Source organism: Curtobacterium sp. MCPF17_047 (assembly GCF_003234045.1).
GTDB lineage: Bacteria > Actinomycetota > Actinomycetes > Actinomycetales > Microbacteriaceae > Curtobacterium.
On sequence record NZ_QKSF01000006.1, the window covers coordinates 1 to 226,968 of the forward strand.

The following is a 226,968-nucleotide window of genomic DNA, read 5'->3' on the forward strand; positions in this document are numbered from 1 at the left end:
CCCCAGTATCCCCCGCGCCGCCGACACCCCCGCCCGCTCGCCCGTTCGCCCGCTCGCCCGCTCGCCGAGGTCGCACAGGTCGCCGAGGTCGCACGACCCGCCGCGTGGTGATCGCCGAGGTCGCGGGAACTGCCGCCGCGGCGGCGTCCGGACGGCAGGACGTGCGACCTCGACGCTGGCGGCGACCACGGAACGGACGGGAGGCGCGGTGCGGGCCCGCACCGCGCCTCCCGTCCCGGCTCGGGTCAGGTCGGGTCGGGTCAGGCGGAGACGAGCTCCGGCGCGCCCGAGGCGGCGCCCGCGCGCACCGCACGGTTGACCGCGGAGACGATCGCCTTGAGCGAGGCCGTCGCGATGTCGGCGTCGATCCCGACGCCCCACAGCCGGACGCCGTCGACGTCGAGCTCGACGTAGGACGCCGCCTGCGCGTCACCCGAGGCGCTCATCGTGTGCTCCGAGTAGTCGTACAGCGTGACCGCGACGCCCTGCTCCTTCATCACCGTGAGGAACGCGTCGATCGGACCGGTGCCGACGGCCTCGGACGTGATCGATCCCTCGTCGACGCGCATCGCGACCGACAGCTTGGTCGTGCCGTCGAAGTCGCTCGACGTGGCGGTCTTCGTGATCTCGTACCGGCCCCACTTGTCGTCGTCGACGTGGGCGGGCAGGTACTCGTCGTGGAACAGGTCCCAGATCCGGTCGGAGGTGAACTCGCCACCCTCGGCGTCGGTGCGCTGCTGCACGACACCGCTGAACTCGATCTGCAGCTTGCGGGGCAGGTCGAGCGCGTGGTCCGTCTTCAGCAGGTACGCGACGCCGCCCTTGCCGGACTGCGAGTTGACGCGGATGACGGCCTCGTACGAGCGGCCGATGTCCTTCGGGTCGACCGGCAGGTACGGCACCGCCCAGACGACGTCGTCGACGCCGACACCCTCGGCGGCTGCACGGGCCTCGAGGGCCTCGAGCCCCTTCTTGATGGCGTCCTGGTGCGAGCCGCTGAACGCCGTGTAGACGAGGTCGCCCGCCCACGGCTGGCGCTCCGGCACCGGCAGCTGATTGCAGTACTCGACGGTGCGCTTGACCTGGTCGATGTCCGAGAAGTCGATCTCCGGGTCGATGCCCTGCGTGAACAGGTTCATGCCCAGGGCGACGAGGTCGACGTTGCCGGTCCGCTCACCGTTGCCGAACAGGCACCCCTCGATGCGGTCGGCACCGGCCATGTACCCCAGCTCGGCAGCGGCGACGGCGGTCCCGCGGTCGTTGTGCGGGTGCAGCGACAGGATGACGTCCTCGCGGTGCGCGAGGTTCCGCGACATCCACTCGATCGAGTCGGCGTAGACGTTCGGCGTCGCCATCTCGACGGTCGCGGGCAGGTTGATGATGACCTTGCGCTCGGGCGTCGGCGTGAAGACCTCGAGCACGGCGTTGCAGATCTGCACCGCGACCTCGAGCTCGGTGCCCGTGTAGGACTCCGGCGAGTACTCGTAGTAGACCGTCGTGTCGTGCTGCAGCCGGCCCTCCGCCGCCTTGCACATGTGCGCTCCGGCGACGGCGATGTCGACGACACCCTGCACGTCGGTGCGGAAGACGACCTCGCGCTGCACGATGCTCGTCGAGTTGTAGAGGTGCACGATGGCCTGCTTCGCCCCGTCGATCGCCTCGTACGTGCGGTCGATGAGGTGCTCGCGGGCCTGGGTCAGGACCTGGATCGTGACGTCGTCGGGGATCGCGTCCTCGTCGATCAGGCTGCGGACGAAGTCGAAGTCGGTCTGCGATGCGCTGGGGAACCCGACCTCGATCTCCTTGTAGCCCATGCGCACGAGCAGGTCGAACATCGCTCGCTTGCGATCGGCGTCCATCGGGTCGATGAGCGCCTGGTTGCCGTCACGCAGGTCGACGGCGCACCAGCGCGGCGCACGGTCGATCTGCTTGGTCGGCCAGGTGCGGTCGGGCAGGTCGACGGTGATCTGCTCGGAGAAGGGGACGTACTTGTGGATCGGCATCCCGGAGGGGCGCTGCGCGTTCTGCATCGGTTCGCTTTCGTCGGTGTGGTTGCGGTGCGGCCACGACGGACTCCGCGACGAGGTGGGCCGGTTGTCAGGCCTCGTCGCGGCGACGAAGGAGGAGGAGTGCCGAGTACATCGGGTTCACGGTAGCACCGTGGGGCCCGGGTGGCGCACAGTGTGACGGGAGCACGAACGGACGGGAGGCGCGGTGCCGGCTGGCACCGCGCCTCCCGTCCGTCCGTCCCTCCCGTCCTTCCCGTCCTTCCCGTCTCTCCCGTCTCTCCCGTCGTCACCGACCGCGACCGCGTCAGTCCACCGCGAGCGCTTCCGTCGGCGGGACGCGCATCGCGCGGCGCACGGGCGCGACCGTCGCGACGACCGCGAGGACCAGGGCTCCGACGACCACGATCGCGATCGTCAGCGGCGGCAGGACCGGCGTGACCACCGAGCCCAGGATCCCGAGCAGCGTCTGCCCGCCCAGCCAGCCGTAGAACGTGCCGAGCACGAGTCCGGTGACCACGGCGGCGACGACCATCTGGACGGCCTCGGTGACGATCATCCGGCGGACCTGCGCCCCGGTCAGACCGAGGACGCGCAGCAGTCCGAGTTCCCGGCGGCGCTGCAGGACGCCGAGGGCGAGCGCGTTGACGACCCCGACGCCGGCGATCACGGCGGAGAAGCCGACCACGACGCTGACCACGGCGTTGAGCTGTGCGAAGAAGGTGCGCTGCTGCTCGAGCATGGCGGGCGTGATCCCGCTCTGGCCCGAGAGGGTGGACTCGGTGACGTGCTGCATGATCCCGAGCGCGACCGCGAAGGTGACGAGCAGGGTCACGCCGATGACGAGGCCGATCGTGGCACGCGCGGACCGCGCCGGCGCGCGCATCGCGTTCCGCCCCGCGAGCAGGACGACCGGGTCGGCGGACCCGACGCGCCCGATGGCCTGCAGGACCGGCGGCATCACGATCGTGGCGCCGACGGAGACCCCGGCGAAGGACACGAACCCGCCGAGCGCTGCCGGGAAGACGGCGACCGGCGTGGTGCCGCTGAGCGCCAGCCCGAGCAGCGCGAGCAGCGCTCCCCCGGACATCAGGATGACCGCCCAGACCTTGCGCGCGGTGCCGGAACGGACGTCTTCGTGGCTGACCTCGACGCTCGAGGAGAGCGCCTGCAGCGGGGTCACCGTGAGCACGCGTCGCGAACCCGCTGCGAACGCACCCCAGGTGGCGAGGACGACAGCGACGACCGGCAGCACGAGCTCCCAGGGCAGCACGGTGTACGAGCGATCGGGCAGGAACCCGTTCCCGCGGAGCACGGCGACGAACACCGCCGAGAGCCCGGTGCCGACCACCGCGCCGATGACGCCGCCGAGCAGGCCGACGACGAGCCCGGTCCGCGTGATCCGTGCCCGGAGCGAGGCACCGGTCGCGCCGACGAGCCGTTGCAGGGCGATCACGCGGGTCTGGCCGGCGATGAGCGTCGCACAGGTGTTGGCGGTGACGATCGCACCGACGTACAGGGCGATGCCGAGGAACAGCCAGCCGATCACCGAGAGGACCGACTTGACCGATCGGAGGTCGTCGAGCCCCGTGGCGGCCATCGCCTCGGCGACGATGCCCGGGGCGATGACGAGCGCGGACCCGAAGGTCGTGCCGAGCGCTGCGACGAGGATCGTCGGCGCGAACTGCCGGACGCCGTCCACGGTGCCGTTCACGCTGCCGCCTCCATGCCGAGCATCGTGGCGGAGATCTCGGCGGCACCCATGCGTGGCCGGTCGTCGACGACGCGGCCGTCGGCGAGGAACAGGATCCGGTCGGCGTTGGCGGCGGCGACGGGGTCGTGCGTCACCATCACGACGCTCTGGCCCCACTCCTCGACGGCGCCGCGGAGGATGGCGAGCACGTCGCGTCCGGTGCGGGAGTCGAGTGCACCGGTCGGTTCGTCGGCGACGACGACGGCCGGGCGCGAGGCGAGCGCCCGAGCGATCGCGACCCGCTGCTGCTGTCCGCCGGACAGCTCGTGCGGGCGGTGCGTGAGCCGGTTGCCGAGCCCGAGCATCTCGACCAGACGGTCGATCCACGCCGACTCCTCGCGGTCCAGCTTGTGCCCGCCGAGCAGGAACGGCAGCCGGATGTTCTCGCTGACGTCGAGCGTCGGGACGAGGTTGAACGACTGGAACACGAAGCCGAGCCGACGGCGACGGAGTTCGGTGAGCTCGCGGTCGCGGAGGCCGGTGATGTCGGTCCCGTCGATCGTGATGTGACCGGCGGACACCTGGTCGAGACCGGCGGCGACGTGCATGAGCGTCGACTTGCCGGAACCGGAGGGGCCCATCACGGCGGTGAACTCGCCGGCGCCGATGTCGACGCTGACGTCGTCGAGGGCGGTCACCCGGCGCGCGGCGTCGCCGTAGTGCTTGGACACGTGGTCGAGACGGATGATCGGGTCGTGGCTGGTCATGACCCCACGATCGCGTCCGGGAGGCCCGTACCGCGTCCGTCGACCGGCGCGCGTCCGTCATCCCATCGGTGCGGATCCGCGGCCGATCTCCCTCTGGCGGATGATGTCTCAGTCGCCCCTGGTGACGAGGCCGTGCTCGTGCGCGAACACGACGAGCCGCACCCGGTCGCGCAGCTCGAGCTTCGTGAGGACCCGCGAGATGTGGGTCTTCACGGTCGCTTCGCTGACGTACTCGTGGGCCGCGATCTCGGCGTTGCTGAGCCCCCGCGCTGCGAGGTCGAAGATCTCGCGCTCTCGCGGGGTCAGGCCGGCGAAGGCCGGGGGCACCGTCGACCGCAGGTCGGCCGGGTCCTCGTACCGGCGGAGCAGCTCGCGGGTCGCGGAGGCGGCGAACACCGTCGTGCCGGCATGCACGGTCCGGATCGCCGCGAGCAGGAACTCCGGGTCGGCGTCCTTGAGCACGAAGCCGCTCGCCCCGGCACGGATGGCCTTCGCGGCCGCCTCGTCGAAGTCGAACGTGGTGAGGACGAGCACCTTTGCGTCGGAGCCGCTCGAGACGATGTCTGCGGTGGCGCTGATGCCGTCCTTCACGGGCATCCGGATGTCCATGAGCACGACGTCCGGGCGGTTCCGGCGGACGAGCTCGATGCCCTCGGCGCCGTCGCCGGCCTCTCCCACGAACTGCAGGTCCGGCTGGGAGCTGATCAGCATCCGGATGCCGGTGCGGAACAGCGCCTGGTCGTCGACCAGGGCGACGCGGATGCGCGCCGCGTCGGGAGTGCTCGTGTTCGTGCTCATGTCGGTCATCGCCTGCTCGTCGTCATCGGGTCGGGATCGTGTTCCGGGGCATCTGCCCGGTCGACGGCTGGGCGGGCATCCGGACCGCCACTGCGAAGTCGTCGCCCCGGGGTCCGGCCGTCATGCTCCCGCCGGACATCGTGGCACGCTCGCGCATCCCCACGAGTCCGTGACCGGTGCCCGGGCCGGGTCGGTCGTCCTCCGAGCGGCGGTTCACCACGTCGATCTCGACGGTGTCCGGGCGGTAGGTCAACCGGGCACGGACGGTCGAGCCGGGAGCCCCGTGCTTGTACGCGTTCGTCAGGCTCTCCTGCACGATCCGGTACACGGCGAGCTGCGTCGTGGTCGGCAGGGTGGACGGGTCGCCCTCACGCTCCACCTGCACCTCGAGCCCCACGTCGCGCATCTGCCCGACGAGCCGCTCGATGTCGTCGACGTCCGGCGTCGGAGCGGTGCCCTGCTCGTGCCGCAGTGCGCCGAGCAGCTCGCGGACGTCCCCGAGCGCGCGTCGGGCGGTCGAGCCGATCGTGTCGAGGGCCTCGTCGGCGACGGCCGGGTCGGCGCGGAGAGCGTACCGGGCGCCGTCGGCCTGGGCGATCACGACCGCGAGCGAGTGCGCCACGATGTCGTGCATGTCGCGGGCGATCCGGACGCGCTCCTGCTCGATCGCGACGTTCCGGTCTGCCCGCGCGGCGTCCCGTTCGGCGAGGAGCTGCGCCTCCCGGCTCATCCGCGCAGAGCGGCGGGCCCGGACGGCCAGGCCGGCGAGCCAGGGCAGCAGCAGGACCGCCAGGACGACGACGAACAGCATCGCGCCGTACTGCACGGCCTCGTTCAGGGTCTCCGGGCCACCGACGCCCGGTACGCCGTAGATACGGAAGCCCATGTAGGTGCCGGCGACGACCGAGCCCACGATCGCGGAGACCAGGCCGGCGATCCGGATGCGCCGGGTGCCGTAGACGCTCGTGGTGTAGAGCACTCCGGAGATGAACAGGTCGGCCATCCCGGCGGTCTGCATCGTCGCCATCTGGACGACGGCACCGACCCAGGCGATCCCGAGGGCGAGCCCCGGCGCGACCCGGCGCAGGGCGAGCGCCAGGGACAGGACCGCGGTCGTGACGAGTGCCGCGACGTCGTCGACCCCCTGCGCCGACAGGATCGCGACGAGCGCGCCGAGCAGGACCGCCGTACCGATGTCGACGACGAGCTGGGTGCGGAGGACGGGACGGAACACCACCCCACGGTACGGCGCGCGCCTGCTCGGCGCGTCCGACCGTGGGATGACCCGGGTCAGAACCCCAGTCGGCCGAGCTGCTTCGGGTCGCGCTGCCACTCCTTGGCGACCTTCACGCGGATGTTCAGGTAGACGTGACGACCGAGCAGGCCCTCGATCTCCACACGGGCGCGGGTGCCGACGTCCTTGAGTCGGCTGCCCTTGTGACCGATGACGATCGACTTCTGGCTGTCCCGCTCGACGAACAGGTTGGCGAAGATGCGCAGGGGGCCGTTCGGGTCGTCGTCGGCGTCGGGCTCGACCATGTCCTCGATGACGACGGCCAACGAGTGCGGCAGCTCGTCACGGACGCCCTCGAGCGCGGCCTCGCGGATGAGCTCGCCGACCCGCTCTTCGTCGGTCTCCTCGGTGACGGCGAGGTCGTCGTACAGCTGCGGTGACTCCGGCAGCAGCGACACGACCTCGTCGAGGAGGTCCTCGAGCTGCAGCCCCTCGGTGCCGGAGGTCGGGATGATCGCGTCCCAATCGCGGAGCCGGGACACCGCGAGCAGCTGCTCGGCGATCTTCTCCTTGCCGGAGCGGTCGATCTTCGTGACGATCGCGACCTTCTTCGCCCGGGGGTACTGGTCGAGGGTGTCGTTGATGAAGCGGTCGCCCGGCCCGATCGGTTCGTTCGCGGGCACGCAGAACCCGATCACGTCGACGTCGCCGAGCGTGGACTGGACGAGGTCGTTGAGTCGCTCGCCGAGGAGGGTCCGCGGGCGGTGCACACCGGGGGTGTCGACGACGATGACCTGCCCGTGCGGACGGTGGACGATGCCGCGGATGGCCCGCCGGGTGGTCTGCGGCTTTGACGAGGTGATCGCGACCTTCTGGCCGACCAGGGCGTTGGTCAGCGTCGACTTGCCGACGTTCGGGCGACCGACGAAGGAGACGAAGCCCGCGCGGTAGGGGGTCGTCGCGTCGGGCGCGGTGTCGGGTCCGGAGTCGGTCATGTGGTTCGTGTTCCCGTCGTGGAGTGGTCGGAGTCGCCGAAGGCGTGCTCGGCGGACGCGAGGTCGGCGGTCCGTTCGGCGACCACGGTGATGAGGTGTCGGCGCTTGCCCTCGACACGGTCCGCGGTGAGCAGGACCCCGGACACCGTGACGGCGTCCCCGGCGGAGGGCAGGTGCCCGAGCTCCTTCGTGAGCAGGCCACCGGCGGTGTCGACGTCGTCGTCGTCGAGTTCGATGCCGAACAGGTCACCGAGCTCGTCGATGGGCAGTCGAGCCGAGATGCGCCAACGCCCCGGTTCGATCTCCGCGCGGTCGACCACGGCGCGGTCGTACTCGTCCGAGATGTCACCGACGAGTTCCTCGATGAGGTCCTCCATCGTGACGAGGCCCGCGACGCCGCCGTACTCGTCGACCACGAGCACCAGGTGGTTCTTCGCGAGCTGCATGTGCCGCAGGGTCTCGTCGGCGGGCTTCGACTCCGGCAGGAACTCGGCCGGCCGGAGCATCGTGCGCACCGGGCGGACACCGACCTCGGGGCGCTCGTAGAGGCCCCGGGCCACGTCGCGCAGGTACGCCACCCCGAGCACGTCGTCGCTGTCCCGGCCGATGACCGGCATGCGGGACACGCCGGTGGCCAGGAACTGCTCCATGACCGCCGCGATCGTGTCGGCGGCGTCCGCGGTGACCATGTCGGTCCGGGGCACCATGACCTCGCGCACCAGGGTGTCGCTGAACGCGAAGACCGAGTGGATGAGTTCGCGGTCGTCCGCCTCGAGCACGTTGCTCTCGGTGGCTTCGTCGACCAGCGAGAGCAGCTGCTCCTCGCTCGAGACGCTGGACGCACTGCGGACGCGGCCCGGGGTGACCCGGTCACCGATCGCGACGAGGAGGCCGGCGAGCGGCCCGAGCACGATGCGGACCCCGCGGACCAACCCGCCGGTGGCGGCGATGATGCCCTCGGCATGGGCGCGTCCGACGCTGCGCGGGCTGGACCCGACGAGCACGAACGACACCGCGGTCATCACGGCCGCGGACACGATCAGGGCGACCCACCACGTGTCGAACACCGTCACGAGGGCGATCGTCACGAGCACCGCGGCGGCCGTCTCGGCGAGCACCCGGAAGAAGTTCAGCGCGTTGACGTGCGCACCCGGGTCGTCCGCCAGGGCCTCGATCGCACGGCGGCGCTTGCTGCCGCGGGCGATCTCCTCGAGGTCGGCGCGCGAGAGGACCGACAGCGCGGAGTCGGCGGCCGCGAGCAGTCCGCCGAGGACCACCAGCAGGAACGCCACCGCGAGCAGTCCGGCGACGAGCAGCACTGCGGTCACCGCCCCCGACGCGCTGCGGCGAAGGCGGTCAGGATCTCGCCCTGCAGACCGAACATCTCGGCCTTCTCCTCCGGCTCGGCGTGGTCGAAGCCGAGCAGGTGCAGGATGCCGTGGCACGTCAGCAGCAGGATCTCGTCGAGCGTCGAGTGGCCGGCGGTCTTCGCCTGCTCCTCGGCGACCTGCGGGCAGACCACGATGTCGCCGAGGAGCCCGGCGGGCGTCGGCTCGTCCTCGGTTCCCGGACGGAGTTCGTCCATCGGGAAGCTCAGGACGTCGGTCGGGCCGGGCTCGTCCATCCACCGGATGTGCAGCTGCTCCATCGCGCCCTCGTCGACGAAGACGATCGCGAGTTCGGCGTCCGCGTGCACGTGCATGGCGTCGAGTGCGAAGGCGGCGAGGCGCTGCACGACGTCCTCGTCCACCGCCACACCGGACTCGTTGTTGAGCTCGATGCTCACCGGGTGCCTCCTCGGCGGTCGTCCTGCTGGTGGGGGCGTTTCGCGGCCTGCTCGACGAGTCGTTCCTCGTCGTAGACGGTGTAGGCGTCGACGATCCGGCCGACCAGGGTGTGGCGTACCACGTCCTCGCTGCCGAGGCGGGCGAAGTGGATGTCGTCGACGTCCTGCAGGATCCGGGTCACCAGGCGCAGGCCGGAGACGTTGCCCGGCAGGTCGACCTGGGTGATGTCCCCCGTGATCACCATCTTCGAACCGAAGCCCAGTCGCGTCAGGAACATCTTCATCTGCTCGGGCGTGGTGTTCTGCGCCTCGTCGAGGACGACGAACGAGTCGTTGAGCGTCCGGCCGCGCATGTAGGCGAGCGGGGCGACCTCGACCGTGCCGGCGGCCAGGAGCTTCGGGACCAGCTCGGGGTCCATCATCTCGTTGAGCGCGTCGTACAGCGGGCGGAGGTACGGGTCGATCTTGTCGGTGAGCGTGCCGGGGAGGAACCCGAGCCGCTCGCCGGCCTCGACCGCGGGACGGGTGAGGATGATGCGCGAGACCTCGCGTCGCTGCAGGGCCTGGACGGCCTTCGCCATCGCCAGGTAGGTCTTGCCGGTACCGGCCGGACCGATGCCGAACGTGATCGTGTTCTCGTCGATGGCGTCGACGTACGCACGCTGCCCGTCGGTCTTCGGGCGCACCGACTTGCCGCGGCTCGAGACGATCGGGGTGCCGAACACGTTGGACGGGCTGCGCTCTTCGTCGATGATGCGCGCCGAGGTCGGGATGTCCGACTGCCCGATGTCCTGCCCACGCCGGACCATGCCGACGAGCTCGTCGACCAGGGCCCGGGCACGCGTGACGTCGCGCTCCGGTCCGGACAGCGTGACCTGGTTGCCGCGCACCAGGACGCGGACGGACGGGTACTGGCGCTCGACGGTCTTCAGCAGGCGGTCCTGCGGGCCGAGCAACTGCACCATGGCGATGCCGTCGACGGTGAGTTCGGAGGTCGAGACGGAGTCCGGCTCGGTGGTGGCTGGTTCGTCAGCTGGCAAGGGTGCCTTCCTGCAGGTCTCCTGCGAGTACGTGCGCGTGCACGTGGAACACGGTCTGGCCGGCGGCTTCGCCGGTGTTGAACACGAGTCGGAACTGGCCGCCGGCGCGTTCGTCGGCGATGCGCTGCGCCGTCGTGACGACGTGCGCGAGCAGGTCGGGGTCGGCGGCCGCGAGCTCGCCCACGTTCGCGTACGCCTGGGTCTTCGGGACGACGAGCACGTGCACGGGGGCCTTGGGCGCATTGTCCTCGAAGGCGATGACACGGTCGTCCTCGGCGACGATGGTCGCCGGGATCTCGCGCGTGACGATCTTCGTGAAGACGCTGGGCTCGGTGCTGGTCATGGGCACCATCGTAGAACGCGCGACCGACGCCGCGCCTTCCCGATGTCTCCGGTGCTCCGATCCACGCCGGACGGAGTCACCAGCGTCCGAGCCGCGACTGCAGGACGGCCAGGGCCGCCGGTCCGGCGGTGGAGGTCCGCAGCACGGTGTCGCCGAGTCGCACCCGCACCGCGCCGGCCGATTCGAGACGCTCGAGCTCCGACGGCTCGATCCCACCCTCCGGCCCGACCACCAGGGCGATCTCGTCGACGTCGGTCGGCGGCTCCCAGGTGGCGAGCCGCACCGAGGCGGTCGGTTCGAGCAGGACCAGCTGCCGGCGGGCCTCCTGGCCGTCCGCCGGTGCTGCCGCTCCCGCGCCGCCCGCGAGCTGCGCCGTCGTCACCGGCGCCACCACGTCGGGGACACGCGAGCGCACCGCCTGTTTCGCTGCCTCGTGCGCGATGGCCGCCCACCGGGCACGGCCCTTCTCGACCTTCGGGCCGTCCCAGCGCGAGACGCTGCGCGCGGCTGCCCACGGCACGACCCGGTCGACACCGATCTCGGTCGCGGCCTGCACAGCCATCTCGTCGCGGCCGCCCTTGGCGAGCGCCTGCACGAGGGTCAGGGACGGACGCGGAGCCGGTTCGACGCCGACGGTCGCGACGGTGAGCAGGAGCGAGTCCTTGCCGACCGAGGCGACCGTGCCGGCGACCACGGTGCCGCGTCCGTCCGAGATCCGGAGCTCCTCCCCGACCCGGACACGCGAGACCGTCACGGCGTGGCGCCCCTCGGCGCCCTCGAGCGACACCTGGCCGCCCACCGCGACGCCGTCGAGCGTGTCGACGAGGTAGAGCGAGGCCATCAGAAGTTGAAGAACCGGTCGCGGAGCTTCCCGAACATGCCCTGCTGGAAGCGGGACAGCTGCGGGGCACCGGCCTTGTGGGACTTCGCGAGCTGTTCGACCAGCTGCCGCTCCTTGTGCGAGAGCTTGCTCGGGGTGACGACCTGGATGCCGACCTTGAGGTCACCGCGGCCCGAGCCGCGGAGCTTCGTGACGCCGCGGTCCTTGATGACCAGGACGTCGGCGCTCTGCACGCCCGGACGGAGCTCGAGCTCGACCGGACCGTCCAGGCCGTCGATCGTGGTCGTCGCACCGAGGATGGCGTCGGTCATCGGGACCTCGAGCGTCGCGAGGAGGTCGTCTCCGTCACGGCTGAAGACGTCGTGGTGGCGGACGCGGACCTCGAGGTACAGGTCACCGGCGGGTCCACCGGCCGGGCCGACCTCGCCCTGGCCGGGCATCTGCAGGCGGAGGCCCGAGTCGACGCCGGCGGGCACATCCACCGGAACGGTGCGACGGGCGCGGACGCGGCCCTGACCCTGACAGGTGGGGCACGGGTTCGGGATGACCGTGCCGTAGCCGCGGCAGGTGCCACACGGAGCGCTGGTCACGACGTTGCCGAGGAGCGAGCGGACCTGGCGCTGGATGTGGCCGGTCCCGCCGCAGATGTCGCACGTCTGCGGGCTCGTGCCGGGCGCGCAGCAGGAGCCGCCGCACGTGTCGCAGAGCACGGCGGTGTCGACCTCGAGGTCCTTGTGCGTGCCGAAGACGACCTCGTCCAGGTCCACCTCGAGCCGGAGCAGGGCGTCGCCGCCACGCTCGGCACGGCTGCGGGGACCGGTCCCCCGGCCACCACCGCCACCGCCGCCGCCGAAGAAGGCGTCGAAGATGTCGCTGAAACCGCCGGCGCCGGCACCGAACCCGCCGTCCTGCGGGCCGGCGTCGAAGCGACGGCGCTGTTCCGGGTCGCTGAGGACGTCGTACGCGTGGGTGACGTCCTTGAAGCGCTCAGCGGCGTCGGGGCTCGGGTTCACGTCCGGGTGCAGTTCGCGAGCGAGCCGCCGGTACGCCTTCTTGATGTCGGCGTCGGAGGCGTCGCGCGGGACGCCGAGGACGTCGTAGTGGTCTGCCAAGTGTTCCTCAGGGGGTGCGTGGGTGGACGGGGTGGGGGGTGTCCGGCGGTCAGTTCTCGCCGAGCAGCCGGGACAGGTAGCGGGCGACCGCGCGGACCGCGGCCATGTTCGTGCCGTAGTCCATCCTGGTCGGACCGAGGACGCCCAGTCGGGCGATCTCACCGCGGGCGGCCAGGTAGCCGCCGGCGACGATGCTCGTGGCGTCGAGACCGTACTCGGCGTTCTCACGCCCGATGCTCGCTGCCACGGCGATGTCGTCGACCTGCATCTCGCCGAACAACCGGAGCAGGGTGACCTGTTCCTCGATCGCCTCGAGCACGGGGAAGAGCCCGCCGGAGAAGTCCTGCTCGCTCTTCGCCAGGTTGGCGGCACCCGCCATCAGCAGGCGGTCCTGACGGTTGGCGGCGACCTGCTCGACCAGGCTCGCGACCACGACGCCGGCGAGCGGCTGGACCGCGGGTCGGAGTTGGCCGGGGATCGCACGGAGCGCCTGCGGAGCGTCCTGCAGCAGCAGGCCCACGGTCGCGCCGTTGACGAGGGTGCGGAGTTCGGAGAGCGCGGACTCGTCGAACGGGACGTCCGTCTCGATCACGCGCTGCTCGACCCGGGCGGTGTCGGTGATGAGGACCACCATCAACCGGTTGTCCGCGAGCCGGACGAGTTCGACGTGCTGGACACGCGCGTGGCCCATCGTCGGGTACTGCACGAGCGCGACCTGGTTCGTCAACTGGCTGAGCAGCCGGACGGTGCGGGTGAGGACGTCGTCGAGGTCGTTCGAGGCGCCGAGGAAGGTCTCGATCGCCTGCCGCTGCGCGCCGGAGAGCGGACGGGCGGCCGCCAGGTGGTCGACGAAGACCCGGTACCCCTTGTCCGTCGGCACCCGGCCGGAGGAGGTGTGCGGGGCGGTGATGAGCTGCTCGTCCTCGAGCTGGGCCATGTCGTTGCGGATCGTGGCGGCGCTGACCCCGAAGGCGTGGCGCTCGACGATGGTCTTCGAGCCGACGGGTTCGCGCGAGGCGACGTAGTCGCGCACGATCGCCTTGAGGACCTCGAGGCTCCGTTCGCTGACCATCGGTTCCCTCCGCTCGTGTCGATCCGTCCGGCTGGCACTCTCAGGTGCCGAGTGCTGATCCTACGCCCGACCGCCGACGGGACGGGACTTCCCCACCGGTCGATCGGTACGCTGCGGGCATGAGCGACGGACACGGACCCGGCGGCCCGGGCGACCAGTACCCGGGCGGGAAGCAGCCCGGCGGGCAGTACCCCGGCGGGCAGTACCCGGGTGGGCAGTACGGCGGCGGGCAGCAGCCCGGGCAGCAGTACCCGACCGGTCACCAGCCCCCGCAGCCGATGACCCCCGAGGACCAGCGCCTCTGGGCGACCCTGACGCACGTCGGCGGGATCTTCTCGAACGTCCTGGTGCCGGTCATCGCCTACCTCGTCCTGCGGGACCGCGGCAACTTCGTCCGGGAGCACACCCGGGCGGCACTGAACTTCCACATCACGATGGCCATCGCCTACTTCGCCGGCATCCTGACGTCGGTGCTCGGCATCGGGTTCCTCGTGATCACCGCCACCGGGATCGTGTCGATCGTGTTCGGCATCCTGGCCGCCCTCGCTGCGAACCAGGGGCAGTTCTACCGGTACCCGCTCACGATCGAGTTCATCAAGCAGTAGCGAGCACGGGCAGGCAGGACCGACCGGTCAATCGAGCAGGTCGCGGACCACGGCGTCGGCGAGCAGCCGTCCCGGCAGGGTCAGTTCCAGCGTCCCGCCGAGCGCTGCCCGGCCGTCCACGAGACCACGGGCGATGAGCCCGGCGACGCGGCTCCGGGCCTCCTGGCGGAGCTCGTCGATGCGCAGCTCACCGCGCACCCGCGCGGCGAGCAGCACGCGCTCGACGTACCTCGTCTCGTCGTCCAGTCTCTCGCGCCCGGCCGCCGGGGACACGTCCTGCAGCACCTTGTTCGCGTAGGCGGCCGGGTGCTTGACGTTCCACCAGCGGGTGCCGGCGACGGCGGAGTGCGCGCCCGGGCCGATGCCCCACCAGTCGTGGCCCTTCCAGTAGGACAGGTTGTGCCGACTGGCGTGTCCGGGGCCGCGCGACCAGTTCGAGACCTCATACCAGTCGTAGCCCGCGTCACGGAGCACCTGGTCGGCGAGCTCGTACATGTCCGCCGCAAGGTCGTCGTCCGGGGCGGGCAACTCGCCGCGGGACACGGCACGGCCCATCGCGGTCCCGTCCTCGACGATGAGCGAGTAGGCGGACACGTGGTCCGGCGCGCAGGCGATCGCCGCGTCGAGCGAGGTGCGCCAGTCGTCGAGCGACTCCCCCGGCGTCGAGTAGATGAGGTCCAGGCTGACGTCGAGGCCCTGCTGCTTCGCGAGGTCGACGACCACCGGCACCCGCTCGGGGTCGTGCGTGCGGTCGAGGGTCGCCAGCACGTGCGGCACCGCCGACTGCATGCCGTAGCTCATCCGGGTGAACCCGGCGCGCTGCAGCGTCGCGATCGACTCGGCGTCGACGGAGTCCGGGTTGGCCTCGGTCGTGACCTCGGCACCGGGCAGGATCCCCCACGTGTCGTCGATCGCCCGCAGGATCATCGCCAGGTCGGACGCCGGCAGCATCGTCGGGGTGCCGCCGCCGAAGAACACCGTCGAGACCGGCCGCCGCGGGACGCCGGAGCGCTCGAGCACCTGGTCCGCGAACGCGATCTCACGGAGGGCGTGGCCGGCGTAGTCGTCACGCCGGACTCCGCGGAGCTCGGAGGCCGTGTACGTGTTGAAGTCGCAGTACCCACACCGCACCCGGCAGAAGGGCACGTGGACGTAGACGCCGAACGGCACCTGACCCGCTCCGGGTGCCGGTTCGACCAGTCCGTCCGACGGAGCGGGATCGGCGATCGGGAGAGCACTCGGCATGGAGTCCATTGTCCGTCATCATGGACGGCATGGAGCACCATCCGGTCACCACCACGGTCCTCTGGGACATCGACGGCACCCTCGTGCGCAACGCCGCGTCACCGGGGAACCTGTACCACCTGGCGCTCGAACGAGCGCTCGGCCGCGACCTCCCGCAGCTCGTCGGCCACCAGCACGGTCGGACCGACGCCGGCATCATCGTCGAGCACGTCCGCGCGCACCACCTGGACGACGACCTGGTCCCCACCGTCAGCGGACACCTCCGCGACCTGTCCGAGGAACGGCACCGCTCCGGCGATCGACGCACCCCGGCACCCGGCGCGATCGACCTGGTCCGACGCTTCGCCGACCTCGGCTGGCGGAACGGCCTGCTCACCGGCAACTCCGCGTACCGCGCTCGCGTCAAACTGTTCGGCGCGGGCTTCGACGTCGACGTCTTCGACTGGGAGCACTCGTACTTCGGCGACACCGAGGTCGAGCGCGCGGGCATCACCGCCGTCGCCGCCGCAGCCCTGTCCGGCACCCGGGCGGTCATCGTCGGGGACACCCCGCGCGACGGCGAGGCAGCGGATGCGGTCGGGATCCCGTTCGTGGCGGTCGCGACCGGCGCGTACGACGTGGCGGCGCTCCAGGGGACGAGCGCGGTGGCCGTGGCGCGGGACTGCGTCCAGGACGCGGGGCTCATCGAGGACGCGATCGCGGGCCTGGCGCCGCTCGCCTGAGCAGACCGGTGGTCTGCCTGCGGGTCCCGGTCGGGCGCGCGGCTGCCGGGCGGCCCGGTTGCTGCTTGTCGGGCGCGTCGGCGCGGGGCCGCCTGTCGGGCGCGTCGCTGCCTGTCGGGCGCGTCGGCGCGGGGCTGCCTGTTGGGCGCGTCGCTGCCTGTCGGGCGCGGGGCGGGCCTCCCGGCCGGGAGGCAGGTGACCGGTCGCCGGGACCGGTCACGCCGTCGGGTCAGTCGCCGCGCAGGGCGGCCAGGTACTTCTCCGCCATCACCCGCTGCTGGCGGCGCAGCAGCGGCGCGACGAAGCGCCACTTGCGGCTGGCCGGCTGCGAGAACTGGCGGACCTGCAGCCAGACCGAGCCGTCCGGGGTCCGCTCGACGACGAAGGACTCCTCACCCGAGAGCGGGTGGCCGTCGAGCGTGCCGTACGCGAAGCCCTTGCGGTCGCGCTCGTCGATGATCGCGACGACCCGCACCGGCGCCTGGACGGTCTGCCCGAAGGCGTGCATCGTCAGCGTCGCCGTGGTGCCCGCCGTGATCAGCGGGGTGCCGTCAGGCGTGGTCTTCTCCACCCGCGGCGTGCCGATCGAGGCGGGGGCGATCGGGACGCCCTGCTCGTCGAACGTGACCGGGTTGTAGCGGACCTCGTCGTCCTCGGGCGTGTCCTCGACTCGGACGCCCATCCCGCTGCGCTCCTGGATCTGCCAGGTGAGTGTCTGCATGACGGCGGTCTCGAAGCGCTGGTCGCCGTGCCCGATGCGGGCGCGCGACTCGGCGGGTACGAAGCCCTCCGGCGGGTACGTCATGAGGTCCGACGCCTGGGTCGCCCCGACGGCGCCGTACGTCAACGCCGTGCGGTGCTGGTGTCCGCGGCTCACTTCTTCTTCTCTTCCACGTCGCCGGAGAGTGCGGCGATGAAGGCCTCCTGCGGGACCTCGACCCGACCGATCGTCTTCATGCGCTTCTTGCCCTCCTTCTGCTTCTCGAGGAGCTTGCGCTTGCGGGTGATGTCACCGCCGTAGCACTTCGCCAGGACGTCCTTGCGCATGGCACGGATGCTCTCACGGGCGATGATGCGGGCGCCGATCGCGGCCTGGATCGGGACCTCGAACTGCTGGCGCGGGATGAGCTTGCGCAGTCGCTCGGTCATCAGCGTGCCGTAGGCGTACGCCTTCTCGCGGTGCACGATGGCGCTGAACGCGTCGACCTGGTCACCCTGCAGCAGGATGTCGACCTTCACGAGGTCGGCGGCCTGGTCACCGACGGGCTCGTAGTCCAGGCTGGCGTAGCCCTGTGTCTTGCTCTTCAGCTGGTCGAAGAAGTCGAACACGATCTCGCCGAGGGGCATCTCGTAGCGGATCTCGACCCGGTCCTCGCCGAGGTACTCCATACCGAGCAGTGAGCCGCGACGCTGCTGGCAGAGCTCCATGATCGCGCCGACGTAGTCCTTGGGCGCCAGGATCGCGGCGCGGACCATCGGCTCGCGGACCTCGAGGATGCGGCCGGTCGGGAACTCGGACGGGTTCGTGACCTCGGTGACCTCGTTGTCCTCGGTCGTGACCTCGTAGACCACGCTCGGGGCGGTGGTGATGAGGTCGAGGTCGAACTCGCGCCGCAGCCGCTCGGTGATGATCTCGAGGTGCAGCAGGCCGAGGAACCCGCAGCGGAAGCCGAAGCCCAGCGCGACAGACGTCTCCGGCTCGTAGACCAGGGCCGCGTCGGAGAGCTTGAGCTTGTCGAGCGCTTCGCGGAGCACCGGGTAGTCGCTGCCGTCGATCGGGTACAGGCCCGAGAAGACCATCGGCTTCGGGTCCGTGTAGCCGGCCAGGGCCTCGGTCGCCGGACGCTGCGCGCTCGTGACCGTGTCGCCGACCTTGGACTGGCGGACGTCCTTCACGCCGGTGATGAGGTACCCGACCTCGCCGACGGAGAGCCCCTTGGTCGGGGTCGGCTCCGGGCTCGACACCCCGATCTCCAGGATCTCGTGCGTCGACTTGGTCGACATCATCTGGACCTTCTCGCGCGGCTTGATCGAGCCGTCGATCATGCGCACGTAGGTCACGACACCGCGGTAGCTGTCGTACACCGAGTCGAAGATCATCGCGCGGGGTGCGGCGTCGACCGTGCCGACGGGAGCGGGCACGGTGCGGACGACCCGGTCGAGCAGTTCGGCCACACCCTCGCCGGTCTTGCCGGAGACCCGCAGGACGTCCTCCGGCTTGCCGCCGATGAGCTGCGCGAGCTCGGCCGCGTACTTCTCCGGCTCGGCGGCCGGCAGGTCGATCTTGTTGAGGACCGGGATGATCTCGAGGTCGTTCTCGAGCGCCAGGTACAGGTTCGCGAGCGTCTGGGCCTCGATGCCCTGCGCGGCGTCGACGAGCAGGATCGCTCCCTCGCACGCGGCCAGGGAGCGAGAGACCTCGTACGAGAAGTCGACGTGCCCGGGGGTGTCGATCATGTTCAGCGCGAAGGTCTCGCCGTCGAGCTCCCAGGGCATGCGGACGGCCTGCGACTTGATGGTGATGCCGCGCTCACGCTCGATGTCCATCCGGTCGAGGTACTGCGCGCGCATCGCCCGGTCCTCGACGATGCCGGTGATCGACAGCATGCGGTCGGCCAGCGTGGACTTGCCGTGGTCGATGTGCGCGATGATGCAGAAGTTGCGGATCGCGGCGGCCGGTGTCGAGGCGGGCTCGAGCGGCGCAGATGCTTGTGGGCTCACGGTTCCTCGGGGTGGGTCGGACGGTCCGTCGATTGTCCCATGCTCACGCCTCGACAGCGCGCACCGGGCGGGTACGGCTCTGGTCAGGCGTCCGTCGCGTGCGTGCCCGCGGTCGGGACCGGCAGCGCACCGAGTCCCCGGCGCAGGTCCTCCGCGGACGCCGCGAGGCACACCCGGATCCACCCCTCACCCGTCCGGCCGAACGCGCTGCCCGGGGCGACCGCCACCCGCTCGCGCTGGAGGAACGCCAGGGCCCACTCCGCGACGTCGCCCCTGGCCGCGTGCGAGACGTCGATCCACAGGTAGAACGCTCCTCGCGGGTCGAGGTAGCGGATGCCGGCGGCGTCCAGGACCCCTGTCGCGACCTCGAGGTTCTCGCGGTAGTGCTCGCGGGCATCCTGCACCGACGAGTGGTCGCCGACGATCGCCGCGAGGGCCGCCCACTGGTCGGGCTCCGCGACACAGCTGATGATCGACTCCTGGACGGTCCGCATCGTCGGGCCGAGGCCCTTCGGCGTGACGAGGTAGCCGACCCGCACGCCGGTCATCGCGTACGTCTTGCTCAGCGAGAACGCCGAGAAGACGCGGTCGTCCTCGTCGAGGGACGCCAGGCTGACGTGGCGGGTGCCGTAGGTGAAGTACTCGTAGACCTCGTCGCTGATCACCCAGAGGTCGTGGCGCTTCGCCAGCGCCAACAGGTCGCGCAGCGTCTGCTCGCCGAAGACGGTGCCGAGGGGGTTGGACGGGGAGTTCACGATGATGGCGCGCGTGCGGTCGGTGATCCGCGCCTCCAGGGCGGCGAGGTCGGGCTCGAACCCGTGCGCCGGCGACAGCTGGTACGGCACCGGGTCCGCGCCGATGATGTGGGCGTTCATCGTGAAGGTCGTGTAGCCGGGGTCCGGCACCAGGACCTCGTCACCGGGCGAGAGCACGAGCGTCATCGCCGTGAACAGCGCCTGCGTCGCACCGACGGTGACCCAGACCTGCTCGAGGTCCACGTCCATCCGGTTCTCGCGGCGGAGCTTGTCCTGGATCGCCTGACGCAGCTGCGGGATGCCGCCGTTCGGCCCGTAGTCGGTGCGGTCCTCGGCCCACGCACGACGAGCGGCGTCGCCGATGTGCTTGGCGACGGGGACGTCCGGCTCGCCGATCACGAGCATCGTCACGTCGTCGAGGAGGGCCGCCTGCTCGAACACCCGGCGGATGCCCGACGGTGGGACGGTGTCGATGCGGGGTGCGAGGGACGGCATGCCGACACCGTATCCGCTCGGGATCACGTGCCCGTCTCGGCGCCGCGCGGCCCGTGTCGGGCTTTGGTCCGGACGGGTCGACCTGGTAACGTCAGTCGCTGGCTTACGCGTTCCGTCGCCCACGGGTGGAACGCGATGCGACGAAGGGCCCCTCTACCCGGGATCGCAACCACCCGTCCGAGACGAAACCAGGAGCAACACGCATGGCGAACATCAAGTCGCAGCTCAAGCGCATCAAGACCAACCAGAAGGCCACCGACCGCAACAAGGCGTACAAGTCGGAGCTCAAGACGTACATCCGCCACACCAACGAGGCGATTGCCACGGGCGACAAGGACAAGGCCGTTGCCGCCCTGTCGCTCGCGTCGAAGAAGCTCGACAAGGCCGTGAGCAAGGGTGTCATCCACAAGAACCAGGCCGCGAACCGCAAGTCGGCCATCGCGAAGAAGGTCTCCGCGCTCTGATCTGAGCGTCTGACCGTCTCGGAGGCCCTGCACCGTTCGGTGCGGGGCCTTCGTCGTTCCCGGGTGCGGGGCCGGGGCAGGCCGCGTGCGGGGCCGCGGGCCGGTGCCGCGGGTTGCCGCGGTGGCCGGTGCCGTTCGGCTGCGCCCAACAGCAACCACTCCGAACCGCGGGATGCCGCGGTTCGATCCGGACCCGGTTGGGCGGAGCCGATCGGAACCGCAGGGTGCGGCCGGGCACCGACAGCACAGCAGGCGTTCGCGCCGCCTCGCCGACCCGGGCGCTGGCCGCGGCGAATCGGGTGCCCACCGGCTGCGCCCAACAGCAACCACTCCGAACCGCGAGATGCCGCGGTTCGATCCGGATCCGGTTGGGCGAAGCCGATCGGAACCACGGGCGCGGCCGGACACCGGCCGGACACCCGACGGGCGCGGCCGGGCACCGGACGGGCGTCATCGCACACGCCGGCAGCGGAGCGCCCCCAGGAGCGGCTCCGCCGACGGCCGGGAGGCCCGTGCCGGTCAGCGCTCCTCGCCGCGTCGTGCGATGGTGCGGACCATCACCTCGAGCGCGAAGTGGGCGTCGCGGGACCCGCCCTTCACCGCGGCGTCGGCGGCCGCGATGCTCGTGATCGCGTTCGCGAGGCCTGCTTCACTCCACCCGGCGACGTCCCGCTGGGCACGCTGGACCTGCCACGGCGCCATGCCGAGCGCCGAGGCCGCCTGCCCGCTCGACCCGCGGAAGGAACTGACCTTCGCCATCGTGCGGATCTTGCTCGCGAACGCGGCGACGATCGGTACGGGCGCCTCTCCGGTCGCCAGCGCGTGCCGGAGTTCGACGATCGCCGGTGCGGACCGTCCGGCCAGGGCGATGTCGGCGACCTTGAACGCGTTCGTCTCGACCCGGCCGCCGTAGTACTTGTCGACGGTCCGGTCGGTGATCTCCGCGGCCTCGTCGGCCAGGAGCTGTCGGCAGGCGGCGGCGAGTTCGGCGAGGTCGTCGGCGAACGCCGCCACCAGGGTCCGGACGGCGGAGGGTGCGATCTTCCGACGGGCAGCGCGGAACTCGGCGTTGACGAAGTCGATCCGGTCGGTGTCGCGCTTGATCTCGTCGCACTGCACCTCGATGCCGCCACCGACCCCGCTGCGGATCGTGTCGAGGAGCTTCTTGCCCCGGACTCCCCCACCGTGCCGGAGCACCAGGGTGACGTCGTCGGCCGGGTTCTGCAGGTACGAGATCGTCTCGGTGATGAAGGCGTCGGTGCACTTCTCGACGTTCGTGACGCGGACGAGTCGGGGTTCGCCGAAGAGGGACGGGCTCGCCAGCGTCGACAGCAGCCCTGGGGCGTACTGGTCCGCTTCGAGGTCGTGCACCTCGAGCGCCGGGTCCTCGCCGACGAGCAGGTCGCGGAGCATGCCGATCGCCCGCTCCGCCAGGAACGTCTCGGCCCCGGTGACCAGGACGACCGGGGCCGGGCGGATCGCCGACCACGGGATCTGGTCGATCTTCGCTGCGGCGCGCGCGGGCTTCTTGGCGGGCATGCGGGTCCTTCCGGTGGTGCTGGGCGACGACGACGGCCGGGCCGGTGCATCGGCGGCGCCGTGCCGGTCGGCGTCGCACCGATCCTACGGGCGGCAGCCGACGCCCCGGCGTCGCGCTCGGTCCACACCGCGACCGGTGCCCGGCTCTGCGCACCGGAGTCCGCCCCGGCCTCCGCGCCCGGATCGTCGCTCTCGCCGCGCACCACGACCGTCCCCGACCGGTCCGTGCGGTACGCCACCGTCCCGGCGGCGGCGAGCATCTGCAGGGCGCTCGGCGTCGGGTGCCCGTAGTCGTTGTCCGCACCGACCCCGATCAGGCCGACCCGGGCCGCGAGCTGTCGGTAGAGCTCCGGGTCCTGGTCCGCGGACCCGTGGTGCGCGACCTTCACCACGTCCACGGGCGTCAGCGTCTCCGGCGGCGCGGTCCGCAGCAGCCGACGCTGTGCGTCCTCGCCCAGGTCGCCGAGGAGCACCGCGCTGACGCACCCGGGGCAGGGTCGCTCCCACGCAGGATCGACCCGGAGGACGATGCTCGCCGCGTTGCCCGCACGCTCGTCGCCGTCCGGCGGCCACAGCACCCGCCAGCGGAGGTCCCCGAGCACGCCGCTGGTCCGATCGGCTGCCTGCCGGACCACCACCCCCGCGCTCCGGAGCTCCCGGACCACCCGGTCGTCCGCGGGCCGGCCGACCGGGCCGACCAGGGCGGTCTCCACCCGTGTCGCGACCGAGGCCACGGCGCCGACATGGTCGCGGTCGAAGTGGGTCAGGACGAGCAGGTCGATCCGGTCGACGCCGAGGAGGGCCAGACAGGAGACCAGACGCTCGGCATCGTCCCCGGTGTCGACGAGCGCCGTGCGTCCACCGCTCCGGAGCAGGGTGGCGTCGCCCTGCCCGACGTCGCACATCGCGACGGTCCATCCGGTCGGGACGCTGTCGCGGACGAGGACCGCGGGCACCGCGACCGACCCGACTCCCCCGGCGAGCACGAGCACGGCCACTCCGAGCGCCACCCGACGCGGACGTCGGCGGACGAGCACCCCGACCGCGAGGGCGGCGCTCACGACCACGGCGGCGATGACCCCGCCCGCCCCGGACGGCCACGGTGCCGACGCGGCCGGCAGGCTGGCGGCCCCGTGTGCGACGAGTCCGATCCCGGCAGCGGGCACCCAACCGACGGTCGCGAGCAGCCCGGCACCGACCGGCCACACCGGCGCGAGCAGGCACGCGGCGAGACCGACGACGGTGGCGACCGGTGCCAGGACCTCGGCGAGCAGGTTCGCCGGCACCGCGTACGTCGGCAGGGCGGCGGAGAGCGGGATCGTGACCGGCCAGCAGGCGACCTGCGCGGCGACCGGCACCGCGACCGCGGTCGCGACGGGCCTTCCGACCCGCCGCGCGAGCAGGTCGGTCACGGGCGCAGCGAGGACCACGATCCCGGTGGTCGCGAGCACCGACAACGCGAAGGCGAACGAGCGGGCCACCCACGGATCGACGACGAGCATGCCGACGGCGGCGAGGGCGATCAGCGGTACGCCGCGCACCGGCCGTCCGGTCAGGTGCACGACGAGGACCACGATCGCCATCACGGTCGCCCGGGTGATCGACGGGTCCGGACGGACGAGCACGACGAACCCGAGCAGCACGACCACGGCCACGGCGGCACGCAGCGCCCGTGGGGCCCCGATCGCACGTCCGAGCAGCACCACGAGGCCGACGAGGACCGCACAGTTCGACCCGGAGACCGCGGTGAGGTGGGTCAGCGCCGAGGTCTCCATCGCCTGCTCCGTCTCGGCGTCGAGCCCGGATCGGTCCCCGATCGCCAGCCCGCGGAGGAGCGCCGCACCCGGCTCCGGCAGGTCGGCGGTGACGTCGACGAACGCCGCCCGTGCGACCGCACTGGCGCCGAGCAGCCCGGTCGGACCCGCCTGCGGCGTGACGGCTCCGCGGGCGAAGAGCACGACGCTGGTCGGCGAGCCGGGGTCCTCGACCAGCAGCTGTCCGCGGACGACGACGACCGATCCGGCCGACAGCACGGTCCGGCGCGGTTCGTCGCGGGCCGGTACGAGCCGGACCGGCACGCGCAGGTCGTCCTGGCGGGAGGCGCGCACCACGACCGCCTCGACCGTCCCGATCACGGACCGGTCGGCGGGGGCGAGGTCACGGTCGAGCCGGACACGGGCCTCCAGGCTGTGGCCGGCCGTCTGCCGCACGATCGACGGGGCGCGGTGCACCTGCCCGGCTGTGACCGCTGCGGCCGTCAGGGCGACCAGCAGGGCCGTCGTCAGCACCAGTGCCGCGATCGCCCGGACGAGGACGGACACCCCGCGCCAGAGGAGCACGCCGAGCGACGCCAGACCGAGGACGACCGCGCCGACGGCCACCCCGCCGGCGAGTCGGGGGACGCCGACGAGCACCGCGACGACGATCCACGTCACCGCGACCGGTCCAGCGAGCCGGAGGTCGACCAGCGACGCCCGCAGCGCGCTGCCGTGCGCCGCGCCGGACGCGCTCCGAGCGGGAGCCGACAGCACCGGGCCGCTCACACCCGCACCCGGTCCTGCAGCTCGGCGAACCGGCCCTCGCCGATGCCGCTGACCTCGAGCAGGTCCTCGACCGAGCGGAACCCGCCGTGCTCGTCGCGCCAGGAGAGGATCCGTTCCGCCAGCGCCGGCCCGATGCCGGGGAGCGTCTCGAGCGCGGCGGCGTCTGCGGTGTTGAGGTCCACGACGTCCGGCACGGCCCCCGCACCGCTGCCCGCACCCGACGAGCCCGTGGTCCCGGAGGCCGAGCCACCGGGACCAGCACCCGCGCCCGCGGGCAGCTCGGCCGGGACGTCCGTCTCGCCGACGCGGGGCACGTACAGCCGCTCGCCGTCGACGACCGGCCGCGCCAGGTTGAGCCGCGACAGGTCGGCGTCCGCCACCGCTCCCCCGGCTGCGGCCAGCGCGTCCGCGACACGGGCGTCGGCGCCCACCGTGACGACCCCCGCGTGCTCGACCGCCCCGACGACGTAGAGCACTGCGGTCGCCGGCGACGCGGACGCAGTGGGAGCAGCGGTCGACGACGGGACGGGCACGGCCGCCGACGGCTCCGGGACACCGACCGTCGGCGCCCCCGACACGACCGCGACGCCGGACTCCGACTCCTCGTCCCCGCGACCGCCGCCCCACCACCCGGCGACGACGACCCCGAGCGCGAGCACCGCCACGACGCCCACCAGCAGGAGGGCGGCACGGGGCGACAGCGTGAACCGGGACATGTCCCGAGACGCTACGGAGCACGGTCTGTCGACCGGGCCCCGCGCAGACCACCTGTGGACGGAGCCCGCGCGCCGCCCCCTGTGGAGGGACCGGCCCCGGACGGACCGGCCCCGGACGGACCAGGCCCGGAGGACCCGGCCCCGGAGGGACTAGCCCTTGATGGCGATGTTGACGAGCTTCGGTGCCCGGACGATGACCTTCACGATCTCGCGGTCACCGATGTACCGCTGCACCGCGTGCGACGAACGCGCGAGTTGCTCGAGCTCGTCCGCCTCGATCGACTTCGACACCTCGAACGAGTCGCGCACCTTGCCGTTGACCTGCACGACCGCGGTGAGGGTCTCCTGCACGAGCAGCGTCGGGTCGGCCTTCCGCCAGCCGAACGTCGCCACCGGGGAGTCGTAGCCCAGCGTCTGCCACATCTCCTCGCCGGTGTACGGCGCGAAGACGCTGAGCCCGAGGGCGATCGTCTCCGCGGCCTCACGCACGGCGGGGTCCGCGGCACCGGGTCCGCTGTCGATCGCCTTGCGGGTCACGTTCACCAGGTCCATGAGTCGTGCGATCACGACGTTGAACTTGAACGACTCCATCAGCCCCGGAGCGTCCGCCAGGAAGCGGTGCGTGGCCTGTCGGACGCCGCGGTCACCGGTGGACCAGACGGCGTCGGGCGTCGAGGTGACGTCGACGGCGATCCGGTACGCGCGTGCCAGGAAGCGTGCGGAGGCCGCGGGCGAGACGTCCTCCCAGTTGATGTCGTCCTCGGGCGGGCCGGCGAAGCCCATCACCAGGCGGATCGCGTCGACGCCGTGCGCGTCGAGCTCGTCACCGAGCGAGACGCCGCCCTTCGACTTCGACATCTTCGAGCCGCCGGAGAGCACCATGCCCTGGTTGAGCAGCGCCGAGAACGGTTCGGTGAAGTCGAGGTAGCCGAGGTCGAACAGCACCTTCGTGACGAAGCGCGCGTAGAGCAGGTGCAGGATCGCGTGCTCGACACCGCCGATGTACTGGTCGACCGGCGCCCACTTGTTGACGAGTGCCGGGTCGAACGCCTGCGTCTCGTCCTGTGGGGACAGGAAGCGTAGGAAGTACCAGGACGAGTCGACGAACGTGTCCATGGTGTCCGGGTCACGGCGGGCCGGGCTGCCGTCGACCGGGTTCGGCACGTTCACCCAGTCCGTCGCACCACCGAGGGGCGAGGTGCCCTTCGGCTTCAGGTCGAGGCCCTCGGTGTCGGGCAGGACCACGGGGAGCTGGTCCTCGGGCACCGGGTACTGGGTGCCGTCCTCGCCGTGGATGATCGGGATCGGGGTGCCCCAGAAGCGCTGTCGCGAGATGAGCCAGTCGCGCAGGCGGTAGGTCTTGGCGGCACGACCGGTGCCGCGCTCGTCGAGCAGGCTGATCGCCGCGGTGATGGCGTGCTGCTTGCTCATCCCGTCGAGCGGACCGGAGTTGATCATCCGACCCTGTCCGGTGAGGGCTTCGCCGGTGGTCGTCGGGTCGATCGAGGGCAGTTCGGTCTCGTCGGTGATCACGGGGATCGCACCGGTGACCGGCTGGTTCGTGTCGACGACGACCTTCACCGGCAGGTCGAAGGCCCGGGCGAAGTCCAGGTCGCGCTGGTCGTGCGCGGGCACGGCCATCACGGCGCCGTGCCCGTAGTCGGCGAGGACGTAGTCGGCAGCCCACAGCGGCAGGCGCTCCCCGGTCAGCGGGTGGATCGCCGAACGGCCGAGCGGGACGCCGGTCTTCGGGCGGTCGGCGTTCTGCCGGTCGATGTCCGAGGCCTTCTGCGTGGCGACCAGGTAGTCCTGGAACGCGGCGCGGGTGGCATCGTCGACGGACGGGTCGGCGACGAGCTCGGCGGCCAGGTCGGAGTCCGGTGCGACGACCAGGAAGGTCACCCCGTGGATGGTGTCCGGGCGCGTGGTGAACACGGTGACGGGCTCGTCACGGCCCTCGATGACGAAGTCGACGTCAGCACCGACCGAGCGGCCGATCCAGTTGCGCTGCATCGCGATGACCTTCGACGGCCATCGGCCCTCGAGCTGGTTGAGGTCGTCGAGCAGCCGGTCCGCGTAGTCCGTGATCTTGAAGTACCACTGCGTCAGCTTCTTCTTGACGACGACGGCGCCGGAGCGGTCCGAGGTGCCGTCGGGCAGGACCTGCTCGTTGGCCAGGACGGTCTGGTCCACCGGGTCCCAGTTGACCCAGCTGTCCTTCCGGTACGCCAGGCCCTTCTCGTACATCTTCAGGAACAGCCACTGGTTCCACTTGTAGTACTCGGGGTCGGAGGTGTGGATCTCGGTCGACCAGTCGAACGACGGCGCGTAGCGCTTGAAGGACGCCTTCTGCTGCGCGATGTTCGCGTAGGTCCAGTCCTTCGGGTCGACGCCGCGCTTGATGGCGGCGTTCTCGGCGGGCAGGCCGAACGAGTCCCAGCCGATCGGGTGCAGCACGTTGAAGCCCTGCTGGCGCCAGTAGCGCGCGACGAAGTCCCCGAGCGCCCAGTTCTCGGCGTGCCCCATGTGCAGGTCGCCGGAGGGGTACGGGAACATCTCGAGGATGTACTTGCGCGGGCGCTTGTCGTCGGGGTCGGCGGTGAAGAGGCCGAGCTCTTCCCACCGCGCCTGCCACTTCTGCTGGATGCGCCGGAAGTCGTAGGCGTGCGGGTCCTCGACGTGCTGCTCGATGGTCACGGTCGTCAACGATACAAGCCGTCAGGACCGTCTCGCGTCCGTGCGCCGGGTCACCGCGTGAGCAGGCGTCCGTCCCGCATCCGCAGGGTCCGGTCGACGAGGTCGGCCGGCACCGGTACGTGCGACACGACGAGCAGGGAGCGTCCGGCCGCGCGGGCGGTCGTCACGAGGTCGCGCAGCACGTCGTCACCGAGGTCGGGGTCGATGTCGGCGGTCGGCTCGTCGAGCACCAGGACGGGGAACTCGTGCAGGAGGGCCCGCGCCAGGGCCAACCGGTGGGCCTGGCCCCCGGACACGAGCGAACCGCGCTCCCCCACCGCGGCGCCGAGTCCCCCACGACGCCGGATCCAGTCCCCCAGTCCGACCCGGTCGAGCACGGCGAGCAGTTCGTCGTCGGTCGCGGTCTCCCGTGCGAAGAGCAGGTTCTGCCGGACCGACTGGTCGAAGACGAACGGGTCCTGCTCGATCAGACCGATGCGGGCGCGGACCGCGTCGGGGTGCATCGTCCGCACGTCCGTCCCGTCCAGGGTGACGCTGCCGGTGTGGTCGACGAACCGGACGAGGGCGTCCACCAGCGTCGACTTGCCGGCGCCGCTCGGTCCGCTGAGCACGACGACCTCGCCCGGGTGCAGGTCGAACGAGACCCCGTCGACCGCGGGGGTCGGCGCGCCCGGCCAGCGGACGGACAGGTCACGGACCCGGACGGTGACGGCGGCCGGCGCCACGAGGGCCTCCGGGCTGGCGGCGTCCTCGGGTTCGGGCACCAGTCCGACCGGCAGCTCCGCGGGGACGACCCGTTCGACGCGGTCCGCGGCGGCCCGGACCCGACGGAGTGTGAGGACGGCGAGCGGGACACCACCGACGACCTCGAACAGCGCGAGCGGGACGAACACCGCCAGTGCCCAGAGCGGGCCGTCCAGGGCACCACGGACGACTGCCGGCGCGCCCACGGCCAGCGTCACGATGACCGCAGCCCCGCCGACCAGGCCGACGAGCGCGCCGACGAGTGACTCGACGGCGCCGCGGCGGCGGACGGCCCGCGTGACGCGGTCGTCGAGCCGCGCGATGTGGGTGAGTCGTTCCTCCAGCGTGCCGTAGGCCACGAACACGTCGAGCGTGCGGACGGTGTCGAGCACCAGGTCCGCGACGCGCCCGCGGTCGGCGGCGGTCACCGCGTCGGAGCGGCGGGCGACCGCGGCGGTCACGACGGTCCCGACCAGGGCTGCCGTGCCGAGGGCCGACAGCAGCACGAGGGCGGCCGGCAGGGACACGAACGCGACGGCGACGACCGAGAGGAACGCGGTGACGCCCGCCGAGACGAGCGGCCCGACGACCCGGATCGGCAGGTCCTGCAGCCGGTCGGTGTCGGTGACGAGCCGCGTCGTGAGGTCGCCGCGCCCGGTCGATCCGAGCCCGGCGGGGGCGACCGAGGCGAGCCGACGGTACATCTCGGTCCGGACGACGGCGAGCTGGCGGAACGACGCGTCGTGCCCGGCGAGCCGGTCCACGTAGCGGAACACCGCGCGCCCGAGGGCGAAGGCGCGGACGCCGACCATGACGAGCGTCAGGTAGAGGATCGGCGGGTGCTCGGCGGCGCGCGTGATCAGGTACCCGCTGGCGGCGAGCAGGGCCACTCCGCAGAGCGCGCTGAGGACGCCGGCGGCGACGGCCTTCGCCCAACCCCGCCCACGGGGCAGGGCGAGTCGGAGGACGGACCGGGTGCGGGCCTCCCGGCCGTCGGGGCGGCTCACGCGGGTGCTGCTCGCGCGGGTGCTGCTCATGCGGACACCTCCTGTGGCGACCGCTGCGACGAGACCGTGACGGATCCGGAGGCGCGGATCGCGACGACGACGTCGGCGGCGGCAACGACGGCGGGTCGGTGGCTCGCGACGACCACGACCGCCCCCGCGTCCGCCAGTCGGCGGAGGGCGGCGACGACCTGCGCCTCGGACTCCGCGTCGAGGGCGGACGTCGGCTCGTCGAGGAGCACCAGCGGCGTCCCGAGCCGAGCCGCACGGTACAGCCCGCGCGCGACGGCGACACGCTGCGCCTGCCCGCCGGACAGCCCGGATCCGCCACTGCCGACCGGGAGGCCCGGGTCGACTCCCAGCCCCACCGCAGCGAGCTCGGTCCGCACGTCCGCCGTGTCCGGCTGGGCGCTGAGGGCGACGTTCTCGGCGACCGTGCCGCGCACCAGTCGCGGACGCTGGTCGACCCAGGTGGTGCGGTCGAGGACCGGCAGGTCGGCACGCCCGGGCACCGTGACCGTGCCGTCGGCGGGGAGGACCCCGCGGATCGCAGCGATCAGGCTGGACTTGCCGGAGCCGCTCGGGCCGGAGAGGGCGACGACGGTCCCGGTCGGGGCGGTGAGGTCGACCGGGCCGACGACCGTGCCGGAGCGGTGCACGCCGAGTCCGGCGAGCACCAGGGCCGGCGCCGGGACGTCCACCCCGGCAGCGGCGACGGTGTCCGGCGCAGCTGGTACCGGGACGTCGGGGTCGTCGAGCACGTCGAGGACGGCCTGCGACGCCTGCACCCCGTCCTGGGCCGCGTGGAAGTCGGCACCGACCTGCCGGAGCGGGGCGAACGCCTCCGGGGCGAGGACCAGGACGAACATCGCCGCGCCGAGGCCGAGCGAGCCGTCGACCAGCCGGATGCCGATCGACACCGCGACGAGTGCGACGGACAGGCTCGCAGCCAGCTCGAGGGCGAAGCCGCTGACGAAGGACAGCCGCAGCACACCGATGGTGCCCTGGCGGTACTCGTCCGTGACCTGCCCGATGCGGCCGACCTGGCGGCGGGCACGGCCGAACACCTTGAGGGTCGCGAGCCCCTCGACGGCCTCGGTGAACGCCCCACCGAGCCGTGCGAGTGCGTCCGCCTGCCGCTGCTGCAGCGACCGGGTGGCCAGGCCGATGAGGACCATGAACACCGGGATGACGGGCATCGCGCAGACGATGACGACCGCACTCGTCAGGTCGCCGAGGCCGATCGCGACGAGCAGCAGCGGGGTGGCGACGGCGGTGAGCGCGAGCTGCGGCAGGTACCGGCCGAAGTAGGCGTCCAGCGCGTCGAGCCCCGGGCCGAGCGTGGTGGCGAAGCCGGCGCTCGACCGACCGGCGAGCCACCCGGGGCCCCGGTCGGCCGCGCGCCGGAGCACGGAGGCGCGGAGTTCGCTCTTCACACGGGCACCCGCGCGGGCGGCGAGGTCGTCGGTCGCCCAGGCCGCGACCGCGCGGAGCAGGAACGCGCCGCCGAGCAGGGCGAGCGTGCCGGCGAACGTCGCAGGGACGGCACCGGCGCGGACCGCATCGACGACCTGGGTCACCGCGGCCGCGATCGCCCAGGCGATCGCGATGGTCGCGATCGTCCGCACGGCGCCGGTGCCGGCGGCGGCCACGACGAAGCCGCGCGCCGTCCGGGACAGACGGAGCAGGCGGGGGTCGAGCGGCTTCACACGTGCCTCCCGGTCAGTGCGCGGCCTGCGCGACGGTGGCGCGTGAGACCCGCTTGCGGAAGACCCAGTACGTCCACGCCTGGTAGGCCAGCACGAGCGGGATGCAGACCAGGGCGACCCAGCTCATGACCGTCAGCGTGTACGTGCCGGACGAGGCGTTGGCGACGGTCAGGCTGTTCGCCGGGTCGTTGGTGGCGGGCATCACGTCCGGGAACACCGCGGTGAACATCGCCAGGACGACCGCCGCGATCGTGACGGCCATCAGGGTGAAGGCGCGACCCTCCCGACCGCGTGCGGCACAGAGGACCGCGACGACCAGGGCCACGGCACCGACGGCCGACAGTACGAGCGACGTCGGGGTGGACCGGACGAGCGCCATCGTGACCAGGAACACGGCGGCGACCACGATCGTGACGACTCCGGCCCGCTTCGCCAGGCGCATCGCCCGCTCGCGCATCTCGCCCTCGGTCTTCAGCGCCACGAACACGACGCCGTGGGTGAAGAAGACCAGCAGGGTGGTGGCGCCGGCGAGCAGTGCGAACGGGTTGAGCAGGTCGAACAGCGTGCCGGTGTAGTTGTGCCCGGCGTCCATCGGGATCCCCCGGACGACGTTGCCGAACGCGACGCCCCAGAGGAACGACGGCACCGCGCTGCCGACCACGATCATCAGGTCGAACCGGCGCTTCCATGCCAGGTGCTTGTCCTGGTGCCGGTACTCGAACGACACCCCGCGCAGGATCAGTGCGGCGAGGATGAGCAGCAGTGCCAGGTAGAAGCCGGAGAACATCGTCGCGTACCACTCGGGGAAGGCGGCGAACAGGCAGGCTCCCGCGACGATCACCCAGGTCTCGTTGAGGTCCCAGACCGGGCCGATGGTGTTGATGAGCACACGGCGGTCGGTGTCGTCCCTGCCGAGGAACGGCAGGGACATGCCGACACCGAAGTCGAACCCGTCGAGCACGAAGTACCCGACGAAGAAGAGTCCGACGATCGCGAACCACAGAACAGGCAGGTCCATCTCAGGCAGCTTCCATCTCTAGTAGACCGTCACTTCGTGCTTGACCTCGCCGGTCTCCGCGTCGACCTCGGCCGGAGCGGCCGGGCCCTCCTGGGCGACCTTCTTGACCAGTCGGAACTCGACCACCGCGAGGGATCCGTAGATGAGGGTGAACACGACGAGCGAGATGAGGACCTCGAGGCCCGTCACGTTCGGGGAGACGCCGTCGGCCGTCTTGAGCAGGCCGAACACGAGCCAGGGCTGGCGGCCCATCTCGGTGAAGACCCAGCCGACGATCATCGCGGCCATCGGCAGCGGCACGGCCCAGATCGCGATGCGCCAGACCCACCGCTGCTGCGGGAAGCGGCCCTTGCGCGTCAGCCAGAGTCCGGCGAGCGAGACCATCACGGCGCCGACCCCGAGGGCGATCATCCAGCGGAAGGACCAGTAGGTCACCCAGATGATCGGCTTGTAGTCGCCCGGCCCGTAGACCTGCGTGTACTGCGCCTGCAGGTCGTTGATGCCCTCGACCGTGCCGGAGAAGGTGTGCGTCGACAGGAAGGACAGCAGGTACGGCACCCGGATCGAGAAGAGTTCGGTGACGCCGTCGGGCGTGCCGAGCGTGAAGATCGAGAACGAGGCGTCCTTGCCGGTCGCGGTGTTGTACAGCGCCTCGGCCGCGGCCATCTTCATCGGCTGCGTGTCGACCATGGTGAGACCGAGCTGGTCACCGGTGAGGACCGTGAGGGCGCCGGCCGCGACCATCGTCCAGAGGCCGAACTTCAGCGCCGGCATCATCGTCTCGAGGTTCTGGTTGCGCGCCAGGTGGTACGCGGCGACCGAGATGATCACGCCGGCGGCGACCGTGAAGCACGCGAAGACCGTGTGCGGGAATGCGGCGAGGGCGACCTTGTTCCCGAGGACGGCCCAGATGTCGGTGAGTTCGGCGCGACCCTTCGCCTCGTTGATCGCGTAGCCCACCGGGTGCTGCATGAACGCGTTCGCGGCGATGATGAAGTACGCCGACATGATCGTGCCCGCGCTGACGCACCAGATGCTCGCCAGGTGCAGCTTCTTCGGCAGGCGGTCCCAGCCGAAGATCCAGACGCCGATGAACGCCGCCTCGAAGAAGAACGCCAGGATGCCCTCGAGCGCGAGCGGGGCGCCGAAGACGTCGCCGACGAAGCGCGAGTAGTCCGACCAGTTCATGCCGAACTGGAACTCCTGCACGATGCCGGTGACGACCCCCATCGCGAAGTTGATGAGGAAGATCCGTCCGAAGAACCGCGTCAGCTGCAGGTAGTGCGCACGACCGGTCCGGACCCAGGCGGTCTGGAACACCGCGACGACGACGGCCATGCCGATCGTCAGCGGGACGAAGAGGAAGTGGTAGATCGTCGTCAGACCGAACTGCCACCGCGACAGCAGGAGCGGGTCCAGGAGGTCGTTCATGCTTCGACGGTACTGTCGAGCGGCACGGTTCGACAAGTTGTAGAGGGCACTGCTGCACGAACGTGCAGGCGTAGTGCACGGCACAACCGTGCGGAACAAGTGTCACGGACGAGCGTCCCGGGAACGACGACAGGCGCCGGGCTCGATGCCCGACGCCTGTCGTCGTGGACCCCGCAGAACGACGCGGGATCCGGGGTGTCCGTGCGACCTAGAGCAGGCCCTCGTCGGTCAGGAAGTCCTTCGCGATGGTCGAGGCCTTCTCCTTGTCGACGGTGCTCTTGGTGTTGAGCTCGATGAGCGCCTCGGTCGTCAGGACCTTGCTCACCTTGTCGATGTCGTCCGCCGCCTTGTCGTCGACCTTGCTCGAGACGACCGGGGTGACGTTCTGCGGAACGATGAGGTTCTTCGGGTCCTCGAGCGTCACGAAGTCGTTCGCCTTGATGCTCGGGTCGGCGGTGTAGATGTCCGCGAGCTGCACGGTGCCGTCCTTCAGCGCCTTGACCGTCAGGGCCCCGCCGGAGTCCTCGATCGCCTTGGACTGGACCGTCACGCCGTAGACCGACTTCAGGCCCTTCGGACCGTACGGACGCGTCTGGTTCTCCGAGTTCGCGCCGACGGTCAGCGTGCCCTTGACCTTCGAGAGGTCGGCAAGGCTCGTCACGTCGTTCTCCTCGGAGAACTTCTTCGTGACGGTGTAGCTGTCCTGGTCGGTGGCCTCGGCGGCGTCCAGGGCACGGAGCCCCTTCGGCAGGGCGCTCTTCAGGCCGTCCGTGATCTCGGACTCGGACTTCGCGGTCGAGTTCTTGTCGAAGTACTGCAGCAGGTTGCCGCCGTACTCGGGCATGACGTCGATCGCGCCCTTCTCGAGCTGCGGGAGGTAGACCTCGCGCTGCCCGATGTTGAAGTTCCGCTTCACCTGGAAGCCGTCCTTCTCGAGGACCTGGGCGTAGAGCTCGGCGATGATCTCGTTCGAGTAGTACTGCTGCGACCCGACGACGATCGTCTTCGAGTCCGAGGACGAGCTGGAGCCGCTGTCGAGCGGGCTGCTGGAGGAGCAGCCGGCGAGGGCGGCGGCCACGCCGACGGCGACCGCGGCGGCGATGCCGGCGCGGAGCTTGGGTGCTGTGATCACGAGGGGGTTCCTTCCGGGATGGGGGTGTGGGGCCGCTCACGCGATCCCGAGCGTCGCCGCGTCGGGCGGTCGGCGATGCCCGCGGGCACCACCGCCCGCTGGAGCACGGAGAAGACGATCTCGAACGCGATCGCGAGTGCGATCACGAGGATGGAGGCGCCGAGCATCATGGCGTAGTCCTGGGTCTTGAGCCCGAGGAACACGTACCCGCCGAGCCCACCCGATCCGACGTAGGCGGCGAGGGTGGCGGTGGCGACGACCTGGAGCACGGCGGCGCGGACGCCGCCGACGAGCAGCGGCAGTCCGAGCGGGATCTCGACCTTGGTCAGGATCTGCCACCCGGTCATGCCCTGCGCGCGGGCAGCGTCGACGGTGACCGGTTCGACGGACTCGATGCCGGCGTACGCCCCGGCGAGCACCGACGGGATCGCGAGCACGACGAGTGCGAACAGCGGAGCCTGCAGGTTCGCGCCGAGCAGCAGGCCCACCAGGGTGAGCACACCGAGCGTCGGCAGGGCGCGGATGCCGCCGGAGAGGGCGATCGCGAAGCCGCGTGCCTTGCCGGTGTGGCCGATCGCGTAGCCGATCGGGATCGCGATCACCGACGCGATGACGACGGCGAGCAGCGAGATCCAGACGTGTTCCCACAGCCGCTCGGAGACACCGTCGGGACCGGCGTAGTTGGCCGGGTCGAGGACCCAGCCGAAGGCCTGTCCGATGATCATGCGGTGACCTCCGCAGACTGGAGCACGCGGCGGGCCGCACGCTTCGAGGGCGCCGATCGACGCGTCCACGGCATCACGATCCGACCGAGCAGCACGAGCAACCCGTCGATCGCGAACGCCAGGACGAGGACCATCACGACACCCGCGACGATCTCCTCCGGGATGTTCCGGCCGATGCCGTCGGTGAAGAGCGATCCGAGGCTCTGGACACCGAGCACCGCGCCGACCGTGGTCAGCGAGATCGTGGACACCGAGACGACCCGGAGGCCCGCGAGCAGCACCGGACCGGCGAGCGGCAGGTCGACGCGGAAGAACCGCTGCGCTCCGGAGTACCCCATCGCGGTCGCCGCCGACGTGGTGGCGGGGTCGACCGATCCGAGGCCGTCCACGGTGGACCGGACCATGAGGGCGAGGCCGTAGAGCGTGAGGCCGATGACGATGTTCACGGGGTCCTGCAGCCCGGTGCCGATGAGGCCCGGCAGCGCGATGAACAGTGGCAGCGACGGGACGGCGTAGAGCAGCCCGGCGAACGTGACGATGCCTCCGCCCACACCGCTGCTGAGCGGGCGTGCGCCGGGTCGCCGGAGTCGGACGACGAGCCACCCGATCGGGATCGACAGCAGGAAGGCGATGATGATCGGCGGGATCGCGATCGCCAGGTGCGCGACCGTGTCGTCCCCGATCGTGTCGAGGTTCGACAGCACCCACTTCACCGGGTGCTCCCACCCTGCGCCGCAGCACCCGGGACGCTGGGCGTCCCGGCCTCGGAGCGGACAGCGGCAGCGGCGTCGACGACGCCCACGGGTCCGGTGAGGACGCCGGCGGCGCGGCCGTCACCGTCCACGACGACCGGACCGGTCGGGGTCTGCTCGACCCGGAGGGACCGACGGCCCCGTCCGACGCCGATGAAGTTCGCGACGAAGTCGTCCGCCGGCGCGGAGAGGATCTCCGCCGGCGTCCCCTGCTGGGCGATCTCGCCGCCCTTCTTGAGGATGACGACCTGGTCGCCGAGTTTGAAGGCCTCGTCGATGTCGTGCGTCACGAACACGACCGTCTTGCCCAACTCGCGCTGCAGCCGGATCAACTCGTCCTGCAGGTCGTTGCGCACGAGCGGGTCGACGGCGCCGAACGGCTCGTCCATGAGCAGGATGTTCGGGTCGACCGCGAGACCGCGAGCGACGCCGACCCGCTGCTGCTGTCCGCCGGACAGCTGCGACGGGTAGCGATCGGCGAGTGACCGGTCGAGGCCGACCGTGTCCATCAGCTCGAGCGCACGCTTCCGCGCGTCGGCCTTCGAGACCCCGGTGAGCAGTGGCACCGTCGCGATGTTGTCCGCGACCCTGCGGTGCGGCAGCAGACCGGCGTTCTGCATGACGTAGCCGATGCGACGGCGGAGCTGCACCGGGTCGACGCCGGCGATGTCCTCACCGTCGATCTGGACGGACCCCGAGGTCGGATCGATCATCCTGTTGATCATCCGGAGGAGTGTGGTCTTGCCACAACCGCTCGAACCGACGAACACCGTCGTGGTCCGCGAGGGGATCACGAGGTCGAACGACTCGACGGCGTTCGTGCCGTCCGGGTAGGTCTTGCGCACCGAGCGGAACTCGATCATGGGTGCCCTTCTTGGTGGAGGTAGCCCGACACCGGACGACAGTACAGGGCTGAGCCCATAGCGGTTCGGTCGTGACGGCGCATGACGCCTGGCGGACATCGACCCCGGGTCCGCGCAGTTCGGACACGAACGCCCGCCCCTCCGCGACGGAGGGACGGGCGTCCGAGGTGGGTCAGCGGTCAGGAGGCCCCGATCACCGACTCCAGGTACGGCCGGCTCATCGCGCGGTAGGCCGCGATCAGTTCGGTGTCCGGGTGCTCGCGGTCCACGTGCGCACGAGCGAGGACCGCGTGCGCGGACTCGGCCAGCACGACCCAGGCCCGGTTGATCGCCTCGGACTGGGGCAGGTCGAAGCGCTCGCGCATCACGGTGCCGACGGCTCCGCCGAGTGCGGCGAGGCGGTCGGCGTCCTCGTCACCGGACGTGGTGTCGAGGTCGGCGAAGCGGATCGCGCGGAAGCCGGGCTCGGTGCGGTACATCTCCGCGGTCATGTCGATGAGCGCGTCGCAGCCTTCCTGCCACGTCGTGGCGCCGGAGGCGTCGAGTGTCTCGACGAACCGGGCGGCGAGGCGCTGCGTGCACCGGATGGCGAGGGCCTCGACCACGGCGATCCGGTCCGGGAAGTACCGGTAGACCGTGCCGATCGACGCACCGGCACGCTCGGCGACCATGGCCGTCGTGAGCCGCTCGAAGCCGATCTCGTCGATGACCGCGGCCGCCGCGTCGAGCAGACCTGCGAGGCGCGCCGAGCTGCGGGCCTGGACCGGCTCGTTCCTGAGCAGTGATGATCCCCCCGGCAGTGCGTTCGAAACCTCGGTGACGAGCACGTGAACTCCTTCTCGCGGTGACCGCGGGCTGACTGACTGAGACGGCAACTCTCGCAGACGCCGCCTTGGTCTTCGCTGCGATTCCCGGGGTGTCGGGTCCACGACCCCGCTGCGGGACCACCCCGCATGGGATGATGGTGCGATGCCCGAGTCGACGCCTCCGGACCCTGCCGCGCCCCGGGCAACCACCCCGCAGCGGGACGCACGGTCCGTGGAACGCGAGCACGACCGCCGCGAACAGTCGCCCTGGGGCATCCAGCAGTGGGAGACCGCGATCCCGGAGCCGATCCTGCACCGGGCCGCCCGCATCGAGGACGCCGTGCAGGAGTACCGCGAACAGCACGCCCGGAAGCGCGGTCAGGTCCCGACCGTCATCCCGTACACGGGCTACGGCGCCCCGGGATGGGTCCGCGTGCTCTGCCGGGTGCTGCTGACCCGCCGCGGCCTGGCGTCGGACGTCTCGTACACGGGCGTCCGCGGGTGGCGCAGCTTCACGAGCGTGGCCGTCGACCACGCCGAGGTCACCATCTCGGCCGGCGGCAGCACGCACACCGTCCAGAGCGACCGCGGTGGTGTGGTCGACGCGATCGTCCCGATCGACCTCGAACCGGGATGGCAGACGATCCGACTGTCCGCCGGCGGCATGCGCGACGTGGACGCCGACGTCTTCGTGGTGCACCCGGACACCCGCTTCGGCCTGTTGTCGGACATCGACGACACCGTGATGGTGACGAGCCTCCCCCGCCCGATGCTCGCCGCCTGGAACTCGTTCGTGCTGACCGAACACGCCCGCCGTCCCGTGCCGGGGATGTCGGTCCTCTACGAGCGGGTCCTCGCGCAGCACCCGGGCGCGGCGACCGTGTACCTCTCCACCGGTGCGTGGAACGTGGCACCGACCCTGCAACGCTTCCTGACCCGGAACATGTACCCGTCCGGCACCCTGCTGCTCACGGACTGGGGCCCGACCCACGACCGGTTCTTCCGGAGCGGACAGCAGCACAAGCAGGACAACCTGCGGCGCCTCGCGCGGGACTTCCCGGACATCCAGTGGCTGCTCGTCGGCGACGACGGACAGCACGACGAGCACCTCTACGGCGAGTTCGCCCGGGAGCACCCCGAGAACGTCGCCGCGGTCGCGATCCGACAGTTGTCGACGAGCGAGGCCGTCCTCGCCGGTGGTCGATCGCGCGCCCAGGAGCGCACCCGCGACTCCACCGTGCCGTGGGTCTACGCCCCGGACGGTGCCGGCCTCTGGACCGAGCTCGGACGCGTCGGGATCGCCGACCTCGACTGACCCTGGCTCTCGACTGAACGGGCTCTCGACCGACGCTGGCTGCTGCTGGTGACGGTCGGCCGTGCCGCCGAAGTCATGCCGGGAGCGATCTGAACGCACCTTCAGCGCAGCCGCGTCCGGGGTGTGGGTGGTTCGATCAGGGCATGGCTCAGCGCATCGAGGACCACGCCCTCATCGGGGACTGTCACACGGCCGCACTCGTCACCCGGGACGGTGACGTCGACTGGGCGTGCCTGCCCCGCTTCGACAGTGCGTCGACGTTCGCGGCACTGCTCGGCGACGAGCACGACGGTCAGTGGTCGCTCCGCCCCGCCGACCCCGACGCGACCCCGGTCCGCCGACACGAAGGCGACTCCCTCGTGCTCTCGACGGTGTGGACCACCACGACCGGCGTCGTCGAGGTCACCGACTTCATGCCGGTCGACGCGCACCGGGCCACCATCGTCCGACGGGTCCGCGGGCTCACCGGGACGGTCGACATGCGCCAGGTCCTGCGCATCCGCTTCGGCTACGGGGACGTCCTGCCCTGGATCCGTCAGGTGGGCAACGACGACGAACCGGTCCTCGTCGCGACCGCCGGTCCGGACGCCGTCGTCGTCCGGGGCCCGCGCTTCCGCGCCGACGACCACCGGCACACCGCCACCACGACGATCGCGGACGGCGACGTCCTCGACACCGTCCTCACCTGGTACCCCTCCCACCGTGAGCCCCCGGAGCCGTTCGACGTCGACGCCGCCCTGCACCACACCCGCGACTGGTGGCACGACTGGACCTCCCGCACCCGCGCCGAGGGCAGGTACGCGTCCGCCGTCCGCAGCTCGCTGATGTACCTGCGCGCCATGACCCACGCCGAGACCGGCGGCGTCGTGGCGGCCGCGACCACGAGCCTCCCGGAGGACCCCGGCGGCGAACGCAACTGGGACTACCGCTTCGTGTGGCTGCGTGACGCGTCGATGGCGCTCGCGTCCCTGATCGCCCACGGGTACCGCGACGAGGCGTCACACTGGCGGGCGTGGCTGCTCCGCGCGATCGCGGGTGACCCCGACGACGTGCAGATCATGTACGGCATCGCCGGTGAACGGGAACTGCCGGAACGGACGCTCGACCACCTGGCCGGGTACGCGGACTCGAAGCCGGTGCGAGTCGGCAACGGCGCGTACACGCAGTACCAGGGCGACGTGTTCGGAGAGGTCCTGGCAGCGCTGCACGACGCCCGCGAGCTCGGTGTCGAGGAGAGCGGCGCATCGTGGTCCCTGCAGCGCGCGCTCCTCAGCCACGTCGAGGAGCACTGGCAGGAGCCCGACAACGGCATCTGGGAGATGCGCGGACCCCGGCGGCACTTCACCCACTCGCGCGCGATGATCTGGGCGGCGTTCGACCGCGGGGTCGCCGCATGTGAGGAGTTCGGCCTCGAGGGGCCCGTCGAGCGCTGGCGCACCCTGCGCGACCAGGTGCGCGCGGAGATCGAGGAACACGGATGGAACGCCGAGCGCGGCGCCTACCGGCAGCATTACGACACCGACGAGGTCGACGCGAGCCTGCTCGTCCTGCCCCAGATCGGCTACTGCAAGCCGGACGACCCGCGGATGCTCGGCACGGTCGCGGCCATCGAGCAGGACCTCCGCGTCGGCGACGACGGGCTCCTGCTCCGGTACCGGACGTCCTCCGGCTTCGACGGTCTCAGCGGCGCGGAACACCCGTTCCTGGCCTGCTCGTTCTGGCTCGTCGAGCAGTACGCCGGGTCCGGTCGGATCGCGGACGCCGAACGACTCATGGACGTCCTGGTCGGCTTCGCGAACGACGTCGGCATGCTGTCGGAGGAGATCGACGTCGCGACCGGACACCACATCGGCAACACCCCGCAGGCGCTCTCGCACCTGACGCTCGTGACCGCGGCAGACGCGATCGCGCGTGCACGGGGAGCGGCCGCCGGCCACCGGACGAGGTCGGCGCAGCGCGACGGCGGGACGTGGAGCGTCACCGGCGCGGGCGAGCGAGCCGGACGGCCAGCCTGACACGACCGGGCACGCCGTCGGACCCTGCCGACGGTGCGCCCGGACGGACGGGAGGCCCGGTGCCAGCTGGCACCGGGCCTCCCGTCATGCGGTCCTCGCGTCGGTCAGGAGGAGCTGACCCACTCGGCCGGGCCGCGCGAACCGGCGCGGTACTCCTCGAGCGGGACTGCTCCGGACTTCCACGCGGAGACGACCGGCTCGACGATCTCCCAGCAGCGCTCCGCGACATCGCCGCGGATGGAGAGCAGCGGGTCGTCGTGGAAGATGCCGTTCAGCACCTCGCCGTAGGGGGTGAGCTCGCCGTCGTCGAACGAGGACGACAGGGTGACCTGACCCATCTCGAACGGGTTGCCGCCGCCGTTGGCCGAGACCGACAGCTCGATCTCGTCCGGGTTGAGGACGATGCGCAGCGTGTCGGCCTTCGGGCGACCGGTCAGACCGGAGGGCAGGCGCGTCACGGGCTTGAAGGTGATGAGCACCTCCTTCCGACTGGCGCCGAGCGCCTTGCCGGAGCGGAGGGTGAAGGGGACGCCGGCCCAACGGGCGGTGTCGACCTCGACCTCGATCTCGGCCAGGGTCTCGGTCTCGCGCGACGGGTCGACCCCGTCCTCCTGCTGGTACGACGGCAGTTCCTTGCCGTCGATCGTGCCGGCCGTGTAGACCGCGCGGCGGGAGGCGATGGTCGCGTCGTCGCCCTTGAGGCGGGTCGAGCGGAGCACCCGGGCGAGCGAGGAGCGGAACTCGACGGAGTCGATCGCCGCCGGGGCGTCCATCGTGACGAGCGCCAGGATCTGGAGCAGGTGCGACTGGATCATGTCGACCAGGGCGCCGGCCTCGTCGTAGTACTGCGCGCGGTTCTCGAGGCCCAGGGTCTCGTCGTAGAAGACGTCGACCTTCTCGATGTTGTCGGCGTTCCAGATCGGCTCGAACAGGCGGTTCGCGAAGCGCAGACCGATGATGTTGAGGACCGTCGTACGACCGAGGAAGTGGTCGGTGCGGTGCACGCGCTCCTCGGGGACGAGCTCGAGGACCGTCTTGTTGAGCGCCTCGGCACTCGCGACGTCGGTGCCGAAGGGCTTCTCGAACGCCAGCGTCGTGCCCTCGGGGAGCTCGACGTGCTGCAGCGCCTCGCAGATGTCGGACGCGATCTGCGGCGGCAGCGCGAAGTAGAGGATCGGCTCGGCCTCGGCGGCGTCGAGCAGGGCCTTCAGGTGCTCCGGGTCGGTGGGGTCGCCCTGGATGAACTTCGTCGAACCGATGGTCGCATCGACCTCCGGGCCGGCCACGTCCTGCGACGCGAACGACTTCGTGACGACGTCCTTCCACTGCTCCTCGCTGCGGGCGCTGCGGCCCGTGCCGATGAGCTGGACCGGGACGGAACGGCCGCTCTGCAGGAAGGTACCGAGACCCGGCAGGAGGAGGCGGGAGGCGAGGTCGCCGGTCGCGCCGAAGATGATGAGCGTGCGCTTGTCAGTCACCGGAGGTGACTCCTTTCGCTTGTGGACGGTCCGCAGGACCTGCGGCCGCGGTCATGCGGTCCTCAGGAGCCAAGGTCCATCGTGCCCGGGAGATTCCCGGGCCGTTCCAGATGGTGTTCGGACGTGTTCTTGTTCGGTGCGTGCATCCGGTGGCGGCGGTCCGCCTGCCCCGGACGCAGTTCGGGCGGCACCGAGATGGTGCCGCCCGAAGCGTTTGTGGCGTGGGTCAGTGCCCGAAGTTGCCGCGGTAGTACTCGTAGACCCAGCCGACGAGCGTGATCACGACGAGCACGAGTCCGATCGGCACGATCCAGAGGCCGGCGGCGACCCCGAGGAACACGAGCGCGATCGCTGCCGCGAGGAACAGCGGCCACCACGACCACGGGCTGAAGTGCCCGAGCTCGGCGTCGCCGTCCTCGATGTTCGCGTCCTGGCGGTCCTCCGGCAGCACCCCGCCCTGGGCCGACATGACGCGACCGAGGTAGAAGGCGATGAAGGCGGACATGATGCCGGTCAGACCGATCGACAGGGTGCCGACCCACTCGACCGAGCCGTAGTAGATCATCGACCAGATCGTGTACGCGGCGTCCGCGAGCACGAAGAAGACGAACAGGATCCAGAACAGATTGGTGTTGGCGCGCATGGCGGCTACTTCACCTCGCCCTTCGCGGCGTCGTAGGTCGGAGCGTCAGGAGCGTCCTTCGCCGGGCCCACGCCGACCGGCACGCCGGCCTCGGGGTGGTTCAGGTCGAACGCCGGGGACTCGGAACGGATCCGCGGGATCGAGGTGAAGTTGTGCCGCGGCGGCGGGCAGGAGGTCGCCCACTCGAGCGAGCGGCCGTAGCCCCACGGGTCGTTGACGGCCACCTTCGGAGCGTTCCGCGCGGTGACGTACACGTTGAAGATGAACGGCAGGAACGAGATGCCGAGGATCATCGAGCCGATCGTCGACACCTGGTTCATCCAGGTGAAGCCGTCGTTCGGCAGGTAGGTCGCGTACCGACGGGGCATGCCCACGACGCCCAACCAGTGCTGGATGAGGAACGTGGTGTGGAACCCGACGAACAGCAACCAGAAGTGGATCTTGCCGAGGCGCTCGTTCAGCATCTTGCCGGTGAACTTCGGCCACCAGAAGTAGAAGCCGGAGAACATCGCGAACACGACGGTGCCGAAGACCACGTAGTGGAAGTGCGCCACGACGAAGTACGTGTCGGACACGTGGAAGTCGAGCGGCGGGGACGCCAGGATCACGCCGGTGAGACCACCGAAGGTGAAGGTCACGAGGAAGCCGATGGCCCACAGGATCGGCGTCTCGAACGTCACCGACCCGCGCCACATCGTGCCGACCCAGTTGAAGATCTTCACGCCGGTCGGGACCGCGATGAGCATCGTCATCAGCGAGAACCACGGCAGGAGGACGCCACCGGTGACGTACATGTGGTGCGCCCACACCGTGACCGAGAGGGCCGCGATGGTGATGGTCGCGTAGACGAGGGTCTTGTAGCCGAAGATCGGCTTGCGGCTGAACACCGGGAAGACCTCGGACACGATGCCGAAGAACGGCAGCGCGATGATGTAGACCTCGGGGTGCCCGAAGAACCAGAACAGGTGCTGCCAGAGCAGGGCACCGCCGTTGGCCGGGTTGAAGATCTGGGCGTCGAAGACACGGTCGAGCCCGAGGCCGAAGAGCGCGGCGGCGAGGACCGGGAAGGCCATCAGGACGAGGAGGCTCGTGACGAGCACGTTCCACGTGAAGATCGACATGCGGAACATCGTCATGCCCGGCGCACGCATCGTGATGATCGTGGTGATGAAGTTGACCGCACCGAGGATCGTCGAGAAGCCGGTCATGCCGAGCCCGAAGACCCACAGTGTCCCGCCGAGCCCTGGTGTGAACGTCGTGTCACTCAATGGCGCGTAGGCGAACCACCCGAACGAGGCTGCACCCTGCGGGGTGAGGAAGCCACCGACGGCGATCGCGCTGCCGAAGAAGTACATCCAGAAGGCCAGGCCGTTCAGACGCGGGAACGCGACGTCCGGTGCGCCGATCTGGAGCGGCATGATCGCGTTCGCGAAGCCGGAGAACAGCGGCGTCGCGAACATCAGCAGCATGATCGTGCCGTGCATCGTGAAGAGCTGGTTGTACTGCTCCTTGGTCGCGACGACCTGGAGCCCCGGCTCGAACAGCTGCGCGCGGATGACGAGCGCCATGATGCCGGCGAGCAGGAAGTAGAGGAACGAGGTGATCAGGTACATGTACCCGATCGTCTTGTGGTCGGTGGACGTCGCCCACCGAACGATGATGTTGCCCTTGCGGCCGACCCTCGACGCCTGGAAGTCCGGCGTCGAAGGCCTGGTGGTCGCCTGGCCGACGAATGACGTTGTCATTGAGACGCGCCCTTACTTCTTCTCGCTGGACGCCTCGGCAGGCGCCTCGTTGTTCGGCTGGTTCGTGTTGGTGTCGTACTCGTTGCCGAGCAGACCGACCTTGCCCTGGTCCTTGAGGGACGAGAGGTAGTCGTCGTACTTCGCCTGCGACACGACCTTCACCTGGAAGAGCATGAGGGAGTGGTACTCACCGCAGAGCTCGGCGCACTTGCCCTGGTAGGTGCCTTCCTTCTCCGGGATGAAGTACTCGTAGTTCGTACGACCCGGCAGCATGTCCTTCTTGTAGAGGAAGTCGATGACCCAGAAGGAGTGGTTGACGTCGCGAGAGCTGAGCTCGATCTCGACCTTCTTGCCCACCGGCAGGTACAGCGTCGGGAGGAGCGACTCGTCGATGGCGCCGCCGCCGTTCTCCTCTTCCTGGGCCTGGATGCCCTGGTAGTAGACGCTTTCCTTCGGGTTGTCCTTGTTGATGTAGTTGAAGTCCCAGCCCCAGCGCTTGCCGTACACGTGCACGGTGGCGTCGGGCTGCGCGAACGGCTTCTCGATCGCTTCCTGGTCCTTCGCGGTGAAGGCGAAGAAGCCGAGGACGAGGATCAGCGGCACGATCGTGTAGAAGATCTCGAGCGGCATGTTGTACCGCATCTGCACCGGCAGGCCGGTCTGGCCCTTCCGGCGGCGGTAGACGATCGCGGCCCAGATGATCAGGCCCCAGACGATCAGACCCACGGCCAACAGGACGATCCAGCTCGTCGTCCACAGGCCGACGATGCGGCTCGTGTGGTTGGTGACGTCCTTCGTCTGCTCCGTGCCCGGGAGCCATCCGTTCATCTGCTGCTGCGTGCAGCCAGCCAGTGCGATGACCAGACCGACGGCCACCGGCACGGCCGCCCAACGTATACGGCGATTCGAACGCACTGTTACCTCTCGGAAAGACGTGGCCCGGGAACCGGTCGTCGCGCGACCGGCGCCGACGGTGACCCCGTCGACGAGCACCGAGGTCAGCCGCAGGGCTGACGCGTGGGTGACTCCCAGCTTGGTTGGAACACTCCTAGCCTACTCGCAGCCATCGACACCGAGCGCACAACCGACACGCGTTGTGGACGGAAACGGCGCTGCGAGGGGCGCTTTTCCCTGGTCATCTGCGTCGGCGGTGATGTCCGTCACGATCGAGATGCGGGAACGCGAACGGGGAGCGGCCGTCTCGGCCGCTCCCCGTTCGCGTGTCGTCGCTCCCCCGCGTGTTCCGCGGGCCGGCGACCAGCCCGTCCGGTGGTCAGTGGAAGCTGTCACCACACGCGCAGGAGCCCTGCGCGTTCGGGTTGTCGATCGTGAAGCCCTGCTTCTGGATCGTGTCTTCGAAGTCGATCGTGGCGCCGTCGAGGTACGGGACGCTCATCTTGTCGACGACCACTTCGACCCCGTCGAACTCGGCCGTGGCGTCACCGTCGAGGAGTCGCTCGTCGAAGTAGAGCTGGTAGATGAGCCCCGAGCAGCCGCCGGGCTGGACGGCGAGGCGGAGGCGCAGGTCGTCGCGGCCTTCCTGCTCGAGCAGGCTGGCGACCTTCGCCGAGGCCGCGTCGCTCAGCAGCACACCGTGCGACTTGGCGTCGGTCGCTGCTTCGGTCGTGATGGTGTCGCTCATCGACGTCTCCCTTGCTGGCGGTGTCGTTCACCGGCCGTCGCGTCGATTCTAAGCACGTGCACCGACGAGCGGGGTCCCGATCCAGGACCTGTGGAGGACAGGGGTCACCCGCGACCCTGCAGCCGCGCCAGGAGGATCGCCTCCGAGACGATCGCGCGGTGCAGCACACCGAGGTGCTGGGACTCGTTCGGGCTGTGCGCCCGCGTGTCGGGGTCCTCGACACCGGTGACCAGGATCTGGGCCTCGGGGAACTCCGCCGCCAGGTCCGAGACGAACGGGATCGACCCGCCGATGCCCTGCTCCACCGGGTCCGCGCCCCAGCCCTCGGACATGGCTGTGCGGGCCTCCTGGACGGCCCAGCCGGTCGCGTCGACCAGGAACCCGTCGCCGGCGTCGACCTCGGTGATCTCCATCCGGGCACCGAAGGGGACGTGCTCACGCAGGTGGGCCTCCACCGCGGCGAAGGCCTCCGTCGCGGCCTGGCCCGGGGCGACGCGGACCGACACACGCGCCGCGACCGTCGGGATCAGCGTGTTCGAGGCGTTCGCGACGCTCGGGACGTCGAGGCCCGTCACCGTGATCGACGGCTGGAACCACATCCGCGACAGCACCGGACCGCTGCCCACGGGGCGGGCACCCTCGACCAGGGCGGCCTCGGTCGCGAAGTCCGACTCGGACCGCTCGGGCACCGGGGCGTCGTGCGCCGTCAGACCGGACACCGCGACCGCGCCGTCGTCGTCGTGCAGCGAGGCCAGCAGGCGCACCATCGGCATCATCGCGTCCGGGGCGGCGCCGCCGTACATGCCGCTGTGGCTGGCGTGCTCGAGCGTCGTCACGGTGAGCTTGAACGTCGTGTTGCCACGGAGCGACACCGTGATGGCCGGCACCTCGGTCGACCAGTTGTCGCTGTCGGCCACGACGATGACGTCCGCGGCCAGGTGTTCGCGCTGCTCGCGCAGGAAGGTGCGGAACGAGCGGGAGCCGAACTCCTCCTCCCCCTCGATGAAGAGCACGATGCCGACGTCCAGGTCCTCGCCGAACTGGGCGTGCACGGCCCGGAGTGCGGCGACGTGGGTCATCACGCCGGCCTTGTCGTCCGAGGCACCGCGCCCGTAGAGCCGGTCGCCGCGCAGGGTCGGCTCGAACGGCGGCGTCTCCCACAGCGCGTCGTCGCCCTGGGGCTGCACGTCGTGGTGGGCGTAGAGCATCACCGTCGGCTTGCCGTTCCGGGCCGGCCGCACCGCCAGGACCGCCGGCTGCCCGAGCTCGACGGACTCGTCGCCCGCTGACACCGTGTCCGCGTCGGCGGGCGTGTCGCCCTCGACCGCGGAGCGCACGATCCGGACCTCGTCGAACACCTGGGTCGAGCGCACCAGCTCGGCCACGGCCTCCGCGTTCCGGCGCACGTGCGCCGGGTCGAACGCCGACCACGACACCGACGGGATGCGCACGAGTGCGGACAGGTCGGCGATCGTGGCGGGCAGCGCGCCGTGCACGTGCTCGCGCAGCGCCGCCAGCAGGGCGGGGTCGGTCGCGGGCGCCTGGGGCCCCGCTGCGGAGGTGTGCTTCTCGGTGTCGGTCATGGCCGGTAATCTAGAGGACGTCCAGCACGCAGAGCGCCGTTAGGAACGACCGTGGCGAAGGCAACCCCCAAGACCAACGTGACCGTGAACCCGGCCGACGACGAGCTCGTCGCGCACGGCAAGGGTCGCCCCACGCCCTCGCGCCGCGAACGTGAAGCCGCCAACAAGCGCCCGATCGTCGGCAACAGCCCGGCGGACAAGAAGGCCGCTCGCTCGCGTCTGAACGGTGATCGCGAACGAGCCCGCGTCGGCATGGCGAACGGCGAAGAGCGCTACCTGCCGGCGAAGGACCGCGGCGAGCAGCGCCGGTTCATCCGCAACTACATCGACGCCCGCTGGAACGTGGGCGAGGTCATGATGCCGGTGCTCATCCTGTTCCTGCTCGTCGGGTTCCTCGCGGCGCAGACCGCTGCCGCCTCGTACTCGCTGCTGTTCGTCTGGGCGTTCGTGCTGCTGTTCGTCCTCGACTGCGCCGTGCTGTGGTTCGCGCTGCGCCGGAAGTTCGCCGCGACCGGGCAGGAGTTCCAGCGTGGGAACTTCCTCTACATCCTGACCCGCGCGTGGCAGCTCCGGTTCCTCCGCCTGCCGAAGCCGCAGGTCAAGCGCGGGCAGTACCCGACGCTCTGACCTCGTTCCGCTCGAGCGCCGCAGCGCCGTCGACCTCCGGGTCGGCGGCGCTGCGTCGTGTGACGGCCGGGACGCCGCCGTGCGCGCGAGACGCCGCCGTGCGCGTGAGACGCCGCCGAAATCCGCGGCGTCTCAGGCGGAAGCCGGCGTCTCACCGACACGCCGGCGCCAGCGCCAGCGCCCAGCGGACGCGCGGCAGGCGGCGTCTCACCGACACGCCGGCGCCAGCGCCCGCCCAGCGGACGGGAGGCTCGAGGCGGCCGCCACGAGCCTCCCGGCCAGACGCCGCCGAGTGCGCGAGACGCCGCCCAAGTCCGGGGCGTCTCCCGCGGAAGGCGGCGTCTCACCGAGACGCCGGCGCCACGACGCGCCGCACGCGGCCACTTGCCAGCCGCGGCCTCAGCGTCGCCGCAGGCGCTTCCGCCGCAGCCGGTTGATGCGCATCGCCCAGGTCGGACCCTCGTAGAGGAACGCCGTGTAGCCCTGCACCAGCGTGGCACCGGCGGCGATCCGGGCCTGGACGTCGGCCTCGGAGGTGACGCCACCGACCGCGATGACGCAGAACCCGGCGGGCACCGCAGCGCGCACGCGACGCAGGACCTCGAGGGAGCGGGCACCGAGCGGCGCGCCGGAGAGCCCCCCGGCACCCATCGCCTGCACGTCCGCGTCGGGCGTGGTGAGGCCCGTGCGCTCGATCGTCGTGTTCGTCGCGATGACCCCGGACAACCCGAGCTCGACCGCGAGTCCGGCGATGGCGTCGATCTGCTCGTCGGTCAGGTCCGGGGCGATCTTCACCAGGACCGGCGTCCGGCCGGCGGCGTCGTGCACCGCGGAGAGCAGCGGTCGGAGTTGGTCGAGTTCCTGCAGGCCGCGGAGGCCCGGGGTGTTCGGCGAGCTGACGTTGACGGCCAGGTAGTCGGCGAAGGGGGCGAGCAGCCGGGTGGACTCGAGGTAGTCCTCGACCGCGTCCTCGACGGAGACGACGCGGCTCTTGCCGATGTTGACGCCGATCACCGGTCGGCCCGGGTTGCGGCGGGCACGCTCCAGTCGGCCGGCGGCCTTGACGGCACCGTGGTTGTTGAAGCCCATCCGGTTGATCAGCGCCCGGTCCGGGATGAGTCGGAACAGCCGGGGTCGTTCGTTCCCCGGCTGGGGGCGTGCCGTGATGGTGCCCACCTCGACGTGCCCGAATCCCAGGACGCCGAGTCCGGCGATGCCGCGGGCGTCCTTGTCGAACCCGGCGGCCAGACCGAAGCGGGACGGGAAGTGGATCCCCATCGTGGTGATGCCGTCCTCGGCGGAGGGCCTGGCGTACCGCTCCACGGCCCCACCGATGACGGGCACGTGCGGGAGGAGCCGGATGACGCTGAACGCCAGGTGGTGCGCGCGCTCGGGGTCCATCTTGGCGAAGACGTTCCGGAAGACCACCCCGTACCCGGCGCGGACGAGGGACTCCAGGCCGCTCACGCGCTGGCGCCGTCCGCGGGACGATCCGCACCGGACGCGCTGTGGTGGTCGATGCGCAGCTGGCCGATGGCGTCCTCGAAGTCCTCGAGGGAGTCGAACGCCTGGTAGACGCTGGCGTACCGCAGGTAGGCGACCTCGTCGAGTTCGCGCAGCGGGCTGAGGATCGCCAGGCCGATGTCGTTCGCCTCGATCTGGCTCGCGCCGGAGGACCGGACGATCTCCTCCACCCGCTGCGCGAGCACGGCGAGGTCCGAGTCGGTGACGGGTCGACCCTGGCAGGCCTTCCGCACGCCGGAGATGATCTTCTCGCGGCTGAAGGGCTCGAGGACACCGTTGCGCTTCACCACGTTCAGTGAGGCGGTCTCGGTGGTCGAGAAGCGTCGTCCGCAGTTCGGGCACTGGCGGCGTCGGCGGATGGAGGTTCCGTCGTCGCTCGTCCGGGAGTCGACGACACGGGAGTCCGGGTGGCGGCAGAAGGGGCAGAACATGGCGCCCTCAGGCTAGCGGTTCGTGCGCTCGGACACGGCGGCACCGTGCGCCGGCAGCTGCTCTTCGGTGGAGAGCGCGACGATGTGCGGCGCGACCTCGGCCAGGGCGGCCGCCGTGTACCGGATCACCTGCTGCGGGCGCAGGAAGGTCGACGCGGACAGCCCGGCCCCGAAGCGTGCCTGGCCGCCGGTGGGCAGGACGTGGTTCGACCCGGCGAGGTAGTCGCCCAGGCTGACGGGGGTGTCCGGTCCGACGAACACCGCACCGGCGGCGTCGATGTCGGCGAGCACCGCGTCGTCGTCCGCCGTCTGGATCTCGAGGTGCTCCGGCCCGTAGGCGTTGCTCACGATCGCGGCGTCGGCGAGCGAGTCGACCAGGACGATCGCCGACTGCGGTCCGTCCAGGGCGGTCTGGAGGCGCGCAGCCGTCCCGAGCACCGCCGTCCGTTCCGGGATCGCCGCCTCCACCGCGTCGGCGAACGCGGCCGACGTCGTCACGAGGACACTGCCCGCCTGCTCGTCGTGCTCCGCCTGGCTGATGAGGTCTGCTGCGACGTTCCCGGCGTCGGCGGTGTCGTCGGCGATGACGAGGATCTCCGAGGCGCCGGCTTCGGAGTCGATGCCGACGATGCCGCGGACGAGGCGCTTGGCGGCCGCGACGTAGTTGTTGCCCGGACCGGTCACCAGGTCGACGGGCTCGAGGCCGATCTCCGACACGCCGTGGGCCAGCGCCCCGATCGCGCCGGCCCCGCCCATCGCGTAGACCTCCTGCACGCCGAGGAGCCCCGCCGCAGCGAGGATCGTCGGGTGCACCGCGCCGCCGTGGTCGCGCTGCGGCGGGGAAACGAGCGCGATCGAACCGACACCGGCGACCTGGGCGGGCACGACGTTCATGACGACGCTCGAGGGGTAGACCGCCTTGCCACCGGGCACGTAGAGCCCGACACGACGCATCGGCTGCCAGCGCTGGTGGACCTCGGCACCGTCCGCGAGGGTGGTCACCGACGGCGACGGCACCTGCGCGGCACTCGCGGCGCGGACGCGGCGGATCGCCTCGTCGAGCGCGGCGCGGAGCTCGGGGGTGAGTCCGGCGACGGCGGCGTCGATCTCGGCGGCCGGCACCCGGACGTGCTCGGGTGCTCCCCCGTCGAACCGTTCGGCCTGCTCCCGGAGCGCGTCGGCACCGCGGTCACGGACGTCGTCGACGAGCACCCGTGCGGCGTCCACCGCATGCCCGACGTCGCCTGCGGCACGCGGCATGAGTCGGAGGAGTTCGGCACGGCCGGGGAGCCCGCCACGGAGGTCGATTCGCTGCATCATGAGGGCTCCGAGTCTAGTGATCCGGCCATGACCGGGCCGGATCCCCGGGCGGCGGGACCGTCCCGGTAACGTGAGCGTCGATGAACTTCGAGAAGGCCCGTCGGCTCGTCGCCGACCTGGTCCGCGTGAACGAGCGCTACGCCCGCGACGGGCACTACCGCAACGACGTCCGGGAACGGCTCGGGCGGACCGCCTCGCGGATCGACGTCGGCGTCGCCCGCCGCGAGCGCGACCGTGCTCCCCGCGCGGCTCGCCCGTACGAGGGGTTGGTCGAGACGAGCCTGGCCCTGGCCGGCATCCGCACCGCCGCCCGCGAGCCCGAGGTCGTGCTCGTCGTCGACGAGTTGCGCGACGGGGCTGCCTTCGCCGGTGTGCAGACCGCCCTCGCCGTCGCGATCGCGCTCGGGGACCGTCTGGGCCGGCGCGTCCGGGTCGTCATGGTCCGCTGGACGACGCCGGGCAACAGCGTCGCAGCGGCCGAGGCCCTCGTCGCCGACCGCTTCCCCGACACCCGGGTCGACGGACGCCCGGGCGTGCGCGTCGTCCGTCGCGAGGACGTGCTCGACACGGTGTTCGGGACGCAGGACATCTGGCTGGCGACGCACTGGAAGACGGCGCATCCGCTCGACGTCGCCGCGACGGCCGGTGTCGTCGCCCGCGAGCGGGTCGTGTACCTCGTGCAGGACTACGAGCCGGGCTTCAGCGCGTGGTCCACCGACTACGCCGTCGCCGCGTCGACCTACCGTGCCGGCTTCCGGATGCTCGTGAACTCGGAGCCCCTGCGTCGGTACCTGGCGGACGTCGAGGGCATCGACATCGCCCCGGCCGCGACGTTCGCGCCGCACCTGGACGTCGAGTTGCTGGAACGGGTCGCCGCCGCGCGACGCCTGGTCGCCGAGGACGGCGGGGTCGTCCGCGTCCTCTTCTACGGGCGACCGAGCAAGCACCGCAACCTCTTCCGCCTCGGCGTGGCCGCGCTCCGGATCGCCGTGCAGGAGCTGGCCCCGGACGGCATCCGGGTCGAGTTCCACTCCGCCGGTGAACAGCACGCGGACGTCGAGCTCGACGGGGGCGCCGGCGACGTCAAGCTGGTCTCGCACGGCACGATGCCGTGGGACGACTACTTCCGGTTCATCGCCTCCACCGGGGTGGTGCTCTCGCTGCAGCACAGCCCGCACCCGAGCCACCCGCCGTTCGACGGCGCGATCTCCGGGGCACGGGTCGTGACCAACGAGTTCCGGGGCACGCGCGCCGGGCTGCACCCGAACCTCCAGGCCGTCCCCACCGACGCCCGCTCGCTCGGCCTCGCGGTGGCCGACGCCGTCCGGCGTGTCGCCGCGGACGGACCGACCGGGTTCGTCCCGCTCGCCGACGGCGCCCTCGGCGGGCCGCTGGACGCCGCCGTCGACGTCCTCGGCGCCGCACTGGAAACGGACGCCCTCGGCGCCGCACTCGAGACCGAGGAAGAGAACCGATGACCCGCACCACCCTCGTCGTCGTCCCCGTGTACGGCGACCTCGAGTCGCTGCTGCGCTGCGTGGACGGGCTGCTCGAGCACCTCGACACCGCGGTGCACCGGGTGCTCCTCGTGAACGACTGCGGCCCGGACGCGGACGCCATCGAGCGCGCCCTGCTGGACCGCATCGGCGAGCGCCCCGGGTTCCGGTACGAGCGCAACGACCGGAACCTGGGCTTCGTCGGGACGTGCAACCGTGCCGTCACCGAGCTCGACACGGGCGGGGACGCCGTCCTGTTGCTCAACAGCGACGCGGTGCCGACCGCCGGGTTCCTCGACGCCATGCTCGCGGTCCTCGACGAGGACCGCACCGGTGTCGTGACGGCCCGCAGTGACAACGCCACGATCGCGAGCATCCCGTACCGCCTGGCGAACCGTGGCGCGGCCCGGACCGAAGCCCGGACGCGTGCCGTCTGGGGTGCCCTCGCCCCGCTGCTGCCGGTGTCCCAGGTGATGCCCGTCGCGATGGGCTTCTGCTTCCTGACCCGTCGCGAGCTCGTCGCGGAGCACGGGCTCTTCGACGAGGCCTTCGCCCCCGGCTACGGGGAGGAGAACGACTACTGCCTGCGCATCGCGGAGCACGGCTGGCTCGCCAAGATCGCGAACCGGGCGCTCGTCCTGCACGCGGGCGGCAAGAGCTTCTCCGGCAACCGCAACGCCCTCCGTGCGGCACACCAGCGCGAGCTGGAACGGCGGTACCCCTTCCTGCCGGACGCGGTCGCCGCGTACCAGCGACACGGCATGACCGCGACGGAGCGGTTCGCCGACGCGCTCGTGCCGAGCGGTTCGACGCCACGCCTCGCGGTCGACCTGCGGCACGTCGCGGACGCCGGTGCACTGGTCCGCGACGTCGACGCGGCCTTCGGGGACGGTTTCGCCCTGGAGGCACGGCTCCCCGCCGGCACGACGGCTCCCGCCACGTGGACCGTCACCACGGACCCTCCGTCGGCCGACGACCTCGTCGCCGTCGCCGTGCTCGTGGACCCGACGCCGGCCGAGGTCGTCGCCGCGAACCGTCGCGCGCTGCACCTCGTCGTCGTCCGGTCCGCTCCCCCAGCGCTCCCGTGGTCCTCGCGGCGACACCGGACCGGTGCCGACACCGTCGCGGCCGTCGTCGACCGGTTCGCCGAGGTCGTCGCTCCCGGCGGGCTCGCCGGGGCGCGGGCGGGCCTCGACGCCCGGATCGCCGCTCCGCTCGCGGACCGTTCGGCGGCGCTCGAGGAACGGTGGTCGGCCCTGCTGCCCCTCGACGTCACCGCCGCCGACGTCGTCGCGGACAGCGCCTCCGACGAGGTCGGACGACTGCGCCGCGAGCTCGACGACCTGCGCGGCAGCCGGTCGTTCCGCACCGGCCAGGCGATCGCCAAGGTCGCCTCGCGTCTGCCGGGTCGCCGCTGATGGCCGACCGTGGGGGCATCGGCCGGGTCGCACGGCGGTTCGCCCGGCAGCTGCGGGGCCCCGAGAAGCCCCTGACCGTCGCCGACCGACTCGACCGCTGGGCCCGACGCATCGCCGAGTTCGGCGTGCTCGACCGGGAGTACCTCGAGGCGCAGACGGGACGGACCTTCGCGACCGACGAGGAGGCGACCGCCTTCTACGTCCACAACGACGGGCAGCGGGGTCTGTCGCTCAGCCCGCTCATCGAGCACGAGTGGATGCGCGAGCACCAGCCGGCACCCGCGATGTCCTGGTACGACGCGCTGCACCAGGAGGGACCGGAGCTCTTCCAGACCGGACCGCTCTTCGACGCCGGCGTGTACGCCGCCTCGGTGCCGGCGCCCTCCCGCCCGGCGTCCACCCTCGATGCGCTGCGGCACTTCCTGCGGAACGCGACGGACGTGACCGCGCTCCCCGTGCCTCCCGGCCGTCGTGGCCCGGCACCGACCTGGGGAGCCGCACGCGCCGCCGCGTTGCAGGGCGCTCGCGACTTCGCCGCCGCCCAGCACCGGACGCGCCGTCGCTACCGGTCGTCCTGGGACGGCCCCGAGACGCTCGACCTGTCGGCGCGCTACCCGCGGGGGGACGCCCGCCGCGACGCCGAGCAGCCGCTCGTCTCCGTCGTGCTGCCGGTGTACCGACGGGCAGACGTCGTCGGCGCAGCGATCGACTCGGTCCTCGCCCAGGAACACACCACCTGGGAGCTCCTGGTCGTCGACGACGGGTCGGGCGACGACACCGTCGACGTCGTCCGCGCCCGTGCCGCCGGCGATGCGCGCATCCGGCTGCTGGAACGGGAGAACGGCGGAGCCGCCGCGGCACGGAACACCGGACTGGCCGCCGCGACCGGCTCGTTCATCGCCTTCCTCGACGCCGACAACACCTGGCGTCCGCAGCACCTCAGCGCCGCCCTCGCGGCCCTGCTCGAGGGCGACGCACCCGGTGTGCACACGGGGCTCCGGATGACCGGGGCGAACAACGCCGATGACGCCACCGCGCCGGTCGAGACGTTCCGCGGCGAGGACGGCACCCACGAGGACCTGCTCGCCGGCAACTTCATCGACCTCAACGCCCTGGTGGTGCGTCGTGACGTCGCCGACGCCGTCGGCCCCTTCGACGAGGACCTGCGCCGGTGGATCGACTGGGAGTGGCTGCTCCGCATCGCAGCACACGCCGCCGTCCCCGAGTACGTCCCGGTCATCGGGGTGGACTACGACAACGTCCGTGACCCCCGCCGTGTCTCGTCGGGCCAGCCGGCGTCCTGGCAGGAGGTCGCGCTCGCGCGGCACCGCATCGACTGGGACGCTCTCGCCGCGGCCGCCCCCGACCGGGTGCGTGACCGGGTGTCGGTCGTGATGCCGGTCTTCCGCGACTGGACGATGACCCGGCGGGCCGTCGACACCGTGCTCGGCGCCGCCGACCACGACGGCGACGACGTCGAGGTGGTGGTCGTCGACAACGGCTCCCCGCGCTCGGTCTCCGCCGTCCTCGACGCCTGGTTCCGCGGCGACCCGCGGGTGGTGCTCCAGCGGGAGGACCGGAACCGCAACTTCGCGCTCGGCAGCGACCTCGGACTCGCACGCACCACCGGCGCGACCGTCGTGATGCTCAACAACGACACCGAGGTGACACCCGGCTGGCTCCGACCCCTCGTCGCGGCGCTCGAGGACCCGACGGTCCTCGGCGTCCAACCGCTCCTCGTCTACCCGGACGGAGTCGTCCAGGCCGCCGGCACCGTCTTCGGTGGCGACAAGGTCCTGCCGTGGCACTTCCTCGCCGACCACCCGCGGTACGACGCGGACCGTGCGTTCCGGACCCCGGCCTCCCGGCGGTTCACGGCGATCACCGCGGCGGCCGCGGCCTTCCGGGCCGACGACCTGATCCGCTGGCACGGCTTCGACCCCGTCTACGCGAACGGGCTGGAGGACGTGGACCTGTGTCTGCGCGCCCTCGCCACCGCCGAGCCGGGGGCCGCGTTCGTCGTCGAACCGGCCTCGGTCGTCGTCCACCACGAGAGCCGGACACCGGGGCGGGACGACGCGCGGATCGAGAACCGCCGCGTGTTCGACGAGCGGTGGCGCGGGCGCTACCCGGACGCCGATGCGGCCGACCGGTACGAGGGCGCTGGACTCCGGTACCTCGGAGTCGAGCCGGGCCTGCCGAAGGGACACGGCGTGACGGTGCGGTCGTCGCGGCCGGTCGTCGTCCGCGAACCGGGCGCCACGGGCCTCCGGGTCGCGGTGAAGCACGACGGGACCCGACCCGCGGACGTCACCGCGCTCGTCGGTGCGCTCGAGAGCGCGGGACACGCCGTGCAGGTCGACATGCCGACGTCCTGGTACCGGGGGGCCAGCGGGCTCGACGACGTGACCGTGCTCGTCGCCGGGAGCGTTTCCTCCTGGGTGCCGCAGCCGGGGGCCCGGAACGCCGTGTGGCTCGCCGCGGGGCAGCATGTGGCGGACGGGGACTTCGCGGTCGTCGTGGCGGAGCCCAGCGCGGAGGCGGTCGTCACGGCATTGACATCCGTCCCCTGAACGCGGGCTTGTCAGACGTTCACCGCGTTCCGAGGACTCTGATGTCTCCCGTTCACCTCGGGCGCGCATCATCGAGGCATGTCGCTCCTCTCCGATGTGATCCGGTCGAACTCCACGACCCAGTGCGTCGTCTGCGGTGCGGTCATCAGCAAGCGCGATGCACTCGGCCTCGACGGACTGGCGTTCTGCTCGGTCCTGCACGAAGCCGAACACATCGTCGCCACGCTCGACTGACCGTCGCCCGTAGGATCGGGCGGTGTCCGATCGCCAGCTCGCGGTGTTCCCCGCCTACCGCGACAACCCCTACCTGAATCTCATGCTGCTCGCGCCCCGCGCGCGGAGGTGGCACGTCCTCGAGAGCCTCCGGCTGGAGGTGCTCGAGCAGCACCTCGGCCGACTCGGCGCCGGCGACGTCTTCCACATGCACTGGACCGCGCCGATCGTGCAGCGTGCTGACGACGACCTCGACGCGGCACGGGTCCGGCTCGACCGCTTCCGCTCCGCCGTCGACGCCGCGCGCGACCGTGGCACCAGGCTGGTCTGGACCGTGCACAACATCCTGCCCCACGACGCCCGGCACCTCGAACTCGAACTCGAACTGGATCGGTACCTGGCCGAGATCGCCGACGCCGTGCACGTGATGAACGCCGCGACCGCTGCCGCGGTGGCACCGCACTACTCGCTCGACCCGGCTCGAGTCGTGCACATCCCGCACCCGAGCTACCAGGGGGTCTACCCGAGTTCCATGACGCGAGACGACGCTCGCGCGTCGTTCGGCCTCGACCCCGACGACCACGCCGTCCTGGCGTTCGGGCAGATGCGCCCCTACAAGGGCGTCGACGTGCTCGTCGAGGCCGTCCGACGCCTGCCCGCCGACCAGCGCCCCGTGCTGCTGCTCGCCGGCCGGACGTCGGACGAGGATCGGGTCGCGATCGACCGGCTCCTCGGCGCTGACCTGCGCGCCGTCCGCCAGCACGACCACGTCGACGACGTCGACGTCCAGCGATGGTTCCGCGCAGCGGACGTCGCCGTGTTCCCCTACCGGCGCGTGCTCAACTCCGGCAGCCTGCACCTGGCGGCGTCGTTCGGCGTCCCCGCGGTGCTGCCGGACGAGGCGCACCTGCGGGCGGAGTTCGGGGACGAGGGGTGGATCCGGTGGTTCGACACCGGGGACGCTGCGGGGTCGCTGGCGCAGATGCTCGCGAGGGAGGACGTCGAGTGGCATGCAGGAGCAGTCCGGTCAGCGACGGCCGCCAGCCGTCGTCTGATGCCGTTCCCGGTCTCCCGTCGGTACGCCGACCTCCTGGACCGGGTCTCCGCAGTCGGTTGAACCGTCGCTGGCCGTACCCGGCAGGTCACGGCAGGCGGCCGGAGGTCCTGCGAGGCTTCAGCGCATGCGGCGGGCAACGCGCCGCAACGCCGATGCGAGTCCCCGTTGCGGTGCTGCTCGCCGATCGACGAGGAAGCGCCATCCGTCGCGCCGGTCTGCGAGCGGCTGCAGCGGGTCCGCCGCGGGCAACGGCGGCAGGGCCATCCGAGCGGTGACGACCGGCAGCCGGACCTCGGACATGTCGGAAACGACCTCCACCGTGTGCCTGCCGACGGTCAGGCCGTCCGCCGAGAGGTCGACCAGCCACCGTCGGCCGCCGTCCTCGACCGTCACCGGCAGGCGCACCTCGCCGTCGGAGATGACGAGCGTCAATGCCGGAGGCGCGGCACCGGCTGGCATCGGACCGCCGAGCCGGAGTCCCGAACCGGTCGGTTCCGCCTGGTCGACGACCAACGGGACCACGTGGCGGAGGCGGGATGCAGCGATGACGTCCTCTGGGCTTCCTGCCCGGACCGCTTCCGCCATGACACCGACCAGCCCATCGCGGGCGGCCGGGAGCGGGAGCGCACGGAGCTGTGGCATCCACGCGCCGACGTCTGCTGGATCGACGGCGTCAGCGGCGTTCACGAACGCCGGGAGCAATCCGTCCGCCACCAGAGCGGCGACGTCGCTCGTGCTCGTCCTGCCGGCTCGTCCGAGGGCAGACAGCGCACCGATCCACGCGACTGCCCGCTCGGTGGCGGCCCCGCTCGCGGCGTGTTTGGCGAAGCGCTCCGCTGCTGCCCACTCGTCGGCCAGGACGAGGTGCCACAGCGTCCGACGCGGCGGAGCGACGTCCACGAGCCCGTCGAGACCGATCGCCGCCATGAGCGGGGCCAGCGCGTCGGCGACGGCTGCCGTTGCTGCTGCGTCCGGACCGCTGAGCAGGAACCGGTGCAGGTGCGCCCATCCGTCAGCATCCAACACGATCTCGGCATGCTGACTCCGCAGGGCGGGGTACTCCGCCACCAGCCTCGCGCAGTGCAGCTCCTGCCGGAGGTACCGGTCCGTCACCGCGACGTCCGCACGGAGTGAGAGCGACGTTCCGTCGCCCCGATCGCGGTAGAGGTAGACACAGTCTTCAACGACGTCGACCCTCGACGCTGCGGCAACGGCACGGGTCATCGGTTCGATGTCCTCGACGCTCGGCACCTCCGGGAAGCGGAGTCCCGCACGTTCCCAGAACGAGCGGCGGAACACACGGTTCCAGCAAGCTCGGCCCGACAACAGCGCCGGAACCTCCGTCGGCGCGACCGCCCGACGTGGGGCCTCGAAGAGGTGCCATCGAGCCGTCGGGCTCCAGGTCTCGGTCGCCGAGAACTTCAGGTGGTCGCCGACGACCATGTCCGAACCGCTCGCCGTGACAGCGTCGAGCATTGCCCGGTACGCCCCGTCCGGCACGAGGTCGTCAGCGTCGGCGAAGACGAGGTACTCCCCCGTCGCCGCGTCGACCCCCTCGTTCCGGGCCGCTGCGGCGCTGCCGACGTTCGACCGCAGCAGGCGGACGCGTGAGTCCCGGGCCGACACCGCTGCGACGAGCGCAGCCGTGTCGTCGGTTGAGCCGTTCTCGACGACCAGGACCTCCATCTGGTCGACCCCCTGGGCCAGGACCGTCTCGAGGAGTTCGGTGATCCAGGGGGCACTGTCATGGGCGGGGACGATGACGGACAGGGCCGGCGACGTGCTCATCCGGCCGGAGCCGTGAAGTCGGAATCACCGAGCGTGTCGGCTCGGTCGAGGGCACGAGCCAACCACGGCCCGAGCGAAGTGCTGTAGGTGTGTGACAGGTGCGATCCGTCGAAGTACACCGACACGCCGCCGATCCCGGAGAAGCAGCGGTCGTCGTCGCAGAACTCCTGGTGTACGGGAACGTAGCGGACGCGGTTTCCGTAGCCGTCCTTCACCAGCCCGCGGAACACTGCGGACGTCGACGGTGGGTACGCCGTCGCCACGGGGTTCGAGCATGCCGGGGCGGGCTCCTCGGCGAGGCAGTTGGGTCCCCAGACCTTCGCCTCGAGCGTCCGACCCGTCAACGGGACGTGCTGCATCAGGGACACGTCACGCCCGGCGTCCTGGACCGCGTCGATGACCTGCTCGTAGCCGAGATCCTGCTTCCCAGCATCGCCGGGGAACACGTAGTTCGCCCAGAGATCAGCAAGGACGACACGATCGGCACGAGGGACGACCGTCTCGCTCACCCACCGGTTGCGATCCGCACACCACCGCTGCTGGTCCGCCGGGAGCGCCTCACCGAAGGACGTGGCCTCCGGTGCGACCAGGGAAGATGGACACTTGTTGCGCGCCGCGACGATGACACGCCAGTGCTCGATCTTTCCGGCGATGTCGAAGGCCGAGGACCAAGCGCCGGCGTGCGAATCTCCCCAGAGCAGCACCGTCGTCGTCCCGTCCGGGTCGCCGAGCTCACAGAGCTTCTGGGTGTTCTGGGTGACGTCGTCGATGCAGTCGTCCTGCCATGCGAGGGGTTTGTCGGCGAGCGGAGCCGGCAGCTCTGCGCGGTCCACCGTCCCGAAGGCATCGCGACACTCACGGCCGCTCACTGCGGCGGCGGCGTAGCAGGAATCTCCCTTCGTGACCTTCGCGATGAGCGCCGCGTCAGCGGCGTCGCTCGCGGCGGTCGCGACACCGACCGATCCGAGCGCGGCGCTCGCGAGGACAGCAGCGGCGAGAGCCCCGGCGATGTAACTGCGTCGACGCGGGAACGAGAGACGCCGGCTCTTCCGGAAGGGGTTCTCGACCAGCGTGTAGGTGAGCCCGGCGAGCACCAGCGTTCCGACCAGGATTCCGAGCTTGAGGCGGAGATCGAGATCCCGGCCGATCACTTGTGGCAGGAGGACGATGAGGGGCCAGTGCCAGAGGTAGGCGGAGTACGAGACGTCGCCGAGCCAGCGCACCGGACCAAAGCGGGACAGAAACCCCCACGACCAGGTCGAGTCCTCGTCGCTGCGTCCACCGATCACCATCGCTGCACCGAGCGTCGGGACCACCGCGGCGATGCCGGGGAACGGGGTGGCATCAGTGAACAGCAGCGCCGAACAGCCCACCGCCATGACGCCGATCCACGGCAGGACAGCGCGCAGCGACCGATGGGGTACCGGGAGGAAGGCGAGCAGACCGCCGACGGCGAACTGCCACGCACGCGCCGAAGTGTCGAAGAACGCCACGTCGGGATCGAGCGCCGTGTGCGTGACACCCCACGCCACGCTGAGCAGCGCGACGATGCCGATGGTGAGGGCGATGGCACGATGCGGCTTCGTCTTGCCGATGACCGCTGCGAGGAGCAGCAGGACGGGCCAGACGATGTAGAACTGCTCTTCGACGGACAGCGACCAGAAGTGCTGCAGCGGACTCGGCTGGGATGCGGACTCGAGATAGCTCACGGACTGTGCCGCAAGGTGCCAGTTCTCCACGAAGAATGTCGACGCGAGCACGTGCCAGGCCGTCGGCGCCCAACTCGTCGCCGGCAGGACGAGGAGGGTGGTGATCAGCACGCTCGCGGTGACCACGATCGCCGCAGGTGCGAGGCGGCGGATCCGGCGAGCGTAGAAGCCCACCAGCAGCTGAGGACTTCGTTGCTGCTCGATGAGTCCGACGAGATGACTCGTGATGAGGAATCCGGAGATCACGAAGAAGACATCGACACCGACGTAGCCACCCGTGAGGCGGTTCGGCCAGAGGTGGTAGAGCACGACCAGGCCGATCGCCAGGGCACGGAGTCCCTGGATGTCGGAGCGGAGGTGTGTCAGGCGCGTTCTCGGCACCCCGAAACACTAGACCATTTGAGGCATTCTCTACCGGCAGTAGGACGGGCGGTCTATCCTGCTGGAACGCCAGGGACAGGAATCAGGGGTTCTTCATGAGACGCATCGCGATCGCGCTCGGACTGACAACAGTGCTGATCGGAGGCGGAGCGCTCCTCCCCGGAGCCGTCGGGGGGCCGGCATCGGCAGCCACGAAGCCGGCGCAGGTGACCGCGGTCTCGCAGGCGACTCAGGACTGGGCCGGCAAGAGCGTCAAGATGACCTGGAAAGCCGTGCCCGGCGCAACGAGCTACGTCACGAAGTGGTCGAGCCGCGCTGACCTCGGGAGTCCGACGTACAAGGACTCGACCGGAGTCGGCGCGTGGATGACGCGACTCGTTCCGGGTACGACGTACTACGTCACCGTCGCAGCGAAGAACGGGACAACGGCCGGCGCCTGGGCCAGGACGGTGACCGCGGTGCTCCGCCCGCACGCCGTCGGGACGTTCGGTCCCATCACGGCGGCACCGGCCAAGGGAGCAGTCAGCGTCTCGATCCCGGAGGTCGCCGACGCGAGCGACTACCAGGTCCGCTGGTCCGCCGGACCCAACGAGAACCGGGTTCCCGACCGATGGGCAGCGAAGACCACGCCGTGGTCGTCTGCTTTCGATCCGGCGACGCGAACCTGGACGCTACCGACATCGGACGCGGACCTCACCTCGGTCGCGTACGGAAACCCGATCTACGTCCGAGCCATGGCCAGGAACACTTACTTCGATCCCGCGTCCGTGCGCAAGTCCGTCCAGGTCCGCGCATGGCCGAAGCCGACGGTTCCGGTCACGACTGACCACCCACTGCACATCGCGAGCTACAACGTCCTCTGCTCGGGCTGTGAGCAGAACGGCGCGCCGGCGTGGTCGACCCGCGCTCCCGCGATCGCCGACGTCATCAAGGACAAGGGCCCTGACGTCCTCACGCTGTTGGAAGCAAGCGGTTCGGCGGCAGGCCGCGGATCCGAGCAGGCCTACCTCGACCTCGCGCGCCGCCTGCCGGAGCTCCGTCTGGTCGACACAGCACCGATGACCGTGAGTGCCTCCCACCAGGGCAACCGAATCATGTACAACCCGACGAAGTACAGCGTCGTCGACCACGGAGTCCTCGCAGGAGTGAAGGACTACGAGGTCTACCCCGAGGCGAGTGCGCCGGACACGAACACCCCCTGGGCTGAGTTCCGAGCCGCCGACGGAACCGGCGCGACCTTCATCGTCGTCGCCGCGCATTACGGCATCCCGTCGAGCTCGTACGCGGAACCGCGGAAGACACTGTTGGGCAAGAACTCGGCACAGCTGATCACGGCGCTCAACCGAATCAACCCGGCGGACAGCAGCGGTCGTCGGTTACCCGTCATCCTCGGGGGCGACCTCAACGACAACCGGTACCCGGAGGACGCGGTGGACGGTGCACAGCCGACGCTCGTCAGGGCCGGTTTCTACGACGCCTCAGCGTCACAGCACCGTTACGGGACGAGCAAGCCCACCTACAACGCCTACCTCCCCGCCTCCGGACAGGTGGACGACCCGAACGGTGATGGCCAGCGCATCGACTACATCCTCACGCAGGGCATCCAAGGGAGCGACGAGTTCGTCAACAACTGGAACCCAGGCACGACGACGATCCCGTCCGACCACAACATGATCGAGGCCAGGGTTCGTGTCCCCACACGCCGGTGACAGCCGCAGTACAAGCTGCGACGAACGCCCCCGAAGTCACTTCAGCGCGCCGGTTGGTCGACCTCGGTGACGATCGTCCGGGCGGACCGCGGTCCGCCATCCAATGCCAGCATCGCCTCGAACACGCGCTGACTGTTCTGTTCGTCTCGGGTGACGAACGCGTTTCGAGTGCGTTCCAGGTACACGGCGTCGGAGTGGAAGCCGTCGGCGCCGATCGTCTCCACGGCCGCCTCCACCGCAGAGACGTTCGTGGCGACGGGGCCGAACCCGTCCCGCTGGTAGTCGAAGTACCCACGGCGTCCGACGTGTGATCCGTCGAAGAACGACGACGCGTCGAACTGGAAGTACACGAGCGGCACGTCGAGGAAGGCTGCCTCGAACCCGAGGGACGAGTAGTCCGTGATCATCAGGGCGGCACGCGCGATGACGTCCTGCACGTTGCGAGTCCCGTAGTCCCAGACCTCGACCCAGTCCGGCACCTCGAAGTCATCCAGGTACGGGCGCATGTTCGGGTGGGGCATGAAGACGACGCGCTTGCCGGTGCGGACTGCGACGTCACGGAGGCGCTCGGATCCGATGAGAGCGTTGTACTCGAGCGCGAACTGGCTCGCCGGGAAGTCCGGGTTCTTCAGCCGCTCGTTGCTCCCTGGTACCTGAGCACCAGCGAGCTTCTTCCGCCAGGTGGGCATGACCAGGATGAGGTCGCGCTCGGCGCCCGACGTGGCACGGCGCTTCCGCAGGAGTTCGTCGTGACGCGGGAAGCCAGTGAGCACCACCTCACGGTCCGTGAACGTGTACGGGCCGTCGCCGGCGATGGACTGCTTCTCCTGCGGAGTGACGACGACGAAGAGCTCCGCGGGCTTGGCGTTCACCCAGCGCGAGATGTCGTAGTTGGTGACGCCGTGCTGCAACCAGGTGAAAGAGAAGCGCGGATTCCCGTACCTCCACCGAGGGAGTGGGTTGACGACGTAGACGTCGATGTGGGACGACGCGAGATGAACCGCGTGGAGCATCAGCTTCCGCCACTCAGGAGTCCCGTGGGCAACGAGCCGGAAGCCCTCGGCAGCGAGACGTGCCCAGTCCTTCGACTTCTGGTCCAGGACGAACCAGGCATTGACTTCGGGTCGGTTCGCCCGCACCCATCGGTACAGGTGCTCCGCGTTGTCGTTCGCGTCGGTGTTCCGGTCCATGAAGACCCAGGCGTTCTCGTACTTCGCGCGGACCCGTCGCGAACGGACGGTCACCCCCAGCACGGCGTCCTCGGTCCGCCGTCGGTACTTGCCCGAGCGCAAGTCGTCGTAAACGCCACGAGCTTGCCGCTTCACGAACTGCAGTGCGGGCGTTGAGACGTCCGACCAGCGGTTCTGCAGCGCCTTCCGTTGTCCGATGATCTGCGGGTGCAGTTGACGGCGGGTCAGTGTCTCGTCGGCCTCGTGCCGCTCACCACGGCTGAACGGAACGACCTCGCCGTCGATCCAGATCCGGCTGAGACGGCCGCGCTCGATCCACATGTGACGTTGCCGCAGGACCGGCCGGCCGTAGAAGACCAGGTCCTGGACCTTCTCGTGCACCGGTAGGACCTCGACGCCATCGGTGGTGATGCGCTCCGCCGGACGGTCGCCCGTGAACCAGTAGCTGAGCTTCACGTGCTGTCGCACCTCATCGACCCGTTCGAGCTTCACGTACCGCGGGCGCTCTTGGGCGCCGGAGTACCCGATGAGCAGCGCCTTCCGGACCGCGTACTCGACGCTCATCAAGTCGAAGGAGTTGATGGCGTCGTCCGAGATGCGCGATCGGATCGCCGACACGAGGTCATGGAACTCGTCGAACGTGTGCACGGGCGCGAGCGCGGACGATGAATTGAGGGCTCGCTCGTTCTTGAAGTACCAGAAGAGGTCGTAGAGCAGGGTGTTCTCGAGCCACCTCGGGACGTCGCCCCGTCCGGCGGCCTCCTGCAGCAGATCCAGGTGTCCGTGACGGAGGACGTCGGTGTACTTGCCCGGGTGGTCGAAGTGCGACTCCATCAGAGAGGTTCCATCGCCGCGGATCCGATAGTGGTACTTGGCGGAGGCGAGGACACCGATGTCGTGCATCCGGGAGGCCAGGAGGTAACGGCCGATGAAGTGCGCGTCTTCGAACACCGGCCGGATCCGGCCGTCGAACCGCACATCGTGCTCACGGATCACGTCGGAGCGGAAGAACGCCGAGTTCACGGCCATCTGGATGACCGGTTCCTGGTCGATGTCGATGATGCGCGATCCCTTGGCGAACTTGACCCGCAGCGGGTGGCTGTCGACGAGTTCGCCGCGTTCGTTGAGACGGAGCTGATGGGTCGCGAGCATCCCCACGCGCGGCGCGCCATGCAGATTGACGAACTTGACGACCTCCTCGAAGTAGCGGTCGTCGAACACGTCGTCCGGGTCCGCGAAGGTCACCCACTCGGCGTCGACGTGTTCCATGCCCGCGTTACGCGCAGCAGCCACCCACGCATTCGTCTGGCTCACGACGACCACGTGCGCCCGACGCGCCTCCGACCAGCGCTGAAGGATCTCGAGACTGCCGTCAGTGGACCCGTCGTCGACGAAGACCAGCTGGACCGACTCGACCGCCAGTGTCTGGCGTTCGAGTGACGCGAGGAGGTCCGGCAGGTACCGGGCCACGTTGTACACGGCGAACACCGCGCTCACCAAGAACCGGTGACGCGACGACGTCGTCGCGATTTGCTGCAGATCCACTCTGTCCCCTCGTGCCGTCGTGCGAACGCTCAGACGGTCTTGTTGTAAGCGGCCACGACGTCCTCCGTCTTGCCGATCTGCTGGAGCTCGCCCTCGTTCAGCCAGGCGACCTCGTCGCACATGTCCTTCACGGTCGCCATCGAGTGGGAGACGAGGATGACCGTGCGGCCCTCCGCCTTCATCTCCTTGAACTTCGTGCGGCACCGCTTCTGGAACGTCGCGTCCCCGACCGCCAGGACCTCGTCGACGACCAGGACGTCCGGCGTGACGGCGACAGCGACGGAGAACCCGAGTCGGACGTACATGCCCGAGGAGTAGTTCTTCACCGGCTGGTCGATGAAGTGGCCGACGCCCGAGAACGACACGATCTCGTCGAACTTCCGCGTCACTTCCTTCCGGCTCATCCCGAGGATCGAACCGTTGAGGAAGACGTTCTCACGGCCGGAGAGCTCCGGGTGGAAACCGGAGCCGACCTCGAGCAGTGACGCCTGCTTGCCTCGGGCGGTGATCGAGCCCTCCTCCGGCCACAGGATCTTCGCCAGGCACTTCAGCAGGGTCGACTTGCCGGACCCGTTCTTGCCGATGAGGCCGAAGGTCGTGCCCTGCGGCACTTCGAACGAGACGTCCTTGAGTGCCCAGAAGTCCTCGTGCACGGACTTCTTGCCACGCATGACCATGCTCTTCAGCGAGTCGTTCCGCTCGTGGTACATCCGGAAGCGCTTGGAGACGTTCTCGACGGTGACAGCAGCATCGTTCACAGGAGTTCGGCCAACTTCTTCTCGTTGCGGGAGAAGACGACGTAGCCGATCGCGAGCGAGACGCACCCGGCGAGTGCGCACGCGACCAGGTCGCCCCATTCCGGCAGTCGGTTGTCGTACATGAGGTTGCGGAAGACCTCGGAGAACCGCTCGATCGGGTTGAGCTTGTAGACCGTGATGATCCACGGGTGCCCGGCCTTGTCCGCGGCGTTCTGGACGAGCGACAGGGGGTAGATGATCGGCGACAGGTACATCCACATCTGCAGGCCGATGCCCACCAGGTGCTGCATGTCGCGGAAGTGGACGTTGACGATCGAGAGGATGAGTCCGATCCCGGCGGAGAACATGGCGAGGAAGACCATCGTCAGCGCGATCACGGGCAGGAACACGAACCACTTCGATCCGAAGACCGCCAGTGCGATGAGCAGGACGCCCATCTCGACGAGCCACGTGAACCCGAACGAACCGACGGCGGCCAGCGGCAGCGTCATCCGTGGGAAGTAGACCTTCTTGATGAGCGAGCCGTTCGCGACGATCGACGTCATCCCGGCGTTGATCACGTTGCGGGCGAAGATCCACGGGAGCAGTCCGCACATGAGCCAGAGCGGGTAGATCTGCAGACCGCTCGGGTCCCCCACCTCGAGCCGGGCCCGGAAGATGAACGAGTACACGATCGTGTAGATCAGCATCGTCGCGAGCGGGTTGATCAATGACCACAGCTGCCCGAAGACGGTGCGCCGGTACTTGCCCTTGACCTCGCGTGCGGTGAGGTTGGCCAGCAGTTCGCGCGACGCCATCAGGTCGTTGAAGTACGTCATGCTTCGGTTGCTGACTCCTCCGGGGCGCAGCGGAGCGCTCCTGGTGCAGGGTTCGGGGACGAGACATTCTCGCACAGTGGCGTGGCGCAGCCCGCGCCGACGCTTCGCCACAAGGCGCAGGACACGGCGATCTGATGGATTACTGAAGAACTGTCGGTGAATCCAGTAGTGTCGACAGGTGCTCGTCAGCTTCGCCAACCACTCCACCGCGCCGGTGAACCTCGGCGGCGCAGAGCGGTCCCTCCTCCGTTTCGTCGAGGACTGGGCGGCGACCGACCCCGACTTCACCCCGCACTTCGTCACGAAGGCACCCCGCGGCAAGTTCATCGAGGCGCTCGACGAACGCGGCTGGCAGTACGACGCCTTCCGGTACCGCGGGTGGGCCGTGCCGAGCCCACAACCGGCCCCCGCGGCCGAACGTGCGGCGTTCGCGACCGTCGACTACGCGGCGGTGAGCGCGATCATCCGCCACTACGAGCGTCAGCGACCGGACCTGGTCGTCACCAACACCCTGGTCGCGCCGTGGGCCTCCTTCGCCGCCGCCGTGCTCGGGATCCCCCAGGCCTGGTTCGTCCGCGAGTACGGCGACCTCGACCACGGTCTGCACTTCCAGACCGGACGGGCCGCGACCCTCGGCGACATCGGCCTGCTCGCCGGCGCGGTCGTGACGAACTCCGGCGCCATGCGTGACCACCTCGCCCGCTACATGCCCGCAGAGGAAATTTCTATCGCGTACCCGTCGGTCGACGTCGCCCGGCTCGAGGCCACGCGCGCTGCCGAGCCGTCCGTGCAGCCGTTCCCCCAGGCCGACCCGGGCCTCCGCATCGTCGTCGTCGGCCGCGTGGAGCCATCGAAGGGCCAGCACCGGGTGATCGAGGCGCTCGGCCTGCTCCGTGACCGCGACATCACCGCGAGCGTCTGCTTCGTCGGCAGCTGGAAGCAGCCCGGCGAGGACCAGCGGCTGACGGCACGCGCGCGCGAACTCGGCGTCGCCGACCACGTCGTCTTCGCCGGCGAGCAGAACGCGCCGGCCCCCTACATCGACGGAGCTGACGTGTGCGTGACGGCGTCGACGATCGAGGCCTTCGGTCGGACCACGGCCGAGTACATGGCCCTCGGCAAGCCCGTGATCGCGACACGGGAGGGCGGGAGCGCCGAGCTCGTCGACCCCGGCGTCACCGGCGCCCTGTTCGATGCTGACGACACCGCCGGGCTGGCCGCGGCACTGGCCGGCTACGCGTCGGACCCCGCCACGGCCAGGAGGCACGGTGCGGCTGCCCCGGACCGGCTCGCCGCCGTCACGGGCTCCGGACACGACAACGCCGCCGCGATCGCCCGGCTCACCGCCCTGGTGGGCACGGAGGGCTACCGGCTCCCCCAGGTGGCCCGCTACTGGTTCGAGTTGCCCGCTGCGTACTCGTCCCTCGGCGCGACGAGCGCCCGTGCTGCCGCTGGCCTGCTGGCCTCCCGCCTCCGGAGCCGCTCCGGCGCCGTCGGTCGGCTGCTGTCCCGACCGGGCGCCGTGGTGCGCAGGGTGACCGGCCGATGAGCGAGCACCGCCGACCGGTGACGATCGTCGTCCCGGTCTACGACGACCTGCCCGGCCTCGAACGCTGCATCGAGGCCCTGCTCGACACGGTCGACTTCGAGCGCGACCGTGTGCTGCTCGCGAACGACGTCGGACCGAACGTCGACGCCGTCGAGCGACGCCTGCTGGAGCTCGTCGGCGAGCACCCCGGCTTCGAGTACGTCCGGAACGAAGCGAACCTGGGCTTCGTCGGGAACTGCAACCGTGCCGTCCTGGAACTCGACCAGACCGGCAACGACGTGTTGCTCCTCAACAGTGACACGGTGCCGATGCCCGGCTTCCTCGACGAGATGACCGCCGTCCTCGGCTCGGACGACACGATCGGCGTCGTCTGCGCTCGGAGCGACAACGCGACGATCGCGTCCTACCCGTTCGCGCGCCGCAACCCCCGGTCGACGATCGCTCCACGGCGGACCCGCGAACTCCACGGCCGGACGAAGTACCTCCTGCCCCGCTTCACCGTCGCCCCCGTGGCGATGGGGTTCTGCTTCCTCATCCGTCGGGAGATGGTCGACCGGTTCGGGCTCTTCGACGAGGTGTTCTCCCCCGGCTACGGCGAGGAGAACGACTTCTGTCTCCGCATCAACGAGCACGGCTTCACCGCGGTGCTCGCCAACCGGGCACTCGTCCTGCACGCCGGGTCGACGAGCTTCAGCGGCGACCGAGGACCGTCGCTCCGACTCGAACACGAGCGGATCCTGCTCGAGCGGTACCCGTTCTACGCCGGCGCCCTCGCACTGTTCCTGGCCCGGTACCGTGACGCCGTGGACGTCTTCGCCGACACGTTCCTGCCCGACGACGACGTCGTCCGCGTGGCCCTGCACGTCCCCCTGGACCTCTCCGACGAGGTGCTCGCTCGCGTCCGCGCGGTGCTCGCCGCCGCCCCCGACCACGTGGTCGTCACGGTGGTCGTGTCGTCGAAGCAGATCCGTCGAGCGCGTCAGGAACTCCCCGGTGTGGCGATCGCGGTCGGCGGCCGACCCCGCCAGGTGTTCGACATCGCCGTGGCCCTCGGCGCGCTGACCACGTTCGCGCAGCTCTCCGCGCTGAACGCGAATGCACCACGGTGGCTCCTCGTCGACCCGGTGGCCCAGGACGCGCGGTGGGCGCACGCGGTCGAGAACCACCGCGCCTCGGCCCTCGACCGGCTGCTGCGACGCTACGAGAACCGCAGCACCGCCTGGACCGGTGCCGCGGACCTGGTGCGACTCGTCGAGGTGGTCGCCGAGACCGAGATCGACCCTTCCGCCCTGCGCGCGCGCTGGCAGGCGGTGACCGACATCGCGGAGGCCACGGGCTTGCTGGTGCACCGGTCCACCGTGTCGTTCCGCCGCCTCACCGCGCTCTCCCTCGGCGCACGCAACCCCCGGATCGTGGCGCGTCTCCGCGCGATCACGGGTCGCGGTGCGTGACATCGACAGCCGGAGGGCGCTGGTCACGCTGACCGCGTCTCGACCCGTCCGCCTGGGCGCCCTCGTCGTCCTCGCGGTGTGGGCCCTCTACCAGTCTTTCTGGAACCTCCTGGGCCACAACGTCCACGGCGACGAGTCGGTCTACGTCCGTGCCGGCTGGGCGTACCTCCACGGCGACTTCTCCGCCAACCGCGAGCACCCGCCGACCACGAAGTACCTCTTCGGGGCCGCGCAGGTCCTGTTCGGCCAGGGGGTGCTCGGTCCACGCATCGTCGTCGGGGTCCTCGTCGTCGCAGTCGGCGTGACGCTGTTCTGGTGGCTCCGCCGCGAGGTCGGGTTCTGGACGGGCGTGCTCGTCGCGGCGATGTGGCTCCTGACCCCGCGCGGCTTCCTGGGCACCCGGGTGGACCGGTACGCCCTGCTCGACCCGGTGATGATCGCGTTCGCGGTCATCGCCCTCGCGGCGGCGTGGGCGTGGATCAGGACGGACCGGTCCTGGCTCGCGCCGGTGTCGGGTGCGCTCTTCGCGATGTCGGTGACCTCGAAGGTGTCCACCGTCGTGCTGCTGCCGGCGTTCCTCCTGCTGCCGCTGCTCTTCCGTCGCACACGCTCGCTCCTGGTCGCCGGCGGCCTGTGGGTGATCGCGTTCGTCCTGGTCACGGTCGCCCTGTACGCGCCGATGGGCATCCGCTCCGCGATCACGACCATGGTCACGTTCCAGGCCGGCCAGAACGAGCACGGACACCCGATCAGCATCGCGGGCCGGATCCACGCCTTCGCGCCGTGGTGGGCCGATGCCTGGTTCCTGTGGTCGGGGGTCGGCGCGGTCACCACCGTCGTGTTCGTCGTCGGGCTGTTCGCAGCCCTCGTGCTCCGGCCGGGCCGACTCGTGGCGTACCTCGGGACGGCGCTCGGCCTGCTCGTCGTCTTCTACGCGTTCGTCGCCCACATCGCACTCGCGAACTACTACGCCGCCTGGATGCCGTTGCTCATCGCACTCGCGGCGATCGGCATCACCCGCCTGGCCACCGTCCTGCCGTCGCCCATCGGCGGCGTCGTGGCGGCAGTCCTGGTGGTCGCCCTCGTGGTCCCGGCGGTCGGAGAGAGCGTCACGATCGCCCGCACACACCCGAGCGGCATCGCCCGCGTCGACCAGTGGCTCGACGACCACGGGCACGCTGCCGGCAGCGTGCTGTTCATCGCGGCCACCCCGACCCTCACGGAACCGTACTTCGCAGGCCGCGGGTCGATGGAACCCGACGACGGACCGTTCGCCGCCGTGGTGGTCGGCGACGATCGACGGTTCCCACCGAGCGCCGAGGTCCGCGCCTTCCTCCGGTCCGACGCCGACCAGCTCGAGCGCACCGAGGTCGACGGCTTCACCGTGTGGATCCCCCGCACGGGCACCGTCGTGGAGCGCGCCGGCCGACTCAACGTCGTCCCCTGAGGTCGCCCGACCCACGACCGTGACGCCGCGGCCGCACCGGACGGGGGCCTGTCAGGATGGGAGGCCCGTGGCGGACCCGCCACGGGCCTCCCGTCCGTCCCGACCGGACGCCCTGACCCAGCGCCCGGACCCGGCGCCTCGGGCCTGCGCCGGCGCTACACCAGGCAGCGCGGCCCGAGCAGGCTCTTCAGTTCCCCGAACAGGTCGGGCGTCAGGTTCACCGGGAAGGGCAGCTCGAACGTCCGGGCGACGTCGTCCTTGAGGAGCTTCAACCGCACCTCGGTGTCGCCCTGGTGTCGTCCGAGGACTGCGGCCAGTTCGGTCACCGTCCGGGTGGTCGCCTGCCGCTCGGGCAGGGACAGGGTCAGCGGCCCCGATCCCATCGCGTCGCCGACGTTCGGCTGGAACATGCTCACCGCGTGCAGCGCCTTGCCGTCGTCGCGGACGTTGACCCGGCCGCGCAGGACGACGATCGAGTCCGGCACCAGTGACGGCCCGAACTCCTGGTAGGTCTTGCCCAGGAACATGACGCCGATCTGCCCGCCGAAGTCCTCGATGTCGACGATGCCGTACGGGTTGCCGCTGGTCTTCGCCACCCGGTGCTGCACGCTGGTCAGCAGTCCGGCGACGGTGACCGTCTCACCTTCGATGGAGTCGTCGGCGACGAGCAGGTCCGCGATGGTGACCGACTGGTGCTTCGCGAGCTCGATCTCGAGCCCGGCCAGCGGGTGGTCGGAGACGTAGAGCCCGAGCATGTCCCGCTCGAACGCCAGCTTGTCGCGCTTGGACCACTCCGGCCGCTCCGGGACCTGCGACACCGTGAGGGATGCCGGGTGCTCCTCGGCGACCTCGGCGAACAGCGACTCGAAGTCGAAGCCGACGTTGCCGTGGGCCTCGTCCCGCTTGACCTTCACGGCGGCCTCGACCGCGCCCTCGTGGATCTCCACGAGCGCCCGTCGGCTGTCGCCGAACTCGTCGAAGGCTCCGGCCTTGATGAGGGACTCGACGGTCCGCTTGTTCGCCGACGAGATCGGGATCTTCCGGAGGAAGTCGTGGAAGGACTCGAACGCGCCCTTCTCCTGGCGGGCGGCGACGATGTCGTCGACGACGTTGAAGCCGACGTTCCGGATCGCGCCCATGCCGAAGCGGATGTCGTCGCCGACGGCGGCGAAGAACCCGATGGACTCGTTGACGTCCGGCGGCATGACCTTGATGCCCATCCGGCGGCACTCGTTGAGGTACAGCGCGAGCTTGTCCCGGGCGTCGCCGACGCTGGTGAGCAGGGCGGCCATGTACTCGGCCGGGTAGTGGGCCTTCAGGTACGCGGTCCAGAACGAGACCACGCCGTACGCGGCGGAGTGCGCCTTGTTGAACGCGTAGTCCGAGAACGGCAGCAGGATGTCCCACAGCGTCTTGATCGCCGCTTCGCCGTAGCCGTTGTCGATCATGCCCTGGTGGAAGCCCGCGTACTGCTTGTCCAGCTCGGACTTCTTCTTCTTGCCCATGGCGCGGCGCAGGATGTCCGCCTGGCCGAGCGAGAAGCCGGCGACCTTCTGCGCGATCGCCATCACCTGCTCCTGGTAGATGATCAGGCCGTAGGTGCCGCCGAGGATCTCCGCGAGCGGTTCTTCGAGCTCGGGGTGGATCGGGGTGATCGCCTGCTCGCCGTTCTTGCGGAGCGCGTAGTTGGTGTGCGAGTTCGCACCCATGGGCCCCGGGCGGTACAGCGCGATGAGTGCGGAGATGTCCTCGAAGTTGTCCGGCTTCATCAGGCGGAGGAGGCCGCGCATGGGCCCGCCATCGAGCTGGAAGACGCCGAGGGTGTCGCCGCGCTGCAGCAACGCGTACGCCTCGGGGTCCTCGAGCCCCATGTGCTCGAGGTCCAGGTCGATGCCGCGGTTGGTCTTGATGTTGTCGAGGGCGTCGCTGATGATCGTGAGGTTGCGGAGCCCCAGGAAGTCCATCTTGATCAGGCCGAGCGACTCCGCTGCCGGGTAGTCGAACTGCGTGACGATCTGGCCGTCCTGCTCCCGCTTCATGATCGGGATGATGTCGATCAGCGGGTCGCTCGACATGATGACGCCGGCTGCGTGGACACCCCACTGGCGCTTCAGCCCCTCGAGGCCGAGCGCCGTGTCGAAGACCGTCTTGGCCTCCGGGTCGGTCTCGACGACGGTGCGGACGTCGACGGCTTCCTTGTAGCGCGGGTGGTCCCTGTCGAAGATCCCGGTGAGCGGGATGTCCTTGCCCATCACGGGTGGCGGCATCGCCTTGGTGAGCTTCTCGCCCATGCCGAACGGGAAGCCGAGGACGCGCGAGGAGTCCTTCAACGCCTGCTTCGCCTTGATCGTGCCGTACGTGACGATCTGCGCCACGCGTTCCGACCCGTACTTCTCGGTGACGTACTTGATCGCCTCACCACGGCGCCGGTCGTCGAAGTCGACGTCGAAGTCGGGCATCGAGACGCGGTCCGGGTTGAGGAAGCGCTCGAAGATCAGCCCGTGACGGATCGGGTCGAGGTCGGTGATGCGCATGGCGTACGCGACCATCGAGCCGGCGCCGGAACCACGGCCGGGTCCGACGCGGATGCCGTTGTTCTTCGACCAGTTGATGAAGTCCGCGACGACCAGGAAGTAGCCCGGGAACCCCATCTGGTTGATGATGCCGACCTCGTAGTCGGCGCGCTCCTGGACCTCTTGCGAGATGCCGCCCGGGTACCGGTACTCCAGCCCCTTCGCCACTTCCTTCTCGAACCAGGAGTGCTCGGTCTCGCCCTCGGGCACCGGGAACTTCGGCATGTAGTTCGCCGAGGTGTCGAACTCCACGTTGCACCGCTCGGCGATGAGCAGCGTGTTGTCGCAGGCCTCGAGGTTGTCGCGGAAGACGTGCCGCATCTGCGCCGGGGTCTTCAGGTAGAACTCGTCGGCGTCGAACTTGAAGCGGTTCGGGTCGTTCAGCGTCGACCCGGACTGCACGCAGAGCAGGGCGGCGTGCGACGTGGCGTCGTGGGCGTGCGTGTAGTGCAGGTCGTTCGTGCCCACGAGTGGGATGTCCAGGTCCTTGGCCAGTCGGATCAGGTCGCTCATGATGCGACGTTCGATCTCGAGCCCGTGGTCCATGATCTCGGCGAAGTAGTTCTCCTTGCCGAAGATGTCCCGGTAGTCGGCGGCGGCCTGGACGGCTTCGTCGTACTGCCCGAGGCGCAGCCGGGTCTGGATCTCCCCCGAGGGGCAGCCCGTCGTCGCGATGATGCCCTGGTGGTACTCCTGCAGCAGCTCGATGTCCATGCGCGGCTTGAAGTAGTAGCCCTCGAGCGACGCCTTCGACGACAGCCGGAACAGGTTGTGCATGCCGGTCGTGTTCTCGGCGAACATCGTCATGTGCGTGTACGAACCGGCACCCGACACGTCGTCGCCACCGCCGTCACCCCAGCGCACACGGGTCTTGTCGCTCCGGTGGGTCCGCGGCGTGATGTACGCCTCTGTCCCGATGATCGGTTTGACCCCGCCGGCCTTCGCGGTCTTCCAGAACTCGAAGGCGCCGAACATGTTGCCGTGGTCCGTCACCGCCACGGCCGGCATGCCCTGCGCGGCGGTCTCCGCCACGAGGTCCGAGAGCCTGGCGGCACCGTCGAGCATCGAGTACTCGCTGTGCACGTGCAGGTGGACGAAGGAGTCGGAATCCGACACGGAACCTCCGGTTCGTACGGTCTGCGGTGGGGTGTGGACAGCCTAACCGCGACCGACGACGATCCCGAGCGTGTCGCAGCACGCCCCGGCGTGGCCGCTCGTCGTCCCCGTTCCTCAGGCAGCGCGGATGCGGTCGAGCGCCTGCTGCAGGTCGTCCGGGTACGACGCCTGGAACTCGACCCAGTCCCCGGTCCGCGGGTGCGCGAAGCCGAGGCGGACCGCGTCGAGCCACTGCCGCGTGAGCCCGAGCTCCTCCGCGAGCACCGGGTCGGCACCGTACATCGTGTCGCCGACCAGTGGATGCCGGGTCGCCGCCATGTGTACACGGATCTGGTGCGTGCGCCCGGTCTCGAGGTGGACCTCGAGCAGCGTCGCGGACCGGAACGCCTCGAGGGTCGCGTAGTGCGTGACGCTCGGCTTGCCGTCCGCGGTGACCGCGAACTTCCAGTCGCTCGAGGGGTGCCGCCCGATGGGGGCGTCGATCGTGCCGGAGGTCGGGTCCGGGTGTCCCTGCGCGAGCGCGTGGTACACCTTCTCGACCGTGCGCTCCTTGAACGCCCGCTTCAGGTGCGTGTACGCCAGCTCGGTCTTCGCCACGACCATCAACCCGGAGGTGCCGACGTCGAGTCGGTGCACGATGCCGGCGCGTTCGGCGGCGCCGGACGTCGCGATCGTGAAGCCGGCGGCGGCGAGGCCTCCGGGCACGGTCGGACCGTCCCAGCCGGGCGAGGGGTGCGCGGCGACGCCGACGGGCTTGTCGACGACGACGATGTCCTCGTCGTCGTGCACGACCGACATGCCGGGCACCTCCACCGGGATGATCCGCGGGGCTTCCTTCGGGGTCCACTCGACCTCGAGCCACGCATCGGGGTGCAGGCGGTCGGACTTCTCGGCGACGACGCCGTCGACCCGCACCCCGCCCGCCGCGACGACGTCGGCCGCGAACGACCGACTGAAACCGAGGAGCTTGGCGATCGCGGCGTCGACACGCTCACCCGCGAGCCCGTCCGGGACCGGCAGCTGACGCTGCTCGCTCACGTCGCGTCGCTCACTTCGGGTCAGGGCCGAGCGGCCCGTCAGCGGACGGTCGGGAGGCGCGGCTGGTGCCCGGAGCGTCGGAGGCGGTCCCCGACTCGGGAACCGCAGCGCCGGACGCCGTGGCGTCGGGCCCCGTCGGAGCGGACCCCGCGACGTCGGTCGCGGAAGCCTCGGTCATCGCGCGCTGCTGCTTCTCGGAGACGGCCCGCGTCCCGTCGAGGTTCACCCCGAGGATCACGAGCAGCACGAAGACGACCATGCTCACGCAGATGAACGAGTCGGCCACGTTGTAGATCGCCGGCATCATCCACGGTGTCGAGATGAAGTCGACGACGTGACCGCGCCCGAAGCCGGGTTCACGGAACAGCCGGTCGGACAGGTTGCCGAGCGCCCCGCCGAGGAGCATGCCGAGCACGATGGCCCACCACATCGACCGGATGCGTCGCGCGTAGGCGGCGATCGCGACGACGACGGCGGCGGAGATCAGCGAGAAGACCCACGTCATGTTCACCGCGAAGGAGAACGCCGCACCCGGGTTCCGCACCGACAGGAACTGCAGCGCGTTGCCGAGCACGGGGACGACGACGCCCTCGGGCAGGTTCGCCACGACGAGTGCCTTGGTGACCTGGTCGAGCGTCACCACCACGACAGCGGCGAAGGCCAGTGCCGCGATCGCGCGTGCACTGACCTTCGCTCGTGGGACGGGTCGGTCCAACGTCAGTTGCCGAAGCCCTGCGCCGAGGCCGGGGCCGGCGCGAAGCCGGACTGCTCGGTGCCGGCAGACGAGTCGAGCTCGGAGAGCTGGCTCTGGATGTAGCTCTTGAGCTGCGCACGGTAGTCGCGCTCGAACGTGCGGAGCTCGTCGATCTTGCCCTCGAGCTGCGTGCGCTCCTGGTCGAGCACCGCGACGCGCTGGCGGTTCTGGTTCTCGGTGTCGGCGAGGACCTGGCGCTGCTTGGCCTCGGCCTCGGAGACCAGGCGGGCGGCCTGGGCCTGACCCTCGGCGATGAGCGCATCGCGCTTCTCGACGCCTTCGCGGACGTGCTCCTCGTGGAGACGACGAGCGAGGGTCAGGAGGTTCGTGGTGCCCTCGGTGTCCTCGTCCGGGTTCACGGTGGTGACCGGGGCGGCAGCGGCGACCGGTGCGGGCTCCGGAGCGGCGGCGACCGGGGCCGGCTCGGGCGTCGGGGTCGGCGCGGGCTCGTCGTCCTTGGCGAGCGACGGCGCGGATCCGGCCGACTCGAGGCGCTGACGCAGCTCCTCGTTCTCCTGGTTCAGGCGACGCAGCTCGGCCACGATCTCGTCGAGGAAGTCGTCGACCTCGTCCTGGTCGTAGCCCTCGCGGAACTTGGTCGGCTGGAACCGCTTGTTGACTACGTCTTCCGGCGTCAAAGCCATTGCCGTCACCTCAATAGAACTGCTGAACGTGTGGAACCGGGGGCCCTGCTGGACCGTCCGTGCTGAACGTACCAGCCGGGGTCCCGGTGCGGATGTCCCGCCAGGGCAGGACATCGATCCCGACCACCGTACACCGAGGGCGGCTCCGAACCGCGTCGGCTGCCCGCGTGGCGCGTGTCGCGACCCTGCCGGCCGGACTCCTCGACGGGGTCGGGATCAGATGAAGCGGAGTGCCAGGGACTGCACGACGACCCGCAGGATGATCACGACGAGCATCACGATCGTCCATCCGAAGTCGAGTGCGACGGGTCCGAGCCGGAGCGGCGGGAGGACACGACGTACCGCCTTGATGGGCGGGTCGGTGACCGTGTAGACGAACTCCGCCACGACCAGCAGCGCACGCTGCGGCCGCCACGAACGGTTGAACGACTGCACGATGTCGAGGATGAAACGCCCCCACATCACGAAGAAGTACAGCGTGAGGACTAAGGAGAGGATCGTGAAGATGAACACGGTTCGGCTCGCTCGTCTCGTGTGACCGGGGCCGGGCGGCACCGGTCACGGGGCGGGTGGGCCTGGGTGCCGAACGGTCGTGCGGGGGCCGGTCGGGCACCCGTACCGCGCGGGCGGCTCAGGACTGGGCGAAGAAGTTCGCCTCGATGTCGGACTCTACCTCAGCAGGCTCACCGCTCACTGCGATGTGCGCAGGCGAGAGCAGGAAGACCTTGTTCGTGACGCGCTCGATCTTGCCGTAGAGGCCGAGCGACAGGCCGCTGGCGAAGTCGATCATCCGGCGGGCGTCACCCTCGGTCATCTGCGAGAGGTTGATGATGACGGGGATGCCGTCACGGAAGCTCTCGGCGATGGACTGGGCGTCCTTGTACTCGCGCGGGTGGACGGTGAGGATCTCGTTCATTTCCTGGACCGGGGTCGCCTTCTGTGCGGTCGTGTGCGAGCGGCGGAGCGGGGTGACCTGCGCGCCGCGCTGGGAGGTGTGCTGGGGCTTTGCGGGTGCGGCGGCCGGGGCGGCAGCTGCGGGAGCGGCGGCGGCCGGAGCGGCAGCGGGCGTCGCGGCGGCCGGGGCCTCCTGCTGCGCTACCGGGGCCGGAGCCTGCTGGCGCGCCTGCGTGGGCGCGGCCTGCTGCTCGTCCTCGTAGTCGAGTTCCTCGTCGGCGAGGCCGAGGTAGACCATCGTCTTCTTCAGCGGGTTGGCCATGGTTCCTCCGGGGGTCGTGCTCGTTATTGCCCTGCGACGAGGCTATGGTGCGGCGGGGCGATTCCCGGTGATTGCGGTCCCGATCCGCAGGTGTGTCGCGCCCTCGGCGATCGCGTCGGCGTAGTCGCCGCTCATGCCGGCGGAGATGTCCGTCGCCGCGGGGTCGAGCAGGCGCACGCGCTCGGAGATCGCGCGGAGCCGGGCGAAGGCCGCGCGGGGCTCCTCGTCGAGCGGTGCCACCGCCATCACCCCGCGGAGGCGCAGGGTCCCGGTGGCCAGGACCCGCTCGGCCAGCGCATCGACGTCGTCCGGTGCGACGCCGCCGCGACCGGGGTCGTCGGTCAGGTTGACCTGCACGAACCCGTCGAGCACGCGGGGGTCCGGCTCGGCCTCGGTCGGGGCGAAGGCGTCGACGACGCTCGCCCGGTCGAGGGACTGCACCACGTGGGCGTACCGGCGGGCCTGCCGGGCCTTCTTCGACTGCAGCTGTCCGACGAAGTGCCAGGTCAGGCCGAGGTCCTCGAGTTCCGCGGCCTTGACCTGCGCCTCCTGGTGGCGGTTCTCCCCCACGTCGGTGACGCCGAGCGCGGCGAGCTGGCGGACCAGGGCGGCCGGGTGGTACTTCGTGACGACGACGAGCGTCAGGTCGTCGGCCGCACGGCCGGCGGCGCGGGCCGCGTCGACGATGCCTGACCGGACGGACGCGAGCCGGGCCTCCAGTCCGGTGTCGGACTCTGCGGACACAGGCCGAGCCTCCAGTCCGTTGTCGGATTGGAGGCTCGGCTCGCTCTGGTCCCCAGCGGTCACGATGCGATCGTGCTCACGTGGGACCGACTCACTTCAGGAAGTCGGGGACGTCGAGCTCGTCGTCGTCGTCGAAGGCCGGGTCGGCGGCGCGCTGCGCCGGCGGCTCGTGCTCCTGTGACGCCCAGGACGGGGTCGAGTGCCCGGAGTCCTCGATGCGGTTGGACGAGCCGGTGGTGACGGGCACGGTGGCGCCGGCGTCCGGGTCGACGTAGCTCGAGCGACGTTCCTGGTGCTGCTGCTGCGACGGCTCGCCACCGTCGAAGCCCGCGGCGATGACGGTGACGCGCACCTCGTCGCCCAGGGTGTCGTCGATGACCGCGCCGAAGATGATGTTCGCTTCGGGGTGCACGGCTTCCTGCACCAGGCGGGCCGCGTCGTTGATCTCGAAGATGCCGAGGTTCGAGCCGCCCTGGATCGAGAGCAGCACGCCGTGCGCACCGTCGATCGAGGCTTCGAGCAGCGGCGACGCGACGGCGAGCTCGGCCGCCTTGATCGCGCGGTCGGCACCCCTGGAGGAACCGATGCCCATGAGCGCCGAGCCGGCACCCTGCATGACGCTCTTCACGTCGGCGAAGTCGAGGTTGATCAGGCCCGGTGTCGTGATGAGGTCCGTGATGCCCTGGACACCGGCGAGGAGCACCTGGTCGGCCGTGGCGAAGGCCTCGACCATGGAGATGCCGCGGTCGGAGATCTCGAGCAGACGGTCGTTCGGCACGACGATGAGCGTGTCGACCTCGTCCTTGAGGCTCGCGACGCCGTTCTCGGCCTGCGACTGACGGCGCTTGCCCTCGAAACCGAAGGGCTTCGTGACGACGCCGATGGTCAGGGCACCGATCGACTTCGCGATGCGCGCGACGACCGGGGCACCACCGGTCCCGGTGCCACCACCTTCACCGGCGGTGACGAAGACCATGTCGGCGCCGGCGAGGGCTTCCTCGATCTCCTCGGCGTGGTCCTCGGCGGCGCGTCGGCCCACCTCGGGGTCGGCGCCGGCTCCGAGGCCGCGGGTGATCTCGCGACCCACGTCGAGCTTCACGTCGGCGTCGCTGAGGAGCAGCGCCTGCGCGTCGGTGTTGATGGCGATGAACTCGACCCCGCGGAGTCCGAGCTCGATCATGCGGTTGACGGCGTTGACACCGCCGCCGCCGACACCGACCACCTTGATGACGGCGAGGTAGTTGTGGTTCGTGGTCACGTCTGTCCGGCCTCCGGTCAAAACCCTCAACCTGTGCTTGAAGTTCAGAGTTCTAGCTGCTACGAATGGTGCTGGCCCCGACGCTACGGGTGCCGTCCTGCTGCTGACGACCCGCCACGCCGCGTGTCGCCGATCGCGGCGCAGATCGTGTCGCCGCCGCACCGGCTCGGTGCGCGGTCACCCCTGCGGGCGGATGATCCCGTTGTCCGGCGCGGACACGTCGTACTCGACCTTCGAGTCCTTGTCCCGTGCCGCATGGTCCTTCACGAGGGCGGCGAGCAACGTCGCCTTTGCCTGGGACTCGTCCGGGCTCCCCCACACCACGCTCGACCCGTCGCTCATCGTCAGCGTCACGTCGTCCGAGGTCGACGCTGCGATGCCGGACACCTGGTCGCGCACACTGGCGGGCATCGCCAGCACGACCTCGGTCATCGTGCGGAACACCGTGCTGCCGAGCGCCGCCCGACCGATGTCCGCCACCGGCATGCCGTCCGGCCGCTTCGTCGTCGACTGCACGACGATGCCGGCCGGGTCGACCAGGTCGAACGTCTTCCCGGACTGCACCGCGACGACCGGGGTCCGCTCCGTGACCGTGACGACGAGGGTGTGCGGCGGCTCCTCCTCGGTCACGTAGCTCTCGATCAGCGGGAAGCCCGCGATGCGCTGCTGCACCTCGTCGAGGTCGATGCGGGCGAGCGGCGTGCCGATCTGACCCGACAGCGCCGCACGGACCTGCGCGGCATCGACCCGGTCGGTGCCCTTCACCTCGATGGTCTGCAACGCCATCAACGGCGAGAACACCGCGACGAGGATCGACACCACGAGGACGACGACGACACCGCCCGCCGTGATCCACGCCGCGCGTCGGTGCCGGGAGCGGCGGGTGAACCGACGGACCTCGGCGCGCTCGAGCAGTCGGCGACGCTTGCGGGCGACACGGGCCTCGCGGGCGGTCTCGGCAGCGCGGACGCGGGCACCGATCGGCGTCTCGTGCGGCACGTGGGTGGACACCGGGGCGTCGATCACGTCGGTGCGGGTACCGACACCCGCACGGGAGGGACGACGCGGCTCCGTCACGTCGGCATCCGTCGCGGCGGCACCCGGCGCGCCGACACGGGTCGGCTCGTCACCGGTCAGGCGTCGGTCCAGCGGCACCGGCGCGGTCAGGCGGTCGTCCAGCGTGTGGTCGTCCTCCGTCAGGTCGACCTCCGGGAGGTCCGGCAGCAGCGCGTCGAGCCGGTCGGGGACGTCCGACGCGGGGGTGGACGCGGCCACGTCGTCGCGGGGAACCGGTGTGCGCGAGGCACGCCGGGCCTCCCGGGCACCGCTCAGCGCTGACCGGAAGCCGCCGCCGCGAGCCGGACGTCCGCCCCCGGCCGCGCCGTCACGACCATCCGGGCCGGCGGACCACTCGTCGGCCCCGCCCCGGTCGTCGAAGCCCTCGGGGCGCTTCACCGGCCTGCGGCTCCGGCGTCGTCGGAGGTCTGCAGGGCCGTGAGGACCTGCGGGATGATCCGGTACACGTCACCGCAACTCAGGGTCATGATGATGTCGCCCTCCCGGGCGACCGCAGCCGCACGGGCCGAGGCCTCGGCCCAGTCGGGCAGGTAGTCGACGCGGGCCTGGTCGGCGAAGCGCTCCTGCACCAGGGCGCCGGTGACGCCGGGCTCCGGGTCCTCACGCGCGCCGTAGACGTCGAGCACCACCGTGTGGTCCGCCAGGTCCTCGTAGACCTTCGCGAAGTCGGCTGCCATCAGCCGCGTCCGCGAGTACAGGTGCGGCTGGTGGATCGCGATGATCCGGCCCTCGCCGACCACGTCGCGGGCCGCGTGCAGGGCTGCGGCGACCTCCGTCGGGTGGTGGGCGTAGTCGTCGTACACCGAGACGCCGCGCTCGACGCCGTGCAGCTCGAACCGCCGCTCGGTGCCACCGAACGCCTCGATGCCACGGACGGCGTCGGCCGGCTCGACACCGAGGCCGACGAGCACCGCGAAGGCGCCGACCGCGTTGACGGCGTTGTGCCGACCGGGCACACGGAGGGCGATGTGGTGGCTCGCGCCGCCCCAGCGGAGGTCGACCGTCACCCCGGCGCCCTCGGTGATGCGCTCGATGCGGACGTCGGCGCCCTCGGCCTCGCCGAAGGTGACGATCTCCGGGGCATCGGGACGGGCACGGATGCCCTCGGTGACGCGGACCGCGCCGGCGTCGTCACTCGAGACGACGACACGCTCGCGGGCCTTCGCGGCGAACTCGACGAACGCGTCGATGAAGGCCTGCTCGCTGCCGTAGTGGTCCAGGTGGTCGGGGTCGACGTTCGTGATGAGTGCGATCGCGACGTCGTAGAGCAGGAACGAGCCGTCGGACTCGTCCGCCTCGACGACGAACAGCTCGCTGCTCCCCGGTGCCGAACTCGTGCCGAGCGACTGGATGACGCCGCCGTTGACGAAGCTCGGGTCCAGGCCCAGCTCGACGAGCGCGGTGACGACCATGCCCGTCGAGGTGGTCTTGCCGTGCGCGCCCGCGACCGCGACCAGGCGGTGCTCGGAGATCAGCGCGGCCAGGGCCTGCGACCGGTGCAGCACCGGCAGTCCGCGACGCTGCGCCTCGAGGAGCTCGGGGTTGTCCGGCCAGAGGGCACTGGTGACGACGATCGTGTCCGCGTCACCGACGTTCGCCGCGTCGTGACCGATCCGGACCTCGGCACCGAGCTCGCGCATCCGGCCGGTCGTCGCGGTCTCGCGGGAGTCGCTGCCGGTGACGCGGTGTCCGGCGGCCAGGAACATCCGCGCGATGCCGCTCATGCCGGACCCGCCGATGCCGACGAAGTGCACCGTGCCCAGGTCGTCCGGGATCGGCTGGGTGAGGTCCGGCTTGATGGTCATGCTTCCTCCGTGGTGCTGGTGGTGCTGCGTCGCCTGCTGGTGCGGGCGGCGCTGAGGACGAGTTCCGTCATCCGGTCGGCTCCGTCGCGGTGTCCGACACTGCCGGAGCGGACGGCCATGTCCGCGATGCCGGCACGGTCCTCCAGGATCGTCAGCAGCTGCAACGTGATCCAGTCCGGCGTGAATTCCTGGTCGGCCACGAGCACCGCTCCCCCGGCGGCGACCACGTCGCGGGCGTTGTGCCGCTGCTCGCCGTTGCCGACCGGGTACGGCACCAGGACGCTCGGCAGTCCGACCGCGGTGAGCTCGCAGACCATGCCGGCTCCGGAGCGCGAGACGACGAAGTCCGCCGCGGCGTACGCCAGGTCCATCCGGTCGCAGTACGGCAGCACGTGGTACCCGTCCAGGTCGCTCGGGCCGATGTCTGACGCGGCACCGACGACGTGCAGGATCTGCCAGCCCGCGCCGAGGATCGTCGCCGCGGCCTGGTTGACGGTGCGGTTGATGCTCCGCGCGCCCGAGGAGCCACCCGTGACGAGCAGCACCGGGCGGTCCGGGTCGAGGCCGAACTCGGCGAAGCCCGCCGCACGCTCGGCGCGACGGTCGAGCCGCTCGATCTCCCGGCGCAGGGGCATGCCGACGACCCGGGAGTGCGGCAGCCTGGTGTTCGAGAAGGTCACACCGACGTGGCTCGTCAGGACGGCGGCCATCCGGTTCGCCAGCCCCGGCTTGGCGTTCTGCTCGTGCACGACGATCGGCGTGCCGGTCCGCTTCGCCGCGACGTACGCCGGCGCCGCCGCGTACCCACCGACGCCGAGCACGACGGCGATCTCGCGCTCGCGGATGATCTGTTCGGTGCGCCGCACCGCCGACCAGAAGGCGCCCGGGAACCGCAGCGCGGCACCGTTCACCTTCCGCGGGAACGGCAGGCGCGGGATCGTCACGAGTTCGTACCCGCGTAGCGGGACGAGCCGGGACTCGAGCCCCTCGGCGGTGCCGAGGACCAGGACCTCGTCCTCCGGGGACCGCTGGGTCAGTCGATCGGCGACCGCGAGCAGCGGGTTCACGTGTCCGGCGGTCCCGCCGCCGGCGAAGAGGAAGCGGCTCACCGCAGGGCTCCGTTCCGTGTCCCGGGTTCCGGGACGGTGGTGCCGCGCACACTGCCACCGGAGCGGCTGGGCAGGTCACGGGCGAAGGACAGCACGACCCCGATGGCGACGAGCGTCATGATGAGCGCCGATCCACCGGCTGAGATGAGTGGGAGCGGCACACCGAGCACCGGCAGGAGCCCCAGCACGACCGCGATGTTGACGAGCGCCTGCCCGATCACCCAGGCGAGGACGCCGCCGGTGACGGTGCGGACGAAGGGGTCCGGCGAGAGGCGGATGACGCGGATCATGCCGATCGCCAGGACGACGAACAGGGCCAGCACGACGACCGCGCCGATCAGCCCGAGCTCCTCACCGACGATCGCGAAGATGTAGTCGTTGTCCGCCTCGGGCAGCCACGACCACTTGAGCTTCGAGTTGCCGAGACCGACGCCGAACACCCCGCCGGACGCCAGCGCCCACATGCCGTGGACGGGCTGCCAGCAGAGGTCCTGCGCCTGGTTCGAGTCGGTGCAGCCGGAGAGCCACGCGCTGATGCGCGACTGCCGCGAGCTGGAGGCCATGGTCACGACCGGCAGCATGACCGCGATCGCGACGACCCCCACCGCGAGATGTCGCAGGCGGACACCACCGACGAACAGGCTGCCGAAGACCAGGATCATCATGATCATGGCCGTGCCCTGGTCGCCGCCGACCAGGACGAGCCCGATCGAGACGGCGGTCGCGAGCCCGACGGGGATGAAGACCTCACGCCAGTCGTGCAGCTTCTCGCGCTTGCGGAACAGCACCGCGCCGATGCCGAGCACCAGGGCGAGCTTGAGGATCTCGGACGGCTGGGCGGTGAACCCGCCGATGCCGATCCAGTTCCGGTTGCCCTGGACCGAGATGCCGATCGGGCTGAACACCAGCAGCTGCAGGACGAGCCCGACACCGAGGATGCGCATCGCCCAGCGGCGCCAGAACTCGGCGGAGAGCCGGCTGACCACGAGCATCAACGGCACGCCGATGAGCGCGTACAGGCCCTGCTTCGCGAAGGCGCCGAAGAAGCCGTGCTTGTAGCGGTACTCCTCCACGCTCGACGACGACAGGACCATCACGACGCCGAAGACGACGAGGAAGAGCGTGACGCCGAGGATCGTGTAGAACGTCGTGGACTCGGCCACGAAGACGTTCTTGACGGCCACGACCGCGCCGTTCGAGCGACGGCGGGCACCGTCCACCCCGGAACTCACGCGGGCGCCGGCTGCGGCTCCCGCTGCGCCGGCACGGGCCCGGGCACTACGGCCGTTCGCCGGCAGATCCGTCGGTGTCGCCATCGGCGTCGCCTCCCAGGTGCTCGTGGACCGCTGCCGCGAAACGTTCGCCCCGGTCGGCGTAGGAACCGAACTGGTCGAAGGACGCGGCGGCCGGGGCGAGGAGGACCGTGTCGCCCGGCCTCGCGACCGATGCGGCATGCCGGACCGCCTCGGGCATGACCTGTTCAGTGTCCAGCGCTTCCACCTGCAGCACCGGGACCGTCGGCGCGTGTCGTGCGAATGCCTCCAGGACGGGGGCCCGGTCGGTGCCGATCACGACGACGCCACGGACCCCGGGCCCGAAGCGCTCCACCAGGCCGTCGATGTCGACGCCCTTGAAGAGCCCGCCGACGATCCACACCACGGAGTCGAACGCCGACAGCGAGGCGGTGGCGGCATGCGGGTTCGTCGCCTTCGAGTCGTCGACCCAGGCGATGCCGTCGGCGGTGGCGACCGACTCGGTGCGGTGGTGGTCCGCGCGGAAGGCCTGCACGGCGGAGCGGATCGCGCTCGGCGGGACGGACCCGGCGCGGGCGAGTGCCGCGGCGGCCAGCACGTTGGCGGTCATGTGCGGGCTGTCGAGCCCGGCGGTCTCGAGGTCCGCGACGGTCGCGAGTTCGAGCGCGCTGTTCCGGCGGTCCTCGCCGAAGGCACGGTCGCAGAGCACGTCCTCGACGACCCCGACGTCGCCGGGGGCCGGCACGCCGAGCGAGAAGCCGACCGCACGGCAGCCCTCGACGACGTCAGCGTCCTCCACCATGCGGCGGGTGACTTCGTCGGCGGTGTTGTAGACGCACGCCAGGACGGTCCGCTCGTAGACCTTCGCCTTCGCCGCGCGGTAGGCCTCGGCGGACCCGTGCCACTCCAGGTGGTCGTCGGCGATGTTGAGGCACGCCGAGGCGAGGGGCACGACGGCACCCGGCCCCTCGGACGCCATCGAGTGCAGCTGGTGGCTGGACAGCTCGACCACCAGGACGTCGAAACCCTCCGGGTCGCGCACCACGTCGAGCACCGGGACGCCGATGTTGCCGCAGGCGACGGCACGCAGTCCGGTGGCGGCGAACATCGCCGTGGTCAGCTGTGTGGTGGTGGTCTTGCCGTTCGTCCCGGTGATCGTCACCCACGGAGCGGCGACCGGGCCCTTCACCACCTTGTCGCGGACGCGCCAGGCGAGCTCGATGTCGCCCCAGACCGCGCCGTGCTCGTGTGCCCAGACGACGGTGGGGTTGTGCGGCGGCAGGCCCGGCGACACGACGACCAGGTCGGGTGCCTGCTCGACGAGTTCCGCGGGCACCGTGTCGAGCGGCGTCTGCACGAAGCGCGCACCGATGACGTCCAGCAGCTCGACGCTGTCGGCGGGGGCGTCGGTCGAGTAGACGACGACGTCGCTGCCGAGTTCGGCGAGGGTGTCCGCCACCGAGAACCCGGTGGTGCCGAGGCCGAGCACGGCGACCCGCAGCCCCTTCCAGCCCTCGGAGTGCCAGCTGTCGAGACCGTTCAGGCGTTCGCTCATTGGACTCGTGCGATCCATTCCAGGTAGAACAGTCCGACCCCGGCCGCGACGCAGAGCCCCGCGATGATCCAGAACCGGACGACGACGGTGACCTCGGCCCAGCCCTTGAGCTCGAAGTGGTGGTGCAGGGGGCTCATCCGGAAGATGCGCTTGCCGTGCGTGATCTTGAAGTACGCCCGCTGCAGGATGACCGAACCGGTGACGATGAAGAACAGGCCGCCGATCAGGATGAGCAGCAGCTCGGTACGGCTGAGGATCGCCAGACCGGCCAGCGCGCCGCCGAGCCCGAGGGAGCCGGTGTCGCCGAGGAAGATCTGCGCCGGCGACGTGTTGTACCAGAGGAAGCCGATCAGGCCGCCGCAGACCGCGGCCGCGACGACCGCCAGGTCGAGCGGATCCGTGACGGTGTAGCACGCGTGCTTCGTGCTCTCGTCGATCCGGGCGCCGCCACAGATCTGGTTCGACTGCCAGAACCCGATGATGACGTAGGACCCGATCGCCAGGATGCTCGACCCGGTCGCCAGGCCGTCGAGCCCGTCGGCGACGTTGACGCCGTTCGAGGTCGACACCGTGAGCAGCACGATCCACGCCAGGAACAGGATCGTGCCGATGACCGTGCCGAGCGCCATGAAGTCGAGCCACGGGACGTCCCGGATCGCCGAGATCATGGTCGACGCCGGCGGCTTGCCGCTGTCGGCCGGCACGACGAGGGCGATGGTGGCGAAGACCACACCGACGATGACCTGCCCGAGGACCTTCGCCCAGCCGCCGAGCCCGAGGCTCCGCTGGCGTCGGACCTTGAGGAAGTCGTCGACGAAGCCGACGACGCCGAGCCCGACCATGAGGAACAGGACGAGCAGCCCGGACAGCGTCAGCGGGTCCCGACCGACCAGGTGTCCGACGAAGTAGCCGAGCACCGCGCCGAGGATCAGGACGATGCCGCCCATGGTGGCGGTGCCGCGCTTGGTGTGGTGCGACTGCGGACCGTCGTCACGGATGAACTGCCCCCACCCGAGTCGGTGGAACAGCTTGATGAACAGCGGCGTGAGCAGCAGTGTGAACACCAGCGACACAGCGCCGGCGACGAGGAGCGCGATCATTCGGGGACACCTCCGAGGCGGTCGCCGAGGAACCGCAGCCCGGCCGACTTCGAGGACTTGACCAGGACGACGTCACCCGGACGCACGAGTTCCTGGAGGGCACGGACGGCGTCGTCGACGTCCTCGATGAACACGGACTCGCCGTCCCACGATCCCTCGAGGGTGGCGGCCTGGTGGATGGGCATCGCACCGCGGCCGACGACCACGAGCTGTCCGATGCCGAGCCGGACGACGAGTCGACCGATCGTGTCGTGCTCCTCCACCGAGAACTCCCCGAGCTCGGCCATCTCGCCGAGGACGGCGACGGTGCGCTCCCCCGGTCGGACGACCTGCGCGAGCGTCCGCAGTGCGGCGGCTGTCGAGTCGGGTGAGGCGTTGTAGGCGTCGTTGATCACCGTGACCCCGTCCGGGCCCTGCAGCAGCTCCATGCGCCAGCGCTCGGCACGCGTCATCGACGCGAGGGCCTCGGCACCGTCGGCGAGCGGCACACCCCAGAGGTGCGCCACCGTCAGGGCGGCGGCCGCGTTCATCGCGTGGTGCTCCCCGAGGATGGCGAGGCGGACGTCGACGGTCTCGAGGACGTCGGACGGGCCTCCCGTCAGGTCGTCGGGTGTCGGTGCGGCGTCACCGACGGGAGGCGCGGTGAGCGTGAAACGGGTGCCCTCGCGGTCCGTGGTGACCCCGCTGATGCGGTAGTCCGCCGCGGCGGACGTGCCGAAGCCGACCACCCGGGCGTCGGTGCGCCCGCGCATCCGCGCAACGCGGTCGTCGTCGACGTTGAGGAGTGCGGTCGCGGTGGCCGGGAGGTCGGTGACCATCTCGGACTTCGCGCGCTCCGTGGCCTCGATCCCGCCGAACTCGCCGGCGTGGGCGAGACCGACCTTCAGCACGACACCGACGTCGGGCTCGGCGATGCGGACGAGCTTCGCGATGTGGCCGATGCCGCTCGCGCCCATCTCGACGACCAGGAACCGGGTGCCCGTCGTGATGCGGAGCATCGAGATCGGGGCACCGACGTGGTTGTTGAACGAGCCCTCCGGCGCGACGGTCTCGCCGGCGCGGGACAGGATCGTGCGGAGCATGTTCTTCGTGCTCGTCTTGCCGTTCGAGCCGGTGATGCCGACCACTCGGAGTGACCCGCCGGCGCGGACGCGTGCAACGACCTCGTGCGCCAGGGCGGCCAGTGCGGCGTACCCGTCGGCGACGACGATCTGTGCGGTGGCGGAGTCGGCGGGCAGGTCGACGGCACGCTCGGTGACCACCAGAGCGGCACCTGCGGCGGCGGCGGCCGGCACGAAACGGTGTCCGTCGGTCTCCTCACCGAGCAGGGCGAAGAAGACGCTGCCGGGGGCGACGAGCCGCGAGTCCGTCTCCACCGAGCCGTCGACGATGGAGTCAGCGGCACCGCGGACGAGTTCGCCGTCGACCGCGGCGGCGATCTCGGCGAGGGTCAGCGCGATCATCGGGCGTCCTCCGCCGGGCCGGAGTTCGGTTCCCAGCCGGCTTCGCGGAGTGCGGCGCGGGCTTCGTCACGTGCCGAGTACGGCGTCCGGACGCCCTGGATGTCGCGGTAGTCCTGGTGGCCGGGGCCGGCCCAGAGGATCGAGTCCCCCTCGCCGACCAGCGCGACCGCGGCACGGATGGCGGCCTCGGGCGGGCTCACCTCGTGGATCTCGTGCTCCGGGTACGCGTCGCGGGCTGCGTCCACCAGGGTCTTCCGGATCGACGCGGCGTCCTCGAACCGCGGGTGGTGGTCGGTGACGACGAGGATGTCCGACCCCTCGGCGGCCACCCGGGCCATGTCCGCGCGCTTCGTCGTGTCGCGGTCACCGTCGGCGCCGAACAGCATGACGACCTTGCCGGGCGTGAACTGGCGGACCGCGGCGAGGGTGTTGAGGAAGGCGTCCGGGCTGTGCCCGAAGTCGACGTAGACGCTCGGGCCGGAGTTGCCGGAGACGCGCTCGGTGCGACCGGGCAGGTAGCACTCGATGGCGCTGACGACGGTGCCGTCCCGCTCGTCGGCGTAGGTGCGGTGGTTCGTCTCGAGCGCGTGCGCGATGGCCCCGAGCTCGAACCCGCCCTCGACGAGCATGACGATGGCGAGGGCGGCGTTGGCCGCCATGTGCCAGCCGATCAGGGGGACGCGGGTGGTGAGCTCGCGGCCCTCCGGTCCGGTCAGGCGGAACTCGGTGTAGGCGGCGTGGGCCTCGACGATGTCGACGTGCCACTCGGCCTCGACCTCGGGGTGCACGGTGATGGTGGTCACCGGGATCCGGCTGTCCTGGACGACGCGCTGACCCCAGTCGGTGTCGAGCGAGACGACACCGCGGCGGCCGTGCTCCGGCTGGAACAGCGGCAGCTTCGCCTGGAAGTACTCCTCCATGTCGGCGTAGTCGTCGAGGTGGTCGTGGCTGAGGTTCGTGAAGGCCACGACGTCGAAGACGATGCCGTCGACGCGGTGCCGGCTGAGGGCCTGGGCGCTGACCTCGACGGCGACGGCGCGGACCTCGCTCTCGCGCATCCGGGCGAGGAGGGCGTGCATCTCGCTGGCCTCGGGCGTGGTGAGCCGACTGGTGACGCTGAGCGAACCGATGTGGCGCTCGGCGGTCGAGCTCAGGCCGGTGACCAGGCCGAGCTGCTTGAGGACGCCTTCGAGGATGTACGAGGTGCTGGTCTTGCCGTTCGTCCCGGTGACGGCGAAGAGCTGCGGCAGCTCGGCCTCGTCCGGGTTCGTGCGGTACACCCACGCGGAGACGTCACCGAGCGCTGCCCGGGGGTCGTCGACGACCAGGACCGGCAGGCCGGACGGCTCGGCGACCGCCACGCCGTCGGCATCGGTCAGCACGGCGACCGCACCGCGCTCGGCGGCGTCGGCGGCGAACTCGGCGCCGTGGCGGTTCGCACCGTGGACGCCGACGAACAGGTCACCGGGCTGCACCTCGGCGGCGCTGAGGGTGACGCCGGTCGTCTCGACGCCGTCGAGCGACCCGACGACCCGGAGCCCGAAGGCGTTCGCGAGTTCGGCGACCGGCCGCGGGGTCGGGTGTTCGGGCCGGAGGACCGGGGGGATCCGTGCTGACAAGTGCTCCTTCTTCCTCACCACGTGGACGGGTCGGCCTACCAGGTCGACGGGTAGGTCCGTGCCTGTGTCGTGGAGGGGGCGACTCGGTACTTCTCGAGCACCTGGGACATGAGTGTGCGGAACGCCGGAGCCGCTCCGCTCGACCACTTGGTGGCCTGCGGCTTCGTGAACGTCACCGTGACAACATACTGGGGGTCTTCGGCGGGGGCCATTCCGGCCACCGAGATGATGCGATCCGCGCCGTAGCCCTTCGCTCCGTCGGCGACCTCGGCCGTTCCGGTCTTCGCGGCGATGTTGTAGCCGGAGATCGGCTTCATGCCGACGAGGGTGCCGCCGGTCACCACGCTCTGCAGCATGTCGACCGTCTGGGTCGCGGCGGCGGCCGACACGACACGCTTGCCCTGCACGTCGGGCGCGTCGATGGTCGTGCCGTCCTCGGTCTGGCAGCCCTTCACCATGTGCAGCGGGATCCGCACACCCTGGTTCGCGAGGGTCTGGTAGATGCTCGAGACCTGCATGGCCGTGGTCGAGATGCCCTGGCCGAACATCGAGTTGATGTCGGTCTGCTTGTCCCACTGCGGGCTCGCGCCGTAGTTCATGGTGGGCTGGCCCGGGTAGTCGATCGCCGGCTCGGGCTCGAACAGGCCGAACTCGCGCATCACGTCGTACCGCTGCTGTGTCGTCAGCTTCGAGCCGAGTTCCGTGATGCCGACGTTCGAGGAGTCCCGGAGGATGCCGGTGAGCGTGAGGTTCTCGGTGGGGTGGAGCTCGGAGTCGTGGATGGTGCCGCCCCAGGGGAACGTCCGGGAGTACGGCACGACGGCCTGGGTCGTCGGGCTCGCCAGCCCCTTGTCGATGAGGGCGGCGGCGATCGCGGCCTTGATCGTCGAACCGGGCTCGTAGGCGGCGGTCAGGGCTCGGGAGCCGTAGGCGCCCGGGTCCTTCGTCGCGTCGACGTCGTTCGGGTCGACCGTCGGGTAGTCCGCGACGGCCAGGACCTCGCCGGTCTTGGCGTTCACCACGGTGGCGGTGGCGGACTCGGCCCTGAGCTGCTGCGCGGCGTCGGCGATGTCCTGCGACGCCATGTACTGCAGGTCGCTGTCGATCGTGGTGACGAGCGTGCCGCCGTCCTTCGCGCGCTTCTGGGTCACGGTGCTGCCGGGCAGCTGCACGCCGTCCTCACCGCGCTCGTACGTCTCGGAGCCGTTCGTCCCGGCAAGGCACTTCTGGTACGCCAACTCGAGGCCGGCCTGGGCACCGTCGGTCCCCATGAAGCCCGTCACGTTGCCGGTGGCTGCGCCGGTGGGGTAGGACCGTGCGGCCTGCTGCTCCGGGTAGAGCCACGGCACCTGCAGGGCGCGGACGGCCTCGTAGTGCGCGACGTCGATCCCCTTGACCAGGTAGGCGAAGTCGGACTTCGGGTCGGCGGCGATGTTCGCCTGCATCGCGGCGACGTCGCCGCCGGAGGCCTTCGCGATCGCGCTGAGCGCCTGGTCGACCGAGATCTCCTTGACGCGGGTCCCGCCGAGCTTGCCGTCGAAGGGCTTCACCAGTCGCGGCGACGTCGTGATGTTGTACCGGACCACGCTCTCGGCCAGGGCCGTGCCGTCACGGTCGACGATCGTGCCGCGGGTGCCGTAGAGCGTCACCGGGATGCTGCGCTTCGACTCGGCGGCCTTCGACAGCTCGTCGGCCTGGACCACCTGGATGTCGACCAGTCGGACCACGAACACCGCGACGAGCGCGATCACGGCGATCATCACGACGCTGTAGCGCAGTCGTCGGTTGCGGAGCGTCTTCGTCACGAGCGGCCTTCCCGGGGTGGTGCTGAGCCCTCGGTCACCGGGTCGTGGGTGCCTGGAGCTGGTTCGCGTCGGACTCTACGGAGGACTTCGTCGAACCCTGGTCCGACGCGCTGGATGCCCCGGCCTTCCCAGTGTCGGCAGGTGCCGTCGCGGCCGGTGCGGCGGAGGCCGGTGCGGCGGAGGCCGGCGCACCGGCGGCCGGCGCACCGGCGGCCGGAGCAGCCGTGCTGTTCTCCTTGCTCGTCGCGGTGTCGCCCGGCTTCGCGGCGAGCGGGACGTCGCCGAGCAGGGAGTTCGGGACCTGGTTCGCGGTGTTGCCCGTCGCCTCTTCCGGTGTCGCGGGCGTCGGCGTGCCGTAGACGGTGCCGGTCTTCGGGTCGAGGTACACCGGCGTCGAGTTCGCGATCATGCCGAGGGCCTGCGCGTTGCGGGCCAGGTTCTGCGGCGACTCGAGCACCTTGAGCCCCTCGGACAGGGACGCCTGGGTGCGCGTGAGACCGGTCTGCTCGGTCTTCAACGAGCTGAGCGTGTAGGCGCCCTGGCTGAGCCCCATGCTGATGCCGAGCTGGGCCAGGAGCAGCAGCCCGAGCGCCGCGATCGCGACGATGGCGTAGGCCACCCGCGGTCGGGCACGGCGCTGCGCCCTGGTCGGGGTGACCTCGACGAGCTCCGGGCGCTTCCGCTCGGGTCGGCCGTGGTCCGGACGCGGCGCGCGCGACGGGGCGACGGCAGGGTCGACGAGTGCGAGGTTCGTGCTCATGTCACTTCCGGATCCGCTCGGCCGCGCGCAGGCGCACGGGGGTAGCTCGGGGGTTGGCGGCGCGCTCGGCCTCGTCGGCCTGCTCGGCGCCCTTGACGACCAGGGCGAAGGTCGGTGCGTGCTCGGGGAGCTCCACCGGCAGGTCCGCCGGGGCGCTCGAGGTGGTCCGTTCGACGAGGGCGCGCTTCACGATGCGGTCCTCGAGCGACTGGTACGACTCGACGACCAGGCGGCCGCCGACCCGGATGCGGTCGAGCGCGGCGGGGATCGCCCGCTCGAGGACGCTGAGTTCGGTGTTGACCTCGATCCGGAGCGCCTGGAAGACCCGTTTCGCCGGGTGCCCCTGCCGCTGGATCGCGACCGGGGTGGCGTCGTGGAGCACCTGGACGAGGTCGCCGGACATCGTGAACGGCTGCTCCGCCCGGCGTTCGACGATCGCCTTCGCGTACCGGCCGGCGAGCTTCTCCTCGCCGTAGCGCTGGAAGATCCGGCGCAGTTCGCGCTCGTCGTAGTCGGCGAGGACCTCGGCGGCGGTGATGCCCTGCGTCCGGTCCATGCGCATGTCGAGCGGGGCGTCCTGGCTGTAGGCGAAGCCGCGCTCAGCACGGTCGAGCTGCAGCGACGAGACGCCGAGGTCGAAGAGCACACCGTCGACCGCGTCGATGCCGAGGCCGTCGAGCGCCTCCGGCAGTTCGTCGTACACGGTGTGCACGAGGTGCACGCGGTCGCCGAAGCGGGCGAGCCGCTCCCCCGCGATGCCGAGGGCGTCCGTGTCGCGGTCGAGCCCGACGAGCGTCAGCTCCGGGAAGCGCTCGAGCAGGCCCGCCGAGTGCCCGCCCATGCCGAGCGTCGCGTCGACGACGACCTTGCCCGGGCCGTCGAGCGTCGGCGTGAAGAGGTCGACGATCCGCTCGAGCATCACGGGGGTGTGCGGGAACTTCTCCGGTGCTGCCATGTGCGCCCCTGGACTCCTGGGCCGTGGGTCCGGATCCCCATCCATGCGACCTGACACCGGGGAAGGTGTGTCAGGGCGGACGGCTGGGAGTCTCGATCCACGGATCAGAAGATCCCCGGGATCACCTCCTCGTCGTTCTCGGCGAAGGCCTCTTCGGTCTCCGCGTAGTAGGCCTCCCACGCACTGGTCGACCAGATCTCGGCGCGGTCACCGCTGCCGATGACCGTCAGGTCCCGCTCGAGCCCCGCGTACTCGCGGAGGTTCTGCGGGATCGTGACGCGGTTCTGCTTGTCGGGCTGTTCGGCGCTCGCTCCGGAGAGGAACAAGCGCATGTAGTCACGGGTCCGCTTCGACGTCATCGGCGCCTGGCGGATCCGTTCGTGGAGTTCCTCGAAGGTCCTGGCGCTGAAGACGACCACGCACCGTTCCTGGCCACGGGTCATGACGAGACCGCCGGAGAGTTCGTCCCGGAACTTGGCGGGCAGGATCACGCGACCCTTCTCGTCGAGCTTCGGGGCATGGGTACCGAGCAGCACTCGGGGCCTCCCCTCAGCTCCACCGGTCTTCGTCTCGCCCCACGGTACTCCACTTCCCTCCACTTCGCTGCTCCAGCGCACCACTCTCAGCCTCCGGCACCCCTTCTGGGGGCACTCACGGACCGACAGATGCCGCTCGATCCGCGCAACCACGGGCCTCCCGTCCGAGTGGAGCGCAGTGGAGGGATCCGGGCGCGCAGAACACCGGTGTTCGTCCATCACGCCGCGTCATGCGGCGGCGCCGAACCCGGACACCGGTGTCGTGCAGTCAGGAAGGTCCGCGCCGGGCACGAAAAAACGGGGCCGGCCTGGGAAGGCCGACCCCGTGGAGGAATGTGGAGGAACTAGTCCTGCTGGTTGCGCTTGTCCCAGCGCTCGTTCATCCGGTCGATGAAGGAGCCGCCGGAGGATCCGCGAGCCGGTCGTGCTCCGGTCCGGGCGGAGCGCGCGGACGCCGACGCGGCACGCGCCGGACGGGCCGTCGGGGTCCGACCACCCGGGCGGAGGGCGAAGAGCACCCCGGCCAGCATCACGACGAAACCGAGCACACCGATCAGGGGCTGCTTGATGACGAGCCCGAGGACGATCACACCGACGCCGACGAGACCGATCAGGACACCGATCGTGATCGCGGTGTACGTCGGACGGCCCTGGCGGCGGGTGACGCGCGCCACGAAGTCGGAGTCGTTCTGGTAGAGGCTCCGCTCCATCTCTTCGAGGAGGCGCTGCTCTTGCTCCGAGAGTGGCATCTTGGTTCCCTCTGGTTCCTGGGATCGACGCGGTGGAAGGGGTGGATCGATCTTACGACCGGACCACCCACTAAGGTAAGGACCGTGGCTGAGAGTACGCGATTAGTGGACCTCGTCTCGGCGCGGATCGATCGGGCTCTCGACGAGCAGCGCGACCGCCTCGCGGCGATCAGTCCCGACCTGGTCTCCTTCGACACGTTCGCCCGTGACCTGCTGTCCGGCGGCAAACGGTTCCGGGCGCTGTTCTGCTACTGGGGTTGGCAGTCCGTGGCGGGCCGTTCGGGCTCGTTCGACCCACTGTCGGAAGGCGCCCGACAGACCACGGCCGAGGCGATCGTCACCGCCGCCGCCGCACTCGAGGTCTTCCACGCCGCAGCCCTGGTGCACGACGACATCATGGACCGTTCGGACACCCGTCGCGGGCGTCCGGCAGCGCACCGCCGTTTCGAGTCGCAGCACGCCGACTCCGGCTGGGTGGGCGACCGCGCGCTCTACGGCACGAACGCCGCACTGCTCCTCGGCGACATGCTGCTCTCGCTCAGCGACTCCCTCTTCGACGAGGCCCTCGCGCTGCTCGACCCGGTGCGCGCGCGGATCGTCCGCCAGGAGTTCCACACGATGCGGCTCGAGGTGACCGCGGGTCAGTACCTCGACATCCACGAGGAGACCGCCTGGCCGACGGTCGACGACGCCGAACAGCTCGTCCGGGCGCAGCGGGTGATCGTCTTCAAGTCCGCGAAGTACTCGGTCGAGGCACCGCTGCTCATCGGCGCGCTCATCGCGGGCGCCAGCGAGAGCCAGCTCGACGGCCTCCGGTCGTTCGGACTCCCCCTCGGCGTGGCGTACCAGCTGCGAGACGACATGCTCGGCGTGTTCGGAGACCCCGAGGTCACGGGCAAGCCCGCCGGCGACGACCTCCGCGAGGGCAAGCGCACCGTGCTCGTCGCGACCGCCCGCAAGTCCCTCCCGGTCGGTGCCCGCCAGCTGCTCGACGAGCTGCTCGGCGACCCGGACCTCGACGACGACCAGGTGCAGATGCTCCGCGCGACCCTCACCGACTCCGGCGCGGTCAGTGCGGTCGAACGCTCGATCGAGCGGCACGTCCAGCGGGCGAAGGCCGCGCTCGACGCGTCGCCGCTGACCCCGTCGGCCCGCGAACAGCTCGCCTCGCTCGCGGACACGGTCAGCCGCCGCTCCGCCTGATCCGGCTCGACCTTGATCCGGCGCGACCCCGTACAGACGGGAGGCCCGACACCAGCTGGTGTCGGGCCTCCCGTCCGTCGGTCGGTCGCGTCGGCCGGTGCTACAGCAGCGACTGCGCGGCGCGCCGGACCTCGGCCTTGCGGTTCGCACGGAGCGCGGCGATCGGTGTCGTCCCCATCGCGTCGTCCTCGGTGAGCATCCACCGGACGGCCTCGTCATCGGTGAGCCCGTTGTCGCCGAGGACGATCAGGGTGCCGCGCAGCGAGGGCAGCGGTTCGGTGTCGTCGAGGAACTCGCTCGGGACGCGCAGGACGCCGTCCACGCGGGCGGGCAGCAGGGTCCGCTCCTCGAACAGGCGATGGACGCGGCCGGGGCTCACCCCCAGCAGCTCGACCAGGTCGGGCACGGTCAGCCAGCGTTCGGACAGGGCGTCGTCTCCGGGAAGGGCAGCACTCACGGGTCCCATCGTGCCAGAGCCGGGCGGACCCGCGCAGCACCCGGGGGGCGCGAGCCCGTCGAGCACGCCCGATCCGGCTCGATCGAGTCACACCAGTCACAGAAGTCACAGAAGTCACATGAGTCACGAGCACAACTTCCGGCGCTCTGGTTGACTTGGGAATCACAGCATGTCAGCGTGTGGTCACCTGGGTGCGCCGTGTGTGCACACACGGCCGACAGACCAACCCCGTACCGACGACGTGCGCCAGACAGGAGAACGACCGTGGACAGGGACACGACCCCCGACGAGGCAGCCCGACGCCTCCGTTCGTCGCGCTTCGCGACGATGCCGATCGTCCTCGCCGGCACGATCGCGGTGACCGCCGGACTGACCGGACCGATCGCCCACCTCGAGCAGCGCCACGACGACGAGTCCGGTCGCCGGCACGTCGACGAGGACCGGGACCTCGGCTCCGGGCCGGTCTTCGCCACCGCGGTCGCCCGCCAGCAGAAGCCGGTGGTCACCACCGTCGCCGCCACGCGCTCCGCGGCCCCCACGACCTACACCGTGCGCCAGGGGGACACCGTCTCCGGCATCGCCGCACGGTACGGCCTGTCGGCGCAGGAGATCCTGGTCCGCAACGGCCTCGGCTGGAACACGATCATCCACGCCGGACAGACCCTCCGGCTCGCCTCGACCCCGGTCGGCGGAGCGGTCACGTCGACCGCCACGACCGCGAGCTACCACGTCAAGCAGGGCGACACCGTCTCCGGCATCGCGGCGAAGGTCGGCGTCTCGACCGCCGCGCTCCTCACCGCCAACGAGCTCTCGCAGCGCAGCGTGATCTACCCCGGTCAGTCCCTGCGCGTGCCGGCCGGACGGTCGAGTGCCACGAAGACCGCCACGACCGCCGGGCCGTCGGCACCCAGTGCCGCGCCCACCACGACCGCCACCGTGCGTCGCGCTGGCTCGGTCACCATCGGCAACGGCGACACCATCGTCTCGGTCGCCACCACGCACGGGGTCTCGGTCGCGTCGCTCCTCGCGGCGAACGGCCTGACCTACACGAGCACGATCTACGCCGGCAGCACGCTCGTCCTGCCCTCGAGCGGCCCGTCGCTCTCCACGGAGCAGCGCACCAACGCCGCCACGATCGTCCGCGTCGGCCGCTCACTCGGCGTCTCGGACCGGGGCCTCGTCATCGCGCTGGCCACCGCGATGCAGGAGTCGAACCTCCGGAACCTCGCACACGGCGACCGGGACTCCGTCGGTCTGTTCCAGCAGCGTCCGAGCCAGGGTTGGGGCACGCCGGGTCAGCTCCAGGACACCGTGTACGCGTCCGAGCTCTTCTTCGGCGGCTCGCGCAACCCGAACCCCGGCGTCACCGCCGGTCTGCTCGACATCCCGGGCTGGTCGTCGATGAGCGTGACCGAGGCGGCGCAGGCCGTCCAGCGGTCCGCGTACCCGAAGGCCTACGCCCAGTGGGAGCAGTCGGCCCACGCCTGGCTCCGCTCGCTCTGACCTCCGGTCGATCCGCAGCGCCGGGTCATCCCTCCGGTCGAGATCGTGTAACGACCGGTGCGCCGGTGCCGGTCCTCCCCGTCCGGATTCGTAGAATGCCGCAGATGACCACGAACGCCGCCACGGACCCGATGATCGGTCGCATGATCGATCAGCGGTACCGCGTCCGCTCCCGCATCGCGCGCGGCGGCATGGCGACCGTGTACCTGGCGACCGACGTCCGGCTGGAGCGCCGGGTCGCGGTGAAGATCATGCACGGGCACCTGGCGGACGACCAGGCCTTTCGTGAGCGCTTCATCCAGGAGGCCCGCTCCGCCGCCCGCCTGTCCCACCCGAACCTCGTCGGCGTCTACGACCAGGGCGCCGAGGACGACTGCGTCTACATCGTCATGGAGTACATCCCGGGCATCACGCTCCGGGACCTGCTGCACGAACACCGCGCGCTGACACCCGAGCAGGCGACGGACATCCTCCGCGCCGTGCTCGCCGGCCTGGCCTCGGCCCACCGCGCCGGCATCGTGCACCGCGACCTCAAGCCGGAGAACGTCCTGCTCGCCGACGACGGGCGCATCAAGCTCGGCGACTTCGGGCTGGCCCGAGCCACCACCGCGAACACCGCGACCGGCGCCGCACTGCTCGGCACGATCGCGTACCTCTCCCCCGAGCTCGTCACCCGCGGCGCCGCCGACTCGCGCAGCGACATCTACGCGCTCGGCATCATGCTCTACGAGATGCTCACCGGCGAGCAGCCCTACAAGGGCGAGCAGCCGATGCAGATCGCGTACCAGCACGCGAACGACACGGTCCCCGCGCCGAGTGCGGCACGGCCGGGTGTCCCCGCCGAGCTCGACGACCTCGTCCTGTGGGCCACCGCCCGGGACCCGCGAGACCGTCCCCTCGACGCCCGCGAGATGCTCGACCACATGGCCGGCGCACAGCAGCGCGCGACCGGGCAGTACCGGACCGCCGTGCTCCGCCCCGAGAACGCGACCGCGATCCTCCCGTCCGGTGGCAGTCCCGGAGCCGCGGCCTTCGGGGACGACGTCGAGGACGCCAGCGAGCACGACACCACGGTCCTGGACCGTCGGGGCACGCAGGAGACGCTGGCGCGCCCCCGCAACCGCAACACACCCGGGCCGCGACGCACCGGCGCGGTGACCGCGACCCTGTCGCCGGCCGGACAGCGCCTGGCCGACAAGTCCGCCAAGCGGCGGAAGCGCGGCTGGATCGCGCTGGTCATCGTGCTCGTCCTGGCCGTCGTCGGCGCCGGGATCGCCGCCTGGTACGGCCCCGGACCGGGTGGCAACGTCCGGATCCCCGCCGTCGCGGGCAAGACGGTCTCGCAGGTCCGCCAGGCGCTCGTGTCGAACGGTCTCCGTGCCGCCGAGGCCACCACGAGCCGTCCCGACCTGCAGGTCGCCGCCGGCCTGGTCACCGCGACCCAGCCGCCCGCCGAGCGCGCGGTCCGGAAGGGCACCGCGATCCGCATCGTCGTGTCGAGCGGTCCGCGGATGATCAGCCTGCCGACGATCGTCGGGCAGTCCGTCTCCACCGCCCGCGCGGCGCTGGACGACGACTTCGACCTCCAGGACCCGCAGTACCGGTTCTCAGCCGACGTCCCCGCCGACACCGTGATCGCCGCGACCGGACGCGACAGCTCGGGCGCGGTCGACCTCACCACCGTCGAGCAGTACCCGGAGCGCGGCCCGGTCACGCTCACCGTCTCGCTCGGCGCGGTCCCGGACGTCACCGGCGAGACCGTCGCCGACGCGACCGCCACGCTGCAGGGCGTCGGCCTGGTGCTCGGCAGCCAGACCCAGCAGTTCAGTGAGACGGCACCGGCCGGCCAGGTCGTCTCCGCCGCCCCCGCCGACGACCCCGTCGTCAAGGGCACGGCCATCGACGTCGTCGTGTCGAAGGGGCCCGCTCCGATCACGATGCCGAGGGGCCTCGAGGGGAAGACCATCGACGAGGCCACCGCGACCCTGCAGGCGCTCGGGCTGGAGGTCAGCTACCCGGACTGCACGAACATCCTCTGCGGGTTCTACGACTGGAAGAGCAAGCTGCCGGTCACGTCCACGAACCCGGGCACCGGGGCCACGGTCCACAAGGGCGACACGATCGCCCTCTCCTACGACCAGTAGGGCCTGCTGCGCGTCGCGGCCCGACGACGGACGGGAGGCCCGACACCGGACCGGTGTCGGGCCTCCCGTCCTGCAGGCGGTCCAGCGGTCAGCTGCGGGTGACCGACGGGTGCGCGCGGAGCTCCTCGGCCACCAGGAAGGCGAGCTCGAGGGACTGCATGTGGTTCAGCCGCGGGTCGCAGAGCGACTCGTAGCGTGTGGCCAGGGTGGCCTCGTCGATGTGCTCCGAGCCGCCGAGGCACTCGGTGACGTCGTCGCCCGTGAGCTCGACGTGCATGCCGCCCGGGTACGTGCCGACCGCGCGGTGGACCTCGAAGAAGCCGAGGACCTCGTCCACGACGTCGTCGAAACGGCGGGTCTTGTAGCCGTTCGGGGTCGTCAGGCCGTTGCCGTGCATCGGGTCCGTGACCCACAGCGGCGTGGCGTCCATGCCCTTCACCGCTTCGAGCAGCTTGGGCAGCTCGTCGCGGATCCTGCCGGCTCCCATGCGCGTGATGAAGGTGAGGCGGCCCGGCTCGCGCTCGGGGTCGAGCTTCTCGATGAGGGCTTCCATGTCGGCGACCGTCGTGGTCGGGCCGAGCTTCACGCCGATCGGGTTCCGCACGCGGGACAGGAAGTCGACGTGGGCACCGTCGAGGTCACGGGTGCGCTCCCCGATCCAGATGAAGTGGCCGGACGTGTCGTAGGGCTGGCCGGAGCGCGAGTCGATCCGGGTCATCGGGCGCTCGTAGTCCATGAGCAGGCCCTCGTGCGAGGCGTAGAACTCGACGTGCTTGAGCGCTTCGAAGTCGGCACCGCACGCGGCCATGAACTGGATCGCGCGGTCGATCTCGGCGGCCAGGTTCTCGTAGCGGGCGTTCGCCGGGTTGGCGGCGAAGCCCTTGTTCCACGAGTGCACCTGCCGCAGGTCCGCGAAGCCGCCCTGGGTGAACGCGCGCACCAGGTTCAGGGTCGACGCGGCCGTGTGGTAGCCCTGCACCAGTCGACGCGGGTCCGCCTGGCGGGACTCCGGCGTGAAGTCGTAGCCGTTGACGATGTCGCCGCGGTACGCCGGCAGTGTGACGTCCCCGCGGGTCTCGAGGTCGCTCGACCGGGGCTTGGCGAACTGGCCCGCCATCCGGCCCATCTTGATGACCGGGGTCGACGCACCGTAGGTGAGGACGACCGCCATCTGCAGGATCGTCTTGACGCGGTCGCGGATCGAGTCGGCGGTGGCACCGGCAAACGTCTCGGCGCAGTCACCGCCCTGCAGCAGGAACGCCCGACCGGACGCTGCGGCAGCCAGGCGGTCGCGGAGCTGGTCGACCTCGCCCGCGAAGACGAGCGGCGGCAGCGTGGCGATCTCGGCCGAAGCGGCTTCGGCGGCCGCAGGGTCCGGCCACGTCGGCTGCTGCTTGATCGGGAGCGTGCGCCAGTGGTCGAGGCCCGCGATCAGGTCCGGATCCTGCAGGGTGAGGGAGTCGATCGACTCGGACAAGGCTGCACCTCGGTGTTCTGGTTCACGCACGGCCGTCGGCGGTCCGACGGCGTCCCGACGGATGCGGGACCGTCCGAGCCTACCGTCCGGCGGTGGTACGACGCTCGCGCATGACGCTCTCGCGGGCCGTGGTGGCCCGCTCCTTGACGCTCGTCGCGTAGACGTCCTCGTACTCCTGCCGGCTCAGCCCGCGGAGCTCGTGCATGATCTCGTCCGTGACGCTCCGCAGGATGAAGCGGTCGGTCTCCAGTCCCTCGAAGCGCGAGAAGTCGAGCGGCTTGCCGAAGACGACGCCGACCCGCTTGAACTTCGGGAACTTCTGGCCGATCTGCTGGACCTCGCGCGTGCCGACCATGGCGACGGGGACCACCACGACCCGGCCTTCCAGGACCATCCGGGCGATGCCGGTGCGGCCTCGGTAGAGCTTGCCGTCCGGGCTGCGGGTGCCCTCGGGGTAGATGCCGAGCTGCTCGCCGCGGGCCAGGACCTGCAGGCCGGTGCGGAGCGAGGCCTCGGACGCCTTGCCGCCGGAACGGTCGATCGGCAGCTGTCCGATCGCGTTGAAGAACGTCTTCGTCGCCCAGCCCTTGAGGCCGCGGCCGGTGAAGTAGTCGCTCTTCGCCAGGAACGACATCCGGCGGTCGAGCACGGCCGGCAGGATCACCGAGTCGATGAACGACACGTGGTTCGACGCGAAGATGACCGGGCCGGAGGCCGGGACGTTCTCCCGTCCGATCACCCACGGCCGGAACAGGGTCAGGATGAGTGGGCCGAGCACGAAGTTCTTCAGCAGCCAGTAGAGCATCGTCGACTCCGTCGGGTGGGGGTGTCAGGCCGTTCGGGCGTGGATGCGGGCGAGGTCGGCAGCACCGACGACGCCGGCGTCGTTGACGAGCTCGGCGATCACGAAGTCCGGCTCCGGGTGGTAGCCCCGGGCCGGCAGGTTGTTGAGGTACGCCTGCTTGATCGGTTCGAGCAGCCGGTCCCCCGCGCTCGCGACACCGCCGCCGAAGACGAACAGCTGCGGGTCGAGCACGGCCGACAGCGACGCGCAGGCCTCGCCGAGGTGTCGGCCGAGACGCCGGAGGGCCGCGAGGGCGCCCGGGTCGTCGGCGAGGATGAGCTCCCCCACGACGGCGCCGTCGAGGTGCCCGCCGTTGGCGTCGCGCGCTTCGGCCAGGGCGACACCGATGCCGCCGGCGTCCGCGACGTCGTTCGCCATCCGCTGCAGGGCGCGGCCGGAGCCGTACTGCTCGATGCAGCCGCGGGCACCGCAGCCGCAGGGCAGGCCGTTCGGGACGATCCGCAGGTGGCCGATCTCGCCGCCGGTGCCGAAGCCACCGCGGAACAGCCGGTCCTCCGTCACGATCGCGCCGCCGACACCGGTGCCGATGGTGAGCATGGTCATGTCGGACACGAGCCGTCCGGCGCCGAAGCGGAACTCGGCCCATCCGGCGGCGTTCGCGTCGTTGTCGACGGTGATGTGCAGGTCGCCCAGACGCTCCTGGAGCTTCTGGCGCAGCGGCTCGTTCCGCCAGCGGATGTTCGGCGTGTAGTACACGATCGACTGCGAGGCGTCGATGAAGCCCGGGGCAGCGACCCCCACCGCACCGACCTGGTGCTGGAGTCTGAGGCGCTCGACCATCGACACGACGTCGTCGAGCATGGCGACCGGGTCCGCAGCGTTCGTGGCGACGCGGTCCTCGGCGAGGATCTCGCCGAGCTCCGTGACGACCGCTCCCGCGATCTTGGTGCCCCCGATGTCGATTCCGATGGCATGCACGAACACGGAGCCTACCGGTTCGGCGGCGACTCACCGAACGTCCCGGCAGGCGTCCTATGCTGAACGGGAGCCGTCTCGAAGATGAGCGGACTCACATCGAACGGGACAACGAGGGAGTTGCCGTGACCGATCAGCGTGCCGACCGCACGACGTCCACCAGCACGGGCGGAGCGCCCGCCGCGCACGAGGCAGTACCGGCCGGTGACACCGGCCCGGTCGCCCCCGACCACGGCTCCGCCGCCCGCCTGCTGTCCGACCGCGCACGGCTCACCCCCGCGCGACCGATCCTGGCCGAGCGCACCGGTGACACGTGGACCGGCATCGCCGCCGCGGACGTCCTGGCCCGGGTCCGCGCCATCGCGAAGGGCTTCGTCGCCGCCGGTCTGCAGCCCGGGGCGCACGTCGCGATCCTCTCCCGCACACGCATGGAGTGGACACTCGTCGACTTCGCGGTGTGGACCGCGGGCCTGGTGTCCGTGCCCGTCTACGAGACGAGTTCCCCGGACCAGATCCGCCACATCCTGTCGGACTCCGAGTCCGTGGCGATCGTCGTCGAGAAGGAGGAGCACGCGCGCCGTGTCGCCGGCATCGCGCCCGACCTGCCCCACCTCGGGCAGCACTGGACCATCGACGGCGGTGGCCTGGACGACCTGGCGCGTTTGGGTGAGGAGATCGCCGACGACGAGCTCGACGCCCGCACCGCCGCCGTCTCCGGCCGCGATGACGCCACCATCATCTACACCTCGGGCACCACGGGCCGGCCGAAGGGGTGCGTGCTGCGCCACGACAACTTCACCGCCACGGTGGAGGGCTCGACAGAGGCGATGTCCGAGATCGTCGCCGGGGACGCCTCCACGCTGTTGTTCATCCCGATGGCCCACGTGTTCGCACGGTTCATCGCCGCGATGTCGGTCTCGGCGGGCGTCCTGGTCGGCCACGAGCCGGACACGAAGGACCTCATGCGGGCGGTGTCCACCTTCAAGCCGACCTTCCTGCTGGCGGTCCCCCGGGTGTTCGAGAAGATCTACAACTCGGCCGAGCAGAAGGCCGACCTCGGCGGCAAGGGGCGCGTCTTCCGCGCCGCCGCCGCCACCGCCGTCGCGCACTCCGAGGCCGTGGGCGCCGGACGGGTCCCGCTCGGGCTCGCCCTGCGGTTCCGGCTGTTCGACCGGCTCGTCTACAGCAAGCTCCGCGACGCGATCGGCGGCCGTGTCCGGTACGCCATCAGCGGTTCCGCGCCGCTCTCCCCGCGGCTGTCGCACTTCTTCCGCTCGATCGGCGTGCACATCCTCGAGGGCTACGGGCTCACCGAGACGACCGCCCCCGCGACGGTGAACCGGGCGACCGAGCTCCGGATCGGGTCGGTCGGCCGGGCACTGCCGGGCGTCGAGGTCCGGATCGCGGACGACCAGGAGATCCTGATCCGCGGTGTCGACGTCTTCGATCGCTACTGGAAGAACCCGGACGCCACCGCTGCCGCCTTCCGCGACGGCTGGTTCCGCACCGGCGACCTCGGTCGGCTCGACGGCGACGGGATCCTGTCCGTCACCGGCCGCGCCAAGGAGCTCATCGTCACCGCGAGCGGCAAGAACGTCGCGCCGGCCCCGCTCGAGGACGCGATCCGCGAGCACCCGATCGTCGGCCAGGTCGTCGTCGTCGGCGAGGGCAAGCCCTTCGTCGCCGCGCTCGTCACGCTGGACCGCGAGATGCTCCCCGGCTGGTGTGAGGCGCGCGGCATCTCCCCGGCGCTCAGCCCCCAGCAGGCGGCGCACGACGAGCGGGTGCAGCAGGCCGTCCAGGAGGCCGTGGACACCGCGAACGGACGGGTGTCCCGTGCCGAGTCGGTCCGGTCCTTCTCGGTCGTCGACGCGGACCTGACGGAGGCCTCCGGACACCTCACACCGAAGCTCACGATCAAGCGTTCGGTCGTCCTCCGGGACTTCGCCGCGGACATCGAGTACATCTACTCGGGCTCGAAGGTGCAGACCACGGCGACGCCGGTGGTGCAGTCGCGACGACGGCACTGAGCCTCTGGCATCGAGCGACCGGCACCGGCCGGACAGCCTGGAGGCCCGCCACCCGTCCGTCGGACGGGTGGCGGGCCTCCAGTGCGTGGCCGGTGCGGCCGGTGGCTGACGGACCGACGTCGCGGTCGGACCGACGTGGCGGTCGGACCGATCAGGCCTGCGGGGCCTCGGGGGCGTCGATCGGGTCGAGGACCGCGGTCGATGCGGTGCTCGTCGAGACCTGCTCGGGGCGGCGGTTGGTGCGGGTGCGGTGCGAGCTGAGCTCGTCGTTCTGGAGTGCCATCGTGCTCGTCCTGGGAGAGTGGGAACCGCCGGCGGGTGACCGGCTGCGGAACACCGTACCTCGCGATCAGGACAGTGCGACAATCCCGCGTCCGGGTGTCACGTTCCGTCCCCCGAGGGCGTCCCCCGGTGCGACGACCGGAGGACGCGACGGGGTCAGCGGACGGTGACCGACCGACACCCGAGCAGCGGGTTCGTCGACCCGGCGCCGACGTTGATCCCGTAGGCGCAGACGTCGTGTGTGCCCGCCGAGAGCCGGACGGTCGCGGAGTACCCGGACGCGGCCGGAGCGGCGGGATGCGCCCGGACGACGTCCGGACGGGCGAGCGACGTGGACACCCGTCCGAGGCTCTTCGTCCCGGTCTTCCCGTCGTAGAGCGCGACCCCGAGCGGGTTCCGCGTGTCCGGGTCGTACGCCCAGCCCGTGACGGTGACGCCACCGCTGCCGGCGGTCGCGGAGTCGAGGCGGCCGACGGGGTCGTGCGAGCGGTCCACCGCGGCCACCGGACCGGCCTTCATGACGACCGGCGCACCGGCGGTCTCGTTGTCCGAACTGCCGTCCGGGTGCCGCAGCGTGACCTGCACGGCGTACTTGCCCGCGGGCATCGAGCCGAGTCGGAACGGCACCGAGTTCGCCCCCTTCGTCACGGCGACACCGGTGGCGATGCGCTGCCACGCCCCGCTGCCGGTGCGCACCGTGACGTCCGCGGTGCTGCCCGCCACCCAGGCGTTGTCGTGGAAGGTCACCGTGGTGGACCCGGTCGCCGCAGGGTCCGCGCGCAGGTGCACGGACTTCAGGTGCCAGACGGCCTTGCCCGGGTCCTCGTTCGGGTCGAATCGGAGGCCGGTGATCGTCTGTCCGGCCCATCCGGCCTTCGGGGTGAGGGCGTCCTCGTCCAGCGGGTTCTGTGCCGTCAGGTCGATACTCGTCTCGCTGGCGTTGCCGTTCGAGTAGGTCAGGAGGTCGTTGCCGATCTGCGGTGTGCCCGTCCCCGCGACGTTCCAGATCGCCCGGGCCATCTTGCCGCCGCCGGCCGAACCGGACAGGTCGAACGGTCCGTCGTACCGCATGTCCCACTGCAGGTAGTGGTAGGTGCTCCCCGCCATCCGTGAGACCGGCAGGTGGACCTGCGGGTCGTTCTGGTGCGGGCCGGTGTTCCGGGCGGTGATGCCCCGGCTGTCGCGGGACAGCACGGTGGTGTTCGAGTACTTGACGTGCGAGGTCGCCGTCGCCGAGGTGAAGTTCCAGGGGCGACCGGTGGTGGCCGTCGCGTAGTCCTGCCCCTGCGTGGGGTTCGGGGTGTCCACGACGAGCTGGGGTCGCGGGGTCACAGTGTAACCGGGGTAGGTCCCCGCGGGCATGCCGGCGTGGGGGTGAGAGGCGTCCGGTGCCGCGTGCAGCCGCACCCAGTCGATGCTCGCCTGCTTGCCGGTGTCACCGGCGTTCCCCGGGAGGACCACCGGGTCGAGGCGGAAGACCACCTTCTTGCCCGACCGCCACGGCACCTTCGCGAGCAGGGTCGACTGCTTCGCGAGGTCGAACGTGTAGACGTGCGGGCCCTGCACGACCGGGAAGGTGAAGCCGCCGCCGCACGCCGCGGTCTGCTCGCGGCAGGTGAACCAGTACACCGCGCCGATGCGCTTGGTCAGCGGCTGGTCCATCGAGAAGGTCAGCCGCGAGTACCGTGCCGGGTCGACCGGCTGACGAGCGCCGTCCCGGCCGGTCGCCAGGCTGCCCGAGATCGAGTGCACCAGGAACAGCTGGTCCCCCGGCGTCAATCCCACCTTGAGTGCACCGCCGGACACCGTCGCGGGGGTGCCGGAGAAGTCGGTGTTGAAGTCCGCTGCGCTGGTGAAGTCCCAGGCATCGCCGAACGCGTCGCTGGCGTAGTCGGCCGCCTCGGACTCCGTGGTCGCCGCGCTCGCCCGCACCGGCGCACCGACCACCGCGCCGAGGGTCAGACCGACCGCGACCGCGATCGCCGTGGCGACGGCCGCGGCTCGTCGCTGCCCCGGTGCGCGTGGCGCCAGCCGCTGGATGGAGGTGTCGTCGTGCATCTGTCGTCCCCTGCCTGGTCGTCCGGGGCCCGGTGACCGGGCGAACCGGTGGACAGACGACACGGCCGCTCCGACCCCCGGTTCGGGGTCGGCACGTCGGGAGCGCACGAGGTCGTCGACCGGAGCCTACGACGCCGTCCGCCGCAGCGGAAGGCGGACGGTCCACGGCGCGCAGTCGTGCGGTCCGGGCAGCCGCCGGACGTGGTGCGTCCTAGTGGAACCAGTCCTGTGCGCGGATGTCCCGGAGCGCCTGCCGGCGGGTCTCCGGGTCGAGGGTCATCACGTAGACGGTGCCGTCCAGGTGGTCGCACTCGTGCTGCAGGGCCTCGGCCATCAGTCCGGTCCCCTCGAGCTCCACCGGCTCGCCGTCGACGTCCACCCCGCGGACCCTGGCGTACGGGAAGCGCTTCGTCGGGTAGGCCAGGCCGGGCACGGACAGGCAGCCCTCGTCCATCAGCTCGGGCTCGCCGGACGTCTCGACGACCTCGGGGTTGAGGACGTACCCGACCTCCCCGTCGACGTTGTACGAGAAGGCCCGGAGCCCGACGCCGATCTGCGGCGCGGCGACGCCGGCGCGGCCGGGCTCCTGGACGGTGTCGATGAGGTCCTGCACGAGCTCGCGGACGCCGTCGGACCCGATGCGGACCGGGTCGGCGGGCGAACGGAGGACAGGGTCGCCGAACAGGCGGATGGGACGGACGGTCACGTTACTGCAGCACCACCAGGAGGTCGCCGGCGTCCACCTGCTGGGTCACCGGGATCGCGAGACGGCCGACGGTCCCCGCGACGGGTGCCGTGATGGCCGCTTCCATCTTCATCGCCTCGATGCTCGCCACGGCCTGACCGGCCTCGACGACGTCACCGACGGCGACCTTGAGCGTCACGACCCCGGAGAACGGGGCGGCGACGTGCTTCGGGTCGGACCGGTCCGCCTTCTCGGCGGCCTTGGTCTCGACGACGACCGACCGGTCGCGCACGGCCACCGGCCGCAACTGGCCGTTCATGGTCGCCATGACGGTCCGGATGCCCCGCGCGTCGACCTCGCCGATCGCCTCGAGCCCGACGAGCAGGTTCACGCCCCTGCCGAGCGGCACGACGTGCTCCTCGCCCGCCCGCAGGCCGTAGAGGTAGTCCACGGTGGGCACGACCGACAGGTCGCCGAACTCGTCGCGGACCTGCTGGAACTGCCGGGTCGGCTGCTCGAACAGCAGACGGTTCAGGGCCTGCTGCCGCGCGGTCCCCGGGGTGTCGAGCGCGGCACGCTCGTGCTCCGGCACCGGCGTCACGGCGATCCGGACGTCGCGGCCGGCCAGGACCTTCGACCGGAACGGCTCCGGCCAGCCACCGGGCAGGTCGCCGAGCTCCCCCGCCATGAACCCGATCACCGAGTCCGGCACGTCGTACTTCTCGGGGTGCTGCTCGAAGTCCGCCGGGTCAGCGTCGACCGCGGCGAGCTGCAGGGCGAGGTCGCCGACGACCTTCGACGACGGGGTGACCTTGGGCGGGCGTCCGAGGATCCGGTTCGCCTCGGCGTACCAGTCCTCGACCTGCTCGAACCGGTCGCCGAGCCCGAGCGCGATGGCCTGCTGGCGGAGGTTCGACAGCTGCCCGCCGGGGATCTCGTGCTTGTAGACGCGGCCGGTCGGCCCGGCGAGCCCGGACTCGAACGGTGCGTAGACGCGGCGGACCGCTTCCCAGTAGGGCTCGAGGTCGCCGACGGCACCGAGGTCGATGCCGGTGTCCCGCTCGGTGTGCGCGAGCGCCGCCACCAGGGCGGACATGCTCGGCTGGCTGGTCGTGCCCGCCATCGGCGCCGCAGCGACGTCGACCGCATCCGCGCCGGCACGGGAGGCCGCGAGGAGCGTCGCGAGCTGCCCGCCCGCGGTGTCGTGGGTGTGTACGTGCACCGGCTGGTCGAACCGTTCCCGCAGCGCGGCGACGAGCTTCTCGGCCGCCCCTGCGCGGAGGAGACCCGCCATGTCCTTGATCCCGATGACGTGCGCACCGGCGTCGACCATCTGCTCGGCGAGCCGCAGGTAGTAGTCGAGCGTGTAGAGGTCCTCGGCCGGGTCGAGGAGGTCGCCGGTGTAGCAGAGCGCCGCTTCCGCGACGGCCGTGCCGGTGGCGAGCACGGCCTCCAGGGCGGGACGCAGCTGACTGACGTCGTTCAGCGCGTCGAAGACCCGGAACACGTCGACGCCGGTGGCGGCGGCCTCGGCCACGAACGCGTCCGTCACCTCGGTCGGGTACGGCGTGTAGCCGACCGTGTTGCGGCCACGCAGCAGCATCTGGATCGGGATGTTCGGCATCGCCTGCCGCAGTGACGTCAGGCGTTCCCACGGGTCCTCGCCGAGGAACCGGAGGGCGACGTCGTAGGTCGCTCCGCCCCAGGCCTCGACGCTGAGCAGCTGCGGGGTGAGCCGGGCGACGTACGGGGCGACCGCGACGAGGTCCTTCGTGCGGACCCGGGTGGCGAGGAGCGACTGGTGCGCGTCCCGCATCGTGGTCTCGGTGACGGCCAGGGCGGTCTGTGCGCGGAGCGACCGTGCCCACTCGGCCGGTCCGACGCGGAGCAGCAGGTCGCGCTGCCCCTCGGGGAGCGGCGCGGTGAGGTCGGCGGTCGGCAGCTTCAGTGCCGGGTCGACCACGTGCGCGGCGGGCGAGCCGTTCGGCTTGTTCACCGTGACGTCCGCGAGCCAGTTGAGCACCTTCGTGCCGCGGTCCTTCGACACGTGGCCGTCGAAGAGCTGCGGACGCTCGCCGATGAACGCCGTGGAGACGTCACCGCGGGCGAAGTCCGGGTCCTCCAGGACGGCCTGCAGGAACGGGATGTTCGTGCTGACGCCGCGGATCCGGAACTCGGCGAGGGCGCGACGCGCGCGCGCGACCGCCGCCGGGAAGTCACGACCGCGGCACGTCATCTTCGCGAGCATCGAGTCGAAGTGCGGGCTGATCTGCGCACCCGTGGCCACCGTGCCGCCGTCCAGGCGGACGCCGGCACCGCCCGGGCTGCGGTAGGTGGTGATGCGGCCGGTGTCGGGCCGGAAGCCCTGCGTCGGGTCCTCGGTCGTGATGCGGGTCTGCAGCGCCGCGCCGTGCACCGACACCGTGTCCTGCGACAGCCCGAGGTCGGCGAGGGTCTCCCCCGCGGCGATGCGCATCTGCGACTGGACGAGGTCGACGTCGGTGACCTCTTCCGTCACGGTGTGCTCGACCTGGATGCGCGGGTTCATCTCGATGAAGACGTGCTGGCCGGCCCGCTCGCCCACGGTGTCGAGCAGGAACTCGACCGTGCCGGCGTTGACGTACCCGATCGACCGGGCGAAGGCCACGGCGTCCCGGTGCAGTGCCGCGGCGACGGCGGGGTCGAGGTTCGGCGCCGGGGCGATCTCGACGACCTTCTGGTTCCGGCGCTGCACCGAGCAGTCCCGCTCGAACAGGTGGATCGTGCCGGCGTCGGTGCCGGAGGCGTCGGCCAGGATCTGGACCTCGATGTGGCGCGGCCGCAGCACCGCCATCTCGAGGAACATCGTCGGGTCACCGAACGCACTGTCGGCTTCGCGCATGGCCTCTTCGAGCGCCGGCCGGAGCTCGGCGGGTGTCTCGACGCGGCGCATGCCACGACCACCACCACCGGCGACGGCCTTCGCGAACACCGGGAACCCGATCGCTTCGGCACCCGCGACGAGTTCGTCGACGTCGCGACTGGCCGGGGTGCTCGCGAGCACCGGGACGCCCGCGGCGATGGCGTGCTCCTTCGCGGTCACCTTGTTGCCGGCCATCTCGAGCACGTGCTCGCCCGGGCCGATGAAGGTGATGCCGGCCGCAGCGGCCGCGGCGGCGAGCTCCGGGTTCTCGGACAGGAACCCGTAGCCGGGGTAGATCGCGTCCGCGCCCGACTCGCGGGCCACCCGGATGATCTCCGAGACGTCCAGGTACGCGCGGACCGGGTGGCCGCGTTCGCCGATCAGGTAGGCCTCGTCGGCCTTCAACCGGTGCAGGGAGTTGCGGTCTTCGTACGGGTAGACCGCCACGGTCCGGGCACCGAGTTCGTACGCTGCACGGAAGGCCCGGATGGCGATCTCGCCACGGTTCGCGACCAGGATCTTGGTGAACACGAGGTCCCTTTCAGCCCGGGTTGAGGTCTCACAACCTTACTGGCGGTAACGTTGCTCATCGTGCATGTACTCAGCGTGAGCTCCCTCAAGGGCGGTGTCGGCAAGACGACGGTGACGCTCGGCCTGACGTCAGCGGCGTTCGCCAAGGGTCTGCGCACCCTCGTGGTGGACCTCGACCCCCAGTCGGACGTCTCCACGGGCCTTGACATCAACCTGACCGGTCACCTCAACGTGGCCGACGTCCTCGAGAACCCGAAGGAGAAGATCGTCCGCCAGGCCATCGCGCCGTCCGGCTGGACGAAGGGTTCCCAGGGCAAGATCGACGTCATGGTCGGATCGCCCTCGGCCATCAACTTCGACGGGCCGCACCCGTCGATCCGCGACATCTGGAAGCTGGAGGAGGCGCTGGCGAACGTCGAGGCCGACTACGACCTCGTCCTCATCGACTGTGCCCCGTCCTTGAACGCGCTGACCCGAACCGCGTGGGCCGCCTCCGACCGGGTCTCCGTCGTCACCGAGCCCGGACTGTTCTCCGTCGCCGCCGCCGACCGGGCCCTCCGCGCGATCGAGGAGATCCGTCGTGGTCTCTCGCCGCGCCTCCAGCCCCTCGGCATCATCGTGAACCGCGCTCGGGTGCAGTCGCTCGAGCACCAGTTCCGCATCAAGGAGCTCCGCGACATGTTCGGGCCGCTCGTGCTCTCGCCGCAGCTGCCGGAGCGCACGTCGCTCCAGCAGGCGCAGGGTGCGGCGAAGCCCCTGCACGTCTGGCCGGGTGAGTCCGCGCAGGAGATGGCACGGAACTTCGACCAGCTGCTGGAGCGGATCATGCGCACGGGCAAGATCGGGCCGTACGCGGACGGCGCGGGCGCGATCGCCTGACGCTCGTTCGTCAGCACGAAGGGTCGCCTCCGGGCGGCCCTTCGTCGTTCCCGGGGGTCCCCGGCGGTGCCACGTGCTGGGGTGGTGGCCGGTGTCGGCCGCGATCACCTGCCGACCGGACGGGACCAACGCGGTCCTCCGCGCCTCCCGAGGTCGCGCAACACGCCGCATGACCGCTGCCGACGTCGCTCGAACTGTCGGCCCGCAGCCGTGGAGGCGGCAGAACACGCGACCTCGCCGAGCACACGCGGGACGGGAGGCGCGGGGCGCGGCAGTCAGGCGGGCGTCGGAACCGGGATGGTCACGACACGACAGCCGGGACGGTCAGGACGCGCGGGTGGCGCGGCGGGCAGCGAGCTCGTCGCTCGGGTCCTCCGCGGGGGTGGCGTCGAGCTCCACCAGGGAGGACTCGACCTCGCGCAGGACCTTGCCGACGGCGATGCCGAAGACACCCTGTCCGCGGGAGACCAGGTCGATGACCTCGTCGTCCGAGGTGCACAGGTACACCGAGGCGCCGTCGGACATCAGGGTCGTCTGCGCCAGGTCGCTCACGCCGGCTTCACGGAGCTGGTTGACGGCGGTGCGGATCTGCTGCAGGGAGATCCCGGTGTCGAGCAGGCGCTTGACGAGCTTCAGGACGAGGATGTCGCGGAAGCCGTAGAGCCGCTGCGACCCCGAGCCCGCAGCACCGCGGATCGTGGGCTGCACGAGTTCGGTGCGGGCCCAGTAGTCGAGCTGTCGGTAGCTGATGCCGGCTGCCTTCGCGGCGACGGTGCCGCGGTAGCCGTTCTGCTCGTCGTGCTCGGGCAGGCCGTCGGTGAAGAGCAGCCCGAGGTCGTACCGCGTCATGTCAGACGGGGTACCGGGGACATCGTTCCCACTCATCAGCTTGCCTTCCACGACGATCGAGCTCCCACCCGAAGCTTCAACAGCGGGTTGAGAGTTGTTCCGAGGTCCACGGTAGCGAGTCGGGCGGCGTGGAAGCGGGACATCCGCACCGGCGCGTCCGGCGTGTCGAGGATATGCCCCGGCACCGGCCGCCGTCGAGGGTCCGACCCGCCCGGGCCGCTCACGAGTCGAGCCGACCGATGGCCGCACGGATGAGTGACGAGCGGATGACCTCGAGGTGTCCGGCGATCTCCCGGGCGAGTTCGAGCGCCTTCGCGCGGGACGTGGCGTCACCGCGACGGGACACCGGCATGAGCGCGGACTCGATGAGGCCGACCTCGCGCTCGGCGGTGCTGCGGAAGGTGCGGAGGTGCCGGGGCTCGATGCCGGAGCGCTGCAGCTCGACGAGGGCCTTCAGCACACCGACCGAGTCCTCGCCGTAGGTGTCGGTCGCCGGGATGAGCGAGGCGGACACCGCGTCGCCCACGAGCATCGGCGACGCCCCGGCAGCACGCTGCAGTTCGTCGCGGGAGTACCGGCGCTCGCGCCCGAGCATCGACGGCCGCGGCGCGTCGCCACCGCCCGGGAGGGTCGGTTCGCGTCCGGCGTCGAGGTCGGCCAGGTAGTCCTTGATGACCTTGAGCGGCAGGTAGTGGTCACGCTGCAGCCCGAGCACGATGCGCAGCCGGTCGACGTCGGCCGACGAGAACTTCCGGTAGCCGCTCTGGGTGCGCACCGGTGTGACGAGCTCGCGCTCCTCGAGGAAGCGCAGCTTGGAGCTCGACAGGTCGGGGAACTCCGGCTTCAGGCGGGCGAGGACCTGCCCGATCGTGAGCAGGTCCGGCGCCGGGGACACCGCCCGCGCCGCAGCGGAGCGGGGTGCCACTACGCGTTCGCCAGGCGCGCCAGGTCGACCCGGGAGGCGTAGAACGTCAGCCGGAACTTGCCGACCTGGACTTCGGAGCCGTCGACGAGCAGTGCTTCGTCGATGCGGACACCGTCGAAGTACGTCCCGTTCAGGGAACCGAGGTCCTTCACGCTGAACGACGTCCCGCGACGGACGAAGTCGGCGTGCTTGCGCGACACCGTCACGTCGTCGAGGAAGATGCTCGCGTCGGGGTGTCGGCCGGCCGTCGTGACGTCGGAGTCGAGGAGGAACCGCGCACCGACGTTCGGGCCGCGACGGACGACGAGCAACGCCGAACCCGACGGCAGCGCCGAGATCGCGTCGCGTTCTTCCGCTGTGACTCCGGCCTCGGGCGTGAGCGCGGCGGCGTTCTCCATGCTGAAGGTCAGCGTGGTGTCGACCAGCCGCTGTTCCGGACGTCCCGGCTGCGGGACCACTGGATCTGGCATCGTGGACCTCCTCCTCTTGGTCGCCCAGCGTATCGGAAACGAGCGCGTCAGCGAGAGCCCCGTCCCCAGGGGACACGGGAGGCTCCCCACCGGCGGGTGGGGAGCCTCCCGTCCGTCAACCGGCGGACCCCGCCGGGGCGGCCTTCCCGGACCCCACGTCGTGCAGGATCTCCTGGACCTCGGAGTCCTTGAGGCGCGTCCAGGGCGAGCCGTCGGGGTCGCTGGTCGAGGCCTCCGGGCTGTCGCCGGTGTTCCACCACTTCGCCTGGTACGGCGTGCCGTCGAACAGGACCCGGTCGCCGGTGTCGTAGGTCGTGGTGCCCGACCACGCCGGGTACGTCCCGGTCGGCAGGCTCACGGGCGCGACCGGCTTCTCACCCGGCAGCACCGGGCCGACGAGCTGCCACGGCGTCTCGTACGAGCTGAGCACGGCGTCGTCGGGCAGGTCACCGGAGGTCCACCACTTGGCCTCGTAGACGTTGTGGTGCCAGACGGTCTTCGTGCCCTCGAGGTAGGCCGACTCCTTGTCCCACACCGGGTAGGGGCTGGTCGACGGGTCGTCCGACGGCTGCGTGGTCGAGGACGGCTCGGCCTTCGTGACGTCGCCCGAAGCCGCGACGATGCCGCCGCCGAAGCCCTTGCCGAGCACGTCCGCGAACAGCTTGCCGTCCTGGTCGACCCCCGAGCACGAGTTCGACACGGTGGACAGGTTCACGTAGTTCGAGCCGCAGGTGGTGTCACGGTTGAGGGACCACATCGACATCCGGCCGAGCCCGGTCTGGCGTGCCCAGGTGTTGAGCTTCGCGGCGTCGGACATCGTGAAGACCTCGTCCTGCACGTCGTTCTGGCCGATCATCGGCGTCGCGCCGATCTTGTGCCAGAGCGTGCCGTCGCCGAGCGGGGTGCCGGCGCGGGTGTACAGGATGCCGAGCTGGCGGTGCACCTGCTGCAGGGTCTCGACCGAGGCGGAGTACATGCTCTGACTCGAGCCCTTGCTGGTGCCGTAGTCCATCGTCATGGCGTTGACGCCGGCCAGGTCGACCCCGGCTCGCAGGAACTGCGACACCGCCTTCGTGCCGTCGGCGGTCAGGCCGCCCGGCGCGGCGGGCAGGGTGAGCCACACGGCGAGCGGGTGCCCGGCGCCGCGACGCTGCTCCTGCAGGGCGGCGACGGCCTCGGCGCGACGCTTGCCGGCGTCCGCCTTGGTGAGGTCGTCGCTCTCGATGTCGAAGTCGACCGTGGAGACGTCGTAGCGCTTGACCACGCGCTGGTACGCCGACACGAGCTTCTTCGGGTCGGTGCAGGTCGAGGCGAGTTCGTCGTTCGCCAGGCCACCGAAGGACACCCCGACGGCGCCCTTCTGCTGCTCCAGTCGGGCGATGCGGCGGTCCAGGTCGAGCTGGTCCCCTGCTTCCTCGAGCCCGTAGGCCGCGCCCCACGTCGGCGTGCAGGCCTCGTCGTGGTCCGCGACGACGAAGGACAGCATGACGTCGCGGCCCTTCGCGGACTTGACGTCCTCGAACGGGAACGTCGGGGTGACGGTGACGTCCGTGTACGCGGCGAACCAGGGCTCCACCGTCTCGGATGCCTGGGCGCTCTGCCACCGGTCGACGCCGGCGTACCCGCCGACGGCGACCGCGAGGGCGACCACGGTGGCCAGGGTGACCCGGACCGGAGAGAGTCGTCGTGTGGTGCTCATGGTCAGGCCGCCGTCTTCTCGTCGTGCTGCACGGCGAGGCCGTGCCGGATGCCGGTGGTGCCGGTCCCGAGGTGGTCGGTCCCCAGGTGCTCGGGGATGGTGGTGCCGCGCTGGCCGAAGTAGAGCACGGAGCGCCAGTCCTCGGTCGCGGGTGGTGCCGCCGGGACGAGACCGCGACGGACCGCCTTCGCGGTGGCGCGCTCCTCCTTCCGGGCGGCACGGCGTGCGGCGCGGGCGGACGGGTCGTAGAACATCCATCTCGTCGCCCAGATGAAGACGTCGACGACGGAGTTCCACAGGCCGATGTAGGCGACGATCGCGTACATCGCGAGCAGGGCGTTGAACGCGGCGAACACCGCGTTGCCCCAGTTCTGCGCGCCGAAGTCCCGCACGAACGTGAACACCGAGAACGCGACCATCGCGTACGGGGCCAGGACGTAGAGCGCCGGCGAGGCGGTGCGGTCCTTGACCTTCGGCGTCCGGGCGAACGGGATCTTCTTCGCGGTGAGCGCCTGCTGCACGCTCTTCAACACGCCGGCGACGTTCACCGGCATCAGGACGAGGTTGAAGCCGTAGATGCGCAGGATGTCGGTGCGCTTGTAGCCGCAGTACCGCAGGTCGCTCGCAAAGAGCCAGAAGTACGGCAGGGCGGCGAGCAGCACCATCGGGCTGAGCAACCGCGAGTCGTACGGGTACGCCAGCAGGAAGATCAGGCCGAGCGAGCCCCACGCGATGGACGCCATGTAGTTGACGCGGAGTGCCATCTCGACGACGCTCACGCGCTCACCTCGGGCCCGGCGCTCGCGCACCTGTCGGATGTACTTCGGCAGGATGAGCAGGCCGCCGTTCGCCCAGCGTCGCCGCTGCACGATCAGCGAGCCGAAGTCCGGCGGGGTCGCACTGTAGGACAGCCGCTCCGGGTAGTTGACGAGGGTCCAGCCGTGCATGCCGAGGTCGACACTCGACTCGGTGTCCTCGATGACCGTGCGGTCCTGCACGTACCGCTTCACCTCGAAGCCGCCGACGGTCTCGGTCTCCTCGATGTCGCGGAGCGCCCGGGTGCGGATGACCGCGTTCGCGCCGACCCAGAACGTGGCGCCGTACTTCGACATGCCCTGGTGGAGGATGTGCTGGATGTCCGTCGTGGCACCGGCGAGGCGCTCGATGCGGGTCGCGGCACCGCGGAAGGACGAGTACGGCGTCTGGGTGACGGCGACGCGCTCGTTCTCCGGCTGCTCGAGGAAGTAGACCAGGCGGAGGCAGTAGTCGCGGAGCAGCACCGAGTCGGCGTCGAGCGTCAGCACGTAGTCGGACGCGGGGACGACCAGGTCGGCGTCGGCCGGGTCGGTGACGGTGCGCAGGACGGTGCCGGACGCGGTCTCCTCGTGGCGGTAGGCGCCGCCGAGCAGACCGATGTACGAGTTCAGGTTCATCGCCTTGTTCGCCTCGTGTGAGAGGTTCGCGTAGCGCTTCCGCTCGAAGGTGGTCAGCTCGGCGGTGAAGGTCCAGGCCAGGCGACGCTGCAGCTCGACCGCGCGCGCCGAGGTCACGTCGGTGGACTCGGCGTCCCCGGCGTCGGTGATCGCGGCGTCGAGCGCCTCGGCCGTCAGGCGGAACTCGTCTGCCAGGCCGACGAGGACCTGGTCGGTGAAGAAGTGGTCGACGTGGTCGGCGACACCGTGCTCGCGGGCGTGGCGGCGGAGCCAGGCGTCTGCCCAGCGGTGGTGCGCGACCAGGGTGCGCACGGCCTCCACGGAGGCGTGCGGGGCGCCCGCGGCCTCGATCTCGGCGGAGAGCAGGGCCTCCTGGAACCGGCGCGACGGCGCGGCGAGCTGCGCCTGGATGGTGTCGGCGACGGCGCGGGTGCGTTCGAGCTTCGCGGCGGTCTCCGGGTCGGTCGGGAACGGCGAGTCGTCGACGAGCAGCACGATGCGGAGGTTCGGGTACTCCTGCAGTGCGGCGGACCACAGCGTGGTCGCGACGACCTCGGGCTCCTCGGCGTAGCTCGGGACGAGGACGGTGAGCGGCGACTCGTGCCCCTCGGCGAAGTGCCGGTCGAGCTCGGCGCGCGGGACGCGGACGTGGGTGGCGAAGCGCTCGAGTGCCCCCTGGCGGGCGACCAGGTGCATCAGGGCTGAGAAGGTCAGGAAGGTGACGACGACGGTGTACGAGATCGCCTCGGTGGTGAACCGGAAGCTCTCGGTGCCGGAGTCCAGGAACTGGCGGATCACGGTGTAGACGACGTAGGCCAGCCAGAACGCGATCGTCAGGATGATGGCGACCCGGCCGGAGACGAGCTTCCGGTCGGAGGGGCGGGCGTGGATCGTGTCGAGCGGCTGGGTCCGCCGCTCGGCACCCCACTGGCGGCGGCGCATCGGGGCGCCGTCGAGCTGTTCGGGCATGCTGTCCTTCGTTCGTACCGGACCAGCAGCCGTCGGGTGTGGGCGCTGTCGGGAGTCCGGTGGTCGTCGATGACGGTACGGCGACGGCTGTCGACGTGCGGACCCTCGGACGGGGGGTTCCGGGCACCTCGTGCGGGATCCCGCAAGCCTGCGCGCGGAGCCGCAGCGACCCCGCGTCCGGGGGTGACGCGGCGAGTCCGACCGCTGGCTGGGCACGGCCTGGAGGCACGCTGCACGACCTGGGACCGGCTGCGGCCAGGCGGTGGGCGGGTCTCAGCGCCCGCGGGCGAGCAACCAGAGCAGGTAGGGCGCTCCGACGAGTCCGGTGACCACGCCCACCGGCAGGGTCACGCCTGGCAACGCGAACTGCGCCACGAGGTCGGACCCGAGGGTGACCACGGCACCGACGGCCGCGGCCGGGCCGAGGGCGATCCTGCCGCCGCCGACGAGTCGCCGGGCGATGGGCGCGGCCATCAGTGCGACGAACGAGACCGGTCCGGCGGTGGCGACGGCACCGGCGGTGAGGAGCACCGCGGTGAGCAGGAGCAGCACCTTCGCCCGGTCCGGTCGGAGCCCGAGGGACGCCGCGACGTCGTCCCCGAGCGTCAGCACCGCGAGCCGCGGCGACTGCAGGAGGGCGAGCGCCATGAGCACGAGGAAGCCGACCAGGAGTGCGTCGACGACGGTGCGGTCGACGGCGTTGAGGCTGCCGGAGAGCCACAGGAGCGCAGTTCCGGCCTGCTGCACGCTGCCGCTGGTGAGCAACCAGCCGGTCACGCTGAGGGCCATCGCGCCGACGCCGACGCCGACGAGGACGACCCGGTTGCCGGTGATCCCCCGCCGCCAGGCCAGCGCGGCGATGAGCACCGCGACGGCGACCGCGCCGACGAGCACCACACCGAAGAGCAGCACGCCGGAGGCGCCGAACAGGACGATCGCCACGAGGCCGGAGGCGCTGGCCCCGGCGGTGATGCCGATGATGTCCGGGCTGGCGATCGGGTTGCGGACGACGCTCTGCACGATCGCCCCCGCCGCACCGAGACTGGCCCCGACGAGGACGGCCGCCAGGACGCGCGGCCCACGGAGCTGCCCGAGCACGAAGTCCGAGATCGTGTCGCCGTGCCCGACGAGGGCGCCGAGGACCTGCGCGGGCGAGAGCGGGATGTCACCGACGCCGAGTCCGACCAGGACGAGGACGACGAGCGCGGCCACGGCGCCGACGAGGACGACGAGCTCCCGGCGGAGCGTGCCCCGCCGACGGTCCGCCACGGTGCCGCTCACAGTCCTCGCACCGCCCGGGACCGGACGAGTGCGATGAAGACCGGGGCGCCGATGAGGGCGGTGACGATGCCGACCTGCAGCTCCCCCGGGTACGCGACGACCCGGCCGATGACGTCGGCGACGAGCAGGAGCGCGGGGGCGACGACCGCCGACAGGAGGATCGTCCAGCGGTGGTCGGGCCCGGACAGTCGGCGGACGGCGTGCGGCACGGCGAGCCCGACGAAGGCGACGGGTCCGGCGGCGGCGACCGCGGAACCGGCGAGGAGCACGGTGACGACGGCGCCGACGGCCCGGACGAGCACGACGCGCTGTCCGAGCGACGCCGCGAGCTCGTCGCCGAGCGCCAGGGTGTTGAGCGAGCGTCCGAGACCGACGGCGATGACGAGCCCGACGACGACCGGCGTCACGACGACACCCGCGGTGCCGAGGTCCCCGCCTGCGAGGGCCCCGACCTGCCAGAAGCGGAGCTGGTCGAGCAGGCTGGCGTTGGTGACGAGCACCGCGGTCGTGACCGACGAGAGCGCGGCAGCCGTGACGGCTCCGGACAGGGCGAGCCCGACCGGGGTCAGCCCACCGCGGGCGACGGCCGCGATGCCGTACACGAGCAGTGCGGCCAGAGCAGCCCCGGCGAACGCGAAGGGCAGGTAGGTGGCGGTGCCGCTGATGCCGAACACCGCGATGCCGACGACGACCGCGAGCGCGGCGCCGGCGTTGACGCCGAGGATGCTCGGGTCGGCGAGCGGGTTGCGGGTGATCCCCTGCATGACGGCCCCGGCGACGCCGAGGGCAGCGCCGGCGAGCAGCCCGACGACGGTGCGGGGCACGCGGTTGCCGAGCACGATGAGCCCGATCTCGTCGTGTCGCCCCGGGTGGAGGAGCGTGTCGACGACGACACCGAGCGGGATCGGACGCGACCCGACGGCGACGCTCAGCGCGCAGGCGACCGCGAGCACCACGACCGCGAGGACGGTGGCGAGCACCAGCCGGGACACGGGAGCGGGCGCGGGAGGCGCGACGGATCGGGATCGCATGGGAAGTGAGGCGAGCCTAACGGATGGCCCTCCCGGGGCGGGCCCGCGGGGCCGCGGTGCCGCTGTCGGCAACCGTCGAGCAGCTGCTCGGCACCACCATGGTCGGTTCATAGGGTCGTCATGGGATCGAGGCCTGTACTGACATCCATCGGCGGCCGACGGGGCCGCGAGGAACGACCGGAGAGCACCGATGAACGAGACCCCGAACCCCACCCCGGACGACGAGCGTCGCGAGCCGGGGCACGTCCAGCAGCCGGAGCACACCCCGCAGCAGGAGCAGCCTGCGTCGTGGGAGCAGCCTGCGTCGTGGGAGCCGCCGCACGCGGACCGGTCGGCCCTCCGCTCAGCCTTCGCCTTCGACGGCTCCGGTCCGTACCTGTACGGGCCCGACGGCTCCGGTCCGTACGCCTACTCCCCCGACGGCCGTGGCCCGTACCTCGTCGGCAGCCCGGCGCTGGGTGGGACGCAACAGCACGGCGGGCAGTACGCCGGGCAGTACGGGGGCGCGCAGCACGGCGCAGCGGACCCGGTGGCGCCGCATGGCTGGACCGGGGCGTTCGGCACGGCACCCGGCACGAACCGGCGCTCCCGGAAGCTGGCACTGGTGATCGGCTCGGGCATCACGGCGCTCGCGATCGTCGGCGCTGCCGGTGGCACCGCGCTCGGGCTGTCGTCGGTGCACACCACGACGACGTCCAGCCAGACCCAGGGCAGTTCCTCCCAGGGCACCACCACGACTCCGGGGAACGGCACGATCCCGGGTGACGGCAGCGGCACGAACGGCTTCACCGTCCCCGGCCAGGGGACCGACGGCTCGGGCACGGACGGCACCGGCAGCACCGGCAGCACGTCCGAGTCCGCAGCCACCCCGGCGACCGCCGCGCAGAAGAAGGGCGTCGTGACGATCGACACCGTGATCGGCTACGACCAGTCCCAGCAGGCCGCCGGCACCGGCATGGTCCTGACCTCCGACGGCACCGTCCTGACGAACAACCACGTCATCCAGGGCGCCACGTCGATCCGGGTCACCGACGAGACGACGGGCGAGCAGTACACCGCCGACGTGGTGGGCACCGACGCGACGAACGACGTCGCGGTCCTCAAGCTGCGCGACGCCTCCGGGCTGTCCACCGTCACCCTCGACGACGACGGCGGTGCCTCGACCGGTGACACGATCACCGACGTCGGCAACGCCGAGGGCACCGGTGACCTGGTGGCCGCCGAGGGGACCGTGACCGCCACCGACCAGGACATCCAGGTGCAGAGCGAGTCGGGCACCGGGACCGAGTCCCTGACCGGTCTCCTGCAGCTCGCCGCACAGGTCGTCTCGGGCGACTCCGGCGGGCCGGTCCTGGACAGTGAGGGCGAAGTCGTCGGCATGGCGACCGCGGCGTCCTCCGGGACCGCCGACGTCACCGGGTTCGCGATCCCGATCAGCACGGCGAAGTCGATCGCGGACGAGATCCTGGCGGGTGACTCCTCGGGCACGATCACGATCGGCCTGCCGGCGTTCCTCGGTGTGCAGATCAGCAGCACCGCGACCGGGACGACCAGCGGTGTGCCGATCGCCGGCACCGTCGAGGGCTCCGGGGCCGCGAGCGCCGGCCTGGCCGCGGGCGACACGATCACGAGTGTCGACGGCACCGCGGTCACGAGCTCGGACCAACTGACGGAGCTCATCAGCGGGCACGACGTCGGCGACCGGGTCTCGGTCGGCTACACGACGAGCGACGGCACCGCGACGACCGCGACCGTCACCCTGACGGCCGGTCCCGCCGCCTGACGCACCTGCAGCACGACACCCGCGCCTCCCCGCGCGGGTGTCGTGCTGTCCGGGGCGGTGCAGCGCCTCAGAGCGTTCGGGGGCCGCAGCTCAGCCGAGCAGCGCGCGGACGAGCGTCCGGTAGACGTTCGCCGACGCCTCCGCCGTGAACGCCGTCGTCCCGCCCTCGGTCCGGCCCACGCGGGCGAAGCCGATCCCCTCGGCCGAGACCACGACGAGCGGCCGGGGTCGTCCCGGGCGCAGCAGCGCCGACACCGTCCACGGGGCCGACCAGAACGCGGCCAGGGTCGGGTCGGCCGACGCGACGGCACCCGGCAGGTCGGGAGTGGACTCGCCGCCGGCCAGACGTCGGTCGAGCAGGTCGCCGGGCAGGACCGCGGTGCGGAACGGCCAGGTCCACGTCGGGCGGATGCCGAGCCTCCCGGCCAGCAGTCCGACGACCCGTTCCGGTGGGACGGACGCGACCACGGACCGGCCGTCGGCACCGGTGTCGACGACGGTGCCGGACCAGGCCTGGAGGCGCGTCACCCGTCCGTCGTCGTCGTGCTGGTCCAGCGTGGTCGGCTGCACCCCGTCGGCCCAGGGGGCGAGGACGGTCGCCGTCTCGGGCGGGACCGTGCCGAACCGGCCGACCAGGTCGGCGGCGACGAGTTCGCGGCCGCCGTCGGTGCGGAGGAGGGCGGGGTTCCAGCGGCGCCCGGCGAGGTTCTGCAGGGTCGAGACGGCCTCGGCCCCGAGGGACGGGCCGGTGAGGGTGGAGCCGGCGAGCAGGACGGGCAGGGGCTCGAGGGTGCGGGACTCACTGGCGGTGACCCGGTCGAGGACCCGGACGGAGTCGAGGACGGCGAAGACGGTGTCGTCCGTTGCGGTCATCCGGGCGAGTGGCCGCTCGACCGTCAGGTCGACGCGGTGGCGGCCCGTGACCAGGAGCAGGTGCGCGCCGGCGACGTCACCCTCCTCGTCGGGGCGGACGTACTCGACCAGACGCGCGGGCGCGCCGGCGGTGGTCCAGACGTCGCAGCCCACGAGGAGCAGCCCGTCGACCGAGCCCGGCAGCCGTTCGAGCAGCGAAGCGTTCTCGTCACCGATCGCCCGGTCGCTCGGGCGGGAGCGGACGGTGAGGACGACGTCGTCGCCCCGGACCCGGAGGTCGGCACCGGCGGACTCCTCGGTGCGCCAGCCGGTCGGACGGACGAAGCGGACGCGGGCGGTACGGTCCTCGGTCCGCCCGGCAGCGGCGGCGGGTGGGTCGGGGACGAGCATGCTGCGAGGCTACGTGCGCGCCCGTGGCCTGCGCTCAGCGGCTCGCCGGGGTGGCGCGGATCACCCGGTCGTCCGGCGGGGGCGCGGCGGTGGTGGCGGTGGGACGGGCTTCGCGGCGACGACATCGGCACGTCGGACCGTGACCGGACCCCGACGGGTGGCGACGGTCACCGTCTCGGTGGTGCGTCCCGTCAGCTCGCCCAGGGCGTCACGGGCACCGTCCCCGTCGTGCGCGCGGACGACCAACCGGTCGCCCAGCGCTGCGGCGTCCAGCGCGGCGAGGGCCCGGGCACGCGCGATCTCGGCCTGCGACAGAGCGGCGGCCGGTGCACCGTCGAGGTCGAGGTCGGCGTCGGACATGCCTCGAGGGTACGGCCCGGGGTCCGCCCGACCGCCACGGCTAGGGTGGCCGGATGGACAAGGCCCGGGTGGACAGCTGGATCTGGGCGGTCCGGATCACCAAGACCCGGTCCGCTGCGACGACGGCGTGCAAGGCCGGCCACGTGAAGGTCAACGGCGAGCGGGCGAAGCCGTCCCAGCCGGTCGGACCCGGCGACGAGGTCCGCGTCCGGCAGGCCGGGTTCGACCGGATCGTCGTCGTGAAGAGCATCATCCTCAAGCGGGTGAGCGCGGCCGAGGCGGCGAAGCACCTCGAGGACAACACCCCGCCCCGCCTCCCCCGCGAGGAGGCCGGCTTCGTCCCGATCCGCGAACGAGGCGCCGGGCGGCCGAGCAAGCGGGAGCGCCGCGACCTCGAGAAGCTCCGCGGGTACTGACCGGCCCGACCGGGCAGGTGCGCCGACGACCAGGTGCGCCGGCGACCAGGTGCTCCGACGGATCAGACGAACCGGACGGTCTGCTGCAGGCGGTCCCGGATCGCGAAGACGTCGACCGAGCCCTCCGGCGACCAGTTGCCGGCGAGCACCTGCACGAGTGCACCCCGTCGGACGATGAGCGCCGTCGGCTTCCGGGGCGTGCCGATGAGTTCGACGTCCTCGTCCACGGCGGAGTCCGGCACGACGAGCAGCCGCCCGGTGAAGCGCACGCGGGTCTGCTTCTGCACGGCTCGGGCCGCGCGGACGAGCTCCTTGACCGGGCGCTCCCCGGGCTCGAGGGTCTCACCGACGACCTCACCGTGCTCGATCGCGACCGGGCCACCCCAGTCGATCGACTCGACGGCCCAGAGCCCGGTCGGGGTGAGGACGGCGTGGTCGAGCTTGCCCTCCGTGCCGGCGTCCAGGTCGTGCCACACCGTGACGCCGATGCCCATGTCGGCGATGATCGCCGCGGTCGCCTCTTCCGCCAGCGCCTCACCGAGCAGCCGCCGGACGGACCGCGGTGCCGAGCGGACGAGGGCGGGGTCGTAGGGGTCCTCGATCGGGTCGCCGAGTCCGACCCACTCGCGTTCGCCGGCCAGGAAGACCTCGCGGGACCGGCCGCCGGGGTGCCCGTGTGACCGCGCCCGCGGGCGGGAGTGGCGACGCGCTGTCGGGGGTGCGTAGTCGTCACGGCCGGGTCCGCTCCTCCAGGCCGCCGAACCGGACGGTGCCGACGACGGCGAGGACGAGCCGGACCGGACCGAACCGGTGTCGTAAGCGCGGCGAGCCGCCGGGGTGCCGATCCGCTCCCAGGCGATCTGCACCCGGCGGAAGCGCTGCGGGTCGCCGCCCAGGTCGGGGTGGCTCTCGCGGGCCGCGCGGCGGTAGGCGCGGCGCAGGGTCTCGTCGTCGGCGGTCACGGGGACGCCGAGGACTTCGTACGGGGTGGCGTCGGCCGGGCTGTCGGTCATGGCCGGAGGAACGCTACCCGACGCCGGGTCGGTGTCCGCCGCGAGCGGGCTGAGCGGGCGCTGAGCGGTGACGCCGTTCCCGGCTCGGACGGACCGCGTCAGACCAGGGCGGCCGTGATCGCGTCCGCGTGCTCCTCGAGCCAGGCGACGTCGGCGCGGTAGAGCTCCGCGTGGCCGTGCGCCAGGTCACTGACGAACTTCGGGTTGCCGGCGGCGGCCTCGGTCTCGATGGTCGTGACGAGGGACACCAGGCTCCCCGTCATCGTCTCGACCAGCACGCTCCGCGAGCGGGTGTCCAGGCCGTAGGCGCGGCAGAACTCGGCGGCGCGGGTCAGCCGGTCGGCGAACTCGGGTACCGGTGCCCCCTCGTCGGCGCTGCTGGTGAACGGGGCGAACCGGTAGACCGCACTCGCGACGTCCCACACGCGCGGGCCCGGGTGCGCGGTGTCGAAGTCGATCACGCCGACCGCCGCGATGCCGTCGTAGACGACGTTGTACGGGGCGAAGTCACCGTGCACGATCGTCTCGACCGGCAGACGTCCGGCCTGCGACCACACGTCGGTCGTGTCGTCGCACGGGAACGAGGCGGCGGCGTCGTGGAGCTGCCGGAGCAGGCGTGCGGTGGTGACGAGGGCGGCCTCGCTCGCGACGTCGGCGGTCCAGGGGTACTCGCCCGCCTCGCCCGGCACGAACGTCACGGTCTCGAGTTGCTCGCCGAGGGAGATCGGGGCGGGGGCCGCGACGAAGCCCTGCTCGTGCAGGTGTGTCAGCAAGCGGTGCACGGTGGGGGTCCACGGCCCGGCAGGCCGGTGCACCCGGTCGTCGGCCTTGGTGATCCGTTCCATGGGGGAACCTCCTGAGCGTCGTCGTCGACGTGCTCGCCACTGTAGTGGCCGGAGCCCACCGTCGCGCGGGTCGCCGGGCGACCATCCGATCGGCGCGCCACGAGCGGCACCGGCAGGCGCAGGCCGGACAGACCGGACTCAGTCGGGCAGCAGCTCCCGCAGCCAGCCCGGGCCCCGCACGGCGGCGCCCAGCGCCTGTACCCGGTCCCGCAGCCCACGGTCGGCGGTCACGACGACGACCGGGGCGTCGCCGGCTGCGACGGCGGACTCGACCACGGCGACGACCGCGTCGTCACCGGACGCCGCCGCCCGCTCGATCGTCACCGGCGGCAGACCGGGCCGCGGGGCGGACGGAGCCGGGTCCGTGGTCGCGCTGCGGGCCTCCCCCTCGAGCACGACGGTCCACCGGGGCCACCAGGCGGTCGACGGCAGGTCGAGCGCGGACGCGGGGACGCCGACTGCGGCGAGCGCGCGGACCTGCTCGACGAGTCGGGCGGCGGCGCCGGCGCGGTCCTTCCACCAGCCGTCCGGCACGCTGCCGACGACGTTGGCGGCGTCGACGACGACGTGCGGGGTGCGGTCGAGCGTGGCGCGGAGGGCGGCCCAGGACCGACCGAAGCCGGGGTGCAGGTCGAGGGACTCGACGTCGGCGACGGGCACCCAGGCCAGGGCGAGGCTCTCACGGTCGGCCATCACCGGTTCGAACGGCCGGGAGGCGCGCCCCACGACGGTCGTGTACGTCCAGAAGCCGAGGTCGAGGACGGCGGTGTGACGGAGGTCGACGGCGTCGTCGGGGACACCGGCTTCCTCGGCGGACTCGCGGAGGGCGGCGGTGACGGGGTCCTCGTGCTGGTGGCGTGCCCCGCCGGGGATGCCCCAGGTGTCGCCGTGGTGGCTCCACTCGACGCGGTGCTGCAGGAGGACGCGGCCGTGTCCGTCGTCGACGAGCAGGCCGGCGGCGCCGAAGCGGCCCCAGGCCTTCGTGCCGTCCTCGCCGTAGGCCCAGGCGTCGCCGGGGTCGCGGGGGCCGGAGGGGGGTCCGGGCGGCGGTCCTGCCGGGGTCGCGGTCCGTCGTTCGTCGTCCACGTCTCCACCCTTCCACAAACGTCCGTCGGGTGACCCGGGACGACGACGGGGAAGCGTGTACGGTGTTGTCCGAGACACGGGGTGCCGCATCCGAGCGGCTGAGATCACACCCGTCGAACCTGCTCGAGCTCGTACTCGCGAAGGGATCGTCCATGGAGAACGCTGCGCCCACGACTGACTGGGCCCACCTGACCGCCGAACTGCTGGAGGCCGTCCGCACGCGGGCGCCGCTGGTGCAGTGCATCACGAACACGGTGGTGCAGAACGTCACCGCGAACGTGCTGCTCGCGCTGGGGGCGTCGGCCGCGATGGTCGACGTGCCGACCGAGGCGGGGCCGTTCGCCGGCGTCGCGGACGGACTGCTCGTCAACACCGGCACGCCGCACGCCGAACCGTACGCCGCGTCGCTCGAGGCCGCGGCCGCCGCGGTGGTCGCGGGGACGCCGTGGGTCCTCGACCCGGTGGCCGTCGGGTCGTTGCCGGTCCGGACGGCCCTGGCGCGGGACCTCCTCGCATTCCGGCCGACGGTCCTCCGGGGGAACGCGTCGGAGGTGCTCGCGGTCCTCGGCGCCTCGGCCGGCGGTCGCGGGGTCGACAGCATCGTCGGGACGGAGGACGCCCGCGACGCTGCGGTGACCGCCGTCCGGGACGAGACCGTCGGGGCCGTGGCGGTGTCCGGGCCGGTCGACCTGCTGGTGGCGCCGACCGGGCTGGTGCGCGTGGCGAACGGGACGGAACTCCTCACCCGGATCACCGGCGGTGGGTGCGCCCTCGGCGCGGTCGTCGCGGCGTTCGCCGCGGTGGCTCCGGGACGTCCGCTCGACGCGGCCGTCGCGGCGACGGCGGTGCACACGATCGCGGCGGAGCTGGCGGCGCGGGAGGCCGGCGGCCCCGGTACCTTCCAGCCGCTGTTCCTCGACCGGCTCGCCGCACTGACACCGGAGGACGTCGTCCGGGAGGCCCGGATCACCGCCGACACGTCGGCTGCGGTCCCCGGTCGCTCCATCGGCGGTGCCGCCTGATGCCCGGTAGGGACCGGTTCGGGGTCTACCTGGTGACCGACACCGCCCTGGCTGCTCGGCACGGGCACGGGGTGCTCGGCGTGGTCCGGGCAGCGGTGGGCGCGGGAGTCCGGATCGTGCAGGTGCGTGACAAGACCGCTTCGGCGCGGGACCTCCTGGCACTGACGACCGCGGTAGCCGACGCCGTGGGCGACCGGGCACTGGTGGTCGTGGACGACCGGCTCGACGTCGCCCTGGCCGCACGGCACGCCGGGCACCGGGTCGCCGGCGTGCACCTCGGCCAGTCGGACGTCCCGGCGAGCGCCGCCCGAGCACTGCTCGGTCCGGACGCCCACGTCGGGTTGACGGCGAACACGACACGGCACCTGGTCGAGGTCGCGACGATGCCCACGGGTTCGGTGGACCTGCTCGGGGTCGGTGTGGTGCACCCGACGAGCACGAAGCCGGACCACCCGCCGGCGCTCGGGGTCGCCGGGTTCGGGCGGCTCGCGGCCACGACGACGGTGCCGTGCGTGGGCATCGGCGGGGTGACGCTCGACGACGTGGGGCCGCTCCGGCAGGCGGGCGCCGCGGGGGTCGCCGTCGTGTCGGGGATCTGCGCGGCACCCGATCCGGGCGCTGCCGCTGCGGCGTTCGTGGCCGCGTGGGACGGAGCGGTGCGGTGAGCGGGCAGACGGGCAGAGCGGCGTCCCCGCTGCCGCGGGTGCTGAGCATCGCCGGCACCGATCCGACGGGTGGCGCCGGGGTGCAGGCGGACCTCAAGTCGATCGCGGCCCAGGACGGGTACGGCATGGCGGTCGTCACGGCCCTGGTCGCGCAGAACACGCTCGGGGTCCGGTCGGTGCACGTCCCCGACACCGTGTTCCTCCGGCAGCAGCTCGACGCGGTGTCGGACGACGTCACCGTCGACGCGGTGAAGACCGGCATGCTCGGCACGGCCGAGGTGGTGCGGGTCGTCGTCGACTGGCTCCGCGAGCACCGACCGGCGTGGGTGGTCGTCGATCCGGTGATGGTGGCGACGAGCGGCGACCGCCTGCTCGACGCGGACGCCGAGTCGGCCATGACCGAGCTGTTCGCCCTGGCCGACCTGGTCACCCCGAACCGGGACGAGCTGCGGGTCCTCGCCCAGCTCGCTGACGCCCGGACGACCGAGGGGATCGAGGCCGCTCGCGCCGTCGCCCGACGGTGGGACGTCCGGGTGCTCGCGAAGGGCGGTCACGACGACGGTCCGTCCTCGGACGACGCACTGGTCTCCCCCGACGGCAGCGTCCGGGTCTTCCGCGGGCCGCGGGTCGCGACGACGAACACCCACGGCACCGGGTGCTCGCTGTCGAGTGCGGTCGCCACGCTCGTCGCCCGGCACGGCGACTGGGAGCTGGCGGTCGGGGCGGCGAAGACCTGGTTGACCGCGGCCCTCCGCGGCGCCGATGCCCTGCGGGTCGGGCAGGGCCACGGACCGATCGACCACAACGCCCTCGTGCGCTCGGCACTCCCGACACCGCGGCTGACCGAGGCCTGGTGGGCCGATGCGGCCGAGGTGCTCGACGAGACGCTGGACTGCCGGTTCCTCCGGGGCCTGGCCGACGGCACCCTCGACCCCGAGGTCTTCGCCGGCTACCTGGCGCAGGACGTGCACTACCTCCGAGCGTACGAGCAGCACCTCGCCGCGGTCGCCGCCGGGTCGACCGGGGACGCCGCCGCGTTCTGGACGACCGCCAGCGAGGGCTGCGCCGCGGAGGCCCGCGACCTGCACCACCGTCGGCTCGCCGGGTCGCACGCGGACGACCCCGTGCACCCCGTGTGCGCCGGGTACCTCGCGCACCTCGCCGACGCGGCACGGCAGAGCGTCGACTCCGGGGACGTCTCGGTGCTCGCTGCGGCGGTGCTCCCGTGCTTCCGGGTCTACGCCTGGGTCGGGGAACGGCTCGGCACGGCGCCGGTCGGGCACCCGTTCGCGGACTGGATCACGGCCTACGGGGACCCCGGGTTCGCAGCGTCCAGCGCGCGGGCCACGGAGCTCGTCGAGGAGCTCGCCCGGCGGGCCGACCCCGCGCTGCGCGGGCGGATGGCGCGCGCCTTCCGGCAGTCGGTGGCGCAGGAGCTCGCGTTCTTCCGGATGCCGGAACACCTGGGCGAGCCAGGACAGCCGGGCAAGCCAGAACAGCCGGGCCACGGGGAGCAGCCGGGCGAGCCGGTCTGACGGAGGTGGGGCGGGCCTCCCGGTCGAGTGGTCGAACGGCTGGGTCAGGACGCTTCCGGCGAGGCGATGAGTCGGATGCCGTTCGCGCCGGGGGCGCGGCGGACCAGGGTGACCCGGATCTCCGATCCGTCGACCTCGCAGCGCATCCAGGTGTGGTCGGGCTGCCGGCGGCGGTCCGTCGGTGAGCCGGGGTTGAGCAGGCGCATCCCGTTCGGCGCGGTGGAGTCCCACGGGATGTGCGAGTGCCCGAACACCAGCACGTCGACGTCCGGGTGGTCCGACTGGGCTCGACGCTCGCGACCGGTCGCCGCCCCGGTCTCGTGCACGACCGCGAAGCGCAGTGACTCGACGCGACGGGCGGCGACCAGGGGCAGGCGCTCCTCGAAGCCGAGGTCGTTGTTGCCACGGACCGCCAGCAGCTCGCGGGCTCGGGCCTCGAGCAGGTCGACGGTCGCCAGGTCCACCCAGTCACCGGCGTGCACGACCAGGTCGGCGGCGTCGATGTCCGCCCAGAGCTCGGGTGGCAGGTCCTTCGCCCGCTTGGGCAGGTGGGTGTCCGACAGCAGGACGAGCGAGGTGCTCACGGCGTCGCCGTCACTCGTCGGGTGCGCGGGCCGGCATCGGCAGAGCGACCTCGTCCGCGGCACCGAGTCGTTCGAGCATGCCGGCGAGCAGGGCCACGTCGTCGTCGGACCAGTCGGCCAGGCGTTCGACCAGGGCGTCCCGGTGCAGTTGCACGGACCGGGCGAGCGCGAGGCGGCCGGCGTCGGTCGCCTCGAGCGGCTTGGCGTTGCCGGAACCGCCGTCGACCGTGCGGACCAGGCCCGCGACGAGCAGACCCGACAGCTGCCGGGAGATCGTCGACCGGTTCAGGCGCAGGTAGCGGGCGATGTCGATCGCCATGCACCCCGGGTGCTGCACGACGAAGTCGACGAGCGACTGGTCCACGATGCTGAGCACGTCGTCGGTGCCGCGCGCACGGACGCTCGCGCGGCGGGTGATGCGGGAGAGCTCGGTGTACGCCCGTCCGATGTCCGCTTCACGGATCTCGGGGCCCCTCGGGTCGGCCATGGTGTTCCAGTCTGTCGTCCGGCGTCGGCCGGAGGTCGGTCGCCCCTGGTCAGGGCGCGGTGCTGCGCGTCGGTCCCCGCATCACTGACGCGGGTCCCTCCGCCGACAGTGTCGACCAACGACAACCGGGTGTCCATCGAAGAGGGGACATGTGACCGGCTGCCGACGGTCGGGGCTCAGGCCGGCGCGCCTGCGGCCCGGAGTGCGGCGATGTCGAGCTTGACCATGCCCCGCATCGCCTCGTACACCCGGCCGGCAGCCGCGTGGTCGCCGCCGGCTGCCATCAGCTCGCCCATCATCGACGGGGTGACCTGCCACGACAGGCCCCAGCGGTCGACCAACCAGCCGCACGCGACCGGGTGCCCGCCTTCGGCGATCAGGGCGTCCCAGATGCGGTCGAGCTCCTCCTGCGTGTCCACGTCGACCTGCAGCGAGAGCGCGTCGGTGAACGGATGCCCGGGGCCGCCGTTCATGGCCCGGTACGGCTGCCCCATCAGGGTGAACTCGACCACGAGCACGGACCCGTCCGGCGCGCGCCCGATCCCGTCGATGCGTGAGTCGGGGAACAGCTCCGTGTAGTACTCGGTGGCGTGCTGGGCCTGGTCGTCGAACCAGAGGAAGGGGACGATGCGGGGCATGGCGGGTCTCTCGGTGGGGTCAGTCCGCGACGCCGCGGCTGAGGAGGTCGTTCTTGTCGGGGTGCTCGTCGAACCACTGGCTGACGAACCAGCACATCGGGACGATGCGCTTCGTCGACGTCGTCTCGACGTCGGACACGGCGTGCTCCACGAGCTCGCCCGCGTACCCGTGACCGCGGTGCGCGGGCACCGTGTACGTGTGCGGGAAGGCGATCGCGTCACCGTTGACGCGGTAGTCGAGCACGCTCACCAGGGTCCCGTCGACGTACATGGCGTACCGGTCTCGGTCGGCCTCGTTCCGGAACTCGTGTGTCATGCCGCCATCCTGCACCGCCGCTCAGGGTCCGGTGTCGCCGCACGCCGAGGAACGCCAGACACGCGCAGCGGAGCACACCGACGGAATGACCACCGGGTCACCGTGTTGCACGGAGCATGACCACCATCGGAATCATCGGAGCAGGCAACATCGGATCCCAGCTCGCACGCCTGGCCGTGCAGCACGGCCACCAGGTCGTGATCGCGAACTCGCGCGGGCCGGAGACCCTCACCGACCTCGTCAGCGAGCTCGGTGAGCACGCCACCGCCGGCACCCGCGAGGACGCCGCCACCCGGGGCGAGATCGTCGTCGTCACCGTGCCGCTCGGCGCGATCGAGACGATCCCCGTCGAGCCGCTCGTCGGCAAGGTCGTCATCGACACGGACAACTACTACCCGCAGCGCGACGGCCAGATCGCGGCCCTCGACGAGGAGACCACCACCACGGCCGAGATGCTGCAGGACCACCTGGTCGGTGCGCACGTCGTCAAGGCCTTCAACCACATCGGCGCGGACCACCTCACCGAGCACGCCACCGCCGCCGGCACCCCGGACCGTCGCGCCCTCGTGATCGCTGGTGACGACGACGCCGCCAAGCACACCGTCGCCGACCTGATCGACCAGTTCGGTTTCGACACCGTCGACGCCGGGCCGCTCGCCGAGGGATGGCGCATCCAGCGGGACACCCCCGGTTACGGCCCGCGCATGAACGCCGACGAGCTCCGCGAGGCACTCGCGAGCGCGAAGCGCTACCGCGACATGTGACGTCGACGCACCGCGTGCTCGACCCCCTCTGACTGGGGCTCTCGGCCGCTGTTCCTCCCGAGTAGAACTGACGATGGATCAATCCAGGGAGAGGAACAGCGGCCGTGGCGTCTCATCGCATGCCCGAGTCCGAGCGACCCCGCCGGGCGGTACCTGCATGGGTCACCGCTCCGCCGGAGGACGCCCGTCCTGCGGAAGCCGCGCTGACCGGGGCGAGCGCTGGCGCAGTCCCCGCCGTCGCCGCGATCCCCGCTGTCGCCACGATCCCCGCTGTCGGCACAGTCCCCGCGATCGACACAGTCCCCGTGATCGGTACTGTCCCTGCCGTCGGCACGGTCCCCGCCGTCGGCCTGGAGGCGCACCACACCACCGCCCCGCCGGTCCTGGACCCGAACGCGGTCGCCCCCGACTACCCGCCGGCGCAGGAGCTGTTGCCGCCGGCCCCGACGTCCCCGAACGTCGACACGATCCCCTTCGCTCCGCTCTCCGGCGCACGCTTCGTCGGCGCGTCCGCGGTCGGCGCCGCCGGCGGTGGCGTGACCGTCACCACCGCCGCCGCGGGCAGCTCCGCCGTCGGCCGCCACGGCGCCGGCCAGCACGCGTCGTCCGGACGCCGCGACGCCGCTGTGGCCGCGGGGATGGCGTTGCCCGTGCCTCCCGTCGTCGGAGCCCACGCCGTCGGGAGCCGGCCCGCCGGTGCTCCCCCCGTCGCCCCGGAGGTCCAGCGCCCGCCGCTCGGCCCCGTCGTCGCCGACCCGCCCGGTGAGCCCGCCAACTGGTACACGCCGCAGGCCGGCTCGCCCGCCGCCCCCGAGGCGCTCTCGCCGTCCGTCGGGGCCGGCCGCACCACGCTCGGGACGCCGGGCCCACACGCCGACGCCACGGCCTGGTCAGCGCCTGTGCCGACCACGCCGCCGGCGCCGGTGATCCCCGTCGTGCCCGCAGCGGGTCAGCCGCGGTTCTCGGTGCCCGGCCTCGAGCACGTCGTCGTCGAGGGCGGCGAGCCCGAGCCCGTCGGCCCGATCGGGTACCGCACCCCCGCACGCTTCGCTCGACAGCAGGCCCGGGTCGTCCCGCCCGCCGTGACGGCTCCCCCGACGTTCGACGCCCTCATCGGCGCTCCGGCCCCGACGACGGCCACCGTCCTCGGCGGCCCGTCTGCGGTCGTCGGTGCGCCGGCCGTCCCGCCGCTCGCCCCGGTCCTGCCGTCCGTCACCCCGACCGATGCCCAGGCCACCGCCGCGGGCCGCAGCGCTGCCGACGACACCGCTCCGCCCGTCGAGCCGACTCCGGCCCGGGAACACCGGAACGCTCGCGGGCGCGGCACCCCCGGCCGCCGTCCCTTCCGCTCCCGCCGGAGCGTCGAGGAGCCGCCGAAGCGTCGCTCGACCGCGGTCCCGCTCCCCGCGCCCGCCGAGGTCGCGGCCGTCGCGACCGCCACGACGGAGGGTGCGGCGAGCCTCTTGTCCGTCGCCCAGCCGGCCATGGCACGTGCCGGACGGTCACTCGGACCGACCCCGGGTGCCGTCCTCGGCGCCGTGGCCGGCCTCGGGACGATCGGGCTCGCGGCGTGGTGGTTCACCGCTCCGGCGACCGTGCACGCGGTCGGTGTGGTCCTCGGCCTGCTCGCGGTCCTGGTGTCCGTCGTGACGATGCGGAACCCGCTGACCACGTGGCAGCGGCCGGTCGCCCTGCTGGGCGCGGTGCTCGGCTCGGTCGGCACCCTCGTGCTGCTGTGGGCGGTGGCCTCGGCGCTCGGCGCCCCGCTGCCCGACATCACCGGCACCGGGACCGTCCCGGCGATCGCGCCCTGACCTCGACCGTTCGCCGTCGGGCGGTCAGGCTGTGGGCGCTGGCATCGTGAACGTCCGGAGCGCGGACCGGAAGCGCTCGACATCGGTCCGCACCGGCATCGACAGCAGGAGCGTCGACGCCGAGAGCCGCACGGCCATCGTCTCCGACGTCGGCACGACGACCAGGTTGCGCAAGCCGACGGCCCACGCGGCGACGAGGTCGCCGAGCACCCGGTCGTCATAGCTGACGTCAGCATCGTCCGGCGACGCAGCCTCGAGCCACGCGTCGTACGCGTCGTGGACGTCCTCGTCGAGGACGGCGCTCCCCAGGTGCTCTGCGAGTTGCTGGCGCCACGAACTCGTCTGCCGCAGGAGTTCGAAGTCCTCCGCCCATGTGTCGGGGCGCGTCGCGAGTGCAGCGATCGACGAGGACCAGGCCGCGAGCCAGCTCCCGCGCTCGACTCCCACTGCGCTTCCCGAGGCAGACGCGAGGAAGAGGAGCATGCACAACGTGTGCTCCCGCCGCTCCTCGGTGAGGAGCATCTCCGGTGGCCAGATCGATGAGTCCCCGAGATCATCCGCTTGCACGAGTCGCCTCCTTTCTCCGGCTTCGCGTCAGTCTCCGTCTCGAGGTCATCCCCAGTTGCTGGTTGCTCGTCCCGCGTGGCAGATCGCTCCGTTGGACAGCGTCGCGAACGACCCGACATCGATCTGACCGAATCCCGAACTCCACCCGTAGACGCTCTTGAAGTGCGTCGCACTCCAATGTGAGCCCGTCGTGAGGCCCGAGAAGGGCTCTGTGTACACCTTCCCGACACCGGTCGCTCCGGTCACACCCCAGTGATGTCCGAGGCTGGTTCCCTTCACCACGTAGCTCGTCTGGATGTTGATGCCCTGTCGCGCCTTGTTCTTCGTGATGGTCAGCGTCGCGGTCCCGCAGTTGCCGGACACGGTGTTCCGTCCCGCGCCTGTTCGACGCTGCTCCGCGATGGCTTCGGCGCTCACGGGGACGGAGATCAGGGCACCAGCAGCGCTCCTCTCGATCCGGTACCCGTTCTGCTCGGCGATCTGCGGGTCGAAGTCAACGATCGTCATGGCTTCGGTTTCGTTGCTCACCACGCCATCGGCGGTTGCTGGAAGCGGATTGGTCAACGCTGCAAGCAGCGCCGACAGCGCGATGACACCGGCGGTCGTCCGGACGTTGCGTGGAGCCAAGATTCCTCCTCGATCGATGTACGGAGATACTGGCATCCAGCATATGAGTACGCAACCCCTCTGATTCGTCAGACGGCGCGGACGACCCCGCGCGAGAGGATCGCGTTGGTCAGGGCCTCGATCGGCTCGCGCTGGACGGTCGGGTTGGCGATGAGGACGTAGTCGACCGCCGGCAGGTCGGGCAACGACAGCCGCTGCGACACCTTCACCAGGTCGGCGGGGATCAACGAGTGCGGGAACACCGCGACGCCGATCCCGGCACGGACGGCTGCCAGCACCCCGTTCACGTCACGGGTGTTGCAAGTGATCCGCCAGGTGCGGCCCGCCGCCTCGAGCGCGTCGATCGCCATCTGCCGGCTGATGCTCGGCGCCTGGTAGGCGATCAGCGGGACCGGGTCGTCGGCTTCGAGCGCGATGCCGTCCTGTGCCATCCAGACCATCTGGTCCGAGGCGACGCGGGTGCCCTCGGCGGACTCCCCCGCGGTCCGCTTGATGAACACGAGGTCGAGCTGGCCGGCGTGCACCCGGCGGAGCAGCGGTGCTGACTGGTTGACCGTCAGCTCGAGGTCCACCTGGGGATGCAGCTTCCGGAAGTCACGGAGGATGCGCGGCAGTTGCGTGATCGCCAGGTCGTCGGCCGCACCGAAACGGAGGCGGCCACGGGCGGCGACGCCGGAGAAGTAGGCGTCCGCGGTGGCGTGCGCCGCGAGGATCGTGCGGGCGAACCCGGCCATCGCGTCACCGTTGTCGGTCAGGCGGACGCCGCGGGTGTCCCGGGCGACGAGCGTCCGCGCCACGGTCGACTCGAGTCGGCGCACGTGCTGGGACACCGTCGGCTGGCTGACGCCGAGCTGCACGCCGGCCTGCGTGAAGCTGCCGGTCTCGGCGACGGCCAGGAAGGTCTGGAGCAGGACAGGGTCGAGCACTGGAGGCTCCTCATTCGACATCGCAATGGAGTGATGCCGATCATAGGAGGATCGAATGGGCCGCCATCGATTAGTTTCGTGTGGGTACCGTTCCCACCCTCGACAGCCGGAGTCCCCCGCACCGTGCGATCGTCATCGACGACCATCCACCCGCCCACCGAGCCGCTCCCGATCAGCACCGTCCGCCCACCGTGGCGCCGGTCCTTCATCGCCCTGTCCGTGCCGAACTTCCGGCTGTTCACCGCCACGAACCTCGTCGCGATGACCGCCGGGTGGATGCAGCGCATCGCCCAGGACTGGCTCGTGCTGCAGCTCACCGGGTCGGTCGCGCAGGTGGGCATCACGGTCGCGTGCCAGTTCGCGCCGATGCTGCTGTTCGGGCTCCTCGGCGGGGTGTTCGTCGACCGCTACTCGAAGCGCGCGCTGATGATGATCACGCAGGGCGCGTTCGCGGTGCTGTCCCTGCTGCTCGCGGTCCTGACCCTGGCCGGGGTGGTGCAGGCGTGGCACATCTGGGTGATCGCGTTCCTGGTCGGCATGGTCACGGTCATCGACAACCCGGCGCGCCAGGTGTTCGTCACCGAGATCGTCGGACACCAGCACCTGCGGAACGCCATCAGCGTCAACTCGTCGGTGTTCCAGCTCGGCGGCATGATCGGCCCGGCGCTGTCCGGCATCCTGCTCGTCGCCGTGGGAGCCGGGTGGTCGTTCGGCATCAACGCGGTGGCGTGCGTCGCGGTGGTCGTGACGCTCGGGTTCCTCCGCGTGTCCGAACTGCACCGCACCCCGTCGGCTCCGCGGTCGAAGGGGCAGCTCGTCGAGGGCCTCCGCTACGCCGCCGCGAAGCCGACGATCATCGTGCCGGTGATCCTGGTGGCCTTCTTCTCGGTGTTCGCGTTGACGATGCCGGTGCTGCTCTCCGCCTTCGCGTCGAAGGTCTACGACGTCGGCGCCGGCGGCTACGGCCTGTTCAACTCCGCCGTCGCGGTCGGTGCGCTGACCGGCGCCGTCCTCTCCACCCGGCGCGCCGTGGTGCGGCTCCGCACGATCGTCGGCGGGGTGTTCTGGACCGGGGTGCTGCTCGTCGTCGCCGGGTCGACGCCGACCATCGCGCCGTTCACCGTGCTGCTCGTCGTCGTCGGCCTGTCGCAGCTGCTCTTCCAGACGGCGTCGAACTCACTGGTCCAGCTGTCCTCGAACGTCGCGATCCGCGGGCGCGTGATGGCGCTCTACGTCCTCGTGCTGCTCGGCGGCCAGGCCATCGGCGGTCCACTGATGGGCCAGGTCGTCGACCACTTCGGCGCACACGTCGGGATGATGGTCGCCGGCGGTGTCCCGGCCACGGCGGCGGCCGTCATCGCACTCGTCCTGGCGCGGCGCGGCGGGCTGCACCTCGAGGTGCGCATGCGCCACCACCTGCCGCTGCCGGCCATCGTCGGCAACCGCTGACGCGCCTCCCGTCCGTCGGGTCGTCGACGCCGGACACCGGTGTCCGTCCGTCGCGTCGCGCTTCCGCGCGGCGTGACCGATGAACACCGGTGTTCCGCAGAGTCCCGCAGGGCCCGCAGAGCCCGCAGGGCCCGCAGAGCCGGTCGGCTCAGTAGGCGACGCCGAACCGCGCCTGGTGGTGCTTCGGCTGCTCGATCTCGTCGACGACCGCGATCGCGTAGTCGGCGCCCGAGATGTCCGAGTTGCCCTCGGCGTCGGTGAGGAGCACGTCGTCCGACGTGCGGTACGTGCCCCGACGCTCGCCGGGGTTGTAGCCGCCGAAGGCCGCGGCGGGGCTGACGTAGAACCAGTCGACCGAGGTGTCGCCGGCGCGCAGGGCCTCGAGGATCTGGCCGTGGCTCTTCGCCTCGCCCTTGAACGCGTCCGGGAAGTCCGGGGTGTCGTACAGGGCCGGGCCGTCCTCGGCGACGAGCATCGAGCCGGCACCACCGACGATGCCGAGCCGTGCACCCGCGGCGGCGGCTGCGTCGACGAAGTGCTGGAACTGGTCCTTGAGCTCACTGCCGTCGGACTGGACCGCGTGCAGGGAGACGATGAGGACGTCCGCGCCCTTCGTCACGTCGGACACGAAGGCGGCGTCGAACGCGTCACCCTGCGCGAGGGTGAGGTGCTCGGCGGCATCGAGCTTGGAGGTGTCGCGCGCGACGGCGACGACCTCGTGGCCGCGGGAGAGGGCTTCACGGACGATGGCGGAGCCGGCGTAGCCGGTGCCTCCGAAGACGACGATGGTGGACATACGAGCTCCTTCGTGGTGGTGGTGCCGACGCGGTGACGCGCCGTGCCACTCACTGTACGGGTGTTACTCTCTTCCGGTAAGCAGGCACCTCACGGTGCGTGCCCTGCCCGGGCGCGTCGTGCACCGTGCCCCACGGAAGGTCACCATGAGTGCGCTCGAGTACAGCCCCTACGCGGCGGACTGCCCCTCCCGACAGCTGCTGGACCGGATCGGGGACCGGTGGAGCGTCCTGACGATCGGCGCCCTGGCCGACGGACCCCGTCGGTACTCCGCCATCGCCACCCGCGTGCAGGGCGTCTCGCAGAAGATGCTCACGCAGACCCTCCGCGCCCTCGAACGGGACGGCCTGGTGACCCGGACGGTGTTCCCCGAGATCCCGCCGCACGTGGAGTACGAACTCACCGACACCGGGCGTTCCCTCCGCACGGTGCTCGTGCCGCTCGAACAGTGGGCGATCGACCACATGGACGGCGTCACCGAAGCGCGCTCGGGGTACGACGCGCGGGCCTGAGCCCGTCGCTCCTGGAATCGCGTCGGCCCGCCGGTGGTTGCGTGGAGGCATGCGATCGATCGTCCACTCCCAGCCCGGCACGTCCTCCGTCCTCTCCCTCGCCGACCGACCGGTCCCCGAGCCCGGCGACGGTGAGGTCCGCGTCCGCGTGGTCGTCTCCGGGGTGAACCCCACCGACTGGAAGGCGCGGCAGGGCGGCACCTACGGTGACGGCCTGCCGTTCCCCGAGATCACCCCGAACCAGGACGGCGCGGGCATCGTCGACGCCCTGGGCGCCGGGGTCGAGGGACTGTCGGTCGGCGACCGCGTCTGGCTGTTCATGGCCGCGGCCTCCCGCCCGACCGGCACCGCGCAGGAGTACACCGTCGTGCCCGCCACCCGCGTCGCACCACTGCCCGAGGGCGTCTCCTTCGACGTCGGCGCCTCGCTCGGCGTCCCGGCCATGACCGCCCACCGCGCCCTGACCGTGCACGAGGACGGCCCCACCCGCCTCTCCCCCGGCGCCCTGTCCGGTCGCACCGTCCTCGTCGCCGGAGGCGCGGGTGCCGTCGGGCACGCCGCCATCCAGTTGGCGCGGTGGGCCGGCGCGACCGTGATCGCGACGACCAGCTCCGACGACAAGGCCGCCCTGGCCACCTCGGCCGGGGCGCAGCACACCGTGAACTACCGCGACGCCGACGCCGCCGACCAGATCCGCGCGATCGCCCCGGACGGCGTGCACATCGTCGTCGAGGTGTCGATCCCCGCGAACGCCGACCTCGACGCGGCCGTCCTGGCGAACCACGGCGTCGTCTCGATGTACGCCGACAACGGTGGGGACGCAGCATCCATCCCGGTGCGGCCGAACATGGGCATCAACGCCCGGTACCAGTTCCTGCTGCTCTACACGATCGGCGACGTGGCCCTCGCGGCCGCTGCCGAGGACGTCACCGCAGCCCTCCGCGACGGCGTCCTGCCGGTCGGCGAGGAAGCGGGTCTGCCGCTGCTGCGCTTCCCGCTCGAGGAGACCGCTGCCGCGCACGACGCCGTGCAGGGCGACGCGGTGGGCAAGGTGCTCATCGACGTCCAGGCGGAGTAGCGCTGGCGCGGCGCCGCGCTGCCACTGCGCAGTCGCACTTCGGCACCTGGTGCGCTTCGGCGCCGCACAACGGAGACCGGTTCGAACCACGGAGGTCCGCGGTTCGGACCGGTCTCCGTTGTGCCCGTTCGGTCCGCGCCGTGGTGCTGGGGAGGTCAGTCCCGCCGGCGCCTACCGGTCGCCCGCGCCAGCTGCGCCCGCGCCGCGGCCGTCGCCCGCTGCAGGTTCGCCGCGACGACGCGCGGGTCGTCGTAGTCCTGGTCGTCGCTGCCGGCGGACCGCGGGGGCGCCACCCGCGCGCGGCCGAACCGGGCCGCGCCGGACGGACTGAACGTCGTCGTGGCGTCAGGGTACGTCGAGTGCCCGACAGCGGCTCGACACCCGCCTCGGGCACCGGCGGGAAGGCCAGCACACAGGCCGTCGCCACGTACTCGGCGATGACGGCGACGTTCCGCACGTCGAGGTCGGTGAACGCACCCGGCGCGGGACTGTCGACCGTGAGCATGCCGAACGAGTAGTCCTCGGACCGGACGACGACCGCCACGTAGGACCGCCAGCGGGGTGCGAACTCGGGGTCGTCGTCCTCGGCGTCGACGTCGGACTCCCGGTCCGGGACGACCCGGGGCGGACCACCCTGCAGGACCCACTCCAGGTTCCGGTCGCCGTACGGGGTGCCGGCGCGGAAGGTGCCCGCGGTGTCACCCGCTCCGCCGTGCCCGATCGGTTCGAGGGCGTCGAGCGCCGTCGACAGCAGGTACACGTTCGCCCGGACGTCGGGCACGTGCGGCAGCAGGTAGAACGCCAGTGCGGCCGCGGCCCGGTCGGCGAACCCGCCGAGTTCGATGCGCCGGGTCACCGGGTCGTGCGTCGCGAACCGGGTCAGCCGGGTCGCGATCTGCCCGAACCCGTACTGCACCGCCACCTCGTACGCCGCGAGCGCCGCAGCACCTGTGTCCTCCGCCGAGGCCCGTGCACGCGCGCCGCGACGCGCCCGGAGCACCTGCCAGACGACGACGGCGACGAACACCGCCAGCGCCGACACGACGAGCCACACGCGCTCGACCGGGACACCGACGAGGTTGGGCACCTGGAACACCGCCGTCGGCAACGCCGCCGCCACGATCGGCAGCACCACGTCACCGGCGCGCCCGCGCCGTCCGTTCCCCTGTCCCACACGAGCACGGTAGGGCCGACCACCGACGGACGGGAGGCGCGGGGCGGGGGTGATCCGTGCCTCCCGTCCGGGTCGTGGTCGGGTCCGCCGAGCGGACGTGGTGCGCGTTCATCGCCGGACTTGGTATGCAGGAGGCATGACCGATGTTGCACAGCCCACGCCCACGCCCGGAACACGCGCGATCGTCCTCGGAGGCGGTGGGGTCGCCGGCATCGCCTGGGAGCTCGGCGTCCTGTCCGCGCTCGAGGACGCCGGGGTCGATCTCGGCTCCGCGGACCTGGTGGTCGGGACGAGTGCAGGGAGTGTCGTGGGGACGTTCCTCCGCGCCGGCGCGGTGCAGACGGCCTACGAGCAGCAGTCGAGCCCCCTGCCGACGACGTACGAGGAGCCGGCGGCCGTGGACGTGACCGCGGTCGAGCAGCGGTTCGCCGCCGCGATGCAGGGCGCCACGTCCGAGCAGGACGCCCGTGCGCGGGTCGGTGCTGCGGCCCAGGAGGTCACCACCGGCCAGAGCGACGACGAGCGCGTGGCCACCTTCCGGCAGACGCTGCCCGATGCCGAGTGGCCGGAGAAGCCCTACGCGGTGACGACGGTCGACGCGGTGGACGGGTCCTTCCGGGTGTTCCGCGCCGAGGACGGCGTGCCGCTGGAGCGTGCGGTCGCGGCGAGCTGCTCGGTGCCGATCGTCTGGTCACCCGTGCGCATCGACGGGCACCCGTACGTCGACGGTGGGGTGCGGTCGGCGACGAACGCCGACGTGGCCGCCGGGTACGAGCGGGTCCTGGTGATCGCGTGCAGCCCGGAGGGGCCGTCGCCGCTCGGGCCGTGGCTCGACCGGTCCGTCGCAGCCCTCCGCGACGCCGGGTCGCAGGTGGAGGTCCTGGTCGCCGACGAGGCGTCGATCCGGGCCTTCGGGACGAACTCGTTGGCGCTGTCGACGCAGCGGCCCTCGGCGGAGGCCGGGCGGGCCCAGGCGGAGCAGGTCGCGGAGCGGGTCGCGTCGTTCTGGGCGTGAAGCGGTGACGGGTCAGACGAACGCGGCCTGACCCGTCACGGCGCGACCGACGATGAGCGTGTTGACCTCACGGGTGCCCTCGTACGAGTAGATGGCCTCGGCGTCCGCGAAGAACCGGGCCACACCCTTCTCGAGGACGATGCCGTTGCCGCCCTGCACCTCGCGGCACCAGCCGACCGTCTCGCGCATCCGGGCGGTGGCGAAGGCCTTCGCCATCGCGGAGTGCTCGTCGCCGCCCAGTCCCTGGTCCTGCAGGGCCGACGCCTGCGTGCAGAGGGCGATCGACGCGGTGATGTTGGCGAGGGACTTCACGAGCAGGTCCTGGATGAGCTGGTGCGAGGCGATCGGCTTGCCGAACTGCACACGCTCGCGGGCGTAGCGCAGTGCCGCCTCGTAGGCACCGACCGAGATGCCGACGGCCTGCCACGCCACCTCGGTGCGGGTCAGGCGGAGCACCGTCGCGGTCGACCGGAACGAGTCGGCGTGCTGCAGTCGGCGGGCTTCGGGGACGCGGACGTCCTCGAGTGTGATGTCGGCGTTCTGCACCGAGCGGAGGGCGATCTTGTCCTCGATCTTCGTCGCGGTGAAGCCCGGGGTGTCCGAGGTCACGAGGAAGCCCTTCACCTGACCGTCGGCGACGTCCTTCGCCCAGATCACGACGACGTCGGCGAACGTGGCGTTGCCGATCCACCGCTTCGCGCCGTTGAGCACCCAGGTGTCGCCCTCGTGACGGGCGGTGGTCCGCAGACCGCGGGCGGAGTCACTGCCGGACAGCGGCTCGGTCAGGCCGAAGGCGCCGACGATCTCGCCGGAGGCCATCCGGGGCAGCCACTCGCGCTGCTGCTCGTCGCTGCCCGCGACCGCGATGGAGTTCATGGCCAGGCCGGACTGCACCCCGATGAAGGTCGCGACGCCGGCGTCGACACGGCCGAGTTCGAGTGCCGCCCAGCCGCGGTAGACGGCGGAGTTCTCGAACTGGCGGACCAGTGGGACCCCGGGGCCGTACATGCCGAGCTCGGCGAGCGGTGCGATGACCTGCTTCGGGAACTCGGCGCGGGCCCAGTAGTCGTCGGCGATGGGTGCGACGTCGCGCTCGAGGTACTCGCGGAGCTTCCCGAGGGAGGCGCGTTCCTGGTCGGTCAGCTGCTCCTGGAACCGGTAGAAGTCGGATTCCAGCAGGGGCGTCTGCGCAGCCGTCGTTGACATGACCCCAACGATGCATCATTCTCGAAAACGTTGCAAGACGGGTACGACGACTCGGGGGGAACCGTGAGCAGGCTAGCACTCGGCGCGCTCGGCTCGGCCCTCGTCCCGAGTGCCCTCGCCGCCCGACTGGAGGCCCACCCCGACTCCCAGCGTGCGTTCCGTGCCGCGCGCCACAGCTTCATCGACGGCGCCCGTATCGACATGGGGGCGCTCGCGTCATCGCTCGGGGTCGACCGCACCTCGCTGTTCCGCTGGGTCGGCAACCGCGACCAGCTGCTCTCGGAGATCCTCTGGTCGCTCGCCGTCCCCACGCTCGACGCCGCCGGCCGTGCCGCAGCTGCATCGGGAGCAGCGCGGATCGTCGACGTCCTCGACCGGTTCACGGCGGACCTGATCCGGGCGCCGTACTTCCGGGCGTTCCTGACCCGGGAGCCCGCTCGTGCACTGCGCCTGCTCACGACGACGGACAGTGACGTCCAGCGGCGGTTCGTGGCGGTCGTCGCCTCCCTGATCGCCACCGAGCAGCACGCCGGCGCGTTCGACCCGGCACCGCTCTCCCCCGAGGAACTCGGACGGCTGCTCGTGCGTGTCTCGGAGTCGTTCACCTACGCGGACTTGATCTCGGGCGAGACCCCGGACCCCGAGCGGGCACGTACGACGTTCGAGTACATCCTGCGTCCCACCCGGTGAACGGGCGGAGCGACCGGACAGCCGACCGCCCGCTACCGGAAGCCGTTCTCCTCGAGGAGGTACCGCGGCACACCGTGACCGGTGCAGCGGTCACGACGGCGGACGCCCCGGAGGACCTCACGCACGTGCTCGCCACATCCGGTCCAGGTGGACTTCCCGCACACCGGGCACTGCGCTGACTCACACATGCACCCGTTGTAGCGACACCGACCCCGGAGCGCTCCGAGGCCGGCGTCGATCGGCTACGCGCGCTGCCCGTCGGCGACAGTAGTCGTCAGATGAGGTCGTCGGACAGGTGGTTCGGCGTGCCGAACCGATGCGCCGTGATGGACACCGCCTGCTCGCGGAGGAACGGCAGCATCTCGATCCGCCCGGCCTCGGTCACCGGCTCGGCGTACACCGCGATGTCCGGGCGTCCGTTCGTCCCGACCGCCAGGGCAGCAGCGTCCCCGGCGATGAGTCGGACACGCGTGGACGGGCCGGCAGCGATCCGGGCGGCGAACGTCTCGTCCGACTCGGTCTGCCGCACGGACTCGACGAGCGGGAGCCCGCGGAGCGCGGTGGCCACCGCTTCCGGGAGCGCGGCGGCCGTGGAGACCTGGACGGAGGTGCCCGCACGGAGCGCCGCGGCGACGACCCGTACGAGGCTGTCGACGTCCGACTCACCCTCGGCAGGCGAGGCCAGGCGGACGTGGACGCCCGGGAACGGCAGGTACCGGAAGACGTTGCGCTCGGCGGAGAGTGCGGACACATCGGCCGCGGTCCCGAACTCCGAGGTCCACGCGAGCTCGTCGGACGCGATCGCACGGTCGACCGACTCGGACGCCACACCGGTCGCCCGGACGAAGGCGGACACGTCCGACGACGGCGTCGAGCCAGCGCGGGCGACGGCGGGCTCCCACGAGCCGAGGCCGACCAGGTAGTTCACGCCGCCGGCCTTGGTGCCCGCGCCGACTGCGGACTTCTTCCACCCGCCGAAGGGCTGGCGGCGGACGATCGCACCGGTGATGCTGCGGTTCACGTAGAGGTTGCCCGCCTGGATCCGGCTGAGCCACGTGCCGATCTCGCCCGGGTCCAGGGAGTGCAGACCCGAGGTCAGGCCGTAGTCGACCTCGTTGACGATGTCGATGGCTTCGTCCAGGGTCTCGGCGGTCATGACGCCGAGGATCGGGCCGAAGTACTCGGTGCGGTGGTAGTCCGAGCCCCGCCGGACGCCCTGCCGGACACCCGGGCTCCAGAGCTTGCCGGAGTCGTCGAGCTGCTTCGGCTCGACCGCCCACGACTCCCCCGCGCCGAGCGTCGTGAGACCGTCGAGCAGCTTGCCGGACGCCGGTTCGATGATCGGCCCCATCTGCGTCGTCGGGTCGCTCGGGTACCCGACGGTCAGCGACGACACCGCGTCGAGCAGCTGGTTGCGGAAGCGCTTGGACTTGGCGACCGACCCGACCATGACGACGAGCGACGCGGCCGAGCACTTCTGCCCCGCGTGTCCGAAGGCCGAGGCGACGACGTCCTTGACGGCCAGGTCGAGGTCCGCCGATGGCGTGACGATGACGGCGTTCTTCCCCGAGGTCTCGGCGAGCAGCGGCAGGTCCTGACGGAACGACCGGAACAGCTCGGCGGTCTCGTACGCACCGGTCAGGATCACCCGGTCGACGAGCGGCGACGCGATGAGGGCCTTGCCGAGCGAGGACTCTTCGACGTCGAGGAACGCCAGCACGTCGGCGGGAGCGCCGTGCGCGTCGAGGGCGGTCTCGATCACCGACGCCAGGACGGCACCGCTGCGGGCGGCGGGCGGCGCGGGCTTCAGGACGACCGCGGACCCGGCTGCCAGCGCGGCCAGCGTCGACCCGGCCGGGATCGCCACGGGGAAGTTCCACGGCGGGGTGACCAGCGTCAGTGCGGCCGGGGTGAAGGAGGCGCCGTCGACGGTGTCGAGGGAGGCCGCGAGTTCGCCGTAGAAGTGCGCGAAGTCGATCGCCTCGGACACCTCCGGGTCGGCCTGGTCGATGGTCTTGCCGGTCTCCGACGCCATCACCTCGATGAGGGCGGCGCGGTTCGCCTCCAAGGCGTCACCGACGGCGTGCAGGACGGCACCGCGGGCTGCGCCCGACCACGAGCCCCACGTGGTGCCGGCGTCACGGACGCGCCGCAGGGCGGACTCGAGGGTCGAGGCGGAGGTGATCCGGGCCTCCCGGACGGCCGAGACCCCGAGCGTCGACGAGGCGATACGGGCGGTGATGCCGGCGCCCCACTCGCGGACCGATCCGACGGACGGGTCACTGTCGGGCGTGTTCTCGAAGTGGCCGGGCGCCGGGCGGTCGACGGCGGCGTACCGGTCCGCGACGCGGTGCGGTGCCGGGGCGTCGAGTCCGCCGGGCAGGGCGAGCGGTGCCAGCGAGTCGCGGAAGCGGGCTTCCTCGCGGGCGAAGAGCGTCGGGGAGGACGCGAGCGAGAACACCGCGGACATGAAGTTGTCCTGCGACGCGCCCTCTTCGAGACGGCGGATCAAGTAGGCGATCGCGACGTCGAACTCCCCCGGGTGCACGACCGGCGTGTAGAGCAGCAGCGAACCGACGGTCTTCTTCACCGCGGCGGCCTGCCCCTGCGCCATGCCGAGGAGCATCTCGAACTCGATGCCGTCCCGGACTCCGCGCTGCCCGGCCAGCAGCCAGGCGTGCGCGACGTCGAACAGGTTGTGCCCGGCGACGCCGACCCGGACGTTCGCGATGCGCTCGGGCGTCAGCGCCCAGTCGAGCACGCGCTTGTAGTTCGTGTCCGAGTCCTGCTTGGTGTGCCAGGTCGCGAGCGGCCACCCGTGCACCGACGCCTCGACCTGCTCCATCGGCAGGTTCGCGCCCTTGACCAGGCGGACCTTGATGTCGGCTCCCCCTCGGGCACGACGGGCGGCGGACCACTCCTGCAGGTGCTCCATGGCGGCGAGCGCGTCGGGCAGGTAGGCCTGCAGCACGATCCCCGCTTCGAGGTCGGCGAACTGCGGCTCGTCGAGGAGCTTCGTGAAGACCGCGATGGTGAGGTCGAGGTCCTTGTACTCCTCCATGTCGAGGTTGATGAACTTCCTCGGCGATGCCGCTGCGGCGCGCTCGAACAGCGGGCGGAGCTGCTCGACGATGTCGTCGACGGCGTGGTCGAACGCCCATGGCGAGTGCGGATGGACCGTCGAGGAGACCTTGATCGAGACGTAGTCGACGTCGTCACGGCTGAGGAGCGCGTGGGTGCCGGCGAGACGCCGTGCGGCTTCGCGTTCGCCGAGCACGGCTTCGCCGAGAAGGTTCACGTTGAGGCGGACGCCGTCCTGCTTGATCCCCGCGATCGCGGGGCCGAGCTTCGCGTCGGTCGCGTCGACGATGAGGTGGCCGACCATGTTCCGCAGCACCCGTCGGGCGATCGGCACGACGACGGTCGGGAGGCTCGGTGCCAGTCCGCCACCGAGGCGCACCAGTCCGCGGAGCGCGGCGGGCAGGAACCCAGGTGCGTCCGGCGCGATGGCGCGGAGCTTGCGGGCCGCGACGGCGAGGTCCTCGGGGCGGACGACGCCGTCCACGAAGCCGACGGCGAAGGCGAGGCCCTTCGGGTCGGCGAGGACGCCGGCGAGCTGCTTCGCGGAGCCGTCGACGGGGTACGTCTCGGCCTCCGCGAGCCACTGTCGGACGAGCGCGACGGACGCGTCGGCGAGGTCGTCGTGGACGGTCGGGGCGGCAGCGTCGGAGCGCGGCTGGACGTCGGTCATGGGGACAGTGTGACGGGCGCTCTTTCGGTAGCGGAAGCAACCGTTCCTGATGCATTCCGTTCAGCTCAGCTACGCTTTCGACATGCTCGACGTCCGTCGCCTGGTGCTCCTCCGCGAGCTGTCGATCCGGGGCACGGTCGCAGCCGTCGCCGAGGCGATGAACTTCACCCCGTCGGCGGTGTCGCAGCAGCTCGCCGTGCTCGAGCGCGAGGCCGGCGTCCAGCTGCTCCGCCGTGCCGGGAGACGCCTGCAACTCACGCCGCAGGCCGAGGTGCTGGTCGCGGCAGCGGGCGAGGTGCTCGACACCCTGGAGCGTGCGCAGGCCTCGGTCGAGTCGACGCTGACGAGTGTGCAGGGGCGCATCCGGGTCGCGGTGTTCCAGTCGGCCGCGCTCGCGCTGATGCCGTCCGCGCTCCGCACGATGGCGCTCGAGCACCCCGACGTCCGGGTCGAGATGGTGCAGCGCGAACCGGAGACGGCGCTCAACGAGACCTGGGCCCGGGACTTCGACATGGTGATCGCCGAGCAGTACCCGGCGCACGCGGCACCGCGGTTCCCCGGCCTCGACCGGCGCGACCTGACGACGGACCCGGTGCGGTTGGCGCTGCCGCCGGTGGCGACGGCGCTCTGGCCGGTGGCCTCGCTCAAGGAGGCCGCGACGCTGCCGTGGGTGATGGAACCACGTGGTGCAGCCTCCCGGCACTTCGCCGAGCAGACCTGCCGACGTGCCGGCTTCGAACCCGACGTCCGGTACGAGACCGCCGACCTGCAGGCGCAGATCCGGCTCATCGAGTCCGGCAACGCGGTGGCGCTGATGCCGGACCTGGTCTGGGCCGGCCGGTCGACGAGCTGCCGACTGCTCGAGCTGCCGGAACCGGGGCGCCGGACCCTCTTCACGGCGCAGCGCATCGCGAGCGCTGAGTCCCCGGCGGTGTCGGCGTTCCGGGCGGCGCTCGAGCGGGCGGCCGGCGCTCCCCGATCCTGAGGGCACCATGTCGGGAAATCCCCGATCATGACGGGTTTCCGAGCACTTTTTCCGTGACGGTTTCGTGACCATCCCGGACGGTTCCGCGACACTTCCGCGCCGTACGCTCTGGCCACGGGCCAGCCACTGGGCAGCCCGGCCACACGTCATCCCAGGGGGGAACCCAATGCACAAGACCTGCCTGCCGCCGATCCACCGGATCGCGGCCATCGGCTCCGCCGTCGCCATCGTCGCGGCGTCCTCAGCGTTCGGCATCGGCGTCAGCGTCAGCAGCGCCTCCGCTGACGAGTCGGTGCTGGACACGAGTGTCGCGACGTCCACGGGCGCCGACGCGTCCACCGGGGTCGGCGCGACCACCGGGGTCGGCGCGCCAGCGACCGGTCCGACCGATCCGGCGGTCGGCTCGACCTCGGGTGCCGACGCTGCGCCGGGAGAGACCGGCCGCGATCACGGTGTACCCACTCCGGCAGCCACGCCCGCACCGACAACGACACCGGCTGCACCGGCTGCACCGGCTGCACCGACCGTCCCTCGCGCACCAGCGACGACCACGACCGTCACGCCGGTGGCCGTCACGCCGGTGGCCGTCACGCCGACCGCAGCCGCCGCCCCGTCCGCGACCGCAGCCGGCACCGTCGCGATCACCGGGACGGCCACGACCTGGCACACGCTCCGCGCCGTGACCGACGGCTGGCCTGCCGGCACGACCTTCACCTACCAGTGGACCCTGTCGGGGCCGGTCGTCGGGACGCGCGTCATCGCCGGCGCCACGAGCGACACGTACGTGCTCGGCCACCCGGACGCGACGAGCGACCTGACCGTCGCGGTCACCGGCACCGCACCGGGCGAGGACCCGACGACCGTCACCAGCGCCCCGGTCCACGCGGACTTCAACGACGAGACGACGTTCACCGGCGCAGGTGTCCGCGAGCTCACGGCTCATGCCGGCGAGACGATCTCGGTGCCGATCCAGGCACTGACCGGCGACCAGGGAAGCCTCCGGTACGGCGTGAGCTCGTCGGCCGACGGTCCGATCGACGCCGCAGCCCTCCCCGCGGGACTGACACTGTCCAGCGACGGCGTGCTCTCCGGGTCCACCACGACGGCCCAGGTCATCGACTTCTGGGTCCTGGCCCGGACCTCCCAGGAACCCGCGGGAGCGCCCGGGCAGCACGTCCAGCTGACGGTGGGCCTGGCGGCGGACACGCAACTACGAGCCTTCGTGATGGACTACGACCCGCCGCACTCCCGCTCCTGGACAGTGTCGGCCGACGGGACGACGGAGTACCTCGACGCGCTCTCGGACGACCAGGCGCCGGCGTCCACGCCCATCACGTCGACGGTGGGCTCGACCATCACCGTGAACACCGGCCTGGTCGACCGCTACGGCAACCGCCAGCCGATCCCGGTCATCGACGACGACTGGGCTTCCTCGGTCGCCGGTGACACGCTCGGCAAGTACGACCCGGGCACGGCGGTCACGTTCTCCTCGCCCGGCGTCCGGACGCTCACGGGGACCGCCCCCGACGGCCGGACGATCAGCTTCACGGTCCGCGTGGCGGCGACGGCAACGACTGCCACCCCGACGACCCCCGCGGCCGCCGGTGGCACCACGTCCGGAACGGGCAGCCCCAGCAGTGGCTCGGCGCCGTCCGGCCACCTCGCCTTCACGGGTGCCGACGAGACCGGGCCGATCGCCTGGGCCCTCGGTCTGCTGGCGGCCGGAGCGGCGCTCCTCGTGGCACGGGTGCGTCGACGTCGAGCCTGAACGAGCAGCTGGAGGGGCGTGTCCGAGCCGGGCACGCCCCTCCAGTGCGCCCCGGGGCACCCGTCGGAACACCGGAGCCAGCCCCATCCGACCGAGCGGCGCGATCCTGAGGGCACCATGTCGGGAAATCCCCGATCATGACGGGTTTCTCGGCACGTTTTCCGTGACGGTTTCGTGACCGTGTCGACCGGTTCCGCGGCCTCTGCGGACCCTACGATCTGGCTACGGGCACGCCATCGGGCAGCCCGGCCACACGTCATCCCAGGGGGGAACCCAATGCACAAGACCTGCCTGCCGCCGATCCACCGGATCGCGGCCATCGGCTCCGCCGTCGCCATCGTCGCGGCGTCGTCAGCGTTCGGCATCGGGGCGGTCAGCGCCTCGGCCGACGAGCTCGCACCGAACGCCGCCGTCGGGACGTCCACCAGCGTCGACGCAGCGGCCGACGGCCTGACCGCCGACTCGGCTGCGGGCCCGGCCAGCGCTGCTGCGGGCACCCCGGCCGCGACGACCCCGCCGGCCCCGACGGCCACGCGCGCAGCGCCGACGCTCCCGGAGGCTGCCGTCCCGGCAGCCGCCGCCCCCGCTGCGGCGACGCCCACGCCGAGCGCGGACGCCCCGACCGCGACCCCCGCCGGCACGGTCGCGATCGCCGGCACGACCCGCGCCTGGCAGACCATCTCCGCGGACACGGCCGGCTGGCCGGCGGGCACGACCTTCACGTACCGGTGGGACTTCCACCACCCGGTCCTCGCGAACCGCGACCAGGGCACCCAGCGAACCTACGTCGTGGACCCGGAGCAGGCCGACGGCACCTTCACGGTCACCGTCACCGGCACGGCTCCCGGCATGACGCCGACGTCGGTCACCAGTGCACCGAGCAGCACGGTCGTCGTCGAGGACTCCGACCGGCAGTTCATCTACGGCCAGCGCGTCGTCCCGGTGACCAGCGGTCAGCCCTTCTCCGTCGACCTCGCTCCCGCTGACAACCCCGACCTGTCCTTCTTCGTGAACGGCTCCATCAGCGGCACCGCGGACCCGAGCGTGCTGCCCGCGGGCGTGACCCTCTCGGAGGACGGGGTGCTCTCCGGGACCCTCGAATCCTCGACGCCGCTCCGCGACCAGATCTGGGTCCACGTCACGACGCCGTACCACCCGGGCGGTGGGCTGTCGGAGCGGATCCTGCTGTCCGTCGCCCCGGCGGAGGACGACGGCGGGCTGTCCTTCAGCGGCGGGACGATCGAGGACCACGCCGTCCAGCTCCTCGCGCAGGCCGGCACGGCGTTCTCGCACACGTTCCAGGCATCCGGAGGGCCCGTGGACGAGCCGGTGCGCTACTCGATCGTGCGGCCGGACGGGCAGCCGTTCCCGGCCTCGGACATCGGCGCCTCGTTCCCGGCGGGCATCACGCTCGACCCGACCACCGGTGTCCTCAGCGGCACGGACACGCAGGCGGCCCACTACTCGTTCGCCGTCGTCGCGACCTCCGGCGGACAGACCGCCACCCAGTACGTCGACCTCCGCACGGCCCCCGCTCCGGCGGTCGGTGCCCTCGTGACCGTCACCCGCCCCGGCGACGTCCGGGAGCAGCGCGCCTGGATCGTCAAGCCCGACGGCTCCGTGGAGACCACCTGGTTCCCGAACGGACCGCAGCACGACATCGAGCAGCAGGCCGGCGGTCGCCCCACCGCGGCACAGGGCTCGACGCTGCGGATCGCGGCGGCGCCCGTCGACGCCTTCGGCAACATCACCGTTCCCCTGGACGGCGACTGGGACGGGCGCACGCCCATCGGTGTGACGAGCGACGTCGCGTCCGACGTGGTCGAGCGGACCGGGTGGAACGCAGAGATCACGTTCCCGCACGCGTCGACGCACACGTTGACCGTCACGAGCCAGGGTGTCTCGACCACGTTCCCCGTCACCGTCGTCCCGTCCGCCGGCACCACCGGCACCGGCACCGGCACCACCGGCAGCCTCGCCTTCACCGGCGCCGACACGACGGGCCCGATCGCCTGGGGCCTCGGCCTGCTCGCGTCCGGTGTGGCGCTGCTCACCCTGCGCGCACGGCGTCGTCGGGCCTGAGCCACGAACGACGAGGGGTGTGTCCGACCCGGACGCGCCCCTCGTCCGCGTGCGCCGAGTGTTGTGTGCGCCGAGCTCGGTGTGCGCCGAGCTCCGCGTGCGCCGAGCGTCTTGCGGGAAACCGCACACTCCCCCCAACTCGGGTCACATTCGGGTATCCGGAACCGATCGGTTCACCTATTACCAATACGATCCGACCACGTCGGGGATTCTCGGCTGATTCATACGTTCCGGCATCTGCCCGGACATGGACCCTGGGGGAACCCGTGCACCGCAGCACCGCCTTCGTCCGACGCGCTTGCGCCGTCGGCACCGCAACTGCTCTGATCGGCCTGACGACCGGTCTCGGCGTCATGACCGCGACCACCGCCTACGCCGCCGAGGCTCCGGCCGACACCGCCGCGACCGCGCCGGCCGTCTCGGGTGGCGACTCGACCGTGCCGACTGCTCCGGGCCTCCCGGCCGACGCGGGGACCGCCGCCGGCGCGCCCACCGGCAGCGCGACGACCGCGCCGCCGGTCGCGGACCCGACGAGCCCCGCACCCACGGCGACCCCGACCCCGACCGCCGGCGGTGCACCCACCGGCACCACGCCGACGGCTGCCGCGCCCACCGCTGCGGCTCCGGTCGCACCCACGGCAGTCTCGACCGCCACGGTCAAGCTCTCCGGTACCGCCAAGGTCGGCTCGACGCTCGTCGCGACGACCTCCGGCTTCACCAAGCCCACCTCGTTCTCGTACCTCTGGTCCGTCGGCGGCGTCGCCACCGACATCGACGACGGCAGCTACGTCGTCCAGCCGGGCGACGTCACGAAGGTCGTGACCGTCACGGTCACGAACACGCTGCGTGACGACTCCGTCGAGGTCGCGTCCGCGAAGTCGGCCGCCGTCACCCAGGACCCGGTGTTCGTCGACGCCGCCGGCAAGCCGGTCACCGCCGGTCTCGACCCGGACGGAGAGCGTTTCGCGCTCGACACCACCGCCGGCGAGGCGTTCTCGTACACGTTCCGGGCCACGGGATCGCCGGCACCGACCTTCGCGCTCGCCTGGGCCTACCCGGACGAGGCCGAGGACGACGGCGAGGAGCCCGAGGGCACGCCGGACGACCAGCTGCCCGACGGCATCACGTTCGACGCAGCGACCGGCGTCCTGTCCGGTACGACCGAAGACGCGCTGTACAGCGAGTTCGCCGTCACCGCGACCAGCGGCGGTACGACCGTCACGCAGTACGTCGAGCTGAACGTCGACGCAGCGGCTGCGGCCGGCGTGCAGGTCTTCTCGGCCGACCGCGCCTCGTTCCTCCAGTACATCAAGAGCGGCATCGACGACGGCGGGCCCACGGACGGCACGCTGACGAGCTGGATCATCGATGCACGTGGCCACGTCACGACCGAGATCGAAAAGTACCACTTCTCGTCCGACAGCTGGGAGAGCGAGACGACCGACATCGACGGCGGCCGTCCGACCGTCAAGCAGGGCGGCACGCTCCTCGTCAACGGCGACCTGGTCGACCGGTTCGGCAACACGGTGACCGACGAGGACGGCAACTCGCCGGAGCTCGCCATCACCTCGGACATCGCCTCCGACGTCGTGCGCGAAGACCCCGACCTCGGTGACTACGGCAACTTCCTGAACGTGACCTTCCCGCACGCCTCGGTCCACAACCTGACGGCGGCCGCCGGCGACTTCGCGACGAGCTTCGCCGTCGAGGTCGTCCCGACCGCCACCGCCCCGGTCGCGGCTCCCCCGGTGGTCACGCCCCCGGTGGCAGCCGCGCCGATCGGCACCGTCCCGGTCCGCACCGCCGCACACGGCCGTCTCGCCTACACCGGCTCCGACGCGACCGACTCCCTGCCCTGGGCGCTCGGCATGCTCGCCGCCGGTGCGGCACTGGTGGGCCTGCGCACCGTCCGCCGACGCGCGCAGCGCTGATCCGGACGGGAGGCTCCTCCCGCGGCCCCGTCGATCCCTCCACGGATCGACGGGGCCGTTCCGTCGTCCACAGGTCGGTGACGCGCATCTCCCGGACCGGAGGGCGCGGCTAGCGTTGGAGTCATGCCGAGCCTGCTGCACATCGATTCCTCCGCCGACCTGTCCCACTCCCGCTCCCGCACCCTGACCGCCGCCTTCGCCGACGCCTGGCGTGCCCGCGGCCCGGAGTACACGGTCGTCCGCCGCGACCTGCACGTGGACCCGCTGCCGCACCTCGAGACGTCGGCGCTGCACTGGGCTGCAGCTGACCGCACGGCAGAGGAGTCCGTGCCCGACGCAGCCGAGCAGCTACGCCAGGACGTCATCGACGAACTGCTGGCCGCCGACGTCGTCGTGATCGGTTCACCGCTGTACAACTACACGGTGCCGTCCAGCCTCAAGGCCTGGCTCGACCGCGTGCACATCCCGGGCGTGCTCGTCCCCGGAACCGACGGCACGCCGCAGCCCCTCGCCGGGCGTCCCGTCGTGACCGTCGTCAGCCGCGGTGGCACGTACGACGCGGGGACGCCGACGGAGCACTGGGACCACGCGTCACCGGTGCTCGACATCATCCTCGGCACGGCGCTCGGCATGAAGGTGCACCCCGTCGTGGTCAGTGCGACCCTCGCCGACCGGCTGCCCGGACTCGCACCGTTGGCCGACCACGCCGCTGCCGAGTTCGCGGATGCACGGGTGGTCATGGAACGCCTGGCGACGACGCTCGGCTGACTTCCCGAGCAGCCGACGTGTGCTCAGGCTCGGCGGAGTTCTCCGGCACGTCCGAGCAGGTCGGCGTGGAACACCGTCTGGCTCAGGGCGCTCGCGAGCAGGTAGCCGGACATCGACTCGATGCCGCCGCTGAACGGCACGCGTGACGCGACCTCGAACACCGTGGGGCGGTCCAGGGTGTCCAGCGCGTCGGCGACGTGGCGGGTCCGCTCGTCGCGGTGCGCGGCCAGCACCCGAGCCCGGGCGACCACGTCGTGGAACCGGTACTCGTGGCCCGGGCAGACCTCGAGCCCGGCGTACGGCTCGAGGGCGGCCAAGGAGTCGAGCGAGTCTCGCAGGGGGTTCGAGTCGGTCCGCCCACCCAGGCCGATGCCGGAGTTGATCCGGGGCAGGACGTGGTCGCCCGTGAACAGCAGGCCGTCCCGCTCGTCGACGAAGCAGACGTGGCCACCGGTGTGGCCCGGGGTCCACAGCACACGGAGGTCCCGGCCCGGGATCGGCAGTCGGTCGCCGTCATCGAGCAGCAGGTCGGCGAACGGCGCCTCGACGGTCCCCTGCCCGAGCTGCCGACCGGAGCCCCACACCGCCAGGACACCGTCCAACCGGTCGTCGGGGACTCCCCAGGTCCGGGCGTCCCGCTCGTTCTGCTCGGCATCGGCACGGGCGTCCTGGAGGGCACGGACCTCGGCCGGGTGCATCGCGATCGGGGCTCCTGAACGGCGACGGAGCGCAGCGGCGGCGCCGAGGTGGTCGGCGTGCAGGTGGGTGACCGCGATCAGGGTGACGTCCTCCACCCCGCGTCCGATCGTCCGGAGGGCCTCGGTCAGGACGTCGAGTTCGCCGCCGTCGCTCCAGCCCGGGTCGATCACCGCGAGCGCCCCGTCGTCCCCGGCGACCACGTAGACCAGCGTGGCGTCGGGCACACCACCGCGGAACGGGACCGCGAGCGTCCAGATGCCGGGGCGGACCTCCTCGACGGGTGGCAGCTCACCTGCGGCGAGCGCCGCGGCCTGCACGGGGCTGACGGGCGACGGGTTCGACACGCGACCAGCGTAGTGAGCACGGGCCGAGCGGGCGGGGCGGCCGCGCACCGTGCCTCCAGGCCGTCGTCGGCGACGAGCGCGTAGACAGGCGGCATGGAGACCATCGCGCCCATGCTCGCCAAGGCCGTCGCAGCCGTCCCGGATCCGGACAGCGTCACCGGCGGACTGCGGTACGAGCCGAAGTGGGACGGCTTCCGCGGCATCGTGACGATCGACGGCGACGACGTCGAGATCGGCAGCCGCGGGGCGAAGCCGCTCACCCGCTACTTCCCCGAACTGGTCGAGGCGTTCCGCGCGCAGTTCGGCGGCCGCCCGGGCCCCGTCGTCCTGGACGGCGAGGTGATCGTGCGTTCCGGGGAGCCCGGGCACGAGAAGCTCGACTGGGAAGCGCTGTCCCAACGGATCCACCCGGCGGCTTCACGCATCGCGAAGCTCTCGGTCGAGACGCCGGCGCAGTTCGTGGCGTTCGACCTGCTGCACGTGGACGGGGAGGACCTGACCTCCCGCCCGTTCGACGACCGGCGGGCGGCCCTCGAGTCCCTCGGCGCCGATCTGACCGATCCCCTCTTCGTGACCCGGACCACGCTCGACGTCGAGACGGCCCGTCGGTGGCTCACGTCGTTCGAGGGCGCCGGCCTGGACGGGGTCGTCGCGAAGCCTCGGCAGCGTCCGTACGAGCCGAACAAGCGCACCATGCTCAAGGTCAAGCACCACCGCGAGGCCGACGTCGTCGCGGTCGGCTACCGGGTCCACAAGAGCGGGACGGGCGTCGGCTCGCTGCTGCTCGGGCTGTACGACGAGGACGGTGAACTGCGGATGGTCGGCGGCGTCTCGGCGTTCTCCGACAAGCGTCGGCGTGAGCTGGAGGACGAACTCGAACCGCTCGTCGAGCGGGACGCGGACGGGAGGCCCGTCACCGGTGACGGCGAACGGTCGCGGTTCTCGTCGGGTCGCGACACGTCGTTCGTCCGGCTCGCGCCGGAACGGGTGCTCGAGGTCCGGTACGACCAGATGGAGGGTGACCGCTTCCGGCACACGGTGCAGTTCGCCCGGTGGCGGCCAGATCGGCAGGCTCGCTCGTGCGGGTTCGACCAGCTCGAGGTGCCGGCGGCGTACGACCTCGACGACGTCCTGAGTTGACACTCCCCGCCCCCGCGAACGGGGGTGGAGTTGTCCATTTGGCGCTCGCTCGTCATCAGTAGTTAGCCGAACTAGTGATTGTGTGGAAGCATTCGAGACATCAGGGAAACGGTGGTTCTCCACCCCCTCGAGATCATGGATCGGAGTGGACATGAGCAACGAGATCCTCGTTCGCCGAGCACAGCGCAACCCTCTCAGCGAGGTCCGCGAAGCACGTCACCAGCGTGCCCTGCAGACCAGCGCGATCATCAGCGGGATCGCGGGCGTCACCGCCGCCGCGCTCGCCTTCGTCACGATCGGCCTGGGCGCATGATCGTCCTCGACGGCATCACGCAGGGCAACCGCCGGACCTGGTCCCGCTTGACCCGCCTGCACACGGCGACGGTCGGGTTGCCGCTGCAGACCTCCCGCGTCGACGACGACGACCTGCGCCGCGAGGACTCCTCCTCGCTCATCTGAGCAGGGTCCTCCCGGACGAGCGGGCGCGGTCAGGCCTTCTTGGCCCGTGACGGCTGCACGCGGGGCGGCTCGCCCGGCATCTTCGGGAAGTCGGGCGGGAACGGTAGTTCGCCGAGACCGTCCTCCAGGTCGCGCCGCCACCACTCGAGCAGTGGGTCGATGCTCCGGGGTCCGGCTGACATCGACTCCCACGGGTCCCCGGTCGTGTCGAGCCTCGTGGGCACGGTCAGGATCGTGAACGCCGTCGGGTCGGCGTCATCGAGTTCGTCCCAGGCCAGCGGCGTCGACACCGCCGCGTTCGGCAGCGCCCGCGGGCTGTAGGCGCCGGCCATCGTCCGGTCGCGGTTCGCCTGGTTGAAGTCGACGAAGATCCGCGAGCCGCGCTCCTCCTTCCACCAGGCGGTCGTGACCTGCTCGGGCATCCGCCGTTCGAGTTCGCGGGCGGCGGCGATCACCGCGTGTCGGACGTCCAGGAACTCGTACGCGGGATCGATCGGGGCGAAGACGTGCAGACCACGGTTGCCGCTGGTCTTCACCCATGCCTCCAGTCCGACCTCGGCCAGGACCTTCCGCAACTCGTGCGCGGCGGGGACGGCGTCGTGGAAGTCCGTGCCCGGCTGCGGGTCCAGGTCGATGCGGAGCTGGTCCGGGTGGTCGCTGTCCTCCGCTCGGGAGGCCCAGGGGTGGAACACGACGGTGTTCATCTGCGCTGCCCACACCGCGACGGCCGGTTCGTCGATCACCAGCTGCGGGTGGCTCCGGGCGCTCGGGTAGGTGACCGTCACCGCCCGCACGTACTCGGGAGCGCCCTTCGGCGGGTTCTTCGAGAAGAACTGCTCCCCGTCGACGCCGTCCGGGAACCGCTGCAGCGAGATCGGTCGGTCGCCGTTGGCACGGACGAAGCCGTCCCCCACGGCCACCAGGTACCGAGCCAGATCGAGCTTGGTGATGCCGAGGTCCGGCCACAGCACGCGGGACGGACTGGAGATCCGGACCTCCCGCTCGCCGTCGGGTCCGGGCACGGTGAGCGTCGTCGCCGGTGTCGCCATGCAGCGGAACCTACTCCGACGACGGGAGCACGGGACGAACCGGGACCGGACCCGGCAGGATGGAGCGGTGACGGCGTACCTCGGGGTGGACCTGGCCTGGGGCCTCGGCACCGAACGACGTGCTCCGAACGAGACCGGTCTGGCCGCGCTCGACGGTGACGGCCGGGTGACGGACGCCGGTTGGGCCCGCGGTGTCGACGAGGTCACTGCCTGGATCGCCGAACGGCTCGGCTCCCGGACCCTGATCGCAGTCGACGCGTCGCTCGTCGTCACCAACCCGACGGGTGTCCGTGAGGCCGAACGCCAGGTCGGGCAGCGCTACGGCCGGTGGAAGGTCGCCGCGAACCCGACCAACCTGGCCTCGGCCGCGAGCGCCGGGGCGCGGCTGCTCGACCGGCTGACGGCCCTGGGCGTGACCTACGTCAGCGACACCGCTGCCATGCGCGCCCGGACCGTCCCGGCGGTGTTCGAGTGCTACCCGTACACGACGCTCGTGGGGGTGGGGGAGTTCGGCTACGACGACGAACGGCCCCGCTACAAGCGGCTCGACACGTCCGTCCCCCCGGCCGTCGCACGGCAGCGCCGGGCGGAGGCGTTCGACGAACTCGTCCGGCGCATGCGCACCACGGTGTTCGACCCGCCGCTCGACCTCGACGCGCACCCGCTCACCCGGGACCTCCGCGACCCGTCCGTGCTGCACGGCCCGACGCACAAGCACCGTGAGGACCTGCTCGACGGCGTCCTCTGCGCCTGGACGGCGTCCTTCTGGGAGCGACACGGTGACGAACGGGTGCAGGTGCTGGGTGGCGATCCGGGCCTCCCGTCCGACCCGCTCGACGGGCAGGGCCGGTTGCCGGCCCTCGTCGCCCCCGCGCGCCGGTCGCAGCGTCCCGCTCGCTAGGCTGGCCCGGTGAGCACCACGACCGAACCCTTGCGCATCGGGCTGGTCTCGTTGCACACCTCCCCCGGCGACGAACCCGGATCCGGTGAGGTCGGTGGCATGAACGTCGTGGTCCGCCACCAGGCCGAAGCCCTGGCAGACCGCGGTCACCAGGTCGACATCATCACCCGCCGCTCGGCGCCGACGCAGCCGGACTCCGTCGCCCTCGTGCCCGGCGTGTGCCTGCGGTTCCTGTCGGCCGGTCCCGCCGAGCCGGTCCCCAAGGGCGAGCACGACGCCTTCATCGAACCGTTCCGCCGGGGCCTGGCCGCGCTCGGGCCGTTCGACGTGCTGCACTCGCACCACTGGTTCTCCGGCGCCGCGGCCCTGCCCGTCGCCCGCGACCGCGGCGTGCCGCACGTCCAGTCGTTCCACTCGATCGCCGCTGACAGCGCGACACCGCTCTCCGAGGGTGAGCGCCCGGAGTCCGCTGGTCGGATGGCCGGCGAAGAACGCCTCGCGCGCGAGTCCGACGCCGTGGTCGTCGTCAGCGAAGCCGAGGCCCACACGGTCCGCGCCCGACTCGGCGGCGACCCCGCGCGCGTCTGGATCGTGCCGCCGGGGGTCGACGGGTCGGTGTTCCGACCGGCCAGCGTCGGCGCACGCCGGGCGACCGCCCCCTACGTGGTCGCCGCGGCCCGCGTGCAGCCGCTCAAGGGCCTCGACCTGGCGATCGAGGCCATCGCCGGGATCGACCAGGAGGCCCGCCCCACCCTCGTCATCGCCGGGGACGCCTCGAGCGAAGCGGGCGACCACGTGACCGAACTGCGTCGGCTCGCCGAGTCGCGGGGCATCGCCGACCGCGTCACCTTCATCGGACCCCAGTCGCGTGCCGACCTGGCGTTCCTGTTCCGCGGAGCAGCGGCCGTGCTCGTGCCGTCGCACTCCGAGACGTACGGCCTGGTGGCGCTCGAGGGCTCCGCATCCGGGGTGCCCGTCGTGGCCGCCGCCGCCGGAGGCCTCCGCGAAGCCGTGGTCGACGGCGAGACCGGGGTGGTCCTCGAGTCCCGCGACCCCGCGGTCTGGGCATCGGAGATCCAGCGCATCCTGACCGAGCCGGAGTACGCCGCTGCCCTGGCCTCGGCCGGGCGGGAGCACGCCGAACGTCTCAGCTGGGAGCGGTCGGCGGCCGGACTCGAGCAGGTCTACCTGCGGGTCCTCGGGCGCTGACGGAGCTGCTCGTGTCGGACCCGGTGCTCGAACCCGCGCTCGACCTCACCGCGTTCTGGGACGCCCTCGACGGCGTGCCGACCGCTGCCGATGCCGAGGCGCTGTTCGTCGCCGGCGGTGCTTCGGGCCCGGGCTCGCCCGCGGCCGGTGCGCTGCGGCGAGCGAACCTCGACCGCTACCTGCGGCGCTTCGGACCCGCCGCCGACACGATCCTGGTCGCCGAGGCACCCGGCTGGCGCGGCATGACGAACACCGGCATCCCGTTCACGAGCATGCGGGAGCTGCAGGACCCCGACGGGCTGTTCGCCGACGTGCCCTTCGCGCTGCCGCCCGAGCCGACGGCCCCGTGGGAGGCGTCCTCGCGGGTCGTGCACGCTGCGCTGCGCGGCTGGCACGGCCCCCTGCCAGTGCTCTGGGCCGTGTTCCCGCACCACCCGTTCGTCGCCCCGGACCGGCTGACGAACCGGACACCGCGTCCGGCCGAGGTCCGCGACGGTGCCCCGGTCGCGCTCGCGCTGGCCGAGGCGGTGAACGCCCGACGGTTCGTCGCGGTCGGTCGGAAGGCGCAGGGAGCACTCGCGAGCGCCGGCATCGACGCGATCGCGGTCCGGCACCCGGCACAGGGCGGTGCGACGCAGTTCACCCAGCAGTTGGCGGCACTGCGCTGACGCAGCCGGTCGCCGTGCCGGTCAGGCCGACCGGACCTCGACGCCCTTCGCGGCGAGCGCGTCGGACACGTGCGCCGGCAGCGGAGCCGCCGCGTAGACGACCTTGAGCGACGGCAGGTCGACGAGGTCGTCCCAGTTCTGCGGGTCGTAGCGGTCGTCGGAGCCGTCCCACCCCGGGTGCAGGTCCTGCAGGATCTCGAGGTCCGAGTCGACGGTCAGTTCGGTGACCAGGTCGAGCTGCGACGGCAGCAGGTCGAGGTCGTCGTAGTACTCACGGGCCCGGTCGTCCTGGCCGTCCACGTCCTCGTCGTCCACCACCGCGTCCTCGTCGTCGTCGTCCCCGTCGTAGGGCTCGATGACGTCCAGGTCGTAGCAGAGCACGTCGAGGACGAGCAGCTTCGCGTTGAAGTCCGCGAACTCGATCGGTTCTTCGGTGGTCGTCGACGCCTCGTCCATGCAGGGCAGCGTATCGACCGGCCGCTGACCCTGTCCGGGCCGACCGATTTTGCTGTGGGACTGGACAGGAACGTCTCAGCAGGAACAGGGTGATGCATGGCGACCACGACGAAGACCGAGCGCGACCCGGGGCAGCAGACCGAGCTCCGACGTGTGATCGGTCCGAAACTCCTGCTCCTGTTCATCGTCGGGGACATCCTCGGCACCGGCGTGTACGCCCTCACCGGGCAGGTCGCGGCCGAGGTCGGCGGGGCCGCGTGGCTGCCGTTCCTCATCGCGTTCTCGGTGGCGCTGCTCACGGCGTTCTCGTACCTCGAGCTCGTGACGAAGTACCCGCAGACGGCGGGTGCGGCGCTCTACGTGCACAAGGCGTTCGGCGTCCACTTCGTCACGTTCATCGTGACGTTCATCGTGATGTGTTCCGGCATCACCTCGGCGTCGACGGCGTCACGGGCGTTCGCCGCGAACCTCGGCGTCGGGTTCGGCCTGGAGCTGCCGAACACCGTCGTGATGCTCATCGCGATGGGCTTCATGCTCGCCGTGATGGCGGTGAACTTCCGCGGCGTCAGCGAGAGCGTGAAGACGAACGTGGTGCTGACCCTCGTCGAGCTCTCGGGTCTGGTGCTCGTGATCCTGGTCGGTTTCACCGCGATCGCCGGCGGCAACGCGGACTTCTCGCGCGTGGTGATGTTCGAGACGCCCGAGGACAAGAGCCTGCTGCTGAGTATCTCGACCGCGACGTCGTTGGCCTTCTTCGCGATGGTCGGTTTCGAGGACTCGGTGAACATGGCCGAGGAGACCAAGGACCCGTCGCGGATCTTCCCCCGCGTCATGCTGACGGGCCTCGGCATCACCGCCGTGATCTACGTCCTGGTGTCGATCTGCGCCGTGGCCGTCGTGCCGATCGGTGAGCTGGCCGGCAACGAGACGCCACTGGTCACCGTCGTGCAGACCGCCGCACCGGACTTCCCGATCGGCGCCGTCCTGCCGTTCATCTCGATGTTCGCCGTCGCCAACACCGCGCTGATCAACATGATGATGGCGTCCCGGCTGCTGTACGGCATGAGCAAGCAGGGCGTGCTGCCGGGCTTCCTCGGCCGGGTCTCCCCCGCGCGCCGCACCCCGTCGAACGCGATCCTCTTCACGACCCTGATCTCGCTGGCCCTGATCGGCTGGGTGTCGCTCGACCCGGAGTCGCCGATCGTGGTGATCCTCGGCGGGACCACCTCGCTGCTGCTGCTCGCGGTGTTCGCGGTGGTGAACACCTCGGTGCTGGTGCTCCGCCGCGACCGGGTCGGCCACCGGCACTTCAAGGCCGGGGTCGTGATCCCGGTGATCGGCATCGTCGCCTGCCTGTGGCTCGTGCTGCCGTTCTCGTCCGGCCGCGCGTGGGAGCAGTACCAGATCGCCGGTGCGCTGCTGGCGCTCGGCATCGTCCTCTGGCTCGTGACGTGGTTCACCCACGGTCGGAAGACCGCCGAGAAGGCGCCGACCGGAGTCGTCACGGAACCGACTGCCGTGCAGCGTGACGCCCGGGAGGACCACGATCGCTGACACCGGCCGCTGACACCCGCCGCTGACCCGCTCCACCGCGGCCAGGCATGAGGCCCGGCACCCCACGGGTGCCGGGCCTCTCTGGCTACCGGACGTCAGCTCCGGCGGGCCGGCATCCCGAGGGGACCGGGTGTGCGCTCGACGGCACGGACGGCGAGCGCACGCATCCAGTCGAGTCGCTTGCCCGGCCACCCGTGCACCAGGACCGTCCACTGCTCCGGCAGCGCCGACGCCCCGGCGAGCGCCCCGGCCAGTCCGCCGGTGATCGCGGCGACGGTGTCGGTGTCCCCGCCGCCGCGGACCGCACGTTCGAGGGTGTCCACGACGCCGTCGCCGAGGGTGATCGCGGCGACGGCGGCCTGCAGCGACGCGACGACCCATCCGTTGCGGGCGGTGTGGTCCTCGGGTGTCGAGGACTCGGCCTCGGCGATCCGGTCGAGCCACAGGGTCCGGCGCTCCCGCGGCAGCATCGGCACGCCGCGTCGGACGTCGAGGCGGCCCCGACGGATCGCGTGCCGGATCGCCACGGTCCAGAGGACGCAGGCGTCCCCGGCGTCGTCCTCGTGGTGGGTGAGGTCGCTGACCCGTCGGGCGGCGACGGCGAGGGGCTTCTTCGCGCCGTCACCGAGGAACCCGAGCACGAGCGGCGTCGTCCGCATCAGCGACCCGTTGCCCGCCGACTGCCCGTTCTGCTCGTGCACGGCGCGGGCGGCCGCTTTCGCGGCGTCCTCGGTGTTGGCCGACATCCGCCCGAGCACCGCCCGGGTCTGCGCACCGACGTCCGGCGCGTCCTGCGCCCAGTCGGACCAGGCCGCGAGCAGCCGACCGTGGGTGCGGGGTTCGTTCCACCGGGCGCCGTTCGCGACCGCTTCCAGCACCGGGATCGCCATGCTGGTGTCGTCGGTCCACTCCCCCGGTTCCCACCCGAAGGGGCCGCCGCCGCGCATCTCGACGGGGTGGTCGGCGGCCAGTGCCGGGCCGAACTCGTACGGTGCCCCCAGGGCGTCCCCGCACGCACTGGCCAACACGGCGCCGAGCGCCCGGTCCTGCATCGCTGTGTCCATGGTTCCCTCCGCGCTCCACGCTAGTGCCGCGAACCGGGGGCATGTCGGCACGTGTGTCGTCCAGTCGGAACGCCTAGCCTCGTCGTACCGGACTCCGGTCCGGCCCGCTCCAGCCCGCCGAGGCCCCCACCCCGCTCCACCTGACGAAGGACCGCACCATGCGCCGTGCCGGCATCGCACTCGCGTCGGTGTTCGGCGTCGGTGTGGTCGCCGCGGTGATCGGGGTCATCGTCCTGATCGTCGTCGCGGTGAACTCGTTGAGCGGGCTGGCGTCGTCCTCGGCGACGCCCCGGGCGCTCACCTGCCCGGCCGCGGCGGCGCAGACCGTCGGTGGCGTCGTGGTGCCGGCAGGGCCGGTCGGTGGCTTCTGTCAGGACCGTCTGGTGAACGCCGCTCAGGTGATCCGGGCCGCTCGCGAGCTGGGCATCGGCCCGCACACCCAGGCGGTCGGCGTGATGACCGCGATCGGTGAGTCCGGGCTCGTGAACCTGGACCGTGGCGACGCCGTCGGTCCGGACAGCCGCGGGATCTTCCAGCAGCGGGACAACGGCGCCTGGGGCACGTACGAGCAGCGCATGGACCCGTACACCGCGGCGTCGATGTTCTACGCGAAGCTCGTCAAGGTGCCCGGGTGGAAGACCATGACGCCGACGCAGATGGCGCACGCGGTGCAGGTGAACGCCGACCCCGACCACTACGCGAAGTACTGGCCGACGGCGAAGCGCGTGGTCGAGGGTCTGACCGGCGAGACCGTCCCGGACACAGCGCCCCAGAACTGACAGGCACAGAACTGACCGGCACAACGCCGACAGGCACAGTGCTGACAGGCGCGGGGATGCGCCCGGGCCGTTCACGCCGCTGCCGAAGCGACCGGCTCGTCATCGTCGAGCTCCACCATGGACGCCCCGTCGTCGTGCACCACGACCTGCCCGCGGAGCCGCACATCGTGTTCGTCGAGGGTGCAGGCCATCGCGTCGACCCATTCCCAGTCGACCGGGAACAACCCCGTGGCACCCGGCCGTTCCCAGGCGAGGACGACCTCCGCCGCGCCGACCTGTCGGACGACGTCCTCGACCAGGGCGCCGAAGTCCTCGACCTGGTCGTCGGGTTGGTACGGCAGGTCGGCGACGGGCAGCACGAGCTGCACCGGGATGCCGCGGTCGCTGAGGAACAGCACCCAGCACTGTCGTCGGACAGGGGTCTCGAGGAGCGCGACGACGAGGTCGACCACGTCGTCGTCGGTACGGACTGCGGTTCGCTCGAGTCGCTCGAGCACGTCGGTGTCTGGCATGCCCCCAGCCTCGCCGTCCACCCTGCTCCCGAGGGCGCCGGAGCCGTCCGCTGTGGACAACAGCCGCCGTGCCCGGGGATGTGCAGGACCGATCAGATCCCGATCGAGACCGCCCCGCCGGCGAGCAGCCGTGCCACGACGAAGACCACCACGAGCACCCCGAGACCGAGGAGCGCCACCGGCCAGGCCAGCCGCCGGCGCACCAGCCGGAGCACACACAGCACGAGGGTGACGAGGAACACCAGGGCGACGACCACCGGGCCGAGCGTCACGACCGTGCCGCCGAGCCCTTCGTCGCACCGGTTACCGGGCGCGTCGCACGACCCGAACGAGAGCGCCATGAACTGGATCCCGCGACTCGCGACGACGGTCGCGACCGCACCGAGCAGCAGCAGGACGACGGTCGCGACCACGTCGGCGACGCGACGGCCGCCGCGCAGGGCGGGACGGGCCTCCCGGCCGCCGACAGGATCCGGGCCGGACCGCGCGCCGCCCGCGCGTGTCACGACCGGCCCCCGATCCCGGTGCCGGCCAGGAAGGAGACGGTGCCAGCCAGGACGCCGAGGAGGGAACGCATGGTCCCCATCGTGCCTCCTCCTGACCGCGCGCGTTCGACGGTACGGTCGAGACATGGCCCGCGCACGCGACCACGAACCCCCGGCCGCCCCCGCCACCGCAGCCGTGCTGCTGGGCGGCTTCGCGTTCCTGCAGGGGCTGATCCTGCCCGCCGAGGGCGTCGGCCGCCACCTCGCGATCGGCTTCCTCTTCGGCGGCCTGGGGCTCCTCTCGGCTTGGCGAGCGGTCACCATCGGCCGCGGCCGCCGACACCGTGGTGCCCGCCGGTGGGCGTGGGCCGCAGCCGTCCTCGGCCTGCTCGGCGTCGGCATGCTCGGCTACCAGGGTCTGGTCATCCTGACCGGCGGGGCGCTCCCGCCGCCGTTCTGGTGGCCGTACGCGCAACGCTGACGGTCCGTCACGCGGGCACGTCGGCCGACCGGGAGGCCCGTGCTCCGTCCGGTTCGATGCACCTGGAACGACCGGTACCGTTCCGCCGGAACGGGTGCAGGATGGCCGCATGGCAACGACGCCGAACCCCTCGACCCTGTTCCGACGGAAGCCGATCGACACCATCGACGACGACTCCGGGGGCGAGGGCGGCCTGAAGCGCCACCTCGGCCTCTGGCAGCTCACCGCGATCGGCATCGGCGGCATCATCGGCGCCGGGATCTTCACCCTCGCCGGCACGGTCGCGAACGGTGTCGCCGGACCCGCCGTCCTCATCTCGTTCCTCGTCGCCGGCATCGCGAGTGCTGCGGCAGCGCTGTCCTACGCGGAGTTCGCCGGGCTCATCCCGAAGGCCGGCAGCGCGTACACGTACGGGTACGCGGTGCTCGGCGAGATCGTCGGCTGGTTCATCGGCTGGGACCTGTTGCTCGAGTACACGGCGATCGTGGCGGTGGTCGCGATCGGCATCTCCGGCTACGTCGGGTTCCTGGTCGGCCAGTTCGGCATCGACCTGCCCGCCTGGATGCTCGGCGCGCCCGGCACCGGCGACGGGCACGTCGTCGACGTCTTCGCGATCGCGCTCTGCCTGCTCACCGCGTTCGTCCTCACCCGGGGCATCCGGAGCGCCGCACGCTTCGAGTTCGTCGCGGTCGGGATCAAGGTCGCGCTCGTCGTCCTGATCGTCGTGCTCGGGGTGTTCCACATCGACAGCGCGAACTACTCGCCGTACTTCCCGTTCGGGTTCGGCGGGGTGATGACCGGCGCCGCGACCGTGTTCTTCGCCGTGTTCGGCTACGACGCGATGTCGACCGCTGCCGAGGAGTCCACCGACGCCCGCAAGCACATGCCGAAGGCGATCCTGCTGTCCCTCGGCATCTCGATGGTGCTCTACGTCCTCGCCACGCTCGTGCTGACCGGGATGCAGGACTACCAGGACATCGACCCGGCGTCCGGGTTCTCGTCGGCGTTCGCGTCGGTCGGGCTCGGCGGCGTCGCGAACGTCATCGCGATCGGTGCCATCGTCGGCATCGTCACCGTCCTGGTGACGTTCATGCTCGGTGCCTCGCGCGTCTGGTTCTCGATGAGCCGCGACGGGCTGATGCCGAAGTGGTTCGCGAAGACGGATCCGAAGCGGCACGTGCCGACCCGGGTCACCTGGATCCTCGGCATCGCGTCGGCCGTGCTGGCCGGGGTGCTGCCGATCGGGGTCGTCGCCGAACTGACCAACATCGGCATCCTGCTGGCGTTCGTCGTGGTCTGCACCGCGGTCATCGTGCTCCGCTACCGGCAGCCGGATCTCGACCGGCAGTTCCGGATGCCCTTCATGCCGGTCGTGCCCGCCATCGGCGTGCTGGCGTCACTGTGGCTCGTCTCGTTCCTGCAGTGGGAGACGTGGGTGCGGTTCGCGGTGTGGTTCGCAATCGGGCTCGGCGTGTACTTCGGGTACTCGCGGAAGCACAGCGAGCTCGCCCAGCCCGCGGACCGCTGACCGCAGACCACTGCCCCCCGGACCACAGCGACCAGACCACAGCGACCCGACCATCCAGGGGGTGGTCGGGTCGCTGCGTGTGGCGGTGCGCAGTGTCAGTCGCGTCGGTGCTTGCCGAGCGAGGCCGTCGGCGCCGCCATCGGGTGGTTGCGGAACCAGCGCAGCAGTTCCCGCGCTCGGCTCGCATCGGCGCTGGCGTCGCCGGAGGTCAGGAACTCGTCGAACCCCTCGGGCGGCTCGACCTGCTCGTCGCGGTCGAACGCCATCGTCCACTCCGGGAACCGACGGGTGTGGATCGACTCCTCCACCAGCAGTCGGACCTCGTCATGGCGCGGATCGCCGACGATCCGGCTGTAGGTGGCGATGACGGCGTCGTGCGGACCCTCCAGCAGCTGCATGAACCGACCGGAGCGGTGCACGAGCATGCCGGTGAGACCGTCGGCGGTGTTCCGCTCGCGCGAGTAGTTCAGGACCTCGTCGAGGGCGGGGTCGTCGAACGGCTGGGTGGCCGAGCTCATGTAGACGAGTGACTGCAGCATGATGCTCCCGATGATGTCTCACCAAAGCGGATGCGAACCAGCCCCCGAACGGGCGTGACCTGATCCGGACGACGGCCCGGACAGCGCGGCGACCGCCTGCTACCCGGCCGCCAGCGCCGTGTACGGCACGACCTGGCCGTCCTCGGTGCACACGTGACGCTGCACCCCGGAATCCGTGATCGTCGTGTACTCGGGCGACCACCACGAGGCCGGGCCGTCCGCGACCTTCGGGAACGTGCCGCGTACGACGTCGCCGGTCTCCTCGGGTTCCCCGTCGACCTCGACCTCGTCGGCCTCCGGGTCGTCCGTCGTGCCGTAGTTCCGCAGCACGTCCCGGTCCCAACTCATGAGCATGCCGGCGTAGGCCTGCCGGTCGTCGTCGTCGACCTGCACGCTGTAGGACGTCCGGTCGTCCGCCGCGTCCCGCGGGACGCCTCGGAACTCGATCGTGTACGAGTCGGCGGTCTCGGTCATCGAGACCGTTCCGCCGTCGGTCCCGAGCAGTTCGCAGGTCGCCTTGCCCGGCGTCCCGGCCGCGCGCGTCGGCGTCGGCGTGCCCTCGGCGGTCTCCGTGTCCCCGCCGCCCGCGCAGCCGGTCAGTGCGACCGCGGCGAGCAGCGCCACGACGACCCCGGTCGCGCCCTGCTGGATGCTCTTCCTCGACATGTGTTCCCCCTCGTCTTCTGCGCCCCTCCGGCGCTCGTCCGACCGTACCAACGCCACCCGGACGACGAGCGTCGGCGGGGCCTGGCACGATGTCCCTGTGCCAGCAGCCCCGATGATCGACGCCGTCGACGTCATCCGCTTCGTCGGGCCGCAGACCTTCGGCCGCGCCCGTGACGTCGTGCGCGCCGGCCTGGTCGAGGACGCCACCTGGCACGAGGACGGCACGATCACCGCGACGGTCAGCGGGAGCGCCGACGACCCGTACGACGTGCAGGTCGAGACGACCATCGCCCGCGGCGAGTTCGTCCGTCCGGTCCGCAGTCGCTGCACCTGCCCGCTCGGCGGTGAGTGCAAGCACGTCGCCGCCGCACTCCTCACCATCAACGCCCGTGCCCTCGCCGCGCAGGCCGGCCCCCGCGCGCAGGCGCCCACCCCGCCGACCCCGGACTGGAGGCGCGACCTCGCCCGCCTCGCCGGTGACGACGACGGGACCACCCGCTCCGGCACCGTGCCTGCGAGTGGCGGGATGGGCCTCCAGTTCGAACTCCGCGACGCGGTGCCGGCCCGACTCACCGGACGTGCCCGTGCTGCGGGCCGGACGATGCCCGTCGCCAGTCGGGCGGTGCGCCTCGGCGTGCGCCCGGTCAGCCGGAGTGCAGCGGGCAACTGGGTGCGCGGGCAGCTCACCTGGGGCGCGCTGCCCTACTCGATGAACCGGCTGGGACTCGAGCCGGACCAGCACGCGTGGTTCATGCAGTTCCAGGCGCTGCACCGGGCGGGTGTGCTCGCGGGACTGCCCGGGGAGAGCGACTGGATCCACCTCGACGACTTCCGCAGTCCGCTCCTCTGGCCGCTGCTGCGACAGGCCGAGCCGCTCGGCATCGCGTTCGTCACCGGCAAGCGGGAGGGCGGGGTCGACCTCGGCCTCGACGCCCGGGTCCTGCTCGACGCTGCCCGGACCGCCGAGGGGCTGCTGATCGGCGCGAGCGCGGTGATCGACGGGCGTCCGCTCGCCGAGGGCACCGCGCGGGTCGTCGGCGACCACGGCGTGTACGCGTTCCGCGAGTCGCCCGAGTTCCGCGTGACGCTCGCCCCGACCCCTGCAGCCGTGCCGGAGGACCAGCGGAAGATGCTCGTCGAGGCATCACGCATCACCGTCCCCGCGGACGAGGTCGACGAGTTCCTGGCCGACTGGTCGCCGAAGCTCCGCGGGTCGCTCGGACTCGTCAGCTCCGACGGGTCACTCGAGCTGCCGGAACGGACGCCACCGGAACTCGTGCTCACCGTGACGTTCGAACCGGCCCGGGCACCGCGCACCGACGACCGCGCACACCTGCAGTGGCGCTGGAGCGTCGACGGCCGGAAGGACCCGGTGTCCCTGCACGGGCCGCTGCCGGAGCTCGGGAGCGTGCGCGCGGCGGACGACGTCGCTGACGCCGATGCTGCTGCTGTGGAGCAGGCCACGTCGGGGACGCAGGCCGATCGGGACGGGCGATCCGAGCCTCCCGGCCCCGGTGGCGGACTCGAGTGGTTCCAGGACGGGACCATCGACGGGGCCGACGTCGCCGTCCTGGCGAACGAACTGCTGCCGGCGCTGCCCGCACTCGGCGTCCGCGTCGTCGTGCAGGGTGAGCGTGTCGACTACGAGCGCCTGACCGGGCGGCCGCACATCCGCGTCACGACGATGCCGTCGGACAAGCACGACTGGTTCGACCTCGGCATCTTCGTCAGCGTGAACGGCAAGGAGGTCCCGTTCACGCCCCTGCTCCGGGCGCTCGCCAAGCGCGACCGGCGGATGAAGCTCGTCGACAACTCGTACCTGTCGCTCGCCGACCCCGCGTTCGACCGTCTCAAGGAGGTCATCGAGGAAGCCCGCGAGCTCGACGAGTGGGAACCCGAGCAGCCGCTCACCGTGACGCCGTACCGGGCCTCGCTCTGGTCGGAGTTCGACCAGCTCGCCGACGAGACCGAGCACGACGCACGGTGGAAGGAGATCGCCGGGCGCCTGCTCGACGCGACGGCGCCGGCCGACGCCGTCGTGCCGGCGACCGTGCAGGCCGACCTCCGGCCGTACCAGCGCGACGGGTACGCGTGGTTGACGTTCCTGGTCGAACACGGCGTCGGCGGGGTGCTCGCCGACGACATGGGCCTGGGCAAGACGCTGCAGGCGCTCGCGATGATCGCCGACCGACGGGCCGCCGACCCGGAGGCACCACCCTTCCTCGTCGTCGCGCCCACCTCCGTCGTCGGCAACTGGGCGGACGAAGCGGCGAAGTTCGTCCCGTCGCTGCGCGTCACCACGATCGCCGGCACCTCGCTGAAGGACTCCGCGCGGGTCGCCCGGACCGCCGCCGCGTCGGACGTCGTCGTCACCTCCTACGCCCTGCTCCGGCTCGACGCACCCGCCTACCTCGATCTCAGCTGGTCGGCGCTGCTCCTCGACGAGGCGCAGTTCGTCAAGAACCCGCAGTCGCAGACCCACCGCGTGGCCGCCGAACTCCGCGCCCCCGTGAAGATCGCGATCACCGGCACGCCGCTCGAGAACGGGCTCGCCGACCTCTGGGCACTGTTCGCCGTCGTCGCCCCCGGGCTGCTGTCGTCGTGGACGCGGTTCGGCGACGACTACGTGAAGCCGCTGGCCTCGCCCGAGCTCCGCGGAGCGGCCCGCAAGGAGCTGACCGACCGACTCCGGCGACGCATCCGACCGCTCATGCTCCGTCGGACGAAGGAGAGTGTCGCCGCGGACCTGCCCGAGAAGGTCGAACAGGTCGTCCGGGTCACCCTCGACCCGGCACACCGCGACCTCTACGAGAAGACGCTGAACCGGGAGCGGCTGAAGGTCCTGGACCTCGTCGACGACCTGGACCGCAACCGGATGATCGTCTTCCGCTCGCTGACCCTGCTGCGGATGCTCGCCCTGTCCCCTGCACTCGTGTCGGACGACCACGGCGACGTGCCCAGCGCGAAGCTCGACCTGCTCCTCGACGAACTCGAGACCCTGGCGGCCGAGGGACGCCGGGCGCTGGTGTTCAGCCAGTTCACCTCGTTCCTCAAGATGGTGTCCGCAGCGCTCGACGAACGCGGGGTCGCGTACGAGTACCTCGACGGCTCCACCCGCCGCCGAGGAGTCGTCATCGACCGCTTCCGGGACGGCACCGCCCCGGCGTTCCTCATCTCGCTGAAGGCCGGTGGGTTCGGGCTCACCCTGACCGAGGCCGACACCGTGTTCGTCCTCGACCCGTGGTGGAACCCGGCCGCCGAGAACCAGGCCGTCGACCGGACGCACCGCATCGGGCAGACCCGGTCCGTGACCGTCGAGCGGCTCATCGCGGAGGACACCATCGAGGAGAAGGTCCTCGCGCTCGCGCAGCGGAAGGCCCAGCTGTTCGCCACGATGATCGACGACGATGCGCTGTTCGCCGAGGGGTTGAGCGCAGAGGACATCCGGTCGCTGCTGGCCTGACCCTGCGGCGAGATGTGGGATGCGAAGTCCTCGGTCTGGAGGCCTGGAGCTGACTAGCTTCCGGGAATGCTCATCGAGACTTCCGACCCCCGCACTGCGACTCCGTTCTCCGATGCCTCCGGGTCGTCCCACCTGAGCATGGTGGCTGCGAGGGAACCGGACACTGTCGCGGTCCGCCGGCTGGGTTCCGGCACCGCTGAGTTCGTGCTGCCCAACGGACACCGTCTCAAGCTGGTGGCTGGCAACGGGGCCGGGCACTACCCCGCGGGGTACCTCGAGCGGCTACGGACGACCGGCGAGTGCCGACCCTCGACGCCAACATCCTGATCGGTTGGCTCGATCGGCAGGAGGCCGCAGTCGCGATGCGCACGAGCACCGCGATCGCCACGCTCGATCAACGGCTGGCTGCTGCAGCGCGCCGGGTCGGTTTCTCGGTCGTCGACGAGCCAGCCGAGGACGCAGTTCCGGAACCAGGGCCTGCTTGGCGGGACGTGCTGCCAGCGGCCGGGTGACTCCGACGCCGGGCATCGCTCTGCTCACCGTCGCGACGCGCCGATCTCGGCAAGACACCGCCGAACGCTCGAGACGCCGCGGACTTCGGCGGCGTCTCAGGGGCTCGGCGGCGTCTCGCGCGGACGGCCGCTCGGGACGGGTCAGGCGGCGAGACCGTCGATGCGGGCGATCTCGTCGGCGCTCAGCTCGAGCGTCGCGCCGGCGGCGTTCGACCGGATGCGGTCCGGGTTCGACGACTTCGGAATGACGACGAACTTGTGGGCGACGTGCCAGGCGACGATGACCTGTGCGGCATCGGCGTCGTGGGCCTCGGCGATCTCCACGAGCGTCGGGTCCTGCAGGTTGCTCGCCTTGAACGGGCTGTAGCCCTCGAGCACCACACCGCGGTCCCGGAGCCCGTCCGCGACCGTGCGGTCGAACTCGACCGGGCTCCAGCGGATCTGGTTCACGGCCGGCGTCGCACCCGTCGACTGGATCAACTCGTCGATCTGCTCGAGCGAGTAGTTGCTCACACCGATCGCCCGCGTCAGCCCCGCTTGCTGCGCCTCGACGAGCTGCTGCCACACGTCGGGACGTGCCTCGCCGTTCGGCGGCCAGTGGATGAGCCACAGGTCCAGGTGGTCGAGGCCGAGCTGGTCCAGGCTCTCCTCGATCGTCTCACGGACACGGTCGGCGTTGTCCGGCGGCAGCTTCGTCGTGATGAAGAGGTCCTCGCGTGCCAGGCCGGAGTCGGCGATGGCCTTGCCGACACCGCGCTGGTTGCGGTAGCCGGTCGCGGTGTCGATGTGGCGGTAGCCGGCCTCGAGGGCGGCGGCGACCGCGGCGGGAGCATCGGGCTCCTCGATCTGCCAGGTGCCGAAGCCGAGGAGCGGCATCGAGCCTCCGGTGACGGGCACGGACGGTTGTGCGTAGTCGGTCATGGCTCCTGCCTACGCGGACTGCGGCGCGTGCGTCCCAGCGTGTCGGCGGCCTCCGCCAGGATCGACGGGTCCCCCGAGCACCACCAGGAGCACCACCGAACATGACGTCCCGCCGACGCCGCACCCGCGCCACCATCAAGTCCTCGATCGTCACGCTCGTCCTCGCGGTGGGCGTGTGGGCGCTGTTCTCGTCAGGAGTGCTCTCCACCGGAGCGGACGCGACGACGAGCGCCGGCAGCACCACCACCGACACGGGCGCCCCCGGCACCACCCCACGTCCCACCGTGACCACATCGGCGCAGACGCCCGCGACGACGGGGCCGAGCCGGGCCTCCAGTCCGTCGGCCGACACTGCCCGCACGATGCTCGCCGCCCTCCCGGTGAAGGGGAAGGCGCCCGCGACCGGCTACGACCGGGAGGCCGACTTCGGCACCCCCTGGCTGGACGTCGACCACAACGGCTGCGACACCCGGAACGACGTCCTGGCGCGGGACCTGACCGACATCGTCCGCCAGGGGCCCTGCAAGGTACTGTCCGGCGACCTCGTCTCGCCGTACACCGGTGGCGAGATCGCGTTCGTGCGGGGGAACACGACCTCGACCCTGGTGCAGATCGACCACGTCGTCGCGCTCGAGAACGCCTGGCGCACCGGGGCGCAGCAGCTGTCCCGAGCCGAACGGCAGGCCCTGGCGAACGACCCCGAGAACCTGTTCGCGGTCGACGGGCACTCGAACTCGCAGAAGCGCTCCGCCGACGCCGCGACCTGGCTGCCCGCGGCCAAGGACTTCCGCTGCGAGTACGTCGAGCACCAGATCACGGTCAAGGCGAAGTACCGGCTCTGGGTCGTGCCCGCCGAGCGGGACGCGATGGAGCGAGTCCTCACCACTTGCTGACGGACGGCGCACACCGCTCGCAGTCAGACAACACCTGTAGCGTAAGTCTCGTCCGGCGGACGCCGCCGGCCCTGGACTCGCCGCTCAGCGCCGCGCCGTGACACGGACGCTCCCCGGACCCCGAGCCCTTCATCGTCGAAGACCGCAGGAGGCCTCCACCACATGACCGACCCCAACTCCACGAGCACCAGCACCCGCTTCGCCGACCGCGTCGTCCTCATCACCGGCGGCGGTTCCGGCCTCGGCCGTGCGACCGCAGTCCGTCTGGCCACCGAGGGCGCGAAGCTCGCGCTCGTCGACGTCTCCGAGCAGGGCCTCGAGGCCACGAAGTCCGCCGTGCTCGACGCCGCTCCCGACGCCGAGGTCCTCACCACCATCGCCGACGTCTCCGACGAAGCGCAGGTCGACGCCTACGTCGCCGCCACGGTCGAGCGCTTCGGCCGCATCGACGGCTTCTTCAACAACGCCGGCATCGAGGGCAAGCAGAACCTCACCGAGTCGTTCACCGTCGCCGAGTTCGACAAGGTCGTCTCGATCAACCTCCGGGGCGTGTTCCTGGGCCTCGAGAAGGTCCTCGCCGTGATGCGCCAGCAGGGCTCCGGCATGGTGGTCAACACCGCCAGCGTCGGCGGCATCCGCGGCGTCGGCAACCAGTCCGGCTACGCGGCCGCCAAGCACGGCGTCGTCGGCCTGACCCGCAACTCCGCCGTCGAGTACGGCGAGTTCGGCATCCGCATCAACGCGATCGCGCCGGGCGCCATCTGGACTCCGATGGTCGAGAACTCGATGAAGCAGATCGACCCGGAGAACCCGCGCAAGGCCGCGGAGGAGTTCATCCAGATCAACCCCACCAAGCGCTACGGCGAGGCACCCGAGATCGCCGCGGTCGTCGCCTTCCTGCTCTCGGACGACGCGTCGTACATCAACGCCGCGGTCGTCCCGATCGACGGCGGGCAGTCCGCCAAGTACTGACCTCCCGCGGTCCGTGTCACCGGGGCGCGCCTTCCTGACGGGAGGCGCGCCCCACCTGTTCCGCCCGTCCTGCGTGGCAGCATGGCCGGTGACACGACCGTGGAGGGGAACGCGATGAGCGCCAACGGAACGACAGGGTCCAGCTTCGGGCCCGGAGCCGAGAACACCGGACCCGACGCCGCCGGCGACCTGCGGCGACGCATGGGCGAATCGGCGGAGGGGTTCCTCGGCAGCGCTGCCTGGGTTCCGTGGAAGGCCGCCGGCACCAGCGGTGAACCCGAGGAGGGCAGCGTGGCGCACGTCGTCCTGCGCGACCGTCCGTTCGTGCCGGTCTTCACCGATCCTGCCCAGCTGGCCACGAGCCTCCCGGGCTTGGAAGCACGCGCGATGCCGATGGCCGAACTCGTCACCGCGCTGCCCGAGGAGTTCGGGATCGTCGTCGACCCGACCAGCGCCGAAGCGGCGAACTTCCTGCAGGCCGACGTCGTCGCCGGACTGCGCGCGGGCATCGGCGGCGTGCCGACCGAGGCCGACGAGGACTGACGATGTCCGCCCAGCTGACGCTGCCGCAGGCGTACGCGCTGCTGCTCCTGCGCCCGGACGGCAAGCTCGCCACCACGGGCCAGACGTTCGACCCCGGAGCCGCGGGTGCAGTGCTCGGTGACCTGGCGCTCCGCGGAGTGCTGCAGTTCGACGGACGCAAGGTGATCCCGGCGAAGTCCGCTCCCGTCGGTGACCCGGTGATCGACGGGATGAAGGAACAGATCGATCTCTCGCCATCGCCGCGCCGACCCGCCTCCTGGGTGTCCCGCAACGCGAACGTGACGCTCCGGGCGTCGGTCCTCGGCGGGCTCGTCGACCGCGGGCTCGTGACGCGGCAGGAGCACCGGATCTTCGGCATCCTCGCGTCGGTGCGCTGGCCGGAGCGCGACGGTGGGCCGGCGAAGCTCCTGCGCGGGGAGATCGGTGACGTCCTGCACCTCGGCGTCGCACCCTCGCCGTTCGCGGTCGCGCTCATCGGGCTGCTCAACGCCACGGGGACGATGCGCGGGCAGTTCGGCAAGGTCGACCGACAGCGCGTCAAGGCGCTGACGGACGGGGACTGGGTCGCGGGCGCGGTGAAGTCCGTGGTGCAGAGCCGTCAGACGGCGGCGACGGCCGGGGGCGGTGCGGCCGTGGGCTGAGCGGCCATCTCGAGCTGACCCGCCCGCCGACCGCGTCACGCCGACACATCACTCCCGCGGCGCCACCAACTCGATGAACCGCGACAACAGCGCCAGCCCCGGGATCGACGGCGGCAGCGCTGTCGTCAACGCCGGCGAGTGCACGAGGTACGCCGCCCACTTCGCCCGCGACAGCGCCACGTTCAGCCGGTTCGGCATGAGCAAGAAGTCGAGCCCGCGTGGGATGTCCGCCGCGGAGGACGCGGCCAGCGAGGTGATCGAGACCACGGCCTCCCGGCCCTGGAACAGGTCGACGGTGCCGACCTGCGTGCCGGTGTGGCCGGCCCGGTCGAGAGCGTCCCGGATGACCGCACCCTGCGCGTTGTAGGGCGCGACGACGATGACGTCCTCGTCGGTCAGCTGGCGCGTGCCGCGGTCGTCGGTCCAGGTGCGCCCGACGATGTCGGCGACGAGCGCGACGACCTGCGCTGCTTCCTCCGGCGACGAGGTCGTGTTCCCCGCGTGCACGACGGGCACCGGGTGCACGCCTGGCTCGATCCCGTCGAGGTGCCGCCCGGACACCATCGACGCGAGCTGCCCGTCGTAGGACAACCCCGACACCGCCGCGGTCAGGGCCGGCTCCATCCGCCGGGTCTGCGCGAGGAAGTAGCCGAACTCCGGCGGGAGCACGTGCTCGCCGTCGGCCAGCCAGCCGAGCGCGGACTCGTCGACCGGCTCGGGGTGCGAGCCCTGCGACACCTGCGGCAGCTGCTGCGGGTCGCCGAGGAGCAGCAGGCGTGTGGCGGCGATCGCCGAGGCGATGGTCGGCGCGAGCGAGAACTGCCCCGCCTCGTCGACGACGAGCAGGTCCAGGGAGTGCCGCGCGATGGTCGACTCGTTCGCGAAGGTCCACGCCGTCCCGCCGACGACTCCCCCGGTGCCGGTGTCGGCGCAGGACTGCAGGAACGCCGCGATCGCCGCGCCGTTCTTCACCGGCGTCCACTCGGCGGCCTCGATGTCTTCGGGGTCAGCGCCGCTCTTCGGCTGCTTCACCACCCGGTCGGCGGGGACCCCGGCGGCGATCACCGCGTCGAGGAAGTTCTCGCTGGTTGCATGCGACTGCCCGACGACGCCGACCCGCCAGCCGTGCTCCCGCACGAGCCGTGCGACGACGTTCGACCCGACGTACGTCTTGCCGGTGCCGGGAGGCCCCTGGATCGCCAGGTAGGACCGGTCCAGCCCGAGCAGGGTCGCCACCACGGCGCCCACCGTGTCGTCCCCCACGACCGGTACGAGGGGCCCGCGAGGCGGCACCCGACGCAGCAGGTCGAGCGCCGGGTCGGGCAGCATCGCAGGCAGCGCGTCGAGCACCTCGGCGCCCCATTCGGCGATGGCCTCGGGTTGCGGCTTCGCCCGCGGGGGCGACGACGGCGCGAGGGCGACCGGGAACCCGGTGTGCGGCTCGCCACCGCCGACGGGAAGTCGTTCGAGGACGAGCACCTCGGTGGCGTCGCCGTTGTCCCACACCTCCAGGATGGTGGCGCGGTCGGTCGCGCCCTTCGAGCCGGGGCCCGGGGCGGCGATGGACGCCGGGAGTGGGTCGTCGTACACGAGGTGGGGCGAGCCTCCCGGCCGGAGCCTGGAGCCGGGCGCGAGCGTCCCCGACAACCGGATCTCCCGCGACTGTGAGCGGGCTCGCGGCAGTGTCGCCCAGTCCCGCTCGACGGAGGCGCGTTCGACGACGAGCACGTCGCGGGTGTCGGCCCACTCGTCGACCGGGTTGCGCAGGCGATCGAAGTGGTCCTGCCAGAACGTCTTCGCCTCGCGGCGGTGGTAGTCGATCGCGGCCGCGGCGAGCGCCAGCGCGGTCTGGTCCGGTGTGCGGTCGAGGGCGTCGACGTCCGCCGTCTCGGCGGCCAGCGCGACGTACACCGGGTTCGGCTCGCGCTCGACGGGGATGGGCGGGAGGCCCTCCAGCTCGGTCGTCGTCGTGGCGTCGTGCGCGTGCTCAGCGCGCAGGCCCAGCAACCAGTCGCGGAGGCGCAGCGTCGACCGGCAGTCGTAGGCGTTGTAGTCGGCGACCTGGTCGAGCTGCCGCTGGCCCTCGACGGCGTCGCCGGTGCGGAGTTCGGTGATCGCGTCGACGTAGGCGGTGATGCTGTCGGCCGCGTTCGTCACGTCGCTGAGCCGCAGGTCGTCGCCCATGTACAGCGGCTCGAGCTTCTTGATCGAGTAGCTGCGACTGCCGACGACCAGCGCCTTCCGCACGATCGGGTACAGGTCGACGAGGACGCCGGCGCGCAGCAGGTCGTCGACCGCGTCCTCCCCCACCCCGTGCCGAGCCGCGAGGGACAGCAGGTGCGTCCGTTCGTACGCGGCGTAGTGGTAGATGTGCATGTCCGGGAACTGCTCGCGGCGCTCGGCGATGTACGCCAGGAAGTCCACGAGCGCCTGCCGCTCGTCGCGGATCGTGTGCGCCCAGAACGCGCGGAACTCGGCCCGGTCGTCGACCAGCCCGAACAGGTAGTCGAGGCCCCAGTGCACGCCGTCCTCGGTGTGCAGCGGGTCGCCCTCGAAGTCGAAGAAGACGTCGCCGGGGTCCGGTGCTGGGATCGCGTCGAGGGCGCGTGGGTCGAGGACGTCGAAGGCGGGCCCTGCTTGTCCGGCTTGTCCGGCTTGTCCGGCTTGTCGCTCCGTCTCGATCTGGAGGCTCGCCTGCCGCACCAGACGATCCAGCGTCGTCTTCGACATGGTCGCCACCGGTGCGGTCCGGACCGCCAGGTCGTCGATCGACCGCACACCCTGCCGGATGAGCTTCGTCCGCTGGTCCAGGCGCATGCCGGCGACGAGGACCAGGTCGCGGTGTCGCTGCACCTCCTGCTGGCAGGCGGAGCACCGCCCACAGCTGGAGTAGCGGGGGTCGCCCCATTGCATCGGCTCGTCGGCGGCCAGCCACTCGGCGATCACCCGGATCAACTCCGCCCACTGCGTGCGGTACACCGGGACGATGTCGGCCAGCTCGTGCGTGGTCGTCGTCCGGTCGCCGAGGACCAGGTGTACCTGCTGCCCGGTCGGGATGCCGTGCGCACGCATCTGCTCGGCGTAGGCGGCGAGCTGCAGCAGGGCACTGATCTTGGCGTGGCGGGCGAGCTTGGTGTCGTAGACCTCGTACTCACCGCGGTCGTTGCGGATGATGAAGTCCGCGAAGCCGATGAAGCCCGTGCCGTCCGCCGACGCGGGGACGTGGAACGTCGGTTGGTACAGGACGTCGGCGCCGTCCCGCATGGCCTGGAGCGCTGCGGCTGCCGCCTCCCGGTACTGCGACGGGGCCGGACGGTCGAACTCCACGACGTCGTGGGTTTCCTTGAGGATCTCGAGGTAGTCGAGCTCGTGCTGGTCCCCCAGGCGGGCTGTCCGGTCGAGCATGTCGTCGTGCTCGTCGGGCAGGGGTTCGCCGCGGCCGAGCTTGGCGTCGAGGCGGCGGAGGAACGCCCACTCGCAGGTCGCCCACGTGGTGAGGTCGCTGGGGCTGAGCAGGGCTCGTCCGTCCTCGGTGATCTGCACTGCGCTCCCTGCTGTCGATGTCCGTCCAGGGTAGGGGCGGGCACCGACGTCACTGGCGCGTGCAGCAGCCTCCCGTACGGTTGCCACATGGAACCCGGGGACTCCAGCACCACACTGCTGCGGAAGAACGCCAACCTGCTCATCGACCATGGTGCGAAGGACCAGTCCGTCGCGGCAGAGCTGGGCCTGCTCGTGCCTGGGCGGAAGGGCACGGAGGGGATCGGCGGCAAGCTCGTCCTCACCTCGACCGCGCTGTTCTTCGAGGGCCACGCGGTGAACCGCGTCCGCCCGCAGTTCGGCTTCCCCTTGGGCGAGATCGCTTCGCTCAGCGACGTGTCACGAGGCCTGTCGCGGCAGCTCCGGGTCGAACTCCGAAGCGGTGTGCACGGGCGCTTCGTGGTGTGGGGCGTCCCGCGGCTCATCGCGGCGATCGAGGAGGCCCGCGCCGCGCTCTGAGCCAAGGTCGCGGCCGCGCCGTCACGACTACGACTCCAGGCGCACGAACCTCGGTCCGTCGTACCCGTCACGCGACACGTGCGCGGTGAAGTCCGCGAGCGTCCGCACCCAGTGCCCGTGCTCGCCGTACAGCGCCTGGTACACGACGACCGGCTCCTCGGTCCCGACGTCCTGTGCCAGGAGCACAACCTGGTACTCCCCGCCCTTGAAGTGCCGGTACCGCCCTGGGGTCACGTCATCGCTCATCCTCCCGATGCTACGGAGACGACAGCCGACCGTGCGCCGCCGTTCCCGGTACGGTGTCCGTCGAAGGGGGAACGATGAGCGACAGCATCAACCAGTGGGGCGGAAGCGCGACCAAGGCGGAGGTGGCGCCGCAGATCGTCGTGCGCCGGCCGCTGTTCCCCGGCGTGATCTTCCTGGCCCTCGGCGTGATCGGCCTGGTGATCGGTGTTCCGGGGCTCGTCTTCCAGATTATCGCGGGCTCGGACGACAGCCCCGCGTTCGGCATCTTCATCGTCCTCGGAGCGGGGTCCTTGCTGCTTGGCCTGGCTCTCGCCGCCGGGCGGATCAACGTCTACGACCGGCACTACGACGTGAAGTCCGGCTTCGGGAAGTTCCACCGCCGCGAAGTCGAGGACATCCACACGCTCCGTCTCGGCAAGCAGTCGAACGGCAGTGTGACGTTCATCAGCCTCACCGCCTGGAACGAGCGGCGGAAGAAGCAGTTCATGGTCTTCACGAACTACCGCGGCTACCGCGAGTTCACCGCATGGCTGGACAAGCGCCGCCCCGAGCAGTGGGCGGAATGCGAGCGGCTGGGCGTTCCGGACTAGTCACACCGCTCAACACCCTTGGTCCAGCGGGCCACGCGACGTAGTGTCCAGACCATGACTGTCGCCCTCTCACTCGCGATCGTCGCCGGCGTCCTCGCCGTCGCGACGATCCTCGGTCTGCTGCTCCGCAGCCGCACCGGCCGAGCGCGCATGGTCACGTCCCGAGGCAGCGATGCGACAACGGTGACCGACCTCGCCGACCGGGAGGCGTTCGGCACCGCCGCCACGCTCCTCCAGTTCTCGACGCCCACCTGCGCACGTTGCCCCGCCACGGCGCGGCAACTCGACGCGGTCGCCGCGTCGAAGTCGGGCACGGCACAGGATCCGGCCCGAGTCCGCCGCCTCGAGATCGACCTCGCCGAACGCCCGGAGCTCGCCCGGCGCTTCGACGTGATGCAGACCCCGACCGTGCTCCTCGTGGACGGAACGCAGACCGTCCGAGCCCGCTTCGGTGGACCGCCCCGCCAGCCCGAACTCATCGCCGCGCTCGACGCCGTCCTCACCGAGGAGCACCCATGACCACCAGCCCTGCACCCTCCCGAGGGATCGACCCCCGTTCGCCCCGCTTCGGCGCCGCGATCACGACGGTCCTCCTCGCGCTCGACATCGTCCTCACCCTCAACGACAGCACGCGGACGATCGGCATCGTGCTGCTCGCCGTCATCACCGCGCTCTTCGCCTGGGGAGGTCTCGCCGGCATCGCCCGCCACCCGTACGGCGCCGTGTTCCGCCACCTGGTGCGCCCGCGGCTCGGCCCGCCCGCCGAACTCGAAGCGCCCGAGCCCCCGACCTTCGCCCAGCGCGTCGGACTCGTCGTGACCGGTGTCGCCCTCGTCCTGGCGCTCCTCGGCGTCCCCTACGCCGCACCGGTCGGCGCTGCCGTCGCCCTGGTCGCCGCGTTCCTCAACGCGGCGTTCGACGTCTGCATCGGGTGCCTGATGTACGTCTGGCTCGTGCGCGTCGGCGTCTTCCGCAGCCGCAGCAGCGTCGCGTAGCACCGGGTCCGGCGTCGGAAGCTCCCCCCACGGCAGCTTCCGACGCCGCCACCAGTGCCACCGGTCAGCGCCCGCCGACCGCCTGCTCCGACATCGCCACGAGGTCGTCCACCCGCAGCTCCGGCCACCCGTGCAGCACGGCTCGCCACTCTTCAGGCAGCGCCGCAGCCCCGTACAGCGCACCTGCGAGGCCACCGGCGATCGCCGCGACCGTGTCCGTGTCGTTGCCCGACCGGACTGCGCGGACCAGGGCGTCCTCGAGCGAGGTCGACGACCGCACTGCCGCGTAGGCCGCCTGCAGTGCCGACACGACCCACCCGTTCGTCGCGGTGAAGGCCACCGGCTCCGCGTGCTCCGCGGCGACGAGTCGCTCGGTCCACGTCCGTCGAGCCGCCGGCGCGAGCAGGTCCAGCCCCCGCAGGACGTCGAGCTCGCCGTGCAGCACCGCGTGCCGGATCGCGACGCACCACAGCACACACGCGTCCCCCGCGTCCGCTTCGTGGTGGGTCAGGTCGCTGACGGCGCGGGCCGCCGTGGCGAGCCGCTCCTCCTCGCCGTCGTCGCCGCGCAGGTACGCAACGACCAACGGCACGGTCCGCATCAGCGACCCGTTGCCGGCCGACCGGCCGGTCGACTCGTGCACCTGGCGGGCAGCAACGCGGCTGGCGGAGGCGGTCCGAGCCTCCAGACCGCCCAGGACGCTCCTCGTCTGGATCCCGACGTCGGGTGCGGTCTGCGCCCACCGCGCCCAGGCGACGACCAAGCCGTCGAGGGTGGCTTCCGCAGCCGGGTCGTCACCTCGGGCGACGGCCTGGAGGATCGGCACGGCCATGCTCGTGTCGTCCGTCCACTCCCCTGGTCGCCACCCGAACGAGCCGCCACCCTGCATCAGGATCGGCGTCGGTTCCGGGACGGGCGGGCCGAACTCGTAGCCCGCGCCGAGGGCGTCACCGGCGGCGGAGCCGAGGACGGCGCCGACGGCGCGGTCGAGGATCGTGGTGTGCTCGTTCATGGCGAGGCCTCCGGATGCAGATTAGCGCAGTTCCGCGCTAATCCGATCTTGCAATGCCCTGGCGATTAGCGCAAGTGCGCGTAAACTCCTGGCCGTGGCTGACACCGAGTACCGCGACCCGAGCGGCAAGCGCCTGGCGGACTACCCGCACCCCTCCGTGGCGGTCGACACCGCGGTCATGACCGTCGTCGACGGCGAGCTGTCAGTGCTGCAGGTCCGCGACGCCGTCGACGGTGACTGGCGGCTGCCCGGGACGTTCGTGCACGAGGGCGAACGGCTCGCCGACTCGGTGCTGCGGTCCCTCCGCGAAAAGGCTGGCGTCGAGGGGCTCGCACCACGGCAGCTCCACGTGTTCGACGACCCGGCGCGGGACTCGCGGGGGTGGGTGCTGTCCGTGGCGCACCTCGACGTCGTGCCCGCCGCTGCCCTGACGATCGACTCCGCACGGGCTCGCCTGGTGCCCGTCGCGGCAGCGGGGGCGATGGTGCACGCGCACGACGACATCCTCGAGTACGCGGTGGCACAGCTGCGGGAGGACCACCGTGACCGGCCGGACCCGCACGGGTTGCTCGCGGAGCCGTTCACGATGACCGAGCTGCGGCGGTTGCACGAGGTGGTGCTCGGGGTGGAGTTGCAGCCGGACACCTTCCGGAGGGCGATGGTGGTGCGGCTGGTGGTGGCCGAGGGGAAGCGGGCGGAGGGGCCGGGGAAGCCGGCGGGGTTGTACCGGCGGGGGTGAGAGCGACAGCAGCGTGTCGCTCGTCGCGGTAGCCCTGCTCGCGCACCCGTGCCCCCAGAGGTACTGAGCGAGCCGATCGACGACACCGCGGCAGGGTCACGGGGAGATCGTCGCGCCCGAATCGCGGAAGTGCTGGTCTGATGTTCTGGATTTGTGTATGGTGTTGCACGCCTCGCCCCGTGCCCGTCCCAACGAACTCGAAAGGAGGGAACATGCAGAACAACGAGAGCGCCAACATGCTCCAGAGCTTCACGCTGGACGACAGGGTTGCAGAACTCGACGTCGTGGATGACCTGTGGTACTTCGTCGTCGGAAGCGGCGGCGCCGTGATCGTCGGCAGCGGTAAGGGCTGATCACCAGTCCGGGGAACGGGGCGGGGCCCCACCGTTTCCCGACAGCAACACGAGGACAAACCATGGCTGAGCCACGCTGGAGCGTCGGCATCAACTTTGATTCGAAGTGCAACGCACGATGCGCACACTGCTGCGTCAGCAGTTCTCCGAACGCGACGGCCAACCTCGACGACGACCTTGTCGACAACATCGTCGACGAGCTCCTCCGCGAGCCCAATGTGCGCGAGATCGGCCTCACCGGCGGTGAGCCCCTCATCCGGCGGGCTCGGACGATGTCGATCATCGCCCGGATCACCGCCAGCGGACGAGTGGCCTCGTGCGTGACCAACGGCTTCTGGGGGGTCACACGCCGAGCCGCAGACCGAGTCCTGGCCGAGTTCGAGGATGCCGGACTGCGGGAGCTCACGCTGAGCTACGACGACTTCCACTCGCCCTACGTCAAACCGGAGCGGATCAGGAACATCCTCGATGCCTCGCACGACAGACGTATCAAGGTCGTCCTCAACATGTGCGTGAGTCGGTCAAAGGACTCTCGCGCACTGCTGGCAGAACTCGGTGACAGCGTTCACGGCATCCAGATCACCCAGTTCCCCGTTGTTCCCGCCGGCGAGGCACGATCGCTTCCGGAGTCCGACTTCCACCGCCGCCCGATCACCCGGGGCATGCTGCACTGCCCGGGGAATCAGGTGATCTTCCACAATGACGGTAACGTTTACCCGTGCTGTTCGCCGCCGATCTTCGACACGAGGATGACGCTCGGCCGGGCAGGTGCGCAGTCGTTCGAGCAAGTGGTCGACACGTTCGAGCGCAATGCCCTGCTCGGGATCATGCAGCGGGAGGGGTTCCAGTGGTTCATCGACGCGATACGGCGGGTCGCACCGGACGCACCCGCCGCCACGGTCACCGAAGTGGTCTCGGCCTGCGAACTGCGCTCGATCGTCTTCAGGGACGAGGAATCGATCGCCCTCATCAGGCCACAGGTCGACGCGTACTGGGCAGCTGTCGATGCGGCCTGATCAGGTCTACGCCGATGATCGATGCGAACTCCGCATCTCTGGTGGACACGCGGTGGTCTTCGATCGCCTGGAGCGTACCTACTACCGCGCCCCGGTCGACTCGTTGCCCGAGTCGATACGGACCGCCGCGCGAATCCGGCGGTCGTCTGCTCCGACTTGGGCTGCGTGGAGCACCGTCGGAACGCTCCCGGCACTCCTCGCAGTCAATGCCATGCTCCTGCCGACGAGCACGACGCCGGCGGACTCGTCAGCAGCGATCGCAGCGGCCGTCTACCTGGTGTTCTCGGTCCTCATCCACGAAGGAGCACACGTTCTCGTGCTCCGCGGATTCGGCCGCTCGGTCGATCGTGTCGGGTTCAAGCTCAACTACCGGGTCTTCCCGGCGTTCTACGTCCGGATGAACCAGAGCCTGCTCCTGAGCAGACAGGAACAGGTCATCGTCCATGCTGCCGGCATCTTGGCGAACCTCGCCACCAACGCCCTCCTGCTGGTCGGGAACACCTGGGCCGTCCGGTCCTCGGGCATCGAAGTCGCGGCACACCTGGTCTTCATCGCGGTGGCCTGGAACGTCGTACCGGTCTTGAACTCCGACGGTTACCGGGTGCTCCTCGCCCTAGCCGGCGTCGACGCTGCACGCACTCTCCTGGCGAACCCCCCGTGGCTGATCGGCTTCAAGGTCGCGGGCGTCGTCTTCATCGTCTTCGTGGTCATCCGCACCGCCCTCACACTGACAAGGAACCTCATTGCCTGACCTCCTGACGATCCAAGGCTTGACCGTGCGGTTTGGCCGTCGAACCGCCGTCGACGACCTCTCACTGACGATCGAGGACCGGGGCCGCGTGGTCGGGCTGTTCGGTCAGAACGGGGCTGGCAAGAGCACACTCATACGGTCGATGTGTGGAGTGATCAACAGGTACCGCGGAGTGATTTCGCTCCACGGCGGCTCCATCGCCTACCTCCCCGACGCACCATTCCTCTACGGACACCTCCGACTGGATCAGTGCGTCGCACTCGCACGCCAGCTGTGGTCGGACTTCGATGCCGACGTCGCTCGGAGGATCTTCGCCGAGCTCGGTCTTCCCGATGACCTCAGGGTCAGCCAGGCATCCAAGGGGATGTCGGAGCAGATCCACCTCGGCCTCGTCCTGAGTCGACGCTGCCAGCTGTACGTGTTCGACGAACCGCTCGCCGCTGTCGACCCCTGGACACGGGACCGCTTGGTGCAACTGATCGGAGAGCACCGCTTGTCAGGTTCCACTGCGCTCATCTCGACGCACCTCGTGGCAGGACTGGAAGACCTCTTCGACGAAGCGATCGTCGTGCACGACGGTGCGCTCGTCCTGCACGAAGACGTCCATGCGATCGCTGCACGCGGCGGTCTGGAAGCACGAGTCAAGGAAGTGATCTCCGCTGATGCTCTGGCGCGTTGAGTTCCGCAAGCACCTGCCGGTGTTCGTCGCCGCGTACCTCGCCACGACGGTGACCGGCGTTGCCGCCGTGGTCGCACCCGACATCGTCACCCTGGACGTCATCCGAGCACTGTGCACCTTGTTGTGTTGGAGCGCGACGACTGTCTACTCAGCCGTCGTGGTGTTCGCGTTCCTCGTTCTCGGGCGTGACCAGCTGTTCCAGATCAGCACCAGAAGTCGTTGGCAGCTCGTCGGACTCAAACTGGGCGTCCTCGCGGTGTTGCTCACGGTCCAGCACCTCCTGACGGTCAGTCTGCAGCTGCAGAGCCTCCTCGAACCCGCAGGAGCAGACGCGGCAGGCGTGATCGGGTACGTGACGCTGGCGAAGGTCGTTTCGATCGCGGCGTTCCTGCTCTCGGTGACCTTCCTTGCAACGCTGTCGAAAGTGCTCCGTGGTCGAGGAGTTTCGACTTCGTTCTTCGCCGTCGGCCTGCTCGTCGTCATCGGCGTGCAGGCCGTCTTGCTCTGGCGGATCGGGGCGCCGAACACGCAAGAGTTCTTCATCGGCGTCGGGGGGCAGCTGTTCACGGTCAACCTCTACGCGAACATCCTGCCGCTGACCCTCACTGGTCCGAGCGGTGGCTTCCTGCCGCCGATCTCGGGTTTGTCGGTCGTCTTGAACCTGATCGCCGCGATCGTGTTCGCCGCTGCATGGGCTGTCCTCGCGAAAGTTCGTAGGTTCGACTTCCTGCCGATGTGAAGTCGATGTCGTCACCTCGAGGTCGTGCCGGCTGTCTCCCTGTCGATCGACGAAGAGCGGGCGCGCCTGGTGCCCGTCGCCTCAGCAGGGGCGATGGTGCAAGCGCACGACGACATCCTCGAGTACGCGGTGGTGCAGCTACGGGAGGACCATTCACGAAGACCGAGCTGCGACGGTTGCGCGAAGTGGTGCTCGGAGTGGAGTTGCAGCCGGACATGTTCCGAAGGGCGACCGTGGGGCGGCTCGTGGCCGCGGAGGGCAACCGGGCGAAGGGGCCGGGAACGCCGGCAGGGCTGTACCGGGTGGGGTGAGGGGCAGCGCCGCGCAGGCCGTTATCGCGGCGGTCCGCCAGCACCCAGGTATCAGCCGCATTCCCGCGTTTGCTCGGCGCCCGCCTCCGCTCCCGGACCCGTTCACCGCGAGGAGGGTTCGGTTCTCGCCCGTGATGAGGTTCAGTAGCCGACTGCGGCAACGTACGTCTGTAAACGTTGCAGGCGCTCGCACGGCCCAGCCCTCGGACTGCCGCGCTTGACCTGATTCCGACGATTTGGTCGTCGGGATCAGCGTCCGGACGGACGGCTTGCGTGATCACAGCATCCTGGAGGGCCGGCGCCGGTCCGCCCTGTCGAACTCCGTTGCGTGCGACCTCGACTCGGCCGCGGGGCGGGAGGCGGACATCGCCATCGACGCCGTCGTCGGCCCCGAGTTCAGAGCCGGGTCGACCCGCCTGAAGGCGAGCACCGCGCAGAAGCTCGTGTTCAAAATGCTCACCACGCTCGCGATGGTGCGCAGCCACGAGACGTACGGCGACCGCATGGTCGACGTGCGGTCGACGAACGCGAAGCTTGTCGCCCGGGCGTTCTCGCTCGTGCAGGACGTCACCGGCGCTCCCCCCACCGAGGTCCAGGCAGCGCTCGATGCCTCGGACGGCGAGATCAAGACCGCCATCGCCGTGATCCTGACCGGCGCCTCCGCTGCTTCGGCCCGCGAGCACCTCGATGCTGCTGCTGGCTCGTTGCGCGCCGTGCTGTAGACCCCGTTCCCCCTTTTTCCGTTTCCTTTCCCCGAGGAGCACAGCAATGCCCGATGCCCAGCAACTCGCCCAGCAGATCCTCGACGCCGTCGGCGGTTCCGCGAACATCGCAGACGTCGAGAACTGCATGACCCGCCTGCGGGTCGAGGTCGTGTCCGACTCGTCCGTCGCGCTCGAGTACCTCAAAGCCACCGACGGCGTCCTGGCCGCCATCGCGGCCGGCTCGAACCTGCAGATCGTGCTCGGCCCGGGTCTCGTCGACCGCGTGGCCGACGACCTGGAGGCCCTGCGCGCGGCCGCCCCGCCGGCTGCGGCTCGTGGTCTTCGCCGGAAGAGCTGGCGGCTCGCGGCGCCGGGATCAAGTCAACTGCGCGGGCTCGCTCCGACGGGCGCACCATGCGCGCGACCCCGAAGATCTCCGCGATCTTCATTCCGCTCGTCCCCGCGCTGATCGCCTGTGGGCTCATCGCCGGGATCGACGGCATCCTGACGAATGTGGGGTGGGTGCCCGGGGTGACCCCGTTCCCCGGCGTGCTCTCGTCCGGCTTCCTCTCGCTGCTCGCCGTGTTCGTCGGGAGGACGCCGCGAATGAGTTCGGCGGCACGCCCATCCTCGGTGGCGCGGTCGGCGGCATCATCGTCGCTGCCGGTGTCGCGAACGTCACCGTGTTCGGTGAGACCTTGGCCCCGGGCAGGGCGGTGTGCTCGGACCGCTGGCCAGTGGCGTCCTCGCCGCCTACGTCGAGCGCTTCATGCGCCGGGTCACGCCGGACGTCATCGCGCTCATCGTGGTGCCGACCGTCACCGTCCTCGTCGCCGGTTCGGTGACACTCGGGATCCTGATGTCCGTCGCCAGTGTCGTCTCGGTCGCGATCGGTACTGCTGCGCCCTGGCTGCTCGCGAACGGCGGGGCCTTCACCGGCTTCGTGCTCGGAGGGCTCTTCCTGCCCCTCGTCATGACTGGGATGCACCAGGGGCTCATCCCGATCCACACCACCCTGATCGACCAGACCGGGTGGACCGTGCTGCTGCCCGTCCTGGCGATGGGTGGTGCCGGGCAGATCGGTGCGTGCATCGCGCTGTGGGTGCGATTCCGTTCAAATGCCTCGCTGGTGCGGACCATCCGCGGTGCTCTTCCCGCTGGGTTCCTCGGTGTCAATGAGCCCCTGATCTACGGTGTGACGCTCCCCCTGGGGCGGCCGTTCATCACCGCGTGTATCGGCGGAGCGTTCGGCGGCGGTGTCGTCGGACTGTTCGACCAGCTCGGGCACTCCGTCGGGGCGATCGCCATCGGGGCCTCGGACCTGTCGCTCATCCCGCTGCTGAACGGCTCGTCCGGCTACGGCTGGGCGTTGCTCGGGTACGGGTCGGGGCTCGTGGTGGCGTACGTCGTGGGGTTCGTGGCGACGTTGTTGTTCGGGGTGTCGGCGTCGGTGCGGGCGGATCTCGAGGCGCAGTCGTCAGCTTCGGCCGGGGACCCTGTCGCTCCGGATGCCCCGCTCGACGTGTCGGTCGCGTCGGTCGGAGCGACCGCGGCTACCTCGCGCTGATCGCCCGCTCCCCACACCGAAGTCCACCGTCGGTCCGTCCACAGATCACCGCTCGGATCCCCAACTCATCGAATACTTGGTGAGGATCGGAGCGTGGAGAAGTGGGAAGCAGACGATGCTCGTCGGCAGCACATGGCTCGTTTCGGTCGACGAGACACTGCGCCCGAACTTGCCCTGCGTCGTGAACCGCACCGCCGAGGGCGACGGTTCTTCGTCGATCGGCGCGTCAGCAGTCGGTGCCGTGTCCGACCCGACCTCGTGTCCCCACGTGCACGGATCGCTGTCTTCGTCGACGGGTGTTTTTGGCACTTCTGCGAGGAGCACGTCCACTTGCCGAAGGCGAACGCCGAGCTGTGCCGTCGGAAGTTGCTCGCCAACCGCCGTTGGAACACGCAGAACCAGGCGATCCTGGTGTGACAAGGCTGGCGTGTCTTGCGGTTCTGAAGGTCCCGAGAACGCCGCCACCACCGTCGAGCGCGCGCTCGATTCGTCGAGTCCGATCTCTCGCACCGGCCCAACTCGAAACATCAAGCGAAGTCGGGGCAGATCCGTCGTGGGCGCGGGGTCGCGCTGAACGAAAGTGGGCCGGAGCTGCATCCGCAATCCGACTCGACCGAGTCGAGCCACGGAGTGTCGGCGGCTTGCCGATAGCCTGAGCACCCGAGCACACTTCGCCAAAGAACGTGCTTCGACGTGCAAGGAGTACCCCAGAAATGCCGCCGACCACCAAGGAAACGCAGCGTGCCGAGCTGCACAAGACCATCTGGCGCATCGCCAACGACCTGCGCGGCTCAGTTGACGGCTGGGACTTCAAGAGCTACGTACTGGGCATGCTGTTCTACCGGTTCATCTCCGAGAACCTGACCGCATACATCAACAAGGGCGAGCACGAAGCTGGCGACGGTGACTTCGACTACGCGCATCTCGACGACAAGCAGGCTGAGTTCGCACGCGTCGAGGTCGTCGCTGAGAAGGGCTTCTTCGTCCTCCCGAGCGAGTTGTTCGTTAACGTCCGCAAGCGCGGAGCACAGGACGATAACCTCAACGAGACGCTCGAACGCGTGTTCAAGAACATCGAAGGCTCGGCGCTTGGCACCGATTCCGAGGCCGATCTGAAGGGCCTGTTCGACGACCTCGACGTCAACAGCAACAAGCTTGGCGCCACGATTGCTCGTCGCAATGAGAAGCTCGTCAAGCTGCTCGACGCAATCGGCGACCTGCCGCTCGGGCGCTTCGAGGACAACTCGATCGACCTCTTCGGCGATGCCTACGAGTACCTGATGCAGATGTACGCGGCCAACGCCGGCAAATCTGGGGGCGAATACTACACGCCGCAGGAGGTCTCCGAGCTGCTGGCGCGCATCGCGGTCTCAGGCAAGAAGTCGGTGAACAAGGTATACGACCCCGCGGTGGGCTCGGGCTCACTGCTGCTGAAGTTCGCCAAGGTTCTCGGCAAGGAAAACGTCCGTCAGGGGTTCTACGGCCAGGAGATTAACCTGACCACATACAATTTGGCACGCATCAACATGTTCTTGCACGACATCAACTACGCCGACTTCAACCTAGCCCACGGCGACACGCTTATCGAGCCGGCGCACTGGGACGATGAGCCGTTCGAAGCAATCGTCTCCAACCCGCCCTACTCGATACGCTGGGAGGGGGACGCCAACCCGCTGCTCATCAACGACGAGCGCTACGCGCCGGCCGGCGTACTAGCCCCGAAATCGAAGGCTGACCTCGCCTTCACAATGCACATGCTCAGCTGGCTCGCCGTTAACGGCACCGCTGCCATCGTCGAGTTTCCGGGAGTTTTGTATCGCGGCGGAACCGAGGCGAAGATCCGCACTTACCTGATCGACAACAACTACGTCGACGCCGTCATCCAGTTGCCGCCGGACCTCTTCTTCGGTACCACCATCGCGACCTGCATCTTGGTGCTCAAGAAATCGAAAAAGACCAGCGACGTACTGTTTATCGACGCCTCGGCCGAGTGCAAGCGAGTGGGCAATAAGAACAAGCTGACCCCAGCTCACCAGAAGAACATTCTCGGCTCGTACGAGGCGCGCGAGAGCACGGACCACTTCGCTACGCTCGTGAGTAACGAGAATATCGCGGCCAACGGATACAACATCGCAGTTTCGTCCTACGTTAAGGCGGAGGATACTCGCGAGGTTGTGGACATTGAGGCGCTCAACGCGGAGATAGCGCGCAACGTCGCGCATCAGGCCGACCTACGCACCTCGATCGACAAAATTGTCGCCCACCTGGAAGCGAGGGGAGATGCGGTTATCTGAATTGCTCTCAAAAGCGCCGAGCGTCACCTCCGCGCAGGTCGAAGGGTTCCTTGACGATCGCCCACTCGCCTGGGGCAAGCACAAGAGGATCAAGGTGGGCAAGATATTCCACAACTTCCATTGCCGGAGCTGTGGTGATGTGCGCACCTTTGAGTCGGGCGAAGAACTCTATTGTCTCGGCTTGGGCGCTGAGCAGATCAGTCTCGACGCAACGTTGCGATGCATGGTCTGCAAAGCCTCGGTGGAAGCCTGGTTCCTCGTCAGTGCGGACGAGGACATCTCCGGCCGCGCGCCCGAAGTCCGCGTTGACCGCTATGCCGAGAATCTTCGAGACCGGGCGGATAGAATCGGAGCGGTCGACGGCCCTTTCGCGGACCTCGTCAAACGCGCCCAGCTCGCGTACGAGAGCGGTCTTGGCGCGGGCGCCGTGATTTACCTGCGCAAAATCTTCGAGAAGATCACGTGGGAGGTTGCCGACCTCGTCGGAGTGGGGACGAAAAAGCCAAACGGCAACCCTCGTCCGTTTTCCGCCGTGCTCAAGGAGGTCAATGAACAGCGAATGATTATCCCGCAGCGGTTTTCGAGCGATGGATACCAGCTATTCAGTGAACTCAGCGGAATCATTCACGGCGACTCAAGTGAGGCGGAAGCGCTAGAAAAGTTCAAGCCATGCCTCCAGCTCGTGCTGGGAGTTGTTGATGAGGTTAGCCGTGACAATAAGGTTGCCAAGGCGATCGAGGACCTCGGCTGGAATATCGACCTGATTAACGCGATGGCCACAACGGGAGATGCCGCATGAGTAGCATTGACGAGCTCATCTCGGAACTTGCGACGAGCGGCGTGCCGCATCTTACCTTAGGTGACGTCGCTCGATATTCCGATACACGGGTAGATGCGTTCGAACTCGACGAGACAAACTTCGTCGGCGTCGACAACTTGGTCGCAGACAAAGGCGGTCGTGTCGATGCGAGCTACCCTCCAAATACCGCCCGCCTGACCGCATATGAGCCCGGTGACATTCTTATCGGCAACATCCGTCCATACCTTAAGAAGGTTTGGCGTGCCACGAACGCCGGTGGCTGTAGTGGCGATGTCCTCGCTATTCGTATCCTGCAAGAGCATCGCAAATCACTTGATTCTGGGTTCCTATACTACTTGTTGTCCTCTGATCGATTCTTTGCGTACAACATGGGACACGCTAAAGGCGCGAGGATGCCGCGCGGAAACAAAGCTGCCATCCTGGATTTCCAAATCCCCTTCCCTCCCCTTAAGATCCAGCGAGAGATCGTGAGAATATTGGATCAGTTTACTGAGCTGCAAGCGGAACTGGACGGGGAACTGGAAGCGGAACTGAACGCTCGGCGCTCTCAGTACGAATACTATCGTGCAAGGCTGATCGACCGAGCCTCGAAGGATGAGATTTGGAGGCCGCTAGGTGAGCTCGCAAGTGTGCGCACAGGCCAGGCGCCCCCTCATGGGGTTCCAGCTAGTTCAGGCGATTTCGCATTCGTGAATGCGGGAACAACGGAGTCTGGAAGATCACCCGAGAGTAATACCGAGGCCGACTCGGTGACAATCCCGTCCCGTGGACAAGGCGCGGTCGGCATCGTTGGGTATCAGGACGCGCCCTTTTGGTGCGGACCGCTTTGTTATCGGATACGCAGCAACGAGGAGCGCTTGAGCACTCGTTTCCTCTATTACTTTCTGAAGTCCATTCAACCTTCGATCCGGGCACTCCAGCAGACTGGTGGCACGCCCGCGCTCAATCGCAAGGAGTTGATACTCGTCGAGGTGCCTCTACCCTCAATCGAAGTACAGGCTCACGTAGTGGACGTCCTTGATCGGTTCGACGCGCTCGTGGATGGCCTGAGTGCTGGTCTGCTGGCTGAACTCACCGCTCGCCGCAAGCAGTACGAGTACTACCGTAATCGTCTCCTGACGTTCAAGGAGCCTGCCGCATGATCGACGCACTTCCACGCAAGTACGACCCGATCGCCGTCTCCGCTGAGAGCACGGTCGTTTCGGAGTACATTTCGGACGCTCACGACGCAACGGCGTACCAGTCAGAGGCTGACCTCGAGCGCGACATGATCGGCCTGCTGGAGGGTCAGGCGTACGAGTATTTACCTGTCAGGTCCGAGGGGCAGCTCGTTGCGAACCTTCGTGCTCAGCTCGAGACGCTCAACGACTTCACGTTCTCGGAGGCCGAGTGGGACGTGTTCTTCGCCACGCGCATCGCCGGCAAGACTGATGGCATCATCGAGAAGACTGTGCGCATTCAGGAAGACCATGTCCAGATCCTCAAGCGAGATGACGGGTCGACAAAGAACATCTCTCTCATCGACAAAAAGAACGTCCACAACAATCGCCTGCAGGTCATTAACCAATACGAGATCGCCAAGGCTGACGAGAGTGACGGCGGTGGCAACTACGCCAACCGCTACGACGTGACCGTGCTGGTCAACGGTCTCCCGATGGTTCACATCGAGTTGAAGCGCCGCGGTGTCGACATCCGCGATGCGTTCAATCAGATCAACCGCTACCAGCGCGACAGCTTTTGGGCTGGTTCTGGTCTCTTCGAGTATATTCAGCTGTTTGTCATCAGCAATGGTACGCTAACGAAATACTACTCGAACAGCACGCGCGCCAAGCATCTCAAGGAAGCAAGCTCCAAGCCTGCCCGCGGCAAGAAGTCGAGTAACTCGTTCGAGTTCACTTCATGGTGGGCGGACGCGCAGAACAAGCCGATTCAGGAGCTGACGGCCTTCGTTAGAACCTTCTTCGCCAAGCGCGCTCTGCTCAACATCCTTACGAAGTACTGCGTGCTGACTGCAGACCGAGACCTGCTGGTCATGCGGCCATATCAGATCGCGGCGACCGAGCGGATCCTGCAGAAGATCGACATGGCCACGAACTACAAGAAGCTCGGCACGATCGAGGCTGGCGGCTATGTCTGGCACACCACGGGCTCGGGTAAGACCCTGACGTCGTTCAAGGCTGCCCAGTTGGCGAGCAAGCTGCTGGACGTCAGCAAGGTGCTCTTTGTCGTCGACCGCAAGGACCTCGACTACCAGACGATGCGTGAGTACGACCGCTTCGAGAAGGGGGCAGCCAACTCAAATTCATCTACGGCCGTCCTCAAGAAGCAGCTCGAAGATCCGAACGCGCGGATCATTATTACGACAATCCAGAAGCTGTCGACCTTCATTAAGGCCAACAAGGGACACGAAATCTACTCGGGTCACGTCGTCATCATCTTCGATGAGTGCCATCGCTCGCAGTTCGGTGACATGCACACCGACATCACGCGGGCATTCAAGCGCTACAACCTGTTCGGCTTCACCGGTACGCCGATCTTCTCGGCCAACGCTGGCGCCGGCCGCAACCCGCAGCTGCGTACTACCGAGCAGGCATTCGGCGAAAAGCTGCACACCTACACGATCGTCGACGCGATCAGGGATAGGAACGTCCTACCGTTCCGCATCGACTACATCAACACCGTGAAGGTCGGGGACCCGGAGGACAAGCAAATATCGTCTATCGACCGCGAGAAGGCGTTGCTTGATCCTCGTCGTATCGACGAGATTGTGAAGTACACCCTCGATCACTTCGATCAGAAGACTCGGCGTACCTCGAGCTACGAGCACTCGGTGGTCACGAACGTCGTTGAGTCGGCGCGATCCCGTCGGCAGGCTGAGGCGATCAACGAGAAGAAGCGGGTCCGCGGTTTCAACGCTCTGTTCGCAACCGCCTCGATCGAAGCTGCGCAGCGGTACTACCTCGCGTTTAAGGCCCAGCAGGAGTCGCTCACACCGGACCAGCAGCTCAAGATCGGTATCATTTTCAGCTACGGTGCCAACGAGCCGACCGACGATAGCTTCCTCGACGACGAGGCGTTCGATACCGAACGGCTCAGCGGGGGAGCCCGCGACTTCATCGAGTCGGCCATTGGCGACTACAATGTGATGTTCGGCACGAGCTACGACACGAGCACCGACAAGTTCCAGAACTACTACAAGGACCTGTCACAGCGGATGAAGAATCGCGAGATCGACCTGGTCATCGTGGTGAACATGTTTCTTACTGGCTTCGACGCCACGACGATGAACACGCTGTTCGTCGATAAGAACCTGCGCTCGCACGGCCTTATCCAGGCGTACTCCCGCCCCAATCGCATCCTGAACTCCATCAAGTCCTATGGCAATATCGTTGCCTTCCGCGACCTCGAGGAGGAGACGAACGCCGCCCTCGAGCTGTTCGGCAACAAAGACGCCCGCGGCGTCGTGCTGCTCAAGCCATACGGCGATTATTATGCCGAGTATGCCGAAAAGGTCATCAAGCTGCTGCAGACCTACCCGCTTGGGCAGGCCATCGTTGGCGAGACCGCGCAGAAGGACTTCATCGGACTGTTCGGCGCCATCCTGCGGCTGCAGAACATTTTGACATCTTTCGACGAGTTTGCCCGCCAAGACCCGCTCACAGAACGCCAGGGGCAAGACTACCGCTCCGTCTATCTCGACCTCTACGCGGAGTTCCGCAAGGACCACAACAGTGACAAGGAGACGATTAACGAGGATGTCGTCTTCGAGATCGAGCTCGTTAAGCAAGTCGAAATCAACGTCGACTACATCCTCATGCTCGTCGAGAGGCTGCGCAGTGGGAAGGGCGACGGCGAGGACAAGGAGATCCGGGATCAGATAACCCGCGCCGTCGACGCCAGCCCAAGCCTGCGCAGCAAGCGCGACCTGGTGGAGAGCTTCGTCGACTCCGTCTCCTTAGATCGGATTATCGATGAGCAGTGGCGCGCGTTCGTTGATGCGAAGCGTCAGGTTGAGCTGAAGGCCATCATCGAGCAGGAGAACCTCAAGCCTGACCAAACCCGTGAGTTCGTTGATAGCGCCTTCCGTGACGGCCAGCTCCGAATCAGCGGCACCGAGATCACTCGGATCCTGCCGCCCGTTTCACGCTTCAACCGCGAGGCCGGTCATGGCGAGAAGAAGAAGCGTGTTGTCGAATCCCTGACGCGGTTCTTTGAACGCTTCTTTGGATTGGGGAGCACGAGCCAATGATGGCGGTGCGTGCCGAAGAACAGGGCAAAGGACCTTTGTATGGAGTCCGTTCAGCGGCAGTTTGAGGAGACCAGCTAGGGCACTGTTCCGAATCTCGACCACGATGCGTGCACCGAGTTATCCATCATGGCTGGAGACATGAGGGGGCTCGGTCTTGGCGTGCTTTCCGGTGCGCAGGTAGGGATCTGGGCGCTGGCTTTCGACGAGCCGGCAGACAAAGACTTATTGAACCCCTGGCAATCTGTCGGTCGATATAATGGCTGCTCCACAGGCAGTGGCACTGCTGTCGGCTGTTCGTTTGTACAGAATTCATCGTCGCTAACGGCGCACAAATACCCGTTGACGAGCCACACGAGGTACGGCGCGATCATCACCGTCCCATGGACGTCGAGCGTGGACGCCTACTGCGCAGCGTCGGCTGTCCCACCTCCCGCAACACAACTCGCGGTGCAGGCACCTCCAGCGCCGTCCGCGACCGATGGCGTCGCCTGGCGACGCAACGATGCCAGTCGTACCGGGTCTCCGGGCTGAACCGTCATCGTAGTGGCGCTCCGCGAGGAGCGGATCTCGCACCGCGACGCGTCCGCCGGACCTTCCACGTGGAGATCGCGCCTCACGAACGATGGCCCTATCTTGGCATCGTGGTCGGTCATGGCGGCGTTGAGTCGCGTCAGCAGGTCGGCAATATCATGCTGGAGAGCGTGCGGCGCCGGCCAGCACGTCCCGGACGGGGGCGCGTTGCGAGTGCAGCTCGATAAACGCAAAGTGCCGTCGCACCGGGGAACTGCGCTGTCCTCGAGCGACGGATCGATAAGTTGATCCGTACGAACGCCATCTCCGACGAACCGCTGCCTCCTATTTTGACTGCCCGGCGCGCCTCAGGCCCGAAGACAGATGAGGCGGCCGTCGACCGCACGGGTGAACAAATGTGAGTACCTGTTCGCCCGAGCGCTCACCTGGGACGGGCTGAGCGGACGACCATCACCGCGCTCGTACGATCCCGCTGCGTTGATGGCCTCGGCGATAGCGCTGCTTGTCATCGGCGCACCATTTTCGCGTAGGACCTCGAGCATGGCTTCGTGGAGGTACATTCGGCCATCCTGGCGCAAGCGCACGCTTGTGCCTAGGTTTCCTCGTCGGCCGCTTCGTCATCCGTTCCTACGAGGTACTCGGCGCGGACCTCCGTGAGAACGGTGTCGTCTTCTCGCGCCCAGTAGTGCCAGCCCGCTTCGGCGCTGTTGCCGCTGACTGCTTTCGCTGCGCCGCTGAGGGTGGCGTGCACGCTGCCGCTGTCGAGGTGGATGCTGCCGTCCTGTCCGATCGTCGCCGTCCTACCTGCGGCGCCCCCGGGCCGAGCGCGGAGGAGGCCACCAACCGTGAGCAGGCCGGCGCGGACCAGGTCAGCGACTTCGACACGGTGCACGGTGCGGTCCGCGCCGTCCTCGTGCTGCACATGGTGGCCATCCGGCACAGGCCAGACCTTCAAGATCATCTCCGCGAGCGTGGCGGTGCGGGCTGCGATCAGGCTGTCATCCCAAGCCGGCTGCTGGCCGCCGATCACGGGGCGGGTGATGAGCAGCGATGAGTACCGCTCGAGCGTCGTCCTCTTCGCGTCCCACGCGGCGTTGGAGAGCCGACTGTTAAGCGCTTGCGTCGCGAGGGTGAGGTTGCCGAGGGTCTGCACGACCCGGTCTCGCTCCGACTCGATCTGCTCGGAAGGTGCGGGCCAGTTCGCCCGCCACTCCTGCGGCATGATGTGCTCGATCGTGTAGACGCCACGGCTGATGGTGCCGTCGCCGTAGCGGTGCCCGGCCGGATAGCCGCGAAGGTTGTCCTCGACAGCTTCGAGGACCATCCGCAGCCGCGCTCGGCGGAACCGCTTGTACGCCTGCACACTGCGCAGCTCTCTGGCCACTTCGGCGTCGTCGGGCCAGTACGCGGTGCTGGTGGCCTGTTTCGCCAGGAACGCTTCCGCAGCGTCCGCGACATCATCGCCCGGTTGCGCGCTCAGATGGGCGAGCAGGTCCAGGAGGAATCGATTGGCGCCCTGCGATGGAGCGCGCACGAGTGCTCGGCGCACGAACCAGCTCTCCAGTACGGCGAGCAGCCGGTCTCGGACACGGTTCGGGATGCCTGCCTGCTCGGGCTCGCCGAGCCAGATCAGTATCGGTTTCGCGAGCTCGGAGTCAAGCGTGCTGGTTCGGTACACGAACAAGCCCAGACGGGTCAGCTCTCCGTCGCGCGCCTCCGCGGCGACGGTGAAGTCCCGATACCGGGTTGCGGCCGCGTGGATCTCGGGCAGGAGCTGGCTGACACGGCTGGTGGTGGGGTCGGTAGCGAATCGTTTGAAGGCCGCGAACACCTCCCGAGCCGGGATCTCCCGCATCGTGCGTGCGGTCAGCCACTGGGTCAGGAACAGGGATGCTCGGGAGTAGAGGATGCGGCCAGCACGCACCTCGGTCTCCCAGAACGGGGTCTCGAACTGCGCCCACCACTGCCGGTACGCGTCTTCAGTCGCCTCGGGCGTAGTGTTCAGCCGTTGGAATACGAAGTTCTTGATCAGGTCTGCCGCGGACAGCGGTGTCCCACGCGCGTTCAGGGTCTCGAAGATCTCTTGCGCGTCCTCGTCGGCCTGCAGCTGGATCACGACCAGCTGCAGCTTCGTCGTGATAGCAGCGACGAGGGTCCGCGCCGCCATCTCCGGAATGTCCGCAGCATCGAGCCAGGCCGCGATAGCAGTGGCGAAGAACCGGTGTGATTCCACCAGCCGGGACCGCTCAAGGCTCTCGTACGCCACCGGCGGGGTGGCACGCATGACGCCCGTGAAGGCGGGCCGGTCGCGATTCGTCGGCCACAGTTTGAACTGGTCCTCCGCCACGATGCGGAACGCCTGTTGGTTCTCTACCAGGTCGATGACCTGTCCTGCGACGGCCGTCCATCCGCGGAAGTCGAGCTCGGCGTGCAGAGCATCCAGCAGCAGCTGCAGCGTGGTCAACCGCTGCTGCCCGTCGATCACGGACCACGCTGGCAAGCCGCCGAGAGGCACCTGCTGCTGTTGGAGCACAATCGCGCCCATGAAGTGCGTCGCTTCTGGTCGTTCCGTGACGGCGTGCACGAGGCGGGTGATGTCCTGCCACAGCGGCTCCCACTGCAACTCGGCCGACCACACGTAGGGCCGCTGGAAGAGCGGCAACACGAACCGTTGCGGGGAGAAGAACACTTCTTGCGGGCTCCGCACCTGCGTCAGCACCCGTGAACCCCCATCCTCGACATGCGTCGGACCCGGCCGATCACGACTGCACCGGCTCCGACGACTCAGGAGCGGCCTTGTCCGATGCGGTGGCGCTGGCCGCGGACTGCGATGTCGGGTTGGCGGTCTCGAGGGTGGCCAGATGCTTCCGCAATCGCTTCGCCATCGGCAGGAACGTCGCCAACGTCAAACCGCCGGAAAACACGCCTCCAACGACGGGTATCGTCTTCGCGACCCCCTTTGCGAAGATGCTCTTGCTCATCTGAACACCGAGGTGCTTCGCGACCGTCTTGACGATCGGGTAGATCACGCCGTGGGTGAGGGCTTGCTTCGGCAGCTGCTTGACCATCTGCGTCGCAAGCTTCTCGGCGACCATGCCGACGCCCTTGTTCGCCGCCTGCACGCCGAACATCACGCCCACGAACAGCGTCAGGAGGTTCTGCGTGCCGTCGTCAGGCTCGTCGCCGTCCTTCCCGAATAAGTCCGGCCAGCTGTAGAGGTACGCCAATTTCTGCGCGATCCGAAGCATGTGTGCCAAGTACTGCGCGGAATCGATGGGGATGGTTCCGGCGAGGGCGAAGCCACCGGGGATACCTGCCACCGCAGAGATCGCTGTGACCCTGCTGGTTTCGTTCGTGATCGACGCGTCCGCGATCATGCGGAGGGTGGCCGCCGGGATCCCCGCCGCTGCCGGCGTCTCGGCAACCGCGGTCCGTATCTGCTCCTCCGTGCAGTACCGCGCGAGCGACCTCCGCAGGAACGCTGCCCTATCGATCCGAACACCCGGCAGCTTCGTTGCGACGACAAGCGCATTCCCGAAGCCCGAATTTGACGAGGTGCTCTCAGTAGTTCCCATGATGGGTTCAAACTAGTCGACTTCACAGACAGCGAAAAGCCGAGCGAGCCGCCGCGGCAACGTCTGAGCATCGTGAGCGACATCAGTGCGCCGATCCGCCACCCCACCCCAGAACGGGTGCTCGCGCCGAGCCTGAGCACTCCACCAGGATGGGGCAGCACCGCGCGCCCAGGGGAAGACGCGCGTTGCGCCGAGCAACATCCCCATGGGACCAACCATGACGATGGCCGGAGAATCCGCAGGGGTCGAGGCACACCGCCAACGCAGCCACGCACGCGAACTCCGCCGCCAAGCGGACGACGCTGAGCAACGAGCCGCACGGTTCGAGATCGCCCATCGCACCGAGAGCGAGACCGCACGCATCCTGGCCCCACTCGCCGGCATCGGGTACCACCTGCTCGCAGATCGACGCTGGCCGGGCAGCCGCACCGCCCAAGTCGACATGGTGGTCGTCGGCCGCGCCGGTGTCTTCATCGTCGACACGAAGGCCTGGCGCGAGGTCGCGGTCCACGGCGACCGGATCACCCGCGGCCAAGAGGACGTCACCGACGACATCGCCCGCCTCGCCGACCTCGCGTACAGCACCGAGGCAGCACTGGCGGACACGGGTCTGGCACCCGGCGAGGTCCACGCGGTCGCCGCCCTCGCCGGCCAGAAGCGGATGCACGCTCGCGTCGCCTCGGTCGACGTGATCGGTGCCATCGACCTCGTCGGACACATCACCAAGCGCGGAGCCCGACTGTCGGCGTCCCGCGTCGACGAGGTTCTCGCCGCGATGCTGCAACACTTCCCCGTGATCGGCGATGGCGAAGCACCACCGCCACAGGTCGTCGTCCCGGCACCGGTACTCCCCCGCGAACCCGACGTACTCGTGCCGACGATCGACACCACGGACGACGAGCTGACAGACCAGCTCCTCGACGGCGTGCTCGAAGCGCCGATCGAGGACTGGATGGCGTTCCTCGATCCGGCACAGGCCAAGCTCGTTCGCCGCAGCTTCAACGGCCCGGCACGCATCCGCGGCGCTGCCGGCACCGGCAAGACCGTCGTCGGCCTGCACCGAGCGGCCTACCTCGCGCGCGCGACAGGCGGCCGCGTGCTGTTCACGACGTACATCAGCACCCTGCCGAAGGTCCTCGAGTCGCTCCTTGAACGCCTCGCGCCCGACATGGTCGGTCGCGTTGACTTCATGGGCGTCCACGCGTTCGCCACGCGCCTGCTGAAGGAACGCGGGATCGCGTTCCGCGCTCCTGGACGGGAGGCCCGGCTCGCGTTCGACGACGCGTGGAACGCGATTCGCGCCTCCAGTCCATTGCGGTCGTCGCGATTCTCGCGCTCGTATTGGGAAGACGAGATCAGCCACGTCATCAAGGGTCGCGGCCTGACGCGGTTCGACGAGTACGCGGACCTGGCCCGCGTCGGGCGCAAGCACGCGCTCCCGCTGGAGACGCGGCAGGCCGTCTGGGACCTCTACGAGGCGTACGCGCGCGGGCTGCGCGACCGCCGGGCGCACGACTGGGAGGACATCGTCCTGCTCGCCCGCGACGCGGTGCGCGCGGTGCCGCTCGAGCGGTACGACGCGGTCATCGTGGACGAGGCACAGGACCTGTCCTGCGCGATGGTCGCGCTGGTGCACCAACTCGTGGGTGACCGGACCGACGGCCTGACGCTCATCGGTGACGGCCAGCAGACGATCTACCCCGGCGGGTACACGCTCGGCGAGGTCGGCATTAACCTTTCAGGCCGCGGCGTGGTGCTCGACGTCAACCACCGGAACACCGCTGAGATCCTCGAGTTCGCGAAGGAGATGGTGGCGGACGACCAGTTCGTGGACATCGAGGGTGTCGACGGGGTCGGTGACGCGGTGTCCGACGTCTCACGCTCCGGTGCGGCTCCGACGATGACGCGCTTCGCAAGTCGTGCGGACCACGATCGGGCGATGCTCGCCCGATTGACCGAGGTCCTGCGGCTGGTCGGGACCGGTCACGGTGACGTCGGCATCCTCACGGCGACGAAGCGGCAGGCGGACGACGTCATGGAGGTGCTCGGGCGAGCCGGCGTCCCGACCGTCTCGCTGCAGCAGTACGCGGGACGGAGCTCCGACGCGGTCCGCGTGGGGACCGTCAAACGTGCGAAGGGTTTGGAGTTCAAGCAGGTACTGCTCGCGCACGTCGACCGTGGGCTGCTCGATGCTGCCCGAGCCGACCCGTCGGAGACCGAACGGGAGCGGAGGGAGCGAGGGCGCCGGGAGCTCTACGTCGGGATGACCCGGGCGCGGGACGGCCTCTGGGCCGGCGTCCGGAGCGGAGCAACGCGCCGGCGCTGACGACTGAGCCGTAGTACGAAGCCCGTTCCCGGAGAATTCATCCCAGGCAGTGTGATCAGGACCCGCCGGGCAGCGCTCGCTTCGCTCGCTCCGCTGTCCCCGGGTCCTTGAACGCAACCACGAACGCCCGCTGATCCCGCCTCAGCAGCCGCAAGGCAGTCTCACCGCCGACCGAGTACAGGCGCCCCTTCGAGCTTCGGGCCTAGCCCTTGATACCCCAGCCTCCCTAGTCGCCGTAGGTGTCGATACGTACGATCGCGACATCTGTGATCTCCCGTCGAGGCAGCCGCGTGCTTTAGAACGGCGCCAACCCGACAGTGACGCGCTCGGTTGAGAAGTCGATGAACGCAGCCGCCCGCACAGCGACCACCATCGCCCAGACAAGCCCACCGAAGACCAGAACGAGGACGACGAGGGACGGGCCATCGAAGCCCCTCGCTGCGGCTCCGGCGACTCCGATCACCGCGACGGGGACCAGGATGAAGAGCGCCGCGAGCCTTGCTCCGCGATCCGCTGCGCTTCGGAAGGACCCGTCAGGCGCTGACATGGTTCACCTGCCGTTCGTTTCGTGAGCCCATGTGAAGAGCACTTGCGACGTTCTCGGATTCGTGGGGGCGGAGGAGCAACAGCAGGTCCGCCGTGTACGGGAGCAATCTACTGATGTCTGATACTTCGCACACGGCGTTCGCAGGCTTCATCGTCGAACAACGGAAGGCACGGCGCCACCCAACGCCGCGTCTCCCGTCCATCAGCACGTCAGCACGCACCGCCCCGGCGGCCCCCGGCCTCCAACCGCTCGTGCGCTCCCACCGCCCGCGCAGTCGGCAGCAGCTCCGCCAATCCGCGGCGTCAGCGTCGCACTCTCCACCGTGTGCCGCAGCTGCTCCAGCTTGTCGAACGACCGGTACTCCGAGAAAACCATCACTTGCACGAACTCGATCCCACGAACCTCGTTGCTTCGACACCCGCGCAGGTCGAAGAACACTCTCCCGTCGCGAACGGCGTCCACGACCTCGTCGCGCTGGACGGCAGCATCGGCGAGCGCATCGACCCCGTCCGGCACGAGCTCACGGACGGCGGAAGCGAAGGAAGCGCCCCGCGGCACCACGTGGTCCGACCCGAGGGACCGGACGAGGGCTTCGTCCGCCGGAGCAGCATCGGCGATCACGAGCTCGAGTCCTGCGCCGAGTTCGCGGGAGAACGCAGCTACCTCGCCCCTCGAACTGGTGCCGTGCCAGCGGACAGCCCTGTCCACCGTCACCCACCCCCATGCCACGATGGTCCAACGACCCAGGGAGGGGCACCAATGGTCGACCGAGCACTCCGTGACCGCCTACAGACACTGTCCGAGGTAGCCACAGCGGTCCGCCACCACCGCGCCTCCATCCAGGACGCAGCCGCATCAGCGAAGGACCAGCTCCTCACCCGCCGCCTCACGATCACCGGCCCAGCCCTGTCCTGCTCCGTCCTCCCCCTCCGCCCCACCGACACGACCCTTGCTGCAGCGATGCAGCACGCCGCCACACTCCCCCGCGCCGACCGCGCCGCCGAGGACGTCCTCACCGTCCTGACGAAGGACGTCCCACTGGCCCTCGCCGACGAGAACTCCGCGTCAGGCATCGCCAGCATCTTTGCCGGCCGAGAGCGCCGCGAAGCAGCAGCCCGCGCCGAGCAGTACCTGACGAACACCCTCGCGTGGCTCGACAACGGCGCCCTCACCGCGCTGAAGACGATCGACACCCGCCACGTCCCCCGCCCCGACGGCACACTCGACGCTCTCCTCGACACCGAGGGGCCGCTCCTCACCGCCACCGCCCACCTCGGCCCGGTCGCGCTGATCGACCTCGCCCCGATGGCGCACCTCCCCACCACGATCGCGACGCTCCGCGCCGTGGTGGAGACCGAACAGGAGGCCCGTGCGCGCGTCCTCGACGCCGGCCACCGTGTGCGGGACGTCGCGGCCCGGCGCGAACTCAGCGCGATGGACATCGACCGCCTCCGCGAGGTCACGCGCGACCAGCTCCGCCTCGGCGCCGTCCGCGACGCCGGCATCCAGACGGTCGGGGAGCTCCTCCGCGCACCGATCGCCCCCGGTCAGCTGCCCGGAATCGGCGAGACGACAGCCGCGCGCATCAACGCCGCCGCCCGGTCGATGCAGGACGCAGCCCGCGAGGACGCGGCCATCCAGATCGACGCTCGCCGACAGGACACCGCGAGCGTGGCGCTGGTCTCGGCCCTCCGGCAGTGGGAAGCCGCGAAGAACGGCGGCGGCCCGCGAGCGGCTGTCCTCGTCGACGAGCTCGCTCCCCTGGCCGACGCGGTCGCAGAGCAAGCGGTCCTGGGCATCGTGCACCAGCCGGGCGCACGGGCCTCCGGCTCGTTCAACCCGGCCGAGGGTGCCGTCGAGCGCATCGAGGCGGACGTCGACGACGCCCGTCAGCGCGCCGTCCGTGCAGCCGGTGACCGCGACCGGATCGCGACGACGGACGACTGGAGCGACTTCCTCGACCGCCCAGCCAGCTACTTCGCGCTCCTCGACGAGGTCGGGCTCACCGACTCGACGACGGCCGGCCGCGGGTCGCTCCCGGAGGGCCTGATCGAGCAGATCGAGCAGTTCCACCTGGACACGTCCCTCCTGTCCGCGTCGCTCCGTGGGTACCAGCGCTTCGGGGCCGCGTTCGCGCTCGTGCAGGAGCGCGTCGTCATCGGCGACGAGATGGGCCTCGGCAAGACCGTCGAGGCACTCGCGGCGATCGCGCACATCGCCGCGACCGCTCCGGACGGCATGCCCCGCTTCGTCGTCGTGTGCCCGGCCGCGGTGGTGGCGAACTGGCTGCGCGAGACCGAGAAGCACACGTCGGTGCCGGCGTTCCGCATCCACGGCACCGAGCGGGTGCGTGGGATCAGCGGCTGGCTGCGCGAGGCCGGCGTCGCCGTCACCACCTACGAGACGCTCGAGTGGTTCCGCACACAGGTGCCCGAGGAGCAGCGGTTCGCCGCGGTCATCGTCGACGAGGCGCACTACGTCAAGAACCCCGACGCGAAGCGTACGAAGCACACCCGTGCGCTCCTGGAACGCTCAGATCGCGCCCTGCTCATGTCGGGCACACCGCTCGAGAACCGGGTCGAGGAGTTCCGGGTCCTCATCGACCACATCCGTCCCGACCTCCGGGTCGACGAAGACGACGACCCGCTGACGTTCCGGAAGCAGATCGCGCCGGTGTACCTCCGCCGAAGCCAGGAGGACGTGCTCACCGAGCTCCCGGAGCTGGTCGAGGTCGAGGAGTGGACCGACCTCACCCCCGCCGAGTCCGCGCGCTACGCTGCGGCGCTCGACAGCGACAACTTCCACACCATGCGGCAGCTCGCGATCCTCGACGGCGACGCCTCGAGCAAGATCGCGTCGCTCCGCGACGTCATCGCCGAGGCCCGCTCCACCGGCCGCAAGACGATCGTCTTCTCCCACTACCGCGCCGTCCTGGAGGCTGTGCTCGCCTCCGTCGACGGAACCGTCTTCGGTCCGTTGAGCGGTTCCACGTCCCCCTCCGGGCGTCAGGACATGATCGACGAGTTCTCCGCGGCGGCTCCTGGCGCCGTGTTGGTCGCGCAGATCATCGCCGGCGGCGTGGGCCTGAACATCCAGGCCGCGTCGGTCGTGGTGATCTGCGAGCCGCAGCTCAAGCCGACGACGGAGTGGCAGGCGATCGCCCGTGCCCGACGGATGGGGCAGCTCGACGTCGTGCAGGTGCACCGGTTGCTGTCCGAGGACGGTGTCGACGCAGCCCTCGTCCGGATGCTCGCGCGGAAGTCCCGGACCTTCGCGGACTTCGCGGCCGTCAGCGAGACGGCGAGCGCGTCGGCGCAGGCGTTCGACATCTCCGAGTCGCAGCTGATCGCCCAGGTGCTCGCCGACGAGCGCGCGCGGCTGGCGGAGGAGCGAGCTGCCGGAGCCGCGACGCCGGAGCTGGCCGTCTGACGGACCCAGCCCTACCTGGCGGCGGCGAGCGCCGCCTCCAGGACGTCCTCTTCGATGATCGGGATGCCGTACTGCCGGGCCTTCCGCGCCTTGCCGGACAGGCTGTCGACGTCGGCCGCGATGAGCACGGCGGTCTTCTTCGTGACGTTCGGCGCTGACCGGATGCCGAGCCGTTCCAGGTCCGCCTCGATCTCGGTCCGGCTCCGTCGCATCTCCCCGGTCAGCGTGACGATGCTGCCCTCGCCCAGGTCGATCGCGGGCTCCTTCTCGACTGCTGCGGGCGCGGCTTGCTGCGCTGCGGAGAACGACCGCGCGCCCATCCGCGCGGGCTGGCGGCTGTGGACCGCGTGTTCCAGCTCGTCGTCCGTGACGCCGAGCAGCCGCGCGACCCGTTCGAGCTGGATGTGGTCCTGGATCGTGAGGACCCCACCCGCCCAGACGGCTTCGACCAGGTCGGCGAAGTAGCGGCGGTGCAGGTCAGCTCGGACTGGCTCGGGCAGTCCGAATTCACGCCCGAAGGCGGCGAGTTGCTCGGCGTCGCTCGCGGTCAGCAGGTCGTCCGACAGCGCACGGTCGAGGACAGCCGCGTAGAGCGTCGCCTCCGTACCGCCGTCGACGGCCGGCAGGCGGTCCGTCGCCACGTCCACGCGGGTGCGGTCGGCGGTGCCGGTCGAGCGCCGCCGTGCAGTCCAGGGCGAACCACCGGACTGGAGGCTCGGCCACCGCAACTCCGTGGCTCGCGTCCCCCAGGTGGTCCAGCGGGGATCCTGCCGGGAGGACCCGATGTACGCGCCGAGCAGGCTCGCGGTGGCGCGGGCGTCGGCGAGCGCCTCGTGGGCGTCGACGAGTTCGATGTCGTAGGCGCTGCAGCAGTCGGCGAGCTTCCGACCGGAGCCGGGCAGGAACTCCTGCGCGAGCCGCATCGTGCAGAGCGCGGTGCTCGCCTGCTTGAACGGCGACCGGTGGCCCAGGCGCTCGAACTCGGCGTGCAGGAACCGCGCTTCGAACGAGGCGTTGTGTGCGACGACGACCCGGCCGCGCAGCTTGTCGACCAGGTCACCGGCGATGTCCGCGAAGGTCGGGGCGCCGGTCATGTCCGCGCCGCGCAGGCGGCGGATGTGCACGGGGCCGAGGTCGCGCTGGGGGTTGATGACCGTCTCGAACGTCCGCTCGTCGTCGCCGTCGGGCGTGACGTGGACGATGCCGATCTCGATGATCCGGTGGCCGTACGAGGGCGCGAGGCCCGTCGTCTCGAGGTCGATCACCGCGTAGCCGTTGTGCATCCCCAGTCCCCTCCGTACGCCGACGGACTCTGCGCCGGCGCTCCATCATCCTCATCGTGATCGTGTCGGGCTGCGACCACCTGTTCGAGGGGCTCACGAGTTGACGATCGGCGCTCCGAGATCGACCTCTGCCTCGCACCACGATGCCAACTCCAGATCGTGCGTCGCCACGACGACCGCCCCACCGCGTTGCCGGATGAGCTCCAAGCCGTCCCGCACCATGGCTGCGCTGACGTCATCGAGCGACGCTGTCGGCTCGTCCGCCAACACCACCCGGGGCTGTTGGACCAGGACCCGTGCGACGGCGATGCGCTGCTGTTCGCCGCCGCTGAGGAGCCCGGCCCGAATCCGTTGCCGCCCGCCGAGTCCGACGACATCGAGTGCAGTGGCGACGCGGATGTCGAGCTCTTGTCTCGTCACCCCACGTGGGCGAACGACGCCGAGGTTCTGCCGCACCGACCACTCGGGGACGACAGCGTGGTCCTGCGTCACGAACCCGATGACGTCCCGGCGCAGACGTCGCTGTTCGTGCCTGGCTGCAGCGTGGATGTCGATGCCGAGGACGGACACGCTCCCTCGGGTCGGTCGTTCCAGCCCGCCGAGGCAGCGCAAGAGCGTCGTCTTGCCCTGCCCGGACACTCCGCGGACGGCGACCGCGGTGTGTGGTTCGGCGACGACACCGAGGTCGTTCCACAGCGTCCGGGTGGCGACGTCGTACCCGAGCCCGTCGCCGCGGAGCAGTGTCTCGTCCGTCATGGTTGATCCCTTCCTTCGCGTGCGGTGGCGATGAGCAGCACCGTGAGCAGCGCACCGGTGGCCAGCGCGACCACGACCGCTGTGATCGCTGCGGCCGGCAGCGAGGGCGTTCCGACCGGGTCGGACAGTGCCCGGGTCGCAGCCGCAGCACCAGCGACGACCAGGGCAGCGACGGCGACGAACCGCCAGTGGTGCACGATCGGGTGCCGGCCGGCCAGGAACCGCAGCCTGGCCGCTCGTCGTGTCCGGACCCGGTGGTCGACGGTGAGCGTGAAGCCAGCGAAGACGACGGCGATGCCGGTGGCGATCAGCGCTGCCTCCGCAATCCGTCGCTCTCCCCGCAAGACCGCGAGCTGCCCTTCGACCGTCGCTCCGACACGTCGGTACTGCAGGACGACGTCGTCGAGGCCGGCACGGCGCACGGCCCGCTCGAGCGCTGCTCGGTCGGTGAACCGGACTTCGCCGTTCGCCACCGCCGTTCCGAGACGGTTCGGAGCGATGTCCGTCGGGTCGGGAACCACCAGCACTGGTACCTCGGGCCACGTCGGGACGTCTGGTGCCACAGCCGACGTCCAGTCGAGTACGGATCGGGCGATCGACGCGGTCGACGGCACCACGACCGCTCGGACACGCAGTTGCTCCGGGGGCTCCATGCCCTCCACTTCCCAGCTCTCCGAGAGGTCTGCTTCGGTTGCCGCCTGCAGCGCGTCGATACGCGAGCCGAGTGTGCTCGGGACTAGCAGCACCGGGCGGCCATGCCCCGCGGCGATCTGATCCGCGTACTGATCCAGCGCGGCCGTCGCCTCACCGACCAGTGTGAGATGGTCGACGAACGACACTCGGGCCATGCTCGCCGTTCCGTCCCGGAGTGGTCCGAGCGCGATCCGGCCGAACGCGACGTCCTCGTCGTACTCGGTGAAGGTCGTCCCGAGGACCACGTCGTCGCCGTGTGCCGCCTCCCGGACGAGCGTCCGCTCCAAGGACTCGGACATCACCCGCCGCTGCGCCGTCCAGTCCAGGTCGAAGGTCCCGACGACCACCAGAGCGATGCCTGCCGCAGCGACGACGACCATCGGCCACCGGACGACGGCACCGGGCCCGAGCTTCCGACACGTCAGGACGGTGAGCATGGCGTGGACCCCGACGAGCAATGCGACCGTCGGCACGATCACGGCGATGATCTCGATCACCGTGAACCGCAGGACCGCCCCGGACGCACTCTGTCCCGCGAGGGTCGCGCCGATGCATCCGACGAAGACCACGGCGAACACGCCGACGAGCCTCGCGATCTCCAGGGCTTCGCGTGCTGCCACAGCTCGGTACGACCAACCCGAGGTGGTACGCAACTGTTGCCGGGCCGCGCGTCGGCGCGATTCCGCGACCAGCGCGATGAGGACCCCGAGTGCGACAGCGGACACTGCAGCGGACCATTCCGGCTGCGTGAGCGCCGAGGCGAGCGCCTCGAGGGCGTGCGGCGACACATCCGTGTACCGGTACCCAGCCCGTTCGAGCCGGTCGAGGAACTCCGTGACGGCAGGCGCAGGTCCGCCGACCGCGTACATCGCGATCAGACGGAGTTCGCCACCGTCGCCGATCGGTGCGGTGGACACGCTGCCGCGGAACACCGGTTCGCTCGTCGTCCCGTTGAAGGAATAGGCGTTCCAGGTGTCAGGGCGTCCATCGCGGTCCGGAACGAGCACTGCCAGCGCAACACCAGTCTCGTGAGCCAAGCGCTTCAGCGTCGCCGTCTGCTTCGCCTTCGTCTGGGTGGCCGGCATGTCAGTCATCTCGATGCTGGTCTGCGCGCTGAGGAGTCCGAGTGCTTCGACGTCGCCGACCACACCGACCACGAACACCACCGCACCGAGGACCGCGGCCGCCACCGCGAGCACGGTGGCAGCCGCGAAGTTCCTCATCCGCGGGTCGCCCAGAATGCCTGGTTCCCCGAGAGCGCCTTCTTCCGGTGCGCATAGGCGACCCTCGTCGGTGGCATCCAGTCGGAGCGGGTCGTGACACCGGACGACTTCACCGAAGCGCGGTGCGTCGAGCGATCGTGCACGTACACCGAGTGCACCTCGCCACTCCACACCCCGTACGACCACGTCCCACCGCCGACGTACGCCGTACCGTTTCGTGTTCCAGGCGCTCCTGGCGCTCCGTCTCCCTCGTCAGCCGAGGCTCCCCCTTCGCGGATCCCTCCGACGGCGCTGACCGAACCGACCGGCTCAGCCGCCGCGGCCGAGCAGGTCCCCCATCCGACCGTCAGCAGAGCCGTTGCGGCGATGGTCGCGATCATGTTCTTCCTCTGCACGCAGATCTCCTTTTCGTCCACGGCCATGTCGGCCGCGTGGAACGGTACCGAGTGGGCGCCGGTATCGGAAGTTCCACATATCCCGTATTCACAGAACGTCATCCGCCGATCGGAGGACCCCGACCCGTCAGGCTCAGCGCAACAGCAACCCGGCGATCGGCCGCGTTCTGTTCCTCAGCGAGGCGACCGTGAAGACGCACCTCGGCCACGTGTTCGAGAAGCTCGGCGTCAACGATCGCACCCGCGCCGTGACCCGCGCGATGGAGCTGAGCCTCTTGCCCTGATCCACCGGCGGGAGACCCAGCGGCGGAAGGACCCGGCGGCCGGGCGGCCTCAGCGGACCGTGCAGGAGCGGCCGACCGAGGTCAGTCCCACGTCGCCAGCCCCACGATCATGGAGATCGGCAGCGACACCGCGAGCACGATCCCGACGACGATCGCCAGCGTCCTCGCTGTCCGGACGCCCTGCTGCCCGACCCACACGAGCAGCAGGATCGCCGTGAGGTAGACCGGCACGACCAGCAGCAGCGGCACGAACCCGAGCCCGGTCCACTCCACGAGCGCGCCAGCGAGCAGTTCGTACCCGGTGCACGCTGCCGACACCGCGAGCGCGACCCGCACCTGGGTCGATGCTCGGTGGTTCGGGACAGCGGTCACGTCCTGCTCACTCATCGTCGTACCCATTGCCGGGCCCTCCCGCCAGGCAGGTCGTCTCGACCATCACGTCGCCCGAAGCCCTGGTCACGCTCACGTTCGCCTCCGCGAGCCAGTCGGCTCCGAGTGCGCGGACGTCCCACCCGTACGGGTCGGCGTCGTGGAGCCCGGCATCGCGGAACACCTGGCGTACCGGAGCCAACTGCCGCTCGATCTCGTGCCCCGGCAGCTGATCGGCTTCCCGCTCCGCGTCGGTCTGCGGCTCACCATCCGGGTCGGAGGGCACCGACCATCGCCACATGTACTGCGTGCCCTCCTGCAGGTTCGACAGCGGGCACTCGAGGGTGACCTCGACGACGTCCCGGGAACGCACGTCTTCGCCCAGCGCGCGCACGGCGCGCTCCCCGACGCCTGCGAGGTCCTGCTCCGCCTCCGACTGCGTCATGCTCGTCTCGAGCTCGGTGAGTGGCTGCGCATGGCGCTCGACATCCGCAGCCCAGCTCCTCGCCACCCCCGTCGTCGGGTACCCGAGCGTCCCGGCCGCGAGGACCGCGAACACGGCGCACGCCACCGGCCCGACCAGCGTGACCGATCGGTCCCGCCGTCGCTGCACCAGCAGCACGACGACCCCGGTCAGCGGCACACCGGCGCACACCACCGTCACCACGACGTCGCCCAGAGTCTGCGCCGAGAGCGACCGGTTCGAGCTGTCGACGCCGTTGTACCCGGCGAGCGCGACGAGCAGCCACGCGATCCACCCGGCGGGCAGCAGCAGACCGCTCAGGACGATCCACCCGATGCCGTTCCGCCGCTTCGGCGGCGACCACGCGCTGTCGTCGACCATTGATTCCCCGTTCCCCACATCCACCGTACCGACTGCCCGGGAGGCGCGTGACCGGCCCGCCACGCGCCTCCCGTCCAGCACGGACACACCGGCCCATGACCGACCCGCCCGGACCCGCCTACGCTCGAAGTGATGCCCGCACCACGCACGACCCGCGACTCGACCACAGCCCTCGACACCACCACCACGAGCGACGGGTTCATCCGCGTCCGCGGCGCCCGCGAGAACAACCTCCGCGACGTCGACGTCGACATCCCCCGCGACCGCATCGTCGCGTTCACGGGGATCTCCGGCTCCGGTAAGTCGAGCCTCGCGTTCGGCACCGTCTTCGCCGAGGCACAGCGCCGTTTCCTCGAATCAGTGGCCCCGTACGCTCGCCGCCTCATCGCGCAGGGTTCGACCCCGCATGTGGAGTCGATCACGGGCCTCCCGCCGGCCGTGGCGCTGCAGCAGCGCCGCGGTGCCCCGAGCTCCCGGTCGACGGTGGGGACGCTGACGACGCTGAGCAACTCGACCCGCATGCTCTACTCCCGTGCCGGCACGTACCCCGAGGGCGCCGAGCAGCTGTACTCGGACTCGTTCTCCCCGAACACCGTCGCCGGCGCCTGCCCGCGCTGCCACGGGTTGGGCGTCGCGCACGAGGTGACCGAGGCCTCCGCCGTCCGCGACCCGTCGCTGAGCATCCGCGACGGTGCGATCACGGCGTGGCCCGGTGCTTGGCAGGGCAAGAACCTGCGCGACGTGACGGCCGGCCTGGGCTACGACATCGAGCGGCCGTGGCGGGAGCTGCCGCAGGCGGACCGGGACTGGCTGCTGTTCACCGAGGAGCAGCCCGTCGTCGAGGTGCACCCGAAGCGTGACCGGGTCGCGAAGCCGTACAAGGGGAAGTTCTGGAGCGCGCGGCAGTTCGTCATGCACACGCTCGCGGACTCGCAGAGCGAGTCGCAGCGGAACAAGGTCCTGCAGTTCGTCGAGTCGGGTCCGTGCACGCTGTGCGGTGGTTCGGGGCTGACGCGGGCGGCTCTCGCGGTGACCTTCGGCGGGATGACGATCGCTGACCTCAACGCCCTGCCGCTGTCCGACGTCGCCGAGGTCCTCCGCCCCACGGCCGAGCTGACCGACGCTGCCGCCGCCACCTCACGCACCACCTCGGGCGAGCGCACCGAGGTCGCCGTGGCCATCGCCCGTGACCTGCTCGGCCGCGTCGAGGTGCTCACCGGTCTCGGCCTCGGCTACCTGAGCCTGGACCGTGCCACGCCGACGCTCTCCCCCGGCGAGATGCAGCGCCTCCGCATCGCGACACAGCTGCGGAGCGGCCTGTTCGGGGTCGTCTACGTCCTCGACGAGCCGAGTGCGGGCCTCCACCCCGCCGACGCCGAGCCCCTGATCCAGGTCCTGGAGGACCTCCGAGCCAGCGGCAACAGCGTCTTCGTCGTCGAGCACGACATGCGCATCGTCCGCCAGGCGGACTGGATCGTCGACGTCGGCCCGGGTGCGGGCACGGCCGGCGGCACCGTCCTGTACAGCGGCCCGGTCGACGGCCTGGCTGACGTCGAGGCGTCCGTCACCCGCCGGTTCCTGCAGCCGCGGGGCTCCGACCGGGAGGCCCGCCCCACCCGCACGCCGATCGGCACCCTGGCACTGCGCGACGTCACGCGCCACAACCTCCGCGGGTTGGACGTCGACCTGCCGCTCGGGGTCTTCACCGCCGTCACCGGCGTCTCCGGCTCCGGCAAGTCCTCACTGGTCGGCGGCGTGCTGCCTGCTCTGGCGGTCGACCACCCGACGGTCAGCCGCGTGGTGGAGGTCGACCAGAAGCCGATCGGCCGGACGCCCCGGTCGAACCTCGCCACGTACACCGGGCTCTTCGACGCGGTCCGGACGGCGTTCGCGGCGACCGACGATGCGAAAGCTCGCGGCTGGACCGCCGGACGGTTCTCCTTCAACGTCGCGGGCGGTCGGTGCGAGGTCTGCCAGGGCGAGGGCTCGGTCTCCGTGGAACTGCTGTTCCTGCCGGGGAGCTGGGCACCGTGCCCGGAGTGCCACGGCTCCCGGTACAACGACGAGACACTCGAGGTCCGCTGGAACGGATCGACCATCGCCGACGTCCTCGGCATGACCGTCGACGAGGCCACCCCGTTCCTCGCTGCGATCCCCGCCGCCGCCCGCGCCCTCGACGCCCTGGGCCAGGTCGGGCTCGGCTACCTGCGACTCGGGCAGCCCGCACCGGAACTGTCCGGCGGCGAGGCCCAGCGCATCAAGCTCGCCACCGAACTGCAGCGCGCTCGCTCCGGCCACACGCTCTACGTCCTCGACGAACCGACCACGGGCCTGCACCCGGCCGACGTCGAGCGCCTGACGGAACAGCTGTCCCAGCTGACGGATGCCGGCAACACGGTCGTCGTCGTGGAGCACTCGATGTCGGTCGTCGCCGCAGCCGACCACGTCATCGACATGGGACCGTCCGGAGGCGACGCCGGTGGCCAGGTCGTCGCAGCCGGCACGCCCTCCGAGGTCGCGGCCTCCCCGGACAGCCGCACGGCCCCGTACCTCCGCGCCGAACTCGGTCTCTGACCGGACGGGAGGCGCGGTGCGGTCCCGTCCCGCGCCTCCCGTCTGGCGGTGGCATCGCTCACCCCACCGCGGCGAACGCCTCCCGCACGCCCGCGGCGTCCTCGGCCGGCGGCCGGCCGTACGCCTCCCGGTAGTCCCGTGAGAAGTGCGACGCGCTGCGGTACCCGACGGCCGTCGCCGCACGGGCCGCGGTCTCGCCGAGGACGACCATCCGCCGCCGTGCTTCCCCGAGCCGCGCACGCTTGAGGTACTGCGCCGGCGACATCCCCGTCGTCTGCTTGAACCGGGTGAACAGCGTCGAGGCACTGGTGAGCAGGGTGCCCGCGAGCCGGTCCATCGACCACGCTTCGTCGAGTCAGTCGATGAGCAGCGCGGCGGCTCGTGCGACGACGGACTCGTTGTCGAGCGCCGCCAGGATCCTCGGTGCCTGCTCGGTCTGCAGCAGGCGGAGCACGACCTCCCGCGAGACCAGCGGGAACAGGACGGGCACGTCCTCCGGGGTGTCGAGGAGCCCGACCAGCCGGGCGAAGGCATCCGCGAGGGCCGGCGTCCACGTCCCTAGCCGCGGGGGTTCGACGAGCGGGACGGTCGAGCGCGACATCGAGGCGACGACCTCCCCGACGACGACCGGGTCGAGCCGCCAGACGACGGACACGAAGCCTCGGTCCTCCACGTCGGTGACCCCGGCGACGACGGGCAGGTCGACGGGCGTGATGAGGAAGTGTTCGCGTCCCCACTGCTGGTCGTCGTCCCCGACGATCGAGCGTTTGCGACCGACGAGCACCACCGACAGGGACGGCACGTAGCGCTGGTAGCCGAGGTCGGTCGGCCCGTCGACCTGCGAGACGCGCATCTGCAGCGCGGCGGCCCTGCCGGACGCGCCGCTGACGGGGAGCAGGCCACCGTCCGGCCACGCACCCCGCGGGACTGTGGCGACACGATCGGCGTGCACGAGTGCGGTCCGGGCAGCACGGTCGAGCGCTGCGCCCACCTCGGTGTCCATCCCGCCACCGTACCGCCGGCCGTCGACCACCAGGACCGTCACCGGATCCGGCAAGCACTGTACCGATCCGGGCAAGGTCCCGAGTCCCGCCGACGGCGAGCATCGACTCATGACCATCAACGACACCACCACCAAGAGCCTCACCGGCCGCACCGCCCTCGTCACCGGCGCCTCGAGCGGCATCGGCGAGGCCATTGCACACGAACTCGCCGCCGCTGGCGCCATCGTCGTCGTCACCGGTCGCGACGCCACCCGCACCGATCGCGTCGTCGCCGACATCCGGGCAGCCGGCGGCACCGCCCAAGCCCTGGTGGCCGACCTGACCGGCACCCCGGAGCAGGTGCGCGCCCTGGCGGAACAGGCCACGAGCCTCCTGGGCGGCCGCGTCGACATCCTCGTCAACAACGCCGGCGTGTACCCGGTCGGACCGACCGCGACCCTCAGCGACGCCGACATGGAGGCGCTCTGGACCACGAACGTCCGCGCCCCGCACGTGCTCGTCGGGCGCCTCGCCCCGGCGATGGCAGAGCGCGGCACCGGAGCGGTCGTCAACGTCGGCTCGTGGATGGCCCGGGTGGGCGTGCCGTTCGCCGCGCTGTACCCGGCGACGAAGGCCGCGGTCGAGCAGCTCACCCGTGCCTGGGCGGCCGAGTTCGGGCAGGCCGGTGTCCGGGTGAACACCGTGTCGCCGGGAGCGACGTCGACGCCGGGCAATGCAGACTCCGCGGAGGTCCTCGCCGCCATGACCGCCGGCACTCCGGCCGGCTCACCGGTCCGCCCGGTCGACATTGCACGCGCCGTGCGGTGGCTGGTCTCGGACGAAGCAGCCTTCGTGCACGGTGCGACCCTCGACGTCGACGGCGGCCTCGCGGCGACGCGGCTGGGCTAGGCACGCTCACAGGGCACGCCGATGACGGACGGGAGGCCCGGGACCAGTCGGTCCCGGGCCTCCCGTCCGTCACGCGGTGACTTCCGTCAGATGGTGGCATCCATCACGTGCTGACGTCCTTCACCAGGTCAGGACGAACCGGCCTCGAGTCCCGCCGGCTTCGAGGCGTCGGTGCGCCTCGGCGGCACGCGAGGCGGGCAGCACCTCGGCGACGCGGGGGACGATCGTGCCGCCCTCGACGGCGTGCCGGAGCCGCTCGAGCTTCTCGAACGACCGGTACTCGCGGAAGACCATGACCTGCTCGAAGCGGATGCCGTCCGTGCCGTTGCCCTGCCAGCCGCGGACGTCGAGGAAGACGCCACCGTGGCGGAGGGCCGGGACGACGACGTCCCGCTGGACAGCACAGTCCGCGAGGGCGTCGGCACCCTCGGCGACGATCGCCCGGGCCGCATCGGCGAACCCGTCGCCCCGAGGAACGACATGGTCCGCGCCGAGCGAGTGCACGAGCGCCTCGTCCTGCTCGGACGTGTCCGCGATGACGGTCATCCCGGCGGCCTTGGCGAGCTGCACGACGTAGTTGCCGAGGAGGCCCGCGGAACCGGTGACGGCGAGGGTCTGGCCGCGCTCGAGGCCGGCGAGCTCGAGGATCTGGATGGCGGTGAGGCCGTTCATCGGGACGGTGGACGCGAGTTCGATCGAGGTGCTGCGCGGGATGCGGGTGAACGACCCGACCGGTGCGACCAGGTGCTCGACGTAGGCGCCGCCGTGGCCGGTGAGGGGTAGGGCGATGGCCATGACCTCGTCGCCGACTGCCCACCCCTCGACGTCGGGACCGACCTCGTCGATGACACCCGCGGCGTCCATCCCGGGGACGTAGGGCGGAGCGGCTGCGCTCGAGTCCCGCTCCCCTGCGCGCACCCCGGTGTCAGTGGGGTTCACCGCGAACGCTCGGACGGCGATCCGCACGGAACCGCTGCCGGCGTGGACGTCCTGGACCTCGTGGACGGCGAGGGCCTCGGGCCCTCCGAACTGTGTGACTCCGACGACCTGCATGCATCCGGTCTACCGACTGCGGCGAACGCGGTGTCCAGGCAGCGAGCAACAGGCCCACAAATGCAGAAAACCCCTGACATTGGGAGCGGATGCTCCCCGTGTCAGGGGTTTTCATGAAAAGAAGTCCGGCGGCGTCCTACTCTCCCACAAGGTCCCCCTTGCAGTACCATCGGCGCTGAGAGGCTTAGCTTCCGGGTTCGGAATGTGACCGGGCGTTTCCCT

At 70.7% G+C, this 226,968-nt stretch carries 195 protein-coding genes, 1 rRNA gene, 1 pseudogene and 1 riboswitch; of the genes and pseudogenes, 76 read left to right on the plus strand and 121 right to left on the minus strand.

Annotation, left to right across the window (positions count from 1 at the left end):
- Positions 1 to 260 precede the first annotated feature (260 nt).
- The 13 genes from leuA to hrcA all read right to left on the minus strand — a co-directional run bounded on the left by leuA (position 261) and on the right by hrcA (position 13,687).
- On the minus strand, positions 261 to 2,030 hold the full coding sequence (leuA, locus tag DEJ33_RS07515) for a 2-isopropylmalate synthase (RefSeq protein ID WP_111194629.1): 1,770 nt from the start codon (positions 2,028 to 2,030) through the stop codon (positions 261 to 263).
- A 283-nt stretch (positions 2,031 to 2,313) separates the two neighbouring features.
- Positions 2,314 to 3,720, minus strand: coding sequence for an ABC transporter permease (locus tag DEJ33_RS07520; RefSeq protein WP_111194630.1), 1,407 nt, complete (start codon positions 3,718 to 3,720; stop codon positions 2,314 to 2,316).
- Positions 3,717 to 4,466 carry an ABC transporter ATP-binding protein gene (locus DEJ33_RS07525; RefSeq protein WP_111194631.1) on the minus strand — a complete coding sequence of 250 codons (750 nt, stop codon included), beginning with the start codon at positions 4,464 to 4,466 and terminating at the stop codon, positions 3,717 to 3,719. Before DEJ33_RS07525 ends, DEJ33_RS07520 begins: the two co-directional genes overlap by 4 nt.
- Before the next feature lie 108 nt (positions 4,467 to 4,574).
- Positions 4,575 to 5,273, minus strand: a complete 699-nt coding sequence (locus DEJ33_RS07530; RefSeq protein ID WP_258374730.1) for a response regulator transcription factor — start codon at positions 5,271 to 5,273, stop codon at positions 4,575 to 4,577.
- Positions 5,274 to 5,286: 13 nt separating this feature from the next.
- Positions 5,287 to 6,498, minus strand: a complete 1,212-nt coding sequence (locus DEJ33_RS07535; RefSeq protein WP_146242560.1) for a sensor histidine kinase — start codon at positions 6,496 to 6,498, stop codon at positions 5,287 to 5,289.
- 56 nt (positions 6,499 to 6,554) lie between these two features.
- A complete protein-coding gene (gene era, locus DEJ33_RS07540) occupies positions 6,555 to 7,493 on the minus strand; it encodes a GTPase Era (protein ID WP_111194633.1) in 939 nt (312 codons plus the stop codon).
- On the minus strand, positions 7,490 to 8,812 hold the full coding sequence (locus tag DEJ33_RS07545) for a hemolysin family protein (protein WP_111194634.1): 1,323 nt from the start codon (positions 8,810 to 8,812) through the stop codon (positions 7,490 to 7,492). The genes era and DEJ33_RS07545 overlap by 4 nt, the downstream gene beginning before the upstream one ends.
- 5 nt (positions 8,813 to 8,817) lie before the next feature.
- Positions 8,818 to 9,279 (minus strand): rRNA maturation RNase YbeY, encoded by a 462-nt coding sequence (gene ybeY / locus DEJ33_RS07550; protein WP_110903145.1) that lies wholly within the window; start codon positions 9,277 to 9,279, stop codon positions 8,818 to 8,820.
- The gene (locus DEJ33_RS07555) at positions 9,276 to 10,319 is read right to left on the minus strand and encodes a PhoH family protein (RefSeq protein WP_375334558.1); all 1,044 of its coding nucleotides are present in this window, start codon (positions 10,317 to 10,319) and stop codon (positions 9,276 to 9,278) included. The genes ybeY and DEJ33_RS07555 overlap by 4 nt, the downstream gene beginning before the upstream one ends.
- Entirely contained in the window at positions 10,309 to 10,662 is a 354-nt protein-coding gene (locus DEJ33_RS07560) for a histidine triad nucleotide-binding protein (protein ID WP_110903144.1), read from the minus strand. Before DEJ33_RS07560 ends, DEJ33_RS07555 begins: the two co-directional genes overlap by 11 nt.
- Positions 10,663 to 10,738: 76 nt before the next feature.
- Positions 10,739 to 11,503 (minus strand): 16S rRNA (uracil(1498)-N(3))-methyltransferase, encoded by a 765-nt coding sequence (locus DEJ33_RS07565; protein ID WP_111194635.1) that lies wholly within the window; start codon positions 11,501 to 11,503, stop codon positions 10,739 to 10,741.
- Positions 11,503 to 12,615 (minus strand): molecular chaperone DnaJ, encoded by a 1,113-nt coding sequence (dnaJ, locus tag DEJ33_RS07570; RefSeq protein ID WP_111077593.1) that lies wholly within the window; start codon positions 12,613 to 12,615, stop codon positions 11,503 to 11,505. Before dnaJ ends, DEJ33_RS07565 begins: the two co-directional genes overlap by 1 nt.
- Before the next feature lie 49 nt (positions 12,616 to 12,664).
- Positions 12,665 to 13,687, minus strand: a complete 1,023-nt coding sequence (hrcA, locus tag DEJ33_RS07575; RefSeq protein WP_111077594.1) for a heat-inducible transcriptional repressor HrcA — start codon at positions 13,685 to 13,687, stop codon at positions 12,665 to 12,667.
- 119 nt (positions 13,688 to 13,806) lie between these two features.
- On the opposite strand from hrcA, the gene DEJ33_RS07580 reads away from it, so the two are divergent.
- Positions 13,807 to 14,292: a DUF4870 domain-containing protein gene (locus DEJ33_RS07580; RefSeq protein ID WP_258374604.1), complete on the plus strand. Its 486-nt coding sequence runs from the start codon at positions 13,807 to 13,809 to the stop codon at positions 14,290 to 14,292.
- A 27-nt stretch (positions 14,293 to 14,319) separates the two neighbouring features.
- Here the strand turns inward: DEJ33_RS07580 and hemW are convergent, their stop codons facing one another.
- Positions 14,320 to 15,537, minus strand: a complete 1,218-nt coding sequence (hemW, locus tag DEJ33_RS07585; RefSeq protein ID WP_111194733.1) for a radical SAM family heme chaperone HemW — start codon at positions 15,535 to 15,537, stop codon at positions 14,320 to 14,322.
- A gap of 29 nt (positions 15,538 to 15,566) precedes the next feature.
- Between hemW and DEJ33_RS07590 the strand changes: the two genes are divergently transcribed.
- Positions 15,567 to 16,259: an HAD family hydrolase gene (locus DEJ33_RS07590; protein WP_181437271.1), complete on the plus strand. Its 693-nt coding sequence runs from the start codon at positions 15,567 to 15,569 to the stop codon at positions 16,257 to 16,259.
- Positions 16,260 to 16,488: 229 nt separating this feature from the next.
- Here the strand turns inward: DEJ33_RS07590 and DEJ33_RS07595 are convergent, their stop codons facing one another.
- The 3 genes from DEJ33_RS07595 to DEJ33_RS07605 form a co-directional block, all read right to left on the minus strand.
- Positions 16,489 to 17,136, minus strand: coding sequence for a DUF1990 family protein (locus DEJ33_RS07595; protein WP_258378120.1), 648 nt, complete (start codon positions 17,134 to 17,136; stop codon positions 16,489 to 16,491).
- On the minus strand, positions 17,133 to 18,980 hold the full coding sequence (gene lepA / locus DEJ33_RS07600) for a translation elongation factor 4 (RefSeq protein ID WP_111077596.1): 1,848 nt from the start codon (positions 18,978 to 18,980) through the stop codon (positions 17,133 to 17,135). The genes DEJ33_RS07595 and lepA overlap by 4 nt, the downstream gene beginning before the upstream one ends.
- A gap of 83 nt (positions 18,981 to 19,063) precedes the next feature.
- Entirely contained in the window at positions 19,064 to 20,230 is a 1,167-nt protein-coding gene (locus DEJ33_RS07605) for a pyridoxal phosphate-dependent aminotransferase (protein WP_111194735.1), read from the minus strand.
- A gap of 203 nt (positions 20,231 to 20,433) precedes the next feature.
- Here DEJ33_RS07605 and rpsT point away from each other — a divergent pair, with 203 nt between their 5' ends.
- Positions 20,434 to 20,694, plus strand: a complete 261-nt coding sequence (gene rpsT, locus DEJ33_RS07610; RefSeq protein WP_110903137.1) for a 30S ribosomal protein S20 — start codon at positions 20,434 to 20,436, stop codon at positions 20,692 to 20,694.
- Between the two features lie 519 nt (positions 20,695 to 21,213).
- On the opposite strand, the gene holA is transcribed toward rpsT, so the two are convergent.
- From holA to DEJ33_RS07685, 13 genes and pseudogenes are all read right to left on the minus strand, one after another.
- A complete protein-coding gene (gene holA / locus DEJ33_RS07615; protein WP_111077597.1) occupies positions 21,214 to 22,233 on the minus strand; it encodes a DNA polymerase III subunit delta in 1,020 nt (339 codons plus the stop codon).
- 719 nt (positions 22,234 to 22,952) lie between these two features.
- A pseudogene (locus tag DEJ33_RS17750) lies at positions 22,953 to 24,776 on the minus strand (ComEC/Rec2 family competence protein); the annotation flags it as partial.
- Entirely contained in the window at positions 24,773 to 25,492 is a 720-nt protein-coding gene (locus DEJ33_RS07635) for a ComEA family DNA-binding protein (protein WP_111194637.1), read from the minus strand. The gene DEJ33_RS07635 and the pseudogene DEJ33_RS17750, both read right to left, overlap by 4 nt.
- A 150-nt stretch (positions 25,493 to 25,642) precedes the next feature.
- A complete protein-coding gene (leuS, locus tag DEJ33_RS07640; protein WP_111194736.1) occupies positions 25,643 to 28,189 on the minus strand; it encodes a leucine--tRNA ligase in 2,547 nt (848 codons plus the stop codon).
- A gap of 50 nt (positions 28,190 to 28,239) precedes the next feature.
- On the minus strand, positions 28,240 to 29,970 hold the full coding sequence (gene cydC, locus DEJ33_RS07645; protein ID WP_111194638.1) for a thiol reductant ABC exporter subunit CydC: 1,731 nt from the start codon (positions 29,968 to 29,970) through the stop codon (positions 28,240 to 28,242).
- Positions 29,967 to 31,646, minus strand: coding sequence for a thiol reductant ABC exporter subunit CydD (cydD, locus tag DEJ33_RS07650; protein ID WP_111194639.1), 1,680 nt, complete (start codon positions 31,644 to 31,646; stop codon positions 29,967 to 29,969). Before cydD ends, cydC begins: the two co-directional genes overlap by 4 nt.
- A 13-nt stretch (positions 31,647 to 31,659) precedes the next feature.
- Positions 31,660 to 32,664 (minus strand): cytochrome d ubiquinol oxidase subunit II, encoded by a 1,005-nt coding sequence (cydB, locus tag DEJ33_RS07655; RefSeq protein WP_111077603.1) that lies wholly within the window; start codon positions 32,662 to 32,664, stop codon positions 31,660 to 31,662.
- A gap of 18 nt (positions 32,665 to 32,682) precedes the next feature.
- A complete protein-coding gene (locus tag DEJ33_RS07660) occupies positions 32,683 to 34,095 on the minus strand; it encodes a cytochrome ubiquinol oxidase subunit I (protein ID WP_111194640.1) in 1,413 nt (470 codons plus the stop codon).
- Positions 34,096 to 34,303: 208 nt separating this feature from the next.
- Positions 34,304 to 35,227: an ABC transporter substrate-binding protein gene (locus tag DEJ33_RS07665; RefSeq protein ID WP_111077605.1), complete on the minus strand. Its 924-nt coding sequence runs from the start codon at positions 35,225 to 35,227 to the stop codon at positions 34,304 to 34,306.
- Positions 35,224 to 35,952 (minus strand): ABC transporter permease, encoded by a 729-nt coding sequence (locus DEJ33_RS07670; RefSeq protein WP_111194641.1) that lies wholly within the window; start codon positions 35,950 to 35,952, stop codon positions 35,224 to 35,226. The genes DEJ33_RS07665 and DEJ33_RS07670 overlap by 4 nt, the downstream gene beginning before the upstream one ends.
- Positions 35,949 to 36,665 (minus strand): ABC transporter permease, encoded by a 717-nt coding sequence (locus DEJ33_RS07675; protein ID WP_111194642.1) that lies wholly within the window; start codon positions 36,663 to 36,665, stop codon positions 35,949 to 35,951. The genes DEJ33_RS07670 and DEJ33_RS07675 overlap by 4 nt, the downstream gene beginning before the upstream one ends.
- Positions 36,662 to 37,567: an ABC transporter ATP-binding protein gene (locus tag DEJ33_RS07680; protein ID WP_111077608.1), complete on the minus strand. Its 906-nt coding sequence runs from the start codon at positions 37,565 to 37,567 to the stop codon at positions 36,662 to 36,664. Before DEJ33_RS07680 ends, DEJ33_RS07675 begins: the two co-directional genes overlap by 4 nt.
- A gap of 179 nt (positions 37,568 to 37,746) precedes the next feature.
- Positions 37,747 to 38,394 carry a TetR/AcrR family transcriptional regulator gene (locus DEJ33_RS07685; protein WP_181432888.1) on the minus strand — a complete coding sequence of 216 codons (648 nt, stop codon included), beginning with the start codon at positions 38,392 to 38,394 and terminating at the stop codon, positions 37,747 to 37,749.
- A 211-nt stretch (positions 38,395 to 38,605) separates the two neighbouring features.
- Here DEJ33_RS07685 and DEJ33_RS07690 point away from each other — a divergent pair, with 211 nt between their 5' ends.
- Positions 38,606 to 39,688: an App1 family protein gene (locus DEJ33_RS07690; RefSeq protein ID WP_375334693.1), complete on the plus strand. Its 1,083-nt coding sequence runs from the start codon at positions 38,606 to 38,608 to the stop codon at positions 39,686 to 39,688.
- 89 nt (positions 39,689 to 39,777) lie between these two features.
- The gene (locus DEJ33_RS07695; protein ID WP_258374606.1) at positions 39,778 to 41,703 is read left to right on the plus strand and encodes a glycoside hydrolase family 15 protein; all 1,926 of its coding nucleotides are present in this window, start codon (positions 39,778 to 39,780) and stop codon (positions 41,701 to 41,703) included.
- Positions 41,704 to 41,807: 104 nt separating this feature from the next.
- On the opposite strand, the gene DEJ33_RS07700 is transcribed toward DEJ33_RS07695, so the two are convergent.
- The 6 genes from DEJ33_RS07700 to DEJ33_RS07725 all read right to left on the minus strand — a co-directional run bounded on the left by DEJ33_RS07700 (position 41,808) and on the right by DEJ33_RS07725 (position 48,794).
- Complete coding sequence (locus tag DEJ33_RS07700) at positions 41,808 to 43,181, minus strand: glucose-6-phosphate dehydrogenase (RefSeq protein WP_111077611.1); 1,374 nt, start codon at positions 43,179 to 43,181, stop codon at positions 41,808 to 41,810.
- A 226-nt stretch (positions 43,182 to 43,407) separates the two neighbouring features.
- Complete coding sequence (locus tag DEJ33_RS07705) at positions 43,408 to 43,824, minus strand: cytochrome c oxidase subunit 4 (protein ID WP_111194644.1); 417 nt, start codon at positions 43,822 to 43,824, stop codon at positions 43,408 to 43,410.
- Positions 43,825 to 43,829: 5 nt separating this feature from the next.
- Positions 43,830 to 45,569, minus strand: coding sequence for a cytochrome c oxidase subunit I (ctaD, locus tag DEJ33_RS07710; protein WP_181432887.1), 1,740 nt, complete (start codon positions 45,567 to 45,569; stop codon positions 43,830 to 43,832).
- A gap of 12 nt (positions 45,570 to 45,581) precedes the next feature.
- The gene (coxB, locus tag DEJ33_RS07715) at positions 45,582 to 46,484 is read right to left on the minus strand and encodes a cytochrome c oxidase subunit II (RefSeq protein ID WP_110903121.1); all 903 of its coding nucleotides are present in this window, start codon (positions 46,482 to 46,484) and stop codon (positions 45,582 to 45,584) included.
- Positions 46,485 to 46,842: 358 nt separating this feature from the next.
- Positions 46,843 to 47,211, minus strand: a complete 369-nt coding sequence (locus tag DEJ33_RS07720) for an iron-sulfur cluster assembly accessory protein (protein WP_110903120.1) — start codon at positions 47,209 to 47,211, stop codon at positions 46,843 to 46,845.
- Positions 47,212 to 47,315: 104 nt separating this feature from the next.
- Positions 47,316 to 48,794 (minus strand): dipeptidase, encoded by a 1,479-nt coding sequence (locus DEJ33_RS07725; RefSeq protein WP_111194645.1) that lies wholly within the window; start codon positions 48,792 to 48,794, stop codon positions 47,316 to 47,318.
- A 51-nt stretch (positions 48,795 to 48,845) separates the two neighbouring features.
- Between DEJ33_RS07725 and DEJ33_RS07730 the strand changes: the two genes are divergently transcribed.
- Positions 48,846 to 49,421, plus strand: coding sequence for a DUF3043 domain-containing protein (locus DEJ33_RS07730; protein WP_258366248.1), 576 nt, complete (start codon positions 48,846 to 48,848; stop codon positions 49,419 to 49,421).
- Positions 49,422 to 49,820: 399 nt separating this feature from the next.
- Here DEJ33_RS07730 and DEJ33_RS07735 read toward each other — a convergent pair whose 3' ends face one another.
- The 3 genes from DEJ33_RS07735 to hisD are packed head-to-tail and all read right to left on the minus strand — an operon-like array spanning position 49,821 to position 52,696.
- Positions 49,821 to 50,888 (minus strand): quinone-dependent dihydroorotate dehydrogenase, encoded by a 1,068-nt coding sequence (locus DEJ33_RS07735; protein ID WP_111194646.1) that lies wholly within the window; start codon positions 50,886 to 50,888, stop codon positions 49,821 to 49,823.
- The gene (nrdR, locus tag DEJ33_RS07740) at positions 50,885 to 51,376 is read right to left on the minus strand and encodes a transcriptional regulator NrdR (RefSeq protein ID WP_111077614.1); all 492 of its coding nucleotides are present in this window, start codon (positions 51,374 to 51,376) and stop codon (positions 50,885 to 50,887) included. The genes DEJ33_RS07735 and nrdR overlap by 4 nt, the downstream gene beginning before the upstream one ends.
- 12 nt (positions 51,377 to 51,388) lie before the next feature.
- Positions 51,389 to 52,696 (minus strand): histidinol dehydrogenase, encoded by a 1,308-nt coding sequence (hisD, locus tag DEJ33_RS07745; protein WP_111194647.1) that lies wholly within the window; start codon positions 52,694 to 52,696, stop codon positions 51,389 to 51,391.
- 80 nt (positions 52,697 to 52,776) lie between these two features.
- Between hisD and DEJ33_RS07750 the strand changes: the two genes are divergently transcribed.
- The 5 genes from DEJ33_RS07750 to DEJ33_RS07765 all read left to right on the plus strand — a co-directional run bounded on the left by DEJ33_RS07750 (position 52,777) and on the right by DEJ33_RS07765 (position 59,513).
- Positions 52,777 to 54,174 (plus strand): hypothetical protein, encoded by a 1,398-nt coding sequence (locus tag DEJ33_RS07750; RefSeq protein WP_111194648.1) that lies wholly within the window; start codon positions 52,777 to 52,779, stop codon positions 54,172 to 54,174.
- Complete coding sequence (locus DEJ33_RS07755) at positions 54,171 to 55,610, plus strand: glycosyltransferase family 2 protein (RefSeq protein WP_111194649.1); 1,440 nt, start codon at positions 54,171 to 54,173, stop codon at positions 55,608 to 55,610. Before DEJ33_RS07750 ends, DEJ33_RS07755 begins: the two co-directional genes overlap by 4 nt.
- Positions 55,610 to 58,183 carry a glycosyltransferase family 2 protein gene (locus DEJ33_RS07760; RefSeq protein WP_111194650.1) on the plus strand — a complete coding sequence of 858 codons (2,574 nt, stop codon included), beginning with the start codon at positions 55,610 to 55,612 and terminating at the stop codon, positions 58,181 to 58,183. Before DEJ33_RS07755 ends, DEJ33_RS07760 begins: the two co-directional genes overlap by 1 nt.
- 78 nt (positions 58,184 to 58,261) lie before the next feature.
- Positions 58,262 to 58,417, plus strand: coding sequence for a hypothetical protein (locus tag DEJ33_RS17175; RefSeq protein WP_181421520.1), 156 nt, complete (start codon positions 58,262 to 58,264; stop codon positions 58,415 to 58,417).
- 22 nt (positions 58,418 to 58,439) lie between these two features.
- Positions 58,440 to 59,513: a glycosyltransferase gene (locus tag DEJ33_RS07765; protein ID WP_111194651.1), complete on the plus strand. Its 1,074-nt coding sequence runs from the start codon at positions 58,440 to 58,442 to the stop codon at positions 59,511 to 59,513.
- A gap of 57 nt (positions 59,514 to 59,570) precedes the next feature.
- On the opposite strand, the gene DEJ33_RS07770 is transcribed toward DEJ33_RS07765, so the two are convergent.
- Complete coding sequence (locus DEJ33_RS07770; RefSeq protein WP_111194652.1) at positions 59,571 to 61,241, minus strand: glycosyltransferase family 2 protein; 1,671 nt, start codon at positions 61,239 to 61,241, stop codon at positions 59,571 to 59,573.
- Positions 61,238 to 63,331, minus strand: a complete 2,094-nt coding sequence (locus DEJ33_RS07775; RefSeq protein ID WP_111194653.1) for an acyltransferase family protein — start codon at positions 63,329 to 63,331, stop codon at positions 61,238 to 61,240. The genes DEJ33_RS07770 and DEJ33_RS07775 overlap by 4 nt, the downstream gene beginning before the upstream one ends.
- Before the next feature lie 95 nt (positions 63,332 to 63,426).
- Between DEJ33_RS07775 and DEJ33_RS07780 the strand changes: the two genes are divergently transcribed.
- A complete protein-coding gene (locus DEJ33_RS07780) occupies positions 63,427 to 65,040 on the plus strand; it encodes an endonuclease/exonuclease/phosphatase family protein (protein ID WP_111077622.1) in 1,614 nt (537 codons plus the stop codon).
- A 41-nt stretch (positions 65,041 to 65,081) separates the two neighbouring features.
- On the opposite strand, the gene DEJ33_RS07785 is transcribed toward DEJ33_RS07780, so the two are convergent.
- The 3 genes from DEJ33_RS07785 to DEJ33_RS07795 are packed head-to-tail and all read right to left on the minus strand — an operon-like array spanning position 65,082 to position 69,351.
- Positions 65,082 to 67,775: a CDP-glycerol glycerophosphotransferase family protein gene (locus tag DEJ33_RS07785; RefSeq protein WP_181436528.1), complete on the minus strand. Its 2,694-nt coding sequence runs from the start codon at positions 67,773 to 67,775 to the stop codon at positions 65,082 to 65,084.
- Positions 67,776 to 67,804: 29 nt separating this feature from the next.
- Positions 67,805 to 68,533 (minus strand): ABC transporter ATP-binding protein, encoded by a 729-nt coding sequence (locus DEJ33_RS07790; RefSeq protein ID WP_111077624.1) that lies wholly within the window; start codon positions 68,531 to 68,533, stop codon positions 67,805 to 67,807.
- Positions 68,530 to 69,351 carry an ABC transporter permease gene (locus DEJ33_RS07795; RefSeq protein WP_110903107.1) on the minus strand — a complete coding sequence of 274 codons (822 nt, stop codon included), beginning with the start codon at positions 69,349 to 69,351 and terminating at the stop codon, positions 68,530 to 68,532. The genes DEJ33_RS07790 and DEJ33_RS07795 overlap by 4 nt, the downstream gene beginning before the upstream one ends.
- Positions 69,352 to 69,529: 178 nt before the next feature.
- Here DEJ33_RS07795 and DEJ33_RS07800 point away from each other — a divergent pair, with 178 nt between their 5' ends.
- Genes DEJ33_RS07800 through DEJ33_RS07810 form a run of 3 tightly spaced genes read left to right on the plus strand, consistent with a single transcriptional unit; the run spans position 69,530 to position 73,798 of the window.
- Complete coding sequence (locus tag DEJ33_RS07800; protein ID WP_111077625.1) at positions 69,530 to 70,900, plus strand: glycosyltransferase family 4 protein; 1,371 nt, start codon at positions 69,530 to 69,532, stop codon at positions 70,898 to 70,900.
- Complete coding sequence (locus DEJ33_RS07805; RefSeq protein WP_111077626.1) at positions 70,897 to 72,351, plus strand: glycosyltransferase family 2 protein; 1,455 nt, start codon at positions 70,897 to 70,899, stop codon at positions 72,349 to 72,351. The genes DEJ33_RS07800 and DEJ33_RS07805 overlap by 4 nt, the downstream gene beginning before the upstream one ends.
- Entirely contained in the window at positions 72,344 to 73,798 is a 1,455-nt protein-coding gene (locus tag DEJ33_RS07810; protein WP_111077627.1) for a glycosyltransferase family 39 protein, read from the plus strand. The genes DEJ33_RS07805 and DEJ33_RS07810 overlap by 8 nt, the downstream gene beginning before the upstream one ends.
- 155 nt (positions 73,799 to 73,953) lie before the next feature.
- Here the strand turns inward: DEJ33_RS07810 and dnaE are convergent, their stop codons facing one another.
- The 21 genes from dnaE to DEJ33_RS07915 all read right to left on the minus strand — a co-directional run bounded on the left by dnaE (position 73,954) and on the right by DEJ33_RS07915 (position 98,927).
- Positions 73,954 to 77,436, minus strand: a complete 3,483-nt coding sequence (dnaE, locus tag DEJ33_RS07815; RefSeq protein WP_375334695.1) for a DNA polymerase III subunit alpha — start codon at positions 77,434 to 77,436, stop codon at positions 73,954 to 73,956.
- A 165-nt stretch (positions 77,437 to 77,601) separates the two neighbouring features.
- On the minus strand, positions 77,602 to 78,525 hold the full coding sequence (locus tag DEJ33_RS07820; protein ID WP_111077629.1) for an RluA family pseudouridine synthase: 924 nt from the start codon (positions 78,523 to 78,525) through the stop codon (positions 77,602 to 77,604).
- Between the two features lie 10 nt (positions 78,526 to 78,535).
- Positions 78,536 to 79,240 (minus strand): signal peptidase II, encoded by a 705-nt coding sequence (gene lspA, locus DEJ33_RS07825; protein ID WP_258374731.1) that lies wholly within the window; start codon positions 79,238 to 79,240, stop codon positions 78,536 to 78,538.
- Between the two features lie 2 nt (positions 79,241 to 79,242).
- Entirely contained in the window at positions 79,243 to 79,923 is a 681-nt protein-coding gene (locus DEJ33_RS07830) for a DivIVA domain-containing protein (protein WP_111077630.1), read from the minus strand.
- Positions 79,924 to 80,139: 216 nt separating this feature from the next.
- Positions 80,140 to 80,436, minus strand: coding sequence for a YggT family protein (locus tag DEJ33_RS07835; protein WP_258378125.1), 297 nt, complete (start codon positions 80,434 to 80,436; stop codon positions 80,140 to 80,142).
- Between the two features lie 118 nt (positions 80,437 to 80,554).
- Positions 80,555 to 81,139: a cell division protein SepF gene (locus DEJ33_RS07840; RefSeq protein WP_111194654.1), complete on the minus strand. Its 585-nt coding sequence runs from the start codon at positions 81,137 to 81,139 to the stop codon at positions 80,555 to 80,557.
- Positions 81,140 to 81,181: 42 nt separating this feature from the next.
- Positions 81,182 to 81,883, minus strand: coding sequence for a YggS family pyridoxal phosphate-dependent enzyme (locus DEJ33_RS07845; protein WP_181437272.1), 702 nt, complete (start codon positions 81,881 to 81,883; stop codon positions 81,182 to 81,184).
- 91 nt (positions 81,884 to 81,974) lie between these two features.
- On the minus strand, positions 81,975 to 83,141 hold the full coding sequence (ftsZ, locus tag DEJ33_RS07850) for a cell division protein FtsZ (RefSeq protein ID WP_110903099.1): 1,167 nt from the start codon (positions 83,139 to 83,141) through the stop codon (positions 81,975 to 81,977).
- Positions 83,142 to 83,318: 177 nt separating this feature from the next.
- Entirely contained in the window at positions 83,319 to 84,596 is a 1,278-nt protein-coding gene (locus tag DEJ33_RS07855) for an FtsQ-type POTRA domain-containing protein (RefSeq protein ID WP_111194656.1), read from the minus strand.
- Positions 84,593 to 86,023, minus strand: coding sequence for a UDP-N-acetylmuramate--L-alanine ligase (gene murC, locus DEJ33_RS07860; protein ID WP_111194657.1), 1,431 nt, complete (start codon positions 86,021 to 86,023; stop codon positions 84,593 to 84,595). Before murC ends, DEJ33_RS07855 begins: the two co-directional genes overlap by 4 nt.
- Positions 86,020 to 87,132 (minus strand): undecaprenyldiphospho-muramoylpentapeptide beta-N-acetylglucosaminyltransferase, encoded by a 1,113-nt coding sequence (gene murG, locus DEJ33_RS07865; protein WP_111194658.1) that lies wholly within the window; start codon positions 87,130 to 87,132, stop codon positions 86,020 to 86,022. Before murG ends, murC begins: the two co-directional genes overlap by 4 nt.
- Complete coding sequence (ftsW, locus tag DEJ33_RS07870) at positions 87,129 to 88,448, minus strand: putative lipid II flippase FtsW (protein ID WP_111194659.1); 1,320 nt, start codon at positions 88,446 to 88,448, stop codon at positions 87,129 to 87,131. Before ftsW ends, murG begins: the two co-directional genes overlap by 4 nt.
- Positions 88,411 to 89,940: a UDP-N-acetylmuramoyl-L-alanine--D-glutamate ligase gene (murD, locus tag DEJ33_RS07875; protein ID WP_111194660.1), complete on the minus strand. Its 1,530-nt coding sequence runs from the start codon at positions 89,938 to 89,940 to the stop codon at positions 88,411 to 88,413. The genes ftsW and murD overlap by 38 nt, the downstream gene beginning before the upstream one ends.
- Entirely contained in the window at positions 89,937 to 91,040 is a 1,104-nt protein-coding gene (mraY, locus tag DEJ33_RS07880) for a phospho-N-acetylmuramoyl-pentapeptide-transferase (RefSeq protein ID WP_110903093.1), read from the minus strand. Before mraY ends, murD begins: the two co-directional genes overlap by 4 nt.
- On the minus strand, positions 91,037 to 92,503 hold the full coding sequence (gene murF, locus DEJ33_RS07885; RefSeq protein ID WP_111077638.1) for a UDP-N-acetylmuramoyl-tripeptide--D-alanyl-D-alanine ligase: 1,467 nt from the start codon (positions 92,501 to 92,503) through the stop codon (positions 91,037 to 91,039). The genes mraY and murF overlap by 4 nt, the downstream gene beginning before the upstream one ends.
- Positions 92,500 to 94,122 carry a Mur ligase family protein gene (locus DEJ33_RS07890; RefSeq protein ID WP_111077737.1) on the minus strand — a complete coding sequence of 541 codons (1,623 nt, stop codon included), beginning with the start codon at positions 94,120 to 94,122 and terminating at the stop codon, positions 92,500 to 92,502. The genes murF and DEJ33_RS07890 overlap by 4 nt, the downstream gene beginning before the upstream one ends.
- A 35-nt stretch (positions 94,123 to 94,157) precedes the next feature.
- Positions 94,158 to 95,927, minus strand: coding sequence for a penicillin-binding protein 2 (locus tag DEJ33_RS07895; protein ID WP_111077639.1), 1,770 nt, complete (start codon positions 95,925 to 95,927; stop codon positions 94,158 to 94,160).
- Positions 95,928 to 95,961: 34 nt separating this feature from the next.
- Positions 95,962 to 96,687, minus strand: coding sequence for a hypothetical protein (locus DEJ33_RS17180; protein WP_181436529.1), 726 nt, complete (start codon positions 96,685 to 96,687; stop codon positions 95,962 to 95,964).
- 1 nt (position 96,688) lies between these two features.
- Positions 96,689 to 97,642 (minus strand): 16S rRNA (cytosine(1402)-N(4))-methyltransferase RsmH, encoded by a 954-nt coding sequence (gene rsmH / locus DEJ33_RS07905; protein WP_111077641.1) that lies wholly within the window; start codon positions 97,640 to 97,642, stop codon positions 96,689 to 96,691.
- Between the two features lie 104 nt (positions 97,643 to 97,746).
- A complete protein-coding gene (gene mraZ, locus DEJ33_RS07910; protein WP_110903088.1) occupies positions 97,747 to 98,178 on the minus strand; it encodes a division/cell wall cluster transcriptional repressor MraZ in 432 nt (143 codons plus the stop codon).
- 344 nt (positions 98,179 to 98,522) lie between these two features.
- Positions 98,523 to 98,927 carry a DUF3040 domain-containing protein gene (locus DEJ33_RS07915; RefSeq protein ID WP_111077642.1) on the minus strand — a complete coding sequence of 135 codons (405 nt, stop codon included), beginning with the start codon at positions 98,925 to 98,927 and terminating at the stop codon, positions 98,523 to 98,525.
- Between the two features lie 84 nt (positions 98,928 to 99,011).
- Between DEJ33_RS07915 and DEJ33_RS07920 the strand changes: the two genes are divergently transcribed.
- Positions 99,012 to 100,130 carry a polyprenyl synthetase family protein gene (locus DEJ33_RS07920; protein ID WP_111077643.1) on the plus strand — a complete coding sequence of 373 codons (1,119 nt, stop codon included), beginning with the start codon at positions 99,012 to 99,014 and terminating at the stop codon, positions 100,128 to 100,130.
- A gap of 100 nt (positions 100,131 to 100,230) precedes the next feature.
- Here the strand turns inward: DEJ33_RS07920 and DEJ33_RS07925 are convergent, their stop codons facing one another.
- Entirely contained in the window at positions 100,231 to 100,587 is a 357-nt protein-coding gene (locus DEJ33_RS07925; protein ID WP_258374599.1) for an Rv2175c family DNA-binding protein, read from the minus strand.
- A gap of 264 nt (positions 100,588 to 100,851) precedes the next feature.
- Between DEJ33_RS07925 and DEJ33_RS07930 the strand changes: the two genes are divergently transcribed.
- Both DEJ33_RS07930 and pknB read left to right on the plus strand, forming a co-directional pair.
- Entirely contained in the window at positions 100,852 to 102,090 is a 1,239-nt protein-coding gene (locus DEJ33_RS07930) for a LysM peptidoglycan-binding domain-containing protein (RefSeq protein WP_258374598.1), read from the plus strand.
- A 104-nt stretch (positions 102,091 to 102,194) separates the two neighbouring features.
- A complete protein-coding gene (pknB, locus tag DEJ33_RS07935) occupies positions 102,195 to 104,234 on the plus strand; it encodes a Stk1 family PASTA domain-containing Ser/Thr kinase (RefSeq protein WP_111194737.1) in 2,040 nt (679 codons plus the stop codon).
- 88 nt (positions 104,235 to 104,322) lie between these two features.
- Here the strand turns inward: pknB and DEJ33_RS07940 are convergent, their stop codons facing one another.
- The 3 genes from DEJ33_RS07940 to DEJ33_RS07950 all read right to left on the minus strand — a co-directional run bounded on the left by DEJ33_RS07940 (position 104,323) and on the right by DEJ33_RS07950 (position 107,494).
- On the minus strand, positions 104,323 to 105,669 hold the full coding sequence (locus DEJ33_RS07940) for a class II 3-deoxy-7-phosphoheptulonate synthase (protein ID WP_111077740.1): 1,347 nt from the start codon (positions 105,667 to 105,669) through the stop codon (positions 104,323 to 104,325).
- Positions 105,670 to 105,790: 121 nt separating this feature from the next.
- Positions 105,791 to 106,516: a 1-acyl-sn-glycerol-3-phosphate acyltransferase gene (locus tag DEJ33_RS07945; protein ID WP_110903197.1), complete on the minus strand. Its 726-nt coding sequence runs from the start codon at positions 106,514 to 106,516 to the stop codon at positions 105,791 to 105,793.
- Positions 106,517 to 106,540: 24 nt separating this feature from the next.
- Positions 106,541 to 107,494 carry an ROK family glucokinase gene (locus DEJ33_RS07950; protein ID WP_110903196.1) on the minus strand — a complete coding sequence of 318 codons (954 nt, stop codon included), beginning with the start codon at positions 107,492 to 107,494 and terminating at the stop codon, positions 106,541 to 106,543.
- Positions 107,495 to 107,616: 122 nt separating this feature from the next.
- Here DEJ33_RS07950 and DEJ33_RS07955 point away from each other — a divergent pair, with 122 nt between their 5' ends.
- Positions 107,617 to 109,521 (plus strand): long-chain fatty acid--CoA ligase, encoded by a 1,905-nt coding sequence (locus tag DEJ33_RS07955; RefSeq protein ID WP_258378127.1) that lies wholly within the window; start codon positions 107,617 to 107,619, stop codon positions 109,519 to 109,521.
- A 151-nt stretch (positions 109,522 to 109,672) separates the two neighbouring features.
- Here the strand turns inward: DEJ33_RS07955 and DEJ33_RS17570 are convergent, their stop codons facing one another.
- From DEJ33_RS17570 to DEJ33_RS07970, 4 genes are all read right to left on the minus strand, one after another.
- Positions 109,673 to 109,804, minus strand: a complete 132-nt coding sequence (locus DEJ33_RS17570) for a hypothetical protein (protein WP_258374595.1) — start codon at positions 109,802 to 109,804, stop codon at positions 109,673 to 109,675.
- A 155-nt stretch (positions 109,805 to 109,959) separates the two neighbouring features.
- Entirely contained in the window at positions 109,960 to 111,861 is a 1,902-nt protein-coding gene (locus DEJ33_RS07960; RefSeq protein WP_111194662.1) for a hypothetical protein, read from the minus strand.
- Between the two features lie 211 nt (positions 111,862 to 112,072).
- Positions 112,073 to 112,567 carry a peptide deformylase gene (def, locus tag DEJ33_RS07965; protein WP_111077647.1) on the minus strand — a complete coding sequence of 165 codons (495 nt, stop codon included), beginning with the start codon at positions 112,565 to 112,567 and terminating at the stop codon, positions 112,073 to 112,075.
- A gap of 1 nt (position 112,568) precedes the next feature.
- A complete protein-coding gene (locus tag DEJ33_RS07970; RefSeq protein ID WP_111077648.1) occupies positions 112,569 to 115,979 on the minus strand; it encodes a pyruvate carboxylase in 3,411 nt (1,136 codons plus the stop codon).
- 60 nt (positions 115,980 to 116,039) lie between these two features.
- Here DEJ33_RS07970 and DEJ33_RS07975 point away from each other — a divergent pair, with 60 nt between their 5' ends.
- Positions 116,040 to 116,858: a ParA family protein gene (locus tag DEJ33_RS07975; RefSeq protein WP_111077742.1), complete on the plus strand. Its 819-nt coding sequence runs from the start codon at positions 116,040 to 116,042 to the stop codon at positions 116,856 to 116,858.
- A 324-nt stretch (positions 116,859 to 117,182) separates the two neighbouring features.
- Here DEJ33_RS07975 and DEJ33_RS07980 read toward each other — a convergent pair whose 3' ends face one another.
- The 7 genes from DEJ33_RS07980 to DEJ33_RS08010 all read right to left on the minus strand — a co-directional run bounded on the left by DEJ33_RS07980 (position 117,183) and on the right by DEJ33_RS08010 (position 125,515).
- Positions 117,183 to 117,743 (minus strand): MerR family transcriptional regulator, encoded by a 561-nt coding sequence (locus DEJ33_RS07980; protein ID WP_110825505.1) that lies wholly within the window; start codon positions 117,741 to 117,743, stop codon positions 117,183 to 117,185.
- A 184-nt stretch (positions 117,744 to 117,927) separates the two neighbouring features.
- Complete coding sequence (locus DEJ33_RS07985; RefSeq protein WP_111194663.1) at positions 117,928 to 118,632, minus strand: MerR family transcriptional regulator; 705 nt, start codon at positions 118,630 to 118,632, stop codon at positions 117,928 to 117,930.
- Positions 118,632 to 119,102, minus strand: coding sequence for an FHA domain-containing protein (locus DEJ33_RS07990; protein ID WP_110903079.1), 471 nt, complete (start codon positions 119,100 to 119,102; stop codon positions 118,632 to 118,634). Before DEJ33_RS07990 ends, DEJ33_RS07985 begins: the two co-directional genes overlap by 1 nt.
- Before the next feature lie 115 nt (positions 119,103 to 119,217).
- Positions 119,218 to 120,801, minus strand: a complete 1,584-nt coding sequence (locus DEJ33_RS07995) for a chitinase (protein ID WP_181437273.1) — start codon at positions 120,799 to 120,801, stop codon at positions 119,218 to 119,220.
- Between the two features lie 2 nt (positions 120,802 to 120,803).
- Positions 120,804 to 123,203 (minus strand): glycosyltransferase family 2 protein, encoded by a 2,400-nt coding sequence (locus DEJ33_RS08000; RefSeq protein ID WP_111194664.1) that lies wholly within the window; start codon positions 123,201 to 123,203, stop codon positions 120,804 to 120,806.
- A 273-nt stretch (positions 123,204 to 123,476) separates the two neighbouring features.
- The gene (locus DEJ33_RS08005; RefSeq protein ID WP_258378128.1) at positions 123,477 to 124,484 is read right to left on the minus strand and encodes an iron chelate uptake ABC transporter family permease subunit; all 1,008 of its coding nucleotides are present in this window, start codon (positions 124,482 to 124,484) and stop codon (positions 123,477 to 123,479) included.
- Positions 124,481 to 125,515, minus strand: coding sequence for an iron ABC transporter permease (locus tag DEJ33_RS08010; protein WP_111077652.1), 1,035 nt, complete (start codon positions 125,513 to 125,515; stop codon positions 124,481 to 124,483). The genes DEJ33_RS08005 and DEJ33_RS08010 overlap by 4 nt, the downstream gene beginning before the upstream one ends.
- Before the next feature lie 190 nt (positions 125,516 to 125,705).
- On the opposite strand from DEJ33_RS08010, the gene DEJ33_RS08015 reads away from it, so the two are divergent.
- Positions 125,706 to 127,298: a S1C family serine protease gene (locus DEJ33_RS08015; RefSeq protein ID WP_111194665.1), complete on the plus strand. Its 1,593-nt coding sequence runs from the start codon at positions 125,706 to 125,708 to the stop codon at positions 127,296 to 127,298.
- 90 nt (positions 127,299 to 127,388) lie between these two features.
- On the opposite strand, the gene DEJ33_RS08020 is transcribed toward DEJ33_RS08015, so the two are convergent.
- Together DEJ33_RS08020 and DEJ33_RS08025 are read right to left on the minus strand one after the other, a co-directional pair.
- Complete coding sequence (locus DEJ33_RS08020) at positions 127,389 to 128,561, minus strand: hypothetical protein (protein WP_111194666.1); 1,173 nt, start codon at positions 128,559 to 128,561, stop codon at positions 127,389 to 127,391.
- Between the two features lie 60 nt (positions 128,562 to 128,621).
- Positions 128,622 to 128,921, minus strand: coding sequence for a hypothetical protein (locus tag DEJ33_RS08025; RefSeq protein ID WP_258374593.1), 300 nt, complete (start codon positions 128,919 to 128,921; stop codon positions 128,622 to 128,624).
- Between the two features lie 53 nt (positions 128,922 to 128,974).
- Between DEJ33_RS08025 and DEJ33_RS08030 the strand changes: the two genes are divergently transcribed.
- Positions 128,975 to 129,337 carry an RNA-binding S4 domain-containing protein gene (locus DEJ33_RS08030; protein WP_110903073.1) on the plus strand — a complete coding sequence of 121 codons (363 nt, stop codon included), beginning with the start codon at positions 128,975 to 128,977 and terminating at the stop codon, positions 129,335 to 129,337.
- Between the two features lie 62 nt (positions 129,338 to 129,399).
- On the opposite strand, the gene DEJ33_RS08035 is transcribed toward DEJ33_RS08030, so the two are convergent.
- From DEJ33_RS08035 to DEJ33_RS08045, 3 genes are all read right to left on the minus strand, one after another.
- Positions 129,400 to 130,350 carry a DnaJ domain-containing protein gene (locus DEJ33_RS08035; RefSeq protein WP_111194667.1) on the minus strand — a complete coding sequence of 317 codons (951 nt, stop codon included), beginning with the start codon at positions 130,348 to 130,350 and terminating at the stop codon, positions 129,400 to 129,402.
- A gap of 98 nt (positions 130,351 to 130,448) precedes the next feature.
- The gene (locus DEJ33_RS08040; protein WP_111194668.1) at positions 130,449 to 131,195 is read right to left on the minus strand and encodes a phosphotransferase enzyme family protein; all 747 of its coding nucleotides are present in this window, start codon (positions 131,193 to 131,195) and stop codon (positions 130,449 to 130,451) included.
- A gap of 138 nt (positions 131,196 to 131,333) precedes the next feature.
- Complete coding sequence (locus DEJ33_RS08045) at positions 131,334 to 132,281, minus strand: NUDIX domain-containing protein (RefSeq protein WP_111194669.1); 948 nt, start codon at positions 132,279 to 132,281, stop codon at positions 131,334 to 131,336.
- A gap of 67 nt (positions 132,282 to 132,348) precedes the next feature.
- Positions 132,349 to 132,445, plus strand: a riboswitch (TPP riboswitch).
- Here DEJ33_RS08045 and thiM point away from each other — a divergent pair.
- The 3 genes from thiM (at position 132,434) to thiD (ending at position 135,503) form a co-directional block, all read left to right on the plus strand.
- The gene (gene thiM / locus DEJ33_RS08050; RefSeq protein ID WP_111194670.1) at positions 132,434 to 133,303 is read left to right on the plus strand and encodes a hydroxyethylthiazole kinase; all 870 of its coding nucleotides are present in this window, start codon (positions 132,434 to 132,436) and stop codon (positions 133,301 to 133,303) included. Its footprint overlaps the riboswitch before it by 12 nt.
- Positions 133,303 to 133,968, plus strand: coding sequence for a thiamine phosphate synthase (gene thiE / locus DEJ33_RS08055; protein WP_111194671.1), 666 nt, complete (start codon positions 133,303 to 133,305; stop codon positions 133,966 to 133,968). The genes thiM and thiE overlap by 1 nt, the downstream gene beginning before the upstream one ends.
- Positions 133,965 to 135,503, plus strand: a complete 1,539-nt coding sequence (thiD, locus tag DEJ33_RS08060; protein WP_258378131.1) for a bifunctional hydroxymethylpyrimidine kinase/phosphomethylpyrimidine kinase — start codon at positions 133,965 to 133,967, stop codon at positions 135,501 to 135,503. The genes thiE and thiD overlap by 4 nt, the downstream gene beginning before the upstream one ends.
- Before the next feature lie 44 nt (positions 135,504 to 135,547).
- Here thiD and DEJ33_RS08065 read toward each other — a convergent pair whose 3' ends face one another.
- The 4 genes from DEJ33_RS08065 to DEJ33_RS08080 form a co-directional block, all read right to left on the minus strand.
- Positions 135,548 to 136,087 carry a metallophosphoesterase gene (locus DEJ33_RS08065; protein ID WP_111194672.1) on the minus strand — a complete coding sequence of 180 codons (540 nt, stop codon included), beginning with the start codon at positions 136,085 to 136,087 and terminating at the stop codon, positions 135,548 to 135,550.
- Between the two features lie 10 nt (positions 136,088 to 136,097).
- A complete protein-coding gene (locus tag DEJ33_RS08070; RefSeq protein ID WP_111194673.1) occupies positions 136,098 to 136,574 on the minus strand; it encodes a MarR family winged helix-turn-helix transcriptional regulator in 477 nt (158 codons plus the stop codon).
- 176 nt (positions 136,575 to 136,750) lie between these two features.
- Positions 136,751 to 137,212 (minus strand): VOC family protein, encoded by a 462-nt coding sequence (locus tag DEJ33_RS08075; protein WP_111194674.1) that lies wholly within the window; start codon positions 137,210 to 137,212, stop codon positions 136,751 to 136,753.
- Positions 137,213 to 137,231: 19 nt separating this feature from the next.
- A complete protein-coding gene (locus tag DEJ33_RS08080) occupies positions 137,232 to 137,528 on the minus strand; it encodes a GNAT family N-acetyltransferase (RefSeq protein ID WP_110903063.1) in 297 nt (98 codons plus the stop codon).
- A gap of 116 nt (positions 137,529 to 137,644) precedes the next feature.
- On the opposite strand from DEJ33_RS08080, the gene DEJ33_RS08085 reads away from it, so the two are divergent.
- Positions 137,645 to 138,292, plus strand: coding sequence for an NADPH-dependent F420 reductase (locus DEJ33_RS08085; protein WP_111194675.1), 648 nt, complete (start codon positions 137,645 to 137,647; stop codon positions 138,290 to 138,292).
- A 305-nt stretch (positions 138,293 to 138,597) separates the two neighbouring features.
- The gene (locus DEJ33_RS08090; RefSeq protein WP_146242562.1) at positions 138,598 to 140,106 is read left to right on the plus strand and encodes a hypothetical protein; all 1,509 of its coding nucleotides are present in this window, start codon (positions 138,598 to 138,600) and stop codon (positions 140,104 to 140,106) included.
- A 24-nt stretch (positions 140,107 to 140,130) separates the two neighbouring features.
- Here DEJ33_RS08090 and DEJ33_RS08095 read toward each other — a convergent pair whose 3' ends face one another.
- The 3 genes from DEJ33_RS08095 to DEJ33_RS08105 all read right to left on the minus strand — a co-directional run bounded on the left by DEJ33_RS08095 (position 140,131) and on the right by DEJ33_RS08105 (position 142,226).
- On the minus strand, positions 140,131 to 140,673 hold the full coding sequence (locus DEJ33_RS08095) for a hypothetical protein (protein ID WP_146242563.1): 543 nt from the start codon (positions 140,671 to 140,673) through the stop codon (positions 140,131 to 140,133).
- A 45-nt stretch (positions 140,674 to 140,718) separates the two neighbouring features.
- The gene (locus tag DEJ33_RS08100; protein WP_111194678.1) at positions 140,719 to 141,180 is read right to left on the minus strand and encodes a hypothetical protein; all 462 of its coding nucleotides are present in this window, start codon (positions 141,178 to 141,180) and stop codon (positions 140,719 to 140,721) included.
- Positions 141,181 to 141,368: 188 nt separating this feature from the next.
- Positions 141,369 to 142,226 carry a LysR substrate-binding domain-containing protein gene (locus tag DEJ33_RS08105; RefSeq protein ID WP_111077666.1) on the minus strand — a complete coding sequence of 286 codons (858 nt, stop codon included), beginning with the start codon at positions 142,224 to 142,226 and terminating at the stop codon, positions 141,369 to 141,371.
- Positions 142,227 to 142,349: 123 nt separating this feature from the next.
- Between DEJ33_RS08105 and DEJ33_RS08110 the strand changes: the two genes are divergently transcribed.
- Complete coding sequence (locus DEJ33_RS08110; RefSeq protein WP_111194679.1) at positions 142,350 to 143,675, plus strand: MFS transporter; 1,326 nt, start codon at positions 142,350 to 142,352, stop codon at positions 143,673 to 143,675.
- A 148-nt stretch (positions 143,676 to 143,823) separates the two neighbouring features.
- Here DEJ33_RS08110 and DEJ33_RS08115 read toward each other — a convergent pair whose 3' ends face one another.
- A complete protein-coding gene (locus DEJ33_RS08115; protein WP_111194680.1) occupies positions 143,824 to 144,471 on the minus strand; it encodes an NAD(P)-dependent oxidoreductase in 648 nt (215 codons plus the stop codon).
- Positions 144,472 to 144,616: 145 nt separating this feature from the next.
- Between DEJ33_RS08115 and DEJ33_RS08120 the strand changes: the two genes are divergently transcribed.
- Together DEJ33_RS08120 and DEJ33_RS08125 are read left to right on the plus strand one after the other, a co-directional pair.
- Positions 144,617 to 144,982: a helix-turn-helix domain-containing protein gene (locus DEJ33_RS08120; protein ID WP_110903057.1), complete on the plus strand. Its 366-nt coding sequence runs from the start codon at positions 144,617 to 144,619 to the stop codon at positions 144,980 to 144,982.
- 49 nt (positions 144,983 to 145,031) lie between these two features.
- Complete coding sequence (locus DEJ33_RS08125; RefSeq protein ID WP_111194681.1) at positions 145,032 to 146,060, plus strand: NADPH:quinone reductase; 1,029 nt, start codon at positions 145,032 to 145,034, stop codon at positions 146,058 to 146,060.
- On the opposite strand, the gene DEJ33_RS08130 is transcribed toward DEJ33_RS08125, so the two are convergent.
- Complete coding sequence (locus tag DEJ33_RS08130) at positions 146,038 to 147,234, minus strand: GAF domain-containing protein (protein WP_146242564.1); 1,197 nt, start codon at positions 147,232 to 147,234, stop codon at positions 146,038 to 146,040. The two genes, DEJ33_RS08125 and DEJ33_RS08130, sit on opposite strands and share 23 nt — an antisense overlap.
- 136 nt (positions 147,235 to 147,370) lie before the next feature.
- Here DEJ33_RS08130 and DEJ33_RS08135 point away from each other — a divergent pair, with 136 nt between their 5' ends.
- The gene (locus DEJ33_RS08135; protein WP_111194683.1) at positions 147,371 to 148,249 is read left to right on the plus strand and encodes a patatin-like phospholipase family protein; all 879 of its coding nucleotides are present in this window, start codon (positions 147,371 to 147,373) and stop codon (positions 148,247 to 148,249) included.
- A 12-nt stretch (positions 148,250 to 148,261) separates the two neighbouring features.
- Here DEJ33_RS08135 and DEJ33_RS08140 read toward each other — a convergent pair whose 3' ends face one another.
- Positions 148,262 to 149,455, minus strand: coding sequence for an acyl-CoA dehydrogenase family protein (locus tag DEJ33_RS08140; RefSeq protein WP_111194684.1), 1,194 nt, complete (start codon positions 149,453 to 149,455; stop codon positions 148,262 to 148,264).
- Positions 149,456 to 149,518: 63 nt separating this feature from the next.
- Between DEJ33_RS08140 and DEJ33_RS08145 the strand changes: the two genes are divergently transcribed.
- Positions 149,519 to 150,145 carry a QsdR family transcriptional regulator gene (locus tag DEJ33_RS08145; protein WP_181437276.1) on the plus strand — a complete coding sequence of 209 codons (627 nt, stop codon included), beginning with the start codon at positions 149,519 to 149,521 and terminating at the stop codon, positions 150,143 to 150,145.
- 274 nt (positions 150,146 to 150,419) lie between these two features.
- Here the strand turns inward: DEJ33_RS08145 and DEJ33_RS08150 are convergent, their stop codons facing one another.
- Complete coding sequence (locus DEJ33_RS08150) at positions 150,420 to 153,896, minus strand: proline dehydrogenase family protein (protein ID WP_111194685.1); 3,477 nt, start codon at positions 153,894 to 153,896, stop codon at positions 150,420 to 150,422.
- Between the two features lie 82 nt (positions 153,897 to 153,978).
- On the opposite strand from DEJ33_RS08150, the gene DEJ33_RS08155 reads away from it, so the two are divergent.
- The 5 genes from DEJ33_RS08155 to DEJ33_RS08175 all read left to right on the plus strand — a co-directional run bounded on the left by DEJ33_RS08155 (position 153,979) and on the right by DEJ33_RS08175 (position 161,430).
- Positions 153,979 to 154,881, plus strand: a complete 903-nt coding sequence (locus tag DEJ33_RS08155; protein ID WP_111194686.1) for a LysR substrate-binding domain-containing protein — start codon at positions 153,979 to 153,981, stop codon at positions 154,879 to 154,881.
- 166 nt (positions 154,882 to 155,047) lie between these two features.
- Entirely contained in the window at positions 155,048 to 156,649 is a 1,602-nt protein-coding gene (locus tag DEJ33_RS08160) for a hypothetical protein (protein ID WP_111194687.1), read from the plus strand.
- Between the two features lie 276 nt (positions 156,650 to 156,925).
- Positions 156,926 to 158,731, plus strand: a complete 1,806-nt coding sequence (locus DEJ33_RS08165; protein ID WP_111194688.1) for a putative Ig domain-containing protein — start codon at positions 156,926 to 156,928, stop codon at positions 158,729 to 158,731.
- A 266-nt stretch (positions 158,732 to 158,997) separates the two neighbouring features.
- A complete protein-coding gene (locus DEJ33_RS08170) occupies positions 158,998 to 160,662 on the plus strand; it encodes a putative Ig domain-containing protein (RefSeq protein WP_111194689.1) in 1,665 nt (554 codons plus the stop codon).
- Between the two features lie 123 nt (positions 160,663 to 160,785).
- Positions 160,786 to 161,430, plus strand: coding sequence for an FMN-dependent NADH-azoreductase (locus DEJ33_RS08175; protein WP_111194690.1), 645 nt, complete (start codon positions 160,786 to 160,788; stop codon positions 161,428 to 161,430).
- A 23-nt stretch (positions 161,431 to 161,453) separates the two neighbouring features.
- On the opposite strand, the gene DEJ33_RS08180 is transcribed toward DEJ33_RS08175, so the two are convergent.
- A complete protein-coding gene (locus DEJ33_RS08180; protein ID WP_181437277.1) occupies positions 161,454 to 162,473 on the minus strand; it encodes an MBL fold metallo-hydrolase in 1,020 nt (339 codons plus the stop codon).
- A 93-nt stretch (positions 162,474 to 162,566) separates the two neighbouring features.
- Here DEJ33_RS08180 and DEJ33_RS08185 point away from each other — a divergent pair, with 93 nt between their 5' ends.
- The 3 genes from DEJ33_RS08185 (at position 162,567) to DEJ33_RS17190 (ending at position 164,072) form a co-directional block, all read left to right on the plus strand.
- On the plus strand, positions 162,567 to 163,613 hold the full coding sequence (locus DEJ33_RS08185) for an ATP-dependent DNA ligase (protein WP_111194691.1): 1,047 nt from the start codon (positions 162,567 to 162,569) through the stop codon (positions 163,611 to 163,613).
- A gap of 151 nt (positions 163,614 to 163,764) precedes the next feature.
- Complete coding sequence (locus DEJ33_RS17185) at positions 163,765 to 163,926, plus strand: hypothetical protein (RefSeq protein WP_166779260.1); 162 nt, start codon at positions 163,765 to 163,767, stop codon at positions 163,924 to 163,926.
- Positions 163,923 to 164,072 (plus strand): hypothetical protein, encoded by a 150-nt coding sequence (locus tag DEJ33_RS17190; RefSeq protein ID WP_181436531.1) that lies wholly within the window; start codon positions 163,923 to 163,925, stop codon positions 164,070 to 164,072. The genes DEJ33_RS17185 and DEJ33_RS17190 overlap by 4 nt, the downstream gene beginning before the upstream one ends.
- A gap of 29 nt (positions 164,073 to 164,101) precedes the next feature.
- On the opposite strand, the gene ligD is transcribed toward DEJ33_RS17190, so the two are convergent.
- Complete coding sequence (gene ligD, locus DEJ33_RS08190) at positions 164,102 to 165,121, minus strand: non-homologous end-joining DNA ligase (RefSeq protein WP_111194692.1); 1,020 nt, start codon at positions 165,119 to 165,121, stop codon at positions 164,102 to 164,104.
- Positions 165,122 to 165,188: 67 nt separating this feature from the next.
- Here ligD and DEJ33_RS08195 point away from each other — a divergent pair, with 67 nt between their 5' ends.
- Genes DEJ33_RS08195 through DEJ33_RS08205 form a run of 3 tightly spaced genes read left to right on the plus strand, consistent with a single transcriptional unit; the run spans position 165,189 to position 167,899 of the window.
- Positions 165,189 to 166,022: a DUF429 domain-containing protein gene (locus DEJ33_RS08195; RefSeq protein ID WP_181437278.1), complete on the plus strand. Its 834-nt coding sequence runs from the start codon at positions 165,189 to 165,191 to the stop codon at positions 166,020 to 166,022.
- Between the two features lie 9 nt (positions 166,023 to 166,031).
- Positions 166,032 to 167,231 (plus strand): glycosyltransferase, encoded by a 1,200-nt coding sequence (locus DEJ33_RS08200; protein WP_111121720.1) that lies wholly within the window; start codon positions 166,032 to 166,034, stop codon positions 167,229 to 167,231.
- 11 nt (positions 167,232 to 167,242) lie between these two features.
- Positions 167,243 to 167,899: a uracil-DNA glycosylase gene (locus DEJ33_RS08205; RefSeq protein ID WP_258378132.1), complete on the plus strand. Its 657-nt coding sequence runs from the start codon at positions 167,243 to 167,245 to the stop codon at positions 167,897 to 167,899.
- A gap of 21 nt (positions 167,900 to 167,920) precedes the next feature.
- Here the strand turns inward: DEJ33_RS08205 and DEJ33_RS08210 are convergent, their stop codons facing one another.
- On the minus strand, positions 167,921 to 168,355 hold the full coding sequence (locus DEJ33_RS08210) for a DUF6892 domain-containing protein (protein WP_110903040.1): 435 nt from the start codon (positions 168,353 to 168,355) through the stop codon (positions 167,921 to 167,923).
- 96 nt (positions 168,356 to 168,451) lie between these two features.
- Between DEJ33_RS08210 and DEJ33_RS08215 the strand changes: the two genes are divergently transcribed.
- Positions 168,452 to 169,909, plus strand: a complete 1,458-nt coding sequence (locus DEJ33_RS08215) for an APC family permease (RefSeq protein ID WP_111194693.1) — start codon at positions 168,452 to 168,454, stop codon at positions 169,907 to 169,909.
- A gap of 95 nt (positions 169,910 to 170,004) precedes the next feature.
- Here the strand turns inward: DEJ33_RS08215 and DEJ33_RS08220 are convergent, their stop codons facing one another.
- Positions 170,005 to 170,973, minus strand: coding sequence for an ADP-ribosylglycohydrolase family protein (locus DEJ33_RS08220; RefSeq protein ID WP_111121718.1), 969 nt, complete (start codon positions 170,971 to 170,973; stop codon positions 170,005 to 170,007).
- 158 nt (positions 170,974 to 171,131) lie between these two features.
- On the opposite strand from DEJ33_RS08220, the gene DEJ33_RS08225 reads away from it, so the two are divergent.
- Complete coding sequence (locus tag DEJ33_RS08225) at positions 171,132 to 171,752, plus strand: hypothetical protein (RefSeq protein ID WP_111077686.1); 621 nt, start codon at positions 171,132 to 171,134, stop codon at positions 171,750 to 171,752.
- A gap of 71 nt (positions 171,753 to 171,823) precedes the next feature.
- Here the strand turns inward: DEJ33_RS08225 and DEJ33_RS08230 are convergent, their stop codons facing one another.
- Both DEJ33_RS08230 and DEJ33_RS08235 read right to left on the minus strand, forming a co-directional pair.
- Positions 171,824 to 172,264 (minus strand): hypothetical protein, encoded by a 441-nt coding sequence (locus tag DEJ33_RS08230; protein WP_111077687.1) that lies wholly within the window; start codon positions 172,262 to 172,264, stop codon positions 171,824 to 171,826.
- Positions 172,265 to 172,356: 92 nt separating this feature from the next.
- Positions 172,357 to 172,677 (minus strand): hypothetical protein, encoded by a 321-nt coding sequence (locus tag DEJ33_RS08235; RefSeq protein WP_146242566.1) that lies wholly within the window; start codon positions 172,675 to 172,677, stop codon positions 172,357 to 172,359.
- Positions 172,678 to 172,894: 217 nt separating this feature from the next.
- Here DEJ33_RS08235 and DEJ33_RS08240 point away from each other — a divergent pair, with 217 nt between their 5' ends.
- Positions 172,895 to 173,230, plus strand: a complete 336-nt coding sequence (locus tag DEJ33_RS08240; protein WP_111194695.1) for a hypothetical protein — start codon at positions 172,895 to 172,897, stop codon at positions 173,228 to 173,230.
- A 109-nt stretch (positions 173,231 to 173,339) separates the two neighbouring features.
- Complete coding sequence (locus DEJ33_RS08245) at positions 173,340 to 174,758, plus strand: amino acid permease (protein WP_111194696.1); 1,419 nt, start codon at positions 173,340 to 173,342, stop codon at positions 174,756 to 174,758.
- A gap of 95 nt (positions 174,759 to 174,853) precedes the next feature.
- Here the strand turns inward: DEJ33_RS08245 and DEJ33_RS08250 are convergent, their stop codons facing one another.
- Both DEJ33_RS08250 and DEJ33_RS08255 read right to left on the minus strand, forming a co-directional pair.
- Positions 174,854 to 175,297 carry a BLUF domain-containing protein gene (locus tag DEJ33_RS08250; protein WP_220034464.1) on the minus strand — a complete coding sequence of 148 codons (444 nt, stop codon included), beginning with the start codon at positions 175,295 to 175,297 and terminating at the stop codon, positions 174,854 to 174,856.
- Positions 175,298 to 175,396: 99 nt separating this feature from the next.
- Complete coding sequence (locus tag DEJ33_RS08255) at positions 175,397 to 175,963, minus strand: hypothetical protein (protein ID WP_111194697.1); 567 nt, start codon at positions 175,961 to 175,963, stop codon at positions 175,397 to 175,399.
- Positions 175,964 to 176,060: 97 nt separating this feature from the next.
- Between DEJ33_RS08255 and DEJ33_RS08260 the strand changes: the two genes are divergently transcribed.
- On the plus strand, positions 176,061 to 179,426 hold the full coding sequence (locus DEJ33_RS08260; protein ID WP_146242567.1) for a DEAD/DEAH box helicase: 3,366 nt from the start codon (positions 176,061 to 176,063) through the stop codon (positions 179,424 to 179,426).
- A 299-nt stretch (positions 179,427 to 179,725) separates the two neighbouring features.
- Positions 179,726 to 179,938, plus strand: coding sequence for a hypothetical protein (locus DEJ33_RS08265; protein ID WP_111194699.1), 213 nt, complete (start codon positions 179,726 to 179,728; stop codon positions 179,936 to 179,938).
- A 141-nt stretch (positions 179,939 to 180,079) separates the two neighbouring features.
- Here DEJ33_RS08265 and DEJ33_RS08270 read toward each other — a convergent pair whose 3' ends face one another.
- Positions 180,080 to 180,859 carry an aldo/keto reductase gene (locus DEJ33_RS08270; protein ID WP_220034465.1) on the minus strand — a complete coding sequence of 260 codons (780 nt, stop codon included), beginning with the start codon at positions 180,857 to 180,859 and terminating at the stop codon, positions 180,080 to 180,082.
- 101 nt (positions 180,860 to 180,960) lie between these two features.
- Here DEJ33_RS08270 and DEJ33_RS08275 point away from each other — a divergent pair, with 101 nt between their 5' ends.
- From DEJ33_RS08275 to DEJ33_RS08290, 4 genes are all read left to right on the plus strand, one after another.
- The gene (locus tag DEJ33_RS08275; protein WP_111194700.1) at positions 180,961 to 181,752 is read left to right on the plus strand and encodes an HNH endonuclease family protein; all 792 of its coding nucleotides are present in this window, start codon (positions 180,961 to 180,963) and stop codon (positions 181,750 to 181,752) included.
- A gap of 162 nt (positions 181,753 to 181,914) precedes the next feature.
- Entirely contained in the window at positions 181,915 to 182,724 is an 810-nt protein-coding gene (locus DEJ33_RS08280) for a glucose 1-dehydrogenase (protein ID WP_111194701.1), read from the plus strand.
- Positions 182,725 to 182,838: 114 nt separating this feature from the next.
- Complete coding sequence (locus tag DEJ33_RS08285; protein ID WP_181437279.1) at positions 182,839 to 183,267, plus strand: SseB family protein; 429 nt, start codon at positions 182,839 to 182,841, stop codon at positions 183,265 to 183,267.
- Between the two features lie 2 nt (positions 183,268 to 183,269).
- Positions 183,270 to 183,908: a GPP34 family phosphoprotein gene (locus tag DEJ33_RS08290; protein ID WP_111194703.1), complete on the plus strand. Its 639-nt coding sequence runs from the start codon at positions 183,270 to 183,272 to the stop codon at positions 183,906 to 183,908.
- A gap of 48 nt (positions 183,909 to 183,956) precedes the next feature.
- Here the strand turns inward: DEJ33_RS08290 and DEJ33_RS08295 are convergent, their stop codons facing one another.
- Positions 183,957 to 187,451 carry a bifunctional RecB family nuclease/DEAD/DEAH box helicase gene (locus DEJ33_RS08295; RefSeq protein WP_258378133.1) on the minus strand — a complete coding sequence of 1,165 codons (3,495 nt, stop codon included), beginning with the start codon at positions 187,449 to 187,451 and terminating at the stop codon, positions 183,957 to 183,959.
- Between the two features lie 87 nt (positions 187,452 to 187,538).
- Here DEJ33_RS08295 and DEJ33_RS08300 point away from each other — a divergent pair, with 87 nt between their 5' ends.
- On the plus strand, positions 187,539 to 187,907 hold the full coding sequence (locus DEJ33_RS08300) for a hypothetical protein (protein ID WP_146242568.1): 369 nt from the start codon (positions 187,539 to 187,541) through the stop codon (positions 187,905 to 187,907).
- A 27-nt stretch (positions 187,908 to 187,934) separates the two neighbouring features.
- On the opposite strand, the gene DEJ33_RS08305 is transcribed toward DEJ33_RS08300, so the two are convergent.
- On the minus strand, positions 187,935 to 188,153 hold the full coding sequence (locus tag DEJ33_RS08305) for a DUF1653 domain-containing protein (protein WP_181437280.1): 219 nt from the start codon (positions 188,151 to 188,153) through the stop codon (positions 187,935 to 187,937).
- Between the two features lie 74 nt (positions 188,154 to 188,227).
- On the opposite strand from DEJ33_RS08305, the gene DEJ33_RS08310 reads away from it, so the two are divergent.
- The 3 genes from DEJ33_RS08310 to DEJ33_RS08320 are packed head-to-tail and all read left to right on the plus strand — an operon-like array spanning position 188,228 to position 189,738.
- On the plus strand, positions 188,228 to 188,743 hold the full coding sequence (locus DEJ33_RS08310; protein ID WP_111194706.1) for a hypothetical protein: 516 nt from the start codon (positions 188,228 to 188,230) through the stop codon (positions 188,741 to 188,743).
- A gap of 54 nt (positions 188,744 to 188,797) precedes the next feature.
- The gene (locus DEJ33_RS08315; protein ID WP_111194707.1) at positions 188,798 to 189,262 is read left to right on the plus strand and encodes a co-chaperone YbbN; all 465 of its coding nucleotides are present in this window, start codon (positions 188,798 to 188,800) and stop codon (positions 189,260 to 189,262) included.
- Entirely contained in the window at positions 189,259 to 189,738 is a 480-nt protein-coding gene (locus DEJ33_RS08320; protein ID WP_111194708.1) for a DUF4395 domain-containing protein, read from the plus strand. The genes DEJ33_RS08315 and DEJ33_RS08320 overlap by 4 nt, the downstream gene beginning before the upstream one ends.
- A 64-nt stretch (positions 189,739 to 189,802) precedes the next feature.
- Here the strand turns inward: DEJ33_RS08320 and DEJ33_RS08325 are convergent, their stop codons facing one another.
- Complete coding sequence (locus DEJ33_RS08325; RefSeq protein ID WP_111194709.1) at positions 189,803 to 190,750, minus strand: ADP-ribosylglycohydrolase family protein; 948 nt, start codon at positions 190,748 to 190,750, stop codon at positions 189,803 to 189,805.
- A gap of 94 nt (positions 190,751 to 190,844) precedes the next feature.
- On the opposite strand from DEJ33_RS08325, the gene DEJ33_RS17195 reads away from it, so the two are divergent.
- From DEJ33_RS17195 to DEJ33_RS08395, 14 genes are all read left to right on the plus strand, one after another.
- The gene (locus DEJ33_RS17195) at positions 190,845 to 191,489 is read left to right on the plus strand and encodes an NUDIX domain-containing protein (RefSeq protein WP_258378134.1); all 645 of its coding nucleotides are present in this window, start codon (positions 190,845 to 190,847) and stop codon (positions 191,487 to 191,489) included.
- Between the two features lie 212 nt (positions 191,490 to 191,701).
- Positions 191,702 to 191,842 carry a YydF family exported signaling peptide gene (locus DEJ33_RS08335; protein ID WP_110905174.1) on the plus strand — a complete coding sequence of 47 codons (141 nt, stop codon included), beginning with the start codon at positions 191,702 to 191,704 and terminating at the stop codon, positions 191,840 to 191,842.
- 62 nt (positions 191,843 to 191,904) lie between these two features.
- Positions 191,905 to 192,858, plus strand: coding sequence for a radical SAM protein (locus DEJ33_RS08340; RefSeq protein ID WP_111194710.1), 954 nt, complete (start codon positions 191,905 to 191,907; stop codon positions 192,856 to 192,858).
- 211 nt (positions 192,859 to 193,069) lie between these two features.
- The gene (locus DEJ33_RS08345; protein WP_111194711.1) at positions 193,070 to 193,609 is read left to right on the plus strand and encodes a site-2 protease family protein; all 540 of its coding nucleotides are present in this window, start codon (positions 193,070 to 193,072) and stop codon (positions 193,607 to 193,609) included.
- Positions 193,602 to 194,288: an ABC transporter ATP-binding protein gene (locus tag DEJ33_RS08350; protein WP_111194712.1), complete on the plus strand. Its 687-nt coding sequence runs from the start codon at positions 193,602 to 193,604 to the stop codon at positions 194,286 to 194,288. The genes DEJ33_RS08345 and DEJ33_RS08350 overlap by 8 nt, the downstream gene beginning before the upstream one ends.
- Entirely contained in the window at positions 194,272 to 195,027 is a 756-nt protein-coding gene (locus tag DEJ33_RS08355) for a hypothetical protein (RefSeq protein ID WP_111194713.1), read from the plus strand. Before DEJ33_RS08350 ends, DEJ33_RS08355 begins: the two co-directional genes overlap by 17 nt.
- Positions 195,028 to 195,607: 580 nt before the next feature.
- Complete coding sequence (locus DEJ33_RS08360) at positions 195,608 to 196,060, plus strand: N-acetylmuramic acid 6-phosphate etherase (protein WP_181437281.1); 453 nt, start codon at positions 195,608 to 195,610, stop codon at positions 196,058 to 196,060.
- Positions 196,061 to 196,106: 46 nt separating this feature from the next.
- Positions 196,107 to 196,511: a PTS transporter subunit EIIB gene (locus DEJ33_RS08365; protein ID WP_181437282.1), complete on the plus strand. Its 405-nt coding sequence runs from the start codon at positions 196,107 to 196,109 to the stop codon at positions 196,509 to 196,511.
- A 249-nt stretch (positions 196,512 to 196,760) separates the two neighbouring features.
- Entirely contained in the window at positions 196,761 to 197,609 is an 849-nt protein-coding gene (locus DEJ33_RS08370; protein ID WP_220034466.1) for a PTS transporter subunit EIIC, read from the plus strand.
- A 132-nt stretch (positions 197,610 to 197,741) separates the two neighbouring features.
- The gene (locus DEJ33_RS17200) at positions 197,742 to 198,026 is read left to right on the plus strand and encodes a hypothetical protein (RefSeq protein WP_181437284.1); all 285 of its coding nucleotides are present in this window, start codon (positions 197,742 to 197,744) and stop codon (positions 198,024 to 198,026) included.
- Positions 198,027 to 198,322: 296 nt separating this feature from the next.
- The gene (locus DEJ33_RS08380) at positions 198,323 to 199,903 is read left to right on the plus strand and encodes a type I restriction-modification system subunit M (RefSeq protein ID WP_111194715.1); all 1,581 of its coding nucleotides are present in this window, start codon (positions 198,323 to 198,325) and stop codon (positions 199,901 to 199,903) included.
- Positions 199,890 to 200,702 carry a hypothetical protein gene (locus DEJ33_RS08385; RefSeq protein WP_146242569.1) on the plus strand — a complete coding sequence of 271 codons (813 nt, stop codon included), beginning with the start codon at positions 199,890 to 199,892 and terminating at the stop codon, positions 200,700 to 200,702. The genes DEJ33_RS08380 and DEJ33_RS08385 overlap by 14 nt, the downstream gene beginning before the upstream one ends.
- A complete protein-coding gene (locus DEJ33_RS08390) occupies positions 200,699 to 201,865 on the plus strand; it encodes a restriction endonuclease subunit S (RefSeq protein ID WP_111194717.1) in 1,167 nt (388 codons plus the stop codon). The genes DEJ33_RS08385 and DEJ33_RS08390 overlap by 4 nt, the downstream gene beginning before the upstream one ends.
- The gene (locus DEJ33_RS08395) at positions 201,862 to 204,972 is read left to right on the plus strand and encodes a type I restriction endonuclease subunit R (protein ID WP_111194718.1); all 3,111 of its coding nucleotides are present in this window, start codon (positions 201,862 to 201,864) and stop codon (positions 204,970 to 204,972) included. Before DEJ33_RS08390 ends, DEJ33_RS08395 begins: the two co-directional genes overlap by 4 nt.
- A gap of 1,123 nt (positions 204,973 to 206,095) precedes the next feature.
- On the opposite strand, the gene DEJ33_RS08400 is transcribed toward DEJ33_RS08395, so the two are convergent.
- Together DEJ33_RS08400 and DEJ33_RS08405 are read right to left on the minus strand one after the other, a co-directional pair.
- Complete coding sequence (locus DEJ33_RS08400; RefSeq protein WP_111194719.1) at positions 206,096 to 208,222, minus strand: DUF262 domain-containing protein; 2,127 nt, start codon at positions 208,220 to 208,222, stop codon at positions 206,096 to 206,098.
- Positions 208,223 to 208,262: 40 nt separating this feature from the next.
- Positions 208,263 to 209,078 carry a hypothetical protein gene (locus DEJ33_RS08405; protein WP_111194720.1) on the minus strand — a complete coding sequence of 272 codons (816 nt, stop codon included), beginning with the start codon at positions 209,076 to 209,078 and terminating at the stop codon, positions 208,263 to 208,265.
- A gap of 205 nt (positions 209,079 to 209,283) precedes the next feature.
- On the opposite strand from DEJ33_RS08405, the gene DEJ33_RS08410 reads away from it, so the two are divergent.
- The gene (locus tag DEJ33_RS08410; RefSeq protein ID WP_220034467.1) at positions 209,284 to 211,404 is read left to right on the plus strand and encodes a nuclease-related domain-containing DEAD/DEAH box helicase; all 2,121 of its coding nucleotides are present in this window, start codon (positions 209,284 to 209,286) and stop codon (positions 211,402 to 211,404) included.
- A 748-nt stretch (positions 211,405 to 212,152) separates the two neighbouring features.
- On the opposite strand, the gene DEJ33_RS08420 is transcribed toward DEJ33_RS08410, so the two are convergent.
- Positions 212,153 to 212,572, minus strand: coding sequence for a hypothetical protein (locus DEJ33_RS08420; protein WP_146242571.1), 420 nt, complete (start codon positions 212,570 to 212,572; stop codon positions 212,153 to 212,155).
- A 138-nt stretch (positions 212,573 to 212,710) separates the two neighbouring features.
- Between DEJ33_RS08420 and DEJ33_RS08425 the strand changes: the two genes are divergently transcribed.
- Positions 212,711 to 215,380: a DEAD/DEAH box helicase gene (locus tag DEJ33_RS08425; RefSeq protein ID WP_111194723.1), complete on the plus strand. Its 2,670-nt coding sequence runs from the start codon at positions 212,711 to 212,713 to the stop codon at positions 215,378 to 215,380.
- A gap of 11 nt (positions 215,381 to 215,391) precedes the next feature.
- Here the strand turns inward: DEJ33_RS08425 and DEJ33_RS08430 are convergent, their stop codons facing one another.
- From DEJ33_RS08430 to DEJ33_RS17755, 4 genes are all read right to left on the minus strand, one after another.
- Positions 215,392 to 216,663 carry an exonuclease domain-containing protein gene (locus DEJ33_RS08430; protein WP_111194724.1) on the minus strand — a complete coding sequence of 424 codons (1,272 nt, stop codon included), beginning with the start codon at positions 216,661 to 216,663 and terminating at the stop codon, positions 215,392 to 215,394.
- Positions 216,664 to 216,756: 93 nt separating this feature from the next.
- On the minus strand, positions 216,757 to 217,419 hold the full coding sequence (locus tag DEJ33_RS08435) for an ABC transporter ATP-binding protein (protein WP_111194725.1): 663 nt from the start codon (positions 217,417 to 217,419) through the stop codon (positions 216,757 to 216,759).
- Complete coding sequence (locus DEJ33_RS08440; RefSeq protein ID WP_111194726.1) at positions 217,416 to 219,335, minus strand: hypothetical protein; 1,920 nt, start codon at positions 219,333 to 219,335, stop codon at positions 217,416 to 217,418. Before DEJ33_RS08440 ends, DEJ33_RS08435 begins: the two co-directional genes overlap by 4 nt.
- A complete protein-coding gene (locus DEJ33_RS17755; RefSeq protein ID WP_375342146.1) occupies positions 219,332 to 219,757 on the minus strand; it encodes a lactococcin 972 family bacteriocin in 426 nt (141 codons plus the stop codon). Before DEJ33_RS17755 ends, DEJ33_RS08440 begins: the two co-directional genes overlap by 4 nt.
- Here DEJ33_RS17755 and DEJ33_RS17760 point away from each other — a divergent pair.
- On the plus strand, positions 219,694 to 220,014 hold the full coding sequence (locus DEJ33_RS17760; protein ID WP_375342147.1) for a response regulator transcription factor: 321 nt from the start codon (positions 219,694 to 219,696) through the stop codon (positions 220,012 to 220,014). The genes DEJ33_RS17755 and DEJ33_RS17760 overlap by 64 nt on opposite strands.
- 81 nt (positions 220,015 to 220,095) lie before the next feature.
- Here DEJ33_RS17760 and DEJ33_RS08455 read toward each other — a convergent pair whose 3' ends face one another.
- Together DEJ33_RS08455 and DEJ33_RS08460 are read right to left on the minus strand one after the other, a co-directional pair.
- Complete coding sequence (locus tag DEJ33_RS08455; protein ID WP_111194728.1) at positions 220,096 to 220,401, minus strand: hypothetical protein; 306 nt, start codon at positions 220,399 to 220,401, stop codon at positions 220,096 to 220,098.
- Positions 220,394 to 221,227 carry a hypothetical protein gene (locus DEJ33_RS08460; RefSeq protein WP_111194729.1) on the minus strand — a complete coding sequence of 278 codons (834 nt, stop codon included), beginning with the start codon at positions 221,225 to 221,227 and terminating at the stop codon, positions 220,394 to 220,396. The genes DEJ33_RS08455 and DEJ33_RS08460 overlap by 8 nt, the downstream gene beginning before the upstream one ends.
- 132 nt (positions 221,228 to 221,359) lie before the next feature.
- Between DEJ33_RS08460 and DEJ33_RS08465 the strand changes: the two genes are divergently transcribed.
- Entirely contained in the window at positions 221,360 to 223,801 is a 2,442-nt protein-coding gene (locus DEJ33_RS08465; RefSeq protein WP_111194730.1) for an excinuclease ABC subunit UvrA, read from the plus strand.
- Between the two features lie 58 nt (positions 223,802 to 223,859).
- Here DEJ33_RS08465 and DEJ33_RS17455 read toward each other — a convergent pair whose 3' ends face one another.
- A complete protein-coding gene (locus tag DEJ33_RS17455) occupies positions 223,860 to 224,138 on the minus strand; it encodes a helix-turn-helix transcriptional regulator (protein ID WP_220034468.1) in 279 nt (92 codons plus the stop codon).
- An 18-nt stretch (positions 224,139 to 224,156) separates the two neighbouring features.
- The gene (locus tag DEJ33_RS17460; protein WP_220034469.1) at positions 224,157 to 224,804 is read right to left on the minus strand and encodes an AraC family transcriptional regulator; all 648 of its coding nucleotides are present in this window, start codon (positions 224,802 to 224,804) and stop codon (positions 224,157 to 224,159) included.
- 109 nt (positions 224,805 to 224,913) lie between these two features.
- Between DEJ33_RS17460 and DEJ33_RS08475 the strand changes: the two genes are divergently transcribed.
- A complete protein-coding gene (locus tag DEJ33_RS08475; protein WP_111194731.1) occupies positions 224,914 to 225,693 on the plus strand; it encodes an SDR family NAD(P)-dependent oxidoreductase in 780 nt (259 codons plus the stop codon).
- A gap of 120 nt (positions 225,694 to 225,813) precedes the next feature.
- On the opposite strand, the gene DEJ33_RS08480 is transcribed toward DEJ33_RS08475, so the two are convergent.
- Positions 225,814 to 226,746 (minus strand): NADP-dependent oxidoreductase, encoded by a 933-nt coding sequence (locus DEJ33_RS08480; RefSeq protein WP_111194732.1) that lies wholly within the window; start codon positions 226,744 to 226,746, stop codon positions 225,814 to 225,816.
- A gap of 123 nt (positions 226,747 to 226,869) precedes the next feature.
- A 5S ribosomal RNA gene (gene rrf / locus DEJ33_RS08485) occupies positions 226,870 to 226,968 on the minus strand; the annotation flags it as partial.

What these genes read in the sequence shown, in the direction of transcription:
- holA (WP_111077597.1), bottom strand. Translation starts at nt 22,233, where the DNA reads ATGCCCGCCAAGAAGCCCGCGCGCGCCGCAGCGAAGATCGACCAGATC.
- DEJ33_RS08480 (WP_111194732.1), bottom strand. Translation starts at nt 226,746, where the DNA reads ATGCAGGTCGTCGGAGTCACACAGTTCGGAGGGCCCGAGGCCCTCGCC.
- DEJ33_RS08255 (WP_111194697.1), bottom strand. Translation starts at nt 175,963, where the DNA reads ATGTCGAGGAAGAGCATCCAGCAGGGCGCGACCGGGGTCGTCGTGGCG.
- DEJ33_RS08280 (WP_111194701.1), top strand. Translation starts at nt 181,915, where the DNA reads ATGACCGACCCCAACTCCACGAGCACCAGCACCCGCTTCGCCGACCGC.
- DEJ33_RS08175 (WP_111194690.1), top strand. Translation starts at nt 160,786, where the DNA reads ATGCCGAGCCTGCTGCACATCGATTCCTCCGCCGACCTGTCCCACTCC.
- DEJ33_RS08240 (WP_111194695.1), top strand. Translation starts at nt 172,895, where the DNA reads ATGGCCCGCGCACGCGACCACGAACCCCCGGCCGCCCCCGCCACCGCA.
- rpsT (WP_110903137.1), top strand. Translation starts at nt 20,434, where the DNA reads ATGGCGAACATCAAGTCGCAGCTCAAGCGCATCAAGACCAACCAGAAG.
- DEJ33_RS08300 (WP_146242568.1), top strand. Translation starts at nt 187,539, where the DNA reads ATGGAACCCGGGGACTCCAGCACCACACTGCTGCGGAAGAACGCCAAC.
- murD (WP_111194660.1), bottom strand. Translation starts at nt 89,940, where the DNA reads ATGAGCGAACGCCTGAACGGTCTCGACAGCTGGCACTCCGAGGGCTGG.
- DEJ33_RS08310 (WP_111194706.1), top strand. Translation starts at nt 188,228, where the DNA reads ATGAGCGACAGCATCAACCAGTGGGGCGGAAGCGCGACCAAGGCGGAG.
- DEJ33_RS08365 (WP_181437282.1), top strand. Translation starts at nt 196,107, where the DNA reads ATGCCCGATGCCCAGCAACTCGCCCAGCAGATCCTCGACGCCGTCGGC.
- thiM (WP_111194670.1), top strand. Translation starts at nt 132,434, where the DNA reads ATGGAGAACGCTGCGCCCACGACTGACTGGGCCCACCTGACCGCCGAA.
- DEJ33_RS08140 (WP_111194684.1), bottom strand. Translation starts at nt 149,455, where the DNA reads ATGTCAACGACGGCTGCGCAGACGCCCCTGCTGGAATCCGACTTCTAC.
- DEJ33_RS08455 (WP_111194728.1), bottom strand. Translation starts at nt 220,401, where the DNA reads ATGAGTGAGCAGGACGTGACCGCTGTCCCGAACCACCGAGCATCGACC.
- DEJ33_RS08220 (WP_111121718.1), bottom strand. Translation starts at nt 170,973, where the DNA reads ATGGACACAGCGATGCAGGACCGGGCGCTCGGCGCCGTGTTGGCCAGT.
- DEJ33_RS08215 (WP_111194693.1), top strand. Translation starts at nt 168,452, where the DNA reads ATGGCGACCACGACGAAGACCGAGCGCGACCCGGGGCAGCAGACCGAG.
- rsmH (WP_111077641.1), bottom strand. Translation starts at nt 97,642, where the DNA reads ATGGCAGCACCGGAGAAGTTCCCGCACACCCCCGTGATGCTCGAGCGG.
- ftsW (WP_111194659.1), bottom strand. Translation starts at nt 88,448, where the DNA reads ATGGCGACACCGACGGATCTGCCGGCGAACGGCCGTAGTGCCCGGGCC.
- hisD (WP_111194647.1), bottom strand. Translation starts at nt 52,696, where the DNA reads ATGATGCAGCGAATCGACCTCCGTGGCGGGCTCCCCGGCCGTGCCGAA.
- DEJ33_RS08395 (WP_111194718.1), top strand. Translation starts at nt 201,862, where the DNA reads ATGATCGACGCACTTCCACGCAAGTACGACCCGATCGCCGTCTCCGCT.
- DEJ33_RS08340 (WP_111194710.1), top strand. Translation starts at nt 191,905, where the DNA reads ATGGCTGAGCCACGCTGGAGCGTCGGCATCAACTTTGATTCGAAGTGC.
- hrcA (WP_111077594.1), bottom strand. Translation starts at nt 13,687, where the DNA reads ATGGTCAGCGAACGGAGCCTCGAGGTCCTCAAGGCGATCGTGCGCGAC.
- DEJ33_RS07990 (WP_110903079.1), bottom strand. Translation starts at nt 119,102, where the DNA reads ATGCCAGATCCAGTGGTCCCGCAGCCGGGACGTCCGGAACAGCGGCTG.
- DEJ33_RS08120 (WP_110903057.1), top strand. Translation starts at nt 144,617, where the DNA reads ATGAGTGCGCTCGAGTACAGCCCCTACGCGGCGGACTGCCCCTCCCGA.
- DEJ33_RS07565 (WP_111194635.1), bottom strand. Translation starts at nt 11,503, where the DNA reads ATGGCCTCGCTCTACCTCGTCGACACGCTCGACGGCGTCGCGGTGGGC.
- DEJ33_RS08475 (WP_111194731.1), top strand. Translation starts at nt 224,914, where the DNA reads ATGACCATCAACGACACCACCACCAAGAGCCTCACCGGCCGCACCGCC.
- DEJ33_RS08245 (WP_111194696.1), top strand. Translation starts at nt 173,340, where the DNA reads ATGGCAACGACGCCGAACCCCTCGACCCTGTTCCGACGGAAGCCGATC.
- DEJ33_RS07635 (WP_111194637.1), bottom strand. Translation starts at nt 25,492, where the DNA reads ATGTCCCGGTTCACGCTGTCGCCCCGTGCCGCCCTCCTGCTGGTGGGC.
- DEJ33_RS07530 (WP_258374730.1), bottom strand. Translation starts at nt 5,273, where the DNA reads ATGACCGACATGAGCACGAACACGAGCACTCCCGACGCGGCGCGCATC.
- DEJ33_RS08345 (WP_111194711.1), top strand. Translation starts at nt 193,070, where the DNA reads ATGCTCCTGCCGACGAGCACGACGCCGGCGGACTCGTCAGCAGCGATC.
- DEJ33_RS08100 (WP_111194678.1), bottom strand. Translation starts at nt 141,180, where the DNA reads ATGACGATCGTTGACTTCGACCCGCAGATCGCCGAGCAGAACGGGTAC.
- mraY (WP_110903093.1), bottom strand. Translation starts at nt 91,040, where the DNA reads ATGATCGCGCTCCTCGTCGCCGGCGCTGTGTCGCTGGTGTTCACACTG.
- pknB (WP_111194737.1), top strand. Translation starts at nt 102,195, where the DNA reads ATGACCACGAACGCCGCCACGGACCCGATGATCGGTCGCATGATCGAT.
- cydB (WP_111077603.1), bottom strand. Translation starts at nt 32,664, where the DNA reads ATGGACCTGCCTGTTCTGTGGTTCGCGATCGTCGGACTCTTCTTCGTC.
- DEJ33_RS08115 (WP_111194680.1), bottom strand. Translation starts at nt 144,471, where the DNA reads ATGTCCACCATCGTCGTCTTCGGAGGCACCGGCTACGCCGGCTCCGCC.
- DEJ33_RS07590 (WP_181437271.1), top strand. Translation starts at nt 15,567, where the DNA reads ATGGAGCACCATCCGGTCACCACCACGGTCCTCTGGGACATCGACGGC.
- DEJ33_RS07755 (WP_111194649.1), top strand. Translation starts at nt 54,171, where the DNA reads ATGACCCGCACCACCCTCGTCGTCGTCCCCGTGTACGGCGACCTCGAG.
- hemW (WP_111194733.1), bottom strand. Translation starts at nt 15,537, where the DNA reads ATGCCGAGTGCTCTCCCGATCGCCGATCCCGCTCCGTCGGACGGACTG.
- DEJ33_RS17570 (WP_258374595.1), bottom strand. Translation starts at nt 109,804, where the DNA reads ATGGCACTCCAGAACGACGAGCTCAGCTCGCACCGCACCCGCACCAAC.
- DEJ33_RS07995 (WP_181437273.1), bottom strand. Translation starts at nt 120,801, where the DNA reads ATGAGCACCACACGACGACTCTCTCCGGTCCGGGTCACCCTGGCCACC.
- DEJ33_RS07805 (WP_111077626.1), top strand. Translation starts at nt 70,897, where the DNA reads ATGAGCGAGCACCGCCGACCGGTGACGATCGTCGTCCCGGTCTACGAC.
- DEJ33_RS17455 (WP_220034468.1), bottom strand. Translation starts at nt 224,138, where the DNA reads ATGGACCGGCTCGCGGGCACCCTGCTCACCAGTGCCTCGACGCTGTTC.
- DEJ33_RS08405 (WP_111194720.1), bottom strand. Translation starts at nt 209,078, where the DNA reads ATGGGAACTACTGAGAGCACCTCGTCAAATTCGGGCTTCGGGAATGCG.
- thiE (WP_111194671.1), top strand. Translation starts at nt 133,303, where the DNA reads ATGCCCGGTAGGGACCGGTTCGGGGTCTACCTGGTGACCGACACCGCC.
- DEJ33_RS08250 (WP_220034464.1), bottom strand. Translation starts at nt 175,297, where the DNA reads ATGCTGCAGTCACTCGTCTACATGAGCTCGGCCACCCAGCCGTTCGAC.
- DEJ33_RS17200 (WP_181437284.1), top strand. Translation starts at nt 197,742, where the DNA reads ATGGCTCGTTTCGGTCGACGAGACACTGCGCCCGAACTTGCCCTGCGT.
- DEJ33_RS08380 (WP_111194715.1), top strand. Translation starts at nt 198,323, where the DNA reads ATGCCGCCGACCACCAAGGAAACGCAGCGTGCCGAGCTGCACAAGACC.
- DEJ33_RS08290 (WP_111194703.1), top strand. Translation starts at nt 183,270, where the DNA reads ATGTCCGCCCAGCTGACGCTGCCGCAGGCGTACGCGCTGCTGCTCCTG.
- DEJ33_RS07780 (WP_111077622.1), top strand. Translation starts at nt 63,427, where the DNA reads ATGAGACGCATCGCGATCGCGCTCGGACTGACAACAGTGCTGATCGGA.
- DEJ33_RS08085 (WP_111194675.1), top strand. Translation starts at nt 137,645, where the DNA reads ATGACCACCATCGGAATCATCGGAGCAGGCAACATCGGATCCCAGCTC.
- DEJ33_RS08210 (WP_110903040.1), bottom strand. Translation starts at nt 168,355, where the DNA reads ATGGACGAGGCGTCGACGACCACCGAAGAACCGATCGAGTTCGCGGAC.
- DEJ33_RS07680 (WP_111077608.1), bottom strand. Translation starts at nt 37,567, where the DNA reads ATGATCGAGTTCCGCTCGGTGCGCAAGACCTACCCGGACGGCACGAAC.
- DEJ33_RS17755 (WP_375342146.1), bottom strand. Translation starts at nt 219,757, where the DNA reads ATGGCCGTGGACGAAAAGGAGATCTGCGTGCAGAGGAAGAACATGATC.
- DEJ33_RS07725 (WP_111194645.1), bottom strand. Translation starts at nt 48,794, where the DNA reads ATGACCGACACCGAGAAGCACACCTCCGCAGCGGGGCCCCAGGCGCCC.
- dnaE (WP_375334695.1), bottom strand. Translation starts at nt 77,436, where the DNA reads ATGCTCGACGGTGCCGCCAGGCTCTCGGACCTCGTGGCGGAGACCGCC.
- DEJ33_RS07525 (WP_111194631.1), bottom strand. Translation starts at nt 4,466, where the DNA reads ATGACCAGCCACGACCCGATCATCCGTCTCGACCACGTGTCCAAGCAC.
- DEJ33_RS08440 (WP_111194726.1), bottom strand. Translation starts at nt 219,335, where the DNA reads ATGAGGAACTTCGCGGCTGCCACCGTGCTCGCGGTGGCGGCCGCGGTC.
- DEJ33_RS08160 (WP_111194687.1), top strand. Translation starts at nt 155,048, where the DNA reads ATGCACAAGACCTGCCTGCCGCCGATCCACCGGATCGCGGCCATCGGC.
- DEJ33_RS08270 (WP_220034465.1), bottom strand. Translation starts at nt 180,859, where the DNA reads ATGACCGACTACGCACAACCGTCCGTGCCCGTCACCGGAGGCTCGATG.
- murF (WP_111077638.1), bottom strand. Translation starts at nt 92,503, where the DNA reads ATGATCGCGCTGACCCTCGCCGAGATCGCCGCCGCGGTCGACGGCGAA.
- DEJ33_RS07960 (WP_111194662.1), bottom strand. Translation starts at nt 111,861, where the DNA reads ATGCACGACGACACCTCCATCCAGCGGCTGGCGCCACGCGCACCGGGG.
- DEJ33_RS08135 (WP_111194683.1), top strand. Translation starts at nt 147,371, where the DNA reads ATGACCGATGTTGCACAGCCCACGCCCACGCCCGGAACACGCGCGATC.
- DEJ33_RS17190 (WP_181436531.1), top strand. Translation starts at nt 163,923, where the DNA reads ATGATCGTCCTCGACGGCATCACGCAGGGCAACCGCCGGACCTGGTCC.
- DEJ33_RS17185 (WP_166779260.1), top strand. Translation starts at nt 163,765, where the DNA reads ATGAGCAACGAGATCCTCGTTCGCCGAGCACAGCGCAACCCTCTCAGC.
- DEJ33_RS08015 (WP_111194665.1), top strand. Translation starts at nt 125,706, where the DNA reads ATGAACGAGACCCCGAACCCCACCCCGGACGACGAGCGTCGCGAGCCG.
- DEJ33_RS08080 (WP_110903063.1), bottom strand. Translation starts at nt 137,528, where the DNA reads ATGACACACGAGTTCCGGAACGAGGCCGACCGAGACCGGTACGCCATG.
- DEJ33_RS08030 (WP_110903073.1), top strand. Translation starts at nt 128,975, where the DNA reads ATGGACAAGGCCCGGGTGGACAGCTGGATCTGGGCGGTCCGGATCACC.
- DEJ33_RS08040 (WP_111194668.1), bottom strand. Translation starts at nt 131,195, where the DNA reads ATGGAACGGATCACCAAGGCCGACGACCGGGTGCACCGGCCTGCCGGG.
- DEJ33_RS07605 (WP_111194735.1), bottom strand. Translation starts at nt 20,230, where the DNA reads ATGCCGTCCCTCGCACCCCGCATCGACACCGTCCCACCGTCGGGCATC.
- DEJ33_RS07945 (WP_110903197.1), bottom strand. Translation starts at nt 106,516, where the DNA reads ATGCTCTACTGGCTGCTGAAGAACTTCGTGCTCGGCCCACTCATCCTG.
- DEJ33_RS08000 (WP_111194664.1), bottom strand. Translation starts at nt 123,203, where the DNA reads ATGCCCGAACAGCTCGACGGCGCCCCGATGCGCCGCCGCCAGTGGGGT.
- DEJ33_RS08385 (WP_146242569.1), top strand. Translation starts at nt 199,890, where the DNA reads ATGCGGTTATCTGAATTGCTCTCAAAAGCGCCGAGCGTCACCTCCGCG.
- DEJ33_RS08150 (WP_111194685.1), bottom strand. Translation starts at nt 153,896, where the DNA reads ATGACCGACGTCCAGCCGCGCTCCGACGCTGCCGCCCCGACCGTCCAC.
- DEJ33_RS08335 (WP_110905174.1), top strand. Translation starts at nt 191,702, where the DNA reads ATGCAGAACAACGAGAGCGCCAACATGCTCCAGAGCTTCACGCTGGAC.
- DEJ33_RS08075 (WP_111194674.1), bottom strand. Translation starts at nt 137,212, where the DNA reads ATGCCCCGCATCGTCCCCTTCCTCTGGTTCGACGACCAGGCCCAGCAC.
- DEJ33_RS07980 (WP_110825505.1), bottom strand. Translation starts at nt 117,743, where the DNA reads ATGAGTGGGAACGATGTCCCCGGTACCCCGTCTGACATGACGCGGTAC.
- DEJ33_RS08285 (WP_181437279.1), top strand. Translation starts at nt 182,839, where the DNA reads ATGAGCGCCAACGGAACGACAGGGTCCAGCTTCGGGCCCGGAGCCGAG.
- DEJ33_RS07830 (WP_111077630.1), bottom strand. Translation starts at nt 79,923, where the DNA reads ATGGCTTTGACGCCGGAAGACGTAGTCAACAAGCGGTTCCAGCCGACC.
- nrdR (WP_111077614.1), bottom strand. Translation starts at nt 51,376, where the DNA reads ATGTTCTGCCCCTTCTGCCGCCACCCGGACTCCCGTGTCGTCGACTCC.
- DEJ33_RS07660 (WP_111194640.1), bottom strand. Translation starts at nt 34,095, where the DNA reads ATGAACGACCTCCTGGACCCGCTCCTGCTGTCGCGGTGGCAGTTCGGT.
- era (WP_111194633.1), bottom strand. Translation starts at nt 7,493, where the DNA reads ATGACCGACTCCGGACCCGACACCGCGCCCGACGCGACGACCCCCTAC.
- murC (WP_111194657.1), bottom strand. Translation starts at nt 86,023, where the DNA reads ATGACCATCAAGCCGGACCTCACCCAGCCGATCCCGGACGACCTGGGC.
- ligD (WP_111194692.1), bottom strand. Translation starts at nt 165,121, where the DNA reads ATGGCGACACCGGCGACGACGCTCACCGTGCCCGGACCCGACGGCGAG.
- cydC (WP_111194638.1), bottom strand. Translation starts at nt 29,970, where the DNA reads ATGAGCAGCACCCGCGCGAGCAGCACCCGCGTGAGCCGCCCCGACGGC.
- DEJ33_RS08320 (WP_111194708.1), top strand. Translation starts at nt 189,259, where the DNA reads ATGACCACCAGCCCTGCACCCTCCCGAGGGATCGACCCCCGTTCGCCC.
- DEJ33_RS08165 (WP_111194688.1), top strand. Translation starts at nt 156,926, where the DNA reads ATGCACAAGACCTGCCTGCCGCCGATCCACCGGATCGCGGCCATCGGC.
- DEJ33_RS08275 (WP_111194700.1), top strand. Translation starts at nt 180,961, where the DNA reads ATGACGTCCCGCCGACGCCGCACCCGCGCCACCATCAAGTCCTCGATC.
- DEJ33_RS08025 (WP_258374593.1), bottom strand. Translation starts at nt 128,921, where the DNA reads ATGTCCGACGCCGACCTCGACCTCGACGGTGCACCGGCCGCCGCTCTG.
- DEJ33_RS08230 (WP_111077687.1), bottom strand. Translation starts at nt 172,264, where the DNA reads ATGCCAGACACCGACGTGCTCGAGCGACTCGAGCGAACCGCAGTCCGT.
- ctaD (WP_181432887.1), bottom strand. Translation starts at nt 45,569, where the DNA reads ATGACAACGTCATTCGTCGGCCAGGCGACCACCAGGCCTTCGACGCCG.
- DEJ33_RS08070 (WP_111194673.1), bottom strand. Translation starts at nt 136,574, where the DNA reads ATGGCCGACCCGAGGGGCCCCGAGATCCGTGAAGCGGACATCGGACGG.
- DEJ33_RS07560 (WP_110903144.1), bottom strand. Translation starts at nt 10,662, where the DNA reads ATGACCAGCACCGAGCCCAGCGTCTTCACGAAGATCGTCACGCGCGAG.
- DEJ33_RS08430 (WP_111194724.1), bottom strand. Translation starts at nt 216,663, where the DNA reads ATGCACAACGGCTACGCGGTGATCGACCTCGAGACGACGGGCCTCGCG.
- DEJ33_RS08410 (WP_220034467.1), top strand. Translation starts at nt 209,284, where the DNA reads ATGGGACCAACCATGACGATGGCCGGAGAATCCGCAGGGGTCGAGGCA.
- DEJ33_RS17460 (WP_220034469.1), bottom strand. Translation starts at nt 224,804, where the DNA reads ATGGACACCGAGGTGGGCGCAGCGCTCGACCGTGCTGCCCGGACCGCA.
- DEJ33_RS07770 (WP_111194652.1), bottom strand. Translation starts at nt 61,241, where the DNA reads ATGAGCACGTCGCCGGCCCTGTCCGTCATCGTCCCCGCCCATGACAGT.
- DEJ33_RS08225 (WP_111077686.1), top strand. Translation starts at nt 171,132, where the DNA reads ATGCGCCGTGCCGGCATCGCACTCGCGTCGGTGTTCGGCGTCGGTGTG.
- DEJ33_RS08305 (WP_181437280.1), bottom strand. Translation starts at nt 188,153, where the DNA reads ATGAGCGATGACGTGACCCCAGGGCGGTACCGGCACTTCAAGGGCGGG.
- DEJ33_RS17180 (WP_181436529.1), bottom strand. Translation starts at nt 96,687, where the DNA reads ATGAGCACGAACCTCGCACTCGTCGACCCTGCCGTCGCCCCGTCGCGC.
- DEJ33_RS07705 (WP_111194644.1), bottom strand. Translation starts at nt 43,824, where the DNA reads ATGCGCGCCAACACCAATCTGTTCTGGATCCTGTTCGTCTTCTTCGTG.
- DEJ33_RS08315 (WP_111194707.1), top strand. Translation starts at nt 188,798, where the DNA reads ATGACTGTCGCCCTCTCACTCGCGATCGTCGCCGGCGTCCTCGCCGTC.
- DEJ33_RS08465 (WP_111194730.1), top strand. Translation starts at nt 221,360, where the DNA reads ATGCCCGCACCACGCACGACCCGCGACTCGACCACAGCCCTCGACACC.
- DEJ33_RS07840 (WP_111194654.1), bottom strand. Translation starts at nt 81,139, where the DNA reads ATGGCCAACCCGCTGAAGAAGACGATGGTCTACCTCGGCCTCGCCGAC.
- DEJ33_RS17175 (WP_181421520.1), top strand. Translation starts at nt 58,262, where the DNA reads ATGTCGCTCCTCTCCGATGTGATCCGGTCGAACTCCACGACCCAGTGC.
- DEJ33_RS08355 (WP_111194713.1), top strand. Translation starts at nt 194,272, where the DNA reads ATGCTCTGGCGCGTTGAGTTCCGCAAGCACCTGCCGGTGTTCGTCGCC.
- DEJ33_RS08435 (WP_111194725.1), bottom strand. Translation starts at nt 217,419, where the DNA reads ATGACGGACGAGACACTGCTCCGCGGCGACGGGCTCGGGTACGACGTC.
- DEJ33_RS07720 (WP_110903120.1), bottom strand. Translation starts at nt 47,211, where the DNA reads ATGAGCGACACCATCACGACCGAAGCAGCGACCGACGCCAAGTCGCAC.
- DEJ33_RS08020 (WP_111194666.1), bottom strand. Translation starts at nt 128,561, where the DNA reads ATGCTCGTCCCCGACCCACCCGCCGCCGCTGCCGGGCGGACCGAGGAC.
- DEJ33_RS07760 (WP_111194650.1), top strand. Translation starts at nt 55,610, where the DNA reads ATGGCCGACCGTGGGGGCATCGGCCGGGTCGCACGGCGGTTCGCCCGG.
- DEJ33_RS08155 (WP_111194686.1), top strand. Translation starts at nt 153,979, where the DNA reads ATGCTCGACGTCCGTCGCCTGGTGCTCCTCCGCGAGCTGTCGATCCGG.
- DEJ33_RS08010 (WP_111077652.1), bottom strand. Translation starts at nt 125,515, where the DNA reads ATGCGATCCCGATCCGTCGCGCCTCCCGCGCCCGCTCCCGTGTCCCGG.
- DEJ33_RS08390 (WP_111194717.1), top strand. Translation starts at nt 200,699, where the DNA reads ATGAGTAGCATTGACGAGCTCATCTCGGAACTTGCGACGAGCGGCGTG.
- DEJ33_RS08460 (WP_111194729.1), bottom strand. Translation starts at nt 221,227, where the DNA reads ATGGTCGACGACAGCGCGTGGTCGCCGCCGAAGCGGCGGAACGGCATC.
- DEJ33_RS08035 (WP_111194667.1), bottom strand. Translation starts at nt 130,350, where the DNA reads ATGACCGACAGCCCGGCCGACGCCACCCCGTACGAAGTCCTCGGCGTC.
- DEJ33_RS08325 (WP_111194709.1), bottom strand. Translation starts at nt 190,750, where the DNA reads ATGAACGAGCACACCACGATCCTCGACCGCGCCGTCGGCGCCGTCCTC.
- DEJ33_RS08185 (WP_111194691.1), top strand. Translation starts at nt 162,567, where the DNA reads ATGGAGACCATCGCGCCCATGCTCGCCAAGGCCGTCGCAGCCGTCCCG.
- DEJ33_RS07795 (WP_110903107.1), bottom strand. Translation starts at nt 69,351, where the DNA reads ATGACGTACTTCAACGACCTGATGGCGTCGCGCGAACTGCTGGCCAAC.
- DEJ33_RS08125 (WP_111194681.1), top strand. Translation starts at nt 145,032, where the DNA reads ATGCGATCGATCGTCCACTCCCAGCCCGGCACGTCCTCCGTCCTCTCC.
- DEJ33_RS07750 (WP_111194648.1), top strand. Translation starts at nt 52,777, where the DNA reads ATGAACTTCGAGAAGGCCCGTCGGCTCGTCGCCGACCTGGTCCGCGTG.
- DEJ33_RS07580 (WP_258374604.1), top strand. Translation starts at nt 13,807, where the DNA reads ATGAGCGACGGACACGGACCCGGCGGCCCGGGCGACCAGTACCCGGGC.
- DEJ33_RS07915 (WP_111077642.1), bottom strand. Translation starts at nt 98,927, where the DNA reads ATGCCACTCTCGGAGCAAGAGCAGCGCCTCCTCGAAGAGATGGAGCGG.
- leuA (WP_111194629.1), bottom strand. Translation starts at nt 2,030, where the DNA reads ATGCAGAACGCGCAGCGCCCCTCCGGGATGCCGATCCACAAGTACGTC.
- DEJ33_RS07670 (WP_111194641.1), bottom strand. Translation starts at nt 35,952, where the DNA reads ATGATCATCGGACAGGCCTTCGGCTGGGTCCTCGACCCGGCCAACTAC.
- DEJ33_RS08425 (WP_111194723.1), top strand. Translation starts at nt 212,711, where the DNA reads ATGGTCGACCGAGCACTCCGTGACCGCCTACAGACACTGTCCGAGGTA.